Raw genomic sequence first — 230,686 nt, forward strand, 5'->3', positions numbered from 1 at the left:
ACATCACAGGCAACAGCACAGACGGCTATGCAGTCACTGGAACAGGCGCTGAACCGGGCGACGATGTGGTTGTCTCCGATGCTGACGGCAATCAGGTTGGCACAGGCATCATCGCTGAAGACGGCACTTACGCTGTGGATGTTGCGGCAGATGCCGTTGTTCCTGGTGAAGTTCTGACAGTACAGGCAATCGATGACGCTGGTAATTTCAGTGACCCATTGAATGTCACCGTACCGGAAGATGTCGATGATGTAGCTCCAGTTCTTGACTCGGCTGACATCACAGGCAACAGCACAGACGGCTATGCAGTCACTGGAACAGGCGCTGAACCGGGCGACGATGTGGTTGTCTCCGATGCTGACGGCAATCAGGTTGGCACAGGCATCATCGCTGAAGACGGCACCTACGCTGTGGATGTGGCCGGTGACGCTGTTGTGCCTGGCGAAGTTCTGACAGTACAGGCAATTGATGACGCTGGTAACATCAGTGATCCATTGAGTGTTACAGTACCGGAAGACCCGGATGTCACTGCACCGGTCCTTGATTCTGCAGATATTGTTGGCAACAGTACAGATGGCTATGCAGTCACTGGCGCTGGAGCTGAGCCGGGTGATGATGTAATTGTCTCCGATGCTGATGGCAACCAGGTAGGTACCGGTGTTATCGCTGATGATGGCACCTACGCGGTGGACGTCGCAGCGGATACGGTTGTACCTGGAGAGGTCCTGACGGTGCAGGCAATTGATGACGCTGGTAACATCAGTGATCCATTGAGTGTTACAGTACCGGAAGACCCGGATGAAGGGGACATTACTCCACCGGAACTCGGTGACGTGGCAATTGATGGTAATAGCACTGACGGCTACGATGTCACTGGTTCGACAGAACCAGGCGCAGCGGTTACGGTAACCGATGTCGATGGCAACGAAGTCGGCACAGGGGTAGCAGATGATGACGGTACATTTGTTGTCGATATTGATCCTGACACTGTAGTACCAGGTGAAGATCTGACAGTTGTCGCAACGGACGACGCTGGCAATGAGAGTGAACCAGCAGTTGTAACTGTACCGGAAGATCCGGATGAAGGGGACATTACTCCACCGGAACTCGGTGACGTGACGATTGATGGTAATAGCACTGACGGTTACGATGTCACTGGTTCGACAGAATCAGGCGCAGCGGTTACGGTAACCGATGTCGATGGCAACGAAGTCGGCACAGGGGTAGCAGGTGATGACGGTACATTTGTTGTCGATATTGATCCTGACACTGTAGTACCAGGCGAAGATCTGACAGTTGTCGCAACGGACGACGCTGGCAATGAGAGTGAACCAGCAGTTGTAACTGTACCGGAAGATCCGGATGATACAGATGCAGATGCAGATGCAGATGCAGATGCAGATGCCGACGCAGATGCTGATACAGATGCCGACGCGGATGCTGATGCTGACGCCGATACAGATGCCGACGCGGATGCTGATGCTGACGCCGATACAGATGCCGACGCGGATGCTGATGCTGACGCCGATGCTGATACAGATGCCGACGCGGATGCTGACGCTGACGCCGATGCTGATACAGATGCCGACGCGGATGCTGACGCTGATGCAGATGCCGACGCTGATGTCACTGCTCCTGAACTACAGGATGTAGAAGTGAAGGGGGACTATGTTGCCGGTTACAATATTTCTGGAACTACTGAGCCTGGAAGTACGTTAGTATTCACTAACGAAGCAGGTCAGGAAGTAGCACGAACAGTTGCAGACGCTGATGGGGAATTTATACAATACTTCAGTCGATACATTGTAGATGAAGATGAGAATATCTCAGTGGTTTCTATTGATGAAGCAGGAAATGCAAGTGACCCTGAAGTGGTAACTATTCCAATCACTGTACTGGAAGCTCCGAGCGCATCCAGTATCTATGAAGATGAAACATCAATAACTGGTGAAGGAATCATCGGTTCACAAGTAATAGCATTTGTAGATGGTGAAGAAGTTGGTTCTACTACAGTAAGTGCCCCATTCACTCTATTCAGCACTGTTGTTGAGAGAGAAAATGATGGTGACTTTGTAATCGAACTGGATGAAACACTTCCAGTGGGTACAGAAATCACGCTCCTTCAGATTCTTGATGACAAAGTGAGTGAGACCTCTGCAATCACTGTACTTCCATTAGACGACACTGATGCCGACGCAGATACTGATGCCGATGCAGATGCAGATGCCGACGCAGATACTGATGCCGATGCTGATGCTGATGCTGATGCCGATGCGGATGCTGATGCCGATGCGGATGCTGATGCCGATGCGGATGCTGACGCAGATGCAGACGCTGACGCTGACACCGATGCGGATGCTGACGCCGATACTGATGCCGATGCTGATGCTGACGCTGACACCGATGCGGATGCTGATACAGACGCAGATGCCGACGCCGATGCAGATGCAGATGCCGACGCCGATGCAGATGCAGATGCAGATGCTGACGCTGACACCGATGCGGATGCGGATGCTGATACAGACGCAGATGCCGATGCTGATGCCGACGCAGATGCAGATGCTGACGCTGACACCGATGCGGATGCTGATACAGACGCAGATGCCGATGCCGATGCTGACACCGATGCAGATGGTGATGGTGACACAACTGCACCAGAACTCGGTGATGTAACTATCGATGGCAATAGCGAAGATGGCTATGAAGTCGAAGGTAATACGGAACCTGGATCCACTGTAACTGTTATAGATAGTGATGGTAACGTGGTTGGTACGGATACAGCGGACGACAATGGTAACTTCAACGCAGGTGTCTCTCCTGAAGATGTAGCGCCAGGTGAAGAGCTTACTGTCATCTCAACTGATGATGCAGGCAATGTTAGTGACCCAGACACTATAACAGTCCCTGCTGATCAGGCAGTTCCGGGTGAAGGTGACTCGGATTCTGACGGCGGCGGAGAAACTGATGATATCACACCACCAACGATTGGTGATGTAACGATCGAAGGTAATTCTTCAACCGGCTACACGATCGAAGGCGAAGTCAATGAGCCGGGCAGCATTACGCTATTTGGACCTGATGGTGAGGCGCTTCATACCATCACTACAGATAGAAGTGGCACATTCGTATTCACAGTACCGAGTGATGTCGTCGACCCTGGAGATGTACTTGTTCTGAAAGCTAAGGATACTTCGGGCAACGTCAGTGAAGGTATTGAAGTGGAAGTCCCTGCGGATGAACAGGTGACAGGATCTGATAATAACACTTCCGGTTCCGGACAGGTGACTGATTCTGATGCGATTGATAAGACGGGTGGCGAAATGCTTCCGAATACAGGGGTTGCAGCAGCACCTGTAGGCATAGTGGCAACAATGCTTGTTGTCATTGGGAGTGCACTCGCATTCTTCAGAAGAAGAAAGATCTAATATTCATTGTTGCAAAGCCTGGACTTATAAAGTCCAGGCTTTTTTCTATCTGAAAAAGAATGAAGGGTTAAGGTATAATAAGTCTATGAAGGAGATGTTTTAATGAAGCGAATTCCGCCCAAACTATCAGCCAGTCTGGAACAGGCCAAGTTCAACCATATTTTCCTGGATGAAGATCATATGCTGGAAAATCGAGAAGTGATTGATTCTGAATTTGCTAACGGGACGATGGATCGTCTGAAAATACACGGTTCTGTCGTCAGAGGATGCAATTTTTCAGAGAGTACTTTCACGGATACAGATTTGCTGGATGTCCGTTTTGTAGACTGCGATCTGTCGAACGTCAATTTTTCCAAAGCATCCATCCACAGAGTGGAATTCATCAACTGCAAGCTCGTCGGCAGCCGTTTTGATGAATGTTCAATCAAAAACCTGCTATTTAAAGAATCAATTCTGAATCTGGCAGTGATGTCGGAGGGTAAACTCGAAAATATACTTTTTGAAACTTGCAGGATGGGAAGTACCGATTTCTTCGATTGCAAAATGAAGAAGGTTGTATTTGATGACTGTGAGCTGGATGAGGCCAGATTTATTGATACATCGCTCAACGGAATAGATATCAGCACTTCTCATTTCGAGACTTTCGACATAAAAAAGGAAGATTTGGAAGGCTGTATTGTATCGAGTACACAGTTGATTCAATTTGCATCGATGCTTGGACTGGTTGTCAAAAACTAAGCTGTTGCGTATAAATTGTGAAAAGGGGATGCGACATGAAGAAACAGGTTGAAGCAGTTCAGGATAAGATTGATTTTTCAGGTGCTGTTCTTGCAAAGGGGGAGAATACGGAATACCGTGCGGCATATGGATATGCTGATCGTGAAAATAAAATCAGCAATAATGTGGAAACGCGGTTCGGCATCGCTTCCGGCTGCAAGCTTTTTACTGCAATCGCTGTAAGTCAACTGGCAGAGAAGGGGCAGTTGGACTTGAATGGGAAGCTTGAGATATACCTTGATTTTGAGTTTCCACATTTTGATGATTCCATCACCATCCACCATCTTTTAACACACACCTCAGGTGTTCCGGACTATTTTGATGAGGATGAAATGGATGATTTTGAAGCATTGTGGGATGATACGCCCATGTACAGTCTGAGAAGCTTAAAGGACTTTATTCCACTGTTTGACGACAGAAAGATGAAGTTCTCTCCCGGAGATAGATTTCATTATAATAATGCCGGCTATATTCTTCTCGGCCTGGTTGTCGAGTCGGTGAGCGGAATGGCATTTGAAGACTACGTTGAGAAGTACGTCTTCAGTCGTGCAGGCATGAACAGCTCAGGCTATTTCTCGTTTGATCAATTGCCGGGGAATGTGGCTACAGGCTACATTGAGCTTGAGGACGGATCATGGAAAAGCAATATCTATTCCCTGCCGGTCAAAGGCGGGGCTGATGGTGGGGCATTCATTACAGTGGATGATATGGACCGCCTATGGGAGGCGCTGATGGCCAATATGCTTCTCGATCAGGAGTATACCGCGCTTCTGCTTGAACCTCATGCGCAGGAAGATGATACCAGTTTTTATGGATATGGTGTCTGGATTGATAAAAAGGCGGAAACGATCGAAAAGTATCACGTGATGGGATATGATCCGGGAGTCAGTTTCCACTCTGCATACTATCCGGGATCGAAGACGCGTCTGACTGTATGCGCCAACCAGTCTGAAGGTGCATATGACATCATGGAAACAATTGAAGATGTAATGGACGATAATAAAATCTAGTCAACGTGCTTTGAAAGGAGAATGATATGACTTATATCTCTCTGATATTTCTTGAGGTCATTGTGCCTCTGCTGGTTCTACTCGTCATCGGTGTCCTGCTTCAGAAGAAATTCGAATTCAGGCTGAGACCGATTGCCAACCTTCTGACATACTGTTTTCTCCCTTCTGCTGTGTTTCTGAATCTGTATGAGGCGGAAATAGATATGGGTCTGCTGGGACAGCTTGTTCTGTACCTGGTCCTGTTTGTCGGCGTGATCATTGTCTTCGGTGAACTGCTGTCACGCTTTCTGGGACTGGAGGGCGGAGAGCAGGCGGCACTTAAAAACAGTATTTCACTGATGAACTCCGGCAACTATGGCCTGCCGGTCAGCCAGCTTGTCTTCAGTGCCAACCCGGTCGGCGTGTCGGTCCAGATCATTGTGCTCGTGGTCCAGAATCTGCTGACATTTACATATGGACTCTACAATCTGAGGTCGAGTTCAAAATCACTGGTGGAAGTGATGCGTGAACTGCTGCGGCTGCCTGTCATATACGCACTGGTCGCAGCCTTCATTTTAAAAGGCTTCCAAGCAGAGGTACCGCGATTCATGATGGTGCCGATTGAACAGCTGGCTGGGGGGTTTGCGGCACTGGCTCTGCTGCTTCTTGGCATGCAGCTGGCCCAGATCGAGATCCGCTCCTTTCATAGGGTCATCGCATGGAGCGCCCTCGGGCGCCTGGTCATCGGACCTGTAGTTGCCCTGGTGCTGATACTGCTCCTTGGCATCGACGGTGTCATCGCGCAGTCTCTATTTATTGCCAGTGCGTTTCCCACATCACGAAATACTGCGACACTGGCACTCGAGTACGATGTCGAACCGGAACTGCATGCCCAGGTCGTGCTTTATTCGACCATACTCAGCAGTATTACAGTGACACTCGTCATCTATCTGTCCATGCAGCTGTTCTAGATTGATTCGGCCTTATATCGGACACATCTGTATCGTTTCATTCCCGTTTTTTTGAGGTATATGTATTATGAAACATCCATAGTCATCAAAGGAGGAAATGAATTTGGATCTTAAAGATAAAGTTGCAATTGTCACAGGTGGCGGTTCAGGTATCGGTCTCGCGACAGCGAAGGCGTTCCTTGAAAAAGGCGCAAAAGTTGTCATAGCGGACTACAACGAGGAATCTGGCAGCAAGGCAGCAGAGGATCTTTCCCAATACGGAGATGTACTATTTGAAAAGGTGGACGTATCTGAAGAAGAACAGGTTAAAAACGTCGTTGCAACGGCGGTTGAAAAGTTCGGTCGCCTGGATGTCATATTCAACAATGCTGGTATCGGTATACAGGGCGAGACACACGAATTGTCCTATGAAGATTATCATAAGGTGATCAAAGTCAATCAGGACAGTGTATTCTTCGGCTCCAAGCATGCAATTCCGGAAATGCAGAAGGTCGGTGGCGGTGCAATCATCAATACAGCTTCCATCCTCGGTAGTGTCGGTGAACCGACGGCATTTGCATACAATGCATCCAAAGGTGCTGTCAATCTGATGACGAAATCCGTAGCATTGCAGTATGCGAAAGATAATATCCGCGTCAGTGCCGTCGCACCGGGCTACGTCGAATCCGGCATGGTCAACAGAGATGCTCTGGGTGACTACTATGACAACCTCGTCGACAAACATCCGATCGGCAGACTTGGTCAGCCTGATGAAATAGCGCATGCGGTCATTTTCCTGGCCGAAAATGAATTCACTACAGGAACCACACTTCTCGTCGATGGTGGCTATACTGCCCAATAATGGACGAGATGCCATATATTTGAGAGATGCACCGGAGCGAATCGCTCCGGTGCATTTTTAGTATGCATTTCTTCCATATCAATAAAATTTAGAGAAAGTTCATAATACCTATTGCAAAACGTAACGATTACGACTATAATTTTAAAGCGTAACTATTACGAATTGACCCAAGGAGGATATTATTTATGAAGAAGCTCTATTTTGGCCTTTTCGGATTGATGCTGCTTTTTCTGACTGCCTGTGGTGGCGGCGCAGAAACCGATTCAGCAGATACTGACACAGAAGGTACTTCTGCTGAAGGGGAAGCAACCATCTATACGACTGTCTTTGCACTTAAGAGTCTGACAGAACAGATTACAGGTGACTTTGCAGATGTTCAATCCATCTACCCGAATGGTACGGATATACATACATTCGAACCGACTCAGCAGGATATGATCAAGTTTGCAGAAAGTGATCTATTCATAACGACAAATGGAGAGCTGGATACAGTATCTCAAAGCATCCTGGATACAATTGACGATCAGACTGAAAGTCTGGAAGCAGTTCAGAATACAGATCAGCTGCTCGAGTTTGCTCATGATCACGACCACGATGAAGGTGAAGATCATGGCCATGACCATGGCAGCATGGATCCCCACGTCTGGCTGGATCCGGTCATTGCAAGTAGCATGGTCGATAGTATTGAAGAAAAATTGAGTGAGATGTATCCGGATAATGCAGAGAACTTCCAGAGCAACGCAGAGGCACTTAAAGAAGACCTTGCAGGTATAGATGGTTCACTGCAGGATGTCACAGCGGATACACCGGTTGAAAATGTATATATTTCACATGAATCCATCGGGTACCTTTCCGACCGTTATGGTTTCCAGCAGGTAGGCGTTTCAGGCATCAATAACGAAGAGCCTTCACAGCAGGAACTTATCCGTATCCTGGAAGGCGTTGAATCCGACGGCGCGAAGTATCTGCTCCTGGAACAGAATATTTCCTCCAATCTGACAGATACGATTCAGAACGAAGCGGATATTGAACCAATGCAGTTCCATAACCTCGCAGTAATTATTGATGAAGACAATAATGATGCGACCTATCAGTCCTTGATGGAAGGCAACATCGAAGTATTGGATCAGGCACTGAATGACTACAATGAAGCGGAAGCTGAGAAATTGGCAGAGAATGCAGAAGCGCATTCGCATGATCACGACCACGATCATGACCATGACGACCATGGACATGCCCATATCGACAAAGATGTCTATAATGGATATTTCGAAGACGAACAGGTCGAAGACCGTGAACTGTCCGATTGGTCAGGTGACTGGCAGTCCGTCTATCCTTACCTTGAAGATGGTACTTTGGACGAAGTGTTCGAACACAAGGCTGAAGAAGGGGACATGACAGCCGAAGAGTACAAGGAATACTACACAACTGGATACCAGACGGATGTGGAACGCATCGAGATTACGGATTCAGAAATGACTTTCCATCAGAATGGCGAATCCCATACTGGTACTTATGTCAGTGAAGGCTACGAAATTCTTGAGTATGAGGCGGGCAACCGTGGCGTCAGATTTATTTTCACACTGGAAAACCCTGAAGAAGCAGATGAAGATCTGCCACGCGTTATCCAGTTCAGTGATCATGGTATCTCTCCTATGGACAGCTATCACTTCCATATCTATATGGGAGACGACAATGACACACTGCTTGAAGAAATGGATCATTGGCCGACGTACTATCCATCCGATCTTTCCGGCGACGAAGTTGCTGAAGAAATGATTGCACACTAGAACAAAAATACACCCTGAATGCTGACTTAAGCCAGCGTCCGGGGTGTATTTTTTATTGATTGATGCTAGAAGTCGTACATCGATTCCTTCTCACTGCGGATCCGCTGATACGTGTCCGTCAGCATGACCGTATCTTCGACCAGGGCATCGAGTCGGAACAGTACATCGTCATTGATGATTTCTTTATTCAGAAAGTCTTTCTCCTCAATGAATACATAGGTGCTGACTGTCTGCGCCTTCATGTAGCTCAAGATGGGCTTGAGCTGGGTTTCAGGGATGAGGAAGTGTTTCGATGTGCCGGCGGTGACGAAGAAGCTGACGATTTTTCCTGAAAGTGCATTGATCGGCAGAAGATCGAAAACATTCTTTAATGTGGCCGGGATGGAAGCCTGGAAGATGGGTGTGCCGATAATGATGGCATCCGCTTCCATGATGGTTTTTGCGATGTATCCGGTGTCGCCCTCATAATCCATATAGTTGCGGCCATCACTGAATTCGAGCGTGTAGTCCGAAAGGTCGATGAAGTTCCAGTCGACGTGCGGGTATTGGCTGGTCAGTTTTTCTGATACATATTTCATGGTAGTCCGTGTTTTCGATCCGATATTCGAGCCTGAGAGTCCTACAATCTTCATTGGTCAATCTCCTTCTTTGTATGTTTTCTGATGGCCGGGAGCACTTCATTGCCTATCCATTCAATATTGCGCATCAACTGATCGAATGGCACGCCGCCAAAGTCCATCTGGGCGATGTAGCGCTGGTGATCAAATTGTTCATGCTGATAGAGGAGTTTCTCGATGACTTCCTGCGGGCTGCCGACGTTGAGCACATTGCGTCTGTCCGCGCCCATCGCAAATCCGCGTTTCGGGAAACCGGCACCGTTTGTCAGTTTCATGCCTTCGTTGATATGGGGGTACACTTCCTTTTGCGCCTGCTGGGTGGTTTCTGCGATATGGAAGAATCCAGCGGTGGCAACAGGCAATTGTGCGGGGTCATGCCCATAATTCCTCGCCGCTTCACGATACATATCAATCGACTCCTTGAAACTCTGAGTCGGACCGGCAAGCATCGCAATCTGCATCGGTACCCCTGCGGCGCCGGCCTTGATGGCACTCGCTGAATGTCCACCGACAGCACGCCATATCGGCAGACTGCCATTGAGCGGGCGGGGGAGAACTTTGGCATTTTTCAGTGGGGGACGGAATTCGCCTTCCCAGTTGATGACTTCATTTTCATTTATTTTAAGCAGCAGATCGAACTTCTCTTCATACAGTGCCTCGTAGTCATTGAGACTGTAGCCGAGCAGGTCGAACAGGCCGATCCTGGAGGCCCTTCCGGCAATGATTTCCGCCCGACCATTTGAAATCAGATCGATGGTGGCGAAGTCTTCATATACACGTACTGGATCAAGTGTGCTGATGATGGTGGAGGAGCTGGAGATTTTTATTTTTTCAGTCGCTTGGGCAATAGCCGAGAGTACAACAGAGTGTGCCTGTGTTGTAAAGTACTCCTGGTGGCTTTCCCCGACACTGAAGAAGTCGATGCCCGCCTCTTCCGCCAGTTTGGCAAGTTCAATGATTTCATTGAGGCGCTGCTGGGCAGATATCCGCTGGCCGGTATTCGGATTCGCAAGATGGTCGCCGAGCGTGTAGAGACCAAACTCTAATCCGTTGTCTTTCTGGATGCGAAATTGTTCCATGGAAGTCTTCCTTTCGTCTAACAAGAATGTATTGATTCCATTATGTATTGTATCCGATGAAATGAGAAATAATCCGTTCGGAATTGAGTGTATGCGGCTGAAAATACTGCCAAGGACTGATTTTAATCGGGGGTGTCTGGGGATTTGACGTGTTTAATTTGCACTGAGTGTCTGCGTGAATGCAAATTGGAGGTCCAACTTTCACTGAGTGTCTGCGTGAATGCAAATTGGAGGTCCAACTTTCACTGAGTGTCTGGGTGAATGCAAGTTGGAGGTCCAACTTGCACTGAGTGCCTGGGTGAATGCAAATTGGAGGGCCAACTTGCACTGAGTGCCTGAGTGAATGCAAATTGGAGGGCCAACTTGCACTGAGTGTCTGGGTGAATGCAAATTGGAGGCCCAACTTGCACTGAGTGCTTGAGTGAATGCAAATTGGAGGCCCAACTTGCACTGAGTGTCTGGGTGAATGTAAATTGGGAATCGAACGGGCATCAGTACTCCGGACGAACGTCAATAAAAGCTCCAACTGACACTCGTATCAACTACGAACGTAAATTGGAGCAGTGGAGGGAATGTATATTTTATTTTTCTGCCAGTTTCAACATGGTTCTATAAAGCAGCTCGGTGCCTGTCGCAATGTCTTCATCTGAAGCGTACTCGGCTGGGTTATGGCTGATGCCCTCTTTGCAGCGGACGAAGATCATGCCCATGTCGCAAATATCTGCCATGTTGCTGGCGTCATGGAATGCGCCGCTCATCAGCACCGGTGGTGTAAGTCCGAGTGACTCACTTTCCTCTTTCATAATGTGTATGATATTGTCGCTCGCATCCTTTGGGGAGGTGCCACCGTCGTCGTGGATGGTGTATTCGAGATTGTGGTCGAGCGCAATCTTTTCGATGATGTTTTTCAAAGCGGCTTCATAGGTTTCGCGTCTCTGCAGATCGCTGTCTCTCAAGTCGATGGTGAATGTAACGCGTTCAGGGATGATGGAGCGGCCGCCGGGGAATACCTCGAGGCTGCCGACCGTACCGACGGAAGGTGCACCGGCTTCGGACTGGACGAGGTCGTTGAAAGCGGCAATGATATATGAAGCACCAACGAGCGGATCACGTCGCTTTTCCATGGGGACTGTACCGGCGTGGCCGGATACACCTGTAAGTTCAACTGTCAGCCACCTTGGGCCCGCAATGCCATTGACGATGCCGACCGGCTGGTCTGCTGCTTCCAGGTTCGGTCCCTGCTCGATATGCATTTCCACATAAGCCGAGATGGCTGAAGGGTCGTATTCTGATGCTTCCAACCGATCGGGATTAGCACCGAAATCAATCAGTGCCTGCCGCCTTGTGATGCCATCCTTATCCGCACGTTCCAGTTCACCGGCCTCAAGCTGTCCGGTAATGCCCCGGGAGCCGAACAGGCCGACTCCGAAACGGTGTCCTTCTTCATCACAGAACGACATGACTTCGATGGGAACATCGGGCTCGATGCCATTCTCCATCATCGTCTGGACGGCTTCCAGCCCACCAAGCACGCCAATGGTGCCATCGAAGCGACCGCCATAGGGCTGGGAATCGATATGCGAACCGAGCATGACGGAAGGTGCATCCTTCTTCTTTCCTTCAATACGCCCGATGAGGTTGCCGAAGTTGTCATAGCGGGTAGCGAGCCCGGCCTCGTCCATCCATTTTCGTACGAGATCCATGCCTGCCTTGTATGATTCGGACAGGGCCAGGCGGTTGACGCCCGTCTCTTCAATTTTTCCGATTTCACTCAGCGTATGAATGCGTTCCGATAGCCTTGATGCATTGATCATTCTACCCATTCAAGTTTCCTTTCTGCTTTTCCATGAACAGCACAACTGCAATCGTCAGTGCGACGCAGATGGGTATTTTGATCAGGCTGAAGATCGGGGCGAAAAGCACAGCCATACCGATGACCAGTGCGATGATGCCGTACTTTGGTGTGCGGTAGGCGAATTGGCCGAGTACTGCGCCGAAAATGGCGGGCAGGACGAAGCCGAACATGCCTTCTACAAATGGCGGCAGTATGGAAATGAAATAGGTGCCGCCGAGAATCATGATGACCAGTATGATGATGTTTGTCAGTGAAGCGACGGCGATGCCGAAGACGCCGGCCACTTCGGCCTTCTGGGAGCCGGGTTCTGCGCCCACTGCTTTTTGTGCTGCTGAAGAACAGGGCAGGCACATGTTTGCGATATTGCCTGTCAGAAACGCCAGATATGTACCGGCGACGCCAAGGGTAGGGTAGTAGGTGATCGGCTCCAGTATCCACATGATGCCGATGAATGATGCATATCCGAGAATGCCGGCACCAATGACACCCCAGCCGGGGTGGGCATCCATGACAAAAGAAATATAAAGTGGTGGCATGAGTGACATGATAATGATGATGAAAAGTGTCAGTCTGCCCCAGAAGTGGGACCGTTGATAAAATAGATCCATTGATGATGATCCGGCGATTCCAGGTGCTTCAGACACTGCGTTATTCAGCACGACTTGTGATTGTTCAGCTGCATTACTCATTGGAAAACCCCTCTTTTCTTCTATTATAAAATGAACGTCGTCAGGTAACCGGTTGTCATGCCGATCAGCAGTGCAAATCCGAGTGCCCATTCTTTCAGCCAGCTGAGATTTCTATGATCGGCATATTTCATCATGACGATCATGGCAGCTACCGCAACAATACCGGCGATGGTATGGCTCAGACTGGTGATCATCTGCTGGCTGGCGAGATAGGCGAAGGCGCCGATCATGGCAGCAAGAGCGATGGCGGCCATGATTTTAGGGTTGTGCTTCTGGATCTTTTCTTGAGTCCGACCCAATGATTTGGTGAACAGCATTGTAACAATCAGCCAGCCTGTGCCACCGATGAACATGGTCCACATGACAGCGGCCAGTGCTTCGATCGGAAAGGCGTCTGCACCAAGCTCCACACCAAAAGCCGAGGCACCGATGGATGCGGCACTGGATTCAGTTGCTGCGGAACCGATGATTCCGACACGCATCAAGGTAATCGGGGAACCGATCAGAGCGATGAGAGATACGAGTATGATGGCGATGCCGAATGAAGGACCGATCGAACTGATGAATCCTGCGCGGATGGCTGTTTTTACTTCAGTCGGGTTCATACCCGCGTCCCCAGCCGAACGGCTGGCGATCCATAGGAATACGATGGCCTGGAAGGCGACAATGGCGACGATGATGAAGGCGAAAACCCAGAATACCGTACTGTTTGCAATCTGTAGAATATCTCCCATAATTGAATCCTCCTATGATGTACCTCCCAGTCAGGAAGCATCCTCACTCATATAGTCGAGCACTGTAGCGATGAAAAGCTTGCCGATATCGAGCATGGCTGCTTCCTGAACGTCGAAATTCGGATGGTGGTGCGGGTAGATGTCACTTTCATCCGGCATCGCGCCACCAACCCAGGCGAATGAACCCGGCGCTTCCTTCAAGTAGTAGGCGAAGTCCTCCATGCCCATCATTGGTGCCATTTCATAGACATGGTCGGCACCGAAGAGTGTTTCAGCCACCCGGCGATAACGGGCGGTTTCGGCTGGGTCATTGACGACGGCCGGATAGCCTCTGACGTAATCTACGGTTGCTGTCGCACCGAAACCTTCACATGTCGACTTTGTGATGGATTCGATCCTTGCCTGGACATGGTCACGGACTTCCGGTTGGAACGTACGCACGGTGCCTTTCAATGTTGCAGAATCCGGAATGACGTTGAAACTGTCCCCACTGTTGAAGGAGGCGACGGTGACGACTGCTGATTTCAGAGGATCGGTCTGACGGCTGACAATCTGTTGGAGTGAACTCATCAGCTGTCCACCGATAGCGAGCGGATCCACTGTCAGATGGGGGGAAGCAGCATGTCCACCACGCCCCTGGATGGTGATTTCAAAAGTATCCCCATTTGCCATGACGGGGCCTTCGCGATAGCCGACAGTGCCTAAAGGATTGTTCGAACTGACGTGGGCACCGAATACTGCATCGACACCGTCCATGCACCCATCTTCAATCATGAATTTTGCACCGCCTGGGATGACTTCTTCAGCAAACTGGTGGATGAACACGATGGTTCCCGGCAGCTCTGCTTTATTTTCACTCAGTACTTTGGCAACGTGAAGCAGTCCGGATGTATGAATGTCGTGGCCGCATGCATGCATGACGCCATCGATCCGTGATTTGTACGGTACATCCTTCGCATCCTGTATCGGCAGTGCATCAAAGTCGGCGCGCAGTGCAACCGTCTTTCCCGGCTTCCCGCCTTTCAGAGTGCCGACAACACCCCTTGAACCGACTTCAGTTCTGACATCAAGTCCAAGGTCTGTGAGGAAGTCTGCGACCTTCTTTGGTGTATCGACCTCGTGGTGGGATAGTTCCGGGTACATATGTAGATCTCTGCGGAAATCAACCATATCTGAATAGAGCGCTTCAAGACGTTCAAAAAGTTGTGCTTGCAAAACATCATCTCCATTTCTGAATTAATATATTATTCAGAATAATCAACATTAATGCGCCTGTCAAATCCATGTAAGGTATTCTTATACATCGTCTGAATTCCATGCGATTGGGAATTACGTTTTGAATTTGGTAGAATGAAGGTATAATACATGCATTTTCAAAGGGAAGGGATCATATGAAAGAAAGTGGATGGCAATTGGAACATAGCTATGCGGGCCTGCCGGATGTGTTCTACAAAGAGACGCAGCCGGAGACTGCAGAGTTTCCCGAGATCGTCCTGTTCAATTGGAATTTGGCAAAGTCGCTTGGACTGGATCCGAGAAACCTCCAATTGGAATCAAGTGAAGTATTTTCTGGAAACAGGATTCCGGATGGCGGACTGCCGATTGCGCAGGCGTATGCCGGCCATCAGTTCGGCAACTTCACCATGCTGGGTGATGGACGTGCAATCCTGCTCGGCGAACAGATCACACCGGAGGGCAGGCGTGTGGACATTCAGTTGAAAGGCGCTGGCCGGACAGTCTTCTCCCGAATGGGTGATGGCCGTTCACCACTTGGGCCGATGCTGCGTGAATACATCATCAGCGAGGCCATGCATGCGCTCGACATTCCGTCGACCCGGGGACTTGCACTGGTAACAACAGGGGAAGCAGTCAGCCGTGACCGCATGCTGCCGGGTGCAGTACTCACACGGGTGGCAGCAAGCCATTTGCGGGTCGGGACATTCGAATATGCAGCGCGTCTGGAAGATGCGTCTCATATCAGAACGCTGGCCGACTATGCCATGGAGCGTCATTATCCCGAAATTGAAGTGCCAGACAAATACCTGAAATTCCTCGATGCAGTCATCGACCGCCAGGCTGCACTCATCAGCAGATGGCAGCTTGTCGGATTTATTCATGGTGTGATGAACACTGATAATATGACCATCAGCGGAGAGACGATCGACTATGGCCCTTGTGCTTTCATGGATATGTATGATCCGGAGACCGTATTCAGTTCGATTGATGTCAATAAACGCTACAGATACCGTAATCAGCCCGGCATTGCACAATGGAACCTTGCGCGACTTGCCGAAACACTGCTGCCGCTGATCCATGATGACAAGGAGGAAGCGATGAAGATTGCACAAGCTTCCCTGGGGAACTTCGGCAAGCTGTATAATAATTACTGGCAGTCAGGCATGAGAAGAAAGATAGGACTGGTCGGTGGAGAAGAAATTGATGACAGTCTGGCGAACGAACTGCTTGATCTGATGCATCAGTATAAGGCGGATTTTACGAAGACATTCAGAATGCTGTCGCTCGATGCACTGGAAGATATGCCGCTATACGCGACCGAAGCATTCAAGAACTGGTATGAGAGGTGGCAAGAGCGCCTGGAGTCACAGAGACTCCCTGTCGAATCGGCATACGAACAGATGCGCAGCGTCAATCCTGCTGTCATTCCGCGCAACCATCTGGTGGAAGAAGCATTGGATGCTGCAGTCGAAAACGGAGACTTCACCAAGGCATCCAAGCTGATTGAAGTGCTGAGCAGTCCGTTTGAAGATGGGCACGATAGAATGTTCAAGGAGCCGCCGGAAGATGAAGAAAGAGTGCACATGACGTACTGCGGCACATGATGCATATTATATGAAGAAAAGCGTATTCATCAGGTTCGATGAATACGCTTTTTGTGCAGGGTTCTGGTTTTTATTTGACGGGGCCGGTTTGGGATGCCATTCGTCCGGCCCGCGAGTGTCAATAACGCACCGACATTCCATCCAACCCTCATTTTCTTCGTCTGACGTTAAAGAAGTCGCCGCCTTTTTTCTTTTCATCATCTGTGCCCCAGTCGACAACTTCGGATTTCTTCAATAGATGGGGAATATGCTTTGAGCAGTGGATATAGGCTTCGTCCACCCGGATGACCACCCAACGTTCGGCGCGGCCATCTTCTTCCTGTTGCAGCCTCTGGATGGTGTCGTCATCAATGCCGAGTGATGCGAGCGATTCATCTTCCAGAATTTCTGCAGTGCCGTTGACGTGGAGTCCGATATGGTGGGTATGGAAATCGATGAACATCAGACCGATATGGGGGTTTTCGCTGATATTGCCGAGACTGGCCATGACCCCGTTGCCACGGTACTCGGGGTAGAACAGTGTGCGTTCATCAAGTACCCTGACAAATCCGGGGTTGCCCGCACGGAAGGTGTTGTCACAATTGCCCTCGCTGTCTGATGTAGCCACAAAAGCCATCTCCTGTTCCGAGATGAATTGTGCCATATCCGTATTCAGATGATCGAGCACCTGGTTATTATAGAATGCTTCGGCACGCCGCTTTGTGCCATACTTCGACTGAAGATTGCGTTCTCCTTGAGACATGTTACTTTCCTTTCTGAATGCAGCCATGAAAAAGGTGGGCACAAATCTTGAAAGATTGTGTGCTCACCTGTATGACTAGAGTAGTTTTTCGATATCTTTTTTCATTTTCAAAGGAGACGTCGTCGGTGCCGTACGTGTGACGACGTTACCGTCACGATCGATGAGGAACTTGGTGAAATTCCATTTGATCTTATCTCCCATCATGCCTTTGGATTCACTTCTCAGGTGCTTGAAAAGGGGATGGGCGTCATCACCATTGACGTCGATGATTTCGTGGATATCGAATGTGACACCATGGTTGATGCGGCATGCTTCCTCGGCATCTTCATCGGAGCCCGGCTCCTGATTGTTGAACTGGTTGGATGGAAACCCGAGTACGACGAGGTCCTGCTCCTTGTATTCCTTATGGAGCGTTTCCAGCTCATCATACTGTCCACGCAGACCGCATTTGCTTGCGGTGTTGGCAATCAGAATCGGTTTGCCTTTGTACTTGTCGAGTGAATATGCTTCACCGTTCGCTTTTTTAACACTTATATCATATATACTCATACGAATGCTCCTTTAGGGATGATATTCATATTATATGTAATCCAGGACGCAAGCTCCATCATTTCGGCTTACACCCGGGATCATCTCGTCATCCCATCTGTCTGTCGGACTCGGGATAGGAGAAGAAGGCTGCACGGCTTTTATTGGAATAGCCACAGTTCATGCATACATACTTGTGTGCCTTACCATTAAGAAAGCATTTGACAATATCCTTATGCGTGCAGCTCTCTTGGCTTTTGAGCTGATTATTTTCCTTTTTCTGTTCAAGCAGCCTGTCAATCTGCTCGCTTGAATACTTTTCCATTTTTCTGCCTCCTATTCGCATGAGTAAGTGTTTATATAGACATTCTTCTATATGGTGATAGTCATATATAACCGATTTGCAGGGTGTTTAATCATTCCATGGTGATTTTTTACAATATGAATTATTTCAAATTTATAGAAAATAAATTACATTGCTCGAATTTTAGTCTTATCCGGGAACCGGCTGTTATGCTATGATATATTCTAAATACTCGGAAAATAGACAGGGGAGATGCTGATGACGGCCGAGATGATTTTTGTCGCCATGATGATTGTGCTGATGCTGCTTGGGCTGCTTTTTGAAATTGCACGTGCGGATCTGATTGTCTTCTTCTTTCTGGTTGTCTTCCTGCTGACAGGCGTCATTTCCACGGATCAGACGCTCAGTGGCTTTTCCAACGAGGGGATGCTGACGGTACTGCTGCTGTTTGTCGTAGCCGGTGCCATACAGAAGCATGGCATCATCGAAAATTACATCGACCGCCTGCTGAAGAAGCATAGGGGCCCGAAACGCTCGATGATCAAATTGCTTGCGCCGGTCGCACTTTTTTCCGGGTTCCTGAACAATACACCGATCGTTGTGACGCTGACTCCGATCATCAAGAAATGGTGCCAGAAAAACGACATCGCACCGTCTAAATTCCTCATCCCGCTTTCCTATGTCACGATACTTGGTGGGACGATGACACTGATCGGAACGTCGACGAATCTTGTTGTACATGGTCTCCTGATCCAGTCGGGTCGTGAAGGCTTCGGTTTCTTCCAGCTGACTGTTGTCGGTGTGCCGATTGCGATCGCTGGCATGGTCTATATTTTCACGCTGGGCTACAGACTGCTGCCCGATACACTCGGTGCGAAAGAGCAGATCCGTGAAGAAGTGAAGGAATTTCTCGCCGAGGCAGTGATTGAGAAAGAATTCGAGCATGTGGGCAGGCAGGTGGTCGAGGCTGTCGATGTTTCCTTGAAAGGCATATATATCATCGAAATTCTGAGAGGGGACTCGCGCATCTTTCCGGTAACACCGACCACTGTGATCGAGGAGGGTGACCATCTTTTATTTTCAGGGACGCTGAATACCATTGCTGCTGTGCAGAAGCAGAAGGGCATTACGCTGATCACCGGGACCGACCAGACGCTTGATAGTCTGATGGATGACGAATTCGAGCTGATTGAAGCGGTCATCTCCCACCAGTCGGGACTGGTATCGAAATCTGTCAGATCCACGCGTTTCAGCACGAGATACAATGCGGGCGTCATAGCTGTGCACAGGAATAATGAAAGAATAAAGAGCCGGGTCGGCGATATCATATTCAAACCTGGCGACACGGTGCTGCTGCTTGCCGGAAAGAACTTTCTGGAACAGCATATGCATGAAAATGACTTCTATGTCGTCACGTCGCTTGCACCGCCGGAAGCATTGCACCAGAGTAGTGCGAAAGGTTGGGGCGGCCTTGCCCTGCTGCTGATCATGATCGCTTCCGTCACGATCGGCATACTGTCGATGTTCGAGGCCATGCTGATCACCGTAGTGCTGCTGATGCTGTTCAAGTTCATCGATGCGGATGAGGTGCTGAGCTATATCCAGTTCAACGTCATCCTGCTTATTGCCAGCGCCTTTGGTGTCGGAGCCGCCATGACGGAGTCAGGCCTTGCACAGTTTCTGGCTGAGAACATGCTGGCGGTTGCAAGACCGCTTGGTGCCATAGGCATCATCGCAATTCTGTATATCATGACGAACATCTTTACAGAGCTGATCACCAATACGGGTGCCGCTGTCCTGATGTTCCCGATTGCGATGGAGATGGCCATGCAGATGGATATGGACTATATGGGCCTTGTCGTCACAATTGCAATCGCGGCTTCGGCAAGCTTCATCACGCCGATCGGCTATCAGACGAACCTGATCGTCTACGGTCCCGGCGGCTATAGGTTTACCGACTACATCAAAGTTGGTGTACCATTATCATTGATGACCATGATCATTTCGACGCTGATCATCCATGCAGTATGGTTCTGAAATAAATAATACGGAGAAGGAAAGGATCGAAGGCAATGAAACTGGGGATATTGGATCAGATGCCGAAGCCGAAAGGCAGGACGGCTGAGGAAACGGCAGCACATACGATTGAAATGGCACAGCTGGCTGAATCACTGGGGTACGAGCGGTACTGGTTTGCAGAGCACCATGCCACACGCGGTATGGTATCCAGCGCGCCGGAAATCATGATGGCTGCGGTAGCCAGTCGGACGAAAAATCTGAAAGTCGGCAGCGGAGGCATCCTGCTGCCACAGTACAGTGCGTTCAAAGTTGCCTCCCAGATTGCGCAGCTGGAATCACTGTTCCCGGGTCGCGTTGAGGCAGGAGTGGGCCGTTCACCCGGCGGTGGCGAGTTCATCCGCAAGCTGCTCGCCGATGATAAGCCGAACCAGATGGAGGAATATCCGGATAAGCTGAAGCATATGATAGAGTACCTGGATGGCAGCGCAAAGGTGCGTGCATCGCCCCGTACAATAGATAGGCCAAAACTGTATTCTCTTGGTCTCGGTGAAAACAGCGCATTGCTTGCTGGACTACTCGGCATCGGTTATGTATTCGGCCATTTCATCCGTCCGGACCGCGGCGCCGCCTCGTTCCAGACATATCGGGATGCATTCAGTCCCGGGTTCATGAATGAATCGTCTGCCCGGGCGTGTGTCTTCATCATCTGCGGAAAAAATGATCGACATGCTGAGCAGTTGGCACAAAGTCAGGATATCTGGCTGCTGAACGTAGAAAAGGGGCTCGACAGCCAGGTGCCGACATCGGAAGCAGCCGAGGAAAAAATCAGAACATTGACTGAAGATGAAGCGGAAAAAATTAAAAACAATCGCAGGCGCATGATCATCGGTGGACCGGAGACAGTCAAAGCCGAACTGGATCATTTCAGCAATCTATACCAGTGTGAAGACTGGCTCGTGTTGTGCAACATCCATGACTGGGAAGAGAAGAAGCGGTCATTAGAACGGCTTGCCGGCATTTATTTGTAGACGGAGAATCACATCTGACAGATCAGCTGAAGCAGTGTGAATAATCATATTTTATAGTACAGTGAAAAAGAATGATAAATGGAGGGTATTTATGGAAGCTGGTAATATACTTGCATGGACACTGCAGTTTGAAACGGATATTCCAAAAGATATTGATGATATTCTTATCGATGGTGAACAGCCGATTGCAGCCTACAGGACTTTGAGAGATTCAGCGATATTTACAGACAAACGGATGATCATCCGGGATTCCCAAGGGATGACAGGCAAGAAGGTGGAAATGTATTCTCTGCCGTACAGTTCAATACATATGTGGTCGACTGAAAATGCGGCCGGCATGTTCGATATGAATGCTGAGGTGGAGTTATGGACCAAAGTAGGACATATAAAGGTCAATCTTGGAAAAAAGGTCGATATCAGACGCTTCGATCGGCTGATTGCTGAAGCTGTACTATGATTCTGATCCGTCTTTAGTAATGGAAGACGGATTTTCCATTATCTTACGGATGAAATTTTTCACTTAAATTGTTTCCGTAATTATTACCAGGTTTTAAAAAGTAAGTGAAGAGGATAGGAAGATTATCTAGTATGATCAGCAAGAACTATGAATAGAATGAATATAAATGACAATTGCATCTTCTGCATACATATATTTATATGACTAAGAAGGATATCATCCTATTTATCGATTCACTATTTTAAATAATAAATGCATATTGTATTTATTTTAATTAGATGGAATAAGGTGGTTTGTCAGTATACGGAAGGAAAGTTTCACATTATTTATTTTTTATTTTGTATATTAATGTAATTATTTCAATCATTCAGAATATTTTATAAATTATTGTTGTATATCCAGCATTACCGTAATATAATGGTATCAAGCTACCGCAGAAGCATGTGAAACAGTTGTTTCAACAAGAAATAGCCTGAAAGTATTTTACACTTTATGATTATTAAATGAAGTTCCAGACCGATTGGGAGGAGGCGTGCTGGAGGGTGCAGGGAGCTTCATTCTAATAATATATACTGCGAGATAGATATATGTGCAGTGTCCCACAGGAATTCTTACAGAAGTTGCGTTACCATACGATACTCATGTTTTATGATGTATTGGAACTCGGACACATAAAGAGCCAGCTGCACCTTGGTCGGGACCATTTATGGTTAGGCAGCAGGTTCGAAGCCACTTAAGGGTTTGTTTTTCTTAGAGAAAAATAGTATTGGAAGATATGAATGAAATATATCAGCGCAGGTATTTAGATTGACTCCGCCCTCATGGTCGAACTGTGGTCCCATCCACACTGCAGTTCATACTGTGCAATAGGAGAAGTGCCCCTCGAATGTGAGAGAGATATAACATTCGAGGGGCTTTTTCGTGTCTGATTATCATAATCGATGAACTGTTAAACGGAAAACGGCTTTTTATTAATGCATTTTTATGTAATAATATGCATGTATTAAATAAGAAAGGATGATGACTTTGCAGAAGGCACTATTTGAACAGCTTGAAAATCTATTGCCCGAAATGATCAAGATGCGCAGGCATCTGCATATGTATCCGGAACTGTCTTTCAAAGAGCAGTTTACACCGGAATATGTGCGTCAGCACCTTGAGTCACTCGGCATCGACTATAGGACGGAAGTTGGTGGCAACGGAGTGGTCGGCACCTTGAAAGGCGGTCAACCCGGTCCGACGGTGGCACTTCGCGCAGACTTTGATGCGCTGCCCATCCAGGATGAGAAGGATGTCCCCTACAGATCGACCATTGATGGTGTGAGCCATTCCTGTGGTCATGATATACATACCGCTGCACTGATGGCAGTGGAGACGGTACTCTCCGGCATAAGAGAGGAACTGGCAGGTACGGTGGTGTTCATTCATCAATTTGCTGAAGAACTGCCACCGGGTGGTGCACAGCTGATGATTGCGGATGGCTGTCTGGAAGGTGTGGATCATGTCTATGGTGCCCACGTGTGGGCGGATGATGACTATGGCACCATTGGTTTTAAACCGGACAACATGATGGCAGGAGGGGATAACTTCGAAATCACCATCCAGGGGCGCGGCGGTCATGGGGCGATGCCGCACACGACGGTGGATCCGCTTGTGACCATGAGCCAGCTGGTCGTCAATCTGCAGCAGATTGTCAGCCGGAAGATGGACCCGGGCGGATCGAATGTTCTTACAATCGGCAAGTTCCACAGTGGGGAGGCGATGAACGTCATTCCCGATACAGCATTCATCTCCGGTACAACAAGAAGTTTCGAAGTCGATACAAAAAAGGAGATGGAGAAGTGGATCCGGCAGATAAGCGGGATGACAGCGGCTCAGAATGGCGCGACAGCAGAGGTCGAGTTTACATATGGCTGTGATCCGCTGATCAATACCGAAAAGGAAACGAACCAGCTGAAGGCTCTTGCAAAGGACTACATGCCGGATGTCACCGTCATGGATAAGCAGGCGATGATGACGTCCGAGGATTTTGCATACTTTCTTCAGCATGTTCCCGGATGCTTTTTCTTCGTTGGGGGACGCAACCCGGAAATCGATGCAGTCTATCCGCATCATCATCCGAAATTCGATGTGGATGAACGTTCGATGGTCAATATCGGCAAAGTCTTTGTGCTTGCGGTACTGCATCATATGAATGGTTTGGAGGAACACGAGAATGGATGAAAATAACAGTATGAACAAAAAACGTTTTGAAATGCCGGATACATATGTCATTCTTTTCCTTGTGCTGGTTGCGACCGCAATTGCGACATACTTTGTTCCAGCGGGTGCCTATGAAAGGGAAACGGTGGATGGCGTGGAACGTGTCATTTCCGGGACATTTGCAAGTGCTGACCAGAACCCGGTCGGCTTCATGGATGTATTTCTCGCGCTGCAGACCGGTATGATCGATTCTGCCGGACTTATCTTCCTCGTACTTTTTGCCGGCGGCATGTTTGAAGTGGTCGAGCGTTCAGGCGCCATCACAGGCGGCATCATGAGCGCAGTAGACCGGATGCGCGGTAGGGAATTCATGCTGATCGCTGTCATCTCCGTACTTTTTGCACTCGGTGGTGCTACAGGTGCTGTTGCCAACTCGGTCATTCCATTCGTCGCCATCGGTGTCATGCTTGCCCGAGCTTTGAAGCTGGACGCCATTGTTGCCGTATCGATTACATTCGGTGCGACTTTCATCGGTTTTGCTGCAGGTTTCCTGAACCCGTATACGGTCGGCATCGCCCATTCCATTGCAGAGCTGCCACTGTTCTCGGGTATGCTTTTCCGCATCATCTCGTTCATCGTGCTGGTCGGTGTGACAATCTGGTATACGTGGCTGTACGCCAGACGCATCATGAAGGATCCTTCGCGCAGTCTGATGGGCATTCTGGAAGATGAGGGCGATGAAATGGAAATGGAAAAACCACCATTCACTCTGAGGCACAAGCTTATTCTGAGCTGGGTGGCACTTGCTCTTGCTTTCTTCGTCTTTGCCGTCATCCAGTTCGACTGGACGACAAACCATATGGCTGCTTTCTTCATCGTCATCGGTCTTGTTTCAGGTATCATTGCAGGAATGAACTATAATACGCTGACACTGACATTTCTTGAAGGGTGTAAAAATCTGGTCTATGGTGCGCTGATCATCGGAGTGGCCCGTGCAGTGCTTGTTGTGATGGAGCAGGCTGCCATACTTGATACCCTCGTCCAGGCACTGTCCGTACCGATCGGGGTACTGCCCCCTGTGCTTGCAGCAATCGGCATGTTCATTGCGAATACACTATTCAACTTCTTTGTTCCCTCTGGAAGCGGTCAGGCAGCAATCATCATGCCAATCCAGACACCGCTTGCGGACATGGTCGGTGTGACACGCCAGGTTGCAGTGCAGGCCTACCAGTTCGGAGATGGGTTCTCCAACAGCATATTTCCGACGTCTGGACCATTGATGGCGAGTCTTGCAGTCGCAGGTGTACCATGGATCAAATGGGCAAAATGGCTATTGCCCCTGTTCCTCATATGGTCGATCATCGCCATGACCATCCTCGCAATCGGCGTCATGATCAACTGGGGACCTCTATAGAATTCCGAACGGTGTCAGATTGACGTCGTTTTTATTTTTTCTAAAAATACAGAAAGATATAGCACGCTTGCAGCAAATATGGTATCTTCTAGTGTAGTAAACAGAAAGCGTTTTCCAGGAGGGAAGTCATGAGTGGTTCAAAAATAAAGAAGTCTTATCAGAATTTATGGCGGGAGTCCAAAAGGACGAAGTCGATGCTCAAATTCTTCAGCACAGAAGCTGCAAAAGAGGGAGCGAGAAAAGGAACGGACGATGAACCTCCGGCCACCCCCTATAACCGCAGGCAGCTCATCGGTCTGATACTCGGTCCATTGCTATTTGTTCTTGCATTGCTGTTTCTTGAATCGGATGGTCTGAATCAGGCGGGCGTGTTTGTCGTCGCATCGACATTGTGGATCGCGACCTGGTGGATAACAGAAGCCATCCCGATTCCGGCGACATCCCTGCTGCCCCTGTTCCTGTTTCCGCTCGGTGGTGTGATGGACAGTGATACAACGACAAGTGCCTACGGAAATGATATCATCTTCCTATTTCTCGGCGGCTTCCTGATTGCACTGGCAATGGAACGCTGGAACCTACATACACGTATCGCATTGACCATCATCAGCGCCATTGGAACGACAACAGCAACAATTCTGCTCGGTTTCATGATTGCGACAGGGTTCCTGTCCATGTTCGTCAGCAATACGGCAGCCGTCATGATCATGATTCCAATCGGCATGGCCATCATCAACGAAGCGCATTCCATGACGAAGACGGGCCTTGAAAATGATCTGATGAAATTTGAGAAGTCACTGGTTCTTGGTATCGGCTATGCCGGCACCATCGGTGGCCTCGGTACACTGATCGGCACGCCGCCGCTGATCATCATGGCGGGCCAGATGCAGGAACTTTTCAATATCGAGATGAGTTTTGCTCAATGGATGCTGTTCGGTGTACCGATTGTCATCCTGTTCCTTGCCATCGCTTGGGTCTACATGAACTTCTTCGGTTTCAAGCACGGCATGAAGGAATTGCCCGGCGGCCGCAAGATCATCAACACTGAGCTCGAGAAGCTTGGTGGCATCACAAGAGAAGAGGTTCTTGTTCTTATTGTATTCATTTTTGCTGCTTTCATGTGGGTGACACGTGGCTTCATCTGGAGCAATATCGAACTGACAAGCATGCTGACGGACGGATCGATAGCGATGATTGCATCTGTCATTCTCTTCCTTCTGCCGACACGCAGGAAACCAGGACGTATCCTTGACTGGTCAGTGGCACGTGACCTCCCGTGGGGCGTACTGCTCCTGTTCGGTGGCGGTCTGGCACTTGCAGCTGCAATTGTGGAGACCGGCGTCGACCAGTGGATCGGTGATCTGCTGACAAATGTCGAAGGTATACACATCATACTCATCATTACGATTGTTGCAGTAGCGATACTGTTCCTGACGGAAATCACATCCAATACAGCAACAGCTACGATGATCCTTCCTGTACTTGCAGGACTGACCATTGCGCTTGATGTCCACCCGCTGACACTGATGGCACCTGCAGCGATGGCGGCCAACTGTGCATTCATGCTGCCGGTGGGCACACCGCCGAATGCCATCGTATTCGGTACTGGAAAGATCAGCATCCAGGAGATGGCAAAGGCCGGTTTTGCATTGAATATCATTGGTGTCATACTGATCGTATCGTTCGTGTACCTTCTAATGCCGATCGTTTTCGGCATTGAGCTGATGAACTTCAACCAATAGAACCATAATGATGCCCCCGCCTTCAATCAGTTGGGGGCATCATTCGTGTGGATGGTCCGCAGCGTTGTTCTGCGTATCGTCCATCTATTCTGCTGCATCTTCAAAATCACTTAAAGGTACAATATAGACATTTCCATCCTGGCTGCCGACAAACAGTGTGTCATTGACGATGATGGGTCCGGATGGGGCGAGTGTGCCACCGAGCGTCATTTCTTTGACTGGTTCTCCGGATTGGATATCCATGCCGATGACACGGCCTTCTGTGTTGGAGAAGTAGACGATGCCGTCATATGCGACCGGAGCGGCTTTTGCAGCAGCGTCTTCGTAGGCCCACAGCTGTTCGCCGCTCTGCAGGTCATAGGCATAGTAGGTTTTCGTTTTGGGACTTGCTATGAATACAGTATCTTCATATATCATGGGGGCGCCGGATTTGTTGTTGATAACAGGCTGTCCGCTTCCCCAGTTGTCTTTCCAGAGTAACTCACCGGTTTTTGCATCCATTGCGTATATTTCATGTTCTGTCTGTTCCTCTTCATTCAGCACCAGTGCTGACGTAACGATGATGCCGTTACTGATTGCCGGTGGTACGTCATCAAGCCCCATGACGACTTCGGGGAATTCGGTCTGCCACTTCATCTCATCGTTTTCAAGATCATATGCATAAAAGGTATATGGCAGAGGTCCACTGCCGCCGACGTAGAGGGTATCTTCATAAATATTCGGTGAGGACATGCTGATTGTGGATCCGAGTTCGTGCTGATGGACAAGGGAGCCTTCTTCCAGACCGATTTTATAGAGATGGCGGTCGCCGGTGGTGATGTAGAGGTGGTCCTCGTATATGGCAGGTGTCGGCATCACTTCGCCTTCTGTTTCAAACTGCCAAAGAACTTCTCCATTTTCGGCATCGAGGGCCATGACGCCATTTTCACCGGTACCTCGGATGCCGTTTTCCTGAAAATGCCGATTGCCATAACCGACGTAGATTGTGCCTTCATGATAGATGGTTTCCGAGTGTATCCAGTTTGGCGCCTTCCCTTCCCAGATGCGCTCCCCGGATGTCAGATCGAATGCCATGATGTCTCCTGAATTGTGGTTGCCGATAAATAATCTGCCATCCGCAACCACAGGTGTCGCACGTATCTCATCCTCGGTTTCAAGTGCTGCATATTCGAGTGGCTCATGACCCGAATCGATGACTGCATTCTTGTCCGGGCTGTGCCGGTACTGGGTCCATTCTTCTGCTCCGAACGCTTCTGATCGACCTTCTTCGACCGCAGCATCCTGTGTGTTCGAGCAGGCGCCGAGCAATAAGATACCAGTCAATATGTGATATTTCATTATTTTTGCAGGTTCCATGCTACTTCCTCCTATCGTATTATTTTACTTAAAAATACATTTTACGTTTGAAGCCAGGTCTGTTAGGCTATTACTCTAGAAAAGAATAAAGAGGAGCGTCATTTCTCAATGGAAAACAAAATATCTAACGTAGAACGCACGGAGCTTGATAATACCATGTCAAAGCGGTTCATCTGGGCCATCGCATACGGCTCAAGCATCGGGTGGGGGGCTTTCATTCTTCCTGGTGACTGGCTGCTTTCTTCCGGCACACTCGGTTCCACTCTCGGCATCATCATTGGTGGTCTGCTGATGCTGATCATTGCAGTCGCCTATGGCGGACTGACAACACAGTTCCCTGTATCAGGTGGTGAGTTTGCCTTCAGTTACGCCGGTTTTGGAAAGTATGTCAGCTTCATCGCTTCGTGGTTTTTGGCGCTGGGTTACATATGTGTCGTCGCACTGAACGCGAGTGCATTCAGTCTGCTTTTCAAATTCGTCCTGCCTGATTTTCTCGAAGTCGGCTATCTTTATACTATAGCAGGCTGGGATGTCTATATTATGGAAGTGATCCTGTCATCACTCATTTTAATTATTTTTGCTTTCATTTCCATCCGTGGCAGCGGGCTGTCAGGTAATCTGCAGTTCCTGTTCTGCCTATTCATGGCTGTAGTAGTAACAATACTATTCGTATGGTCATTCTTTACAGGAGAGTTTACACTATCCAATGCTGAACCACTGTTCGACAGTCAAAATGGCATGTGGACATCCATCATCCTGATTGTGGCAGTCGCCCCTTGGATGTACGTCGGCTTTGATAATATTCCACAGGCAGCTGAAGAGTTTAAATTCAGCCCGGATAAGACATTCAAATTGATCGTCTGGGGCATCATTGCCGCCATGATTACTTATGTTCTGATGATTCTCGTCACTTCATGGATATATCCGGACGAACAGTCGATCGGCGGTGCCCTATGGGTGACAGGTTCTGTTGTCCAGTCCTCAATGGGGGCAGTTGGGATGACCATTCTGGCACTCGCAATTTCTTTCGGTGTCTTTACAGGACTGAATGGCTTCTACATGTCATCATCAAGATTGCTGTTCGCACTTGGCCGTGCACGTTTCATTCCAGAAGTATTCATGAAACTCGGCAAGAATAAAACACCTTACGTTTCAGTACTCTTCATCATGGCGGTCTGTCTTATGGCGCCTTGGCTCGGCCGTACCGCACTCAGCTGGATTGTAGATATGTCTTCAACAGGCGTATCTGTCGCATTTCTGATCACGAGTCTGGTCGCAGTGAAGTTCTTCAGGCAGAAGGCGCACTACAATCTGATCTATGTCATCTTCGGTGTATTGGGCGCGCTGATTTCCGTTGTCTTCCTGGTACTGCTTCTGTATCCTGGATCTCCAGCATCGCTCAGCACGCCATCATATATTGCGCTCGGGGCATGGATCGTACTTGGAGCAATCTTCTTTTTGACACAGTTCAGAAAGATCAATTCATTGACGAAAGAAGAGTTGGACTACCTCATCCTCAATAAAGATAAATAGCGAGTAAGACAAAGCTTCTGTGCAATGATATTGCATGGAAGCTTTCTTCATGCCTCACCGTTATAAAACGCTTTCTTCTTTTCTGAATATTACAGTTATGTTACAATAAGTTCGTTATATTACGAGCGAGTAACTTTCATTAATAGGGAGACAACAAAGTGAAACCGATATTCTTAATATTCGCTACTGTGCTGCTCGCAGCATGCGGCGCTAAAGCAGAACAAAATGCCGGTTTTGAGGATTTGACGTCCGAGAGATCATATATAGATACAATGACACACCAGAATATACAGCTCAGTTCTGCAATCAACCAGCCTGGGAAAAGAAGCTACGCCCATGGCAATAGCGAGGCGGATGCTGGTTCCGATATAAATACTGTCAATATGGATTATACAGGGCAGGAGGCTGTTGAGCTTGAAGATCTGACACAGCAGGTGGAGGATATCAAACAGGACGTCACAAGAATCTGGAAAAACCAGTTTACACCCATGTACAATCAGTTTCTATGGAATAGGCTGAAGAAGGAAAAGGCAGCCGAAAACCTCGAAGTGATCCATGAGTCATATGGTCAGCTTGAAGCAGAGCTCGACAGCATAAAGACGCCTGAATTTCTGAATGAGAAACATGGAAGAGTGCTGGAGCAGATGAAAGATGATCTTTATCTTGCGATATCGAACCGTACGTTGGCACTGATCGAGTTCAAGCTGATGAATCAGGACAAAGATTATACGATGAACGAAACGATGCTTGATATCCATTTGCAGAACAGCAGCAAGTATCTGATCAGTGCAGAGAAATCACTGGACCAGCTGGAAGCGATTGAATATGAATCAGAAAAATCGAAAGATGGATATGTAGTCGTCGAAGAGTAGAAAAAAGGTGGATTCTTAGAATCCACCTTTTCTTTATCTATTTAGGTGACTGCCGTCATTGCCTTTATCATTGTGGTCGTCACCAGCACGGGTTGTCGTGTCTTCCTGAGTCACTTCACGGTCTGGAGTGCTATTTTCAGCATTATCATCATTGTTGCCGAAACGGTTGACTACCTGGTCACCTTTTTCTTTAACACTGTCCCACGTGTTCTTCACGTTATTATTGCCGTTTCCATCACCATTTTTGAAATTGTTCACTGCATCTTTTGCTTTATCGAAAAAGCCCTTATTATTATCTGCCATTGTTGACATCTCCTTTCTAACGTTGCCTATACTGTATGGCTACCTGTAAAAGGAAAGTACTAAACATGAAATGAATCATTCGTGTTCAGTATCTTCAAGTCAGCCCCATCTACTTTCTGTTGTTGAAAGCATCATTGGCTTTATCTTTTACATCGTTGGCTGCGTCCTTGACTTTGCCTTCTGTTTCCTGGCGTTTACCTTCTTCTTTCGTCTTATCATCGTTCATCATGTTGCCGGCTGCCTTTTTCGCCTTGCCCATGAACTGATCTTTTTTGCTTGTGTCGTTACTCATATTACTCACCTCATTGAATTTATTTTTCTCTCTGCCATATTGTTCCCGTATGACTTCCGGTTTAAACCTCTAGCGGTTTCCACTATCGTGACGGTTATCATGAAAAACGCTCTTATCGGTCTCCTCGTTCACATAGAAATCTTTGCGTTTCTTGTTGATATCGGAGAGGACATCTTCCATGGAGTCGTCTTTTGAATCGCGCTGTCCCAGCTTATCTTCGGATGATTCTTCGAACATTCTATCGGTCTTATCCTTTTTTGCCATCAGACAATCGCTCCCTTCCTTTTTATAGTTCACTACCCGTCGTGAAACAGTGTGAAACACATCCGCACCGGGTAGAAGAAAGCAGGGAGGAATGGATATATGTATGCAATCAATGGAAAGTTCAACCGCACATTCCGGGTTTTTGAGCTGTATAGACGTCTCGGCATAGTGAGTGTCACAACAACACGTTTCAAGGAAAATCTGCTGAAAATGAAGCCCCTGGATCTGTTTGCACTCTACAGCAGCGGAAATGGCTGGCTTGGTATCGGTCGGGTGGTGGAACCCGCAGCTCCTTTTGCAGAGTTTGAAATGCACCAGGGCGGTCGGCTGATCGACTATGACCAGTATCCGTTCAAGGAGATTCAGCGCATCAATCCCCATTTCGGCAAGGAGGAGTACATCATGCGGGTCGAGTGGCTTGCACTTGTTGATTCGCTTGAAGCAGGTGTGGATCTCGGAGTTTTCGATTTCAAGGACCCGGTGATGGTGCTTGATGATAGGCAAGAGGCTGAAATTATGAAGGCGTTCAATATTGAAGGGTAAAGAAATCCCCTGCAGCCGGGTTCATGTCCGGATACAGGGGATTTGTAGTTCTTTCTATTTATGAAGCTTTCTGTGCGAGCAGTGCTTCTCCCTCGCCAGTCAGCTCGATACTACTATAGTAGAAGTCGTAATCAAAAGGCGTCAATGTGATAAGGCCTTTCTGTTCCATCAGTTTCATATGGAAATCGACCGTACGGATATCGTACTCTGCCATACTCGTATTCGGATAGGGGAAAAGCTGATGTTTGACGTTGTATAAAATTTTGTACTCCAGATTCTTATCGTATGAATAATGCATATGATCACTCCTGATAATATAGTATAGGAACGTTTGTTCTGTTTGTCAATGGCATCTATTCATAATGAATTTCCCAAGCATGTTTAAGATGGAGCCATATGTGGAACACTATATAATGTAACGATATTCAAGAAGGAGTGATTGATTTTGACTAAGAAAGTCGCTGTAATCATGACCAACATGGTAGAAGACATCGAATATACAAGCCCGGTAGAGGCACTTCAGAATGAAGGCCACGAAATAGAAGTCATTGCACCTGAAGCAGGTGAAATTGAAGGTAAGCAAGGTGGAAAATTCACCGCGGATAAGAGCATCTCAGATGTGAGTCCAGAGGACTACGATGCAATTCTTATACCTGGCGGATTCTCACCAGACCTATTGCGTGCCGACGAGGAAGGCCGTTTCGGTAAATTCGCAAAACACTTCCTCGAACAGGACAAGCCAACATTCGCAATCTGTCACGGACCGCAAGTTCTGATTGATACAGATCTATTGAAAGACCGTAACATCACCAGCTTTATATCAGTTAGAAAAGACTTGGAAAATGCAGGTGCTAAAGTGCATGATAAATCAGTTGTAGTATGCAGCAATCTCGTATCAAGCCGTAAACCGGATGATATTGAGGACTTCAACCGTGAAATCACAGCACAACTTGGTTAATTGAAGAATGATAAAGCCAAAGTCTATTACAGACTTTGGCTTTTTTGTGTGGTGGGTGGGAGTGAATTTGGCGCTCCAATTTGCGCTGAGCCAATCGCTCAGTGCACGTTGGACCTCCAATTTGCGCTGACCCGGACACTCAGTGCACGTTAGGCCTCCAATTTGCGCTGAGCCAGTCACTCAGTGCACGTTGGACCTCCAATTTGCGTTGAGCCAGACACTCAGTGCATGTTGGGTCTCCAATTTGCGCTGAGCCAGACACTCAGTGCACGTTGGGCCTCCAATTTGCGCTGAGCCAATCGCTCAGTGCACGTTAGGCCTCCAATTTGCGTTGAGCCAGACACTCAGTGTATGTTGGGTCTCCAATTTGCGCTGAGCCAGACACTCAGTGCATGTTGGGCCTCCAATTTGCGTTGAGCCAGACACTCAGTGCATGTTGGGCCTCCAATTTGCGTTGAGCCAAACACTCAGTGCAGATCAGAGCTCCTCTACATACAAAGAACTGCCCATCCATTGGATGGGCAGTTCGTCGTCTCTATTCTACTGTAATGGTGCGGGCTTTGGCGTGTGGATCTCCGAAATGATCGAATACGGCATAGGCGATCGTGTACTCGCCAGGTGTATTTGTATCCACTTCACCTGAGATATAGGCACGGTGGGTAATGTCACTGCCATCGACGTCTATGATTTCGACGTCTTCTTTTGGATTGAATTCTTCGTCTTGCTGGATGGTGATGTCTTCGAGTCCAATGAATGTGATGGCTGAGCTGGCGGACGCTTCTTCGGATTCTTCGGAATCACCTTCAAGTTCTGCTTCTGTCGGTGGTATCATCGGTACGGGATCGGTTGACGCATTGCTTACTTCGATCGAACGCGTATACTCATACCAGCCACCGCGTGAATTTTCAACGCGGTATTCGACGGTGTAGGACCCGGGCTGGCTGGTATCCACGTTGTCTGAAGTGATTTCAATATTTTCCGTAATGTCTCCATCCTGGCTATCGATGGCGTAGACACCTGCCAATGGATTGAAGTCATCGCCGACCTGCACGTTATAGACTTCCGTCCCTCTGAGGTCGGGAACACTGCCGCTATGGCTGGCGATTTCCTCTTCCATCGTCGGCCCTTCATAATCGGCATATCTGGAATCGCCTTCCGTGTCTGATTCACTGTCAGAAATGCTCACCTGACTGATCTGTGCGTCGAGCAGTTCTCCTGTAATCGGAGCGGCAGGCAGCAGACCTGCCATGATTTTTATCACTGTACTTGAGTTCATAATGGTCACCTCAACATTGCCTTAGGAATGATGTCTTTCAATGTATATTTATCGAGCACTTCAAAGTATGCGTCAAGTGCATCGTTCAGTACGAATCTCAGGCCACACACAGGCGTAAGCACACACTGGTTGCCTTCTTTGAAGCATTCAGCCATATGAAAGTTATCTTCGGTATGACGGACGACTTCACCGATATTGAGTGCTTCTGCCTTATAGTTTAGCATAATCCCGCCACCACGACCACGGACGGTAGAAATATAGCCGAGTTTGGAAAGGTTATGGACTACTTTTGTCAGATGATTTTTGGATATGTCATAGAAATTCGCGATTTCGTCTATCTGGACCTTTTCTTCTTCACGCATTCCAAGATACATCAGAACTCTCAGGGAATAGTCCGTATATAGTGTCAGTTTCATTGGAATCAGCTCCTCCACATGATTATACACGCATTTCAATTTTATATAAATAAACTGCCTTCTCTGAATTTGATGTGTGAACATAATGTGAAATTTAGCACAATTGCTTGCAAAGCATGATTCATAAGCTTAAGATAAAGATGTATTGAATATATATCTTTTAATTGAAGGGGTTATCCAAATGATTACGGAAGCGAAAAAAGATGTCATCAAAGCGACTATTCCTGTACTCGAAGCACATGGCACTGAGATTACGACAACATTCTATCAGAACATGTTCAAAGCACACCCTGAACTTCTCAACATTTTCAATCAGACGAACCAGAAAATCGGCAACCAGCCGAAGGCACTGGCAATGACAGTGCTTGCAGCAGCCAAGCATATCGACAACCTGGAGGCAATTGTGCCCCATGTGGTCGGCATTGCCCACAAGCACCGGGCCCTTGAAATCAAGCCTGAACATTATCCGATCGTCGGCAAGCATCTTCTGGAAGGCATCCAGGAAGTGCTCGGTGACCAGGCAACGCCTGAAATCATCGATGCATGGGGCGAATACTACAATCAGATCGCCCAGGTATTCATCGATGTAGAACAGGATATGTACCAGGACGCAGCATGGGACGGATTCAAACCGTTTACTGTAAAAAAGAAAGAATTCATGACACCGGACATCGTCAGATTCACAGTGGACTCGGATGAGGTGGACAAGTCATTCACAGCAGGGCAGTATATCACTGTAAAAGTGAGACCGGCTGACTATCCATACGAAGCACTGCGCCACTATTCCATCTGTTCAAATAAAACAGTGGATGGTATCACATTTGCTGTGAAACGTGAAGGTACTGATGATACGAAAGGTGTGGTATCAAACTACCTGCATGACGGAATTGAAATCGGCGATGCCCTTTTCCTATCTGCACCAGCTGGTGACTTCAAAGTTGAAGAAGATCATGGTGAACTGCTGTTCATCGCTGGCGGCGTCGGTGCTACGCCTGTCATGGCAATGGCCGAAGAAGCGATTGCAAAAGGTAATGATGTGAAGTTCCTCTACAGTGCCATCAATGAAACACATCTGCCATTCAAGGACCAGTTTGAAAATCTGGAAGTGGAGGGTGCAGATATCAGAGTCAAATTCAGCGAATCTGAAGGCTATCTGAACCGGAAAGATTTCGCCGGCAATGAAAATCGTGAAATCTACATCTGCGGCTCCATGGTATTCATGAATGCAATGATCAACGAACTGGGTGAGATGGGCATCGAGGACTCCCGTATCCACTTTGAGCCGTTCGGTCCAAAGATGAGCCTTCAGAAAGTCTAGAAATACATCCTCATAATTTCATATGTAGTCCACGCACGCATCTGTCATCGGCAGGTGCGTGTATTTTATTCACTCTAAAAATAAAAACAGTTTGATAGATGCAAAGGATGACGTATTATAATGGATATAGAGGGAGCATAATTTAAAGAATATGTTCGTTTCATCCTATAAATACCGGAGGCATTTCAATGGAGAGAAAATGGGGAATCAATTTTATCAGAGTGGCGTCCTTGTTCGGTCTGCTCGGTGTATTCATCGGTTCGCAGATGGCCGGGGAGACCGACTACAGCATCCGTCCAATCCACACCCACATACTGCTGGTCGGCTGGCTGTCCATGTTTGCATGGGGCATCTTCTATAGTGTGTACCGGGTGAAGAATAAATTACTCGTACATATTCATGGCATTGCCGGCATGGCCGGGGCAGTCATGCTGACAAGCGGCATGTACTTCTACATGCTCAATCCTTTCAATTTCAACGAAACATTTACAACAGTCTATTTCATCGTGGGTGGCAGTGTTCTGCTCATTGCTTTTATGCTCTTCATCATCGTGACATTTTTTGTCGAAAAGGATGAGCGTTACAGCTAGTATGCCATATTGCTTCAGGAATGAAATTATTGTGTTTGGACTTATTTTTAAGGGAATGTAATGCTATGGAATATTTTAGGGAAAGTGAGGTGGAATCTTTGGAATATCTTCTTCTTGTTGTCGGCTTCGTACTGCTGATCAAGGGTGCGGATTATTTTGTGGAAGGTGCATCCAACATTGCAGTCAAGCTCAATGTATCACCGCTTCTCGTCGGTCTGACGATCGTGGCACTCGGCACCAGCTCGCCGGAAGCAACAGTAGCGATACTGGCGGCGATTGAGGGCAGTTCAGGGGTTGTGCTCGGTAATGTTATCGGAAGTAACATCGTAAATATCACCGTAGTCGTCGGTCTGACGGCATTGATTGCACCTCTGACGGTGCAGAGTGAGACAGTGCGAAAAGAGATTCCTTTTGCACTGCTCGCGGCCCTCGTACTGATGACACTGATGGCAGATGTTGCACTCCAGGGTGCCGGACAGAATATCATTGGGCGGGGTGACGGACTGATCATCCTGCTGTTCTTCGCTGTATTCCTGTATTATGTATTTGAAATGGCACGCAAGAACCGCTCGAACACTGTAGAAGAAGTCAACAGTGATGCTGGTGAATCATGGCTGAAGAATATTCTGTTCACCGTGGGTGGACTGGTCGCCATCATCTTCGGCGGGGAACTGGTCGTCAGCAACGCAACGGAAATCGCACTCGCTCTTGGCATGAGTGAAGCGCTGGTTGGTCTGACAATCGTTGCCATCGGTACTTCGCTCCCTGAAATCATGACATCAGTCACAGCTGCATTGAAAGGGAAGGGCGATATGGCCATCGGCAACGTTGTCGGCAGCAACATTTTCAATATCTTCTTCGTTACAGGTACCGCCGCAACCGTCGCTCCTATCGCAGCGGAATCAAAGCTCTTCTTTGATGGCTGGGTGATGGTCGCACTGACAGTAATGCTATTGATCTTCTCACGCACAAACTTCAAGATCGGCCGCAGAGAAGGCGCCGTCATGCTTGCTGCATACATCGCCTACCTGGTCTACATCATTATAAGGAACTAGATTGAATGGTGTACGTCACTTTATTTATCCGAATTAATTTAATTACTTTTAATTGAAAAAAATCAAAATGCCTCCTTTCCGCCATATATAGGTAAGGAGGTTTTTGTGATGAATAAAAGAATAAAGACGATGGAGCATCAGTGGCTGGAATTGATGGAGGCCAGGGGCGCACTGAGCGCTGAAGACCAGCGGAAGCTCGAAGCACTTGAAATCGGATTTGCAGGGGAATGTGCCTTCGATGACTGGATGGATCGCTATGGGGAGGAGCAGTGGCGGGTGTATCGGGATATCTGGATTGATGCCGGCGGACCGACCCAGTTGGATACGATGGTGGTGACAGAATCGACTGTCTTCATTTTCGATGTCAAGAATTACTCCGGGGATTACACCTATATGAATGGCAGATGGTCCGTCAATGGTCGGCCGATCATCAAAGATGTCTTCGTACAGCTGAAACGTTCGCTGGAGAAAGTGCATCTCATGCTGCGTCAGATCGACCCTGTCATTCAGGCGGAAGGGTCTCTCGTTTTCATCAATGAGCATTTTTCATTCCGTACTGAAGGAGAGTTGGGCGCTCAAGTCGTCATGCGCCATGGACTGAAGAAGTATCTGCAGACGATGGATGAGAGTGGAGTAACCATGCGGATGCCGATTGATATGCTCTGTAGCAGAATCGAATCATTCTTTATTGATAACCCATATCCGCCCCCTGCATGTGATGATGACACATACTTCAGTTTGAAAAAAGGTGTGTGCTGCTGCAGTTGTGGCGGGTTCCGTCATGCGGTGATGAGATATTACCTGAAATGTCTGGAGTGTGGGAATCAAGAGGCGAAAGAACGCGCAGTTCTACGGTCGATCTGTGAATATGGTGTATTGAGGAATGATAGGAATCTGAAAGTCCGCGATATCTACTTCTATTTGAATAAGATGATAAGTGAAAGGCATATACAGTCGATACTCAGCAAGTACTTTAGTGCAGTTGCGAGAGGAAGATATGCGTCCTACGAAAATCCAGGCCGGTTGATGAAAAACCTGTTTCCTGAAATAACATGTAAATTTAAAAATGAAGGATAATCTGCACTGAGTGTCCGGGTCAATGCAAATTGGAAGCTTAACTTGCACTGAGTGTCTGGGTCAGCGCAAATTGGAGGCCCAACGTACACTGAGTGTCTGGGTCAGCGCAAATTGGAGGCCCAACGTACACTGAGTGTCCGGGTCAATGCAAATTGGAGGCCCAACGTGCACTGAGTGTCTGGGTCAGCGCAAATTGGAGGTCCAACGTACACTGAGCGTCTGGGTCAGCGCAAATTGGAGGCTCAACGTACACTGAGTGCTTGAGTCAGCGCAAATTGGAGGTCAGTACCTCCCATCACTCCAACCAGAAAGACAAAAACCCCGAATTCCATCCGACCGCAATCAGATGAAATCCGGGGTTTTGTCCTATTCGATGCCGTTATGCCATTTGGCTGCGAGCAGCGTATTGTTGAGGACCATTGTGATGGTCATCGGGCCGACGCCGCCTGGTACGGGGGTGATGAATCCGGCGACTTCCTTGGCGGATTCGAAGTCGACGTCCCCGACGAGCTTTTCGTCGACGACGGTATTGCCGACATCGATGACGATGGCGCCTTCCTTAAGGTGTGCGCCTGTGACGAGTCCTGGCGCACCTACAGCACTGACGATGATGTCATAATTTTTCAGTTTTTCAATCATGCCTTGTGTGCGGGAGTGCATCAGTGTAACGGTCGCATGCTGATCGGTCAGCAGCTTGGCAACGGGCTGGCCGACGATATGGGAGCGTCCGATGACTGCGACGTCCTTTCCTTCAAGTGATCCGGTATGTTTGAGCAGCTCCATGATGCCGAGTGGTGTGCATGGTACGAATGTGCGCTGTCCGGTATAGAGTCTGCCGATGTTCATCGGGTGAAAACCATCGACGTCCTTATATGGTGCAATTGCTTCAAGCACTTTCTCTTCACTGATCTGCTCAGGCAGCGGCACCTGGACCAGAATGCCATTGACCGCATCATCGCTGTTCAGACGATCGATCGTATCGAGCAATTCAGATTCCGTAATATCTGAATCGAGATGGATGATGTCAGAAGCCATGCCGATTTTCTCGGCTGCCTTGTTTTTTGAGCGGACGTAGCTCAATGAAGCACCATCATTTCCGACAATGACTACAGTCAGATTCGGGGTGATACCCAAGTTTTTCAATTTCTCGACTTCTTCGGCGAGACCTGCACGATACGACTTCGCAATTTCCCTGCCGTTCAAAAGTTCTGCTGTCATTTAAAAACGCCTCCTGAATGATATTCCAATTCCATTATCCATGACTTTAATGTAAATCTCCATATTCATTTGAAAATACATTAACACGGAGCCGACTCTATAAACCCATTTAATCCACATAATACCGTATGTTCATTTATTCCTGCAAGCCATTTTTTAACAAAATACAAACTATATATATAAAATAAATAAAAACGTTCGCTTTTTAGGTTGATTATCCGTATTTGAATTGTTAAGCTATACATGAGAAAAAAACATCTGAATGTAGAGAGGGTATTTGTTCATGACAGTTGGAATTATTATGGGCAGTTCTTCGGACTGGCCGACGATGAAGCATGCATGCGATATGCTGGATACTTTTTCAGTGCCTTATGAGAAAAAAGTGGTAAGTGCCCACCGGACACCGGAGATGATGGTGGATTACGCAAAAACGGCACGTGAACGCGGAATAAAGGTGATCATCGCAGGGGCAGGAGGCGCAGCCCACCTGCCGGGAATGGTGGCATCGATGACAAACGTACCGGTCATCGGCGTGCCCATCGAATCAAAAGCACTGCAGGGACTTGATTCACTCCTGTCCATCGTCCAGATGCCCGGTGGCATTCCGGTTGCTACGACGGCAATCGGCAAGGCGGGCAGCACGAACGCCGGCATACTGGCAGCAAGGATGCTTGCTGTAGACAATTCCGAACTATATGAACGTCTTGAGGCATACACGGCTTCATTGGAAGAGAAAGTGGAGGCGATGCAGAATGACCTCAATTAGACTGGGTGGCACGATCGGTATCATCGGCGGCGGACAGCTCGGAAAGATGCTGGCGCAGAGCGCGCTCAGAATGGGCTATAAAGTCGCCGTTCTGGACCCTTCGGAAGATGCACCGGCGCGCAGCACCTGCCATACATTCATCCATGCAGCATTCAGCGATTTTGATGCATTGAAGCAGCTATGCGAACTTTCCGATGTGGTGACATATGAATTTGAAAATATAGACGCTCACATCTTGCGTACACTCGTAAATGACTATCATGTGCCGCAAGGCGCTGAGACGGTGCTGACACTCCAGAACCGTGACCTCGAGAAGACGGCGATCCAAAATTCAGGTGCCGACATCGTACCTTACGAAAAACTGGCAGGCAAGGATCAGCTCGAACAGTTCATCAGCAACCACGGGTTCCCCGTCATCGTCAAGACGACGACCGGCGGATATGATGGCAAAGGCCAGATGCTGATCGAGACGGAAGACGAGCTCAGCACACTGGACATTCCTTTTGATGAAGCGGAATGGGTGGTGGAGAAGTATTTGAAGCTCGAGCGGGAAGTGTCACTGACTGTGGCACGCAGCGTAAGCGGACAGGTCATTCATTTTCCTCTGCAGGAGAATCTGCATAAGGACCAGATCCTCTATCGTACGATTGCACCCGCACGTGTAGATTATATGGATGAAGCGAAAGCGGCGGTCGACAAGATCATGGATGCCATGCATTTCGTCGGAGTGTTCACGGTCGAATGCTTCATTGATCAGGATGGAAGACTGTATGTGAATGAAATTGCACCAAGACCGCATAACTCGGCACACCATACAATCGAGTCATGCAACATCAGCCAGTTCGATGCCCATATCCTGGCGATTCTCGACCATCCGATGCCTGACGTCTACCAGCACCAGGAGGCAGTCATGATGAACCTGCTCAGTGATGACCTTGATCGTCTTGAAGATAAGCTGTTCACCGAACCCGACTGGCATGTTCACGTCTATGGCAAAAACGGACGTAAGCCTGCGCGCAAGATGGGTCACGTCACAGTGCTGACAGACGATCTGGAAAATACACTGGACAAATTGGAGAAAAATTTTATCAAGGGAGTCGAAGCATGATGCTTTTATATGAAGGCAAGGCAAAAAGGGTCTACCGGACGGAGACGGAAGATGTCTACCGCATCGAATACAAGGATGAAGTGACGGCCGGCAACGGTGAGAAGCATGATTTCCTGACAGGCAAGGGCAGGCTCAATAACCTGATCTCTTCCGACATCTTCCAATATATGGCCGACCATGATGTCGATTCCCATTTCATCGAACGCATCAGCGAAACAGAGCAGCTGGTCCGTTCGGTCGAGATCATCCCGCTTGAAGTGGTCGTTCGCAACTTTGCATCCGGCAGCATCGTCAAACGGCTTGGACTTGAACCCTATCAGCCGATGACGCCGCCACTCGTCGAATTCTATTACAAGAAGGATGAATTGAACGATCCGATTCTGACGGATGCCCATGTGGAAATGCTCGACCTCGCAACACGTGAAGAAATCGAGTCGCTTAAAACAGCGGCTTTGAAAATAAATGAAGTGCTGAGAGGCATGATGGAGAAGATGCGGCTGTCGCTCATCGACTTCAAGATAGAGTTCGGCAAGGACAAGGCCGGCAGAATTGTACTGGCGGATGAGATATCCCCGGATACGTGCCGCATCGTCGATATGGAGACGAAAGAGAACTTCGATAAGGATGTCTACCGTAACAGCACCGGCTCACTACTCGATACGTACAGTGAATTCTATAACAAGATGGAGGCCCTAAAATAATGAAAAAAGTAGAACTGATCGTTACATTGAAACCACAAGTACTGGATACGCAAGGTGAAGCACTGAATCGTGCGGTGCACGAACTGGATCATGATGAAATCAACAACATCCGTGTCGGCAAGGTGCTCTATTTCGACATCGATGAGACGGATGACGCGAAAATTGACGAAAGCGTACGACAGCTGTCGGAGAAACTGTTCACCAACACAGTCATCGAAACGTATTCCTACAAAGTACTTGAAGAGGTGTCCCAGTAATGAAGTTCGCAGTCATTAGATTTCCAGGTTCCAACTGTGACAGGGATATGCTGAATGCAATCATCAAGGCGGGCGGCGAAGCGGAATACGTCGACTACCGTGAGACTTCACTATCCAAGTTCGATGGTGTACTGATTCCAGGCGGCTTTTCATTCGGCGACTATTTGAGAAGTGGTGCGATGGCAAGTGTGGCACCGATCACTTCGGCCATCAAAGAGGCGGCGGCAGACAACAAGCCGGTGCTTGGCGTATGCAACGGATTTCAGATTCTGACGGAGATCGGCCTCCTGCCGGGTGCACTTATTTTCAACGATACGCATACTTTCATCTCGCGCAACGAAACACTGACGATCACAAATAATGAAACACCATTTACGAGCCAATATGAAAAAGAGGAGTCAGTCGTCTATCCGGTGGCGCATGGAGAAGGGCACTACTACTGTGATGACGAAACATATGCACAGCTCCTGAAGAATAATCAGATTGTACTGACCTACACTGACAACCCGAACGGCTCAAGAAATGATATTGCCGGCATCATCAATGAAAACGGCAATGTCCTCGGCATGATGCCACATCCGGAGCGTGCACTCGAGGCACTGCTCGGCAGCGACGACGGTATGAAACTTTTTGAAAGAATGACGGAATGGGAGGCAGAACATGATTACATTCACTGAGCCGAACGAACAGGTGATAAAGGAAGAAAAACTATATGCCGATATGGGGCTCTCCGACCAGGAGTATGACAAGGTCGTCGAGATTCTCAGCAGACAGCCGAACTACACGGAAACAGGCATCTTCTCGGTCATGTGGAGCGAGCACTGTTCCTATAAGCATTCGAAGCCTTTCCTGACGCAGTTCCCGACAACAGGTGAACATGTACTGATGGGACCTGGTGAAGGTGCAGGTGTTGTGGATATCGGTGATGACCAGGCGGTTGTATTCAAAGTGGAATCCCACAACCACCCATCAGCTGTCGAGCCCTACCAGGGTGCAGCGACCGGCGTTGGCGGCATCATCCGCGATATCGTTTCCATCGGCGCACGTCCGATCGGACTTTTGAATTCACTGCGTTTCGGCGAACTGACCGAGTCGAATAACCGTCGCCTGCTCCGAGGCGTTGTTGCAGGCATCGGCGGCTACGGCAACTGCATCGGCATCCCGACCGTCTCCGGGGAAGTTGAATTCGACCGCTCCTATGACGGAAACCCGCTGGTCAATGCAATGTGCGTCGGCATCATCGACCACGATAAGATCCAGAAGGGTACAGCAAAAGGCATCGGCAACAAAGTCATCTACGTCGGACTGAAAACAGGACGCGACGGTATCCATGGTGCAACTTTCGCATCGGAGGAACTGACCGAGGAATCCGAATCGAAACGTCCATCCGTACAAATTGGTGATCCATTCACCGGCAAGAAGCTGATGGAAGCGACACTCGACGCAATCAGGCAGCCTGAACTCGTCGGCATCCAGGACATGGGTGCAGCGGGTCTCACATCTTCAAGTGCCGAAATGGCAGCCAAAGGTGAATCCGGCATTGCACTTCATCTCGATCAGGTGCCGGTACGGGAAGCGGGCATCACACCTTACGAAATGATGCTGTCTGAAACGCAGGAACGTATGCTGCTCGTCGTTGAAGCGGGCACCGAGGACAAGTTCTTGTCCATGTTCGAAAACTACGAACTTGATTCGGCAGTCATCGGTGAAGTGACCGATACCGATCGCCTGGAGCTTTTCTTCCACGGTGAAAAATACGCGGACATTCCGGTTCAGCCACTGTCCGATGAAGCACCGGTCTATATACTGGAAGGTGCAGCACCGGCTCAGGATGAATCGGATCATCAATATGGAGATCATGATCTGAACGAAGTGTTCGATGCACTGGTCGGCCATCCGACTCATGGCTCGAAACGTTATATATATGAGCAATATGACAACCAGGTCGGCGCAAATACTGTTCAGAAATCCGGTTTCGGCTCCGGCATCGTCCGTGTCGAAGGAACGGACAAGGCGATCGCAATGGCCATCGACGGCAAGAGCCGCTATGTCTATGCCGATCCATTGAACGGCGGCAAGGAAGCAGTGGCACAGACATTCCGCAGCATCGTTTCAACTGGTGCGATTCCGCTTGCGATGACCGACTGCCTGAACTACGGCAGCCCGGAGAAACCGGAAATCTATCATCAGCTGGGTGAATCCACCCGCGGCATGGCCGAAGCATGTGCAGCATTGTCGACACCGGTCGTATCGGGGAACGTCAGCCTGTATAATGAATCCAAAGGTACCATCCTTCCGACACCGGTCATCGGCATGGTCGGACTGATCGAGGATGTCAACTTCATGGCAGACCTCAAAATCGAATCGGGCGACGCCATCTATCTTGTCGGTGAGACGGAAAAGTCATTCGCCGGCAGCCAGATCGAAAAACTGATCGACAATGATATTAAAAAGCAGGTACGTCATATCGACCTTGAACTGGAGTACGCACGCGGCATGGATCTGCGTACGCGTCTCATCAATAAAGAAGTGAAAAAAATCGCCCCGGTCGGCCGTGGTGGCATTGCCATCAAACTGGCACAGCTTGCGGCATTCCACCAGCTCGGCATCGATGCGACACTCGATCTCGACGGAGAAGACCTTTTTGCAGAGAATGCCTCCCGCTATATCGTAATTGCACCTTCCGGACAGAAGATCAAGGACGGAAAAGAAATCGGCAGACTGACGGATGAAGGATTCCATATTGCAGCACGCAATCTGACAATCGACAGAAGCACTGAGACGATTTCAAGTATTTGGGAAGGGGCAATTCCACAATGTATGACATCCGTGGATTAAATGAAGAGTGCGGTGTGTTTGGAATCTTCAACCACCCGCAAGCCAGTGAACTGACTTATATTGCACTGCACAGCCTGCAGCACCGGGGCCAGGAAGGCGCTGGGATCGTCTGCTCGAATGGGGAGTTCCTGTTCGGCGCACGCGGTATGGGGCTTCTGACAGAAGCGCTGTCCAAAGAACAGATGATGTCGCTCGATACGTTTCCGCATGCAATCGGCCACGTCCGCTATGCAACAACAGGCGGCAGTGAACTATCAAATGTCCAGCCGTTCCTGTTCAAAAGCCATAAGGGCGACCTCGGGCTCGCCCACAACGGCAATCTCGTCAATGCACTGAGTATACGCGAAGCGCTGGAAGACGATGGTGCGATCTTCCAGACGTCCTCCGACTCTGAAGTACTGGCACACCTGATCCGTAAAAATAAAAGTCCGGATAAGAAGCAGCGCATCAAGACGGCATTGCGCCAGTTGAAGGGTGCCTTTGCATTCGTCATCCTGGATGAGGATTCGCTGACCATCGCCCTCGATGACCACGGTGTCCGTCCACTCATGCTCGGCATGGTCGATGATGCCTACTGTGTTGCCAGTGAAACCTGCGCGTTCACAGCCATCGGAGCAGACTATATCCGCGACATCGAGCCGGGCGAACTGATCACACTGAATGAGCAGGGCATCGAATTCGATCACTACACCGATGTATCAAAGCCCAACCTATGCTCTATGGAGTACATCTATTTTGCCCGTGCAGATTCCGAATTCCGCAGCACTTCGACATATACCATCCGAAAATCACTCGGCCAGCAGCTGGCGCGTGAAATGGACATTGATGCCGATATCGTCATCGGTGTTCCGGATTCAAGTCTGGCAGCAGCGAAAGGATTTTCCGAAGCTTCCGGCGTTCCGCAGGAGCAGGGGCTCATCAAGAACCGCTATGTCGGGCGGACCTTCATTTCAAAGGGGCAGGAAGCAAGAGAGCGTGCTGTACGCATGAAGCTGTCGCCTGTACGAGATGTGGTCGAAGGTAAGCGTGTCATCGTCATCGATGATTCCATCGTCCGGGGGACGACCAGCCGCTTCATCGTCAAAGCACTTAAAAAAGCAGGGGCGAAGGAAGTGCATATGGGCGTATCCTCGCCGCCACTGAAGAATCCGTGCTTCTATGGCATCGATGTATCGACACACGCAGAAATCATCGCATCGGCGAAGTCGACAGAAGAGATCCGCGACGAGATCGGTGCGGACTCGCTGACGTATCTTTCTGTGGATGCGATGCACGATGTGTACTACTCCTATGGCTCAAAAGGCCAGTGTGATGCGTGCTTTACAGGCAATTATCCAATTGAAATCATCGATCGTCTCCTCCCTCAGGAGAAGGATCTGAAAACGAAAGGGGTCTGACATGTCAGAACAATATAGAGATGCCGGCGTGGATATAGAAGCAGGATACCAGGCAGTCAACCAGATCAGAACGCATGTCAAACGTACGATGCGCAAGGAAGTCATCGGGGGGCTCGGCGGCTTTGGCGCCGCTTTCGACCTGTCCAAGCTGAATATGAAGGCACCGGTGCTCGTCTCCGGGACGGATGGGGTCGGCACCAAGCTGAAGCTTGCCATCGATCATGATCGTCATACGACCATCGGCATCGATGCTGTAGCGATGTGTGTGAATGATATTCTGACGACAGGCGCAGAACCGCTTTATTTCCTGGATTATATTGCTGTAAACAAAGTCGTGCCGAAGCATATCGCGGATATCGTCGAAGGTGTGGCGGCAGGCTGCGAAGATGCAGGCTGTGCACTGATCGGCGGTGAGACGGCGGAAATGGGCGACATGTACGGCCAGGGCGAGTATGATATCGCCGGATTCAGTGTCGGTGCAGTGGAGAAGACCGGGTATATCGATGGTTCAGATGCCAGGCCGGGTGACCGTATCATCGGTCTGCCATCAAGCGGCATCCATTCCAATGGCTACAGCCTTGTCAGAAAATGGCTCGAAAAGTATTCTGTTGATGTCAATGAAGAAATCGACGGGACGCCGATCATCGACCTCCTGATGGCGCCGACCCGCATCTATGTGAAAAGTGTCCTCAAAGTCATCGACCGTATTGATGTCAAGGCGATGAGCCATATTACAGGTGGCGGTTTCATTGAAAATATACCGCGTGCATTCCCGGACGATGTCGGCATCGATATTGATGTTTCGGACATTCAAATTCCGAAAGTCATCGAATGGCTGACATCGCTCGGTGAAATGGATAGGAATGAAGCCTATAACGTCTTCAATATGGGCATCGGATTCATACTATGTGTCGGCGAAGCAGATGTGGAAGAAACGATGGAAATTCTGGAGTCGGCTGGAGAGTCGCCCAAACTGATCGGTCAGGTGACCGAAGGAAGCGGTCTTAAGATCCATGGCTATTAGAGTGGCCGTCCTCGCTTCAGGTGGCGGCACCAACTTTGAAAATCTGGCACGTCATGCATCCGGGATCGGCATGGAAATTGCCGTACTGATCTCGGATAAGCATGATGCCTTTGCCATTACCCGGGCACAGAACCTCGGCATCCCGCATCACGTACATAGCCGCAAGGATTTTGACTCGAAAGCGGCGCATGAAGCGGCAATACTCGAGACACTGTCGGCACATGACGTTTCCTATGTGCTGCTGGCAGGCTTCATGCGTATTCTGTCACCGCACTTCATTGAAACCTATGATCATCGCATCATCAACCTGCATCCATCGCTGCTGCCGAGCTTCAAAGGACGCGACGGCATCCGGGATGCCTACGAATATGGGGTCAAGGTGACCGGTGTCACCATCCATTATGTCGATGCAGGCATCGATACTGGTGAGATCATTGCACAAGTCCCGGTTCAGATCGAAGCGGGAGATACACTTGAAGACGTTGAAAATAAAATCCATAAGGTAGAGTATGCACTCTATCCCGCAGCAATCAAAAAAGTTTTGAAGGAGAGAGACGATGAAGAAAGCACTCATTAGCGTTTCCGATAAAAGAGGACTGGAACCGTTTGTTCGTGGTCTTGCGCGCAACGATTTCGAAATCTATTCCACAGGTGGTACTTTGAAAGTCATTGAATCTTTCGGTGTGAAAGTGAAGAATGTCAGTGATCTGACAGGGTTCGAGGAAATACTCGACGGTCGTGTGAAGACACTCCATCCGGCAGTCCATGGTGGCATTCTGGCCGACCGTGACAATGCGGAGCATATGGCGGCACTGGATTCACAGGACATTTCCCTTATCGATCTTGTGGCTGTCAATCTCTATCCGTTCAAGGAGACGGTTGCCAAGGAAGATGTTTCTGAATCGGAAGCGGTCGAGAATATCGATATCGGTGGACCGACGATGTTGCGTGCAGCCGCTAAAAACTTCAAGCATGTGACAACCATCGTCTCTCCTGAAGACTACGGTGAGATCATCCAGCGCATCGAATCGAATATGCTTGATGAGGCATATCGCCGTTCGCTGATGGTCAAGGTATTCCGTCATACGAACGACTACGACCAGGCGATCGTCAACCACTTCAGCCAAGCCGAAGAAACGCTCCGCTACGGCGAAAACCCGCATCAGGCGGCGCGTCTCGTCCGGACGACTGAAGATCGCAATACAATACTGAATGCAGATGTCCTGCACGGCAAGGCGTTGTCCTACAACAACATCCGTGATGCGGATGCCGCATTCCAGCTGGCCAAAAAGTTCACGATGCCGGTTGCGGTTGCTGTCAAACACATGAATCCGTGTGGCGTCGGCACGGGAGAAACCATCTCTGAAGCATTCAGAAATGCACATGAAGCGGACAGCCAGTCCATCTTCGGCGGCATTGTTGCGCTGAATAAGACGGTGGACCGTGAGACGGCTGAACAGTTGCATTCCATCTTCCTTGAAGTCATCATCGCCCCATCCTACGATGAGGCGGCGCTTGAAATCCTGACACAGAAGAAGAATATCCGGCTGCTTGAAGCGGACTACCATGAAGATTCGCATGCAGAGGAGTTCGTCAGTGTATCAGGTGGTTATCTTGTCCAGACGCAGGATACCGGTGCGCTTGATGAATCTGATATCAAAGTGGTGACGGAAGAAAAGCCGTCACGCGACCAGATGGCTGCGATGGCACTGGCATGGGAAGTTTCAAAGCATGTGAAGAGCAACGCGATTGTGCTGGCAAATGAAAAACAGACCGTTGGTATCGGAGCTGGACAGATGAACCGTGTGGGTGCGCTCGAGATTGCCATCGACCGTGCACTTGAACTCGGCGGCAATGTTGTGATGGCCAGCGATGGCTTCTTCCCGATGCCGGATAGTGTCGAGCTTGCGCATGAAAATGGCATCCGTGCAGTCATTCAGCCGGGCGGATCGAAGCGCGATCAGGAATCCATCGATTTCTGCAACGAAAATGGCATGTCGATGGTCTTTACAGGCATGAGGCACTTCAAGCACTAGATATATGAGCCGGAGAGATCCGGCTATTTATTTTTTAAAATGAAGGGAGCAGTAAAGATGAATGTTGCAGTAATTGGTGGCGGGGGCAGGGAACATGCCCTGGTCAGGAAATTTGCCCAGTCCGATCGTGTCGAAACGATCTATGCGATCCCCGGGAATGATGGCATGCGTGATATTGCCGAGGTCGTACCTGAAATTGGGGAGACCGACTTTCAGGCAATAGCTGAACTGTGCAGCAGCAAGCAGGTGGAGTGGGTGGTTGTTGGACCGGAAGCACCTCTCAGCGAGGGTATTGCAGATTACTTGGAGTCACGGAACATCAAAGTATTTGGTCCGAGGAAAGAAGAGGCCAAGATTGAATCTTCCAAAGCCTTCACTAAAAATATCATGGAGAAGTATGATATACCGACAGCAAGTTACAAGGCATTCACAGATTATGATGCTGCGTACGCATACATAGAATCCGTCGGTGCGCCCATTGTTCTGAAAAAGGATGGTCTGGCTGCCGGCAAAGGTGTCATTGTAGCTACCGATATGGATGAGGCGCTCGCGGGACTTGATGCACTGATGTCGGATTCCGATGCACCGATTGTCATCGAGGAGTTTCTGGAAGGGGAGGAGTTTTCCCTGATGGTGCTCGTCAATGGGGACTACACGCATTCATTTGAAATCATTGCCCAGGACCATAAGCGTGCGTTCGATAATGACGAAGGACCGAACACCGGTGGCATGGGTGCCTATGCACCGGTCACACATATCCCGGAAAGTGTCCGTCAGGAAGCGGTGGACCGCATCATCAAGCCGATGGCTGAAGCGATGGTCAAAGAAGGCCTAGACTATTTCGGTGTACTATATCTGGGTGCCATCGTCACGGAAAATGGGGTAAAAACCATTGAATTCAATGCTCGCTTCGGCGATCCTGAAGCTCAGATCCTCCTGTCACTGATGGAAGACGACCTTGTTGATGTACTTGAAAAAGTGGGCAGAAAAGAAGCATTCACATTGACGTTCTCTCCTGGTTTTAAAGTCGGCGTCATGCTTGCCAGCGCAGGGTATCCGGACGCCTATGACAAGGGAAATGCCCTTGACTTTGAGGCTGTGCGTGAGAAGAGCTTTGTCAGTGGTCTCAGGCAGGAAGAAGACACCTGGGTGACAAGTGGCGGCAGAGTACTGCTTGTTACAGGTGAAGGCCAAACGATAGAGGCGGCGATTGATTCGGCCTACACTAATGTCGATCAGGTGAAATTCAATGAAGACGAACTCTTCATCCGTCGGGATATAGGACGTCACGCAATAAAATAGTTGATATCAGGCAATAAAAATGCGCTGCCAGAAGTTCTGGCAGCGCATTATATTATTATTCGAATGAATCCTGGATTTCATCTTCAGTCTTCTTGGACCCGGATTCATCTCTCTCCTGATCCTTGCCCTTATCAACTTTCCTGTCCGCTTCCGTGTCGATATCATCTGCAGGGTTCTCTTTGGTGCGTGCTTCCTTTGCTGCATCTTCAATATCGGATTTCTGATCACCGCTGTTGCCCTCAGTGTCCCTATCCGCTTCTGTATCCATGCCTTCTGCTGGATTCTCCTTCGTCGGTGCATTCTGCTCCTGTTTCTTCTCTTCTTGTTCTTTATCGTCAAAGTTCACTTCAAATCACTCCTGTAAGTACTGTTTTGATATCATATATTATTATTTCTTATCTGCTGTTAGTTGAGAGATACCCCGCACTCCCGATCATTAAACAAAATAAAGAATATTTATTTCGATGAAATGAGGATTCGATGCATTCGACCACCAAATCCTCTATAATGGGGAGGGATATTGAGGTGAAATGAAAATGAAATGGTTGAAACAGCAAAGTGAAGTAATTATAAGCATTCTTCTTGGAGTGTTTTTTGTCATATTGGGATTGTTCATCCTATTTAATGCAGGCAGGATCAGAGGAGAGGCATTGGAAATTTCCAGGATCGAGACGTTCTTCGATCTGTTCAATGCATTTTTTGTAGAAGTCATCAATATACTCGGCATCGTCATCGGTGGTTTTCCGATCATAGCAGGCATTCTGCTCATTCTTTTTGGTATCGGGATGTTCAAGATTGCACAGCTCATCCGGCGGACGACCGAATATGATACAAGTCTTTCTCTTTTCTTCATAGGTCTTTCTTTCGTGCTGTTCCTGATGACCACACTGCTGATGTTCCAGGTATATGGCTGGTTTGCACTGTTCTTCATGCTCGCATTCGTCGTCCATATGCTCTACAGCATCTTCAATGAGCATCTGGATCCGAGACACCGCAAGGAGCATTATATGGTCATCCTGTTCTTCTACGGACTGGCCTACTTCTTCACACAGAATGCAGTGTATTCGACTATAGAAAAGACGCTGTCTCCGACTGACGTCCTGTCGATCGACATGTTCTTTGCGATCATCTGGATACTGTCACTGATGGCGCTGTGGGTGGGCGTGTTCCTCTCGAAATCGAAAAACCTGCTTAAAAAACCGAAAAAAGGGGACGCGGCGACCCTTTCACGGCAGCACAAGCGCCGCAGGCTGCATCCGGATGAATACCTCCGATTTTCAAAACAGCTGTACGACGTGCGCAATGGACTTCTGCAGAGAGTGAAGCAGTTCATGGAAATTGAAATTCCATCCTGGCTGAAGCCGAACTATATCGAGCTGCTGCTCGGTGCGCTCGTGTTGATTTTCATCCTCATCGAGTTCAACAACCGTCAAGGTGTCTTCACGGAAGGCTACTTCAACCTGTCGGATATGCAGTATATATATGAATGGGTCAATCTGTTCCTATCTCTGGCGCTTGCAGTGGCCTATCTTTTTACTACGTTCTTCAATATGACCCAAAACAGGTTCTACCACAGGCAGATGATCTTCATCACCGCACTGTGGCTTAAAGTGACGGTCAGTCTGTATATTACGGTATTCAAGGATGTGGAACTGTCGCTCTTCATACTGCCGTTCAACATTCTTCTTGTGATGCTGACCACACCGCTTCTGATCATCAGCATATTCAAGGAATTTGATAAGGGAGGACGAAAATGAAAAATATCGAACAGCATGACTATGCGGGCAGGGTGGACAACCCGGAAATCAAAGAGCGGCTCCACCAGGTCATAAGCCAGTGGGACAGCAGCACGCCAAGCGGTGCGCCGGTATTCATCGGTTTCCGCTCCGAAGAAGGTGTGAAGCGTAATAAAGGCCGCCGGGGGGCTTTCGACGGACCGGTCGTTGTACGGCAGAAGCTCGCATCGATGCCCTACGAGAAACCGGTATTCGACTACGGCAGCATCCTCGGAGACCACGACCTGGAAGCGTCCCAGACGGCACTCGGTCAAAGTGTTGCGGCAGTGCTGTCGAACAACCAGTTCCCACTCATCATCGGCGGCGGACATGAAACACTGTATGGGCACTACCTCGGGGTAAGGCAGGCATTCCCGGATAAGAAGCTTGCTGTCGTCAACTTCGATGCGCACTTCGATCTTAGAGACGAACAGCCGTCTTCAGGCACAATGTTTCATCAGATCCTTTCGGATGACCCGGATATCGACTATTACGTCTTCGGCATTCAAGAATCCGGAAACACAGCAAGCCTGTTTCGTACGGCAGACCGCTTCGGTGTGCGATACGCACTGATGAACGAAGTGCGGAACACGGATGTCTACACCCGTGTACTGGAGGAACTCAAGGAATACGATGCTGTATTTGCGACACTGTGCATGGATTCCGTCCAGCAGAGCGTGGCGCCAGGAACAAGCGCACCTGCGCAGAACGGCTATACGGCATGTGAAATTCATGATATGGTAGCACAACTTGCCAAACTTGAAAATCTGACAAGCTTCGACATCAGTGAAGTGGCACCTGCCCTTGATATCGATGATCGGACAAGCAGTCTGGCAGCAAGCCTATTCCATAGTTTTATGACAGAGAGGGAGACATTCCAATGAATACGATACAATTGAAAAAAGGCTATGAACGGCCATACATTCACGGTCAGCTGAATATCGACAGAGATGATCTGAGTGACGATACGTTTCTTAAGGACGGTGAGATTGTCAGGGTTGAGGATCCGTTCGGCAAGCTGATCGGAATCGCCATGCTGAGCTTCGAACAGAAGACACTTGGATGGATATTGACCCATGATGAGCAGGAACCGATTGATGATAAATTCATCGAAAAACGCATCAGGGATGCGATCGAAAAACGCACACCCCTATACAACCAGACGGATACGACGGCTTTCCGTCTATTCAATGAGATTGGTGACGGCATCGGGGGCCTTACTGTCGATAATTATGATGACCATCTGCTCATCACATTCTATTCCCGCGGCATCTACAAGATCCGTGACCTCATCATCAAAACGCTGATGGTAGAGCTCAATCCGGATTCCATCACGGAGCAGACGCGCTTCAGCGACCAGGGTAAATTGGAAGTGAAGAACCGCCGGATCACGGGTAATGTCGAGTTTCCGATTACAGTCCTCGAGTCGGGAGTGACCTACAGTGTGAATCTCGATGAAGGTCCAATGACGCGGCTGTTCCTGGACCAGAGGGAAACACGGAAAGCGCTGGTACAGAACGCCTATCAGGCCAAATCATTCCTGAACATGTTTGCCTATAGCGGTACATTTTCCGTTGCGGCCAAAGAGGGCGGCATGACGACGACAAGTGTGGATCTGGCGAAGCGGAGCCGTGAGCTCATTACAGAGAATTTCAATGTGAGCAACCTGTCGACCGACGGGCAGAACATCTATATAATGGAAGCATTCGAATATCTGGGCTATGCGGCAAGGAACAAGCATCACTTTGATGCCATACTGATCGATCCGCCAAGCTTTGCGCGTGTCGGCAAGAAAGTCTTCAAAGTTGAACGCGACTTCCCCAAACTGATCAAGGAAGCTTTGAAAATACTGAAACCGAATGGCCATCTGATATTGAGCCAGAATCTGGAGAGTACGACATTGAACCAGTTCAAGAAGCAGGTCGACAGGACGCTCACCGAAGCGGGTCATGCCTACACGCTTACAGATGTTAAAGGGTTGCCGAAAGACTTTCCGACAGCCAAGGGCTATAAGAGCGGCAAGTACCTCAAAGTGGTCACTGTACAGATCCACAGTTAGGGATTTGATTATCATCAAGGTAGAACGGGTATACTCAAACGACAACGCTCAAATTAAACTGTAAAGGGGTTTTGACGATGGGTGCCCAACCGCTCACTGAGAATGAAATACAGATCAAGGAACAGGAAGCACGCGAAATGGTGAATAAAAAAGCACTTTATTCCTCGATTGCCGCAGTGCTGCCGATTCCATTGCTTGATATTGGTACAGATATGAAGTTGATGAAGGATATCAGAAGCGAAGCTGAAGAGATTTTCGAACTCGACCACAAACAGGTGAATGAACTGTCCGATGACCTTATGAACAGGGCGCTTGTGATGGCTACAAGCATGGGCAGCGAGTTTGTCGGCCGCAATACTTCCAAATTCCTGTTCAAAGGTGCTGCCAAGAACTCGAAAGTGGCCAAATTCGGTCTGGCGCCTCTCGCCACCAATGCACTTGGTGCTGGTGTCAGCTATATGCTGATGAAAAAGCTCGGGCATGACTACGTGGACAAATGTGCAGAAGCAGCCAGAAATCAGACAGTCTAATAGACGATGACCCTTTTCAGAGAACAGGTATTTCTGAAAGGGGTCTTTATTTGGCACATTTATCCATTCATATGTGAAAAGTGTCCCATGTGGGCCAGATAGTGAAAAAGTTTACGCTATGTTTGATGGTGGTATATTAGAATATCGTTGGCATACATGGTATAATGTTGCTAAACATGTGTGCTTATCATGTAATATTATAACGCATTCTAAAGGAGACTAACGCAATGGAACAAAAATCTTATCTCATTACAGACGAAACAGGAATTCATGCAAGACCAGCAACCATTCTCGTACAGACAGCATCCAAATATGATGCTGACATCCAATTGGAATACAACAGTAAAAAGGTGAATTTAAAATCCATCATGGGCGTTATGTCACTTGGTGTAGGCAAGGACTCTGAAGTAACAGTCTATGCTGAAGGTAAAGATGAAACTGAGGCTATTGAAGCGATTACTGAAACACTTTCCAAAGAGGGACTGACCGACTGATGTCGAAAATTCTCAAAGGGATTGGTGCGAGTGATGGTGTAGCAATTGCACCCGTATACTCACTGGAAGAGCCGGACCTGTCTTTTGACAATAAATCAATCGACGCCGGGCAGGAAGACGCGGAAGTCGAGCGCTTCAAAGCTGCTTTCAACCAATCGAAAGTGGAAATTACAAGAATCAGAAACCATGCGGAGGAATCGGTAGGACCTGAGCATGCTGCCATCTTCGATGCACACCTGCTTGTGCTCGATGATCCGGAGTTTCTCGGACCGATCGAATCCCATATCTGCAATGACCAGAAGAGTGCGCCTCAGGCACTTCTGGAAACGAGAGACCAGTTCGTGGCCATTTTTGAAAATATGGACAATGAATATATGCAGGAACGTGCGGCGGACATCAAGGATGTTTCAAAGCGTGTGCTTGCACACATGCTTGGCAAGGAACTTCCCGATCCAAGCAAGATCGACACACCGGTCGTCATTGTAGCGGAGGATCTGACACCTTCCGACACAGCACAGCTTGATAAGAACTTCGTCAAAGGGTTTGTAACGAACGTCGGTGGACGTACTTCACACTCGGCAATCATGTCCCGTTCTCTTGAAATTCCGGCGGTAGTCGGTACGAAGGAGATTACGGAGCTTGCAAATGTCGGCGATCATATCATCGTTGATGGCAGTGCCGGTGAAGTCATCATCAACCCGACAGAAGAGGAAGTACTCGTCTATCAGGATAAGGAAGCGAAAGTTCAGGAAGAAAAAGCTGAACTTCAGAAGCTTGTGGATGAACCGAGTAAGACGATGGATGGCATTTCAGTCGAGCTTGCTGCCAACATCGGTACACCGGACGATCTTGACGGCGTCAAATCCAATGGTGCCGAAGGCATCGGTCTCTACCGTACTGAATTCCTCTATATGGGCAGAAACGAACTGCCTACGGAAGATGAGCAGTATGAAGCCTACAAGAAAGTTCTGAAGGATATGGGCGACAAGCCGGTTGTTGTACGTACAATCGATATCGGGGGAGATAAGGAACTGCCTTACATGGATCTTCCTAAGGAGATGAATCCTTTCCTCGGATACCGTGCGATTCGTATGGCACTGGATAACCAGGACCTGTTCAGAACACAATTGCGTGCACTGCTGCGTGCAGGACAGCACGGCAACCTGAAGATCATGTTCCCTATGATTGCAACAATCGATGAATTCAATCGTGCGAAAGCAATGCTCATAGAAGAGAAGGATAAGCTGGTTGACGAAGGTGAGAAGGTCAAGGAAGACATCGAAGTCGGTATCATGATCGAAATCCCTTCAGCTGCAATCATTGCGGACCAGTTCGCAAAAGTTGTCGATTTCTTCTCAATCGGCACCAACGATCTGATCCAGTATACAATGGCTGCAGACCGCATGAATGAATCTGTCAGCTATCTTTACCAGCCGCACCACCCGGCACTGCTCAGACTGATCAAAATGGTCATCGATGCAGCGCATAAAGAGGGCAAATGGGCTGGCATGTGTGGAGAAATGGCCGGGGACGCCCATGCAGTACCGTTGCTCGTCGGTCTTGGTCTGGATGAGTTCTCCATGAGTGCATCTTCTATTCTGAAGGCGCGCAAGCAGATTTCGGAACTCAAGAAGACGGACATGGAACGTCTGGCACAGGCGGCAGTCGAGTGCAGCAGCACTGAAGAAGTACTTGCACTTGTAGAAGAATATACACAAAGAGCATAATTTTGAGCACGCATGGTATATTACCATGCGTGTTTTTCTTATTATCTTGTTATAATGACAGTAAAAGAGCAGAGGAGAACTATCGATGAACCAGTCTGCACGTCGACCGATTGAGCTTTATCTCACCTTGCCGATCCTTGCTTTTGCATTCTACGATTTTGCAAACACCATCTTCAGTGCCAACATCGTCACGCTGTTTTTCCCGCAGTATATTACAGAAACAGTAGGTACAAACCCGAGACTTGAACAGATTGCCTCCACAATCATCGCCTATGCAAATGCCATTGCTGCCATTCTGCTGGTCGCTTTTGCACCACTATATGGTGTAACGATGGACCGCACCGGAAGACGCAAGAAGTATGTTGTCATCTTTACACTGCTGTGTGTAGCCGCTGCCATCGGCATGGGAATATTCGGAGGCATGGATACTGCACGGTGGTTCGGTCTGCCGAACGGTTTTGTGCTTGCAGTGCTGCTGTTCGTCTTTGCAAAATTTGCATTCAATTCCGGCAATGTCTTCTATGATGCGATGCTTTCCGGACTCGGTAACAAAAAGGAGATTCCGCTGATTTCGGGCTACGGTGTCGCGCTCGGCTATATGGGTACACTTTTCGGCATATTCTCGGTTCTTCTGCTGATTGGAGACCGTGCTGTCCATCATACATTCTGGCTATCCGGTATCCTGTTTCTTATTTTCTCACTGCCGCTTTTCTTCATTAATAAGGATCGGCCTCGGGAAGAGAAGCCCAGGCAGCATTTTCTGAAAGGGTATAAGGACATCTATCAGACTTTCATGCAAGCGCGTTCCCATCCTTCCATATTCTATTTCATGATCGCCTATTTCTTCATAAATGATGCACTGGCAACAGCAATCGCCATGATGCAGCCCTATGCAACGACGGTTGTCGGTTTTGAGCCAGGAACATTTCTGGTCATCTTCATGGTGGCTACACTGTTCAGCATCATCGGTGCCATCATATTCAGTTTCATCAATAGGAACATCGGCTCCAAAAAAACGTTCACGATTGTTGCTTTGCTACTTGCTGTAGCTGTCGCGATTGCAGCACTGCCTCTGCCGATGTGGACGTTCTGGATTGCAGCTGCGCTGTTTGGAATTGCAATGGGTTCCACATGGGTGGTCAGCAGGACGATGATCATTGAACTTTCGCCAGAAGGAAAGGAAGGGCAATTTTTTGGTCTGTTTGCCTTCAGTGCGAAAATGAGTGCCATTGTCGGGCCTTTCATCTACGGTTCCATCACACTGGTACTGGCTGATTATGGTGCGCTCGCTTCACGCATGGCAATCACAAGCCTGATAATCATGATCATCATCGGTCTTGTTTTCCACCTTAGAGTAAGAGAGCAGAAATATCCGGTTTAATTCTTTGTAATTGAGGGCAGAATAGGGTAGAATAAGAAAATAGTATGATAATTAATTCACAAATTGTCTAAAATACAGATGGGTACAGAGTTCACGAACCAGTAGATTGGTTGTGGAACGGGATCCATTGAAGAAGAGGTGATTGAATGGATGATGTGATCATTGGTCGGGTGCTGACTGCATCGACTCTTGGATTCCATATTATCTTTGCAACAATAGGTGTCGGAATGCCCCTGGTCTTTATGGTACTGGAATTTCTGGGTCTGCGTAAAAAGGATGACAAGTACTTGACCATGGCACGCAGAATAGCGAAAGGCTATACGGTGACAGTGGCAGTAGGGGTTGTAACCGGTACAATCATCGGTCTGCAGCTTTCCCTGATATGGCCGGACTTCATGAGATTCGGGGGACAGATCATTGCCCTGCCGCTATTCATGGAAACTTTTGCGTTTTTCTTTGAGGCAATATTCCTCGGAATATTCCTATATACCTGGGATCGATTCAAAAATCCTTGGCATCACTGGCTTTTGAATATTCCGATTGTTGTCGGCTCCACGTTGTCGGCTGTATTCATCACTACAGTCAACTCCTTCATGAATACACCGGCTGGCTTCGATCTTGTGGATGATGTCTTTGTAAATGTTGATCCGCTGGCGGCGATGTTCAATCCGTCCAGCTATGTAAGGATATTTCACGTAGTTGTTACAGCTTATACGACTGCAGCATTCATCATCGCATCGATTGCTGCTTTCAAGCTACTCCGTTCCAAGCACAAGGAAGATCGGGAGTATCATAAGAAAGCGCTCAGAGTCATGATGGTGATCGGACTCATTGCAGCTGCAATGAGTGCACTTGCAGGCGACCTTTCCGCCAAATTTCTTCATGAAAACCAGCCGGAAAAGCTGGCAGCAATGGAGTGGCACTTTGAAACCGAAGATAACGCCGATCTGATACTTTTCGGAATTCTGGATGAAGAAACCCAGGAAGTGAGCTATGCATTGAGAGTACCGAGTGCACTCAGTTTCCTTGCAGGCAGTTCGTTCGATACCGAAGTCACTGGACTGAATGATATACCGGAAGATGAACAGCCGCCGCTGATCATACACTACTTCTTTGATACCATGGTATTCTTCGGGATGTTTGGACTGAGTGTAGCAGTCATCTATCATATAGCGAAATTTACGAGGTTCAATGAACACCATCCGGCACTGCTCTATGTCTATGTGCTGACAGGGCCTCTGTCCGTGGCTGCTATAGAATCCGGCTGGTTCCTGGCAGAACTCGGCCGTCAGCCATGGATCCTGAGAGGCTATATGCGGGTTTCCGAGGCGGTGACGAACGCAGAGGGACTCGGCATCACTCTGATTGCGTTTGTAATGCTGTACATCGTCCTTGGGGCAACATGTGTGTATGTACTGCTCAAAATGTTCCAGGACAAGAGCGTACATTCGGATCACCTTGAGATGTACGGAAAGAAAGATAGAGGGGGTCTGCTGCCATGAACTATGAACTGATTGGCGTAACTGTACTGTGGACATTCCTGTATGGATATATCATTGTGGCATCGATTGATTTCGGTGCCGGCTTCTTCAACTTCTATTCGAAAATAACCGGCGACGATAATGTCATCAGTCCGATTATACAGCGCTATCTGAACCCGGTATGGGAAGTGACGAACGTATTTTTCGTCTTCTTCTTCGTCGGGATCATCGGATTCTATCCGGATACAGCCTACTACTATGGCACGGCCCTTCTCATTCCTGCGAGCATTGCACTCATACTGCTTGCAATCAGGGGAGCCTACTATGCCTTCAACTCATACAATAAAGTACCGAAACTGTCATGGACATTCCTGTACGGAGTGACAGGACTCCTAATACCGGCTGCACTGTCCATGGCGCTCGTCATTTCGGAAGGCGGCTACATCACGGATGAAGGCGGCGGCATCCAGCTGCAGCTTGAAGAGCTGCTCTTCAGCACCTACGGCTGGTCGGTTGTATTTCTGGCCATCATTACGGTACTTTATGTATCCAGCGGCTTCCTGACTTTCTATGCAGCGCGTGCAGAGGATGATCAGGCACTGGAGCTGGTACGCAGATGGTTCCTTATCTGGACGCTGCCGATGCTGTTCATTTCCCAGTTTGTGTTTCTTGGTCTCAGGGAACATAATCTCGAGCACTTCCAGCGCGCACAGGACTATTGGTACTTGTTCGGACTGAGTCTCTTGTCCATGGGAATTGCCGTATTTCTGATGTGGCGCAAACGCTTCTTCGGCCTTGCATTCATCATGATCATGCTGCAGTTCGCCTTTGCCTTCTATGGCTATGGCATCAGCAAGCTGCCATATATCCTGTATCCGTATATCGAAGTCAATACTTCAGTTGTGAACGAAAGCATGGCATTCAGTTTGACAATCGTGTTCATTTTAGGTTTACTATTATTGATTCCTAGTCTTGTCCTGCTGATGAGGCTGTTCCTGTTTGACAAGGAATACGTAAAGGGGAAGAGCAGTAGCAAGTACTAACATTTGAGATGGACTGGTGATTATATGAATAAGGATTATGCAGTAATCGGCCTCGGACGGTTCGGAGGCAGTATTGTACGGGAGCTTATAGAGCTTGAAATGGATGTTCTGGCGGTTGATATAGATGAAAACCGTGTCAATGAATACGTGGATATCGCCACGCAGGCGGTCATTGGGGATACCACCGAGGAAACAGTCCTCAAGGACCTTGGTCTCGGTAATTTCGATAATGTCATTGTAGCCATCGGAGACAACATCCAGTCGAGTATACTGACAACGCTGCTGCTCAAGGATCTAGGTGTCAAGCAGGTCAGTGTCAAAGCACAGAATGATTACCACGCGAGAGTGCTTGAGAAGATAGGTGCCGACTATGTCATCCACCCGGAGCGGGATATGGGACGTCGGATTGCCCATAAGCTGGCTTCAAGTTCAGTGCTTGACTACCTCGAATTATCCGACGAACACTCGATCGTCGAGATCATGGCTCAGGAGAAGCTGGCAGATAATTCACTGCTGGACCTTGATATACGGGCAGAGTATGGCGTCAGTGTCATTGCCATCAAGCGGGGGGATGATATCATCGTCAGTCCGGATCCTACAGTCAATATAAAAGAGGATGATATTCTGATTGTAATCGGCAACGATGATGACTTGACCCGTTTTGAGAAATCATTGATAAACAACTAAAAAAAACAGGCCACATGGCCTGTTTTTTTTAGTTCTATTCCTGTTCGCTCTCGCTGTTTACTCTCATTATCGTTGGAAGTATCATCGGTTTTCTATGCGTCTTACGGTACAGATGGTTGCTCAGCTCTTCGATGATGAGCTGCTTTACATGATACCATTCGACATTTTCCTTCGTGTTCAGAAGGTTGATCACATCGCCTTTGATCTTCTTCTCTGCACTGCGGATCAGCCCGTAGGATTCACGCATGTATACGAAACCGCGTGATATGATGTCCGGTCCACTGAGGAGTGATTTCGTGTTGAAGTCGATGGAGACGACGACAATGGCAAGCCCTTCCTCAGAAAGGTCTTTTCTGTCACGCAGGACGATGTTGCCGATGTCGCCGATGCCGATGCCGTCTACAAAGACTGTTCCCGCAGGGACACGGTGGCTATGCCTTGCACTATCTTTCTTGAGTGCCAGTACATCACCGATCTCCATCAGGAAGATATTGTCCGGATCCATGCCTGTGTTCACTGCAAGCTCCTTATGCAGGTGCAGCATGCGGTATTCACCGTGAATCGGCATGAAATACTTGGGACGCATCAGTCTGAGCATCAGTTTCTGCTCTTCCTGGGAACCGTGGCCGGAAGTGTGGATATTTGATAGTTTGCCATGGATGACATCTGCTCCAGCCTTGTATAGTGCATTGATTGTACGATTGATGCTGAGTGTATTGCCAGGAATCGGTGAAGAACTGAAGACGACTGTATCTTCAGGAATGATGCTGATCTGGCGGTGGGTGCCATTGGCAATCCTTGATAGGGCAGCCATCGGTTCACCCTGTGAACCTGTACAGAGCATCATGACCTTATGCTTCTCGATGCTGTTGATCATCCTCGGTTCGATGAATGTTTCCGGCGGCGCCTTGATGTAGCCGAGTTCGAGGCCGATCTTGATATTATTTTCCATGCTGCGGCCGAAAATGCATATTCTGCGATCGAGCTTGATGGCGGCATCGATGGCCTGCTGAACACGATAGATATTGGAAGCGAATGTTGCAAAGATGATTCTTCCGGTACATTTCCTGAAGATATCCTCCACATTCTGACCGACTTCCTTTTCGCTGATTGTAAAGTTTGGTACTGTCGCATTGGTGGAATCGGACAGCAGACATAACACACCTTCTTCACCGAGACGTGCCATCTTCGCAATATTTGCGGGCTCGCCTACAGGGGTGAAGTCGAATTTGAAGTCACCGGTATGGACAATGGTGCCTTCCGGTGTACGGACAACGACGCCGTACGCTTCCGGAATGGAGTGGGTCGTCAGATAGAACTCGATGGACATATGCTTGAACTTGAGTACAGTATCTTCCTGCACCGGATTGAGTTCAGTCGTGCGCAGAAGATGATGCTCCTCAAGCTTGTTGCGGATCAGACCGAGTGCGAGTGGTCCGGAATAGATCGGTACATTGATTTCCTTCAGCAGAAATGGAATGCCACCGATGTGGTCCTCGTGTCCATGTGTGACGATGAGCGCACTGATGCGATCCTTGTTCTCTTTGAGGTATGTGTAGTCCGGAATGACGTAGTCGATACCGAGCTGCTCGTCATCCGGAAACTTGATGCCTGCGTCAATCATGATGATCTCATCTTTATATTCGATACAGTAGGTGTTTTTACCGATCTCCCCGAGTCCCCCGAGGGCAAATACGCCTACTTCTCCTTTTTCAAGTGTCATCAGGTATTCTCGACCTTGAAATCGTCGTTGTTTGCTTTTTCGTACTCGAGGTGTGAGGGACTCAGTTCCTGTACGAATTCAATGTTATACGGGTCTTCATCAAGCATCTTGCGGACTTCGGATTCCGAATCCGCTTCATAGTAGCGTGTGAGTGTATCCTCACGAATAATACGATTATCCAGGGTTTCCTGGAAGAAAACTTTGAAAACTGCCATTTATATATTCTCCTTTTGCTGGTTGTATCCAATTTATGATGTTGTCCTGAAAATTGTGTGCTGTAAGAAGCAACACGGAAAAGAAGGGGGGTCAGTCCTTCTTCATATATTCGTTGTTGAGCAACCCTTTCCTACCGAGAATGCGTCCAAGCCTCTGTTTCAGCTTCTTCCTCAAACGTTTGAGCATTCAAGACCACATCCCTTTATCAGCTTAAGTTTATTTTACATTATAGACGAAGGACATGCAAAGACTTTATAATTGCCTTGAATGGAGGGATACAGATGAAAGACAGGCGTATATTGGAAGCAGTACTGCTCGAGCGGGGGCGCCAGGATCGCAACATGGTCATGCTGGAGTTCAATATTCATCCTGATATGGTTGTGATGAGCTATATATATGATGATCATGATGATGGCAGTGATGTGCATAAAAGACGCCATGACCGTGATCCGGAAATTATTGACCGAAATACTTTTGAGGCGGTAAAAGCAAAGTTTAATGAACATGGTATTCCGTATAGGGAAAGGCGCGATGCATTCATCTGATTCACCCGATCATATAATATAATAAAAAAAGCGGCCCCAGGTTTGAAGTGGGAGCCGCTTTATTCTATTCTACTGGTCTGGCACCGATTTTCGGTTCCATCGGCATATCTTTATCAATCCGGTCGTAGAACATGATGCCATCAAGGTGGTCCAGTTCATGCTGGAGCACAACGGCAAGCATGCCCTTGGCTTTCACTTCGATCGGTTCGCCATGGATGTCGGTTGCAGAAACTCTGACTCTCTGATGGCGATGGACGAGACCAGGCATCTCCTCATCCACACTCAGGCAGCCCTCGCCGTTCGGAAGATATGTCTCCGTGACAGAATGGCTCTTCACTTTTGGATTGATGAGCATATAGTCATGTACCACTTCGCCTTCCTCGCCTTCTATATAGACGGCGAGCATGCGCTTGTCGAGGCCGATCTGGGGTGCAGCAAGGCCGACTCCGGGACGCAGACCGTATTTTTCGGCGGTCTCCTCATTCTGCGAGTTGACAAGGTATTCCCGCATCTCTTTGAGCTGGGTGATTGTCTCCTCATCTATTTCTTCCACTTCCTTCGTCCTGATCCTGAGGAACGGATCCGGATCGCGGATGATATCTTTCATTGTCAGCAAAATAAACCCTCCAGTTTCATCTAAGTCGTTTTTATTATACTATAATACCCAGGAGAACGTGGAAAGCACAAACATTTTTCCACTGGAAAGCCAATAATCGGAGGTAGGAGTTTATGAAGAAACTGTTAGGCAGCATGCTGATCTTCTCAGTAGTGCTTGCAGGGTGTTCCTCGGACGAGGATGAACTTAGGGATTTTTATAATGCGTTTCAAGAGACTGTTGAGGTGGAAAAGGAGATAGGGGATGTGACAGCAGGATTTGACGAGCTGGAGGCTGAAAAAGCAGAACTGCAGGAATCCCTCGAAACTGCTTCAAGAGAAGAACTGTCTGAAATCAGTGCAGACCTTGTCGAGAATACAGACCAGAGAGTGGCGCAGCTTGATGAGGAAGTGGCGATCATGGCTGAAAGCAGAAACAGCATGGAGGCATCAGAGCAGTACATCAGCGAAATTTCGAATGAATCCAATCAGGAGCAGGCGCAGTCCCTGGTAGATGCGATGGAAGAAAGATACAGCGCTCACGGGGAGATGATCGGCAGCTACAAGACAGTCCTTGGAAGTGAAAGGAATATATTCGAATATCTTGGAGAGGAGGACATCTCCCAGGACGAAGTGGATGAGCGTCTGAACAACCTTAATGAGGAATACCAGCAGGTGCAGGAAGATGCCCAGACCTTCAGCAACCAGACCGAGAACGTCAATGAGATCAAGAAAGAAATCGAATCACGTATCGAAGGCTAGCCCTTGGAAGCGCTCTATTATATAACAGATATTACTGTGTTAGTACAGAAAACGTTGATTTAAAGCCTTTTCGAATGTACTGTTACATTTTTGTTTGATTTACTATTATAACAGTATATGATAAAATTAATTATATTAAATGAAAAACTGAAAGGTATGGTGAACTGTTTATGGCACCGAAGAAAAAGAGCTTCGATCCCGTCAAGACACTTGAAGAGATTGAAAGCAAATTTGAAATGTTTCAGATTCTGGATCAGGATGGCAAAGTAGTCAATGAGGACTATCTGCCGGAACTATCCGATGATGAACTTGTAGAACTGATGAGACGCATGGTATGGACGCGCGTGCTTGATCAGCGTTCCATTTCACTCAACCGTCAGGGCCGTCTCGGCTTCTATGCACCAACAGCTGGACAGGAAGCTTCCCAGCTTGCAAGCCAATACGCTCTTGAAGGAGAAGACTATATCCTGCCGGGCTACCGCGATGTGCCGCAACTCATCTGGCACGGCCTGCCTCTGACTCAGGCGTTCCTATTCTCCAGAGGCCACTTCAAAGGGAACCAGTTCCCTGAAGGTGTCAATGCACTGAGCCCGCAGATCATCATCGGTGCACAGTACGTGCAGACGGCCGGTGTCGCTCTCGGTATCAAAAAGCGTGGCAAGGATGCTGTCGCAATCACATATACTGGCGATGGCGGTACGTCACAAGGTGACTTCTATGAAGGCATCAACTTTGCAAGTGCCTACAAGGCGCCGGCAATCTTTGTCATCCAGAACAACAACTATGCCATCTCCACTCCACGTGAACTGCAGACGGCAGCGAAGACACTGGCACAAAAAGGTATCGCATCAGGCGTGCCAAGTGTGCTCGTAGACGGCATGGATCCACTTGCAGTCTATAAAGTAACCAAAGATGCACGTGACCGTGCAGTCGCAGGCGAAGGCCCGACAGTCATCGAAATGATGTGCTACCGCTATGGTCCGCATACGATGGCAGGGGATGACCCGACCCGCTATAGAACTTCCGACGAAGATTCCGATTGGGAGAAGAAAGATCCACTTGTCCGCTTCCGCCTATATCTTGAAGAGAAGAACCTCTGGAGTGAAGATAAGGAAAATGAAGTGATGGAACAGGCTAAAGAAGATGTCAAGAAAGCAATCAAAGAAGCAGACAATACAGAAAAACAATCCGTAACACAGCTTATGGAAATCATGTACGACGAAATGCCAAGCAATCTTAAAGAGCAGTATGAAGTCTACAAAGAAAAGGAGTCGAAATAACCAATGGCACAGATGACAATGATTCAGGCAATCACTGATGCGATGGCCACTGAACTTAGAAATGACGAGAACGTTCTCGTCTTCGGTGAAGATGTCGGCGTAAACGGCGGTGTATTCCGTGCGACTGAAGGCCTGCAGAAAGAATTTGGCGATGAGCGTGTATTCGATACTCCTCTCGCTGAAAGTGGACTTGCTTCCATGGGTCTTGGACTCGCAGTTGAAGGTTTCCGTCCTGTTGTCGAAATCCAGTTCTTCGGCTTCGTTTTTGAAGCAATGGATGGCATCGCAGGTCAGATTGCACGTCACAGATACCGTTCCGGTGGCTCCAAGGAAATGCCGGTCGTGATCCGTGCACCATTCGGTGGCGGCGTTCACACACCAGAACTCCACGCAGATTCACTGGAAGGCCTGATGGCTCAGTCTCCAGGTCTCAAGGTAGTCATTCCTTCCAATCCAGTAGATGCGAAAGGACTGCTCATCGAAGCGATCCGTTCAAATGATCCTGTCGTATTCCTGGAGCACATGAAGCTCTACCGTTCATTCCGCGAGGATGTACCGGAAGAGGAGTACACTGTTGAAATCGGCAAGGCCAACGTCAAGCGTGAAGGTGATGACATCACACTGATCGCCTATGGCGCAATGGTACAGGAAGCGATTAAAGCAGCAGATGCACTTGCAGAAGAAGACGTATCTGCAGAAGTCATCGACTTGAGAACTGTTTCTCCAATCGACTACGACACACTCATCAAATCCGTTGAAAAGACGAACCGTGCAGTAGTGATCCAGGAAGCGCAGCGCCAGGCGGGTGTTGCATCAAATGTTGCAGCTGAACTGTCAGAGCGCGCAATTCTCAGTCTCGAAGCACCAATCATGCGTGTTACAGCACCGGATACAGTCTATTCGTTCACACAGGCAGAAGGCGTGTGGCTCCCGAACAAAGATGATATTATCGAGCGTGCAAAACAAGTATTGGACTTTTAATTAGCAAAAGGAGGAAATACTGTGGCATTTGAATTCAAACTGCCGGATATCGGTGAAGGTATCCATGAAGGCGAAATCGTCAAGTGGTTCATAGCTGAAGGCGACGAAATTAAAGAAGACGACGTACTTGCGGAAGTACAGAATGATAAAGCGGTAGTAGAAATTCCATCCCCAGTGGAAGGTACGATCAAAAAACTTCATGTTGAAGAAGGTACCGTTACAACTGTTGGTGAAACGATCGTTACAATCGACGACGGTTCCGAAGATTCAGGTGATTCAGAGCCTGCAAAGGAAGAGAAGAAAGAAACAGAAACAGAATCAGAGGCAGCTTCAACTGCACAGAAAGAACAGCGTGATGTTGGAGAAGAGGCGCCTGGATCAGAAGAAGAAAGCAAGAGTTCCAATTCTGGTGAACGTGTCATCGCGATGCCATCCGTACGCAAGTTCGCACGCGATAATGACATCGATATTCATGAAGTCAACGGCAGCGGCAAAAATGGCCGTGTTGTAAAAGAGGATATCGAAGCGTTCATGAATGGCAACCAGACTTCCAGCGAATCTGCTGAAGACAAAGAAGAGGAAACGGCTGAAGCACAGTCCACGGAAAGTGCACCAGCACAAAAAGCACCTGAAGGCGACTTCCCTGAAACGCGCGAGAAGATGAGCGGCATGAGGAAGGCAATTGCGAAAGCGATGGTCAACTCCAAGCAGACATCTCCTCACGTTACCCACCTGGACGAAGTGGAAGTACAGGCGCTATGGGATCACAGGAAGAAATTCAAGAGTATCGCAGAAGAGCAGGGCGTCAAGCTGACATTCCTTCCATACGTTGTCAAAGCGCTCGTATCCATGCTCAAGAAGTATCCTCAGTTCAATACTTCAATCGATAATGAAACATTTGAAGTTATCCAGAAACATTATTATAATGTTGGTATTGCTGCGGATACGGAACGTGGACTTGTTGTGCCTGTAGTCAAGCATGCTGACAAGAAATCCATGTTCGAAGTTTCCGATGAAATCAACAATCTCGCTGTAAAAGCAAGAGACGGCAAGCTCTCCGGTGACGAAATGAAAGGCGGATCCATGACGATTTCAAACCTTGGTTCTGCAGGTGGACAATGGTTCACACCTGTCATCAACCAGCCTGAAGTTGCCATCATCGGTATCGGCCGCATTGAACAGAAAGCAATCGTCAGAGATGGAGAAGTCATTGCAGCACCTGTGCTTGCACTGTCACTCAGCTATGACCACAGACAGATCGATGGTGCGACAGCACAGAATGCTCTGAACCATGTTAAGCGACTGCTTAACAATCCGGAATTACTATTAATGGAGGGATAATTACACATGGTAGTTGGAGATTTTCCTATTGAAACTGATACAGTTGTAGTTGGCGCCGGCCCAGGTGGCTATGTTGCAGCAATCCGTGCAGCCCAGCTCGGCCAGAAAGTAACAATCGTCGAAAAAGGAGACCTTGGTGGCGTATGTCTGAACGTTGGATGTATCCCTTCCAAAGCAATGATCTCCTCATCCCACCGTTTCCATCAGGCACAGCACTCCGAAGATATGGGTGTTGTGACTGAAGGAGTCAAACTTGATTTTTCCAAAGTACAATCTTTCAAGGACAGTGTAGTCAAAAAACTCACTGGCGGTGTTGAAAGTCTGCTCAAAGGAAATAAAGTGGAAATCGTCAGAGGCGAAGCCTACTTCGTTGATGCAAATAAAATGAAAGTCATGGACGATAAGCAGTCCCAGACTTATGAATTTAAAAATGCAATCATTGCTACAGGTTCCCGTCCGATCGAAATCCCTGGATTCAAGTTCGGCAAACGTGTACTTGATTCCACAGGTGCTTTGGCACTTGAAGAGAAGCCTGAAAAGCTCGTTGTTATCGGTGGCGGCTACATCGGTACCGAACTCGGTACCGCGTATGCCAACTTCGGTACTGAAGTGACTGTTCTTGAAGGCGCAAAAGACATCCTGGGTGGTTTTGAAAAACAGATGACTCAAGTTGTCAAAAAGAACCTCAAGAAAAAAGGCGTTGAAATCGAAACGGAAGCAATGGCAAAATCTGCTGAAGAAACAGATGACGGCGTAAAAGTAACTTACGAAGTAAAAGGCGAAACAAAAGAAATCGAAGCGGACTACGTTCTGGTTACAGTTGGACGTAAGCCGAATACAGAGGAGCTCGGTCTTGAGGAACTCGGTATCAAGATGACTGATCGTGGACTTATTGAAGTCGACAAGCAGTCCAGAACTTCCATCGACAATATTTTCGCAATCGGTGACATTGTTCCAGGTCTTCCACTTGCTCACAAAGCAAGCTACGAAGGCAAGGTGGCGGCTGAAGCGATTTCTGGAGAGAAATCCGAAGTGGACTACCTCGCCATGCCAGCTGTCTGCTTCTCCGAGCCTGAACTCGCAACAGTCGGCTACAATGAAGCAGATGCTAAAGATGCTGGCTTTGAAGTGAAAACAGGTAAATTCCCATTCGCTGCGAATGGCCGCGCGCTGGGTCTGAATGAAACTGAAGGTTTCGTCAAACTGGTTTCACGCAAAGAAGACGGCCTTCTGATCGGTGCACAGATCGCAGGTACAGGTGCATCCGATATCATCGCTGAACTCGGTCTTGCAATTGAGACTGGCATGACAGCTGAAGATATCTCACTCACTATCCATGCGCACCCGACATTGGGAGAAATTCCAATGGAAGCAGCAGAAGTAGTGCTTGGTTCACCGATCCACACGATGTAGTCATAAATTCAAATGGCGCCCTAATCGGGGCGCTTTTATTTATTTTACAGATGGGAAGGAGTCTTAAAATGGAAGAATATAGCTATCCAATCGATGTGGATTGGACGACGGATGAAATCATCGATGTTGTCGATTTCTTTGAAGCCATTGAAAAGGCTGACGAGAAAGGTGTTATAGCGTCTGAACTGAAGGATAAATATCGGAAATTTAAAACAGTTGTTCCAGGGAAAGCCCAGGAAAAGACACTATTCAAGGAATTCAAGGAAAATAGTGGCCTTGAATCCTATTCCGCAGTCAAGCAGCTGAAGGACACAGACGACAGCGACGTAATTAAAATATAGATTTGTATATAGAGGCGCCTGTTCCGGAGTGGAGCAGGCCTTTTTATGGGATTCACTGTTAGAGTAGATCTAATTTACACTGAGTGTTCCGGTCAACGCAAATTGGAAGCTTAACCTGCACTGAGCGTTTTGATCAATGCAAATTGGAGGCCCAACCATATAGAATATTTCTATTGTCTTTGGTAGTCACTGGGAATATAATGAATAAGGCTGTTTTTACACCCAGAATGTCTGATAAAAGGAGATGGCAATGACTAATATCAATCTACAGAATGTGAATTACCAATACGGTGACACGATAATACTTAAAAATATACATCATACATTTGAGGCGGGCCGCTTCTATACCATTCTCGGTCCATCTGGATGCGGTAAGACGACCATCCTGAAAATGATCGGTGGGTTCATCCATCCTACGGATGGTACAGTGTCGTTTGACGGCAAGACGATGAACGGCATTGATGCGAACCGGCGCAAGGTCAACACAGTGTTTCAGGATTATGCACTGTTTCCACATCTCAATGTGTTTGAAAATATCGCCTTCGGGCTGAAGGTGCGCAGAATATCTAAAAATGAAATCAATACAAAGGTCGACGAAGCACTCCGTTTCGTCAACCTTGGAGACTATAAGGACCGGCCGATCGATGCTCTGTCAGGTGGACAGCGTCAGAGGGTGGCGATTGCACGGGCGATTGTCAATGAACCGGATGTTCTGCTGCTGGATGAGCCGCTCAGTGCGCTTGATCAGAACTTGCGTGTGGATATGCAGTATGAATTGAAGGAGATACAGAAGCGTCTTGGCATCACCTTCATTTTTGTTACGCATGACCAGGAGGAGGCACTGGCGCTGTCGGACGAGATTCTTGTCATGAATAATGGAGAGGTCATCCAGGCGGGACCGCCGAAGGATATATATGATGAACCGCTCAACCGCTATGTGGCTGAATTCATCGGTGACTCGAATATTGTACGTGGTGTCATGGTCGAAGATAACCTGGTCGGCATCTATGGCCGGAACTACGCCTGTGTGGATGGCGGACTGAAGCCGAATACACCTGTCGACGTCATGATACGTCCCGAGGATCTGCTGATTACTGAACATGATAAGGGTAAAATGAATGTCACCATCGATTCCTCTCTCTTCCGAGGTGTGCATTATGAAATCGGGTGCATCGACCAGGATGGTTACGAGTGGATCGTACATTCCACCAGAGATGCAGAAATCGGTCATAGAGCTGCTCTGGACTTCGAACGGATGGATATCCATGTCATGGTACCGGGTGAGGACGAAGATGCCTTCAACGAGCGTCTGGAGTCCTATCAGGAGGACGAGGCATGATGAGAAGGCTTCTTTTTATTCCTTACCTCATCTGGATTGTACTGTTCGTTGTTGCACCGCTCGGGCTCATGGTCGGCTATTCATTTTTCGATATATCAGGCAATCCGACGCTTGCGAACTATGGTGCGTTCTTCAGCAGTGAATATTTCGAAATGACACTGTCATCTTTCTGGTATGCTTTCCTGATCACTTTGTTTTCACTGCTGATCAGCTACCCGCTGGCTCTGGCAATCCGCCAGACAAAGCATAAGATGTTCTGGCTGCTGCTTATCATACTGCCGACGTGGATAAACCTGCTGCTGAAAACGTATGCCTTCATCGGCATGTTCGGCAAGGAAGGGCTTGTCAATGCAGTCGCGACAGCACTCGGTTTTGCCGAACAGCAGCTGCTGTTCAGTGATATCGCCTTCATCATAGTCAGCGTATACATTTTCATACCGTTCATGCTGCTGCCAATCTTCAATGCCGTGGATGGCATCGAAAACAACCTGCTGTCGGCTGCACGTGATCTCGGCGCTTCGAAATGGGACGTGCTCATGCGTGTACTGATGCCACTCTCACTGCCGGGAATAAAAACCGGCATACAGATCGTCTTCATTCCGAGCCTGAGCCTGTTCATGATCACACGGCTGATTACAGGGAATAAAGTGATCACACTGGGAACGGCGATTGAACAGCAGTTCCTGACGACAGAGAACTGGGGCATGGGCTCCACAATCGGTGTTTTCCTGATCCTTGCCATGATGCTTGTCATGACAGTGACATCAGGTCGAAATAAAGAAACAGGAAGGGTGGGACGTCTATGAAAATGCTGGGTCGATCCTATATGGTGATCATATTCATCTGTCTTTATCTTCCGATTGCCTATCTGATTTTCTACTCCTTCAACAGCGGTGGAACGATGACAAACTTCGACGGTTTTACGCTTGAACACTACAAAAGTGTGTTTACAGACCGCAGACTGATTGTCATCCTGCTCAATACGGTTGCGGTGGCATTGATTTCAGCCGGTCTGGCAACACTCATCGGCATCGGCGGCGCCATTGGCCTGTACAACATCAGGATGAAGCGGCTGAAGCAGTCCCTGCTCAGCCTGAACAATGTCATGATCGTCTCTCCGGATGTCATCATCGGTGCCTCACTGCTCATCCTGTTTACAGTGTTGGGCATCAGCCTGGGTGCATTTTCAGTCATCCTTGCCCACATCGCATTTTCCGTCCCGATTGTCGTACTGATGATTTTACCGAAACTGCAGGATATGAATGCATCCTATCTGGATGCTGCTCGTGACTTGGGAGCTAATTCCTTTGATGTACTATGGCGTGTCATCATCCCGCACATCAAACCTGGAATTCTGGCCGGCTTCTTCATGGCTCTGACGTACTCATTGGACGACTTTGCCGTTACTTTCTTTGTTACCGGGGGCGGTTTCTCGGTGCTTTCTGTAGAAATATATGCCATGGCAAGACGCGGCATTTCACTTGAGATCAATGCCATTTCGACACTGGTCTTCCTGGTTGTTCTGCTGATTGCCCTGGGCTACTATTTCATCACCACACGGCCATCAGTCAAACGAGGAGGGATTACATGAAAAGTACCGTTTCAATGATTCTTGCTGCTGTCGGCATCGGGGCACTGATCCTGTTCGGCACCCGTTTTGTCAACCCGGTTCCGAATGAAGAAGGCAATGTCCTTCACGTCTACAACTGGGGAGAGTACATCGATCCGGACCTGCTGGCGAAGTTCGAGGAGGAGACGGGCATCCGTGTAATCTACGAGACTTTCGATTCGAACGAGGCGATGAAGGTCAAGGTCAATCAGGGTGGAACCAACTATGATGTCGTCTTTCCGAGTGAGTATATGGTCGAGAAGATGGTGGTCGAGGATCTGCTGATGCCGCTTGATCACGAACAGATTCCGAATATGAAGAATATCGGCGATAATTTCCTTGATCAGCCATTTGATCCGGGCAATACCTATTCCCTGCCCTACTTCTGGGGTACAGTCGGCGTACTCTATCATCCGGAAACGACCGAAGGTCTTGATTTTTCCGACTGGGACACCTTGTGGGATGATCGGCTCGAAAATGACATACTGATGGTCGATGGTGCCCGGGAAGTCATGGGCGTCGGCCTGAATTCGATGGGGCATTCCCTGAACGAAACGAATGAGGAAGTGCTGCAGGAAGCTGAAGAAAAGCTTGAAGCACTCGGTCCCAACGTCCGCGGGATCGTCGGTGATGAGATTGCTGCGATGATGGAAGTCAATGAAGCGAAGGCTGCCGTTGTATGGAGCGGCATGGCGCAGGATATCATGTGGGAAAATGAAGCGCTGGATTTCACTGTGCCGGAAGGCGGCTCGAATCTATGGTTCGATACGATGGTCATTCCTAGGACAGCGCAGAATGTCGAAGGTGCACATCAGTTCATGAACTTCCTGCTGGATCCGGAAAACGGCGCCCAGAATACGGAATGGGTGGGGTATGCAACACCGAACGAAGCAGCCTACCAGCTGCTTGACAAGGAAATCCGGCAAGACGAAAGGTTCTACCCTGATCAGGAACAGCAGGAGGAACTGGAAGTGTACAGGAACCTTGGGCCAGAGATGATCTCCCTGTATAACGAGCTGTTTTTGAGATTCAAAATGGCTCTGGAATAGCCATGTAAGCCAAAACAACCTGCCTGTACTGCTGACGGTTGATTAAAATCTTGACTGTGGGGTATTATTCAAAGTGAAGACATAATATTACGGGAGGTTAACATGGCTAGAAAACAATACACACAAACAGTAGAACCTGTCAGCCGGATTGCTGAAAAGATTTTCGGGTGGCTGGCCTGGATCGCCCTGCTTGCGATTACTGCTTTAGTTCTATTTTTCTCACTTGTCACAATGAATGATGCGACATTTGTCGAGAACCTGCGGCAGGATATGATGGCACAGTTCCAGCAGATGGCACAGCAGGGGCAGGATCTCGGTGCAGCACCTGAAGAGATTACCAACCTGGTGGTCAGCTGGATGAATAATCTCTGGCTGGTTGCGCTCTATCTGATGATTCCCCTGATTCTGGGACTATTCGGTCTGCTGACGATGCGCCGTAGAATCCTTGCTGGGTTCCTTCTGCTGCTGTCAGCCATTTTCACTGCACCACTCATTCTTGGTGTAGTTACAGGACTGATTCCATTGTTCTTCGTCATTGCTGCAATTCTTCTATTCGTCAGAAAAGATCGTGTAGTCAATAATGACGATATGGAACCAATGGATAACAGAAGAAATGATCATGATCGCAATCGCAACGATTCACGCGATGATAGAAGAGGCGTCGCAACAGATGATGCCGCCTACAACCGTCGTCGCGATATGGAAAACGATCTGGAAGACAATCAGATGAATCGCGACGGTGATGATTCCGTAAGAAGATATGAACAGGATCGTGAAAATCAGCGTCGTGCAGATGAGGCTGATGAAAGAAGACGTGGAGAAAGGTCGGATGACCTTGAAGAGACGAGAACCTTCCGCAGTCTCGACGATCAGGATGGCAAGTCACGCTCAAGTGCCGTCACCTATGATGATCAGACAGGTCGCGACCGTGATGTCATCGATAATGACCGCTTCATCGATCGCAACATCGATTCTTCAGAAGCGACCGGCCCCGTGACCGAACAGGAATATACGCGTCGTGGCGGTACTGCCGGCGGTAATGAAGTAGATGATGATACGACATTGAATGATACTGCCGAAAAGCGCCGAGGTGCAGACTATGATTACGATGCGACCAAGGAACGCAGGGACAATGTCAATCGTCGCAACAATGACACGCTCTAATTGAATGATTTTAAAAAGTCCGGCCTTTGAAGCCGGACTTTTTTTATTAGATCAAAGCATTTATGTAAACGATTTCAAAAAGAAGTGACTGAAAGCATTTTTCGTACTGGAGAACATTCATAGTTTCAATAATTCTAAAAATTTAATAAAATGCCTAGGCTATTTCACTTTTATCTGTTAAGATTCTCTCTATAGTTTTAAGCTTTAACAACGAGGAGTGGTATCGATGAATGCATTAGGAAGACTCAGTCAATTTGTAGGCAGCACGTTCGGCATATGGGTGATCATTTTTGCCATCCTGTCATTCATAGCCCCGGGCGGCTTTACATGGATTGCGCCATACATAAGTCTGCTGCTCGGAATCATCATGTTCGGCATGGGTCTTACATTGAAGCCTGCAGACTTCAAGCGGGTGTTGAAAGCGCCCAAGCTGGTCCTGGTCGTGGTACTTGCACAGTATACGATCATGCCGCTATTGGCACTGGGACTGGTTGTACTTTTCCAGTTGCCGCCTGAACTTGCGGTCGGTGTCATTCTTGTGGGATGCACACCTGGTGGCACTTCATCCAACGTCATGACGTTCCTGGCGAAAGGGAATACGGCCCTGTCGGTAACAGCGACTGCCGTATCGACAGTGCTTGCGCCGATTCTGACGCCTGCACTCACACTGCTCCTGGCAAGTACATGGCTGCCTGTATCTTTCATGGATCTGTTTGTTTCCATCATTCAGATTGTACTGGTTCCGATTGCGCTCGGGCTCATTGTGAGAACGCTGCTCGGTGATCGTGTTGAGAAGGGCATCGCTGTCCTACCGATCATTTCCGTCGTCGGCATTGTCGGTGTGGTGGCTGCCGTCGTATCGAACAATACGGAAGCCATCATGCAGTCCGGTCTTCTGATTTTCGGTGTCGTGATGCTGCATAATGTACTCGGATATATGGTCGGCTTTCTGCTGGGCAAAGTTCTGCGCTTTGATCTAGCCGATCAGAAGGCGGTGTCGATCGAGGTCGGCATGCAGAATTCAGGGCTTGCAGCCGCATTGTCGGCCGCCCATTTTTCACCACTGTCTGCAGTGCCTGCTGCACTGTTCAGCGTCTGGCATAACATATCCGGCTCAATCGTGGCGACATGGATGAGCAAGCATCGTGAAGATAAAGAGGATGAAAAAGCAGTCAGCAGCAGTAAAGTCCATATTTAAGTTTTTCATAATCAGAAAGGATGATCATAATGTCTACAGAAGAAAATAACAAAAAAGATCTGCGCATCAAGAGTAAAGTCTATACGGAGAGTGACATCAAGGCACCGAACAGAGCCATGCTGCGTGCTGTCGGTTTTACTGACGAAAGCTTTACAAAACCTCAGATCGGCATCGCAAGTACGTGGGCGGAGGTCACGCCATGCAATATCCATCTGAATGATCTTGCGCTGGAAGCAAAGGCAGGTGCCAAAGAAGCAGGTGGTGTTCCGCTCCAGTTCAATACAATCACCGTTTCGGATGGTATCTCCATGGGAACACAGGGCATGCGCTACTCTCTGCCGTCACGTGATCTGATTGCCGATTCCATCGAGACGGTTGTCGGAGCTGAAAACCTGGATGCACTGGTCGCCATCGGGGCATGTGATAAAAACATTCCCGGCTGTGCGATTGCGATTGCCAATGCAGAAGTGCCGGCAGTCTTCGTCTACGGTGGCACAATTGCTCCAGGACAGCATCGGGGCAAGGACATCGACCTCGTCAGTGTTTTCGAGGGTGTAGGCAAGCTGAATGCCGGTGAAATCGACGACAAGGAACTCAATAAAATCGAGTGCAATGCCTGTCCGGGTGCAGGTGCGTGCGGTGGCATGTACACTGCCAACACGATGGCTTCTGCGATGGAGGCACTCGGGCTCAGTCTGCCGGGAAGTGCATCGAATCCGGCTGAATCGGAAGCGAAGGTCAAAGACGTCAAAGCAGCCGGTGAAGCGGTCTACAAACTGCTTGAAGCTGGTATCTATCCGAAGGATATCATGACCAGAGAAGCATTCGAGAATGCCATTACCGTCGTCATGGCACTTGGCGGTTCGACCAATGCCATCCTGCACATCCTTGCGATTGCCCATGCTGCCGAAGTGGATCTGACAATCGACGACTTCAACCATCTCCAGGAGAAGGTGCCGCACCTGGCGGATCTCAAGCCGAGTGGCCGCTATGTCATGCAGGACCTCTATAAAGTAGGCGGCGTCCAGGGTGTCATGAAGATGCTGCTCAAGGAAGGCTACCTCCATGGTGACTGCATCACGGTGACCGGAAAAACAATTGCTGAGAATCTTGAGGAAGTGGAGGATCTGACTGAGGGCCAGGATGTCATCATGCCTTTCGATAATCCAAAGCGTGCAGATGGACCACTCATCGTTCTGAAAGGCAATCTGTCTCCTGTCGGTTCCGTAGCTAAAGTATCCGGCGTCAAGGTGGACCGTCACGTCGGACCAGCGCGCGTGTTTGATAACGAGAAGGACGCATCGGATGCAGTATTGGCCAATAAGATCAATGAAGGAGATGTGCTTGTCATCCGTTATGTCGGACCTAAAGGTGGACCGGGCATGCCGGAGATGCTGTCCATTTCAAGTCTCCTCGTCGGTAAAGGACTGGGTGAAAAGGTTGCCCTGCTGACAGATGGCCGCTTCTCCGGCGGAACCCATGGCCTTGTTGTCGGTCATATTGCGCCGGAAGCACAGAGTGGAGGACCGATTGCTCTGCTCAAGGAAGGCGATACGGTAACAATCGATTCTACAAAGAAGGAAATATCCTGTGATGTTTCCGAAGAAGAATTCGAAAGCCGTCGCAGTGAGTGGCAGGCGCCACCACTGTATAAAAAAGGTGTCCTTGGAAAATATGCGCATAACGTCACATGTGCATCCGAAGGCGCGGTAACAGACTATCTGAATAAGTAGCAATGGATGCACGGCACTGATGTGCCGTGCATTTTCATGTTTGAATACCAGTTCCGGCAAAAATATATAAAAAAATTTAATTTTTTAAAACCTTATCATACCGGCATTGTAAACGGTTACATTATCAGAAATATTAGATAATTTAGATAAAAGAATAAATCAACGGTTGATTTATCTTTTCATTCGTTATAAGATTACTTTCAATATCACGTATCAGAAATATCTGATAACTAAAACGACGATGGGAACATAAAGGAAGACAGAGCGATTGACAGAGACCCGGGAGATGCTGGAAACCGGGATCGACACTTCCTTCTATCTCGACCCAGAGTGCCGGATTGAAAGTACCTTGAGTAGGTTCGGCCGGGTGTACACCACCCGTTACCAAAACGGACTTTATATAAAAGTCCATAAGGCATGCTTCGCAAGAAGGATGCAAAACTGGGTGGTACCGTGAAACAGCTCTTTTCGCCCCATGATATGCCCGCAGTCCGAACTGCGGGTGGCTTGTGGGAGAGAAGAGCTGTTTTTTATTTCCGTAGCCGAAACGATGAATCATTTGAAGATCTACAAGGAGGTAAGTGGTAATGAAAACAAAAACTGAAACGCACACACAACCGGTTGAACAGAAACTGAGGACTGGCGCCGATCTTTTTATCCAGTCACTTGTTGAGGAAAAAGTGGATACTGTCTTTGGCTATCCGGGTGGTGCAGTGCTGCCGATCTACGATGCCCTCTACCGGGCAGAGGCACCGTTTCAGCATATTCTATGCAGACATGAACAGGGCCTCATCCATGCTGCTGAAGGATACGCCAGGGTGACAGGCAAACCTGGTGTGGTCATTGCCACTTCAGGACCAGGCGCTACAAACCTGATCACAGGCATCACGGATGCCATGATGGATTCGCTGCCTGTCGTCGTATTCACCGGCCAGGTATCCACAGCGGTCATCGGCTCCGATGCTTTCCAGGAAGCGGATGTCATCGGTCTGACAACTCCAATAACGAAGCATAACTATCAGGTGACGGACATTAAAGACCTGCCGCGCATCATCAAAGCGGCCTTCCACATCGCCTCCACAGGCCGTCCCGGTCCGGTAGTGGTCGATATCCCGAAAAATATCGCCCAGGAGATTACAGATCAGACTTTCGATACGACGTTCAGCCTGCCGGGCTATCAGCCGACAATCAAACCGAACCCGCTCCAGATCAGAAGGCTTGCCGAAGCGCTGGCGAAAGCAAAAAGGCCGGTACTGCTGGCTGGTGCAGGCGTTCATTTTGCAGATGCATCAGAAGAACTGATGGCATTTGCCGAAAAATACGAGCTGCCGGTAACAACGACACTGCTTGGTCTTGGCAGCTTCCCCGGTGGACATGAACTGGCGCTCGGCATGGGAGGCATGCACGGATCCTACAGTGCCAATATGGCAATCTATGAAGCGGATCTGCTCATCAACATCGGCGCACGATTCGATGACCGGCTGACAGGTGCCATCCAGCATTTTGCACCGGATGCCACTGTTGCCCATATCGATATCGACCCGGCTGAGATCGGCAAGAACATCGAAACGAAGATCCCGGTTGTTGCAGATGCCAAGGAGGCTTTGCACGGACTGCTTGAAATAGACATCGATTGTGCCGATCATTCCAGCTGGACCGCTACTGCGATGGACAATAAGGCACACTACCCGTTCTGGTTCGAGCGTTCCGATGATCTCATCTCCCCGCAGTGGCTGATCGAGTCGATATATCGCGAAACAGACGGACATGCAATTGTGACGACCGATGTCGGCCAGCATCAGATGTGGGCTGCCCAGTTCTACCAGTTCGACAAGCCGCACAAATGGGTCACATCCGGCGGGCTCGGCACAATGGGATTCGGATTGCCTGCAGCCATCGGGGCACAGCTTGGCCGTCCGGAAGAGACGGTGGTCGCCATCGTCGGTGACGGCGGTTTCCAGATGACGATGCAGGAGATGGCGGTACTCAAGCAGTACAACCTGCCGGTCAAAGTCATCATCGTCAATAACGAAGCGCTCGGCATGGTCCGCCAGTGGCAGGAAAAATTCTACGAGGAGCGCTACTCCTCCTCACTGATGACCGAGAATCCCGACTTCATCAAACTTGCTGAAGGGTTCGGTGTCAAAGGCATACGCGTTTCAAAGGAAATGGACGTGCCGCGGGCCATCAAGGAAGTCTTCTCACATGACGGACCGGTGCTGGTCGATGCCAGGGTCCAGAAGCTGGATAAGGTATTCCCGATGGTTGCACCGGGCAAAGGGAATCACGAAATGATAGGAGTGAAACGATGCGAAGAATAATCACTGCCACCGTGCAGAACTCCAGCGGCGTACTGAACAGGATTACCGGAATGCTGTCGAAGCGTGCATTCAATATCGAGAGCATTACAGTAGGTACAACCGAAGTGGAAGGCATCTCCAAGATGACTTTTGTCGTGGAAATATCCGATACGAACAAGATCGAACAGCTTACAAAGCAGCTGAACAAGCAGATTGATGTACTGAAGGTGAACGACATTACCGACAAGGCCATCGTGCAGAGGGAACTGGCATTGATAAAGGTGACCAGCACAAGTGCATCGAGAGCTGAAATACAGGGCGTCATCGAACCATTCAGAGCGCGTGTACTGGATGTTTCAAGAGACAGCCTCGTAATTGAAGTGACAGGCAGGCCGGATAAGATCGAAGCACTCATCGATCTGCTCCAGCCATACGGCATCAAGGACATGACACGGACAGGGGTGACCGCTTTCCCTCGAGGAAAGCAGCCCAGGCAGATCCAGGAATTCACAATGAGCATCTAGCATCAAAAATATAAAATAAATCATACACATGAGAGGAAGATCATAATGACTAAAGTATTCTATGACAAAGACATCAACAAAGAGGCACTCCAAGGAAAGAAAATCGCAATCGTCGGCTATGGCTCACAAGGACACGCTCACGCACAGAACTTGAGAGACAGCGGTCATGATGTTGTTGTCGGACTCAGGCCAGGCAAATCCCATGACAAGGCCAAGGAAGATGGTTTCGATACAAAACCTGTTGCTGAAGCGGTCGCTGAAGCGGATGTCACTATGGTCCTCCTGCCGGATGAAAACCAGCCGAAAGTATATGAAGAAAGCATCAAGGATAACATGAAGCCAGGGAGTGCGCTCGCTTTCGCCCACGGTTTCAATATCCACTTCAACCAGGTTGTGCCAAGAGAAGATGTAGATGTCTTCCTCGTCGCTCCTAAAGGTCCGGGTCACCTGGTCAGAAGAACTTTTGAAGAAGAAGCGGGTGTACCGGCACTTTACGGTGTATTCCAAGATGTATCAGGCAGCGCAACAGATGTTGCAATGGCATATGCTGCAGGTATCGGATCTGCAAGAGCCGGCGTACTTGAGACATCATTCCAGGAAGAGACTGAAACAGATCTTTTCGGTGAGCAGGCAGTCCTTTGCGGTGGGCTGACAAGCCTCGTCAAAGCAGGTTTCGAAACATTGACTGAAGCGGGCTACCAGCCTGAAGTGGCATACTTCGAATGTCTGCACGAAATGAAGCTCATCGTCGACCTCATGTATGAAGGTGGCATGGAGAACATGAGATACTCCATCTCCGATACGGCGCAGTGGGGTGATTTCGTCTCCGGACCACGCGTTGTCAATGACGAAACGAAAGCACGTATGAAGGATGTACTGACAGAAATCCAGAACGGCCAGTTCGCCAAAGGATGGATTCTTGAAAACCAGGCAGGCCGTCCACAGTTCAATGCAATCAACAATAACGAGTACAACCATCCGATCACCAAAGTCGGACAGGATCTGCGCGACCTGATGCCATTCGTCAAACAGCCTGTCAATGACAAGAAGAAAGAAGGGAAGGCCCATGTCACGAATTAGAATTTTCGATACGACACTGAGGGATGGTGAACAGTCCCCGGGTGTGAACCTGAACAAGATGGAAAAGCTCGAAATTGCAAAACAGCTTGAACGGCTGGGCGTGGATGTCATGGAAGCCGGTTTTCCGGCAGCATCGGAAGGCGATTTCCAGGCAGTCAAGCTGATTGCGGATACAATCACAAATGTATCCGTCACAGCACTGGCCCGGACCCGGAAAGAAGATATCGACCGGGCTTATGAGGCACTTAAAAATACACCGCATCCAAGAATCCATGTATTCCTGGCAACTTCACCCATCCATATGACATACAAGCTTAAAATGACGCCGGAACAGGTGACAAACCAGTCGGTGGAGATGGTGAAATACGCCAAGGAACGCTTCCCTGAAGTCGAGTGGTCTGCTGAAGATGCGACGCGTTCCGACTGGCCATTTCTTGCCCAGCTGATCGAACATGTCATCGATGCAGGAGCAACAGTCATCAATCTTCCGGATACAGTCGGCTATACAACACCTGAAGAGTACGGAAAGATGTTCAAGTATATGAAGGAAAATGTACCGAACATTGATCGTGTCGATCTTTCCTGCCATTGCCATAACGATCTTGGTATGGCAGCAGCCAATACGATGGCTGCCATTGAAAATGGTGCCACCCAGGTCGAAGGCACAATCAACGGCATCGGCGAGCGTGCCGGCAACGTGGCACTCGAGGAAGTCGCAGTGGCACTTAAGATCCGTGGTGATCGCTATGGATTTGAAACCGGATTGAAGCTGGATGAAATCAAACGGTCCAGCGATCTGGTTGCGAAACTGACCGGTATGTATGTGCAGGCCAACAAAGCCATTGTCGGACGCAACGCCTATGCGCATGAATCGGGAATCCACCAGGATGGCGTACTGAAGAATGCCGAAACTTATGAAATCATTACACCTGAACTTGTCGGTGTCTCATCCAATACACTATTCATGGGCAAGCACTCAGGGCGTCACGCCTTCAAGGACAAGGTCAATGCTTTCGGCGTGGAAATGACCGAAGAGGAAATAAAGGCGGCTTTCAAAAACTTCAAAATACTGACGGATCATAAACGTGAAGTGACCGATGATGACATCTATACACTGATCATGGAAGTCAAGACGGAACAGTCGGCAATCGAGAAGTATACGCTCGAGACTTTCCAGGTCAACTACGGTACACAGAACATTACGACTGCAACCGTGTCCCTGAATACACCGGCAGGCGAAACCATCCAGACTGCTGCAACAGGGAATGGCAGTGTCGAGGCACTCTATCGTACCATTTCCGAACTGATCGACTACGACCAGAAACTGCTTGATTACCAGATCAACTCGGTTGGTGGAGGCAAGGATGCACTTGCAGAATCCCACGTGCAGCTATCGGTCGAAGGTGAGGCGGTCAATGGACGTGGTACAGCACAGGATGTCATCGAGGCATCCGCCAACGCCTACATCAATGCAATCAATCGCTATATTATGAAAACACAGGCAAACAAGGAACAAGTCGTGAACGGATAATAAAGAAGTGGAGGCGTTCGAATGAGGAAAGAAGTGGTTCTACTACCTGGTGATGGCGTCGGACAGGAGATCATGAAAGGTGCCAAAGCCGTACTTGAAACGGTGGCGAGTGAGTATGATCATGATTTTATATTCAATGAACACGCAATCGGTGGCGATGCGATCGATCGCTATGGCGTCCCGCTGCCGGATGACACGGTAAAAGCGTGTGAAGCTGCGGATGCGGTGCTGCTTGGTGCAGTCGGCGGACCCAAGTGGGATGATATGCCGGCTGACAAGCGTCCTGAAAAAGGATTGCTCGGCATCCGTAAAGCACTCGGACTATTCGCCAACCTGCGACCTGTACAGGGGTTCAGCCCGCTAGTCCATGCATCTCCACTCAAGACAGAGCTGGTTGATGGATGTGATATCCTCATCGTCCGTGAACTGACCGGCGGTCTCTATTTTGGAGAACCGAGTGGCCGCAGCGATGACGGACAGTCTGTGGTGGATACACTATCCTACACACGTGAAGAGATTGAACGTATTGTAGATAAAGGTTTTCAGGCTGCACAGATGAGAAGTGGACGACTGACATCCGTCGATAAGGCGAATGTTCTCGAATCCAGTCGCATGTGGCGGGAAGTCGTCAACGAAAAGGCGGCGGACTACCCGGATGTGACAGTGGAACACCAGCTGGTCGATTCTGCAGCGATGAAGCTCATCACCAACCCGAAGCATTTCGATGTCATCGTCACTGAAAATCTCTTCGGTGATATCCTGAGCGACGAAGCATCCGTACTCACCGGCTCACTCGGCATGCTGCCTTCAGCAAGCATCCGTACTGATGGTGTCGGCCTCTATGAACCGGTCCACGGATCGGCTCCCGATATCGCAGGTCAGGGCATCGTCAATCCACTCGGCATGATTCTTTCAACCGCCATGATGCTGAAGTATTCATTCGGCATGGAGAAGGAAGCAGAGGAGATTGAGCGCGCGGTCGGCCAGACCCTTTCTGATGGGTATCATACGCGTGATCTTGATGTCGAAGAAGGCAAGGTCGTCGATACAGAAGACATGATCGAGAAAGTCATTGATCATCTGTCCACAGAAAGCATTTCAAATTCAATCTGCAGTTCTTATATGTAAGGAAAAGGTGTGTAGAATATGGGAAAAGGAAAAACGGTAATTGAAAAAATATGGGAGACCCACGTTGTTCATAGTGAAGCGGAAAAACCGGATCTGCTCTACATCGATCAGCATCTGGTCCATGAAGTGACATCCCCGCAGGCGTTCGAAGGTCTCAGACTGAAAGGCCGCAAGGTGCGGCGCCCGGACCTGACATATGCCACGATGGATCACAACGTGCCGACCGCCAACCGGGAAGTCATCAAGGATGAAATTTCCAGAACACAGATGGAGACTTTGAGAAGGAACTGTGAGGAATTCGGCATCACGCTTGCTGATATGCATCATCCGGATCAGGGAATTGTCCACGTCATCGGTCCCCAGCTCGGACTGACCCAGCCGGGTCGGACAATTGTATGCGGCGACAGCCATACATCCACCCACGGTGCTTTCGGGGCATTGGCATTCGGCATCGGTACAAGCGAAGTGGAGCATGTACTTGCGACGCAGACGCTGATGCAGAGCCGTCCGAAGACGATGAACGTGAAAGTGAACGGCGACCTGCCTGCCGGTGTCACTGCGAAGGACCTGATTCTTGCAATCATCGCCAAATTCGGAGTCAAATTCGGAACAGGTCATGTCATCGAGTATACGGGCAAAGCAATACGTGATCTGTCGATGGAAGGTCGCATGACAGTATGCAACATGTCGATAGAAGGCGGCGCCCGTGCTGGTCTGATCAGTCCGGATGAAACGACAGTTGAATTTCTGCGTGGCAGAGAGTATGTCCCGAAAGGTGAAGCATTCGAAAGTAAGGCACTTGAGTGGCTGTCACTCGCCTCCGATGCGGGTGCATCCTACGATATGACACTTGAAATCGACGCCGAGGAAGTCGAACCTCAAGTATCATGGGGGACGAATCCGAGCATGGTCGTTCCAATCAGTGGAAACACACCTTCCATTGATAACGTTGATAATAAGGATGAAGTAAAGCGCGCCCTGCAGTATATGGGACTGAAAGAGAACCAGCCGATCACTTCGATTGAAGTCGACCATGTATTCATCGGTTCCTGTACCAATTCAAGACTGCCCGACCTGGTCAATGCGGCCAATATCGTCAAAGGCCATAAGGTGAAGTCAGGTGTCCGTGCCATTGTCGTACCCGGTTCATTCAGCGTTAAACTTCAGGCCGAGGAACTTGGTATAGATCAGGTGTTCAAAGATGCCGGATTCGAATGGCGCGAGTCGGGATGCAGCATGTGCCTGGCAATGAATGATGATATTGTACCAGCCGGTGGACGCTGCGCATCCACTTCCAACCGTAATTTTGAAGGCCGTCAGGGCAGTGGTGCACGAACACACCTTGTCAGCCCTGAAATGGCTGCAGTTGCAGCAATTGAAGGCAACTTCATGGATGTCAGAAAATTTCAGGCCGGTGTGCTGAGCTAGGAGGAATAGAGATGGAAGCGATCAAAGAACATACAGGTAAAGTTTTCCCGCTCAACCGCAGTAATGTGGACACGGACCAGATTATTCCAAAGCAGTTTCTAAAACGCGTCGAACGGACAGGCTTCGGCCAGTTCGTCTTCTATAGCTGGCGTTTTGATGACGATGGAAATGCGAAATCCGACTTTGAACTGGATAGTGACAGATACAAGGATGCATCCATTCTGATTGCCGGTGAGAATTTCGGATGCGGTTCTTCAAGAGAACACGCACCATGGGCGCTGCTTGATTTCGGCTTCAAGGTCATCATTGCACCGAGTTTTGCCGACATATTCTATAACAATGCCTTCAAGAATGGCATCATTCTGATCAAGGCGGATGAAACGCAGATAGAGGAATGGATGGAGCAGTCGAAAGATGGTACATTCCGGCCGCATATCGATCTCGTGAACCAGACGATTTCAGATGGAGAGAAGCAGGTGTCATTCGACATTCCTTCATATCATAAGGAAAAGCTTCTGAATGGCTGGGATGATATTGCACTGACACTGCTGCTTGACGATAAGATCAAGGAATACGAAGAGAAGCACGCTGCAAAAGCTTGATTTTTTCATCAATAATGGGATAGATCATAAGAATAGATGATGTCCAACTAAAATTATCGAGGAGTGTGACCGCATGGGGATTTCCTGACTGGTGGATTAGTCCATGATGCCTGGGGGCGTCTGGATCACATTGTCCATCACACGACGTTACGTACATCAGCGACAACGAATAAGCGCACGCAGAAAAATGTCTACTTCAAAATGGAGAACCAGCAGAAAACAGGTGCTTTCAAGTTCAGGGGTGCCAGCTATAAGCTGATGCGTCTGACAGATGAGCAGCTCGCCTGTGGTGTAATCACCGCCTCTGCCGGCAATCATGCCCAGGGCCTTGCTCTGGCCGCCTACAAGCTTGGAGTGAAGGCGACAATCTATATGGCAGAGTCCACACCTCTCGCCAAGGTGGAGGCGACAAGAGGCTATGGTGCCGATGTCGTCCTTATGGGAGAGAGCTTCCAGGAAGCCTACGATGCATCAATTGAACATCAGAAAAAATGTGGCGCGACCTATGTCCATCCTTTCGATGACTACGACATCATGGCTGGACAGGGGACGATTGCACTCGAGCTTCTGGAGCAGGAAAGCAGAATCGATACCATCATGGTACCCATCGGTGGTGGCGGGCTTATCAGTGGTATCGCAGTCGCTGCTAAATCCGTAAATCCGAATATCAAAGTGATTGGTGTACAGGCAGCATCTGCTGCAGCAACACACACCGCCTATCATGAAGGCATCGTGAAAAAGCTCGATAAAGTTTCCACGATTGCGGAAGGCATTGCTGTAAAGCAGCCAGGAGAAAAAACGCTGCCGATCATCAATCATTACGTTGATGACATCATTACAGTAAGTGAGGCAGAAATTGCCCATGCCATCATCTATATGCTCGAGCGGGGCAAGACATTGGTCGAAGGTGCCGGTGCAGCTGGATTGGCGGGACTGCTGTCACATAATGACAAGATCAGTTCCAGTCATTGTGGCGTAATCGTCAGTGGCGGCAATCTGGATGTCGGCAAAATCCCACACATCCAGTCACTTGCCAAACAGCTGAAGCCCGAAGTGTCCCACAAGGCCCTCATATTGTAGGATGGATTCAAAGTGTTTTTGAAATCATAAGAGTAGAAAAACAACCCGCCATCCTAGGATGGCGGGTTGTTTTCTGGATTGTGCATTAAAGCAATATTGGAAAACTTTATTCTAGTACAGACGGACAAGTTCCTGAAGAACTGCTTCCAGCTCATAGAGGAATACATTATCGTTATCCAGTATGCTGTTTGAGGGAAGGTAGCTTTTGCCGATAAGAAGTTCTGCATTTTTCTGGTTCTTCAGCTTGACGAGTGCTGCTCTAAGATCATCGTCGCTGAGCTTTTTAAGAGGCGCCTTTTCCGGCTTCATATGATTCATGGAAAAAACATAGTTATCCGGCATCGACTGGATCTGATCGATCCGATCGAGCCATTTGTCTGCAACAGCAGTCTTGTCTGCTGTTTCATAAATCACGCCATACATGCAGAAGGCGTGGTCGCCAAACAGTCCAATCTGGAAATGGGGCAGCATCTTATAGCCTCTCGGATTGGTGCTGAAGCTCACCCATGTGTCATCAGGCGGGTTGACCGTGCGTCTTGCGTGCTGGGCTACATGGGCATAGTGCTGATCACCGGTTATTTCAGTCAGGTAATCGCTGAAGTGTTCACCGATCTTTTCCAGCTTTGGACGGATGTTCTTTTTCAGTTCTGTCATTCTCGGCTCAAGGCCATCAATATCGAAGACTTTAAAATCATCATTGGTAAAACGGTAATCAGGCATTTTACTACTCCTTTCAAGTCATTACTTATATGATAGAATAAGTAGTGGTGTCAATCAATTATTTGGAGTGGATGGAATGGAAATATACGAATTTGGACAATATCTGATCAAAGAAGCAGGAGAATTTGTCCGCTCGCGCATGCTTGAGGATTTCCAGGTGGATTCAAAGTTGAATCCGAATGATCTTGTAACGGATGTAGATCGTGAAACAGAAACGTTCATATACGACCGTATACATGAGATGTACCCGGACCATCACATCATTGGCGAAGAAGGGCATGGCACTGATATCGAGGATACATCGGGTGTCCTATGGATAGTGGACCCGATCGACGGTACATTGAATTTCGTGCATCAGCTCCAGAATTTCGCAATTTCCATTGGTGTCTATATTGATGGTAAACCGGGTTGTGGGCTAATTCTCGATGTAATGAATGATACGCTATACCGCGCTGAGGCCGGCAAAGGTGCATACAAGGATGATGTCCGCCTTGATTCAATCGGTAATACCGAGCTTGCCACGTCTCTTGTCAGCCTGAATCCGAACTGGGTGATAAAAGATAGAATCGGCTCTGCATTCGCAAGTGTCGTGGAGGATGCGCGCAGCACCCGGTCATATGGATCTGCAGCACTCGACTTGGCATATACTGCAACGGGCATCGTCAGTGCGACCCTTTTCTTCCGTCTGCATCCGTGGGACTATGCCGCCGGAATGATCATCATTGACGAAGTGGGGGGCAGAACGACCAACCTGCTCGGTGAAGAAATAGATATACTCCATAAGGACAGCGTGCTGGCAGCGAACCAGTCATTGCACGAAGAGCTGGTTCAGTACTTTGCGCATGATGAGGCATTCATAGAGGCCCATAGGCATGTTCATGGCGAAAAGAAGTAGATCCTCTTGTGATGACCAAGCCTTTTGAAGTTGGATCGTATGACCTTCTGCAAAGTATACTCCGAAATGGACAGGTTCAGATGATCCATGATATCGCGTCTTTTGTATATATCATCCGGATAGAGCAGGTCAAGCTTTGAGAAGTAGTCCCTGGCAACCATCTGGACCGACTCCACCTGCCCACAGCTGCTGCATTTACCGATGCTGCCGCCGATGGTCTGCCAGCCAAAAGCATGGCATCGCCTGCATTTTATGCCGCGCCGGATGTTGCGTGTGATGATGGGAAGGGGCACCCGCGCCCTGAGCATCATGTCGAGGCGGGGTGATGGTTCTTTTTTCTGATTACCGCGGAATGTTCAATGGCTTTCAAGTAGTAGGGGAGATCTTCTTCTTCCAAAAACAGATCGGAACGTTTCCCTTTCAGTTTGAAGGCTTTGTTCATCATGACATACTTGAGTATGATGGGACGCTGGTACTTGCCTTCGTCGATGAGCTGTTCCCTGAACATATCGAACAGCCGTCTGCTGCGATTCAGATCAAGTACTGCTTCGTGGGACATGTTGCATAGTATATTGAAAGGGTTGATGTAGTGTTCGCCTTCCTGATCATGGAGCACAAACAGGTAGTAGCAGTAGTCGGTCACTATGAGCACATTGACAATCTCCAACCTTTTATCGACAAGGACCTCGGCATGCCAGTGGATGAGCATGTTGCTTGTCTTTATTTTCATCAAGTACTGCTCAAACTGGCCCTCCAGCCTCTCCATGCGCTGCATCGCTTCGTATTCAACCACTTCATTCTCAGAAAATGGCAGTCTGTCATACAGGAATTCATATACTTTAAGTCGATCCGGTTTGTTTCTCATGGCATTGCCCCCTCTGTTCTGATATCTTAATTGTTGAGCATGGGGCGATCCTGGTCAAAGTGCCGATTCATGAAAAATGGTACGAAAAAACAGGACAAATGGAAAAACTGAACCGTGTTCAGCCATTTGTCCTGCGTAATGGAGACGACTATTCAAAAAATGCAGTGCCTAAAGCCATCCATTTTCACGGTACTTCTTCTTCAGGGTGAAACCAACACCGAAAACGGCGATGAAGATGACTACGGATAGGATGGCCAAAAGCGGCATCGACTCGGCGACGAAGATGGAGAAGGCAATCATCATCAGCACAGCAATTATGGCGAGTAGGGCAAAGATGGCTTTGGATTTCGTTTGTTCCATAAGCGATCGTCCTTTCGATGGATATTGCAGTCATTATATCACAGATAGCAGGGCATTACAGCCGGATCAGGTAATACATAGTGGAAAAACACACAGGTTTCATGTTATAATTATCTGGTTGTGAAGTAACGAATCTAAACATGAAGGGAAAGACCTATGAATTTAAGAGATGATATACGGAATATTGCAATCATAGCGCACGTTGACCATGGGAAAACGACACTGGTAGACGAACTGCTGAAGCAATCTGGTATTTTTAGAGAAAATGAGCACGTCGAAGAACGCGCAATGGATTCGAATGATATTGAACGTGAGCGTGGAATTACGATTCTTGCGAAGAATACTGCAATCGACTATAAAGATAAAAGAATCAACATTCTTGACACACCTGGACACGCCGATTTCGGTGGTGAGGTTGAACGTATCATGAAACTTGTCGACGGGGTCATCCTCGTTGTGGATGCGTACGAAGGTACAATGCCGCAGACACGTTTCGTATTGAAAAAGGCGCTCGAACAGAACCTTAAGCCTCTTGTCGTCGTCAACAAGATCGACAAGGATACTGCACGTCCGGAGCAGGTCATCGACGAAGTGCTCGAACTCTTCATCGAACTTGATGCAAATGATGAGCAGCTGGAATTCCCGGTAGCATATGCTTCTGCCATCAATGGTACAGCAAGCCTCGAAATGCACCAGCAGGATGAGAACATGCAGTCCATCTTCGATATGATCGTTGAACACGTGCCTGCACCTGTAGATAACAGCGACGAGCCACTTCAGTTCCAGATTGCATTGCTCGACTACAACGATTACGTCGGCAGAATTGGTATCGGACGTATTTTCAGAGGGGAAATGAAAGTCGGCCAACAAGTTTCCCTGATCAAGGTAGATGGTACTGTGAAAAACTTCAGAGTAACCAAGATGCTAGGTTTCTTCGGTCTGAAGCGCCTTGAGATCGAATCCGCCAAAGCGGGCGACCTGATTGCGGTAAGCGGTATGGAAGACATCAACGTCGGTGAGACGGTCACACCAATTGATACACCTGAAGCGCTGCCGATACTGCGCATCGACGAACCGACACTGCAGATGACATTCTCTGTCAACAATTCTCCATTTGCGGGCAAGGAAGGCAAGTATGTTACTGCGCGTAAAATTGAAGAGAGACTCGATCAGCAGCTTGAGACCGACGTTTCCCTGAGAGTCGATCCGACGGATCAGCCGGATGCATGGAAAGTATCAGGCAGAGGTGAACTCCACCTGTCGATTCTGATTGAAAACATGAGACGTGAAGGCTACGAGCTCCAAGTGTCCAAGCCTGAAGTCATCGTCAAGGAAGTCGACGGCGTCAAATGTGAACCATACGAGCGCGTCCAGATTGATGTACCTGAAGAAAATACAGGTAGTGTAATCGAGTCCCTTGGACAGCGTAAAGGTGAAATGGTCGACATGGTCAATACCGGCAACGGTCAGACCCGACTTATCTTCTATGTCCCTGCAAGAGGACTGATCGGCTATCGTACGGAGTTCATGTCCATGACACGAGGATATGGTATACTGAACCATACTTTCGAAGACTACAGACCCTTGTTCAAAGGACGCATCGGCGGCAGACGCAACGGTGTCCTCGTCTCCATCGATAAAGGTGCAGCATCGACCTATTCCATTCTTCAGCTTGAAGACCGTGGAGTTAATTTCATGGAACCGGGAACAGAAGTCTATGAAGGAATGGTTGTTGGGGAAAATTCCAGAGATAATGACCTCACTGTCAATATCACCAAAATGAAGGCTGCCAACAATATCCGCTCTGCGACGAAGGAACAGACGACAACGATGAAAAAACCAAGAGCTATGACACTCGAGGAAGCGCTCGAATTCATCAATGAAGATGAGCTGGTTGAAGTGACACCTGAATCCATTCGAATCAGGAAGAAGATTCTTGATAAGAGTGAAAGGGAAAGATCACAGAAGAAAGAAAAGTTTAAACTTGAAGCGGAGTGAATCTAATTGTTTCTCCCTGAACTGATGAATGTGAATGTAACGGAACGCCTGACGTTTTTCGGCAGAATCTTCGGTCTGGATACGAATCCAGAGGCGGGCATGTGGTACTTGTTCATTACCATCTACATGCTGTCGATTCTTGTCTACAACCTTGGGTTTGCACGTAAAATCAAGCTATGGCAGAACGTTGTCATTTACATCGTCATGTTTTTCGGATGTATAATGCTGACCTTCTTTGGTGCTTTTCTGCCGGTTGCAGAAAGTCTGGTCGTTGCTGCCATCATTTTGGCACTCTATCGCTTCAGATTGCACCAGGAACGTAAAGCCGGCAACATCAAAACTTCCGGAAAATAGAAAAAGGCTGTTCATCCTCGGATGAACAGCCTTTTTTCATAATAGGACTAGTCGAATCTGATACCGCTGACATGTTCAAGACGCGCCTCGACCTTCCCATCATTGATGACAAGTACATCGATGAGGCCATCTTCATAAAGCTGCTTTCCATCCTGGCTGAAATGAGCGTAGAACATATGACGCTCATCGTATGGAAGGGTTGTCGTCTGCGCTTCATGGTGCGTGAAGGTGATCATCGCATCTTCGCCGCTGGTCGGCTCTGTATATTCAAGGAACGGCTTCAGGCAGATGGCGAAAGTTCCCTCCAGCAGCTGCTGTTTCTTGAATTTCTTTTCGGATTTCAAAGTAGGCGGCTTTGTCGTGCCTTCTATGATCTGGCGGTTCCATTCTTTGGAATCGGAGAAATCAATCCGTTCATCGTCAGCATCATTTTCGAGTATCTTATCGAGTTCCTCTTTACGGTCATCGAAGATCCATGTGGATGGATCCAGAGTGATTTGAAAACGCACATTGCCCATAATCTGTATAATCATATTCATCCGCTCCTTATCCTGTAATTATAACAGACTTTAATAGTATATATAAATGCCCGCAACTGCTTTCATATGCTCGTCTTTGCTTGCTTTTTTACGTATGGTGATATAAAATTTTATAGAGAGTTTATAGAAAGGGGTTATTTCGTGTCCACATTAGATGAACTAAGTAAACAAGCTTATGACCAGTTGGAGAAAGACGCAGAGAAGATTGTTCAGCTGATCGAAGTGCAGATGGACAATCTGACAATGCCCCAATGCCCTGTCTATGAAGAAGTATTGGACACCCAGATGTTCGGGCTGTCCAAAGAAGTTCATTTTGCTGCCAGGCTTGGCCTGATCGATCCTCAAGATGGCCGTGCACTGCTGGAGAAACTTGAGAAGGAAGTCTCCAAAGTTCACGATGCATATATGGAAGATGAAAAATTCGAGTCTAAAGAAATGTGATCTTTAGACTTTTTTTAAATGAGGCGATACCTTGTCATTTATAAGAGATTTCTTTAATTACGTAAGAGTATATTCAAAATATGTCGATTTCACCATAATCATTACATATGTACTGCTGAGTCTGATCGGCCTTGTCATGATCTATAGTGCGAGCATGGTGACATCATGGAAAGATGGGGGCAACCCTGAGAGTTTCTACATAAAACAGTTGGTTGCCATCGTTCTCGGTTTTACAATGGTATTCATCATGGCATACTTCATGTCGGGGGAGTTCCTGAAGAATAAATATTTTCAGATAATTGCTACAGGGGCCATCTTCATACTACTGGTATATACGGCGCTTTTCGGTATGGAGGTAAATGGTGAGAGGAACTGGATTCCAATTCCTATAGGGGGATTCAACTTCCAGACTTCCGAATTCTTCAAGATTGTGACCATCCTCTACCTGGCCTATATATATGACCGCAAGAAAGATCGGCTGAAGCAGCTGGAAGGGGGGCATCTCGTTCCCCTTCTGTTCATCGGGTTCTGTACAATGATTGTCGTCACCAACGATTTCGGGACGGGCCTTGTCATCATGGGAATCATAGCAGGCATATTCCTATACTCGGGCATCCCCATCGGATTCCTTGCCAAAGCAGGTGGCGTGCTTGCTGTTGCTGCCGGTGTTGTCGGAGTGGTTACGTACTTGATCAAAGGCAGTATCCTCTCTCCCTATCAGCAGGCGCGGATCGATACATTCCTGCATCCATTCAATGATCCCACAGGCACGGGGTACCAGCTGACCAATGCACTGGTCTCCATATCGCATGGCGGGGTGACAGGGAATGGCATCGGCAATAGTGTAATGAAGCTTGGCTATCTGCCTGAGCCGCATACCGACTTCATCTTTGCCATCATTGCTGAGGAGCTTGGTCTGATCGGTGTGATGTTCATACTTTGCCTGTATCTTATTATCGTCATCAAGGCACTCAGGTATGCTGCGATTTCAAAAGACATGTTCTATCGTCTTGTATGTATCGGTGTAGCAATCTACGTTTCATTCCAGCTGTTCATAAATCTTGGAGGCATCTCCAAGCTGATTCCGCTGACAGGTGTGCCGCTGCCGCTCCTGAGCTATGGTGGATCTTCATTCTTGAGCATTTCGATCGCCATAGGTCTGCTGATCATTGCGGCCAAACACGTGAAAAAGTCAAAAGAGATGGAAAGCATCTGACTCCGGGTATCATTAGTACCCGGTTTTTTTATCGCAAATAATGAAATCGCTTCCATAAATATTTCAATAATACTATTAATATTTCGTAATTGATTTCATTGTATATTTTTTGAATATTTAATATAATTGATAAGTATAGCAAAGGAGGAAGATTATGAATAGAATCAACAAGCTGCTTGTCGCCAATAGAGGAGAAATTGCAATTCGTATTTTCCGGGCGTGCACAGAACTCGATATTACAACTGTGGCAATCTACAGCAACGAAGACAAAGGTGCGCTACATAGATATAAAGCAGATGAAGCTTATCTTGTCGGCGAAGATCTATCACCGACCGAGAGCTATCTAAATATAGAAGCGATCATCAGAGTGGCAAAAAATGCTGGTGTGGATGCGATTCACCCAGGCTACGGTTTCCTGAGTGAAAATATGGAATTCGCAAGACGGTGCCAGGAAGAGGGCATCATATTCGTCGGTCCTGAGCTGCGCCACCTCGATATGTTCGGAGATAAAGTAAAGGCGCGTGAAACTGCAGTTGCTACAGGTCTGCCCGTCATCCCTGGTACGGACGGTGCGGTCCAGTCTTTTGAAGAAGTGGAAGAATTCATCGAGACGCATGGCTATCCGATCATCATCAAGGCGATTTCCGGTGGTGGCGGCAAGGGCATGCGTATTGTCGATAGTGCAGATGACCTCAGGGACAGCTACGACCGTGCCAAAAGTGAAGCTTCCAAGTCCTTTGGCAATAGCGAAGTCTACCTTGAGAAATACGTTGATAGGCCGAAGCACATAGAGGTTCAGATCATCGGGGATACCGAAGGGAACATGCTTCATCTGTATGAGAGGGACTGTTCGGTCCAGAGGCGCCATCAGAAAGTGGTGGAAGTTGCGCCATCAGTCGGCCTGAGTGATGAACTGCGACTTGAAATCTGTGAAGCGGCGAAGAACATGGGCGAGCAGGTCGGCTACGTCAATGCAGGTACGGTGGAATTTCTTGTAGCGAATGAGGAATTCTATTTCATCGAAGTCAATCCGCGTGTTCAGGTTGAGCATACGATTACCGAAATGGTTACTGGTATCGATATCGTGAAAACCCAGATCCAGATTGCCGACGGCAATACGCTGTTCGGTGAAGTCATCAATCTGCCACAGCAGGAGAAGATTCCGCTGATGGGCTATGCGGTACAGTGCCGTATCACCACAGAGGACCCACTGAACGACTTCATGCCCGATACCGGTGAAATCATGGCCTATCGTTCGAGTGGTGGTTTCGGTGTCCGTCTTGATGCCGGTGACGGTTTCCAGGGTGCTGTCATTTCTCCCTACTATGATTCACTACTTGTAAAGCTGTCGACGCATGGGCTTACCTACAAGGATGCCAATGAGAAAATGACACGCAGCTTGAAGGAAATGCGGATCCGCGGTATCAAGACGAATCTTCAGTTCCTGATCAACGTCATAGGCAATAAAGATTTCCAAAAAGGGGACTATTCGACGAAGTTCATTGACACCACACCATCGCTCTTCGAGTTCGAAAAACCGAAGGACCGGGGAACGAAAACGCTGGAATACATTTCGACAATTACCATAAACGGTTTCCCAGGTGTAGAGAAACGCCAGAAGCCGCATTTCGATCCACCTGTACTGCCCGACCATGAACCGGTCATCAAAGAGGGAACAAAGCAGATACTGGATCGCGAGGGGCCGGAAGGGCTTGCAAAATGGCTGAAGGCCCAGGAGGATACTCTCATCACGGACACCACGATGCGGGATGCCCACCAGTCACTTCTGACGACACGGGTCCGGACCTACGACATGAAGAAGATCGCCCCGTATACGGCACATGATCTGAGTGATGCATTTTCTCTTGAGATGTGGGGAGGTGCTACGTTCGATGTCGCCTACAACTTCCTGAAGGAGGATCCTTGGAGACGTCTTGAAATATTGCGCAAGGAAATACCGAATGTACTTTTCCAGATGCTGCTGCGCGCCTCCAATGCGGTAGGGTATAAGAACTATCCTGATAATGTTGTGGAGAAGTTCGTACAGGAGAGTGCAGATGCTGGTATAGATGTATTCAGGATATTCGATTCCCTGAACTGGATGGAAGCGATGAAGCAGCCGATTGAAGCGGTGCTCAAGACAGGGAAGGTGGCAGAGGGTGCCATCTGCTACACAGGTGATATCCTCAATCCGGAGCGTTCCAATGTCTATACGCTCGACTACTATAGAAATATGGCCAAAGCTCTCGAAGCTGAAGGCGTCCATATACTTGCCATCAAGGATATGGCCGGCCTGCTCAAGCCGCAGGCAGCCTATGAGCTGATCGGCGAACTGAAGGCGACAGTGGATATTCCAATCCATCTGCATACGCATGATACAAGCGGCAACGGTGTGCTGATGTATCATAAGGCGATCGAAGCCGGTGTTGATGTTGTCGATACCGCCCTTGGAGCAATGAGTGGTCTGACTTCGCAGCCGAGTGCCAACAGCCTCTATTACGCACAGAGCAGTCAGGACAGGCAGATCCGTGCGGATATAGATGGTCTTGAGCGACTCAGCCAATACTGGGAGAGTGTCAGAAGGTACTACACTGATTTCGAGAGTGATATAAAGAGTCCGAATACAGAAATCTACAAGCATGAAATGCCAGGAGGACAGTACTCCAATCTGTTCAGCCAGGCCAAGTCACTTGGTCTCGGCGAGCGTTATGGTGAAGTGAAGAAGATGTACCAGAAGGTGAATATGCTGTTCGGTGATATCGTCAAAGTGACGCCTTCATCCAAAGTGGTCGGAGATATGGCGCTATTCATGGTCCAGAATGACCTTGATGAAGAGAGTGTCATCGAACGGGGGCCGCATCTCGACTTCCCGGATTCCGTTGTCAGCTTCTTCAAAGGCGAAATCGGCAGACCGGTGTCAGGGTTCAATACCGAACTCCAGGATGCTGTACTGAAAGGAGCAGAACCGCTGACGGAACGACCGGGAAAAGTGATGGAGCCTGTGGATTTCGATGCGTTGAGAGAAGAAGTGTCGCAATTCTGCGAGCGCAAGGTGACGGATAAGGATGTATTGTCCTACGCACTCTACCCGAAGGTCTTCAAGGAATTCATCAGTACGAATGACAGGTTCGGCAATGTTGAAGTGCTTGATACACCGACTTTCCTTTTCGGAATGCGTAAAAATGAAGTGCTTGAGATTGAAATCGACAAAGGTAAGACGTTGATCGTCAACCTGCTTTCTGTAGGTCATGTTCATGAAGATGGCTGTCGCTGGATGTACTTCGAATTGAACGGATTCCCAAGGAAGGTATATATCAATGATGAAAATGTGGAATCCACTTCAGCCCGCCTGAAGAAGGCGGATCCGACCGAGCTTGGAGACATCGGCGCACAGATGCCGGGCACGGTGAGTACAGTGAAGTACAAGGCGGGCGACACATTCAAAAAAGGGGAGGTCATCATCATTACAGAGGCCATGAAGATGGAGAACTCTGTAAAAGCGCCATTTGATGGCAAAGTTGCGGAAGTATTCGTGTCTGCCGGAGACAAGGTTGCATCCATGGATCTCATGATGACAGTAGAAAAGGCATAAAAATATACCCACACATTGTGTGGGTATATTTATTTGGTTCTGGAAAGCAGCAGGATGAAGTAGCATAGCAGTCCGAACAGCAGAGTGATGAACAGGGCATGCAGCAGAGCGATGAATATATTGACCAGGGTCAGTACACTCAGCATCCCGGTCAGGGCCTGCAGCAGTACAAGAATGAATGCAATCGTCCATCCGTACTTCAATATCCTGTACTGGCTATAGTGTCTGAGTACATGGATCAGTATAACGAATATCCAGATGACAATGATGCCGGCAAGTACGCGGTGGCTCATCTGCACCCATTGATAGAAATTCCCAGCCCATAACTGGCCCTGCCCGCAATGTGGCCACCCAAGACAGGCAAGTGATGAATTCGTATGTCTGACAAGTGCGCCACTATAGACAACCAGATAGATATAGATGGTCAGAAATATCGTGTGGTATCTGAGATATGAACCGATCACCAGAGATTGTGCTTCAAATTTCTGGTCGACTTCAAATACAAGTAGTGTGAGCAGGAAGACAGAAGCAAAGCTGATCAGAGAAATACCGAAGTGCGCTGCAAGAATAAAGTCGTTCTGTCCCCAGATGACTGCACCTGCACCAATCAGTGCCTGAACAAGAATGAAACCGATACTCATCATGACGAGAAAGCGTGTTTCCCTTTTGTGGGGAAGGAGTTTAAGAGCAAGCCAGCCCAGCAGGCCGACCATTATGATGGCCATGCCGGAGACTCCCCGGTGGGCAAGTTCGATAATTGTTTCAATCGGCCATGAGCTCGGGATGATCTGCCCGTGGCATAGTGGCCATGATCGTCCACATCCATCGGCAGAACCGGTTTTAGTTACCAATGCACCACCGATTTGCACGAAGACCATCATGAGTGTGGTTACGACGGCTAATATTTTCAAGTTTTTATACAATGGTAACACCTCAATAGTTCTTTTGATGTAAGTGGTCACAGATAACCAATATATATGAAAGGACATGTCCGTGCAATCATGAATATATTCGATTGCCCTTAACAATTCCAGAATATATGGTAAAATCGAAATGTACAACAAACAACTATTCCCAGTATAAAACACAAAAGGAATGAGATTGTGGCACATTGATGAACAATTTTTGAACAATATAAAATGTAACGATTTTATTTCAGAAATGTATAGTAAATGTGTCATTTTTAATTTATTATTATCTGTAAATGTGTCTGTGGTGAAAGGAGGCGTATGGATGCAAAGTGATGTATATGGTAATGATGTGCATCATGATAGTAAGGGAATCACCTTCAAGGCAGTGAAGACACTGGTCAAAGATGGTATTATCAAGGCGAACCTGATTCCGGCCTTTGCCGCAGGATTTCTGGCAGTAATGTATTATAATCAGTCTTTCTTCTCCAATGTTCCACTTCTGCTGCTGATGGTCGTAGCAACCGGACTTGTCATAGGCGGTGTTGCAGCACTGAACAACTACTATGATCGTGACATCGATTCAGTGATGGCATCGAAGCAGTCGAGACCCAGTGTCGACGGTACTTTCTCCGGTCGGGATATTCTGATGATCGGATACGGCAGCCTGGCTGTCGGGGAAATACTTCTGTTTTCGATCAATTCGACTGCTGGAACGCTCGGTCTGATTGCCGCTTTCGGATACGCGGTTGTCTACTCGATATTTGCAAAGCGTCATCTTCTATCGAATACGATTATCGGTGCAATTCCCGGAGCTATGCCACCGCTTATCGGCTGGGCCGTAATTGAACCGAATCTTCATATACTTGCCTGGGCGATGTTCATCGTGATGTTTCTGTGGCAACCTCCACACTTCTACGCGTTAGCAATAAAACGAAGCGATGAATACAGTAGGGCAGGAGTGCCCATGCTTCCTTCCGTGAAGGGAAACCACCGCACGAGGAGATCGATTGTCTTCTGGGTGGCACTGCTTCTTTTTACTCCCATCATGATGACGGAACTTGGCTTGTGGTTCGTTATTCTGGCAACTGCATTGAACATTATATGGCTGGTCATTTCGTTCAACAAGTTCCGTCCAGTCGAAGATGATAACCGGCATGCCGGCAAGGTGTTCATCTTCTCGTTGAATTACATTATGATTTTCTTTGTAATGATTATTGTCGCCGGTCTATTAGGAAATTTCTAAAGCTTAAGAATGAAAGAGAGGGCTATTTACATGAAAAATCGTTGGATGAATGCCAAGTGGCTTGGACTTATCACGATCTTGGCTGCATTTGCATCCGGGTGTGGTAAGAATCATCTCAGCACTTTAAGGCCAGCTGGTGAAGTTGGACAGGAACAGTTCGATCTTATGCTGCTATCCATCATTATTATGCTGTTTGTCGTTATCGTAGTTTCAATCATCTTTACTCTTGCTGTAGTAAAGAGCCGCAGGAAAAACCTGGGTGAAGATTTCGAACCCAAGGATGTTGCCGGAAATCATACACTTGAAGTGATCTGGACCGCAATTCCGATCATACTACTTATTATCCTTGCTGTCCCAACCGTCTATCTGACATTCAAACAGGCGGATACACAGGCAATGGAAAATGATGATGGCGAAGTGAACAGCGAAGAAATAGTTGTCAATGTTACCGCAAACCAGTACTGGTGGGAATTCGAGTATCCTAATGTAGATGTCGTTACTTCTCAGGAGCTTGTCGTACCAACAGATAAGAAAGTTTACTTCAACCTCCAGGCTTCCGATGTCAAACACTCATTCTGGGTACCGGCTGCCGGTGGTAAGATGGATACTAACATAGATGGCATCAACAGTTTCTATCTTACTTTTGATGATGGGAAAGCACAGGATTCAAACCGTCTTTTCTATGGTAAATGTGCTGAACTTTGTGGACCATCGCACGCGCTGATGGACTTCAAGGTCAAGGCGCTGCCTGAAGAAGAGTACGATCAATGGCTTGCAGATATGAAAAACATCGAAGAGCCGGTACAGGCATTTGCAGACGATGCAGCTGAAGGTCAGGAAATCTTCAACAACTCATGTATCGGCTGTCACGCTGTCACACCGACCGGTGCTGGGGCACAAGGCCCTAACCTGACAAACTTTGGGGACCGTGAACTGATTGCGGGCTACCTGGCTCACAGTGAAGAGAACCTCATCAACTGGATCGAGGATCCGGAAGCATTCAAACCTGATAACAAGATGACAGGTGCATATGACCTTACAGATGAAGAAATTGCATCTGTTGCCGCCTACCTGATGGAACTCAAAGTCGAAGAGGGTTCAGGTGACGTGGAAACGTTAAGGGAAAGTGCTGAAGAATCCTCGGAAGAAGAATCCACTGAGTCTGGTGAAGAAGAGGAAGAAGCCTCCTCGGAACCAAGTGAAGAAAGTGCATCGGATTCTGAAGAAGACTCCTCGGAATCCGATGAAGAAGGAGGTAACTAGTAATGGCATCAACAGCTAAAAAGCAAGGTGTCGGCTCTGTAATCTGGGATTACCTGACTACAGTAGACCATAAGAAAATAGCAATACTGTATTTGATTGCTGGTGGTTTCTTCTTCGTAGTTGGCGGTATAGAAGCAATGATGATAAGAATTCAGCTTGCTGTACCAAACAATGACTTCCTCTCGGCAGGACTGTTCAACGAAATGATCACCATGCACGGTACGACAATGATCTTCCTGGCAGCAATGCCGTTATTGTTTGCATTCATGAATGCAACAGTGCCACTTCAGATCGGGGCGCGTGACGTTGCGTTTCCGTTCCTGAATGCACTCGGTGTCTGGCTATTCGTTTTCGGTGGTATCTTCCTGAACCTCTCATGGTTCCTTGGAGGCGCACCTGACGCAGGCTGGACAAGCTATGCTTCACTCTCAATCGCGTCAGCTGGACATGGTATCGACTTCTACGCACTCGGTCTTCAGATCAGTGGTGCGGGTACATTGATATCAGGTATCAACTTTGTAACAACAATCATCAACATGAGAGCACCGGGTATGACATATATGAGAATGCCGCTCATGACATGGACGACACTGGTCGCTTCCGTACTGATCGTGTTTGCATTCCCACCGCTCACAATCGGACTGTTCCTGCTTATTTTCGACCGCATGTTCGGGTCCAGTTTCTTCCTGGTCGAAACAGGGGGCAACACAATCATCTGGGAACATTTGTTCTGGATATTCGGACACCCGGAAGTATACATCCTGATCCTGCCGGCATTCGGTATATTCTCAGAGATTTTCTCAACATTTTCACGTAAGCGCCTATTCGGCTACTCGGCAATGGTATTCGCCACAATCATCATCGGATTCTTCGGATTCATGGTATGGGCACACCACATGTTCACAGTTGGTCTTGGACCGACAGCGAATGCAATCTTTGCTGTAGCAACAATGGCCATCGCGGTACCAACCGGTATCAAAATATTCAACTGGATTGCGACTGTCTGGGGCGGAAGTATAGAATTCACTACACCGATGCTCTACGCACTTGCCTTCATTCCATCATTTACGATGGGTGGGGTTACGGGCGTCATGCAGGCGGCAGCACCAGCCGACTACCAGTATCATGACTCCTACTTCATCGTTGCACACTTCCATTACGTCATTGTTGGTGGTGTAGTGTTCGGACTGCTTGCAGGACTGCACTACTACTGGCCGCTGATGTTCGGTACGATGCTCAGCGAGAAGCTTGGCAAGATTACTTTCGTCATCTTCGTCATCGGTTTCCACGTGACATTCCTGATTCAGCACTTCCTCGGACTGTGGGGTATGCCGAGGCGTGTGTTCACCTACCTTGATGGGCAGGGGTACAATACAGCCAACCTCATATCTTCGATGGGGGCATTACTGATGGCTATTGCTGTAATCATACTTGTCATCAATATCATCATGACAGTCGCAAAGAACCAGAAAGTCGGTCGCGATCCATGGGGAGATGGCCGTACGCTTGAATGGTCACTGCCACTTCCTGTGCCATACTACAACTTTGCTCAGATTCCACTCGTTCGTGGACTAGATGCATACTGGATCGAGAAGAAAGCGAACAATGGCAGAATGATGCCTTCTGAATCACTGGAAGACTTCCACATGCCGAATAATTCGTTCATTCCATTCGTAATGTCCTTCGGACTATTTGTCGCTGCTTTCGGCGCACTGTACTTTGCTTCAGGCAAGGACTGGGCGATCGACGCAGTAAGCGGCCTGAATGTACATCCATGGGCACCATGGGTGCTGGGTCTTGGACTGGCTATTACAGTCGGTGCGATGATTACCCGTTCTATAAAAGACGACCTCGGCTACTACGTAACCAAAGAAGAAGTTCTCAGAGATCTTGAAGAAGAAGAAAGGAGGGCGAGATAATGGCTCACATGGAATATAATGTGCCAAGTGAAAGATGGCCTGCACATCCTGAAACAGCGACAATGGAAGGCAAGAACAAGTTTGTCGGCTTCTGGATTTTCCTTGCAGGTGAGACTGCACTCTTCGCGTCTCTCTTTGCAACATATCTTGCTCTGAAAGATTCAGTCCCAGGGGAAGATCACCCTCTGGCTGCTGATCTCTTCGCTCTACCGCTTGCATTTGTCATGACGATGTTTCTACTGACATCTTCCTTGACAAGTGTATATGCGATCTACCACATGAGAAACAACAATTTTGCCAAGATGCAGCTCTGGCTGGGTATCACTGTTCTGCTTGGACTCGGTTTCCTGGCACTGGAAATCTACGAGTTCATCGAGTATGTCCATCATGGCCATACATTCAGATCCAGTGCATTCGGCAGTGCATTCTACTTCCTGCTCGGAACACACGGTTTCCACGTTGTCATCGGTCTCGGGTGGATAACATTGCTCATCCTGCGTAATGCCAGACGTGGTATTTCCGTCTACACAGCAGCAAAAGTAAATACAGCATCCCTATACTGGCACTTTATCGATGTTGTGTGGGTGTTCATCTTCACAATAGTCTACTTGCTGGGAGTGATGTAACATGGCAGAAATCAAACAGGAACCAATGACAAAGAAGAAGCTCGATTATGTACGTCGTGAACGCACGAGGGAAATGCGACAGCAGGTCATTTCATTTTCACTGATGATCTTCCTCACGTTTACAGCTTTTGGCCTTGTCGCGATGGATATCGATTCGCAGTTTGTCATTCCCATCGTTATCGGCATGGCTTTCATCCAAGTCATACTGCAGTTCTTCTACTTCATGCACATGAAGGATAAGGGACATGAATTTGCAAAGTTGTTCATGCTGACAGGCATATTCCTGGCACTTTCCTTTGTCGTCACATTCATCTATATCGTATGGATTGGCAAACCAATCTAAGTCAGCATAAAGACCGGCACAATGTGCCGGTCTTTATTTGTCATCATATTGTCATGGTATTAACTTGCCGAACATACAGCTGGAAACTATACTGGGATTAAGCGTTTTTATAAAGGGATGATTCTAAATGGAAAACTTGTCATCTATATCAATATTCGGTTTTATCGCAAATTGGAGTCCATATTTTCTGGCATTTGTCGTTTTTCTGACTGCCGTCTACTTCCTCATCACCAAGAAGTGGTATAAGGATTTTGAAGGCGGTCGGCCGTTGAAACTTAAAGAAGGTTCGCTGTTTGCCACAAGCATGCTGCTGCTCTATGCCATGTATGGCGCACCAGTGGATGTACTGAGCCATATTCTTTTCAGTTTCCATATGCTGCAGATGGCCATCGTGTTTCTGCTGATTGCTCCGCTGATGTACTTTGCCATACCAGAGTATCTATGGAGTTATATTGTGAAACTGCCTGTTCTGAAACAGTTCTTCGCGATTGCCAGGAAGCCTCTGGTACCGTTGATCCTGTTCAATGGAATCTTCTCCATCTACCATATACCGGTCGTGCTTGACTTCCTTAAACAGAGTGGTGCACTGCACTCCGGCTTCAATGTTCTGCTCTTCATGCTGGCAATCCTGATGTTCTATCCGATCTTCAACAGGGTTGAACCACAGGAGAAGCACATGGGCGGACTATTCAAACTTCTTTATGTCTTCGCGATTGGAGCGCTCCTGACACCAGCCTGCGCACTGATCATCTTTGCCGGCGAACCTCTGTATAACACCTACACGGATGGAGATGCATGGCTTTCGGCAATGGAACTGTGTGTACCTTCAGGGGTCCTGGATGGTCTGAAGGGGCAAGGTATTATTTCAGGTCCTGAGTATTTCACCAACACGACACCGATCATGGATCAGCAGACCGGCGGCATCATCATGAAAGTGCTGCAGGAAGTTTTCTTCGCCTTCATGCTTGGCCACCTCTTCTTCAACTGGTACAGGAATGAACGCAAGGATGAAGATGAAGTGACACGCCGTTCTGTTGAAGAGGCGCGCCTTCAGAAAGAATTATTCAATCAATACAGATAATGGAATAAGGAGAATCTCACCGTGCATATTTTACCGACCATCAGTACATTATTCATTGTAGTCAGTGCAGTTTTCATGGCCGTAGGCATCGTCAAAGTCAGAAATGGACAGATTGCAGAACATCAGAAGATGATGACATATGCAGCAGTCAGCGCACTGGTCTTTTTCATCATCTATGCCTCAAGGACTGTATTCATAGGAAACACGGCATTTGGTGGGCCGGAAGGTCTCGTCCCTTTCTATACGGTGTTTCTGATATTCCATATCATACTGGCCACGACAGGGGGCGCCCTCGGTGGTGTCCAGGTCTATCTGGGCTATAAGAGAAAGCTTGCACCGCATAGGAAGATCGCCCCATGGGCGTCGACCATCTGGTTCGGTACAGCCATTACAGGTGTCATGGTCTATGTACTGCTTTATATACTCTACCCAGGCGGAGAGACGACTTCACTGATCAAAGCCATCCTTCAAGGATAGAAAAAGGGCTGCTCATATGAGCAGCCCTTTTTTACATGAAAGTTTATGAGATTGCTTTCAGATCCTGTGCGACAGCTCTGATTTTCTGTACCGCATGATCTACGAGTCGTTCAGGGAAGTGTTCATCGCTTCCGTACTCGAGGCCCGTCGGGTAGTAGTGCTTGCCCATGTACGGGTCCATCAGCTGAAGGATGGCACTTTTAGCACCGACGTCCCCCTCCACAGCATAGCCGGGAATACGCAGATAAAAGATGCCTTCCGGCACTTCATATTTATAATCGAAAGTCATCCGTTCATAATCCCATGCACCACCGAGTACAAGTCCGTTCTTATTCATAACATCTTGCAGTATATCCTGAGAAACGAGCATCGTCTCAAGAGTAGAATTTTCGAAAACCATGAATTTTCCTCCCTAAGCATTTTTCCATTACTTTAATTTTAATCTATTGTCCCGACAGTTGCAAATGGTATTTGAAAACTGCAAATGCTTGTGGTTGAAAACCATGAATCTGTGATACTATGTGAGTGAGGTGTTGTAAATGGTTACAGAAACAGAAATGGAAATTCTAGATCAGCTCGATGCCTTAAATGAAAAAATAAGGCAGACCGAAGCCTATCAGCAGTATTGCAGATATCGTGCACTTCTTGAGGAAGATAAGGAAGTGTCACAGCTCATAGATCAGTTTACACGTCTGAAGCTGGATTTTGAAGAAGTCCAGCGATTTGGCAGATATCATCCCGATTTCAGTACTAAACGGCGGGAGATCAACCAGTTCAAAAAGAAACTGGATATGCACCCCGTCATCATGGAATACAGAAGGTCCGAATATCAGCTCCAGGCTCTGCTTGACGAAGTGCTCTATCATGTAAGCACCAGTGTCAGCAGCAATGTCAATGTAGTCAGCAGCAACCCGTTCTTCTCCGTATCCGGGGAGTCGGGATGCTCTACAGGTGGCAGCTGTGGATGCCAAAGCGCAGGCTAGAACATACGAAAGGCTCCCCATCATCAGGGGAGCCTTTTCTAATATCTTTCATTCATCAGGTGATGGCTGATGTCCGGATAGTCGGTTACGATTGTGTGTGCGCCTTTTTGGATCAGTTCATCCATTTCGTCCATTTCATTGATGACCCAGTATCCGACCGCAATGTTCAGACTCTGCAGGTAGTCTATGAAACCTTCCTTGTTCAGTGGAATGTTGTTGTAGCGTGGCGGGATCTGGAAAGTGTCCGCTTTAGGGCTGAACAGATGCTTGAATCCTGAAGCATATGCCAGATAGGCGTTTCTGACCTGCTCTTCACCTGAGCCGAGTGCAATATCATCGCCGGAGTAGAGCTGGAAACGGTCAATCTGTGCATCGTAGAAGCTTGTGATGAGTACGCGGTCCTGGACATCCAGTTCATCGATCAGACGATAGAGCAGGCTTGGCATCAGACTGCCTTCATATGAATTAGGATCATCCTTGATATCGATATTGATGAGCTTGTCCGGATACCTCTCGATCAGTTCCCTGAGTGTTATGATGCGTGCATCTTCTGATTCCCTGTAAGGATGGTTGCCTTCTGCGTCCCGGAAGTGGTAGCCGAAGTCGAGCTTCTTCAGTTCGTCGAGTGTCAGGTTGCTTATGCGTCCGGCACCATTTGAAGTCCGGTCCACATAGGCATCATGGAAGACGACAATCTCCTCATCCTTTGTCATACGGATATCGACTTCAAATCCATCGACATCGAATTTGCTGGCTTTATCGAAGGCTGCAATGGTATGCTCCGGTGCCAGACCCATGCCGCCGCGGTGTGCAAAAACGTAGGGTGAGCGGTGTCTGAAGTACGGCTTGATGTCCCTGATCTTCGGTTCTCTGGTGACTTTGGTTCCGACCCATAGTCCGCCGATCAGTCCGCCTGTGATCCCGATTGCTGCAAGTAGGCTCTTTGTACACTTTTTCATAGTAATTATGCCTCCAATTATAGTTTCATTTAAAACTTCTTATTTCCATGGTATCATAACTGTATAAAAATATATAAGGTGGGGTAGTATGCTTGAGAAACGCATCGGCATATATATTTATTTTAAACAAAATAAATTCATACGACAATTGAAACGATACGGCCATCTCATATACGTCAATAAGGAAAAAAAGTACTTATTACTATATATATACGAAACCGACCTCTCTCAAACAATGGAAGCCTTGAACCGGTTGAAGTATGTCAGTGATGTAGTGGCAAGCGAATATCCGAATATCAAAAGGGAATACGGCACCGAGAATTTCGAGTCGAAGGACTATCGGGTCATCTGATTTCAGTTCAGAGGCGGAATCAGATGGTTCAGGCGCAGCACGCCGGTAATATACTGGTAGAACTGCTCCCTTTCGTGGAAGTCTTCCGGATCCCGTGTTGAGAATTCTATGACTGGAATGTCATGCTTGCGGCACCATTCATCGATCATCTTGTATTTCTTCCCTGCGCCATCCTTATAAAGGATGCCTCTGTAGATGGTGTATATGGCCTGGAAATTTCCACGGACCGGTGACATGACGAGAAGAAATGTCGACATGCCTTCTGCTGTATGAAGGAAGATGCCTTTACTGATTCTTCCATGATTATTCCCGATCAGTGCCTCAAGCTCGAAAAGGTCGCCATGACCTTCACCAAGTGTGATGAATTTCTGCATTTTATCAACTCCCATTCATCATTCTAAACCAACCATGTAAGGAAAGAAAGCAGGTTTCTCATGAGAATAATCAGCGGAAAGTATAAAACAAAAAAACTTGCGGTACTGAAATCGAATGATACAAGACCGACAACCGACAAGGTGCGGGAAAACATCTTCAACATACTCGGCCCGATCGAGGGCAGTGTCCTCGATCTATTTGCCGGGAGCGGGGCGCTCGGTATCGAAGCGCTGAGCCGGGGCGCGGATGAAGCCATGTTCATAGATGGGGCGAAAGACGCCATCGGCATCATAAAGGAAAACACTTCAGGTATCGATGAACCGGTGGAGATATTCCGCAATGATTATCGTCGGGCGCTTCGGGCAATGAGTAAGAGGGACAGACGTTTTGATCTGGTTTTCCTGGATCCCCCGTATCATAAGGGTATGGTCGTGACATCACTCGAACTGATCGACTCACTTGATATACTGGCCGAGGGCGGCCGGATAGTTGTTGAGACCCACAAAGACGAGGTTTACCAGACACCCGGGCATGCCAGTCTGAGAGAAGCAGTCTACGGCACCATCCGCATCAATGTACTGACGAAAGAAGGGGAACTATAATGAGCAGAACTGCAGTATGTCCAGGAAGTTTCGATCCGATCACCTATGGTCATCTTGATATAATAGAACGGACAAGCAAGATTTTCGATAATGTGTATGTCTCGGTTTTGAAAAATTCATCAAAAGAGGGGCTATTCTCCACAGAAGAGCGGGTGGCACTCATAGAAGAGGTGACCGCCCATCTGCCGAATGTCGAGGTGAGAAGCTTCAACGGGCTGTTGATCGACTTCTGTGAGGAAGTGGGAGCCGAGGCGATTGTAAGGGGTCTGCGGGCAGTAAGCGACTTCGAGTACGAGATGCAGCTGACTTCCATGAACCGGAAGCTGAACAGCTCGATAGAAACGATATATATGATGACCAACAACAACTATTCATTCATTTCGTCATCCATTGTCAAAGAGGTGGCCAAGTATGGCGGTAAAATAGAGGATCTGGTGCCACCGCTTGTGGAAGACGCCCTGAAACAGAAGTTCAATCTGCAATGATGACCGGTGTATTGAAGTCGTTCCGATCCGAACCACTGTAGATGTTATGGATGTCGGTGGCCATGATGTCGTTCTGTACAAGTTCGCTGTTTTTGCTGTTGACGTTGGTGATGACTTCAAGGTCTTCAGGCAGCGTCTTCAGGAAGGCCTGTCCGGTACGGTTCATGGCCAGCACTCTGACTGCATCGGTCATTTGTATTGCTGCCATCTGCGACTTTGTGATATTAAGCAGTATATAGATCATGAGACGGTTGAGCCGTGTCATTGTATAGCGTTTCGTCTTGACGTCCGCGAGGAAATCGCCATAGGAATGATGTTTCCTGATTTTGGCCAGCAGCCTGTACTCGATGCCCTCGGTCATCATATAGATTTCACGCAAGGATTGCGGTGTACTGCGCTGGATGAGCAGTTTCAGAGTGTCGAACAGAACTTCATTGTTCATCGGGCCGTTCGCATGGATGAGACGTGCGAGTTCCTCCGGCATGTATCGTGATGCTTCCTCAATCCGGCCTTCCTGGATCGCCAGTCTCAGACTCGTGGCACTGGAGAAGCGGGATTCGGACAGGGTGGTCTCACTATACTGGTTGCCGAGCCTCGGTATGGTCAGCGGAGTGATTTTGGAACCGAGTGAATCAATTGCCCGCAGATAGGACAGACCGAGTGTATTATTGGCACCGGTGAAGATATCGGAGCCGATGGCCTGGTTGATGGCCCGGGGATAGCTGTAGCCCTGCTTCATCGACTGTTCCATCTTCTCCTTTATGTTCTGGTCTTTAAGCTTCCGGTACGTATGATGCAATGCATCGATATCCCCGGACTCGCTGCCGAATACGATATGGTCACTGCCGAGGAGGTCTGCAACGTGCACGCCGCCGCGTGCAAAGTCATCGGCAAAGCTTATTGCCCATGGCATGGGCAGCTCGACTACAAGGTCGACATGCTTTATTGCAGTCTGCGCCCGTGTGAACTTGTCGGCAACGGCAATTTCACCGCGCTGTGTAAAATTACCGGACATGATTGCAATGACAACGTCTGCTCCGGTCAGCCGTCTGGATGCTTCGATATGATGGATATGTCCATTATGAAAAGGATTGTATTCAGTAATTAAAGATGTAATAATCATGGTTAGACACTCCTTTCTCTTCAATGATATTGTAACAGAAAATACCATTGGGGTAATGCGTAGTGTTAAGAAAAAAACTTGACAGAAAACCTTGTTGAAGGTACAATGTTTTTTGTGCTCATAAGAGGTGAAACTATATGAGATGGTCATTAACACAGCTTAATAAGTTCAATCAGAAATCAATCGCTGTAAATGAAAAGGTCCAGTTCGGAGAACTAACAGATCGCAAGGATGTCACTGGTACTGGAGAGACTTCAGTGGAAGGTGAAATCCATATACGGAATCGTGAGATTCTGGTCGATCTCACGATAGATACAGTGGTCAACATGCTCGATAGCCGTACTTCTGAAGATATAGAAGTACCCCTTCATATCGAATCACAGGAAGTGTTCGTTGAAGAGCCGGGCGAGACCGACGAACTGGCTGAAAATGTTCATCCAGTGACCCATACTTTGGATCTCGAACCCATTGTCCGTGAACTGATTGTCGTCAATATTCCTTTTGTCATCACCAAAAGTGATGAAACACTGACAGGTGGTAGCAACTGGTCAGTTGTAAAGGAAGAGGAACTGACGGAAGACGCGGAAAAAGTGGATCCGAGAATGGCAAAGTTGAAATCACTGCTAGACGACAGTGAGAATAAGGAGGAATAGAAATGGCAGTACCAAAAAGAAGAACCTCAATTACACGCAAAAGAAAACGCCGTACGCACCTGAAACTTTCAGTGCCTGGTATGGTGGAATGCCCAAACTGTGGAGAAATGAAACTTTCCCACCGTGTATGCAAAGAATGCGGCAGCTATAAAGGTGAAGATGTCGTAGCAAACTAATTGATACGACATGAAAAAGTCGCTGACGGAATGAATCCGTCAGCGACTTTTTGTGCTTTCATATTCAGTTCAGTACATAGCCTTCCGGATAAAAGATCAACGGATCATCCGCCATGTCCCTTTCAATATCATACTTCATCATTTCAAAGCCATGCTTTTCAAAGAATCCGCGTGCATTCTGGCGGCTGATTGCCTTGATAGGCAGTCCATAGTCTTTGGCGAACTCTATCATTTGGCTACCGAACCCGCGGCCCTGGTACTTTTCGAGTACTTCAAGCTTCCAGATGACCATATAGTCATGAGGTGGATCGAATATGGGCTGCTGTTCGTCCTCTTTACGGTACAGGCACATGCGGGCGGCCAGTGTATCGCCGACGTAGATGCCATAGAATGGGGAGTCGATATCAGCATCAATCATATTGCCTTCCATTTCTTTCATCATATGCAGTTCCTGCGCACCATACTCACGGAATTTCTTGAAATCTTCTACGGTTTTATAATTGATTGCTAGATGTTTCACTTCTGACATTTTTATTCTCTCCTTTGGTTTCATTATAGTATATTTCTTCAAAACCGTTCAATTGTTTTATATGTCTTTAATATTTATAATCTAATTACTACCCCGAAGAAGGAGACGGATTATGGAAATTGAATGTTTGCATTTCGGACAGGATGAATTTACAAAACACTTTAATAATAAAGAACAGGGAACGCTGCAGTTCTATGATCATCTTTCCTATGATGCGGAAAGTATAAAAAAGGTGCTCGATCGGCCCGTACATCCGCATACACAGAAGCTTGCCAGTATCATACAGGATGACATGGAGCAATACGGCCTGAGTGATGCCCAGCGCGACAACATAGAAAAACTCGGAGAGGGGCACCGTGTCATCATCGGCGGACAGCAGGCCGGCCTGTTCATGAGCCCAAGCTACATCATGCACAAGATCATCACACTGCTTGTGCTGACAGAAGAAATCAAAGCACAGCATGACTATGAAGCAGTACCCGTATTCTGGGTCGCCGGGGAAGATCACGATTTCGACGAGGTGAATCATACCCATGTCTATGACAAGCGGCATAGAAGACGGCGCAAGATCTCCTATAAACCGAACTTGACGGTACCGATGAGTCTCGGTTTCTATAGATATGATCCTGTCGAGATGGAGAAGACCCTTCTCGCAATCATCGAAGCGTGCGGCGATTCCGGTCTGCTGCATCATAAGAAGAACCGCATCATTGAGATGATCCATCAGAATGAGTACTGGACCGAACTGTTCCATGCGCTCGTCCATGATGTGTTCAAGGAGGAAGGGCTGCTCATCTTCAACGCCCACGGTGAGGCTGCGCGTGCATTCGAAGTCCCGATATTTGAACGCATGATCAACCAGCATGAAAAGATAGACCAGTCATTCAGAAGCGGACAGAAGAAATTCAATGAAACACTTGGGCTGTCCCCGATGATAGAGACCGAAACCAATGTCCATCTGTTCACCGGTTCCGAAGGAAGCAGAACCCTGCTGACGACGGAAGATGGCTGGTTTGAGACCGACAAAGGTCCAGTCGATAAGGAGACACTGATCGAAAGGCTTGGAGATACGCCTGAAACGTTCAGCAATAATGTCGTAACCAGGCCACTCATGCAGGAGATGCTGTTCAATACGCTCATATTCGCTGGCGGCGGCGCCGAGGTGAAGTACTGGGGAGAGCTCCATGAAGTATTTGAAGCGATGGCTGTTCCGATGCCGATCGTATTGAAACGTATGGAGATCATCCACGAAGATATGCGGCTTGCCAAGCTGCTTGCCAAATATGATCTCCAAGTATCGAAAAGGCTGCATGCAGATGTGGAAGAGGAAAAGGAAAGGCTTGTAGCCGATGCCACCGACCACGAGTTCCTCGATGCGGTGGATGATATAGGTACAAGACTTGAAGGCGACTACGCGGCATTATCGGATACTGCCGGACGGGAGCAGTATCAGCATCTGATCGAAGCAAACGTGAAAGTACACCAGAAGCAGCTTGCATATCTGAAGCGGAGATACCAGCTGGAAGTGAAAAAGACACTGAGAAGCAAGCTTAATGATCTTGAGGAAGTGGCGGAGAGAATCATGCCTGGTGGGGCTTTGCAGGAGCGGGTCTACCATCCATGGATGTTCCCGGTAGTTGATCCCCGTGCTTTAAGCTATACGACAGAACTGACAATTATAAAAGGCGTCTAGTATAACGGCAGTTTCCTTCTGATGGGAACTGTCTTTTTTCATGTTAAGTAATTAAATTCACACAAATGCACATAATATGTGGTACAGAGTGGGGAGATGTGGTAAATTATTTGTATAGGCGAGGTGATTCGATGTTCATGGGAGAATTCAAGCATCAGCTCGATGCAAAAGGACGCTTGATCGTTCCCAGCAAGTTCAGGGATGCCCTTGACAAGCAGTTCATCATCACAAGAGGCCTGGATCATTGCCTGTTCGGCTACACAATGGAAGAATGGGCACAGATTGAAAAGAAAATGAATACCCTGCCACTGACAAAAAGGGATGCCAGAAAGTTCATGAGAATGTTCTTTTCAGGTGCAACCGAAGTCGAAGTCGACAAACAGGGCAGAATCAACATTCCACAGAATTTAAGAGATTATGCTGAACTGACGAAAGAATGTACGATTATTGGCGTTTCACAGAGAATTGAAATATGGAGTACTGAAAAATGGGAATCATTCTATGATCATTCGGAATCCCATTATGAAGATATAGCAGAAGAATTGATAGACTTTGATTTATAGGATGTGAGGATATGTTCAGGCACGATACCGTTCTATTGGAAGAGACAGTGGACGGGCTGAATATACGCCCGGACGGCATTTATGTCGATGCCACACTAGGTGGTGGCGGGCACAGTGCCTATCTTCTCGAACAACTGACGACAGGACACCTGTTCGCTTTTGATCAGGATAGCCTGGCAATTCAGAACGCAGAGGAAAAATTAAAAGACAGTGGTAACCTCACACTTATACATTCCAACTTTGAATATTTGAAAGAAGCGCTTTCCGAAAAAGGCATTACGGGAATCGATGGTATATTGTATGATCTTGGGGTTTCAAGCCCACAATTGGATATTACAGAAAGAGGATTCAGCCACTCCAAAGAGGCAAGGCTCGATATGCGGATGGATCAGAGCCAGTCTCTGGATGCATATGAGATTGTCAATACATATTCCTATGAACAGCTGACAGGCATCTTCTTCAGATACGGGGAAGAGAAATTTTCCAAGAAGATTGCACGGGAGATTGAACGTCTGCGTGCTGTGAAGCCCATTGAAACAACTGTTGAACTTACAGAGATCATCAAATCGCAGATACCGCACAAGTTCAGAAGAACAGGCGGTCACCCGGCCAAGCGTGTCTTCCAGGCACTGAGAATCGCAGTGAACGATGAACTTGGCGTCTTCGAACGTTCTCTTGAGCAGGCAATCGGCCTTCTGAATAAAGGTGGTCGCGTCTCAGTGATTACATTCCATTCCCTTGAGGACAGAATCTGCAAGCAGATGTTCATGGAATATGAATCCGGACCTGAACTGCCTCGCAATATGCCGATCATTCCCGAAGCCTATGAACCCATTCTGAAGCGTGTCAACAAAAAACCGATTGTTGCAGATGACATGGCAGTGGAAGACAATCCACGTGCACGCAGTGCGAAACTAAGAATTGCAGAGAAGCAGAAATAGGGAGTGTTATTATGGCAGTAGAACGTTACCAGCAGACCCTGCCGCGTCCTCAGATAGAGCAGGAACAGATTCATGGGACCAGGAAAGCCAGACGCGTCATTGGCATCAAGAAATTTGAAGCACTTGCATATCTGCTACTGATGGCATTGATTGCAGCAGCTGCAATCTACGTACTTTCGCTCAAGATGGAAGCATATACACTACAGACCGAAAACACCCAGGTTGAGAGTGAGATTGCCATCAGGGAAGGCGAGATCAGTGAGCTTAAAACGGAAGTGACCGATCTTGCTTCATATGACAGAATCTATGAAAAAGCGAATGAACTCGGACTTGAACTGGACAATGGAAATGTAAAGGTTGCTGAGAAGTATGGCAAGGATTAGAATCAGGCTCGGTGAGAAAACTAAAACACTATCAGTTGGTGCGCTCCTAATCTACCTTGGTATAGGAGTGCTTTTTCTTTGCATATTTTGGCAATTCTCCTATCTGATGGTACATAAAACATTGGATGATGAAGATCTGGTGGCCCATGGCCATGACAAGTTTACACGATCAGCCGTCAGGGAGGCGGCACGCGGAGATATAGTGGATCGCCATGGTAACGTTCTGGCAAGCGATATGGAAGCATACCGCCTGGCATTGATTACGGATGCGGATTACCCGAACCACGTCACAGATCCTAAAAAAACAGCTGAAGCAGTGGCGGAAATCATAGACATGTCATCTGAAGATATACAAGAAAGAATAGAAGAGGGTATTGAAAATGAACGGTTCCAGGTGGAACTGGGCAAGGAAGGGCGTGATCTTTCCTATAACCAGAAAAATGCACTGGAGGACGGGAGCATTCCAGGCATCGTCCTGACACCCGAAACAAAACGCTTCTATCCGAATGGGGATTTCGCGTCCCATCTGGTCGGCTACGCCGAACAGGAAGAGGGGACGGATGAACTGCATGGACAGCTCGGTCTGGAGCGTGCCTATGACGATGTGCTTGAGGGCCAGGATGGCACCATAGACTATACACAGGATCTATGGGGATACATCGTACCAAACTCGGATACGGTCAAACCACCCGAAGACGGTGCAGAAATGAAGCTTACGATCGATTCGAATATCCAGCTGTACCTTGAGGATTCCCTGGATATAATGGAGGAGCACTTTGAACCGGAGGAACTGTTTGCTGTCGTGGCGGATGCTGAAACCGGTGAGATCCTGGCCAGTGGCCAGCGCCCTTCCTTCAACCCGAGAACCCGTGAAGGATTCGGCAGCAGCTGGCTGAACATGCTGTACCAGTACTCCTTCGAGCCGGGCTCGACATTCAAGGTGTTCGGTCTCGCTGCCGCAATCGATGCGGGCGTCTATGACCCGAACGCACTGTACGAATCCGGTTCCTACGATGTCAATGGATACACGATCAATGACTGGGAAAAGGAAGGCTGGGGAGAAATAACCTATAATGAGGGCATGCAGTATTCCTCCAACGCTCTGATGATGCTGCTGCAGGACAAGGTCGGGGAAGAGGCGATGCTCGACTACTATAGACAGTTCGGCTTCGGTGAAACGACCGGCTCCGAGTTCCCGAATGAACAGACCGGCACACTTTCCTGGGAAAGTGAACTGCAGAGAAAAACCACATCCTTCGGCCAGGGTTCAACAGTTACTCCGATCCAGATGATCCAGGGCATGACTGCAATCCTGAACGGCGGAAAGATGAAGAAACCGTATGTCATCGAATCGATCACAGACCCTGGTACAGGCGAAGTGCTGCATCAGGGCAAAGAGACAGTGGTGCGGCAGGTCATCTCAGAAGAAGCAGCGGATAAAACGCATGAAGAGCTCAATACGATGGTCGGCGGTTCCATGGAGAGGAATCCGCAATATCTGCTCGATGACTATGAAGTGGCCGGCAAGTCCGGAACTGCACAGGTGATCGATCCAGAAAACGGGGGATATATGGATGGGCCCTACGAATTCCTGACCTCATTCATCGGCTACGCACCGGAGGACGATCCGGAAGTCATCGTCTACTACGGCGTGAAACTTGCTTCCAAAAATAAATCCGATACGTGGGATATCGGTGTCATGCCAGGATTCAATCCGCTGATGGAACGTACGCTCAAATATCTGACAGTCGGGGAATCAGGGAGCGCGCAGGGGGCAGAAGTGATCGAAGTCGGTGACCATACCGGCGAGAACCTCACGGAAATCCCATTTGCATCAGATGCTGCCATACAGACCGTCGTGATCGGCGACGGAGAAGAGGTGGTGGACCACTACCCTAAAAATGACACACTTCTGCCATACGAGTCATTCTTCGTCAAGACTGAAGGAGAAGCGGCAATGCCTGATCTTGCAGGCCTGTCCAAACGGGAAGTCATACTTTTTGGCGACTTCATCGGTGTTGAAGTCACCGTAGAAGGAGAGGGATATGTAAAATCCCAGTCCATTGCGCCCGGTACCATTCTTAGTAACGAAGAAGCAATCGAAGTCACACTATCATCCAATGACCCCGAAGATTAGAGGAGGACAAAATGAACTATCTATTTCCAATCATCGCATTCATCAGCACAGTCATACTGGTGCCGGTGACCATACCATTACTGAAACGGATGAAGTTCGGACAGTCCATCCGCGTCGAGGGTCCGAAGAGCCACCAGGTAAAGACGGGCACACCGACAATGGGCGGACTGACCTATCTTATTCCGGTCATCGTCCTGTCCATCATCGCACTTCTGATGGTGGAAGATGCATACAAGATGCTGGTCCTTGTCATTGTGACAGTCGGATTCGGCCTGATCGGCTTCATTGATGACTACATCATCGTCGTCAAGAAGGACAACAGGGGGCTATCCTCCAAACAGAAGTTTCTTGCACAGATCATCGTTTCCGTCATCGTCTATTTCATCATGACCCAGGCAATTACGGATATCGATACGAGCATCCATATACCGGCAACGGATATCAATATTCCGCTCGGCGTACTGTTCATGCTATGGATCGTCTTCTGGCAGGTGGGATTCTCAAATGCCGTCAATCTGACAGATGGCCTCGATGGATTGGCTACAGGGCTGTCCATCATCGCCTTTTCAAGTTTCCTGGTCATCGCAATCATGCAGGAAGAAATGGCAATCGCTCTTTTCCTCCTCATAATGATCGGCGCACTGCTCGGATTTCTTGTCTTTAACAAATACCCGGCAAAACTGTTCATGGGAGACACAGGTTCCCTTGCGCTCGGCGGCATCATCGCCACAGTTTCGATCATGCTTAATGAGAGTCTTCTGCTTCTTTTGATCGGAATCGTTTTTGTAGTCGAAACAGCTTCAGTAATGTTGCAGGTGGCTTCGTACAAACTGACGGGCAAGAGAATATTCAGAATGACACCGATCCATCATCACTTTGAGCTTGGCGGCTGGAGCGAGTGGAAGATTGTTATCGTATTCTGGACTGCCGGCATCATTGCCGGTGCCATCGGTGTCCTATTGGGGGCGTTGTAGATGACTGCCAGTTTTGAAAATAAAAATGTAGTTGTACTCGGGTATGGCAGGAGTGGCAGAAGTGCCGTTTCGGCACTTGTTTCACTCGGTGCGGTCGTTACTCTGACGACAAATGAAATCGTCGCAGATGAAAAAGTTCGCCAGACGTTGAAAGGGTGGGGCGTCGAAATCGTGGATGGCCACCATCCGACGAGTCTGCTGAATGATGCTGAGCTGATTGTCAAGAACCCGGGCATTCCCTATACCATTCCGTTTCTGCAGGCAGCTGCTGAAAGAAATATACCGATTATAACCGAGGTTGAACTTGCATATCATATGTCTGAGGCACCGATCATCGGCATAACCGGTACAAATGGAAAGACGACAGTCACGCATCTGATCGGTGAAATGCTTGAGCGGTCAGGTCTATCGCCAATATTGTGTGGAAACATCGGATATCCGGCATCAGAGGCTGTTAGCGAAGCTACAAAGGAAAACATCCTGGTCATGGAACTCTCTTCCTTCCAGCTGATGGGCATAAAGGATTTCCAGCCGGATACGGCAGTGTTCACCAACATATACGAAGCGCATATCGACTACCATGGCAGCCGGGAAGCCTATGTACAGGCGAAGATGAACCTGCTGTCCAATATGGGTCGGCAGCAGATAGTAGTATTCAATGGAGCGCAGCGGAATATGCTGGAAGACACCGACACTCTGCATGTCGAATATTTTTCCACCTCGGACGGCGGCGATGCCTCTATAGTTGATGGCATGGTCACATACAAAGGGACGCCGCTGATCCACGTCGATCAGGTGAAACTGAAAGGCGATCATAACCATGAAAATATTCTGGCAGCACTGCTTGCTGCCAAACGGCATGGTGCGACCGATGAAGCGATCAGGGAGACACTGCTGTATTTCGGCAGCATCCCGCATCGTATGGAGCATCTTGGCGAATACGAAGGTGTATCCTACTATAATGATTCCAAGGCGACCAATAATCTGGCCACCACTTTTGCGCTGAAAAGTTTCAACGAGCAGATCATCTGGATTGCCGGCGGACTTGACCGGGGGCAATCGCTCGAATCGCTTGTTCCGCATATGGACAACGTGCGCATGATCATCACTTTCGGTGAGACGAAGGAAAAGTTCAAAGCGCTTGCCGAGAGTACCGGGAAGGCCGTTCTGATTTCAGAACATCCCTATGATGCAGTGCAGGTGGCGGCAGCGCATGCAGCGCCTGGAGATATCGTCCTATTTTCTCCGGCTTGTGCAAGCTGGGACCAGTACAAGGACTACGAAGCAAGAGGCGACCACTTCAAGGAAGGGTTCAGCACGCTTGATAGATGAAAGAAGGGAGTGAGCCGATGAGTGAGAGACCTGACATAGACGAAATGAAACAGAAGTTGAAGCGCACGAGGGGATCGAACAATCATGTGCTGGGTGAACGCCTCAGCAGCGGCTCTCCTCCCGATGAACAGCAAAGCGGATCCGATGGTGATGTATCTGGATATGCACCCGGGCAGGGTGATGGGGAGCCGGGACAGGAAGAAGCGGTCACCACTTTCCACGGCAGGCTGATGGAGGAAGCAAAGAAGCAGTCTTCGATGCAGCATTCTGTAGATGAAGATGAAATCGAAACTTTTCCACGAAAAGACAAGAAGCAGAGAAGAAAACGCGAATGGCACCGTCCAAAGTTCACGCGTGCGCATTTCTATATACTGCTGCTGCTTGTTCTGCTGATTTCCGTCGGCACGCTGATCTGGTATGTATTCAGCAGTGCGAGTGATATCAAAGACATCAATATCTCCGGAAACGAACTGATCAGTGATGAAGAGATACAGGATCGGCTGCATTTTGATGAAGGGACTAAAATGTTCAGCGCAGACCTGTCACAGGCCAGGGAGAACATCGCGCTTTTGCCTGCTGTCAATAATGTCGAGCTGGAGAGGAACTGGTGGAGTGCAATCAATGTCACTGTGACTGAATACAGGGCGCTCGGGTATGTTGCCAATAATACCGACTACTATCCGGTTCTTGAGAATGCACAGATACTGAGGGGCTATCCATCTTCTCCGAAGAAGGCGCCCATACTCCATTATTTTGAAGGCAGGGAATTCAACCAGCTGGTTGAGAATCTGGATAAGATAGATGATGAAATACTGGAAGGCATTTCCGAGATATACTACCGTCCTTCCGGAAACTCTTCGACACGCATCCACATGTTCATGAACGACGGCCAGGAAATTGTTGCAGACTACCGGACGATAGATGAAAAGATGAACTATTATCCAAGTGTCCGCAAGGAGATCGGAGATCCGAATTCGGGTGTCATCGACTTTGAAATCGGCAGCAGCTTCCTGCCATATGGAAGCCAGGAGGCAGAAGAGGTCAAATCGGGCATCTACGAAACGCCGGTACAGGCAAAATACATCGAGGATGTAAATCAGGCACTGGCAGATGTAAGAGATCAGCTTACGGAAATCGGCGGCGGGGAATAATGATTCCCCGCCTGTTTTTATACTGGACTATTATGCATAAATAGTTCACAATATAAAAAGTATAATGTAAACTATATGATAGAAAGCTGAAACAGGCTTGCTAGGAGGCAAATGAGTTGAAGGAACATTATTATGTTGCCCTGGATATCGGTTCCGCAAGTGTGAAGGCGGTCGTTGGTGAGAAATTCCATGATGGTGTCAACATCATTGGCACTGGCCAGACCTTTACGGATGGCATATCCAAAGGGAAGATAAAAGATTTTGATCTGGCGAGAAATGCTATTATAGATACGATTAAAAAGGCAAAGATCTCATCTGGAGTCGACATAGATGAAGTCTTTTTAAAAATGCCGATTACTGAAACTGAATTCAAGTTCAGTGAGGAGGAGTTGCGTTTTGGCGGCAATTCCACCGAAATCAATGGTACACATATCGAAGACCTCCTGGAAACGCTGAGGGAAAGGGAAATCCATAGAGACCGTGAAGTGGTGACCGTCTACCCCATCCATTTCAAGGTTGACGACCTGCATGAAGTGATGGATCCGAAAGAAATGATGGCGACCCAATCACTATTCGTACGCGCAGGCATCGTTCTGGCCAATAGGACATTGCTCATGAACGCAGTCAAATGTGTAGAGGATGCAGGCCTTGAAGTCCTGGATGTCTATTCCGATGCGGTCAACTATCAGCATATATTGAGCGAGTCCGAGGTGGAGCTTGGGGGTGTGGCGATTGATATCGGCGCAGATCTTACACAATTCGGCTACTATGAACGCGGCACACTGAGATATGCCGGCAGCATCCCTGTCGGGGGCAATCATATTACAAACGACCTTTCAGAAGCGTTCAACACGCCGACAGAAGCTGCCGAAAAGGCAAAACAGCAGTATGGACACGCATTCTATGACCTCGCTTCCGAGGCGGATATCATCAGACTACCGCAGCGGGATGGCGAACCGGACATCGAAGTGACACCGAAAGACCTTGCGGATATCATCGAAATGAGACTGGAAGAAATGCTCATGGGTGTCTTTGAAGCACTTCAGCAGCAAAAGATCACCAAGGTCAATGGCGGTTTTGTCGTTACAGGCGGTACAGCCAACCTCCTTGGAGTCAAAGAGCTCATGCAGGACCTTGTATCCGAGAAGATCAGGGTGCACGTCCCGAATCAGATGGGTGCACGCAAGCCGGAATTCTCAAGTGTCATTTCAACCGTATCAAGCGGAATTATGTTTGATGAACTTCTTGAGTATGTTACAATTGATAATTATGAGACGGAGTCGGAGGATGCTCGACATGACGCATCCGAAGAGACATCGGGCAGCTTTTTCAATGGTCTTTTCAACAAGCGGAAAGAACATAACACCCGTCAGCTGGAATCAGGGGAAACCTACAAGTATCCACCTGGAAAAACCAGCGGGTCTGCTCCGGAAGAAGCAGAGTATGCCGACTACGCATATGATGAAACGCGTTCGGATGAAACAGTCACAAAACGCTCTGAAGACACGCGTCAAGGTGAACAGAAAGACTATCGTGGATACATGAAAAAGTTCTTTAAAAATTTGTTTGAGTAAGATGAATGACTGGAGGAAATGGAAATGTTAGAATTCGAGCAAGGTTTCAACCATATGGCAACATTGAAAGTTGTAGGTGTAGGTGGCGGCGGTAACAACGCAGTCAACCGCATGATCGATGATGGCATGCAGAACGTCGAGTTCATTGCCATCAATACAGACGGACAGGCGCTGAACCTGTCAAAAGCGGAATCCAAGATCCAGATCGGCGAGAAACTGACCCGTGGTCTCGGTGCCGGTGCAAATCCGGATATCGGCAAGAAAGCTGCTGAAGAGTCAAGAGAGCAGATCGAAGATGCAATCCAGGGTGCGGACATGGTGTTCGTTACAGCTGGAATGGGCGGCGGTACAGGTACAGGTGCTGCTCCAGTCGTTGCCAAAATCGCAAAAGAGATGGGTGCACTGACAGTCGGTGTTGTTACACGTCCTTTCTCCTTTGAAGGCAGAAAGCGCCAGACACAGGCTTCTGCAGGTGTAGACGCAATGAAGGCGGCAGTCGATACACTTATCGTCATCCCGAACGACCGTCTACTTGATATCGTGGACAAATCCACTCCAATGATGGAAGCATTCAAGGAAGCGGATAACGTCCTTAGACAGGGTGTCCAGGGTATTTCCGACCTCATCGCTGTCAGTGGTGAAGTCAACCTCGACTTTGCCGATGTCAAAACAATCATGTATAATCAGGGATCCGCACTCATGGGTATCGGTGTATCAAGCGGTGAAAACCGTGCAATCGAAGCATCCAAAAAGGCGATTTCAAGCCCGCTCCTTGAAACATCCATCGTCGGCGCGCAAGGCGTACTGATGAATATTACAGGTGGCGAATCACTGTCGCTGTTTGAAGCGCAGGAAGCAGCAGATGTTGTCCAGGATGCAGCAGACGAAGATGTCAACATGATCTTCGGTACTGTCATCAACCCTGAGCTTGAAGACGAGATCATTGTTACTGTCATCGCGACAGGGTTCAACGAGAAATCCGTAAACCGCACACCTGAAAAAGAAGAGAAACGTGAGTCATTCACTTATCCGACTTCTTCCAAGGAAAGCACGCCGGAACGCGAACCGGAACCTAGAGAAACAAACAATGATTCACAAGATGATTATGAAGTGCCTACGTTCTTGAGAAACCGTTCAAGACGCAGAAGATAGAAATAGAGCATAAGTCAGAAGGGCAAGCCTTTCTGACTTATTTTTTGAGGTGTGGACATGAAGTTGAACATTCATAAGCATTACGTGGGCACCAAGGTCGATGATATACTATTCGGCTATACGAAGCGGACGGATGGATATAGTGATTACCCATCAGAAAGTTTCAATATGGCTCTATATATCGGCGATGATGCCGTAAATGTGCACCAGCATCAGAATATGCTGGCTGATGAAATCGGCTTTGCCCCGGACCGCTGGGTGCTGCCGATCCAAAAGCATGGTGCCAACATCAAGGAAGTGGGGCTTGACGATGCCGGCACGAATGTCCGGGAGCTGTCGGATGCCCTCCATGATGTCGATGGTCTGTATACATATGATCGCGGATTGCTCCTCACCATGAACTATGCAGATTGTGTACCTGTTCATGTATGGAGCAGCAAGAACGACTTTACAGCCCTCCTGCACGCCGGGTGGAGAGGGACAGCACATGATATCATCGGGACGATGGTCAGGGAATATGGCAACGACCCAAAAGACCTCTCGATCATGATTGGTGTCGCGATCAACGGGGCGTGCTATACTGTAGATTCGAAAGTCATCCATGAAGTGGAGAAAGTGGGGTTGCCGAGCGATGCGGTGGATCAGAACGAAGCGGGATACAATCTCGATCTGAAGACCGTCAATCGGCATCAGGCGCTGCAGGCAGGTGTGCTTCCGGAGAACATCCATGTTTCAGAACTTGGAACTGAAGATGTCGAACAGTTCTTTTCCTATCGTCTGGAAAAGGGACAGACCGGTCGGGCACTCGCGTTTATCGGGAGGTACGAAGATGATCAGAGATAGCTATGAAAAGCTGAAGCAGGAAATCGGAGATCAGGCCAAGCTGATTGCGGTTACCAAATACCATTCCGCCGAAGATGCACTCGCGGCTTACGATGCCGGTGTCCGGCATTTTGGAGAGAATCGGATCGAAGGGTTTCTTGAAAAACGTGAGGCCCTGCCGGAGGATGCGGAAGTACATTTCATCGGTACACTGCAGTCGCGTAAAGTGAAGGATATCATCGACCATCTCAATTATGTGCATTCACTCGATCGCATGAGTGTGGCTAAAAAAATTGAACAATACAGCAGTCATACTGTAAAATGCTTTATACAGGTAAATGTTTCAGGAGAGTCGAGCAAGCATGGACTATCACCGGAAGAGGTGCCCGGGTTTCTCGATGACATGCGGGCGTACAGCAGGATCAGAATCATCGGGCTGATGACAATGGCGCCGCATACAGAAGATGAAGCTGAGATCGCCTGGGTATTCGAACAGCTCCGTATATTAAAGGATTCACTGAAAGAAAAGAATTCCGGAAATATACAGGTGGAGGAGCTGAGCATGGGGATGAGTAATGATTATCATGTTGCTCTCAGGCATGGTGCCACCTATGTGCGTATTGGCAGCAAATTAATGGGGAGCAGGTGAAAACCATGGCCATCAAGAAGTTTTTTAAGGATATATTCATTGTCGAGTATGAAGAAGACGACACAACGAAAGAAAATAAAGAACAAAAAGCAGTAGGCAGCAATGCAAAAGTGACAAGCCTGGAAGAATCCAAAAAAGGGCGGACCCAGAATTCATCTGCAGAAGCACCACCGTCAAAGCCGGATGAAAAGGAGACGACGCCTTTGAACTACAGGAAGACGGAACGGAAGAAACCTGTCAGAAAGCGCCAGGAAAAAGAAAGAAAAGCCATTCAGAAGGAAAAGGAGACCACTTTGATGAGTGCAGAAGCGAGCAATACAAAAGTATGCCTGTTTGAACCGAGAGTATTTTCCGAAACTCAGGACATTGCTGATGAGTTGAAGAATGAGCGTGCTACGCTGGTCAACCTGTCAAAAGTGGATCAAGGTCCGAAGAAGCGGATCGTCGATTTTCTGAGTGGTACTGTGTATGCCATGGATGGCGACATCCAGAAGGTGGGTGCGGATATCTTCCTGTGCACACCGAACAGTGTCAGCGTTGAAGGTGAAATCAGCGAGGGCAATAGTCAAATCGAAGAAATGTAAGGAGAATCATATTGGACACTAACCTTATCATAGAAATACTAGGCTTCATACAGCGTTTCGTAAACACTGTATTCCCGATCTTCACCTGGGGACTCATCATCTATATTTTCAGCTCCTGGGTGCCTGGATTGAGGGAATCGGCATTCGGCCAGATTCTCGGGAAGGTCTACGAACCGATACTTGAACCTTTCAGAAAACTGATTCCACCGATCGGCGGCATGCTCGATCTGTCTCCGATCATCGCCATACTGGTGCTGAATCTGTTCCTGAGAGGTCTGAATGCAATTTTCAACGCCGTCATCATCGCAATGTACTGAATACTGAAGAAATGGGGCGCTCATAACGGACAATTGGTCATCGACGATTGCCCGGGTGAGCGCCTTCATTAATCTATACTGGAGGATGGAGATTGGAAGGGATCTATCAGCATTTTAGAAAAGAAGAGCATGAAAAGATCACGATGTATAATGGCAAGTTCGAAATCGCAGAACGGGACTATTATCCGGTTCTGCTCGATTTCCTCGATCCGAGGGAGCAGATGATCGTGACCAGCCTTGCCGGTGGCTACCCTGAGCTCAAAGTCGAATTCTATGGCGGGGCCGGTGATCGTGAGCGCAAAAGGGCCATGATCATACCCGAGATGCTTGAAGTGTCATTGGATGAATATGATATTGCCGTTTTTGAAATGAAGTACCCTGAAAAGTTTGTCTCGCTGACACACCGCAACATACTCGGCGCCATAATGAATGTCGGTGTGGACCGTTCCCTGATTGGTGATATTGTAGTCGGGGGCAGTATACAGTTCGCAGTTGCGGCACCGTATGCGGCAATGTTCCGTCAATCACTTGATAGGATCAGGAATGCGCCCATCACGCTTGTGGAAGTCCCCCATGAATCCTTCATCGAGGCGGTGGATGATGGAAAGGCCGCATCGATACTCGTCTCCTCTTTCAGAGTGGACGCGATCATTTCCGAAGTGATCAATGAAGGACGTGCAAAGTCGAAGACACGCGTTGAGAAGGGCAAGGTGAAAGTCAATCATTCGATTGTTACGAGCCCTTCATTTATAATGGAGACCGGTGATACAGTATCCATCCGCCACTTTGGACGTTTCAAGGTCACGGAGCTGACTGCAGAGACGAAAAAAGGAAAATACCGGCTCGAGGTTAGAGTCTATCGGGATGGGTAATACACAACTGAGGTGAATATTATGGATAGAGAAGAAGCTGTCAATCGTAAATTCCCTACGGTGTACCGTGGTCTGGATGAGCAGGAAGTACGCACACACCTTAGGGCACTGCAGGCGGAGATTGACCAGAGAGATGAAAAGATCAGTCAGCTCGAAGGCATGCTGGATGAGAAGGAAGAGAACCTGAACAGCTTCAGGAATGTTGAAACAAGCATCAATGAAGCCATACTTACTGCCCAGCGTGCGGGTGATGAAGCCAAGCGTACAGCGCAGGCAAGAGCTGAAGAGATTGTGAAGTCGGCTGAAGCGGAGCGCGAACGGATCGTCAGCGAGAGCCTTGCGCGTGCACGCCATATCGCCAGCCAGACCGAGGATATGAAGCGGCAGTCCAAGATTTTCCGTGCGCGGTTCAAAATGCTGGTTGAAGCACAGCTCGACCTGCTGAAGTCGGATGACTGGGACTACCTGCTTGATTTTGAAACCAATCAGGAGCATCGGGTGGACGATCTTGAAGCAGTGGAGCGGGACCAGAACGAATGACATGTTGACGGATCAGCGGATATTTAGCATAATGATAGTATTGTTAGACATGCAGACGCCATTGGCAGCAGAAGCGACCGGGGGAAGGTGGGAGCCCCGGCAGACGATGGCGATCTTGATATCACTAATGATCCATGTTCATATTGAAATCAAGTGGACTCTGGAATGGAGTCAATCAGGGTGGTACCGCGGATCATTTCGCCCCTATTGACGCTATTTCAGAGTTTTTTAATTCATGAAGCAATCCAAGGAGAGAAGGAGTTAGGAAAATGGACTATAAAGAGACTTTGCTCATGCCGAAAACAAAGTTCAAGATGCGTGGAGGGCTTGTCAACAAAGAGCCTGAAATGCAGAAGAAATGGCAGGAAGATAAGCTGTATGAAAAGAAATTGAAGCTGAATGAAGGGAATACGCCGTATGTGCTGCATGATGGCCCTCCGTATGCCAATGGTGCCCTGCACATGGGACACGCACTGAATAAGATCATCAAGGATATCATCATCCGCAACAAGCAGATGCGCGGCTACTATGCACCATATGTTCCAGGCTGGGACACACATGGTCTGCCGATCGAACAGGCGCTGACCAACAAGGGTGTCGACCGTAAGAGCATGACGATCGAGGAGTTCAGAAACAGATGCATCGAGTTCGCCGAGACTCAGATCGACCTGCAGCGTGAAGGATTCAAGCGCATGGGTATCGATGGGGAATGGGACAACCCCTACCTGACGTATAAGCCGGAGTTCGAAGCGGCGCAAGTGCGCGTGCTACGCGATATGGTTGAAAAGGGCCTGATCTACAAGGGCAAGAAACCGATCTACTGGTCGCCTGTCAGCGAATCTTCCCTGGCGGAAGCAGAACTTGAATACAAGGATAAACGCTCCCCATCCATCTATGTCGGCTTTGAAGTTTCAGATGGTAAAGGCCTGGTCGACGCCGGTGTCAAGTTCGTCATCTGGACAACTACGCCGTGGACGATTCCTGCCAACCAGGGGATTGCTGTGCACCCTGAACTGAACTATGTGCAGTTCGGCTACGAAGGTCAGGAATACATTGTTGCCGAAGATCTGCTCGACCACTTCTGCGAAGAAGTCGATTTCGACAAGGATAAGGTGACGCGTACGAAGGAATTCAAAGGCGAGTCGCTTGAATACATTGCAGCCAAACATCCGCTGTTCGACCGTACGAGCCTCGTCATACTCGGTGACCACGTTACAACGGACGCGGGTACAGGCTGTGTGCACACTGCACCCGGTCATGGTGATGACGACTTCATCATCGGCCAGAAATACGATCTTGAAGTACTCAGTCCTGTGGATGACAAAGGTGTATTCACAAATGAGGCAGGCAAATATGAAGGTCTCTTCTATGATAAGGCGAACAAGGTCATTTCCGATGATCTGAAGGATTCAGGCGCTCTGGTCAAGCTGAACTTCTATACCCACTCCTATCCGCATGACTGGCGCACCAAGACACCGGTCATCTTCCGTGCCACACCACAGTGGTTTGCTTCAATCAGAAATGTACGCGAAGATATTCTTGAAGCGGTCATGGATACGAAGTTCCAGGTCGAGTGGAGCCAGAAGAGAATGTACAACATGATCAAGAACCGTGGCGACTGGGTCATTTCCCGCCAGCGTGTCTGGGGTGTACCTCTGCCGTTCTTCTACGCGGAAAACGGCCAGGAGATCGTCGATACGGATGTCATCGAACATGTCGCTGAACTATTTGAAGAACACGGTTCGAACATCTGGTTTGAATGGGATGCCAAAGATCTGCTGCCTGAAGGCTATACCCACGAAAGTTCTCCGAACGGAGCGTTCACGAAAGAAACGGATATCATGGATGTCTGGTTCGATTCAGGCTCCTCCCATCGTGGTGTGCTGGATAAAAGAGACTACCTGACATATCCTGCAGATCTTTATTTTGAAGGTTCTGACCAGTACCGTGGATGGTTCAACTCGTCCATCATCACAAGTGTGGCAACGAAAGGCATCGCACCATACAAGGAGCTTCTGAGCCACGGATTCGTCATGGACGGAGAAGGCAAGAAGATGTCGAAATCCCTTGGCAATACCATCCTGCCTGAAAAGGTGATGAAGCAGATGGGTGCAGATATCATCCGTCTATGGGTCATGTCGTCGGATTTCGAGGAGGATGTCAGAATTTCCGATGATATTCTGAAACAGGTGTCTGAAGTCTATCGCAAGATCAGAAATACATTCCGCTTCCTGCTCGGAAACGTCGCCGATTTCAATCCGGCGGAAGACGCAGTGGCATATGAAGATATGAAGGAAGTCGACCAGTTCATGATGCAGCGCTTCAATGAGATCGTCAACATGATGCTTGATGGCTACGACCGCTATGATTATGTAACCATGTACCAGGCGCTCCAGAACTTCATCAATGTCGAGCTTTCCAATTTCTATCTGGACTATGGCAAGGACATCCTCTACATCGAGAAGCAGGATGCCCATATCAGACGCAGCATGCAGACTGTACTCTACAGGATTCTGACGGATCTGAACCGTCTGATGGCACCGGTGCTTGTGCATACGGCTGAAGAGATCCATGACCATACACCATATGTTGAAAAGGAAAGCGTCCATCTTGAGTATATGCCTGAGACTGCTGCAGTCGACTCGGCACTTGTCGGCAAATGGAAGCAGTTCATGGCTGTCAGAGATGATGTACTGAAGGCACTTGAAGTGGCAAGAAATGAAAAGGTCATCGGTAAATCGCTTGAAGCCAAAGTCTATGTGACCGAGCCGGAAGGCATGAGCTATGATGATATCAATGGTGCGCTCACGCAGCTGTTCATCGTTTCGCAGGTGGAAGTTGTGGATTCACTGCCGGATGGTAAGGCATATGATCATATCAGTGTGAAGGTCGAGCATGCAGAAGGTACACGCTGTGAACGCTGCTGGAACTATTCAACTGCCGAATCCATTGATGGTGGCGATGACGATATCTGTCCGAGATGTCGCGAAGTTGTCGACCAGTTGTAGGAGGCTAGAATGAAATCTTATAGAATCCTGCCCATGGCTTCTCTCGGTCTGTTCATACTGGCGTTCGATCAGTATACCAAGTATCTGATTGTCCGTTTCATGGAGGAGGGGGAGTCGATACCGGTATTCGGCGAGTTCCTGTCGTTGACTTCCCATCGTAATAGTGGTGCTGCATGGGGACTGTTCCAGGGACAGATGTTCTTCTTCTACTTTGTGACGGTTCTCGTGCTTGGCATACTGGTATATGTGTACATCAAGGAAGCGAAGGATAACTTTCTGCTGCAGACTGCCATTGTACTTCTGATGGCAGGTGCTTTCGGAAACTTCATCGATCGTGTACTGTTTCAGGAAGTGGTGGACTTCATTGATGTTCTGATCATCTCCTACGATTTTCCGATTTTCAACGTGGCGGATAGCGCGCTCTCAATCGGCGTCATACTGATGCTGATCGAATTCTTCTTCATAGGAAAAGGTGACAAGAATGCATGAAATAATAGTGAATGATAGTGACAGTGGCCAGAGAATCGATAGGCTGCTTGCAGAACAGCTCGAAGATACTTCCCGCAGTGATATGCAGGGAAGGATCAAGGACGCGCTTGTAAAAGTGAATGGCAAAGTTGTCAAAGCCAACTACAAGGTCAAAAGTGGAGATATTGTCATTGTCCTGGACCGTGAGCTCGTTGAAGCGGATATCGTCCCGGAGAACCTGGATCTTGATATCGTCCATGAAGACGATAAAGTGGCTGTCGTCAACAAGCCGAAAGGTATGGTGGTACACCCGGCAGCCGGACATCCGTCCGGGACGCTTGTCAATGGACTGATGTACCAGCTCGATAACCTGTCAGGCATCAATGGTGAACTGAGACCAGGCATTGTCCACAGGATTGATAAGGATACGAGTGGTCTTCTCATGGTGGCCAAGGATGATGTGACGCACAGGCATCTCGTGGAGCAGCTGGTTGAGAAAAGTGTGACCAGAAAATATACAGCCCTTGTCCACGGCACCATCCCGCATGATAAAGGCACCATCGAGGCACCGATCGGACGGAATCCGAAGGAGCGCCAGGAAATGGCGGTCATCGATGACGGCAAGGAGGCCGTGACCCATTTCAATGTTCTGGAACGCTACAAGGACTTTACACTCGTCGAGTGCATATTGGATACCGGCCGGACCCACCAGATCCGTGTGCATATGAAGTACATCGGCTATCCGCTCGCCGGTGACCCGAAGTATGGCCCGAGAAAAACAATCGAATCGGAAGGCCAGATGCTGCATGCAGGCACACTCGGTTTCGTTCATCCGAAGACCGGTGAGTACATGGAGTTTACTGTACCACTGCCCGATGTTTTCGAGGATGTACTGGAAACTTTGACACTGCTCACGGATTAGCCCTTGACATTGAAAATGAATAGGAATAGACTGTTAAGGAAAAGTAAATAGCCATTGTCTTTAAAAGAAGTCCCGTGAGGCTTCAAAGACATGATATAAACGGGTGCACCCGCCATAGGCGGACTGCATAATTATTGGGATACGTGTATACTCATGTCTTTGGACATGAGTATTTTTTTATACAATTTTTGAAAAGAGGTCATTAGTTATGGAGCAGAGAACCATCCTTGACGAATCGCAGATCAGCCGGTCGCTGACCCGGATATCGCATGAAATACTGGAACGCAATAAAGGGTCTGAAGGTATTGTATTCCTCGGCATCAAGACACGGGGAGAATTTCTGGCCACCCGGCTTCAGGAACGCATCGAGAGCATCGACGGTGTCAGAATACCGACAGGCACCATTGATATTACGGCATTCAGAGACGACAGGCAGCCAGAGGGTGGAGAGGCGAAAGAAACCATCTCCATTGATGTTGCACTCGATGACCGCCATGTCATCGTAGTGGATGATGTGCTCTATACCGGCCGGACGATCCGGGCGGCCATGGACGCGATACTGAGCCAGGTCCGGCCGGCCAAAATATCCCTGGCTGTATTGATCGACCGCGGACACAGGGAACTGCCGATACGTGCGGATTATGTGGGAAAGAACATTCCGACAGCACGTGATGAAAAGATTCATGTGAATCTTACGGAATACGATAAGACGAACGAAGTGACATTAAGCAAATAATAGGAGGAACGAAGTCATGCAGGACAGAGAATCAACAGAAGAAATCTATAGCAAAAGTGTAGAGCCGGTACTGGATGTACATGAGAAACCAAAACCTGCCCAGTGGCTGCTGCTGAGTTCGCAGCACCTGTTCGCCATGTTCGGTGCCACTGTACTCGTTCCTTTCCTGACAGGACTGCCGATATCGGCTGCTCTGATTGCAAGCGGAATCGGTACGCTGCTCTACCTGCTCATTACAAAAGGGCAGATACCTGCATACCTGGGTTCAAGTTTTGCATTCATTCTGCCCATTACCATTGCGCTTGGCGCCAACAGCCTCGGTGAAGTGCTGACGGCCCTATTCTTCAGTGGGGTGCTGTATGTCATCATCGGACTTGTGATCAGGTTGTTCGGCATCAACTGGCTGATGAACCTCCTGCCGCCGATAGTTGTCGGGCCGGTCATCATGGTCATCGGGCTCGGACTTGCACCGGTTGCCGTTGACATGGCCATGTATACGGATTCCGGCAACCAGGAAGGCTACAGCATGCTCTACATATTCGTTGCCGCTGTGACGCTCATCATCACCATCTGCGCTTCCATTTTCCTAAGAGGCGTGCTGTCGCTCATCCCGATCCTGATCGGCATCGTCGGCGGCTACATTACAGCGGTTCTTGTCGGCATCGTCGACTTCACCGCCATCATGGAAACGGGCTGGTTCGTCCTGCCGGATGTACATGTACCTTTCGTATCCTACGATCCGACACTGAATGTCGGTCTGATGATCGTCATGCTGCCGATCGTCTTTGTTACGGTCAGTGAGCATATCGGTCACCAGATGGTCATCAACAAGATCGTCGGACGCAACTTCTTCAAGAAGCCGGGACTGCACCGCTCGCTGATCGGGGACGGTGTCTCCACAATGTTCTCAAGCATCATCGGCGGCCCGCCGACGACAACATATGGTGAAAACATCGGAGTGCTCGCCATTACGCGCATATTCAGTGTCTGGGTCATCGGCGGCGCAGGTGTCCTTGCGGTCATACTCGGTTTCATCGGCAAGTTTACAGCAGTTGTACAGAGCATCCCTTCCCCAGTAATGGGTGGTGTCTCCATACTGCTCTTCGGCATCATTGCATCAAGCGGACTCAGAATGCTGATTGATGAGCAGGTGAACCTCGATTCCAAAAGGAACCTCGTCATCGCATCGGTCATCCTGGTCATCGGCATCGGCAAGGCCCACCTCGATTTCACCATCGGAGACATCCCGTTCAATCTTGAAGGGATGGCACTTGCGGCCGTTGCAGGAATCGTTCTGAATGCAATTCTTCCAAAGGAGGCACCTTTAAGAGATGAATAATCTGCTATCGATGCACCAGCTTACGGACACTGATATCATGCGGCTCATCGAGAGGGCACTTGAGATGAAGGCTGGAAACTACACGCCTCTTACAGAAAAAAAATATATAGCGAACCTCTTCTTCGAACCTTCGACCCGTACAAAGGCAAGCTTCGAGATGGCCGAAAGGCGGCTCGGCATCACGTCGATTCCATTCGATGCCGACCACAGTTCCGTCACAAAAGGCGAATCGCTCTACGATACTTGCCGCACAATGGAAGCCATCGGCTGTGATGCTCTGGTCATTCGCCATGGCATCACGGAATACTATGAGGAAATGGAAGACCTCGGCATTCCGATCATCAACGGTGGGGACGGCAGTGGTTCACACCCCACCCAGTCGCTGCTCGACCTGATGACCATCTATGAACGGTTCGGCAGTTTCCATGGCCTGAAAGTGGTGATTGCCGGAGACATTTCACACAGTCGCGTGGCCAAAAGCAATCAGCAGGCCCTATCAAAACTGGGGGCTGAAGTCAGATTCTGTGCGCCTGAAGCATGGCAGGATGACAGCATGGCAGTGCCTTATGTCGATCTGGATGATGCAGTGGAGGAAGCGGACGTCATCATGCTGCTGCGTGTCCAGCACGAGCGGCATGGCGATGCGGTCGACTTCACAAAAAAGACCTACCATATGAAATACGGCATGACACTGGCACGGCACCAGCGTATGAAAGAGAATGCCATCATCATGCATCCGGCACCGGTCAACCGGGATGTCGAGATTGATGGGCGTCTGATAGAAGGTCCGCGTTCGGTGATCTTTGAACAGATGAAGAATGGTGTCTTCATGCGCATGAGTGTACTACAAGAAATTTTTGGGAGTGAAAAATAATGGGATTGCTTTTGAAAAATGGAACGGTACTGGAGAACAACAATGAAGTCAGGAAAGATATTTTCATCGAGAACGGTATAGTCGCACAGATTGCGGACAGCATCGAAAGAGGAGATGAAGAGACGGTGGACTGCACAGGCATGCTCATCACTCCAGGGTTCGTGGATGTCCACGTTCATCTGAGAGAGCCGGGCGGCGAACATAAGGAGACGATCGAAACGGGTACTCTTGCTGCTGCCCGTGGGGGATTCACTGCCATCTGCCCGATGCCGAATACACGGCCGGTACCGGATAATGCGGATACACTGGCAAATATCCAGGACCGGATCAAAGAGACGGCACACGTCAAAGTCATTCCATACGCCTCCATCACCGAGCGCCAATTGGGTCGTGAACTGGTTGATTTTCCCGCATTGAAACAAGGCGGTGCATTTGCTTTTACAGACGATGGTGTCGGTGTGCAGAATGCTGATATGATGCTGCAGGCAATGATTGAAGCAAAAAAAGTGAGTATGCCTGTCGTTGCCCACACCGAAGAGAATACACTGATCCATGGTGGCGCCATCCATGAAGGTGAAGCGAGCCGCAGGCTCGGGCTGCCGGGCATCCCATCAGTTGCAGAATCCGTACATATCGCGCGGGATATACTGCTCGCAGAAGCGGCCGGATGCCACTATCATGTATGCCATGTGAGTACTAAGGAGAGTGTGCGCATCATCCGTGATGCGAAGCGTGCCGGTGTGCATGTTACAGCAGAAGTCACCCCGCACCACCTTGTACTTGATGAGAATGATATTGCAAGCGATGACCCGAACTTCAAGATGAATCCGCCGCTCAGAGGCAGTGATGACCGCGAAGCATTGATTGCGGGCCTGCTCGACGGCACAATCGATCTGATTGCGACAGACCATGCACCCCATGCCGAAGCAGAGAAGTCGGTCGGCATCGAGACGGCACCGTTCGGCATTACGGGCAGTGAAAATGCCTTCCAGCTGCTCTATACGAAACTGGTCAAAAATGGCACATTCACCTTGCAGCAGCTCATCGACTGGATGACAGTCAAGCCGTCCGAAACATTCAATATGGATATGGGTGTTCTGGCGGAAGGCAAGGCAGCTGATATCACAGTCATCAATCTGGAGAAGAAATATACGCTCGACAAAGAGGCGTTTCATTCAAAGGCACGCAATACACCATTCCACGGCATGGAGCTGGAATCGGATATCCATATGACCATCGTTGATGGCACAATCGCATACAAGGAGGAAGCATGATGCTGAAAGAAAAGAGATACCTGGTACTGGAAGACGGCACAGTCTATGAGGGTTATCCTTTTGGTGCCAACAAGACATCCGAAGGGGAACTTGTCTTCAATACGACGATGACAGGCGCGCAGGAAGTGATCACCGATCTGTCCTATACGGACCAGATCATCACTTTCACCTACCCGCTGATCGGCAACACGGGAATGAATACGGAAGATAATGAATCGCTGATGGCCCAGGCACGTGGTGTGGTTGTCAGGGAAGCAAGTACCGGACCTTCGAACTTCCGTACATCAGAAACGATCGATGAATTTCTGAAGCGTCATGACATTCCGGGAATCAGCGGCATTGATACAAGAAGCATCACAAGGAAGCTGAGAAGCGGCGGTGTGATGAAGGCGATCATTACTGACGAGACATATCATGAGGATCTGATCGAACTGCTGCAGAATTCATCATTCCGTACAGATCAGGTCAAACGTGTCGCTACGAAAACACCTTATATTTCAACAGGACCGGGTCCGCGTGTCGTACTGATCGACTACGGCAAGAAGGAAAACATCGTCCGCCATCTGAACAGTTTTGGGTGCGATGTTACTGTTGTACCTTACGATACGACAGCAAAAGAGATCAAACAGATGCGTCCGGACGGCGTCATGCTGTCGAACGGTCCCGGGGATCCGGCCAATATACCGGACCAGATCAACACTGTGAAAGAGCTGCTCGGCATACCACTATTCGGCATATGCATGGGCCACCAGGTTTTCGGCATTGCATGTGGTGCAAAGACATTCAAGATGAAATTCGGCCACCGTGGCAGCAACCATCCCGTCAAGAATCTTGCGACAGGAAAAATTGAAATCTCATCACAGAACCATGGCTATTCCATCGATCCGGACTCTCTTCGAGGCACAGGTCTTGAAGTGACTCACATCGCTTTGAACGATAACACTGTGGAAGGACTCAGACATACCGAATACCCTGCATTTTCAGTGCAGTACCATCCGGAAGCCAGTTCCGGCCCGCATGATCCAGAGTATCTTTTCAAAGAATTCATAGACTTGATGAAGCAGAAGGAGGGCAACCATGCCTAAACGTAAAGACATCGAAACCATTCTCGTCATTGGAAGCGGCCCGATCATCATCGGCCAGGCAGCAGAGTTCGACTATGCAGGAACACAGGCCTGCGTCGCATTGAGGGAGGAGGGCTATCGAGTCATCCTCGTAAACTCGAACCCCGCGACCATCATGACCGACAAGGAAATCGCTGATGTTGTCTATATCGAACCGCTCACTCCGGACTTCATCTCAAGAATCATCCGCAAGGAGCAGCCGGATGCGCTGCTTCCAACACTCGGCGGGCAGGTCGGCCTGAACATGGCAGTGGAACTGGATCGTCTGGGCATTCTCGAAGAAAATGGCGTGGAACTGCTCGGGACGAAACTGTCCTCAATCAAACAGGCAGAAGACCGCGATCTCTTCAGACAGCTGATGAATCAGATGGATGTGCCCGTTCCGGATTCCGACATCATCACGACGATGAACGAAGCAGTCACTTTCAAGAACCGGGTCGGCTACCCATTTATCGTACGTCCTGCCTTCACCATGGGTGGGACAGGCGGCGGCATCTGCTACAACGATGAAGATTTGAGGGAAATCGTGGCGAACGGCCTGAAATACTCACCGGTCAGCCAGTGCCTCGTCGAAAAATCGATTGCCGGTTTCAAGGAAGTCGAATATGAAGTGATGCGTGATTCCAATAACAATGCGATTGTCGTATGTAACATGGAGAACATCGACCCGGTCGGCATCCATACAGGCGATTCCATCGTTGTTGCCCCGACACAGACACTGACCGATAAGGAGCATCAGATGCTGCGCAACGTGTCACTCGATGTCATCCGCAAACTCGAAATAGAGGGTGGCTGCAACGTACAGCTGGCGCTTGATCCGCACTCCTTCGACTACTACATCATCGAAGTCAATCCAAGGGTGTCACGCTCTTCTGCACTGGCCTCGAAAGCAACAGGCTATCCGATCGCCAAGCTTGCAGCCAAAATCGCAATCGGTCTGACACTGGATGAAATGATCAACCCGATCACAGGTACGAGCTATGCTGCATTCGAACCGGCACTCGACTATGTCGTCTCAAAAATTCCGCGCTTCCCGTTCGACAAGTTCGAAAAAGGAGAACGCAAACTCGGTACCCAGATGAAGGCGACCGGTGAAGTCATGGCCATCGGCCGTACGTATGAGGAATCACTTCTGAAAGCCATCCGTTCACTTGAATATGGTGTCCATCACCTTGGCCTCCCGAACGGCGATGAATTCGAGCTCGACTACATCAATGAAATGATCCAGAAGCAGAGTGATGAAAGACTGTTCTATATCGGGGAAGCATTGAGGCGTGGTGTTTCAATGGAAACAATCCATGAGTGGACTGAAATCGACATGTTCTTCCTGAGAAAGTTCCAGCATATCATCGATATCGAGCATGAACTTAAAGAGAACCCTGAATCCATGGACCACCTCAAGTGGGCCAAGACATATGGCTTCAGCGACAGGGTCATCGGCCACCGCTGGAACATGAGTGAGGAGGATGTCTTCAAGCTGCGCAAGTCCGAAGGACTGATGCCGGTCTACAAGATGGTCGATACATGTGCGGCAGAATTCGAGTCGGCAACACCGTACTTCTACGGCACGTATGAACAGGAAAATGAATCCATCCCAAGCGATAGGGAGAAAATCATCGTTCTCGGCAGTGGACCGATCCGTATCGGGCAGGGTGTCGAGTTCGACTATGCCACTGTACATGCGGTATGGGCCATACAGGAAGCGGGCTATGAAGCAATCATCATCAACAACAATCCTGAAACGGTTTCAACGGATTTCTCGATTTCCGACAAGCTCTACTTCGAACCGCTGACCCATGAGGATGTCATGAATATCATCGAACTGGAGCAGCCGAAAGGTGTCGTCGTACAGTTCGGTGGACAGACAGCCATCAACCTGGCAGATCATCTGGAACGCGACGGCGTAAAAATTCTCGGGACTTCCCTTGATGACCTCGACCGTGCTGAAGACAGAAAACGCTTCGAAGCGCTGCTCCATGAAATCGATGTGCCACAGCCACTCGGCAAGACGGCGACAAACGAACAGGAAGCACTTGAAAATGCAACGCATATCGGCTATCCCGTCCTTGTCCGCCCGAGCTATGTTCTTGGTGGCCGTGCCATGGAGATTGTCCATGACGAAAACGAACTGAAAAACTATATGCGGGACGCGGTCAAGGCATCACCGGAGCACCCGGTACTGATCGACCGCTACTTGACAGGCAAGGAAATAGAAGTGGATGCCATCAGCGATGGTGTGAATGTCATCATCCCAGGCATCATGGAGCACATTGAACGTGCTGGTGTGCACTCCGGAGACTCCATTGCAGTCTACCCGCCGGTCACACTGACCAACAACGAAATCGCCACTCTGAAGGAGTACACGGAAAAGCTGGCACTTGGTCTCAATACAATCGGTCTGATCAACATCCAGTTCGTCCTGTCCGAAGGTGAAGTCTACGTGCTTGAAGTCAATCCTCGTGCCAGCCGTACGGTACCGTTCATGAGCAAGATCACTGAAATCCCGATGGCCAATCTGGCAATGAAAGCGATACTCGGTGTTGACCTGGGAGATACAGACTATCCACTCGGACTCGCACCATTCAAGAAGGGCTATCATGTCAAAGCACCGGTATTCAGCTTCAGCAAGCTCAAGAACGTGGATATCACTCTGGGACCTGAGATGAAATCGACAGGGGAAGTGATGGGCAAGGACCTGAGCCTCAATAAAGCACTGTATAAAGGGCTAGTGGCAAGCGGACTTGAAGTGAAGGACCATGGCACCGTACTCATCACTGTTGCAGATAAGGATAAGGAAGATGCTGTAAAGCTGGCACACCGTCTTTCCCAATGCGGATACCGCATCATGGCGACTAAAGGAACAGGCAAGGCGCTTGCGGAATATGGAATTCCATATATTACTGTGGATAAGGTCAGCGAAGGCGAAAACAGCCTGTTGAAAAATATCCAGAACGGCAGCGTACAGATTGTCATCAATACGATGACGAAAGGGAAGCAGGTCGAAAGGGACGGCTTCAGAATCAGAAGGGAATCAGTCGAGAATGGAATTCCATGCCTGACATCACTGGATACAGCACGTACACTTGTCGAAGTCATTGAAAGCATGACATTCAATATGGAAAAGATGTAGGTGAAAAGATGAAAAATCTGATGACAGTTGTAGATCAGAAGTGTATTGCGGATAAGATTCATGAGATGGTGCTCGAAGGAGATATTACCAGCAGCATGAAGACACCTGGACAGTTCGTTCATGTCCGCATCAATGATACGACAGAGCACGTGCTGAGACGCCCGATTTCAATTGCCGATATCGATCACGAGCATTCCCGGTTCACTGTCATATACCGTGCCGAAGGTGAGGGTACAAGAAAGCTTTCAAAACTTGGATCAGGGGATACTGTAGATATCCTCTCTCCACTGGGTAATGGCTATCCACTCGAGCAGAATGATCATGTGCTCATCGTCGGAGGTGGCATCGGTGTGCCTCCGCTGTATGAACTGTCGAAGCAGCTGAACCGGATGGGTGTCAAAACAACACACATCCTCGGCTTCAATTCGAAGAAGGATGTTTTCTATGAGGAAAAGTTCAAGGCTCTGGGTGAAACACATGTCGCAACTGCAGATGGATCATATGGTACCGAAGGATTTGTTACAGATGCCATCAGCGCACTTGATCAGCATTTCGACTGCTTCTATGCCTGCGGTCCCAAGGTCATGCTTAAAGTATTGAGTGAAACGATGGAAATGGATGGCTATATCTCACTTGAAGAACGCATGGGGTGCGGCTTTGGTGTATGCTATGCCTGCGTATGCGAAACAGCGGAGGGCGACTGGATCAAACTATGTACAGAAGGGCCAGTCTTCAGGAAGGGAGAGATTGTACTATGAACAGCAGTGCGTTGAACATCACCCTTCCGGGTCTTGATCTTAAAAATCCGATCATGCCAGCTTCCGGCTGCTTCAGCTTCGGGGAGGAGTTCTCAAAGCTCTACGACCTGTCGGATCTCGGGGCCATCATGATCAAGGCGGCAACACATGAGGCAAGAACCGGCAACCGCACGCCGCGGGTCGCTGAGACTTCAAGCGGCATGCTGAATGCCATCGGTCTGCAGAACCCGGGTGTCGATCATATTCTCGCGCATGAGCTCAAGTTTCTTGAACAGTTCGATGTGCCGATCATCGCCAATGTTGCCGGCAGCGCGGTCGATGATTATGTCATTGTGGCTGACAAAATTTCAAAGGCATCCAACGTCAAAGCCATCGAACTCAACATCTCATGCCCGAACGTCAAGGAAGGCGGCATCCAATTCGGTACCGATCCTGAAACAGCCAGGCGATTGACATCCCGTGTCAAGGAAGTATCGGACGTGCCGGTATATGTGAAGCTGTCGCCCAATGTGACGAGTATTGTGGACATGGCCAGAAGCGTTGGTGATATTGCTGACGGGCTGACGATGATCAACACGCTGGTCGGCATGCGGCTCGATAATCGTGGACGTCCGATCCTCTCGAACACCACCGGGGGGCTCAGCGGTCCTGCAATCAAACCGGTGAGTCTGAATATGATCTATCAGGTGCGTCAGCACCTGCCTCATATTCCGATCATCGGAATGGGGGGGATCTCAAACGTCGATGATATTCTGGACTACATTTCTGTAGGTGCAGATGCAGTGGCAATCGGAACAATGAATTTTACAGATCCCATGATCTGTCCGACTCTCATTCAATCACTCGATGAAAAAGTGTCGGAAATGGGTCTCGATCATCTTCATGATCTTAAAGGGCGCGCCTATAAAACACTCTGAGGAGGATATTATGAATAGACCGATAATTGCTTTGGATTTCAGTACAATGGCAGAAGTGGAAAGGTTTCTCACAAAGTTCGATGAACCTCTTTTCGTAAAGGTCGGCATGGAGCTCTACCTTCAGAATGGACCAGCAGTCATCAGGGAGATCAGGGCGATGGGACATGACGTCTTTCTGGACCTCAAACTTCATGATATTCCAAATACTGTCGGGAAGGCCATGGCAGGGCTCGCTTCATTGGATGTGCAGATGACGAATGTCCATGCGCAGGGCGGATCCTCCATGATGAAACGTGCAGCGGAGTCCTTCAAGTACCATAATCCGGACGGGATTCTGATTGCCGTAACACAACTGACTTCAACAAGTGAAGAGATGATGCAGCAGGAACAGAAGTCCATACTTTCACTGGAAGAAAGCGTCGCCCACTATGCGCAGCTTGCCAAGGATTCGGGACTTGACGGCGTAGTATCATCGCCACTCGAATCCCGATTGATACATGCGCACTGCGGTGATGACTTTCTTACCGTTACGCCGGGTATCCGTCTGAACGAGGATTCGAAGGATGACCAGGTGAGAGTGGTTACGCCAGCCCGTGCACATGCGCTCGGCAGTGACTATATTGTTGTCGGCCGGTCCGTTACAAAGGCAAGCAATCCGGTCGCCCAGTACAGCAGAGTAAAAGAAGAATGGGAAAGCGGGGAAGAATAGTTGAAACAACGTGTAGCGGAAATACTTTTGAACATCAATGCGGTGGAACTGAGCCCGGATGCGCCTTTTACATGGGCAAGCGGAATCCAGTCCCCGATATACTGCGATAATCGGAAAATCATCGGTGATGTAGAGGCGAGGAATGAAATTGCCGATGCATTCGTCGAACAGATCAAAGCACAGGCACCGGATGCAGAAGTGATTGCGGGAACATCCACTGCAGGCATTCCCCACGCAGCCTACATCAGCGAAAAGCTCGGACTTCCGATGTGCTATGTACGGGGCAGCAGGAAAAAGCATGGCAAAGGTAACCAGATCGAAGGTGCCGGTGTGGCAGGAAGGAAGGTCGTCCTGGTCGAGGATCTCATTTCAACCGGCGGCTCCTGCCTTGAAGCGGCAGAGGCACTCAAGGAAAACGAGGCCGATCTGATGACTGTCATTGCCATCTTTACATATGGTATTCCATCAGCGGTAAAGGCGTTCGAGCAGGCAGACCTCACATTCCACACATTGAGTGATCTGGATACGCTTATTGATGTGAGCATAAGACGTGGTGCGATTACGCATGAACAAAAGGATACGGTTCTCGAATTCAGGGAAGGTCTATCCAAATAAAAAATGACCGGAATGGATACATCCATTCCGGTCATTTTTTATTCTAATCTTCAAATATCATTTCATTGATGGATTTTGATTCTGCTTCGATGTCGTCACTATCAAGAGATACATATAGTTTGATCTTTGGTTCCGTACCGGAAGGGCGGAGTGCGATCCAGCCATCTTCGAAGTGTATCTTGATGACGTTTGCTTTAGGCAGATCAATCGCTTCCGAAGTGCCGTCACTATAGGTTCTTTCCTGGCTCTCGAAGTCCTCGGTCATCACCACTTTGCGCCCTTCCATCTCATCCGGTGAATCGTTGCGGAACTGGGTCATGATTTCATCGATCTTTTTCTTGCCGCTTGAGCCTTCGAATGTATGGCTGAACAGGACTTCCATCCGGCGACCATACTTTTCATAGATGGATTCGAGTGCATCCACCAGAGTCTTACCATCATTCTTCAATTCACTTGCCATTGATATGATGTAGGGTACAATCTGAATGGCATCCTTATCCCTTACAAATGGTTCCAGCAGGTAGCCATAGCTCTCTTCATAGCCGAGGATGAACTGCTGGGATTCATCATCCTCGAGCAGTCTGATCTGTTCACCAATATATTTGAAACCGGTCAGGACCTCGATCATTTTACCACCATTATCCTCGGCAATCTTGCGGCCAAGGTCGCTGGTCACGATGGATTTGATGATGACAGGGGTGCTGCCTTCATGCATTTTCAGACGATGGTCCAGAAGAAGTATTCCGAGCTGGTTACCGTTCAGATGAACGTAGTTGCCTTCATGGAGCACCTGCAGACCGATCCTGTCGGCATCCGGGTCCGTAGCAATCAGAACATCCGCTTCTGTTTCGGTCCCGAGCTTCCTTGCTTCCTCGAATGCCTCGACACTTTCAGGGTTCGGGGACTTGACGGTCGGAAAGTCTCCATCTGGACGGCACTGGTCCTGGACAAGCGTGTAGTTGCCAAAGCCGAGAGTATCGAGCATTTCCGGAACAATCGGTACGCTGGTACCATGCAGACTGGAGAATACGACCTCGAGATCCGATTCTGGTATCTCGGGAATGAATGATGTGATCTTCTTTCTATAGCGCTCTTCCATTTCTGCGTCTATATACTTCGCCCGGCCGGATTCAAGGGCTTCATCGAATGCAGTGCTGTCGATATTGAATATATCTTCGATGGCGTTTATTTTCCTGCTCAGTTCAGCAGCTGGATCATCAATCAGCTGCGCACCGTCCGAACCATACACTTTGATGCCGTTATATTCAGGCGGGTTGTGACTTGCTGTAATCATGACACCGAACTCTGCACCATGTTCCCTGACGTGGAAGGAAAGCTCCGGTGTTGAGATGTATTGTTCCGACAGGCGGACAGCCACATCATTATGGACAAGAACACTTGTCATCGTCTCTGCAAATTCACGGGAGAAGTGACGTGTGTCATATCCGATGACTACGAGCGGCTTCGCTTTCCCCTCGAGTGCATGCGCTAGGCCGAGCGCAACCTTCTCGACATTGTATCGATTGAGGCGATTGGGTCCAAGGCCAAGTTTTCCCCTGATTCCCGCTGTGCCGAACGACAGCATATCCGAATATGCATCATCCTTCTCCTCATCGGATAAAGCGCCATAGGCCTCTGCTGAGATGAAACTGCCCTCGATGTTATCTTCCCACTGTTTTCTGTCCATTGATAATCACACTCCTGATATTCTTAGTATTTGCTGTCTGTCACTTTCCTCAGTACTGCCACTTCATAGCCCTTGATGTAGAAACTACGGTTATATACACCTTTATCATAATGTCTCTGGTTGGAAATCTCAATCTCATAGTTGCTCGATTCATCGAAATCGAGTTCCATGGATTTCTCAGTCGGATTGATGATGATCATGAATTCGCTCGTCCCGTGTGAAATGCGTACACCAAATCCGTTCGGCAGATTGCTGAAAGTCATGAACGACAATGCCTTGCCAATACTTTCCCTGTCTTTGAGTCTGAAAACATCCTCCTTCTTCCTGAACTGGATCAGTGATTTGACGAACTCTATATTATCCTGATATTTGGCCCGTCTGTTCCAGTCCATCCGATTGAGCAGATCACTCAGGTTGTACGTATTGCCGTGACCGAACTTGGTTCTGAAAAATTCCTGGCCTGCATGGAGGAACGGGGTGCCGAAGGAAAGCAGTACGAGTGCTGTCGCAATCTGATGCTGGCTTTCCAGTATATACTGCCGTTTGCCGGAAGAATATCTCAGACGGTCATACAATGTGTGGTTGTCATGGACCTCGACATAGTTGATGCTCATCTGGGCGGTGAAAGGCCGCTGGCGTCCCATGTACAGATCCCTGATTGTATCGATTCCCTGGCCATCGCCATTCACATACCCCTTTTCACTGAGGTCGAAGTTGCTTCCTTTGAGCGCGTCCCTGAAATGATCATTGAAGAAATGAACCGATGGGACGCGGTAGCTGTGTTCCGGAAGCGTCTTTTTATTATAGTCGAGGGCAGTAGGAAGGTCCCAACCTTCACCGAGAAGAAATATATCACGGTCCTGTTCTCCTGCAATGAATTCGATGGACTGCATTGTTTCGATGTCCAGTGCGCCCATAAGATCGAAGCGGTAGCCGTCGATGCGGTACTGGTCCAGCCAGAAAGTGATGGTATCTGTAATGAACCGGCGCGCCATCAGCTTTTCGGTTGCGAAATCATTGCCCACTCCGGTGCCGTTCGACAGGGACAGGTCGGCATTATGCCTGAAGTAGTAGCCTGGCACCAGTTTTTCGAAGCTGGATGTCTCTATCTGGTAGACATGATTATAGACGACATCCAGTATGACCTTCATGCCGTTTTCATGGAGTGTACGGATCAGTGTCTGCAGTTCGATGATCCGGCTGATCGGGTCACTTGGGTCCGTCGCGTAGCTGCCTTCCGGCACCATGAAAAAGTGTGGGTCATATCCCCAGTTATACTTCGTTTCCCGGTTGAGTTCATCGACAGTGGCAAAATCATTCACCGGCATCAGCTCGACGTGTGTGACACCGAGCTCCTTCATATAGCTGAGACCGCTTGTCAGGCGGTGCTTCGTGGAAGTCGACTCGGTCATCCCGAGATAGAGCCCGCGCCATTCTTTTCTTACGCCGCTGTTCGGATGGGATGTGATATCCCTGACATGCATCTCATAGATGATGGCAGAATCATTTGGAATGTCCGGCACAGGATGGTGGGTGTAGCCTGGCATCAGGCGGTCGAAGTCGACGACCATCGCTTCTTTTGCGTTTGCTGATACTGCTTTGACATAAGGATCGATGATATTATGTGTCACATGATTATGACTGGCTTCATAGTGGTAGTATTTACCGTGGCAGTCCTTGTCGATGGTCTTTTCAAAATAGCCGTTGATCTTTTCCATGGCGTGGGGCTCACCATCAATAATCAGCCGGCATTCGATGACTGTCGGAGCAAACACTCTGAAGGTTGTATGAGACCGCTCGTAGTTCGCGCCCATAAGCTGGTCCGTTGCATAATCCAGGTCGAATTCAATGGACATCGGATAGCGTCCCATCATGAGGGGATACATTCTGCCGTCATGTTTGATGCAGGTGAAGTAATCCAGACTGACAGGTCTGGTGAGCCACACCGTAAGATAGCTGTCATATTTCTCGATTGTACTGATTGGCAGCGCATCATCATTCTGGATGACTGATAGATCTTTTTTCTGTAAGTTCTGGGCATTATTGCTCAGTATTGTGATCTGATATGGTGCATCAAGATATGCATCAATCATAAATAGCCTCCGTCCGCTTGAAGTGAATGTTATTAACATATAAAATGAATATACCTTATAAATTCAGATTATTATAACTTTTTCATACATTAGTATTTTTTGAGTGGTAAAATCAATTTAAGGGTATGTCATAAGTATAACGTAAAGGGGGAAATATTTTGAATGGAAAAAACTTGGAAATGGATAAATATCTATTTCATCAGGGCACCCATTACACAGCATATGATTTTCTAGGCGCACATGTATATGATGGCACCGTAAGGTTCATCACATGGGCACCGAATGCGAAACATGTACAGCTTGCCTGTGACGAGAATGACTATACAGGAGAGGGATTCGATTTTGAAAGACTGGGTGACCAGGGTCTGTGGATATTGACAACCCCCCGTCTGCAGGCCGGAGACAGATATAAATATAAAATATATTTTGGAGATACACATCATCTGAAATCCGACCCGTACGGTTTCTACCATGAAAAGCGCCCGGCGACAGCCAGCATCATCCATGAGGACGATTTCAAGTTCACAGATTCAGAATGGATGGAAAAGCGCAGAAAACTCAATGTTTATGAGTCTCCGGTCAGCATTTATGAAGTGCACCTCGGGACGTGGATGAAGCATCCGGTTGAAAACACTGAGAACAGGACAGTCGATGAGATTACAGATGAAGCACACTACAGCTACAAGGAAGTGGCGGACGCACTGATTCCGTATCTGAAGGAAATGGGATACACGCATGTCGAGTTTCTGCCTCTGACCGAGCATCCATTCGACCTGTCATGGGGCTATCAGGTCACCGGATACTTCTCGGCGACAAGCCGCTACGGCAGACCCGAGGAGCTTAAGTATCTGATCAACCAGCTGCACAAGGCGGATATCGGTGTCATCATGGATTTCGTACCGGCACACTTCTGCAAGGATGCACACGGGCTGCGCCAGTTTGACGGCACACCGACCTATGAACATCCGAATGAGGAGATTGCCGAAAAGCGGGAATGGGGCACATTGACATTCGACTATGGCCGGCCGGAAGTCCAGTCCTTCCTCGTTTCAGCTGCAATGTACTGGATCAGGGAATTCCATATAGACGGTATCAGAATCGATGCAGTACACAGCATGATCGACCTGAATTTTGAAAATCGCGAAGAAAATAGTAAAATTTTCAACGAAGATGGTACAGAAGATAACATTGCGGGTATTGAACTATTGAAAAAATTGAATACTGTTGCTTTTGAATATGATGAAACACTGCTCATGATGGCTGAAGATTCATCCGATGAGCCCATGGTGACCAGTCCTGTCCATACCGGCGGACTCGGTTTCAACTTCAAATGGGATCTCGGCTGGATGCATGACCGGCTGGATTTCATGGAAGAGGATTTCCACGCGCGGGAGTACAATCATAATAAACTCACATTCTCAATGGCCTACAAGTACAATGAAAATTATCTGCTGCCGCTATCGCATGATGAAGTGGTGCACGGAAAGAAATCCATTGTAGGCAAGATGGCGGGCGACCAGTGGCAGCAGTTCGCCCAGACACGGCTGCTCTATGGCAACCAGATGAGTGAACCCGGCAAACAGCTGCTGTTCATGGGTCAGGAATTCGGCATGTATCATGAGTGGAAGGACAAAGAACAGCTGGATTGGCATCTGCTCGACTATCCTATCCATTCTGACCTGAAGAAATACGTAGCTGATCTGAACCGGCTCTATCAGAAATACCCGGAGTTCCATCGTTCCGATTACCAGACCGAAGGTTTCAGATGGCTGCTTGTCGATGACAGCACCCACTCCATATTGAGCTACGCACGAAAATATGGGGATTCATTCAAGATCTGTGTCTTCAACTATCGGCCGGAAGTCTATCACGATTTCAGAATTCCCGTGCCGGAACCAGGGGTATACCGTGAAATATTCAATAGTGACAGCGAAAGCTACTCCGGTTCCGGTGTAGTCAGCAGTGAACGCCATTTCACCAGTGATGAAAGCTACATCAGAGAATCTCAGTATATCCAGATCAGCGTGGCACCATTGGCATTCCAGGTATTTGATTTAGAAGATAAGAAAAATGGGAGGAAGTAATATGACAACTAAAACAGTAGCAATGTTATTGGCAGGGGGACAGGGCACCCGTCTTGGAGAACTGACAAAAGATCTGGCAAAGCCGGCGGTACCGTTCGGAGGCAAGTACAGGATCATCGACTTCACAATGAGCAACCTTGCCAACTCCGGCATATCGACTGTCGGTCTACTCGTGCAGTACTCTCCCCTTATTCTCAACAAGCATATCGGTATCGGAAAGCCATGGGGGCTTGACCGGCAGTACGGCGGTGTCAGCATACTATCTCCATATTCAAGCCGTGAGGGTAGTGCGTGGTTCAGCGGGACGGCAGATGCGATTGTCAAGAATCTGCACTTTGTGGAGCAGTATGATCCTGACGAATTGATCATACTGAGTGGCGACCACATCTATCAGATGGACTACACAAAAATGCTCGAATTCCACCGCAACAATAATGCTGATGCAACAATTTCCGCTATCGAAGTGCCATTTGAAGATGCAAACCGCTTCGGTATACTTAATACGAACGAGGATTTCAGCATCTATGAATTCGATGAGAAACCAGAGCATCCTAAAAACAACCTGGCTTCCATGGGTGTCTATATTTTCAACTGGCGTCAGATCAGACCGTACCTTCTGGAAGATGAAAAAGATGAAGAAAGCGACCATGATTTCGGCAAGGACATCATTCCCAAGCTTCTGGACGATGAGAAACGTCTATATGCATACAGGTTTGACGGCTACTGGAAAGATGTCGGTACAATCAAGAGCTACTGGGAAGCGAACATGGATCTATTGAAAGAGGATCTGCAGACTCTGCTCATGTCCCAGGAGTGGCCGACCTACCCGAATGAAGAGAATCGTCCGCCTGAATATATCGGTGAGTCTGCAGAAATCAATAATTCACTCATATCTCCCGGGTCATTCATCGAGGGGACGATTGACAATTCGATCCTATTCGTTGGTGTGGAGACAAAAGAAGGTGCCAAAATCAGGGATTCCATCATCTTCCCGGATGTTGTCGTAGGCAGTAATGTGACACTCGAACGTGTCATCGTCATGGCAGAAGTGGAAATACCTGACGGCACAAGCATCATCGCATCGGATGACGAGCCGATTGTCATCAGTCCGAACAATCTGAACGACTATATCTCAGAAGGAGGCAGTCAAAATGAATAACGAACTGCTTGGAATCATCAACCTCGAGCCGGAACAGGATTATCTGGGCGAACTGACCTACTTCAGAAGCAGCGGTTCAGTGCCTTTCATGGGTCGCTATCGCCTGATCGACTTTACAATAACAAATATGGTGAACTCCGGCGTCAACGTTACCGGTGTTTTTTCAGGCAATAAATTCAGATCCCTTCTGGATCACCTGAACCGCAAGGAGGAATTCGGGTTTGAAGGCAAGCACGCCAGAATATTCGTACTGCCTCCCGACTGGAATGACCCTTCAGACATTTCACAGGGGGATCTGAAGTATTTCCATAACCATGCCGATCTCCTCAGGCGTTCAAAAGCGGAACATGTTCTCATATCAGGAACACAGTTCGTCTCAAATGACAACTATACGGAAGCGGTGAAATCCCACAGGGAATCGGGACGTGACATTACATTCGTAGGTGAAGAAGTGTCAGGCAATATTCCTGAAAGCCCGGTCCTCAGGATGGTGACGGAAGGGGAGGAGCTGAAAGGCTTCACTCATGACCAGAGCAATGGACATCTTTATACAGGGGTCTATATCATCAAAAAATGTGTGCTCGAAAATATAGTACAGTTCTGTATCGACAACTATAAGCAGAATCTTTTCCATCATGGAATACGTGAACAGCTTGAAAATTATGACACCGGCTTCCACAATATCGATGGAAATACACTGTACTTCCATTCTGTCCAGTCCTATTTCAACAACAGCATGGCGCTGCTTGATAAAGAGCGGTACCGCGATTTCTTCTATGGCCAGAAGAAGGTCAAGACGAAAGTAAGCACGAACCCGCCGACTCTCTACAAGAATGACAGCAGTGTCAGACGTTCTGTCGTCGCCAATGGCGTCACACTGGAAGGTTCAGTCGAGAACTCGGTCATCTCAAGGAACGTATGGATCGGCAAAGGCGCCACTGTCAAAAACTCAATCATATTCGCCAACTGCTGCATCGAACCCGGAGCGCATCTTGAAAATGTCATTCTGGATAAGGATGTCAGAATTACTGAAGGCAGGCAGCTGGTAGGTTCCGAAGAGAAGCCATATGTCGTCGCCAAGAGATCTACAATCTAACTATGATACGGGAAAGAAGTGACAGTATGAAACATGTATTATTTGCTGCAAGTGAATGTACGCCTTTCATCAAGTCCGGAGGACTTGCAGACGTGATAGGCAGCCTGCCGCAGGCACTTGTGAAGGAAGGGGCAAAGGTCTCCGTCATCCTTCCCCTCTATAAGGAGATCATCCATTCCGAATACCGTCAGGACATGGAGGAAGTGATGATCTTCAATACGCCTGTCGGCTGGCGTAATCAGTATACGCGTATTCTGAAGTATGAAGGCCGCGGCATAACCTACTATTTTGTCGACAACGAATACTACTTCAATCGTGATGGATTGTATGGCTATATAGACGATGGCGAGCGCTTCGTCTATTTCTCCAATGCCATCATCGAGTTCATGTACAGGGTGGAAGCGCACTTTGATGTATTCCACTGCCATGACTGGCAGACGGGTGGTGCAGTGGCAATTGCGAGCATCAAGCGCCCGCATCCGGGCATGAAGACCGTCTATACGATCCACAACATACAGTACCAGGGCTGGATTGAAGAATCTGCATTCAGCGAACTGTTCAATCTGGAAAGAGAGCACTACGCTGGTTTCGAGTGGCAGGGAATGCTCAATATGATGAAGGCCGCCATCCATCATGCGGATGCGATTACAACCGTTTCAGAGACATATGCTGAAGAGATCATGACACCATTTTTCGGCGAAGGTCTGGAAACAGTTCTGGAATACCGAAGGGAAGATCTGCATGGCATCATCAACGGTCTTGATGTGGCCGACTATAATCCGGTCAAGGATGAAGCGTTGTACTACCGCTATCGTTCTTCACGCAAGACCAAATTGAAAAACAAGACGGCTCTGCAGCAGGATCTCGGTCTGAAGGTGGATGAAAATATTCCGCTTTATAGTATTGTGACACGGCTCGTTGCCCAGAAGGGCATTGATCTGATTGAACATATCATGCATGAGTTCCTGACCCAGGATGTCCAGCTTGTCGTTCTTGGTTCCGGTGAGAGTAGCTATGAGGATTATTTCAAGTCACTTGCCTACAACTTCCCGGACAAGGTGCATGTGACGCTTGGATTCAGTGAGTCCTATGCAAGGAAACTTTATGCATCAAGTGATTTCTTCATCATGCCGAGCCTGTTTGAACCGTGTGGGCTGGGTCAACTGATTGCCATCCGTTACCTGACGGCTCCGATCGTCAGGGAGACAGGTGGACTGAAAGATACGGTCATCTCGTATAATGAATTCGAGCAGACGGGCAACGGCTTTTCATTTGAAAACTATAATGCGCATGAACTGCTCAATGCGATGAAGTACAGCCTCTACATCTTCCATCAGAAGTCCCACATGGAAGCTCTATGCAAAAACATGACAGCGTCTGACTATAGCTGGGCCAAGTCGGCCGAGCAGTATCTGGGTCTATACGGCGCATAATAAAAAACATCGTACGGTTCCTACCGTACGATGTTTTTTAATCTGTTCTGCCACGTTCCATGGTTGCGACTTTCTGGCTGTCTGGAGTGACAAAGACTGTTTTCTGGTCGGTATATGTGACAAATCCAGGCTTTGCGCCGCTGACCTTATGAACGTGCCTGATCTCTGTATAGTCGACAGGCACCGACTCGGAATCCTGGGCTTTGGAATGGTGGGCGGCGAGCATTGCCGCTTCCAGTATATCCTGCTCCTTGATTTCTGCAGCAGGACTGGTGATGACGACGTGCGATCCAGGTATGTCTTTCGTATGGAACCAAAGGTGGTTGTTTTGTGCTTTCTTCGTTGTCAGATAGTCATTCTGCTTATTGTTCTTGCCGACAAGTACATCAAGGCCGTTCGAAGTCGTGTAGGCATGGAGCTGGACTTTTTGCTTTTTCTTTCTGGACTGCCTGCGGTTGTTCTTCAGGATGCCCTGGTCGACAAGCTCCTCACGTACTTCATCCACTTCCTCTTCTGTCGTTATGGTGTCCATCTGATGCAGCAGATTGGACAGATACTCCATATCCTCGTGAGCGTGATCGAGCTGGGTAGCAGCACTGTTCTGGCGTGCTTTGAGCTTGTTGTACCGCTTATAGTATTTCTGGGCGTTGTCACTTGCTGAAAGATGTGGGTCGAGCGGAATGATGAGTGGTTCATTTGTGTAGTAGTCGATCACCTCAAGGCTTTCGTCATACGGCTTCACCTGGTGCATATATGCAGTGAGAAGTTCTCCGTATTTCTGATACTTGTCTTTTTCTTCCGCTTCTTTCAGGTCATCCCCGAGCTTGTCAATCTTTCTTATCGTCTTATCATACTCACGCTCGATGAGTTGAAGATAGTCCTGTGCTTTCTGCCTGATGAGTGATTTCCTGTATCTATCGTGATAGTAGTCGTCGAGCAGCCCGGATAGCGAATCATAGGTTTCGTCTGCCTCACCCAGGTGTGACAATGGGGTGAAGTAGAAAATCTCCTTGTCACTCCTATTATAGAGAACCGGTCTGATATGTTCAGCCTGGCTGAGTGTCTGCCTTATGGCAGGTACGACGTTCTTTATTGTAAAGTATCCGGCGTTATGCTCGACTTCTTTGAGGAAGAGCGGACTGAAACCTTCTATATTATTGAGGATCTGCTTGCCGATTTTGCCCTGGTTGAAATCGATCAGCCCAGGCAGTGATTGGAGTGCTTCTGTTCTTGGATCTATTTTCGGATCCGTAGGAGGTGCTGTATAGTCGACGCCCGGCATGACCGTCCGACTGTTGTTGTTCGGTGTCAGGTGCTTGATGCCGTCAAGGATTCTGTAGTTCTGGTCGGTGATGATGATGTTCGAATGACGGCCCATGATTTCAAGTATCAGTATTCTTTTGATTTCATCGCCGATTTCATTTCTCGACTGTATATGGATTTCGACCCTCCGGTCATTTCCAAGCTGCCGGATCTCCTGTATGATGCCACCTTCGAGGTGCTTTCTTGCGACACGAAGGAACATTGGCGGCTCGAAGGGAAACTCATATTTCTTTCCGGTCAGATGAAACCGTGCATACATCGGGTGTGCACTGATGAGCAGATGGTGGTTGCTTCCTTGAGAACGCACCTTGAAAATCAGCGATGTTTCATCGATCTGCTGTATTCTATTGATCTTGCCCCGGCGGAGCACTTCCAGTTCCGAAAGAAGCGCGTGGACAAAGTTGCCGTCGAATGCCATGGTTTCGTCCTCCTAGTTTAGACTACCCAATATTTTAACATGAAACAGGGGGTCTTTGTTCAAGGCAGCGATTTAATGATGAATTTTTCTTCCGGATATGGTACATTAAGATATAATTACAAATAGAAAGGTAACGTGTTATGACTTCAGACAAGGGACTGCTGATTGTTCTGTCCGGTCCGTCCGGTGTAGGCAAAGGGACTGTCAGAAAAGCGATTTTCGACCATCCGGATACGGATTTCAAATACTCCATTTCCATGACAACGAGAGAAAAGCGTGAAGGCGAAGTGGATGGTGTGGATTACTTCTTCAAATCCAAGGAGGAGTTTGAAGCATTGATCGAGCAGGATAAATTTATCGAGTATGCTCAATATGTAGGCAACTATTATGGTACTCCGGTCGATTACGTGGACCAGACGATGGCTTCCGGCCATGATGTCTTTCTGGAGATCGAAGTGGAAGGCGCGAAGCAGGTCAGGGAGAAATTCCCGGAGGCGCTGTTCATTTTCCTGGCACCACCGGACTTGACACAGCTCGAAAGAAGGCTGGTCAACCGTGGCACAGATTCTCCGGAAATCATAAGGCATCGTATTGATGAGGCCAAACGTGAACTTAAACTGATGAATCTGTATGATTATGTTGTGATTAATGATGATGTGGATAATGCACGCCAGCGGGTGCAGTGCATCGTTGAAGCTTCCCACATGAAGCGGGCACGTGTTGAATCGAAATTAAGAAAAATGCTACTGGAGGTCAATCAATAATGCTATACCCAGCGATTCACGATTTGAAAAGGAACGTCAACTCCAAATATCTCCTTGTGACCATGGCAGCCAAGCGCGCACGTCACCTGCAGGACCATCCGGATGATCTTGCGATGGATGATTACGAAACACTGAAGACAGTAAGCCGGGCACTGGAAGAGATTGCCCTGAACAAAGTTAAGGAAAAACACTAGCTGACAAATTTTTGTCAGCTTTTTTATGAGGTGAACACATGGCAAATATTGTAATCGGTGTTACCGGTGGCATTGCTGCATATAAAGCTGTAGACCTGACGAGCAAGCTGATCCAGTCCGGTCACGCGGTCCGTGTTGTACTGACTGGGAATGCCCTGGAGTTTGTAACACCGCTCGCTTTTCAGGCAATCAGCCGCAATCACGTGTATACAGATACGTTCAAAGAAGAAGATCCGTCAGTCATTTCCCATATCAGTATCGGGGAATGGGCGGATATTGTTGTTGTTGCACCCATAACTGCCAACACGATCAGCAGATTGGCCAACGGCATCTATGATAACATGCTGCTCAATGTACTTGCTGCAAATACCAGACCGGTCATTCTGGCGCCTGCAATGAACGTCCATATGTATCAGCAGCCAGCCGTTCAGAGAAACATGCAGACACTGATGAATGACGGCTATCACTTCATCGATTCCGAATCCGGCTTTCTGGCATGCGGCTACAACGCAAAAGGACGTATGGCAAATGTCCCTGAAATAAAAGCGTATGTGGAAGAACTGCTAGAAACCGGCGAAAAATTCAAAGGAAAGAAAGTGATGATTACAGCAGGACCGACGCAGGAAGCGATCGATCCGATCCGCTACATCACCAATCACTCCAGCGGCAGAATGGGATATGCACTGGCTGAAGCGGCAAACCGTCAGGGTGCTGAAGTGGTACTCATCAGCGGACCTGTCAATCTGCCTGTGCCCTATGGTGTCACGGTCATTGATGTCGTATCGACAGATGATATGTTTACAGCTGTAAAAGCCAATATGGATGCAAGCATCGGCATTTTCACTGCAGCAGTCAGTGATTTTACCCCGGTGGCTCCCCAGAGCAGAAAGATGAAGAAGCAGGACGGGGAAAGTATTTCGATTGATATGAAGCAGACACAGGATATACTGCAGTATGCGGGTGAAAATAAATCGGACATGTATGTTGTCGGATTTGCTGCTGAAACCGATAATGTAGAACAGTACGCGCTTGCCAAGCTCAAGCGTAAAAATGCCGACTGCATCGTCATGAATGATGTGTCCGATCCATCGATCGGCATGAATAGTGCCGACAATGAAGTGGTCATGCTGTTCAAAGAAGGGGAACGCATCCCTTTTGAAAAGATGGATAAGATGGTGCTCGCCGACCGCATCATCGAGGTACTGGCGAAGAGGTGGACCGAGTAATGTTTGCTTCAGTCATAGTTGATATACCGAGCAAAAGCGTCAACCAGGTGTTCGACTACCGGGTCCCTTCCGGTATGGAAGGTCTGATCCAGGTCGGTCACCGGGTACTCGTGCCATTCGGTCCCAGAACCATACAGGGCTATGTCATGTCACTTGATGAGACGACGGATTTCGATCCGGCGAGAATCAAGGAGATTGCACGTACACTGGACATCGAACCGGTGCTGACCGAGGAAATGATCACGATTGCCATGTATCTGGCAGACTACTATGTCGACCAGTACATCAGCGTCATAGAAACGATTCTGCCAGCTGCGCTCAAGGCAAACTATAAAAAGGTGCTCAGGCTTGCCGATTCATATACCCAGGAAGCCGAGAATGCATTGGCGCAAGTATCGAATGGGTCGGAAGTCGAAATAAAGCGTCTTGATCCGGATGCACTGAAAACATTGTCTCCTTATTTGAAATCCGGAGATATCCGTGAAGAAACGGTCATCACCCAGCATACGAAAAGGAAGATGGCACTTGCAGTCCATTCATTGAAGCAGTCTGACGTCGATCTTTCCCGAGCCAAAAAGCAGCAGGAACTGTATGATGTCATCGATGCATCTTCAGAACCGGTGTTTGTCAGAGATCTCGTCAATGACGGCTTCTCCAACGCGCTGATCAACACACTTCATAAAAAGGGTCTGATCGCAAAAGTGGAGGCTGAGATGGAACGGGATCCATACAGCGACCGCGTATTTACAAGCGATCCCCCGAAAGTGCTCAATTCCGAGCAGCAGCATGCATATGACAGGATTACATCCTCCATGGATGCGCAGGAAGCAAAAACTTTTCTGCTTCACGGCATTACGGGCAGCGGGAAGACGGAAGTCTACCTGCAGGTCATTCAGAAGGTACTGGATGAAGGGAAGACCGCCATTATGCTGGTGCCTGAAATCGCGCTGACCCCCCAGATGGTCAACCGCTTCAAGCGGCGTTTCGGAGATGATGTGGCGGTGCTGCACTCGGGACTGTCGCACGGTGAAAAGTACGACGAATGGCGCAAGATCAAGGAAGGTCGTGCACGTGTTTCGGTCGGCGCCAGAAGCAGCATCTTCGCACCATTTCAGAATGTCGGCGCCATCATCGTCGATGAGGAGCATGAAACGACTTATAAGCAGGGTGACCGTCCGATGTATCATGCGACGGAAGTGGCCAAGTTCAGAAGCAGATATCATGACTGCCCGCTGATTCTTGGAACCGCAACACCCAGTCTTGAAACGTTTGCAAGAAGCGAGCGGGGCGTGTACGAGCGCCTTGAACTGACAATGCGGGCAGGAACGAAAGTGCTGCCTGAAATCAGCATCGTGGATATGTCAGAGGAGCACCGGACCGGCAATACATCCATCATTTCCGGGACGCTTGAAGCGGGCATCCGCCAGAGGATTGAAAAAGGGGAGCAGACGGTGCTTCTGCTGAACCGTCGCGGCTATTCCAACTTCCAGATCTGCCAGAGCTGCGGATATGTGCCGATGTGCCCGAACTGTGACATCTCCCTCACCTACCATAAGTCGAACCGCAGTCTCATGTGCCATTACTGCGGCTATGAAAGTGCCGTGCATAGAACGTGCGACAATTGTCAAAGTGACGAAGTGACGTTCCGGGGCACCGGCACCGAGAAAGTGGAAGAGATTTTGCGAGACATGTTCGACACGGAAGTCGTCAGGATGGATAATGATACGACGAGAAGAAAGGGCATGCATGAGAAGCTGCTGGATCATTTCGAGCAGGCAGAGGTCCCGATACTGCTCGGCACACAGATGATTGCCAAGGGCCTAGACTATCCGAAAGTGACGCTTGTCGGTGTATTGAATGCCGACACCATGCTGAACCTGCCCGACTTCAGGGCGAATGAAAAGACATACCAGCTGCTGACCCAGGTGTCCGGCCGTGCAGGCCGTCACGAACTGTCAGGGGAAGTGATCTTCCAGACATACAACCCGACACACTATGCGATACAGCTGGCCATGGAAAATGACTATAGAAGCTTCTATGAAAAGGAAATGGCATTCAGACGGCTGGCACGCTACTCACCGTACTATTTTCACGTACTGTTTACGGTATCGAGTGAGGACATCAGAAAATGTCTGAAGGCGACGACCCACATCCATGATACACTGGTCCAGGAAGTTTCAGACCAGTCCATCATTGTCGGGCCCTCACCGAGTCCACTCGAGCGTATCAATCGACAGTACCGTTTCCAGATCATGCTCAAATATAAAAGAGAGCCCGAGCTGCTCAAAATGCTCAATAATCTGGATGAACACTACCATGAAGCATATAGGACGGAGGGCATCTCCCTTAGAATCGATGTGGATCCGCTAGTGATCATGTAGGAGGAATAAACTATGACAGAAACCATCATATTCATGGGCACACCGGATTTTTCCGTGCCAATACTGAAAAGGCTCCATGAGACATACCATGTCGCAAAGGTCATCAGCCAGCCCGACAAGCCGGTGGGCAGAAAACGGGTACTGACATCGCCCCCTGTGGCGGAAGCGGCAAAGGCACTCGGTATTCCGCTGTTCCAGCCGGACCGCATCCGGGATGAAGCGGCCCTCGGCAAAATTGCAGAAATCGAGCCGGATCTGATCATCACGGCGGCCTACGGACAGATACTGCCGAAAGCCCTGCTTGATATCCCGCCGCTTGGCGCAATCAATGTCCATGCATCCCTGCTGCCAAGACACAGAGGCGGCGCACCGATCCACCGGTCCATCATGGAAGGGGACAGTGAGACAGGTGTGACCATCATGTATATGGCTGAAGGTCTCGACAGTGGAAACATCATCAGCAGTCGCAAGACACCGATCAGCGACCAGGACGACACGGGAACGCTGCATGACAGGCTGTCCGGAATCGGAGCAGATCTCCTGATGGACACGCTGCCGGATATACTCTCAGGGACGAATGACAGCATCCAGCAGGATGCCGATCTTGTGACAGTCAGTCCGAACATCTCGAAAGCGGATGAGCAGATCGACTGGTCGAGGAGTGCACGAGAAGTGTTCAATCATATACGCGGCCTGTCACCCTGGCCCGGCGCATACACGGAATATGACGGGAAGCGTCTTAAAATATACGAAGCACGACCGCCTGAAGGGGCATCGGAATATGAACCAGGTACAATCGTCGATACGACACCGGACGGCATGAGAGTAGCCTGTGGTGACGGTGCGACAATTGAAGTCACTGCCGTACAGCTTGCAGGCAAGAAGCGCACGCAGGCTTCCGAATTTGCAGCAGGCAGACAGATTACAGGCACTGTGCTCGGGCAGGTGGAGTAGATGCAGTTACGCGAAATGGCGCTTGACGCCTACAGCCGGGTGATGGACGAAGGCGGCTACAGCAATATAGTACTGAATGACATGATCAACACCAGCAATCTTGCTGCCAACGACCGGGGACTGCTCACTGAGATTGTTTATGGTACAATTTCCAAAAAGCTGACCATACAGTTCTACATCAGACCTTTCATCCGTACGAAACTGAAACGCTGGCAGAGAAACCTGCTCGATATTACCGTCTATCAGATTGTCTGGCTCGACCGCGTGCCGAACTACGCTGCCATCAATGAGGCGGTGGAGATCGCCAAAAAATGGGGCGGACCAAACGATGGCAAAGCAATCAATGCCATCCTGCGCAGCTTTGAGCGGGAACCGCTCGAAGATTTTTCACAAATCAAAAGTGACATTACACGCCTGTCAATCGAAACAAGCATTCCAGAGTGGATCATCTCCCACTGGAAGACACATCACGGCATCGACGGGGCAAGGGAGATCGCCCACACCCTATCCAGCCGACCGAAAATGTACATCCGTACAAATACCGCACGCATCACCCGAACCGAGCTCGTGACGAGTCTTGTTGATGAAGGTTTCAGTGCCATTCCTTCTGAAATACAGAAGGATGCCATCGAAGTCAGTGGGGAAGTGCTCCAGTCGGACCTCTATCAGGAAGGGCTCTTCAGCATACAGGATGTAAGCTCGATGCTCGTCAATGATGCCCTGTCGCCAGAGCCGGATGATGTCATCCTCGATGCATGCAGTGCACCGGGCGGCAAAGGACTCCATGCGCTTGAGAAGGTGCCAGATGGCCATGTCGACCTGAGTGATATCCACGAACACAAGATAGCCCAGATAGAGCAGCAGGCCGAGCGTCTCAGGCTGACCGGCTACAGTGCGTTCCAAGGCGATGCCACCAGCAAGGACTACCCCAAGCAGTATGACCGCATCATCGTAGACGCACCATGCTCCGGGCTTGGTGTCATTCGCAGAAAACCGGAAATCAGATATGAACGGAAGGCGGAAGACGTCGACACGCTCGTCGACCTTCAGCTTGAGATCCTATCCAATATAAAAAATTACTTGAAACCTGGCGGAGTACTCATATACTCCACCTGTACCATCCATCAGATGGAGAATGAGAATGTCGCCTATACATTCATGAAGCAGAATGACGACATTGAATTCGATCCATTTGTGCTCGATGCATTTGATTTTGAAGGCCCATACCGACAGATCCTGCCCCAGGAGGCAGGTACTGACGGATTCTTCATTGCCAGGTTCAGAAAGAAGGAAAAATAATGATTCAAAGACCACCAAAAAAACCGATAAAAAATATAAGGCAGCCCGATTTCGACCAGCCCTCCATCTATTCCCTGTCCCTTGCAGACCTGGAAGACCTGGCCCTCCGGTGGGGTGAGGACAAGTACCGCGGCGGACAGATCTTCGAATGGCTCTACACGCACCGTGTCGACCGTTTTGAGGATATGATGAACCTGCCGAAAAGCATGCGTGAAGCGCTTGCTGAAAGCTACAGCATCGATCCGCTCGAGACTGTTGTAAAACAGGAGAGCAAGGATGGCACAATGAAATTCCTTTTCCGTCTGCGTGACGGCTATACGATCGAGACGGTACTGATGCGTCATGACTATGGCAATTCCGTATGTGTAACGACACAGGTCGGCTGCCAGATCGGCTGCAGTTTCTGCGCCTCCACACTCGGCGGATTGAAACGTAACCTGGAAGCCGGGGAAATCGTCTCCCAGATCGTCCAGATCCAGAAGGTCCTGGATGATACGGACGAACGCGTCAGCAGCGTCGTCATCATGGGCATCGGTGAACCGTTCGAGAACTACGTCCAGATGATGCAGTTCCTCAGAATCATCAACCACGATGATGGACTCAACATTGGTGCGCGTCATATTACTGTATCGACGAGCGGCATCGTTCCGAGAATCTACGACTTTGCAGACGAAGATATCCAGATCAATTTTGCAGTGAGCCTGCACGCAGCGGACAATGATATAAGAACAAGTCTGATGCCGATCAACAAAGCCTATGATATCGATAAGCTGATGGAATCATTGAAGTATTATCAGCAGCAGACCAACCGTAGGGTCACTTTCGAATACGGTCTTTTCGGTGGCGTCAATGACCAGCCGGAACATGCGCGCGAATTGAGCGAACTGATCAAGGACCTGAAGTGCCATGTCAATCTGATACCTGTCAATCACGTGCCGGAACGCAACTATGTTCGTACGAGCCGTGATGATATTTTCCAATTTCTTGAAACATTGAATGAGTGCGGTGTCAATGCGACACTCAGAAGAGAGCAGGGCACGGACATAGATGCTGCCTGTGGACAGCTTAGAGCGAAAGAATCAAAACAGGAAACGGGGGAGTAGTCTTGAAAGTAATCGATCGAAGCATTCGGGGAGATTATAGAGAGCTCAACGAAGACGTTACAGGTATTTTTGAAAATGGCACTGGCCAGATCCTTATGCTTGTGGCTGATGGCATGGGCGGCCATCGGTACGGAGACGTCGCAAGCCGGTACGTACACGATGAAATCAAAGCTGCTTGGACAGAAACAAATCTTTTTAATGTAGAAGACGGCGTCGAATTTCTGCGGCGCCTCGTGATGGATGTAAATAGACGGATGTATGATTATCAGCAGGATCATCCCGAGTATCAAGGTATGGGCACGACGCTCGTACTGTGCGCAATCATCGATGAGGCAATCATCATCCTCAATGTAGGGGATTCAAGGGCATACGCAATGAATGAGCGGGGCATTGAACAGGTGACAAGCGACCATTCATTCGTCAACCTGCTGGTTGATGCCGGGGAAATCACAGCAGAGGAGGCCAAGCATCACCCGAAGCGCAATATCATTACAAAGGCGCTTGGAACGGACCGACTGATCCAGGCGGATGTTTTCAGGTTGAGGAATAGACAGTATGATTATCTGCTGCTTGCCTCTGATGGACTGACGGACAACCTCGACAACAGTGAGCTCCACGCCATCATCATCCGTGAAGGGACTGCGATGCCCGATAAGGCGGCGCAGCTGATGGAACGGGCACAAAAAAGCGGGTCTACAGACAATATAAGCCTGGTTCTCGCCGATCTGAAAGCGAGTGGATCGGATTGATCGGCCGCATCGTCTCCGATCGATACCGTGTGATGGAATACCTGGGCGGCGGTATGAGTTCGGTCTACCTCGCGCATGATATAATACTGGACCGTGAAGTTGTGCTGAAGATGATCAAAGTCGATCACCACAACAGGGAAAAGTCGAAGGCACGTTTTCAGCGGGAAGTGGAGAGTACCATCCACCTTGCACATCCGAATATTGTCAGTGTGCTGGATGTTGATGAATCTGAAGAATACCATCTGCTCGTAACGGAAGTCGTTCATGGACCGACACTGAAATCCTTCATAGATGACAATCATCCCATCGCAATTGATGAAGTGATCCGCATCAGTGAAATGGTTCTAAGAGGTATACAGCACGCCCATAATGCGGGCATCATTCATCGTGATATCAAACCTCAGAATATACTGATGAATGAATCACAGCAGATCAAAATAACAGATTTCGGGATTGCCAAGGCGCTCAGTGAAACCCGTCTGACGGAAACCAACCAGGTGATGGGATCAGTGCAGTACATTTCGCCGGAGCAGGCGAAAGGCCAGGTGACGGATGAACGGACGGACATCTATTCATTCGGCATCGTACTCTATGAGCTGATTACAGGTGAGCTGCCGTTTGACGGGGAAACGCCGGTAGCCGTGGCATTGAAGCATATTTCGGAGCCGTACCCGAACATATCCCGGCATCGTGACATCCATGAAGATCTCGCATACATCGTCTACAAGTGCACCGAAAAGGAGCCGAACCGCCGCTACAGGCGGGTCGATGACGTACTCAAGGACCTGAACAGCTTCAAAGAAGGACGTCCGATCAATGCTGCAGTCCTGCCTGCCGATATGGACAGGACGGTTGAATCCGCTCCTGTCGAACCATCAGTGTCTGAAGAAATGGAAACGTCTGCTCCAAAGAAGCGAAGACGTATGCTGTGGCTGCTCCCGATACTGCTGATACTTGGTCTCATGGCAATCCTGATGCCACTGTTCTGGCCCGGAGATGATCCAGTCGTCCTGCCGGACATGCAGGATATGACCATGGATGATGCAGAAGCGGTTCTCGAAGAGAACGAGCTGGTGCTCGGTGAAATAACGGAAGAATACAACAGTACGTTCGATGCCGATAGAATAATCGAAACGACACCTGTTTCCGGTACAGAAGTTGAAAAAGGTGCGACAGTGGACTTCATCATCAGCAGAGGAGAAGAGCCCTACATAATGGAGGACTTCACCGGTGAAAGATATAATGGTGTCCTCGGTTCGATCAATAACCTCGGTTTTGATTCACTGGAAGTGAACGAGGCCTATGATGCTTCCGAACCCGGGACAATCATCTCACAGTCGATAGACCCAGGTACGGAGGTGGATCCGAAGGAAGCTTCACTCGCACTGACGATCTCACAAGGAATCGAGCCCGTAGCAATGGATGACTATAGGGGGCAGCTGTATAATACGGTGGAAGCCGAAATCGCCGATCAGGGATTTGCTGTTGAAATCGAGCAGGTGTATGATAGTGCGGAATCCGGTACCATCCTCTCCCAATCCATAGAACCTGGTACTGAAATTGTACCGACGGATGAGGCACTCGAACTCACGATTTCACAAGGCCCCGAGACAGCTTTAGTGGCCGATTATACTGGCCAGTCCTATGATGCAGTGAGAGAAGAGCTTGAAACGCTCGGATTCGAACTGGAAGTACAAGAGGAAAACGACGACGCGGAATCCGGCACCATCCTCTCCCAATCCATAGAACCCGGCACTGAAGTCGTACCGGCAGAAGAGACGTTCGAATTCACCATCTCACAAGGTCCTGCGCAGATTGAAATCACTGATTATACCGGAGAACCTTATGACACAGCGAAAGCGGCGCTTGAAGATGAGGGGTTCACTGTAGAACTGATTCAGGAAGCCTACAGCAGCGAAGTTGAAGAAGGCAATGTGATCAGCCAGACTCCGGATGAAGGTGAACTGGTCCCGGAGGATACGAATGTCCGTATGATTGTTTCACTAGGGGAAGAACCGGCGCGTGAAAAAGAATTCGTCAAGGAAATTGCCATTCCCTATGATTCCGATGAAGAAGATCAATCTGAGCCAAGAACAGTTGAAATCTACATCGAAGATAAAACACGCTCCATCGAGGATGCCGCAGATACAATTGAAATTACTGAAGACACCGACTATACGATCAACCTCGTCATCCAGGAAGGTGAGACAGCTTCCTACCGTGTCGAGCAAGAAGGGGAAGTTATTGCAGAAGAAGAAATTGCATACGAGTAATTGTTGGCATATATGGCATGATTTATATATAATGAGGTAGGAATACTGAAATTGGAGGAGAATTTATGAGCACAATCAAGAGGGACAAAGGTCTCGATAATACTCTGAAAGTCATGAAAGAAGGATATCTCTATACAACGAACCAGAGAACACGTCTTGGATCAGATAACATCTTTGAAACAAAGGTGCTTGGCGGAAAACGCGCCATCGTCATCAGCGGCAAAAAGGCTGCTGAGCTGTTTTATGACAATGACAGGACAGAACGTTCGGGGACCCTTCCGAAACGTCTGGTGAATACACTGTTTGGTAAAGGTGCTATCCATACGACGACAGGAAAGAAGCACATCGACAGAAAAGCCCTTTTCATGTCATTGATGACAGAAGCAAATCTTAAGCACCTCAGAGAACTGACGCGCAACCACTGGTATATGAATACACACAGAATGGAACAGATGGACCAGATCAACATCTATAGGGAGTCCATCATCCTTCTGACGAAAGTCGGTACCAAATGGGCGGGTGTCCAGGCACCTGAAGAGAAGATTGAAGAGATCGCGACAGACATGGATATCATGATCGACTCCTTCAGAGGGCTCGGTACTGCATTCAAAGGCTACAAGAATTCCGTAGCGGCCCGCCGCCGTGTCGAGGACTGGCTTGAAGACCAGATCATCCAGACACGCAAAGGCAAAATATTCCCTCCGGAGGGGACGGCACTCTATGAGTTTGCCCATTGGGAAGATTACAAAGGCAATCCGATGGACTCCAGACTTTGTGCAATCGACCTCATGAATACATTCCGTCCACTGATCGCAATCAACCGTTTCGTATCATTCGGTCTGCTTGCCATGCATGAACATCCAATTTCAAAAGAGAAAATCAATAATGAAGATGACTATGCCTACATGTTCTCCCAGGAAGTCAGACGCTTCTACCCATTCGTTCCATTCCTCCCTGGAAAGGCCAAGACGGACATCCAGTTTGAGGGCCACGACATCGAGAAGGATACGATGATGGTTCTCGACATCTACGGTACAATGCATCGGGACGACGTCTTTGAAAATGCTGATGAGTTCTATCCGGAACGCTTCCTCGACTGGGATGGCAGCCCGTTCGACCTGATCCCGCAAGGTGGCGGAGACTACTACACAAACCACCGTTGTGCCGGTGAGTGGATGACCATCATCATCATGGAAGAAACGATGAAATACTTTGCAGGAAGAATCACTTATGATGTTCCTGAACAGGATCTGAGTGTAGATCTCAACAGTATTCCGGGATACGTCAAGAGTGGCTTTGTCATTAAGAATGTCAGAGAAAATCTCGATCGCAAATAATTTTGCGATAAAAAGACTGCAGACAACGTCTGCAGTCTTTTTATCATATTGAAGCATGGAGGGAAGGGTTTGGAACAGATCATCGTCCTGCACGGCTCAAAAGATGAAAGCCGAAATGAAATACTGGCTGACCGGCTCGATGCTTTAATGGGAGAAGAACTCGATTATAGTGTGGCGTTCATTGAAAGTCGCGAACGGGGAGTCGACCAGGTGATTGAAAAGCTGACCCGGGAGGGACATCACCACTTCAATATCATTCCGGTACTTTTCTTTTCCGCTTCCCATTATTGCCGGGATATTCCACGTGCGCTCGATAAGGTGAAAGAAAGGCATGATGTGGAATGGGCGCTTGCACCTGTGCTGAGCCATCATCCGCTTATGCAGCATTTTATTGAAAAGCGCATATCTGAACTGCCCCGGTGGGGTGCAGTCATGGTAATGGCACATGGAAATACGGACTACAAGGCAGCGGATCACGAGATGGAGGACCTGCTATCCAGGTTGGAGACAAACCGTCCCATCTTTCCGGGCATGCTCAAAGGCAGATTGTCGTTGGATGGTGTCCTCCCGGAGCTTGGGGCACAGCATGATGTACTGCACGTCATTCCGATTGCTCTTGAAGACGGCTTCCTTACTTCAAAAATGAAAGAGGCGGTGATGGAACATGCGAAAGGCATGTCGGTCTCCTTCACTGCGGCCGTCAATTTTGATCCAATGTTGAAAGGGATTATCATGGATCATATGAAAAGTGGAGAACACGGATCCAGGATATGAAAAAGGTGCCCCCCAGGGGCACCTTTCATTGTGACTAGAGATGATTGACCGGACCGTCGTAGGCCATGATGCCACCTTCTACGTTGACTGCATCGTAGCCGTTATTGATCAGGTAGTCCTGCACCTGGGCACTGCGTTTGCCCGAGCGGCACATGACATAGTACTTCTTGTCCTTGTCAAGACTTCCGAGTGCACTGTCGAAACTGGACATCGGATAGTGCTGTGCACCTGGAACAAAGCCGGTTTCTTCAAGCTCATCTCTTTCTCTGACATCAATCAATACGTTGTCCGGATCTTGTGTTACATGTTGAACTTCGCTTGCATGAATTTCATCTGCCATGGTATGTCCTCCTTATATGAACTCTGCTCATATTTTATCATAAAGTCGGGAACTGTTATAATGAAGAAAAACGAGTTCGGGGTGAAGTATGCTGGAAGGTAGAATTATAAAAGCATTGAGTGGGTTCTATTATGTGGAGTCCGAAGGCAGTCTTTATGAAACGAGAGCGCGCGGACTGTTCAGAAAAACGAAAGAGTCACCGCTTGTCGGTGATATTGTGACTTTTCAGGTTGAAAATGAAAATCAGGGATATATTGGAGAGATACATGAACGCAGGAACGCCCTGGTTCGTCCCCCCGTCGCAAATATAGATCAGGTCCTGGTGACGATGAGCATGAAGTCTCCTGAGTTCAGCTACTACCTGCTGGATCGTTTCCTGGCCTATGCCGAGGCGCATGACATCGAACCGGTCATCGTGGTTACGAAGACGGATCTTGCCGATGGGGATGAATACCAGGAGAAGATTGCATCGGTATACCGCCATACGTATGATATCCATTTTACCGACCGCGACCATATCAACGAAGCGTTGCAAGATATTTTCAAAGATAAGCTCAGTGTCCTTGCAGGCCAGTCGGGTGTCGGGAAGTCGACGCTCCTCAATACGCTTGTGCCGGAACTTGGTCTCATGACGAATGAGATTTCCAATGCACTGAACCGGGGTAAGCATACGACACGGCATGTTGAGCTGGTCGAGATCGGCGGCGGACTGATTGCCGATACGCCGGGATTCAGTACAATTGAATTCAGCGAACTCGACAAGCATAACCTGAAATTCTGTTTCCCGGATTTCAACCATTACAGCGAGTCATGCAAATTCCGGGAATGCCAGCATATCAAGGAACCGAAATGCGGCGTCAAGAATGCAGTAGCGGCTGGCGAACTGGCCGAAAGCCGCTACAACAGCTATACAGCCATCTATCAGGAAATTGAAAACAGAAAGGCGAGGTACTAATATGGTAAAGATACTTCCGTCACTGCTCGCCAGTGACTTTACAAAGCTTGGGGAAGATATAGGGAAAATGGAAGAAGCGGGCGCTGATATATTTCATCTGGATATCATGGACGGCCAGTTTGTGCCGAACATCTCCTATGGTCTGCCGGTGGTAGAGGCCATCAGCAGGGTGGCCTCCATTCCTCTCGATGTCCATCTTATGACCAAGGATCCGGAACAGTTCATAGACGAATTCAGCAGAATGAACATCAGCATGATATCCTTCCATATCGAGGCGACAAATCATCCGCACAGACTGATGCAGCGGATACAGGAGAGTGGAATGAAAGCCGGCATCGTACTGAATCCGCACACACCGGTATCATCGCTCCAGCATCTGCTCCCGGAAATCGATTTTATTCTCATCATGACGGTAAATCCCGGCTTTGGTGGCCAGAAGTTCATCGGCAGCGGTGTCGGTAAAATCAGAACCTTGGATGCTATGAGACAAGAGAACAACTACGATTATGAAATCGAAGTGGATGGCGGCATCAATGATGAAACCGCCGGAATATGTATAGAAGCTGGTGCAGATCTGCTTGTCAGCGGCTCCCACCTGTTCAAATCGGAGGACTGGAAGGCGGCAGTCGGCAGAATGAAGGAGTGATGAAATGCATATGAATGTTCTGATCCGTGAGGATCAATCGGATGTACTGAAAAATAGGCATGGCGAAGCGTGGACCGGCGTCGATCGCGGGGTCTACCTGCTGCTTCGTGCGGACATCACACCACAATATACTTATGGAGACTTCGATTCCGTCAGTAGTGCAGAATGGCAATATATAGAGGACCGCATGGCAGTCACACCGGTCCCTTCGAGAAAGGATGATACCGACCTTGAGATGTGCCTGCGTGATCTGGTGGACCGTGGATACAGTTCGATAGATGTATACGGCGCGACCGGTGGCAGGCTCGATCATATGATCGGCAATATATTTCTGCTCATGCATGGAGATTTCAGGGAGACGGACATCAGAATAATCGACCGGCAGAATGTCATGCAGCGTCTCGGATCAGGAAGCCACCAGGTCGAAAAGGCCGGGGGGATGAAATATGTCTCCTTCATTCCTTATGTTGAAGGCACGGAACTTACGCTGGAAGGGTTCGAGTACAATCTTGACAGACGTGTACTTTCGCTCGGTGCCACCCTCACAATCAGCAATGAATTTGTGGAAAGCCATGCAAAAGTCCATACAGATGAACCCATAATTATGATACAATCCAAGGATGCTTAGAAAAGGAGTGGTCTAATGATTCTTACGGGTGCATTTGTCAATGGGATGGCGATTGTCATTGGGGGTCTGCTTGGACTGATATTCACATTCATTCCGGATTACATAAAGGACTCGATCATGAAGATACAGGCGCTTGTCATCATTACGCTTGGCATCCAGATGGTAGTCCAGGCAGAAGATATCATACTTACTCTGCTCAGCCTGATCGTCGGAGTGGTCATCGGCGAAATCATCCGGCTAGAAGAACTGCTCAACCGCTTCGGCCACTGGCTGGAGTTCAAGCTCGGGGACAAGCATGCGGGAACGCTCTCGCAGGGGCTTGTATCGGGTACACTCGTATTCATTGTAGGGGCCATGGCGATTGTCGGTGGTCTCGATGCTGGACTCAGAGGGTCGAACGAAGTGCTTTTCACCAAATCGATCATGGACTTCTTCATCGCCATAGTGATGACGACGACCTATGGCATGGGTGTCATCATCTCAGGTATCCCGACATTTCTGTATGAGTCGGGAATCATCCTTTCTGCGCAGCAGATCTCAAGATTCATCCCTGAACCGGTACTCGATGCCATGGTCGATCAGGTGACCAGTACCGGCGGCGTGATTCTGCTTGCCATCGGCCTCAATATGCTCAACGTCACGCATATGCGTGTCGGCAATATGATACCAGCCATTTTCACAGCTATGCTGATGGTCTATCTGATAAATATCATATAATAAAAAAACCATCCGACAGGGTCGGATGGTTTTTTTAGATATTAAACGCGTTCAATTTTACCGGACTTGAGTGCACGAGCTGAAACCCATACTCTTTTCGGCTTGCCGTCAACCATGACTCTGACTTTCTGCAGGTTGGCGCCAAAACGTCTTTTGTTGGCGTTCATCGCGTGTGAACGGTTGTTTCCTGAAGTCGCTTTACGACCAGTGAAATAGCATTCTTTAGCCATACTTTCATCTCCTTTTATAGGTATTACCATAAACATTGATTGTTGGTTTGATTGCATACTTTTATATAATACAATATTTTACGCTGTACGTCTACAGCAAAAGTTGCCAGGCCGATAGTATAAAACAGTATGAAGATCTTTTCAATCTACCCTGTACGACGTAAAATATTGGGGTTGGATTCATGTTGGAAGGGAACATATATAGTGCAGAACCGGTCTTTCATACAATGGATGCCGGATCAGGCTTCACCCCTAATGGTTTGCGCTTACAATCGAAGTCAAATATAATACAATAAACAATAGATATATAAGCCGCATGTATTTTTATAGGCTGGATGTTTCAGATGACCAATCTCACTTGTAATCATATACCATTTCTGCTTATAATAAAATGATGCGACAGGGGGTAAAGCAATGACTCTGGAAATAAAAAATGAACTGGGCAGTATCGATATCGCGATGGATGTCATCTCCAATATTGCTGGTGGCGCAGTAGTGGAAAGCTATGGTGTAGTCGGTATGGCTTCAAAGCACCAGGTAAGAGATGGCTTTGCGGAACTGCTCGGTAAAGAGAACTATGCACGAGGTGTCATCGTCGACAACAAGGATGGCGATATCAGCATTGATCTGTATATCATCGTCGGCTATGGAATCAGAATCTCGGAAGTGGCGACGAATGTACAATCAACTGTAAAATATAAACTTGAAAAAACACTTGGGCTTGATATCAGGTCGGTGAATATCTACGTCCAGGGTGTCAGAATCATCAATACCGAGGACTGATCAGGGAGGATTTATTAAGTAATGGATAAGATAGATGGCAGAATGTTCAGGAATATGATTTTAAGCGGGGCCGAAAACCTTCGGCGGCATGCTGACTATGTGGATTCTTTAAATGTCTTCCCTGTGCCGGATGGTGACACGGGTACGAATATGAACCTTTCCATGACCTCGGGTGCGGATGAAGTGGAGGATAAGGAAGATGCCCATATCGGTACTGTGGGAAAGCACTTTTCAAAAGGGCTGCTCATGGGTGCACGTGGCAATTCGGGTGTCATTCTTTCCCAGCTTTTCAGGGGATTTTCCAAAGCGATCGAGGAGAAGCAGGAGATAGAAGCAGCAGATTTCACTGCGGCTTTTGGGGCTGGCGTCAAGACCGCCTATAAAGCGGTGATGAAACCTGTAGAAGGTACGATCCTTACAGTCGCCAAAGACTCCGCAAAAAAGGTCGAGGAGATTTCAGCATCCGAATCTTCCATCATCACCATTATGGAAGCGGTCATCAAAGAGGCGAAGTCATCTCTTGAAAGAACGCCGGAACTGCTGCCTGTACTGAAAGAAGTCGGTGTTGTGGATTCTGGTGGACAGGGTCTTGTATATGTCTATGAAGGTTTCCTTTCTGCGCTGAAAGGCGAACCGATAGAGGTATCAGGGAAGTCGGATACGGAGACGTTCGTCAATGATGAACATGATTTTGAAGAGTTCATGTCTGTTGAAGATATCGAATACGGTTTCTGTACAGAGTTCATGGTGCGGTTCGAATCGGACAAGCGTGAATTTGATGAAGATGGTTTCCGTCAGGACATGAGTGAGTTCGGAGATTCCCTGCTGGTCATCTCGGATGAAGAAATCGTCAAGGTCCACGTGCATACGGAGACGCCTGGTGAAGCCATGACCTACGGCGCGACCTACGGTGAACTGATCAAGATGAAGATCGAAAACATGCGTGAACAGTTCAGGGCGGTCCATCACAAGCAGGATGCGGCACCTGAGCGGAAAGAAGGATATGACACGGCAATCATCACCGTGTCTTCCGGGGAAGGTGTCAATGAACTGTTCCGCAGCATCGGTGCCACCCATGTCATCAACGGCGGACAGACGATGAACCCTTCAACAGAAGATATTTTAAGAACGATCGAAGACGAAGCGGTCAAGTCGGCCATCATACTGCCCAACAATAAAAATATCATCATGGCGGCGGAGCAGGCACGGGATATGCTGGACATTCCAGCTGTTGTCATTCCGACTCGTTCCATTCCGGAAGGGCTCTCGAGTCTCCTGGTGTATTCACCTGATGCAGAACTTGAAGAGAACAAGGATGCAATGGAAGCTTCCCTTGAGCACGTCAAGACTGGTCAGGTCACCTACGCGGTCAGAGACACGAAGATCGACGGCATCGAGATCCGCAAGGATCAGCATATGGGCATCAAGGACGGTAAGATCACCGGCGCGCATGATTCACGCGAAGCTTCACTGAAGCAGCTGATCGAATCCATGCTCGATGAAGAATCGGAAATCGTCACCGTGCTGATCGGCGATGAAGGAGATCAGGAAGAAGTGGACCGCATCATCGAGGCGCTTGAGTCGGAATACGATGAAGTGGAATTCGAGGTTCATGATGGACAGCAGCCGGTGTACAGTTATCTGCTATCTGTAGAATAGTCATAATAATCTCATCGGTTCCGGGGAGCTGATGGGATTTTTTTGAATGGAGGGGTTAATATGAAGTATAAAAGTGTTTTTGATATCATTGGACCGATAATGGTCGGGCCATCCTCATCACATACGGCTGGTGCCGCGAGAATTGGACTGCTGGCACGCAACCTGTTCGGGGGACAGCCGGATCATGCGGACATCTATCTCTATGGGTCCTTCAAGGATACGTACAAGGGTCATGGCACGGATGTGGCGCTGATCGGAGGCCTGCTCGGCTTCGATACGGATGATGACCGCATCATTACGGCACATGCGCTTGCAGAAGAAGCATCAATGCACGTGCAGTTCATCGAAATGGATGAGGAGCGCTCGCATCCGAATACTGCTCTGCTCCACCTTGTAAAGGGTGCAGAACGTCTGACGGTGGAAGGCATTTCCATAGGTGGCGGCAAGATCGAGGTGGTCAGCATCAATGACTATCCGATCAATATTTCAGGAAACTATCCGGCACTTCTGGTTTTTCATAAGGATACCTTCGGAACAATTGCACGGGTGACGACCATCCTTGGAAATAATCGTATCAATGTCAGCCAGATGAATGTCTCCCGCAAGGAAAAAGGGGATATTGCACTGATGACCATCGAACTGGACGACACGATCGAGAGTGCTGTCATCGAAGAAGTACGTCAGGCATCCGGTGTCGACAGAGTAATTGAAATGGAAGAAAACTAAGGGGGTCCATCATGTTTAAAAGTATTCAGGAACTGATAGAACAAGCATCGGCGGAAAACAAATCGATTGCGGATGTCATGATCGCCCAGGAAGTTGAAGTGACGGGCCGCTCCCACCTGGACATCTATAAGGATATGGAACGGAATCTTGAAGTCATGGAGTCGGCCGTCCGAGAAGGCTTCGGTGGTGTGGAAAGCACTACCGGACTGACCGGTATGGATGCTGTAAAAATGAAAAAATACATCGATAGCGGGAAGGGGCTCAGTGGGGAACTCACACTCTATGCCATTGCACATGCAGTGAGTACGAATGAAGTGAATGCTGCCATGGGCAAGATTTGTGCAACGCCTACAGCAGGCTCGGCAGGTGTTGTGCCCGGTGTGCTCTTTGCCATGCGTGAAAAGCATGATATAGACCGTGAGGACATGGTGAAATTTCTATTCACTTCCGGAGCCTTCGGGTTTGTCGTTGCCAATAATGCAAGCATCTCAGGTGCTGCCGGCGGCTGCCAGGCGGAAGTCGGCAGTGCGAGTGCAATGGCTGCAGCAGCCCTTGTGGAAATGGCTGGTGGCACACCGGAAATGAGTGCCCACGGTTTTGCGATTGCACTGAAAAACATGCTTGGACTCGTATGTGATCCGGTCGCTGGTCTGGTCGAAGTGCCTTGTGTCAAAAGGAATGCAGCCGGTGCCAGCAATGCACTGACTGCAGCGGATATGGCTCTGGCAGGAATCGAATCCAGAATTCCGGCGGATGAAGTAGTCGAAGCGATGTATAAGATCGGTCTGACCATGCCGTCTGCACTGCGTGAAACGGGACGCGGAGGCTTGGCTGCGACGCCGACGGGAGAGCGTATAAAAGCAGAGCTGTTCGGTGAGCAGTAATGCTCTCCCTGTATCATGTCATCACGCCACCACCACCGGTAGACGATATGAAAGGCGTCGGACCAAAACTCAGGGATAAGCTGCTTGAGCTTGATATCAGAAATGCCAATGATGTCCTGTTCCAGCTTCCGAGCGGGTATGAAAATCTGAGCGTCATGGACCTGACTGAAGCCAGGCACAATGATAAGGTCACAGTGGAAGGCCACATCAAGACCGAACCAGCCCTCGCCTTCTTCAGGGGCGGCAAGAGCCGCCTGACTGTGTTCATGGAAGTGAACGGCATGTATGTCAAAGTCGTATTCTTCAACCAGCCCTATCTGAAGGATAAGCTGAAGGTCGGAGGGTCAGCCAGAATATCGGGGAAGTTCAATCTCCATAAGCTTGAAATCAATGCGCAGAAACTCATTTTCGATGCTTCCGGCGGCTTCCATGTGAAATACTATCTTGGCGGTGTGATGCATTCAAAGACTTTCAGCAAAATTGTGGCTGAAGTATTCGAAAAATGCATTTTCAATTATGATCTGCCGGAAGATCTGAAACAGAAGTACCGTCTGCTCTCTGTAAGGGAAGCACTATGGCACCTTCATTTTCCTCAAAACCCCCATGATATCAACGAGGCACGCCGGACAATCAAGTTCTATGAGCTTTTCATTTTCCAGCTGCAGCTGATGGAGAAGCGGAAGCAGGAGCGGGTCAGGAATGAACGGTACATCGTAGACTATGATGTCGAGGCACTCCGGGAGTTCATCGACACGCTGCCCTTTGAACTCACTTCCGACCAGAAGCGGAGCGCCAATGAGATATGCCGTGATCTGAAGCAGAATATTTCGATGCACCGCCTTTTGCAGGGGGATGTGGGGAGCGGCAAGACGATTGTTGCCGGACTGGCAAGCTATGCGATAAAGACCATCGGTGAGCAGACAGCCCTGATGGTGCCGACAGAGGTGCTTGCGAACCAGCATTACCAGTCATTCATGGAAATATTCGACGGTCGCCTCAATATCGCCAAATTGACAGGCACTACGACACGCAAGGAAAAGATGTACATACAGGAAGCCTTGCGTGAAGGAGAAATAGATCTCCTCATCGGTACCCATGCGCTGATAGAGGACGATGTCGTCTTCAAAAGGCTTTCGCTCATCATAACGGATGAACAGCATCGCTTCGGGGTCAACCAGCGCAAGCGGCTGAACGATAAATCCTATCGCAAGAATGTCCTCTATATGACAGCCACACCGATTCCAAGAACACTTTCCATCACCACTTTCGGTGATATGGACATCTCCATCATCAAGGAGATGCCAAAAGGCAGGAAGCCTGTAGAAACATACTGGAGACGGTTTGATGAAACAGATGAAGTGCTTGATGCTCTGGCTGATGAAATAAAGAAAGGCCACAGTGCCTACATCGTCGCACCTCTGATCGAAGAGTCGGAAACACTGGATCTGAAAAATGTGCAGGAGATCTTCCAGCTGTTTACAGATCGTTTCGGTGAGGAGAATGTCGAACTTGTCCATGGGCGCATGAAGCCCGAGGAGAAGGCGGCAGGCATGAAGCGCTTTGAAACATATGAAAAGCCGGTGCTCGTATCGACGACAGTAATAGAAGTCGGAATCAATGTACCAAATGCCACTTTCATGGTAATATTCAACGCAGAACGGTTCGGACTGTCAACGCTCCATCAGCTGAGAGGACGGGTCGGGCGCAGTGACAAGCAGAGCTACTGCGTTCTGATCAGCGATCCCAAGACGGAGAATGCAAAGCTCAGGATGGATATCATGACGAGCACGACGGACGGGTTCGAACTGAGTGAACGGGACCTTGAGATGCGTGGACCAGGGGACTATTTCGGTGTCCGCCAGAGTGGCCTGCCCCAGTTCAAGGTGGCGGACCTGGCCGAGGACTACCGGGTACTTGAACACGCAAGGATGAGCGCAATCGACTATGCTGCAAAAATGGAGGCGGATGGATGAGATATGTTCTTAGAATCTTCGGCGTCGCATTGATACTTTCTGGTGTTGTGCTTTTCTTCTGGCAGGATATCCGCGAAATGTTTACAGACCGCGTGAACGATCGGGTCATCGAAGCCTACCATCAAGGTGGGCGGAATGTGGAATTGAATCCGCTGGAGTCATTCATTACGGGCATCGACGATACCCGGCAGGTGACAAGTGCCGAAGATGCTGCCACTGCTGAAAGTGACACTTCCTTGGCTGAATTCAACATGGAGAGCGTGGCCGGTATTCTCTCGATCGAGTCGGCAGGCATAAGGGAACCGGTCTTTAAAGGGCCAGTGACGGAAAGCAATCTTAAAAGAGGCCTTTCCTTTGTTGATGCAGGCGACCATGTCGACATGCAGAACATTCCGATCGCAGGACACCGTGTCGAAGGTGCCGGCATCCGGTTCAATCATCTCGATCGCGCCTCGATGGGGGATCTGGTCACCTTCGACACTGCCGAAGGCATACGTACCTATGAGATCACCGATATATTCGAAGTGGATCCTTCCCAGGTGGAAGTGCTGGATCAGAAAGAAGGGGCGCCCCAGCAGCTTACGCTCATCACCTGTGAGGACTATAACCCCGAAACCCTGCTTTTTGAGAAGCGTCTCATTGTCAAAGCGACAATCGCAGAATAAATGAATGGTGCATGACTCCCGGCACAGGGGACATGCACCATTTTTATTTTCTCGACTAGAAATTGTTTGAAATCGCCATTGCAGTTATATATACTGATGTTAGTACCAACTACTAAATGAGGTTGACATATGGCGAAATATAAGAAAAGAGAACGCCAGGAGCTTCTGATCGAAAGAGTATCGACAGATCCCTTCCTGACTGATGAGCGCTTATCTGAAATGTTTGAGGTCAGTATACAGACGATCCGGCTGGATCGCCTGGAATTGAATATTCCCGAGCTTCGGGAACGCATCAAGCACGTTGCCAGGGAAGAGACGGATAAGATCCGGAGCCTTTCACTACAGGAAGTGGTCGGTGAAATCATTGATATCGAACTCAACCACCATGCGCTGTCACTTTTCATTGTAGAGGAAGGCCACGTGTTCAGGAAGAATCAGATCGCCCGTGGACACTATCTGTTTGCGCAGGCCAATTCCCTGTGTGTCGCAGTCATTGATGAACCACTTGCACTGACGAAATCGGCCCAGATAGAGTTCATCAAGCCGGCAAAACTTGGTGACAAGGTGATATCAAAGGCGGTTGTCGTGAGTATGGAAGGCAGGATTGCCGCCATTACAGTCGAGTCGAAAATCGAACAGCGCCTCGTATTCAAAGGGCGTTTTGAAATGTACTATACAGGTGAAGGTGAAAAAAATGGTTAAAATTGCAGTCGATCTAATGGGTGGAGACAATGCACCTGCAGAAATTGAAAAGGGAGTACTACAGGCTGTCGAAGTGGACCAGTCGATTGAAATACTGCTCTTTGGACTTCGAGGTGCCTACACAGGCGATCACCCCCGAATACAGTTCATCGAAGTCACTGAAAAGATCGAATCGGAAGATGACCCTGTCCGCTCAGTGAAAAGGAAGAAGGACAGTTCACTTGTCAGGGCATGCCAGGCAGTGAAGGACAAGGAGGCGGATGCCTGCATCTCAGCCGGCAATACGGGCGCGCTGATGAGTGCGGGACTGTTCGTGGTCGGACGCATCAAAGGCATCGAACGTCCGGCCATTGGAACGCTGCTCCCAACGACGAATGCAAGCGGTAAGGGGATGATGCTGCTTGATATGGGTGCCAACGTCGACAACAAGCCGAAGCACCTGCACCAGTTCGCACTCATGGCGGATATCTACATGCGTGATAATGAAGGACGCAGCAACCCGACCATCGGGCTTGTCAATAATGGCAGTGAAGAGAATAAAGGCAGCGAGATGACGAAAGAGACGTACAAGCTGCTGAAGGACAGCGGATTGAATTTTACCGGCAACTTTGAAACACGCGATATCCTCACAGGTAATGTTGATATTGCAGTGACGGATGGATTCACCGGCAATGTCATACTTAAAACAATCGAGGGCACTGCCATGGCACTCATGGGGGAAGTGAAGAACGCTTTTCTGAAGAATGCCAAAAACAAGATTGCAGCCTTGATATTGAAAAAGGATGTACAGTCCATCAGAGATCTGCTCGACTACCGCCATTATGGCGGAGCGCCGTTGCTCGGGCTCGATGGTAATGTTTTGAAGGCCCATGGATCCAGTGACAGTACAGCAATCGTATCGGCCATCAGGCAGGCTAAAAGAATGGCCCAGTCTGATGCCATCACCAAGATTAAAGAAAGTGTGGGAGAGGAATGAAGAAACTGATTCTATTTCCAGGCCAGGGCGCGCAGTATGGCGGTATGGCCAAGGATATATATGAAAATTCCCCGGAAGGGCGGACACTGCTTGATGAAGTATTCATGAATGTGGACTTCGACCTGAAGTCGATCATGTTCGAAGATGATACGCGTCTGAACCAGACTGAATATACGCAGCCTGCCCTGTTTGCTCACAGCCTTGCAGTGCTTGCAGCAACAGGCATCAAAGGCGATATCGTGCTTGGACACAGCCTCGGTGAACTGCCGGCGCTTGTTCACGCCGGTGTGCTTAGCGTCAGGGACGGTGTAAGGGTTGTCGCAAAGCGCGGTGAACTGATGGCGCAGAGTGAAGGCGGCGGCATGGCTGCTGTCATCGGCATGGAACGCGAAGCACTCGAAGCGCTATGCGCGTCCCTTTCTGATGACACACGGAGAATACAGCCGGCCAACATCAATGCGCCGGATCAGATCGTCGTTTCCGGCGATCGTGAACTGATCGAGTCATTCGCAGCTGAAGCGAAGTCGCATGGTGCGAGAAAAGTGATGCAGCTGAACGTGTCAGGCGCGTTCCATTCCTACTTGATGGAACCGGCCCAGCAGGCATTCAGGGATTTCGTCGATGACATCGAATTCAACGCACCGGCCATTCCGGTCATCCAGAATGTTTCTGCCAGACCGGAGACGGATCCGGAAACGATCAGGGTACAGCTCATCGATCAGCTGACGCATCCCGTGCGTTTTGTCGAATGCATCGAGACGGCGGTCGAAAATGGTGTGACGGAAGCCGTGGAAGTCGGACCGAAGAAAGTATTGAACGGGCTGGTAAGAAAAATAGATCGTTCCATCAGCACATCCAATATCGATACGATGGAGCAGGTAAAGGAGTTCAACAATGGGTAATATTGCACTTGTAACAGGCGCCTCCAGAGGCATCGGCAGAAGCATCGCGCTGAAGCTCGCAGAAAACGGCTATACGGTCATCGTCAACTATTCCGGTTCCAAGGATAAGGCGGAAGCTGTAGTATCAGAAATTGAAGATGCAGGCGGCAAGGCGGAAGCACTGCAGTGCCAGGTCCAGAACTTTGATGAAGTGAAAGAGATGGTCAAGCATATAACGGATACGCATGGTTCAATCGATGTCGTCGTCAACAATGCAGGCGTCACAAAGGATAATCTGCTAATGCGGATGAAGGAGACGGAATGGGACCAGGTTGTCGATGTCAATCTCAAAGGCACGTTCAATGTCATCCAGAACGTCGCCCGTCCGATGATCCGTCAGAAAGGCGGCCGGATCATCAATGTCTCAAGCATCGTCGGTTCACTCGGCAATGCCGGCCAGACGAACTATGTCGCTTCCAAGGCAGGCATCGACGGCATGACGAAATCGGTGGCCAGGGAACTTGCACCGAAAGGCATTACAGTCAATGCCGTAGCACCGGGATTCATTGAAAGCGATATGACGGATGTACTCTCCGACGATATCAAATCACAGATGCTGTCCCAGATTCCATTGAACCACTTCGGCAATACTGATGATATTTCCGAGACGATCGCATTTCTGGCATCCGGTTCTGCACGCTATATTACTGGTCAGACCATTCATGTAAATGGTGGTATGTACATGGGCTAGACCCTGTGGTACCATTGGAGGGAGGTGAAGAATAATGGCAAACTTTGATAAAGTAAAAGACATCATCGTGGACAAACTTGGAATCGATGAGGAAAAAGTAACAAGAGATGCATCTTTCAAGGATGACCTTGGTGCAGACTCTCTAGATATCGCTGAGCTTGTTATGGAACTTGAAGATGAGTTCGAAATGGAAATTCCGGATGAGGAAGCTGAAAAGATCAAAACAGTAGGCGACGCTCTGGATTACATCGACAAACTGGAAGCGAAGTAATGATAAAATCCACTTTTCGAAGTGGATTTTATTTTTATGGGCAAACTTTTATTCAGCATGACAATCATTTAAAATAGTGGAATGGAGGCGGATATGATGACCAGCAGAATGACTTTCAAAGCAATTGAACAGCGTATCGACAAGGACAGGCATGCAAAGCGCGGACTCGCGAAATTCCGTCAGGAGTTCAAGACGTTCATCGGACGGACGGGTATTGAAATCGAAGATGAGGCGCAGTATGTCCAGGCTTTCATGCACAGCTCCTACATCAACGATCTGCAGATGGACAAGATATACAATAACGAACGCCTGGAATTTCTCGGGGATGCTGTACTAGAATTGATGGTTTCAGATTATATATATGAGCGGTTCAAAGAATTGCCGGAAGGCGATCTGACCAAACTCAGAGCCAATATAGTATGTGAACCCTCACTTGTAGTATTCGCAGAAAAACTGCAGATGCAGCCCTTGATACTGCTCGGCAGAGGAGAGGAGAAGACCGGTGGACGCGAGCGTCCGTCAATCGTCTCCGACACATTCGAGGCATTTCTCGGTGCGCTGTACCTGGATCAGGGCTCTGATGCAGCAAGACGATTCCTTGAACGCCACGTATTTCCTGAAGTGAAGGATGGCGACTATAATGCCGTCATCGACTATAAGACGGCACTTCAGGAAAGAATGCACAGGACACATGGACAGAGTGTCGCATACCAGCTGCTCGAATCCACAGGCCCGAGTCACGACAAGACTTTCGTGACCGGTGTCTATACGGATGGGGAGATGATCGGCAAAGGTTCCGGACGTTCCAAGAAGGAATCCGAACAGAAGGCCGCACAGCATGCTCTGGGAGAAATGGACAATAGGGAGAAAAAGTGATGGTATATTTGAAAGCAATAGAAGCACACGGCTTCAAATCGTTTGCCGATAAGGTGAATATACGGTTTGATGCTGGGGTCACTGCGGTTGTCGGTCCGAACGGCAGCGGGAAAAGCAATATCACCGATGCGATCCGCTGGGTGCTCGGCGAGCAGTCCGCCCGCTCCATCCGCGGCGTCAAGATGGAGGATGTCATATTCAACGGCACAACGGACCGCAAGCCGATGAACCATGCCTATGTCAGGCTGGAGCTCGACAATACGGCACGCACACTGCAGATGGATGCAGATGCGGTGCATATCACCAGAAAGCTCTATCGCAATGGAGATAGCGAGTACTTCATCAACAACGAGAAAAGCCGTCTGAAGGAGATCAATGAGCTGTTCCTGGATTCGGGTCTCGGCCGCAATGCATTCAACATCATTTCGCAGGGCGAAGTGGATGAAGTATTGAATGCCAAACCTGACCAGAGGCGCAGCCTGATCGAAGAGGCTGCCGGTGTAATGAAATACAAACTTCGCAAGAAGGAGTCGGAGAAGCGGCTTGAAGATACCGCTGCCAATCTGGATCGTGTCCATGACATCATCCATGAACTCGAGTCGAGGGTGCAGCGCCTGGAGAGGGAAAGTGCCAACGCCAAGGAGTATCTTGCGCTTAAGGAGGAGATGCGCCAGAGTGATATCGAAGTGACGGTACACGATGTGGACGCACTGCTCGCCACGCTGGAAACCGAAGCACAGTCGCTGGCATCCGCGGAACAGTCCATCGCGGCTGACCGGGAGACACTTGCGGACATCGAAGCACGCATGAACCGTCTTGCAGAGAAAAGGGACGATCACGATCGCAAAAATCGTACGCTGAATGCCAGACTTGTCGACCTGTCGAAAAAACTCGAGCAGACCAACGGACAGATTGCCCTCTATAAGGAGCGGAAAGACAACAAGGGGCAGGCAAGCGAAGATCTGAAAGTCCGGCTCGAGACTTCAACGGAGCGCCATGACAGTCTCCACCAGCAGCATGCGGAAGTCCTTGAAACACTTGATGAGCTGGAACGGACATCCGAAAACCTTGAGCAGGCCATCAAAGAGGCACGAAAAGAACGCCAGGAACTGATGAAGGACCACAGTGGTGAGATCGAGCAGCTGAAGGATCAGTACTATGATCTGATGGTTCAGAAGACGACACTGGAAAATGAACATCGTCGTGCAGAAGATGAGAAATCACGTCTTGGCGACAGCATACGCCAGAAACAGGAACGGCTCGAGTCGCTGAAGTCCACTCTGGAAGAGGAAAAGGCCCGTCATCTGACGCTCGAGCAGCAGTATGAGGCAACACGCAGTATACTGTCCGAAAAGCGGGAGGCATTCCAGGAAGCGAACACCAGGATGGCAGCACTCCAGTCGCAGTATGATAAGGAACGGGAAAAGCTGGATACAGCCAGGCGCTATATCGACCAGCAGTCATCGAAACTCGAGATGCTGACCACCATGCAGAATGAATACCGCGGATATTATCCCGGTGCACGCTTCATTTTGAAAAACCGCAAGCAATCAGACGGCATCATCGGTTCAGTCGGTGAGCTGCTGTCGACCGATGGTGAATATGTCAGAGCGCTTGATACTGCGCTTGGTGCACAGGCCCAGAATATCGTTACCACAGACGAACACAGTGCCAAGCTGGCCATCAGGCGCCTGAAGGAGGCCAAAGCTGGCTTTGCCACTTTCCTGCCGATGGATATCATCAGGCACAAGCATATTCATTCGGATATCAGAAATACGATCGTCCGGTCATCCATTGATGTGCAGATCATGTCGGAAATCGTCCATTACACAGCGGATATTCCGAATGTCGTCTCCCACCTGCTCGGAACCACGCTTGTTACAAGATCGATGGATGATGCGACGAAGCTAGCAGGTGAGATCGGCCACAAGCTTCGCATTGTGACTGTCGATGGTGAAACGATCATGCCGGGCGGTGCAATGTCGGGCGGCTCGAAAAGTTCCAAAAGCTCCATCATCGAAAGCCAGCGTGAACATCAGGAAACAAAAGAGAAGCTTGAAGAATACCAGGAGAAAACGCAACATATGGCGAAATCCGTCACTCGTCTCGGGGAAGACCTGGCGGATCAGATGGTTCTAAAAGACAAGCTGGAGGCAGAAGGCAGGGAGATTGCCGAGCAGAATGAAACCGACCATGCTGAAATAAGACGGCTTACGTACCAGATTGAAGCAAAAGAGGAAAACGCGGCAATCCTTGAAGAGGAACTGAAGGCAATTGATGCCCCGCTTGATAGCCGTGACCATGCTGAACAGATCAGAGCTGTCGATGCCGACCTCGAGGCACTGGATGTACGCATCAGAAGAATGAGTGCTTCCGACCAGGATAAGAAGGAGACACTGCGGCAGCTTACTGATGAAGGTCATTCAATGGAACGGGAGCTTGCGACGGTCAGTGAACGTCTCACCCATTCGAGGAATGAAGCCCGACGTCTGGAAGCCGAACTGGCCGATGCGCTATCTGCGGTCCGGGATATAACCGCCCGACAGAAGATGCTCGAGCAGGATATCGGCACACTTGATATCGAAGCGCTTGAGGCACAGAGGGAGACGCTCAATCAACAGGTCTCAGAGCTTTATGAAGCAACCGAAGAGGCAGCATCGCTGCAGCATGAGATGAAGCAGGAGTACGCTTCGCTGCAGGAATCGAAAGATGACCATCTCAAGCGCCTGGATAGTCTGCAGGATGCTTTGAGAAAGCATAGCGGAACGAAGGAAAAGCTGGATGTCCAGATTGAACAGAAGATCGAATATTTATCGGAAACATATAAAATGACGTATGATAGAGCAAGAGAGGAATACCAGGACTTCACGAACATCGATCAGAAGCGGATGAAGATATCGCTGAACAGGAAGAGCATCGAAGAACTGGGACCGGTGAACCTCGGAGCAATCGAGGAATTTGAACGCGTCAATGAACGCTACTTGTTCCTTAAAGCGCAGGAAAGTGACCTGTATGAAGCAAGACAGACACTGCTTGAAGTCATTGAAGAAATGGACGAAGCAGTGGCCGTACGGTTCCAGTCTGCCTATGATCAGGTCAACCAGCACTTCGGAGAAGTGTTCAGGCGGATGTTCGGGGGCGGCCAGGCTGAACTCAGACTGACCGAGCCCGGCAACTACCTGGAATCGGGTGTCGAGATATATGCCCAGCCACCGGGGAAGAAGTTGTCCACGCTTTCCCTCCTGTCCGGAGGAGAGCGTGCCCTGACGGCCATCAGTCTGCTGTTCGGCATATTGAAGGTACGTGTCAGCCCATTCATCATACTGGATGAAGTGGAGGCGGCACTCGATGAAGCGAATGTACTGCGCTATGCACACTATTTGAAGCAGCTTTCACAGGATACCCAGTTCATCGTGATCACCCACCGCAAGGGAACGATGGAGGAGAGTGACCGTCTGTTCGGCGTGACGATGCAGGAGCGCGGAGTCAGCCAGCTGATCAGCGTGGATCTTAAGGATTATGAAGAAAATACGAGAGAGGAAGAGACAGTGTGAGCTTTCTAAAGAGACTAAAAGACAAGTTCCAGCCGAAAGGTGACGAGCCTGAACTGCAGAAGCAGGAAACGCTTGAATCCCAGAGCGAAGCTCTGGATGATGGCCTGATCAGCATAGAGGCATTCGAGGAGTGGGAACAGGAGCAGATCGGCTACAAATTCAAAGCCGGTCTTGAGAAAAGCCGTGAAAAGTTCCAGAATGAGATCAATGAGCTCATGGCACGCTACCGTACAGTGGATGAGGACTTTTTCGAAGCACTTGAAGAAGTGCTGATCTCAGCCGACGTCGGCTTCAATACAGTGATGGAGCTGACCGACGAACTGCGTCACGAAGCGAAAGTGAAGAATATTACGGAAACGGCCGACCTCAGGGAGACAATCGTTGAAAAAATGGTCGAAATCTATGAGCGTAATGATGATCTTCCTGAAACGGTGAACATCCAGGAAGACGGCCTGTCCGTCATTCTTGTCGTCGGTGTCAATGGTGTCGGCAAGACGACAAGTATCGGTAAACTTGCCTACAAGTACAAGCAGGAAGGCAAAAATGTGATGCTCGCTGCCGGAGATACATTCCGTGCAGGTGCAATCAGCCAGCTTAGAATATGGGGAGAGCGCGTCGGTGTCGATGTTATCTCTCAGGCAGAAGGCAGTGACCCTGCTGCTGTAATGTATGACGCCGTCAGTGCAGCCAAAAAGCGTGGCGCAGACGTCCTCATTTGTGATACGGCCGGCCGTCTGCAGAACAAGGGCAACCTGATGAATGAGCTTTCAAAGATTAAAAAAGTCATCCAGAAGGTGGTGCCTGAAGCACCTCATGAATCCCTGCTCGTGCTCGATGCTACAACCGGTCAGAACGCACTGAGCCAGGCTAAGGCCTTCAAGGAAGTGACCGATGTTTCAGGTATTGTCCTGACCAAGCTTGATGGGACTGCAAAGGGTGGAATCGTGCTGGCGATCAAGAATGAACTCGGCATTCCGGTCAAGTTTGTCGGTCTTGGTGAGCAGCTGGATGATCTGCAGGAATTCAGTGCAGAAAACTATGTGTACGGACTGTTTGCCGACATGGTCTCCGATGCCGAGGAGATTGCGGACGATGAAGAAGGTGGCAAGGAGTGATCGAAGGTCTTGAGCGCACGACGCGCATGAACTACCTCTATGACTTCTATCACACGCTGCTGACGGATAAGCAGCGCAAGTATATCGAGCTGTACTACCTTGAGGATTTTGCCTTCAGTGAAATTGCCGAAGAACTTGAAGTGACAAGACAGGCGGTATATGATAATTTAAAGCGGTCGAAAGATCTGCTCGAGCATTATGAAGGCAACCTCGGCATGTACAGGAATTTTGTAACGAGACAGTCTCTCCTCAAACGTCTGAGGGAGAAACTTGAACATAATGAAGATAAAGAAACCGCAACAATTTTAGATGAGCTTGAAGCGCTCGATTAGGAGGAGAAAATTATGGCATTCGAAGGTTTAGGAGAACGCCTCCAGGCGACGATGGATCGCATAAAGAGCAAGGGGAAGGTCACGGAGTCGGATGTAAAGGTGATGATGCGTGAAGTGCGTCTGGCACTGCTTGAAGCCGACGTCAATTTCAAAGTCGTCAAGGAGTTCGTCAACCAGGTCAAGGAACGTGCCCTCGGGTCGGACGTCATGCAGTCCCTGACACCGGGACAGCAGGTCATCAAGATCGTCAGGGAAGAGCTGACGGATCTGATGGGTGGAGAGAACCAGAAGATCACACTGGGTACAAAGCCGCCGACAGTCATCATGATGGTCGGTCTGCAAGGTGCCGGTAAGACGACGACTGCAGGTAAGCTTGCACTGCATCTCAGAAAGAATTTCAATAAGAAACCGATGCTTGTTGCAGGCGATATATATCGTCCGGCGGCCATCGACCAGCTCGAGACGGTCGGCAGACAGATCGATGTTCCGGTGTTCTCGCTGGGTGATCAGGTCAAACCTCAGCAGATTGTGACCGAAGCACTGGATCATGCCAAAGCAGAGCATCTGGATACAGTCATCATCGATACAGCGGGCCGATTGCATATCGATGAGAACCTGATGAATGAACTGAAGGATATCAAGGGAATTGCCAACCCGCATGAAATCATGCTCGTTGTTGATGCAATGACCGGACAGGATGCAGTCAACGTCGCCGAGTCGTTCAATGACCTCCTCGATATCACGGGTGTGACACTGACCAAGCTTGATGGCGATACACGAGGTGGTGCAGCACTATCCATCCGTTCTGTAACTGAAAAGCCGATCAAGTTCGTCGGTATGTCGGAGAAGATGGATGGGCTTGAAGCCTTCCACCCGGACCGTATGGCCCAGCGCATACTCGGCATGGGTGATGTGCTTTCCATCATCGAAAAGGCACAGGCCAATGTGGATGAGACGGATCAGAAGGAACTTGAGAAGAAGATCAAGGACCAGAGCTTTACGCTGGATGACTTCCTGGCCCAGATGGACCAAGTCAAGAACCTCGGCCCACTGGATGAACTGCTGAAAATGATGCCTGGTGCCAATAAGATCAAGGGGCTCGACCAGATGCAGATGAGTGGCAAGGAGATTGATCACGTCCAGGCCATCATCCGTTCAATGACGATGAAGGAACGTGAAAATCCCAGCATCATCAATGCCAGCCGCAAGAAGCGGATTGCCAGAGGTTCCGGCCGCAGCCTGCAGGAAGTCAACCGTCTTCTCAAGCAGTTCGGGGATATGAAGAAAATGATGAAGCAGATGACGAGCCAGAAGGGCAAGAAGAAGAATCCATTCGGCAATATGGGTCTGCCATTCTAGAACGGATATCCTGTAAAGGAAAAGGTCTTTACAGGATGTTTTATTTCTGTTATAGTAGTAAAAGTGAAATTGAGAAATTGAAAGGAGTTAATAAAAATGGCAGTTAAACTTAGATTGACACGCATGGGTTCCAAAAAGAAACCTTACTACCGTATCGTTGTTGCGGATTCCCGCAGCCCGAGAGACGGTCGTATCATCGAACAGATCGGTTCATACAACCCGACTATAAAAAGTGATGACAATGTAACACTTGATGAGGAAAAAGCACTTGCATGGTTGCAGAATGGTGCAAAACCAAGTGATACAGTACGTAACATCCTGAGCAGCAAAGGTGTTATGGAACGTTATCACAATGCTAAACTCGGGAAATAATCCCGTATGAAACAACTGCTTCAAACAATTCTTGAACCGATGCTCGAACATCCCGAAGTGCTTGAGATCGAAGTCGAGGAGACGGAATATGATGTCTCCTTGAGGATCAGAGTCCACGAGGACGATGTGGGTCGTGTAATCGGCAGGCGCGGACGCATGATTAAAGCGGTGCGCACCATCCTGTCGAATGCAAATCACGGCAGTTCAAAGAAAGTGTTTGTTGATGTCGACTAGGCACACCGGGCGGTGTGCCTTTTTTATATCGTTATCATATTTGAGGAGGCAAATAATGAAAATCAGTATCGGCCGCCTGGTCAATTTCCACGGCATTCGTGGAGAAGTGAAAGTGCTGAGCGATTCGGACTTTGCAGAAGATCGTTTTTCACCCGGCAGCAGTGTAGAGGTAAAGGGTACTGCCTATACCATCGACAGCTACCGCAAGCATAAGAACTTTCATATGCTAAGATTTGAAGGCGTTGGCAACATCAATGAAGTGGAGCATCTGAAAGGTTCGGAAGTGCTTCAGGAAGCAGAGGCAGTGGAGCTGCCGCTTGATGAAGGGGAATACCACTATAGGGATATCATCGGCCTTGAGGTATTGCTTGAAGGCACACTGGAATCAATCGGCAACGTTTCCGATATCTTCGAAACCGGTGCAAACGATGTCTGGGTGGTCGACGGTGAGAAGCAGTACATGATTCCCTATATTGAAGATGTGGTGAAGGATATCGATCTCGAGCGGAATCGTATCATCATTCATCCGATGGAGGGACTGCTGGATTGAATATTCATTATTTGACACTGTTCCCTGAAATGTATGAAGGGGTGCTTGGCACGTCCATTCTTGGTCGTGCGAAAGAGAAGGGCATCGTCAGCTATCATGCGGTCAATTTCCGCGACTACTCCGGAAACAAGCATAACAAAGTCGATGATTATCCGTACGGTGGCGGCGCCGGCATGGTGCTGAAACCTGAGCCGGTATTCAATGCAATGGAAGCGATGGATCTCAAATCGCCGCGTGTCATCCTGATGTGTCCCCAGGGCCGTCCATTCGACCAGAAGATGGCCGAGGAACTGAGCGAAGAGGAGGATATTGTCTTCATCTGCGGACACTATGAAGGGTATGATGAACGCATCCGTACACTGGTGACGGATGAAGTATCGATCGGCGACTATGTACTGACCGGCGGAGAGCTTGCGAGCCTGACGATGACCGATGCCATTGTCAGGCTGATTCCCGGTGTGCTGAGCCGTGAGGAGAGCCATCAGGAGGATTCCTTCAGCACCGGCCTGCTTGAGCACCCGCACTATACCAGACCGCGTGAATACCGCGGCATGGAAGTGCCGGAAGTACTGCTCAATGGCAATCATCGGCTGATCGAGGAATGGCGCCGTGAGGAAAGCCTGAAACGTACGAAGGAAAGAAGGCCCGATCTGCTTTCCGACCAGTAGAATGATTTTACATTTTTCCCGTTGAAACCGCATGATGATTATGGTAATATTATACGAGTGTCAAAGCACACATATACACAATCATCCGCTGCTATGATGGGCAAGATAATTGGAAGAAGGAGAAGATAATATGTCACAGCAATTAATCAGTGATCTGACAAAAGAACAGCTTAAATCAGATTTGCCACAATTCAAACCTGGAGATACTGTACGTGTACACGTACGTATCGTCGAGGGTTCACGTGAGCGTGTCCAGGTCTTTGAAGGCGTAGTAATCAAGCGTCGCGGAGGCGGAATTTCCGAAACATTCACAGTCCGCAAGATTTCCTACGGTGTTGGTGTTGAACGTACATTCCCTGTACACACTCCAAAAATCGAGAAGATCGAAGTAACACGCCGTGGTCGTGTACGTCGTGCGAAACTGTACTACCTGCGCAACCTGCGTGGTAAAGCTGCACGTATCAGAGAAATCCGATAGAACCACAAAAACGCCTGACAGTTGGACTGTCAGGCGTTTTTTATTTGAATAGGCGTTTCAGTCGTCTCCTGATTCCGAACAGGTCCAGATAGACGAAGCTGATCAGCAGGGACAGTATGCTGATTATTAATGTCAATGTGTAGTAGGGTGGCGAGTAGGAGATCGTGATGACACGATCATCAGCACCAGGCGTAAATCCGGTCATCAGGTAGTTTGCACGGAAAGCTTCAAGGTCTCCGGAATCGTCGCCTGTGACCTTCATGCCATCGCGATAGACGATCGGCACACTGGCTATGCCTGCTCTTGGGTTTTCCAGGGTAATCTGGTAGGCGTTGCCCTGTTCCGATACAGTGTACCGGGGATCCGGTCTTGCGCTTTCCTGTTCAAGCACTTCATAGTCTTCGACATGGACGGACTGGAGTTCCACTGCGTACTTTCCGCTTGAGAAGGTGATCGGCACTTCTTCTTCCAGTTCGACCCGATACAGGAGATCATCCGCATATGTCCGGTATTTGCTTGTGGCAAATAGCCTTTCATTCGGATAGCCGTCAACATTGATGGTGAAGCGTTTATTGGGTTCGATCATTTCGACATGCATTTCAATGTAGACATCCGCATTCTGGTACTGGTCGAGCAGTGGGTCGAAATTGAAGCTCAGTCCACCCCCATCTTCAGGCACTTCAAGTACCCCATCCGAATAGGTGGCATTCTGTGCTTCGACTGAAACTTCATCGAGTACATTTTCCATCGGTTCGGCTGATGCAGTCGGTTCAAGCGCATCTGTAACAATTCCGCTGATCATCGCGTGCTCGCGTTCTAGCGGATGAGTGAGCGTGTCGGGATCATAGATGTCTGTGGCATACCTCATGAAGGGCAGAGGTGCTTCATTTTCATATATGGTATATGTGCCGTCATCGATGATCGGACTGAATTCCAGTGGTATGCCATAAGTGTCATCCTCCCGCATCATATAGTCCACATTGAACAGGGAGAACAGGTTGCTGCGCGACTGGAAGGTGGAATAGCGGCTGATGGTTTCATAGCGGATGTTCACTTTCAGATCATTGTAGTAGAAGTCGATGATGTCACCATCGATGATGCTTGAATAGATGCTTGTACCATTGAACCCCATATACATCGGTGTGTTATCCTGATTCCTGACTTTATAGTCAAGCTTCTGCTCAGGCGTTTTCATGTCCTGCACGAGTTCGACATTATGTTTCTGCAGATCACTGGCGTAGTGGTTGCTGCTGATATAGAAAAGGTGATTGCGATCGGTGATGCCATCATGATAGATCTGCGTATTGGTGTGGGAAGCGCTCACCATTACTGTAAGCAGGACGAGCAGAACAGCATTTGTTCCTTGCAGTAGAGGCTGTCTGCCTTTCAGATAAACAAGCAGGAATCCGACCAGATGGATGACGGGCACCAGATAGACCCAGACGACGACATCCTCTTTCCAGTATATGGAGAATGCCAGAATGATATAAACCGGTATCAGGCTGAACAAATATTGTCTTAGGCTGATCTCCCTGAAATGGGCAAAGTATTGTGCGATGAGCACAGCATGGAAGAAAACGAGCATATAATGCCATCGCTTCTGCGGCTGCTGGAACCCATTGAACAGCATATCGATGTAGGGAGACAGGGTGAACAGCATGAATACGATTGTGAGTACGGCGAATACTTTATAGAAGTAGCGCTTATACAGCTTTATTGTGAAAAGAGCCTGTATTGCGATGAACAGGATGATGATGAGGTAGTTCTCATAGAAGATGTTGTCCTGCCAGTCGAGCTCCGCGAACATCGGCACGTCCACATCATATTCACGACCGTCATTATTCAGAAACCCGCGTACCGCATGGAAAAATGCGACAGTGGATATGCCTGCACCGATTATGGCGGAAGGCACCGCAAGCTTTATCGTCCCGATGCGTGGCAGGTCGCCCTGCTTCCTGAACAGGAGGCGGATGCCCAGATAGACGATGGCGATGATGAGCTGATAGTACCCGAAGTAGAAGTTGTTGATCAGAGTGGCAGCCGTTGCAAAGATGAACAGGCCTGGCTTCTTCTTCCGGATGAGCAGCTCCAGTGCCCAGAGTGTCAGCGGCAGCCATATGAAGACATCACTGAAGAAGGACCAGAAAACCGTAAATCTGAAATAGGTCGGGGATGCTGCGAAGATGAATCCGCCCAGTATTCCGTACAGCGGACCGACACCAAGTGTGCCAAGGAACCGATATGTAAAGTAGATGATGAGAAATGCTTTCAGGATCGATATGAAAAATGCATTATATGCCCAGAAATCCACCGTCGAAGTGTCGAATCCAGTCAGAAGTTCTCCGGCTCTGATAAAGAGGATATTGATATAATAGATGATATTCGTCGAATAGTAGTAGGCAAGGTCCGTGTAGAAATCACCGCCAAGCCCGAAGTCGGTATCGTAGAACCATATGCCTTCCTTGAACTTCTCATAGAGATAGAGCTGCATGGGCAGCATCTGCTCGAGCCCATCATTGGCCCCTGTCATGAATACCTGCCTTTTGGAATCATCAGGTGCCAGGAACCGCCACAGTACGTAGACGTGGGAGATGATTGCCAGGAGTGCGATGACCATGATGTGCCTTAGGCCATAGAGCCGCGATTTCATTGTATTCATCCAATCAACCTTTCTTGTCTTTCAGTACCCACCGTGTAATGCCATAGGTAATGGGTACAGTGACGATGAGCACCGGCAGGGGTGCAAGTATTTCATTCCAACCCAGCTGGTCGACCAGTACATATAGAAGCAGTGTCTGCATTCCCATGTTGATGACTTGCGTCAGTGGGAACTTGAGGAACTTGATCAGTGTTGGTCTGACACCATATACAAAATAGCAGTTCAGAAAATAGGAGATGATGAAAGCCGTGATGAAGCCCCCGAGGTGCGCTGCAATGTAGAATAGTCCGGTGTATACAAGGATGGTATACACCCCATAGTAGACGGCTGTATTGATCAGACCGACAAGAACGAAGCGGGCGAACTCGCTAGTGATACTGCTTCTCATGGTGTCCTCCCTGCTCTGTTTCGTGCTCAGATGATTCCCTGACGATGTATTTCGGCCGGTTCTTTGTTTCTATATAGATGCGGCCGACATACTCGCCGATGATGCCGAGCGAGAAGAGCTGGATGCTCCCGAGCAGAAGCAGGCTTGCTATGATGGTGAAGTATCCGGGAACTTCGACACCATGAATGGCAATGTTGACGAACATATAGAAAATGTAGGCAAGGGAGGCCATGAGGACGACGAGTCCCAGATAGAAACACACTCTGAGCGGGCGGTGGTTGAAGGCGCTGATGCCATCTATCGCATAATCGAGAAGCTTCAGTGGATTGAATGTCGAACTGCCGGACTCGCGTTCAATATGATCGAATTCAATCACCGTCTTGTTGAATCCGACCCATTCGAAAATGCCTTTTGAGAATCGATTGTTCTCGCTGAGCGTCAGAATGGCATCAACCACTTTTCTTGATATCAGCCTGAAATCGCCCTCGCCGTCTTCAAGATGGACAGTACTGGTGAAATTCATCAGCTGATAGAAGAGCTTTGAAGGGAGACGGCGTGAGAGCGGTTCTCGTGCCTTGTTTCTTTTCGCGACCACCTGGTCGAAGCCCGCCTCATACTGCTCTATGAGCTCTGAAATCAGTGAGGGCGGATGCTGCATATCCCCGTCCATGATGATGACGGCGTCCCCTGACGCCTTCTCGAGGCCGGCAATGATGGCAGCTTCCTTGCCGAAATTTCTGGAAAATGAAAGGTAGCTGACTTCAGGTCCGGCTATTTTTCTAAGCTCGGAAAGTGTGGCGTCAGTCGATCCATCATCGATGAAGATGGTCTCATACGACCGGCCAAGAACGGCCATTACGGATACAATCTCTTCGTGCAGTCCGGGTATATTTTCCGCTTCATTGAGTACAGGAACAACAATCGAAATCATTTTCCCACCTCCTGTCATTTTATTAAACATTGGTATTATTATATAATATAGAAATAAAATAATGAAACAAAACAAAAAAGATATATAAGTAGAGGTGCTTCACAATGAGTATCAACTGGTTTCCAGGCCATATGGCAAAAGCAAGAAGAGAAGTAGAAGAGAATCTGAAGAAGGTGGATGTGGTCATCGAGATACTGGATGCAAGAATCCCGCATTCAAGCCACAACCCGATGCTGGATGAGATCACCCAGCATAAGCCGAGAGTCGTTGTGTTGAACAAGGTCGATATGGCCGACAAGAAGGAAACCGATGCATGGATGGCGAAATTCAGAAGCGAGGGCAAATACCCGGTGGCACTTGATGGCAGGAACAACCAGATCATCAAGAAGATCGAACCATTGGCCATTCGCGCCACAGCAGAAATTTTTGAACGCATGGAGAAGAAGGGCATCGGCCGCCGGGCAATACGAGCGATGATCATCGGCATACCGAACGTCGGCAAATCGACCGTCATCAATAATGTTGCCAAAAAGAAGGTCGCAAAGACCGGCAACACACCGGGAGTAACGAAACAGCAGCAGTGGATCAAGGCGGGGGAACAGATGGAACTGCTCGACACGCCGGGTATTCTGTGGCCGAAGTTCGAAGATGAAATTACAGGCAGAAAGCTGTCGTTGACAGGTGCCATCAAGGATGCGGTAGTGCCGCTTGATGAAGTGGCCATCTACGGTATCGAGTTTCTTCTGGCCCACGATCCGGACCGGTTCAATACGTTCTACAACATCAATGTGTCGGCATCGGACGAAATCGTCGATATCTTCGATGCCATCGGCAAGTCACGCGGTCTGAAAGCAGGCGGCAATGAAATCAACTATGAAGCGGTCACCAACCGGGTGATCTACGATATCCGCAATGGCAAGATTGGCAGCTATACTTTCGATGAGGCGGATGCATGAAGACGATAAAAGAGATAGAAATGGAAATATCGGCCTGCACTACAATGGATGAGATCAACGCGTCCATGCATGTCAATGATGATCGTAAAGGCGTCATCAGACTGCTGGATAAGCATCGCAGGCGCATTGAAAATGAAAGCATGCTGGAGGATAAGTACAGGGCCATGAACCGCTATGAGGATGCTCTCCGGGACGATGTACAATACATTGCAGGCATTGATGAAGCGGGCCGCGGACCGATTGCCGGCGAAGTCGTGGCTGCGGCTGTCATACTGCCCGAAGACTTCCATCTGCCGGGTCTTGATGATTCGAAGAAGCTGTCGTCAAACAAGCGGCTTCGTTTCCGCGAAATCATCATGGAACAAACCGATTATGGCATTGGTATCGCGAGTGTCGAAGAGATCGATGAACTGAACATCTACCAGGCCAGCCGGCTGGCCATGAAGCGGGCAGTGGAAAATCTGGCCCGGGTGCCGGATCATCTGCTTGTCGATGCCATGACAATCGGTGTAGGCATTCCGGAAACATCAATCATCAAGGGGGATGCGAATTCCGTGTCCATCGCTGCAGCCAGTGTCATTGCCAAAACAGAGCGTGACATGATGATGGCGGCCTATGATGCGTCATATCCTGGCTATGGATTCGGCGGCCACAAGGGATACGGGACAAAGGACCATCTGAAAGCGCTCCATTCCCTTGGTGCAAGTGAAATCCACAGGCAGACGTTCGAGCCTGTAAAAAGTGTTCTTTTCCCTAGATAATTTTGTGAATTCAGTTTACTTTGATGAATACCTTTTCTATAATTGGGTGGTAAGGTTTAAAAAAGTCTTAGGAGGATGAACATGAATATCCATGAGTATCAAGGGAAAGAAATCTTTCGCTCCATGGGCGTAGCCGTGCCTAACGGTAGTGTGGCGTATACACCTGAGGAAGCTGTGGAAGCAGCCAAAACTCTCGATTCCAACGTATACGTTGTCAAAGCACAGATCCACGCCGGTGGCCGCGGTAAAGCAGGCGGTGTCAAAATCGCCAAATCACTTGATGAAGTGAGAGAATACGCCAAGGAACTTCTCGGTAAAGTCCTCGTTACACATCAGACAGGTCCTGAAGGCAAAGAAGTGAAGCGTCTTCTTGTCGAAGAAGGCTGTGATATCCAGAATGAATTCTATATCGGTTTCGTCATCGACCGTGCAACAGACCGTGTCGTACTGATGGGATCTGAAGAGGGCGGTACGGAAATCGAGGAAGTGGCAGCGGAAACGCCTGAGAAGATTTTCAAGGAAGTCATTGATCCTGTAGTCGGACTTATGCCATACCAGGCAAGAAGACTGGCATTCAACATCAATATTCCGAAGGAATCTGTAGGCAAGGCAGCCAAACTCATGCTTTCCCTATACAATGTGTTTACTGAAAAAGACTGTTCAATTGTAGAAATCAACCCACTTGTTACTACTGGAGAAGGTGGTGTGCTCGCACTGGATGCCAAAGTCAACTTTGACGCCAATGCACTCTTCAGAAACAAGGATATTGTTGAACTCCGTGACAAGGATGAAGAAGATCCGAAGGAGATCCAGGCATCCAAATATGATCTTTCCTATGTGGCACTCGATGGCAACATCGGCTGCATGGTCAATGGTGCAGGTCTTGCCATGGCAACCATGGATACGATCAACCACTTTGGCGGCAGACCCGCAAACTTCCTCGATGTAGGGGGCGGCGCAACGACAGAGAAAGTGACAGAAGCTTTCAAGATCATCCTTGGTGATGAAGGGGTCGAAGGCATCTTCGTCAACATTTTCGGTGGTATCATGAAGTGTGATGTCATTGCCGAAGGTGTCGTCGGAGCCGTCGAAAATGTTGGTCTGGAAATTCCGCTTGTTGTCCGTCTTGAAGGTACGAATGTCGACCGCGGCAAGGAAATCCTTGAGCAGTCCGATTTTGATATCATTCCGGCAAGTACGATGGCAGAAGGTGCCCAGAAGATCATCGAAGCAGTCAATCAAAATAAATAATAACGGAGGAATCTACTGTGGGTGTATTTATCGATAAGGATACGAAAGTCCTAGTTCAAGGTATTACTGGATCAACAGCACTGTTCCATACGCAGCAGATGCTTGAATATGGTACGAAGATCGTTGCTGGTGTCACACCAGGCAAAGGCGGTCAGGAAGTAGAAGGCGTCCCTGTGTTCAATACGGTCGAAGAAGCAAAAGAAGAGACAGGCGCATCTGTGTCCGTCATCTATGTGCCGGCACCATTTGCAGCAGATGCAATCGTCGAATGTGCCGATGCTGAGCTTGATCTTGCCATCTGTATCACAGAGCATATTCCGGTACTCGATATGGTCAAGGTAAAGCGCTACCTGGAAGGCAAGAAGACCCGTCTTGTCGGACCGAACTGCCCGGGTGTCATCACAGCGGATGAGTGCAAGATCGGCATCATGCCGGGCTACATTCATAAGAAGGGCCATGTCGGTGTCGTCAGCCGTTCAGGTACACTGACCTATGAAGCGGTACACCAGCTGACAGAAGCCGGAATCGGCCAGACGACTGCTGTCGGAATCGGCGGAGACCCGGTGAACGGTACAGATTTCATTGACGCACTGAAGGCATTCAACGAAGATCCCGAGACGGAAGCGGTTGTCATGATCGGTGAAATCGGCGGTACTGCTGAAGAGGAAGCGGCTGAATGGGTCAGAGACAACATGAACAAGCCGGTTGTTGGATTCATCGGCGGTGTTACAGCCCCTCCAGGTAAACGTATGGGCCATGCGGGCGCCATCATTTCCGGCGGCAAGGGTACTGCAGACGAGAAGATCAAGACGATGAATGCATGCGGCATCGAGACTGCGGACACACCATCCGAAATTGGAGAAACACTGATTGCACGCATCAAAAAGGAAGACGGACTCTATGAAAAGTGTCTGACTGTAAAGTAACTGTCATATAAATCGATGAACCAGTTCAAAAGCACGGAATCCTGTTCGGGAATCCGTGCTTTTTTTCATTTATTTCCAAACGATTTAACAAAATGGTAAACAGAAAACTGACCAGTTTCTACTATAATTATCCATATGAATAAGGAGGCGTCATATGAATAGGATCTGTTTGAGTTTTGCAGGTGTTACAGCACATGAATTTAAAGTACTGGATGGGAAAATCAATGAAAAAATGACGGAAGGGCTGAGGAAAAAGGTCTGCCATGCAAAAAGGCTGGATGGAGATGTACTCGCTCAAAGTCTCATGGACGATGAAATCGGGTATATGACCATTGAAGATGAAAATTATCCTGCCATTCTCAAGGAGATCCATGATCCGCCCTACATACTGTACTACCGGGGGAATGGAGTTTTAATGCAAAGACGGATGCTTGGAATTGTCGGCAGCAGGAAGGCGACGTACTATACGAAAACCGCTCTGAAAAGCATTCTGCCAGAGCTGGATGAACATATCGCAATTGTCTCGGGACTGGCACACGGCGCCGATGAACTGGCTCACATGAAAGCGATGGAAAACAGTATGGCGACAATCGGCGTGCTTGCATTCGGTCATGGAACCCATTATCCTCAGAGCACATGGAGTACCAGATGCAGGATGGAGCAGGAAGGGCTGGTCATCAGTGAATATCCGCCAGGTACACCTGTTGCAAAGTGGCGGTTTGTCGCCCGCAACAGAATAATAGCAGGATTATCGACGGGTGTCCTCGTCACCGAAGCCGAAGCCAGAAGCGGCAGCCTGATTACGCTTGATATGGCACTCAATGAGAATCGACACGCCTACTGCCTGCCGGGGAATATCCACGCTGACCAGTCGAAGGGGACGAACTTGAGAATCCAGGAAGGTGCCAAAATGGTATTGTCCGGTGCCGACATAATGGAGGATTTCAACAGCTAGTTTTCAGGGAAACATGAAAATTTAAAATATATTATAGTTGACAAACAATTTTACTTCACTGTATTATTTGGATTTGAAAACACAACAGAAGGGGGCAATCGAGCTGTGGCAGATAATCTGGTCATTGTAGAATCACCTGCGAAAGCCAAAACGATAGAGAAATATCTCGGCAAACGATACAAGGTTGTTGCGTCGATGGGTCACGTTCGTGATTTGCCTCGCAGTCAAACGGGGATAGATACTGATAACAATTATGAGCCTAAATATATTACGATTCGCGGAAAAGGGCCTCTGCTCAAAGATTTGAAGAAAGAAGCCAACAAAGCGAAAAAAATATTCCTGGCGAGTGACCCGGACCGCGAAGGCGAAGCAATCGCATGGCACTTGAGCCATGCACTTGGAGAAGACAAGGAATACTACAGGGTAGTGTTCAATGAAATAACAAAGGATGCAATCAAGGAAAGCTTCAAACACCCGGGGGAAATCAATCAGAAGCTGGTTGATGCACAGCAGGCACGTCGCATACTCGACCGCCTGGTCGGCTATAACATCTCGCCTGTATTATGGAAGAAAGTGAAAAAAGGACTGTCCGCCGGTCGTGTCCAGTCTGTTGCACTCAAGCTGATCATCGACCGTGAAAATGAAATCAGGGCGTTCAAGCCGGAAGAATACTGGACGATCACCGGCCAGTTCAAATATGGCAAACACAAATTTGAGGGCAAGTTCAACCGTCTGGCTGATGAAAAGATCAAGCTGAAGACGAATGAGCATGTCGAATACGTCCTGTCGAAGCTCGATGGTGATGCATTCAATGTTGATTCTGTTGAGAAGAAGGAGAAGAAACGTTTCCCGGCCAAGCCGTTCACGACTTCCTCCCTCCAGCAGGAAGCAGCGAGAAAGCTCAATTTCAAAGCAAGAAAAACAATGATGGTCGCACAGCAGCTCTATGAGGGGATAGACGTCAAGAAGGCCGGTACAATCGGTCTGATCACCTACATGAGAACGGATTCCACACGGATTTCTCCTGTCGCACAGAAGGAAGCGACCGATTATATCGAGAATCAATATGGCAATGACTTTGTTGGTCCGAAGCCGTCCGGCAAGAAGACTGAAGGCAGCCAGGATGCTCACGAGGCTGTCCGTCCGACTTCAGCAAACCGGACGCCTGAGAACATGAAGCAGTATCTGTCCCGCGACCAGTACAGATTGTACAAACTCATCTGGGATCGCTTCATCGCCAGCTTGATGGCACCTGCAATACTGGATACTGTACGCATGGAAATGTCGAATAATGGCGTGATCTTCAGAAGCAATGGACAGACGATCAAATTCAAAGGGTTCATGCAGATCTACGTGGAGAGCAGAGATGATGAAGAGGAAGAACTCAACAATCGTCTGCCTGAAATCGAGGAAGGCGAGACGACGAATTCCGAACAGATCGATCCCAAGCAGCACTTCACACAGCCACCGCCGCGCTTTACTGAAGCAAGGCTCGTCAAGACGCTTGAAGAAGTGGGGATCGGCCGTCCATCCACCTATGCACCGACGCTTGATACGATCCAGAAGCGAAACTATGTCAAAGTCGATCAGAAACGTTTCATTCCGACAGAACTCGGTGAGATCGTCAACCAGTCGGTGACCCAGTACTTCCCGGATATCATCGACGTCGAGTTTACGCGGACGATGGAGAAGAGTCTTGATGATATCGCTGAAGGCGATGCGTCGTGGGTCGCTGTCATCGATGAATTCTATAAAGGGTTCGAACCACAGGTTTCCCGGGCGGATGAGGAAATGGAAAAGATAGAGATCAAGGATGAGCCTGCCGGCGAGGATTGCGAGAAGTGCGGTTCGCCGATGGTCTATAAGATGGGCCGCTACGGCAAGTTCATGGCATGCTCCAATTTCCCCGATTGCCGCAACACCAAGGCGATTGTCAAATCAATCGGCGTCAAATGTCCGAAATGCAACGAAGGGGATGTCGTCGAACGCAAGTCGAAGAAGAACCGTATCTTCTACGGCTGCGATCGCTATCCGGAATGCGACTTCATTTCATGGGATCGCCCGATCGGCAGAAGCTGTCCGAAGTGTGAGCACTATCTGGTCGAAACCAAAAAAGGCAAGACGGCAAAAGTGAAATGTACCAATTGCGATTATGAAGAGAAGGCTGAATAAAAAAGGCATCCATATTTTTATATGGGCCTTTTTATTGGGTCTGGACAAAATATTATAAATATTCGTATTATTTTGTGCAAAATAGAGCCAAATGGTTTAATATGTATTATTGGATACAAGAAATCAATGCCCTCTACCAGTGGCGGTATCCCTATTGTTCAATATTTTCTGCAGAGAAATACATGGTGAAGGCGGGGATTTGATGGATCAGCTTGAAAAGTTCTTGCAGCAGCTCACATACCAGCGGAATCTTTCTGCGCACACGGTCAGCAACTACAGAAGGGATATCTCGGAATTCCTGCTTTTTTTGGATGAGGAGGGCCTGAACATAGAAACCTTCAAGTATATGGATGCGAGGAACTACCTCAACATGCTGTACCAGAAGCAGTTGAAGAAATCCACAGTGTCCAGAAAGATATCCGCTTTAAGAAGCTTCTATAATCATCTGATCGACAAAGGTGCCATTCCTTCCAATCCATTTACAAGTCTGCCGAACCCTAAGAAGGAAAAGCCGCTCCCAGGCTTTCTTTATGAAAATGAAGTACGCGGGCTTTTTGATTCCCTGGATCGGGATGCGAAAATGCATGAGCGGGATCTGGCGATTCTGGAACTGTTCTATGCGACGGGCATGCGGGCTTCCGAACTGCTTGGTCTGACCCTCTCGCGCATCGACTTTGACCACGGTCTGCTGAAAGTCGTCGGAAAGGGCAATAAGGAAAGAATACTGTCATTTGGCACGCACGCTTCTGATGCACTGAAGTGCTACATCGATAAGCATCAGGATAAGATTGAAGCGAATGGCCCGCTGTGGGTCAACCACAGGGGCGCTCCCCTGACAGACAGAGGGTTGAGGTATGTCATCAACATGCTGGTAAAAAAGAGTGCCAGTGATCTTCATCTTCATCCGCATAAGATCAGGCACACTTTTGCGACACATATGCTGAATAACGGGGCAGATCTGAGGGCGGTGCAGGAACTGCTCGGCCATGAATCGCTTTCAACGACCCAGAAGTATACGCACGTATCCAAAGAGCAGCTTAGAAAAACCTATCTGGAACATCATCCAGCCAATCAGAAGAGGTGAAACAATGGCAATAAAAGGGACTACGATATTCGCCATTCGTCATAATGACAAGATGGCGATGGCAGGCGACGGCCAGGTGACGCTCGGCAACCAGGTCGTCATGAAGCATACTGCACGAAAGGTCAGGCGGCTGTTCGATGATAAGGTCGTCGCAGGATTTGCCGGGAGTGTAGCGGATGCATTCACACTGTTCGAGAAGTTTGAAGCGAATCTCCATGCATATAATGGCAACATGACACGGGCAGCTGTAGAGCTTGCCAAGGAGTGGAGAGGCGATAAGATTCTGAGACAGCTTGAAGCCATGCTGATTGTCATGGATCGGGAGACGCTGCTGCTTGTCAGTGGAACCGGGGAGGTCATCGAGCCGGATGACGGCATCCTCGCCATCGGTAGCGGGGGCAACTTCGCACTCAGTGCAGGCCGTGCCATGAAGCGGCATGGAGATGCGCTCAGTGCCGAAACCATTGCTAGGGACAGCCTGCTCATTGCGAGCGAAATCTGCGTCTTCACAAATGACCATATAACTGTAGAAACGATTGAGTAAAAGGAGCGTTCGAATTGAGACAAAATCTTACTCCAAGGGAGATTACTGCTAAACTTGATGACGATATCATCGGTCAGCAGGAAGCGAAGCGCAAAGTGGCGATCGCAATGCGCAACCGCTATCGCCGCATGCTGCTTGATTCTTCACTGAAAGATGAAGTCATACCTAAAAATATTCTGATGATCGGCCCGACCGGAGTCGGCAAGACAGAGATAGCCAGAAGAATGGCCAGACTGACCGGCGCTCCGTTTTCAAAAGTGGAGGCGACAAAGTTCACTGAAGTCGGCTATGTAGGCCGCGATGTCGAAAGCATGGTACGTGATCTGGTTGAAGCCAGTGTCCGTATCGTCAAGGAAGAGAAGATGAAGCTCGTGGAAGATGATGCCCGTAAGCTTGCCGAGGAACGGCTCGTCGGTCTTCTTGCGCCAGGCGAGAAGCGCAGCCAGGCGAGTTCCAATCCTTTTGAAATGTTCATGAACCAGCAGTCCGATGATGAGCAGGAGGAAGTGACACCTGAAGTAAGGGCCAAGCGGATGAATCTGAGGGAAAAACTCGCAGCGGGTCTGCTTGAGGATACGGATGTGTCGATTGAAGTCGAGCAGGAACAGAATTCGATGGGCATGATGCCCCCAGGAATGGATGCAGGCGGCATGCAGGACATGCTGAAGCAGTTCATGCCGAAGAATAAGCACAAGCGGACCATGCCGGTCAGGAAGGCCCGTGAATATCTGAAGCGTGAAGAGGCCGAAAAGATTGTCGATACCGACAATGTCAATGACGAGGCCATTACACTTGCTGAGACGATGGGCATCATCTTCATTGATGAGATGGATAAGATCGCCAAAGGCAGCCAGAACTCGGGCGATGTTTCGAGAGAAGGCGTCCAGCGGGATATCCTGCCGATAGTCGAAGGCAGCACGGTCCAGACGAAGTACGGACCGATAGACACTGAACACATCCTGTTCATCGGTGCCGGTGCTTTCCATGTCGCCAAGCCGAGTGATCTGATTCCTGAACTCCAGGGACGCTTCCCGATCCGTGTCGAACTCGACAAGCTCAAGACCGAAGATTTCGTCAGGATACTCAAGGAACCGAAGAGTTCACTGATCAAGCAGTACGAGGCACTGCTGGAAACAGAAGGGGTATCCATTTCATTCACTGATGAAGCAATACAGGAAGTTGCCTCCATTGCTTTTGAAGTGAACAATGATACAGATGATATCGGCGCAAGACGACTGCATACAATACTTGAAACGCTGCTCGAAGAGCTTCTATTTGAAGCGAGTGGCATGCAAGGTGCCCAAGTGGAAATTACAAAGCAGTACGTGGAATCAAAATTGAACAACATCAAGTCCGATAAGAACTTGAGTGCTTTCATACTATAAATCTAAAGGAGAAATACACATGATGAACCTACTACAGAAAACAAGAGAGATCAATAAGCTGATTCAGAGCAATCACGGCGTTAAAGTGGATTTTAAAGAAGTATCGGAGAAAGTGAGCCGCGTGCTCGAATGCAACGTATTCATCGTTTCAAGAAAAGGCAAGCTGCTCGGATATGGCATCAATCAGAAAATCGAAAATGACCGTATTGTGGATATGCTGGAAGAAAGAAGATTCCCTGATGAGTACGTTGAGAGAATCATGAAAATCAGCGAAACACAGGAAAATATAGAATTTGAAGATGAGCTGACAGTCTTCCCGACGGAAGATTCCTTCCAGGATTCCGAAACTTGCATCGTGCCGATTTTCGGTGGCGGCGAGCGTCTCGGTACACTGGTACTCGGCCGTGTATCCAAGGCATTCAAGGAAGAGGACCTGGTACTGGCAGAGTACGCAGGCACAGTAGTAGGCATGGAGATCCTCCGAGAAAAGCAGGAAGAGATCGAGCAGAAGGCGCGCGACAAAGCAAGCATCGCCATGGCGATCCGTTCACTGTCCTATTCGGAAAGAGAAGCGATCGAACACATCTTTGATGAATTGGATGCGGATGAAGGACTGCTTGTAGCATCCAAAGTTGCAGACCGGGTGGGCATTACACGTTCCGTCATCGTCAATGCACTGCGCAAGCTTGAAAGTGCCGGCGTCATTGAATCCCGTTCCCTCGGCATGAAAGGGACATTCATCAAGGTCAAAAAAGAAGACTTCCTGCCTGAACTCAGAAAAGAAAGCTAAACAGCAATCTTTAGTTTGATTTACAGGGCTTTATGTGTTATAGTATTAAACGGCTGAAAACAGCCCACTACACACAGTAGAGTGAATTGGAGACTGGTGCCTTATGGTCGTTTCCAAAGCTGTACTGGAGGGAAAAAACCAGAGGAGGAAATTAATCATGGCAGTAATTACTATGAAGCAACTGCTTGAAGCTGGTGTACATTTCGGACACCAGACACGTCGTTGGAATCCTAAGATGAAGAGATACATCTTCACGGAAAGAAACGGCATCTACATCATCGATCTTCAGAAGACAGTCAAAAAAGTAGGGGAAGCTTACGATTTCGTCAAGAGCATCTCTGAAGAAGGCGGAAAAGTTCTGTTTGTTGGTACTAAAAAACAGGCTCAGGACGCTATTAAAGAAGAAGCTGAGCGCGCAGGTCAACTCTACGTTAACCAAAGATGGCTCGGTGGGATTCTGACAAACTACAAAACAATTTCAAAACGTATCAGACGTATTGATGAAATTGAAAAAATGGAAGCGGACGGCACATTTGAAGTACTTCCTAAAAAAGAAGTCATGGAACTTCGCAAAGAATACGATCGTCTGATCAAATTCCTTGGCGGTATCCGCGACATGAAGGAAATGCCTAAAGCACTCTTCATTGTAGACCCTAGAAAAGAACGCAATGCAATAATGGAAGCTAAAAAACTCAACATTCCGATCGTCGCAATGGTCGATACCAACTGTGATCCGGACGAAATCGACTATGTCATCCCGGCAAACGATGATGCCATCCGTGCGGTCAGACTCATGACAAGCAAAATGGCTGATGCAGTGATGGAAGGACAGCGTGGCGTATCTGATGAAGAAGTCGCTGCAGAACAGAATATCAATATGGACGAGAGTTCAGAAGAGACTGTAGAAGCAGGCGAAAGATAATAAATTGTTTGACAATGGTGATAAGTAGCTTATTCTTATCACCATTTTTAAAAGATGGGAAGCTTTTCCCGGTCAATAATACGATTCCAGGAGGATGAAAAATGGCTATTTCTGCAAAATTGGTTAAAGAACTGCGCGAGAAAACTGGCGCTGGCATGATGGATTGTAAAAAGGCGCTTCAGGAAACTGATGGCGATCTCGACAAAGCGGTAGACTATCTCCGTGAAAAAGGGATTTCCAAAGCTGCTAAAAAAGCGGACCGTATCGCTGCTGAAGGTATCGTCCATGTGGCATCCAAAGGCAATGACGGTGTCATCGTGGAAATCAACTCTGAAACCGACTTCGTTGCACGCAACGTCGAATTCCAGCAGCTTGTCAAAGATGTGGCAGATCACATCCTTGAAACAAAGCCTGCTGATATTGAAGCACTCAACAATTCTGAAATGAACGGCAAGAAAGTTGACGATGTCATGAATGAAGCAGTTGCTAAAATTGGCGAAAAGCTCACTCTTAGAAGATTCGCTCTTGCTGAGAAGACAGACAACGATGCTTTCGGCGAATATCTTCACATGGGTGGACGCATCGGCGTGCTTACGCTTGTTGAAGGTTCCACTGATTTCCAGGCAGCAAAAGATGTTGCAATGCACGCTGCAGCACTGAATCCTAAATATGTCTCCAAAGACCAGGTATCACAGGAAGAACTTGAGCACGAAAGAGAAGTTCTGAAACAGCAGGCCCTGAATGAAGGCAAGCCTGAGAAGATCGTCGACAAAATGGTGGAAGGCAGAATGCGCAAGTATCTCGAAGAGATCTGCATTGTGGACCAGCCATTCGTCAAAGATGCTGACCAGACTGTTGAGCAATTCCTGAAATCAAAAGGTGGAGAACTCAAGAATTTCATCCGCTTTGAAGTAGGCGAAGGCCTCGAGAAAAGACAGGAAAACTTCGCAGACGAAGTAATGGGTCAAGTGAATAAATAATAAAAAGACACTTCGGTGTCTTTTTTTCTAAACAGATAGAACATTAAATTATGTAAGGATGGAGACATATGCCTGAAACTTCCAAATTTAAACGTATTGTACTGAAACTGAGTGGAGAAGCTCTGGCTGGAGACGATGGTTTCGGCATCAACCCGGTCGTAATCAAAAATATAGCAGAGCAGGTTGTAGATGCCAAAAGTCTGGATGTAGAGATTGCTGTCATCGTCGGTGGCGGCAACATCTGGCGTGGAAAAGTAGGCAGCGACCTCGGCATGGACCGCGGCACTGCGGACTACATGGGAATGCTTGCAACAGTAATGAACTCCCTGGCACTGCAGGATAGTCTCGAACAGCTCGGCTGTGAGACCCGTGTACTGACATCGATTGAAATGAAACAGGTTGCTGAACCCTACATCAGAAGGCGTGCAATCAGACATCTTGAAAAGGGTCGCATCGTCATTTTTGCAGCCGGTATCGGCAATCCATACTTCTCAACTGATACGACTGCAGCACTGCGTGCAGCCGAAGTGGAAGCGGATGTCATCCTGATGGGTAAAAATAACGTGGATGGTGTCTATTCTGCGGATCCTAAGCTGGATGCGACTGCCTTCAAGTACGATACATTGACTTATATGGAAATGCTGCAGGAGAACCTGCAGGTCATGGATGCCACTGCTTCATCCTTTTGCATGGACAATGATATACCGCTTGTGGTATTTTCGATTACAGAAGAAGGTAATATCAAACGTGCTGTTTCAGGCGAGACAATCGGTACGGAAATCAAAAAGTAATGGGAGAGAAATAGTATGAGTGAATCTGTCTTGAAAGACACCAGATCGAAGATGCAGAAATCTTTGGATAACCTGAGCCGCGAACTGGCTGCAATCCGCACAGGTCGTGCGAATTCAAACATGCTGGACCGTGTGACGGTCGACTACTATGGTGCACAGACACCGGTCAACCAGCTTGCAGGCATTTCAGTTCCTGAAGCACGGATGATTACAGTGACACCATATGACAAGAGTTCTGTGGATGATGTGCTTAAAGCCATCCAGCAGGCCGACCTTGGAGTCAATCCGACAAGCGATGGTACGATGATCCGCATCACTGTACCTCAGCTGACTGAGGAGCGCCGCAAGGAGTTCGTCAAAGATGCACGCAAGGAAGGCGAGAATGCTAAAGTTGCAGTCCGCAATGTCCGTCGCGAATCCAACGACGAACTGAAGAGTCTTCAGAAGGATGGAGAGCTCACTGAAGATGACCTGAAAGGTTACACAGAGGATGTCCAGCAGCTGACAAACGACTATATCGAGAAAATCGATAAGATGTGTGATGAAAAAGAAAGCAGCATCATGGAAGTCTGATTCATTATCCAAAGGGCAGGATTTTCCTGCCTGTTTTTTTATGTCCTCTATTTTGTGGTAGAATAAAGTGATTGAGGACTCGATATTATCAATGTATACTAATAATTATAATGCTTCAGGAGGATTGTTATGTTTGGTTGGAAGAAGCACAAGAAGACCGATTCCGATAAAGCGCTGCCCGAACATATCGCCATCATCATGGATGGAAATGGAAGGTACGCCAAAAAGAAAAATAAACCAAGAGTGCATGGTCACTATGAAGGCATGCAGAATGTAAAAAGCATTACAAGGCATGCTTCGGATCTCGGTATAAAGTATTTGACACTATATGCTTTTTCCACAGAGAACTGGTCCCGGCCTAAAAGCGAAGTAAGCTATCTGATGAAACTGCCGGGTGATTTTCTTGGTACATTCCTGCCTGAACTCATCGAGAAGAACGTCAGGATAACGACCATTGGAAATATGGATGGTCTGCCCATACATACGACAAAAGCAGTACAGGATGCAGTGGAGAAAACCGCTCACAATACGGGTCTGAATCTTATATTTGCACTCAACTATGGTGGGCGTGACGAACTGATCCAGGCTTTTCAGGCAATGGCCGAGCAGGTATCGAACGGTAGTCTCGGATCGAATGAGATTACAGGTGAGATGATCGACAGTCATCTGATGACATCGAGTATACCTGATCCGGAAATGCTCATACGTACGAGTGGAGAATACAGGTTGAGCAATTTCCTGCTATGGCAGTCATCATACAGTGAACTGTTTTTCACAGACACGCTGTGGCCTGAATTCACAACAGACGAACTCGACCATATGATTTCGCAATACCGCAAACGTGAGAGAAGGTTCGGGGGACTTAACCAGGAGGAGGAATGACATGAAGACGCGGACAATTACTGCAATACTTGCTCTATTGATTTTTGTACCTATTGTTGTCCTTGGTTCATGGCCACTGCTCATTACAGTCTTTCTTCTGGCCTATACTGCACTATACGAAATACTCAAAATGAACAGGATCCATATATTCTCCATCCCGGGAATGCTGTCGATGGTGGCGCTCTTCATTGTAATGATGCCCCAGGAAGCCTATATGCCCCATATATCCGTCTTCCAGGTGGATCTGATCATCGTCATGGCACTGCTCATGCTGAGCTTTACAGTCATCAGCAAGAACAGGTTTTCTTTTGTGGATATGGGTTTCTGCGTCCTTGCGGTCGCCTATGTCGGCATCGGATTCATGTATTTCTATGAAACACGTGAAGCAGGCATCATCTACATACTTTATGGTCTTCTGATCGTCTGGGTGACGGACACCGGCGCTTATCTTTTCGGGCGTGCAATGGGTAACCGGAAGCTCTGGCCCCAGATCAGTCCTAACAAGACTGTCGAAGGATTCTTTGGTGGTATTTTCTGCAGTGTTCTGCTGGCTTTGGTCTTCTATTTCACAGGCTGGATTGATGAAATAAACATATTCCTGCTGCTCGTGCTTACGATGATTCTGAGCATGTCGGGTCAGCTTGGCGATCTTGTGGAATCCGCTCTGAAACGCCACTTTGACATCAAGGACTCAGGTCAGCTGCTTCCCGGACACGGCGGTGTTCTTGACCGTTTCGACAGCTTCATCTTTGTCCTGCCGCTCATGAATATACTTCCACTGATAAACTAAACCGAAATACAGGTGAATTTAATGAAAACAATTTCCATTCTAGGTGCAACGGGCTCCGTCGGTACGCAAGCCCTGACAGTGATCTCGAACAATCCCGAGCATTTCAGGCTTGGGAGCATCTCGATCGGTTCCAATATAGACCGGCTGGAAGAGATACTGGAAACGTTCCGTCCTACGCTTGTCAGTGTCGGCAATGATGCCGACCGATTGGCGCTTCAGGGAAAATATCCGCATATCGAATTCACTTCCGGCAAGCAAGGTCTGCTGGATGTTGCAACGGATGATTCGGATCTCCTCCTCACTGCCATCATGGGCAGCATCGGCCTCGAACCGACTCTCGCAGCGATTGAGGTTGGCAAGGACATTGCACTCGCCAACAAGGAGACGCTTGTTGCTGCCGGCGAAATCGTAATGGCGAAAGCGAAAGAGAAGAATGTATCAATCGTTCCTGTGGACTCCGAACACTCTGCGATATTCCAGTGCCTGCGTGGCGAGAATAGAAGCGAGATGAAGCGCATCATTCTGACAGCCAGTGGTGGATCCTTCCGTGAACTATCCCGGGAGGCGCTGTCCGATGTTACACTCGAAGATGCACTTGATCATCCGAACTGGTCGATGGGACGCAAGATCACCATTGATTCTGCTACAATGATGAATAAAGGACTTGAGGTCATTGAAGCAAAATGGCTGTTTGATGCAGAGGTCGATCAGATTTCCACCATTCTCCATCGTGAAAGCACCATCCACTCGATGGTCGAGTTTGTCGACAACAGCATCATGGCCCAGATGGGTACACCGGATATGAAGACAGTCATCCAGTTTGCCTTCAGTCATCCCGATCGTCTGCCGACAGATGACCCCATGGATCTGGATGCACTCAGCCAGCTGAATTTCAGTCCGATGGATCTGGAACGGTTCAGAATGCTTGCACTCGCCTATGATGCCATCCGGACGGGTGGCACCATGCCTGCCGTCATGAACGCAGCAAACGAATATGCAGTGAACCGTTTCCTGAATGGGGAAATTTCATTTCTGGAGATAGAAGAGATTGTCGAATCCCGAATGCACAGCCATGATCCGGTGAAGAATCCAGATCTCGATACGATTCTATATTACGACCGGCTGTACAAGTCTGATATGAGGTGATGGAATGACCGGTATTTTAGCTTTTATTGTAGTTTTTGGTGTGCTGGTGACGGTACACGAACTCGGGCACCTGATCTTCGCCAAACGGGCAGGCATCATGTGCCCTGAATTTGCCATCGGCATGGGGCCTAAAATCTTTTCCTACAAGTATAATGATACACTCTATACAGTCAGGCTGCTGCCAGTCGGCGGTTATGTAAGAATGGCTTCCGAGGAGATGGAAATCAATCCGCTGAACGCCGGCATGCGTGTACAGCTCAAGACGAATGAAAGTGACGAAATTACGCACATCATCCTCGATGACAAGCACAACTTTACACAGATTGAAGAAGTGGAAGTCATCGACTCAGATATAACAAAGGAAATGTTCATCCGTGCGAGCCGTCTGCATGATGGTGAAGAAATCACATATAAGCTTGCGCATGAAGCGTATTTCGTTGAGAATTCCCAGCTGGAACGCATTGCGCCGAGATCTGCACGATTCGAATCGAAGTCGGTCTGGCACCGGTTCATGACATTGGCTGCCGGGCCATTGATGAATTTTGCACTTGCTTTCGCACTGTTTACGGTGCTGTTCTATATCAATGGAAAGCCGACAGACGAAGCAGTGGTCGGTTTTGTTGCCGAGGATACACCGGCTGAGGAAGCGGGGCTTCAGGAAGGCGATCGGCTTGAGACCATCAATGGCGAAACTGTCGAGGACTGGAATGATATGTCTGCCATCATTCAGGCAGAGGGAGAAACGCCGCTTGATATAGATGTGACCAACGATGGTGAATCAAGGACGGTTGAAATGACGCCGATTGTCGAGACGACCGAACTTCCCGATGGGGAAACGACCGAACGGCTCATCATCGGCATTGGAGCCGAGATGGAACGCGGCGCACTTTCCCCAATACTATGGGGGGCGGAACGCACATACGAGATGGGGACGCTGATATTCCGACTTGTCGTCGAGATGTTTGGAAGCATAGTCAACGGTACATTCTCATTTGACATGCTGAACGGGCCGGTCGGAATCTATAAGGTGACAGAAGAGGTGGCTGCACAAGGTCTGATTACGCTGATCAACTTCACAGCAGTACTGAGTGTCAATCTTGGCATCATGAACCTGCTGCCGATTCCTGCGCTGGATGGTGGACGCATCCTGTTTGTCCTTTATGAAGGCATCTTCAGAAAACCGCTGAATAAGAAAGTGGAACTGAACATCCAGCTCGTCGGTGTATTATTTTTACTGATGGTCATGATTCTTGTAACATGGAATGATATAAAGACATTTTTCCTTTAGGAGTGAAGTGAATGAGACAATCCAGAATGTTTATACCTACAATGAGAGAGACCCCACAGGATGCAGAAAGTCTGAGTCACCGCCTCATGCTGAAGGCGGGCATGATCAAGCAGATGGCGAGCGGCATATATACTTATCTGCCGATTACGAAGCTTGTACTCAATAATATCGAGCAGATTGTAAGGGAAGAGATGAACGCTGTTGGTGGTGTGGAGATCCACATGCCGGTGCTGCACCCGAAGGAACTGTGGCAGGAGTCCGGACGCTGGGATGCCTATGGTAGGGAGCTTATGAGAATTCAAGATCGTCATGATCGTGATTTTGCACTTGGGCCAACTCATGAAGAAATGATTACGGCTTTGCTGAGAGATGAGCTGAAGAGCTACAAGAAGCTGCCTTTGACCCTCTTCCAGATCCAGACCAAATTCCGTGATGAACTGCGTCCGCGCTTTGGACTGCTGCGCGGCCGTGAATTCATCATGAAGGACGCATACTCCTTCCACAGCAACGAAGCATCACTTGATGAAACTTATAAAGATATGTATAACGCCTATTCGAACATCTTCTCCCGCGTTGAACTGAACTACCGGGCGGTTGAAGCGGATTCCGGTGCGATCGGCGGCAGCCATACCCATGAATTCATGGCGCTTGCCGATATTGGTGAGGATACGGTCGTCTATACTGACGGCAGCAACTATGCCGCGAATATCGAAAAGGCGGCATGTCCAGTGCCTGAGCCTGTCGAGACCAATAGCAGCAAGGAAATCGAAAAGGTTGAAACGCCAGGGGTTGCGACTTGCGCTGTACTGGCAGAACACTTGGATATCACTGTCGAGGAGACGACGAAGACGATGATCATGCGTATCGGCAACGACTACGCCATGATACTTCTTCGTGGCGATCACGAACTGAATGACATCAAAGTGAAGTCCTATTTCAAAACTGATGATGTTGATTTCGCAACGGACGAGGAGATCAGAAATCTGCTTAATGCCACACCAGGCAGTCTCGGTCCTGTCCATACCGAGCTTCCGGTCTACCTGGACCATCAGGTGCGTAACATGCAGGACTATCCGACAGGTGCCAACGAGAGCGGCTATCACTTTGTGAATGTCAATCATGAGCGCGACTACGAAGTAGTGGACTACGATGATTTCCGCTTCATCACAGAAGGGGAGATGGCACAGGACGACAGCGGTCCTGTCAAATTCATGAAGGGTATCGAAGTGGGTCAGGTATTCAAGCTCGGCACGAAATATTCCGAGTCCATGAATCTGAACGTTCTTGATGAAAATGGACGCAGCGTCCCTGTACTCATGGGCTGCTATGGTGTCGGTGTATCAAGGACACTATCGGCCATCATCGAAAGCCATAACGATGACCGGGGCATCATCTGGCCGAAGGCGGTCACACCATTTGATATCCATATCATTACAGCAAATCCGAAGGATGACGAGGGTGTCAAAATAGCTGAAGATCTCTATGAATCACTTGGCAAAAGATATCGTGTCCTCTATGATGACAGAAAAGAACGAGCCGGCGTCAAGTTTGCCGATTCCGATCTGATCGGCCTGCCATACAGGGTTGTCATCGGTCGGGGTGCCAAAGAAGGTAAAGTGGAAGTCAAGGCAAGACGCAGCGAAGAGTCGATGGATCTGTCCATTGATGATGTACTGCAGTATCTGGAAGTGAACTATTAGAAGAAGTCATGCGCGTAAATCTCTGATTTACGCGCTTTTATAGGAGTGTTGCAAGTGAAGGGCAAGGATCAGTTCAATGTACTGCTCCAGCAGGCAGGCATAAAGGGGAACGAAAACCATCTATCGACCGGTACACTGAAAAAGGTCGTATCGGATGATGAACGGAGGCTGTGGGAATTTCATCTTCATTTTGAAAACATGATTCCTGCTTCCTTGCGTGCCATGATGGAAGACAGTATCAGCAAGACTTTCTCGAATATTGCGGAGACAAAGCTCTTCATTTCCGCAGATCATTATACGGATAAGGATATACTGGATTATCTTGAATATGCACTGACGGATATCAGCGTCAATGAAAACATCCGGTTCCAGCTGCTCAACTGTGACAAGCAGTTCAAAAGCGGTACACTGATGTTTTCTGTACAGAACGATATAGAAGTCGCGCATTTCAATAAGCATATCAACGGCAATCTGACATCCGCCTACAGCATGTACGGCATGCCGATCACAGGCATCGAGTTCCATGTCGACAAGGTACTCGATTCCGACAGGCGGACGAAACTGGAAGAACGTCTGAAGGAAGAGAAGACCGAGCTTGTGCAGGGCTTCATCGAGCAGCGCAAGGACATTGAAGCGGATATGAAGAAACAGCAGGAAGATGTCGTCAAGCAGATCGGGAAGTCGATGAATCTGAACGATATCAGACCGCTTGAAACGGTCGTAGAGGAAGAGTTCAATGTCAAAGTGGAAGGGGTCATCTTCGATAGCGAAGTCAGGGAGCTCAGAACAGGACGGAAAATACTGCAGCTGAAGCTCACCGACTATACGGATTCCATTGCAGCCAAAATGTTTTCGAGGCATGGCAAGAACGACGATGCCGTATTCGATGCCCTAGAGAAAAACGACTGGGTCATCATTGAAGGTAATGTGGAATACGACGAGTTCTCAAGAGATATGGTACTCATGATCCGCAATATGAATGTCATAGAGAAGCCCGAGAAGATGGATAAAAGTCCTGAAAAGCGTGTCGAACTCCATCTCCATTCCGAAATGAGCCAGATGGATGGACTGCGCAATATCAGCGAATATGTCAAACGGGCGAAGGATTTCGGCCATACGGCCATGGCTGTGACCGACCACAACACCGTGCAGGCTTTTCCGGATGCCTACCATGCTGCAGAAAAGCACGGCATCAAGATGATCTATGGCATGGAAGGACTGCTTGTTGATGACGGTGCGCCGATCGCCTACAAGCCCCAGGATATCATGCTTGAGACCCACAATTATGTCGTCTTTGACGTGGAGACGACCGGCCTGTCATCAAAGTATGACCAGATCATTGAACTTGCCGGCGTCAAAGTGAGAAATGGCGAGATCATCGACCGCTTTGAACGGTTCAGCAATCCGAATGAACCATTGACTGAAACCATCAAGGAAATCACCGGTATTACGGATGACATGCTCGTTGATGCACCACCGATCTCAGAAGTCATCAGTGATTTCAAAAGTTGGGTGGGGGATGCGATCTTCGTCGCACATAACGCCAGCTTCGATATGGGATTCATTGAAGCAGCCTATCGCAGAGAAGGGATCGAGCCTTATACCAATGGTGTCATAGATACACTGGAGCTGTCCCGCGCGATCAACAAGGACTTCAAGAAGCATGGTCTCAATATACTGGCCAAGAAATATAATGTCGAACTGACCCAGCACCACCGGGCGATCTATGATGCTGAAGCAACTGCCTATATTTTCATCAAGATGCTCTCTCAGATCAAAAAGCTCGGCATCGACAATCACAGCCATATAAATGAAAAACTCTCTGATGAAGAATCCTACAAGCGTGCCATGCCGATGCATGTCACCATTCTTGTCAAGAACCAGGAAGGCCTGAAAAACCTGTTCAAAATCGTTTCAGCTTCATTGACTGACCATTTCTACAGGACACCGCGCATCAGAAAGCAGGTGCTCGAGAAACACCGGGCCGGACTGCTGATCGGCAGTTCGTGCGATTCCGGTGAAGTGTTTACGACAATGATGCAGAAGTCGTATGAGGAAGCGAAGAAGGTGGCATCCTTCTATGACTACCTCGAGATTCTCCCGAAAGCACTGTACAGCCGGCTGCTCGACCGCGAAATCGTGCGGGACGAGTCGACACTGGAGGAGATCATCGGCAATATCATCACACTTGGTGATGAACTCGATAAGCCCGTTGCAGCGACCGGCAATGTCCATTATCTGGATGAATCCGACAAGCTGTGCCGTGATATTCTCGTGAAAAGCAATCCGGGTAATCCGCTCAGCCGCGGCCGGCTGCCGGACGCACAGTTCAGAACGACCGATGAGATGCTTGATGCATTTTCTTTCCTCGATGAATCTGTCAGAAGGGAAGTTGTCATCGATGCACCGAACCGGATCGCCGACAGCATCGACACGGTTGTCCCTGTCAAAGATGAACTGTATACACCGAATATCGAGGGTGCCAACGATCAGATCCGCGAACTGAGCTACAGCAACGCGCGTGCGCTCTATGGTGAAGAACTGCCGCAGGTGGTCATAGACCGTCTCGAGAAGGAGCTTGAAAGCATCATCGGCAACGGTTTTGCCGTCATCTATCTGATCAGCCAGAAGCTCGTGACGAAATCACTTGAAGACGGCTACCTTGTCGGTTCGCGTGGATCGGTCGGATCGAGTTTTGTTGCGACAATGACTGAAATCACCGAAGTCAACCCGCTGCCGCCGCACTATGTATGTCCGGAATGCAGAACGAGCGAGTTTTTCATGGACGGCAGTGTCAGCTCGGGCTATGACCTTCCGGATAAGAGCTGCGGCACATGCGGCAGCACACTCATCAAGGAAGGGCAGGATATCCCGTTTGAGACGTTTCTTGGCTTCAAAGGCGACAAGGTACCGGATATCGACCTCAACTTCAGTGGCGACTATCAGCCTGTGGCGCATAACTATACGAAGGAGCTGTTCGGTGAAGACAAGGTCTTCCGTGCAGGGACCATCGGCACAGTTGCGGAGAAGACCGCGTTCGGCTACGTCAAAGGCTACTTGAACGATAATGGCCTGCAGCGCAGAGGTGCTGAAATCGACCGGCTTGTACTCGGCTGCAGTGGCGTCAAACGGACGACCGGACAGCATCCGGGCGGTATCATCGTTGTGCCGGACTATATGGATATATACGACTTTACACCGATCCAGTATCCGGCTGACGATGTGGAGTCCGAATGGAAGACGACGCACTTCGACTTCCACTCCATCCACGACAATCTGCTGAAGCTGGATATACTTGGACACGATGATCCGACAATGATACGCATGCTGCAGGATCTCTCGGGCATCGATCCGAAGACCGTACCGGTGGATGATGCGCGGACCATGTCGCTCTTCAGTTCACCGGAAACACTCGGTGTGACGGAGGAGGACATCAACTGCCGCACAGGCACGCTCGGAGTACCCGAGTTCGGTACCGGCTTCGTCAGGCAGATGCTTGAAGATACGAGGCCGTCGACATTCAGTGAACTTGTCCAGATTTCAGGACTGTCGCACGGTACGGATGTATGGCTCGGCAATGCACAGGACCTCATCAGAAGCGGTATATCGGATCTGAAGAATGTCATCGGCTGCCGGGATGATATCATGGTCTACCTGATGTATCAGGGCCTTGAACCCTCGCTTGCCTTCGGTATCATGGAGAAGGTCAGGAAAGGGAAGGGGCTGAGCGAGGAGCATGAATCTGCGATGCGGGAGCAGGGTGTACCGGGCTGGTACATCGACTCCTGCAAGAAGATCAAGTACATGTTTCCGAAAGCACACGCTGCGGCCTACGTGCTGATGGCGGTCAGAATCGCCTATTTCAAAGTGCACCATCCACTTTTCTACTATGCCAGCTACTTCACTGTGCGTGCATCGGACTTCGACCTTCTGACGATGGTCAAGGACAGTACCACAATCAAGCATAAGGTCAAGGAGATGAACCAGCGTTTCCAGGAGCTGACCAAAAAGGAGAAGGATACGCTCGTCGTGCTGGAGCTTGCCAACGAGATGGCACAGCGCGGCTACAAGATCCGGCCTGTGGACGTCGAGAAATCCGACAGTACCGAGTTCAGGATCGAAGGCGACGCACTCTATCCGCCATTCCTTGCCGTACCAGGGCTTGGAGCCAGTGTGGCAAGACGCATTGTCGAAGCGCGGGATGAAGAGCCATTCATCTCGAAAGAGGATCTGAACAAGCGTGCCGGAGTGTCCCAGAAGATAGTCGATTATCTGACTGAACTTGGCAGTCTCAATCACCTGCCGGACAAGGCCCAGCTCTCCATTTTCGACATGTAGCTTCAAGTTGCAGGCGTAAAGGCTCTGTGATATAATTATTACGATATTAAATACCCAGTCACAAGGAGAAGAACGGGCATGCCCGTTCTTCTCTTAGTTTTGAAGGAGGGGGAATGGACAGATGAATCGTACTGAACAGAATGTCATGACACACGCACAGCCACTCGTCGAAGAAATGGGATATAAGCTCATTGAAGTGGAGTACGTGAAAGAAGGTCCTGACTACTATTTGAGACTGTATCTCGACAAGAAGGGCGGCATCACGCTCGAGGACTGCGCCCGGGCAAGTGAAATGCTGAGTGAAAAGCTGGATGAATGGGAAATCATCGAAGGCGGCTATTTCCTGGATGTCTCTTCTCCCGGTGCCGAACGTCCGATCAAGGATGATGATGATCTGGAGATGACACTGGACCAGGGCATATATGTCAAAACGTATCAGCAGATCGAAGGCAAAAAGGAATGGACAGGAATCCTGAAGCACTATGATTCCGATACTGTAACCATAGAGTATAAGGACAAGACCCGCACAAAAACAGTGGTCGTCAGCCGCGATAAGATCGCAACGATACGCAAAGCGGTAATATTATGATTGGAGGCGCTTATAAGTGAACCAGGAACTATTGAATGCAATAGAATATCTTGAAAAAGAAAAAAGCATTCCCAGAGAAGTGCTTGTCGAAACAATTGAAGCAGCACTTCTTACAGCATATAAAAAGAACTATTCCCAGCATCGGAATGTTACAGTCGATCTGAACATGGAAAACGGCACATACCGTGTCATCTCCAGAAAAGATGTTGTGGAGGAAGTCGAAGACTCTACAGCGGAGATCGATCTTGAAACGGCCCGTACCGTCAATCCGGCGTATGAAATCGGCGATCCATTCGATGAGGACGTTACACCGCAGGACTTCAACCGTGTCGGCGCACAGGCTGCCAAGCAGGCTGTCATGCAGCGTCTCCGTGATGCTGAGCGGGGCATTCTCTATAATGAATTCATCGACAAGGAGGATGAGGTCATGACCGGCCTGATCGACCGTGTCGACCATCGTTTCGTCCACATCCAGCTGGGCCGGACAGATGCAGTACTGAGTGAATCCGAAAGGATGCCGAATGAGGTCTATCGTCCGAATGACAGGATCAAGGTCTATGTCAACAAGGTCGAGCAGACGACAAAAGGCCCTCAGATCTTCGTATCGAGAACACACCCCAATCTGCTGAAGCGTCTATTCGAGAAGGAAGTACCTGAAATCTATGATGGTACAGTTGAAATCACGAGTGTTGCAAGAGAAGCTGGGGAGCGTTCCAAAATCAGCGTCTACGCCAAAAATCCGGACGTGGATGCAGTCGGTTCATGTGTCGGTGCGCGTGGCGCAAGAGTGGAAGCGATCGTCAATGAACTTTCAGGCGAGAAGATCGATATCGTCCTCTGGAATGACGATCCGAAAATATTTGTCAAAAATGCACTCAGCCCATCCCAGGTCGTCGATGTCGTCGTGGATGCAGACAACCAGTCCACAATGGTCATCGTACCGGATAACCAGCTGTCCCTGGCCATCGGTAAAAGAGGGCAGAATGCTCGTCTGGCTGCAAAGCTGACCGGATGGAAGATTGATATCAAGAGTGAATCCGACGCGAGAGAAGAAGGCGTCTTAGAATAATACATGCGGGTGATATATCATGAAGAAGAAAGTACCACTCAGGAAATGTATCCTGACTAATGAAATGCATCCCAAAAAAGACCTCCTGCGCATTGTTGTGACCAAGGAAGGCGAAGTCTCCGTCGACCCGACCGGCAAGAAGAACGGCCGTGGCAGCTATGTGGTTAAAAACCTTGAAACGGTGGAAAAGGCACGTAAGGGCAGGAAGCTCGAAGGCAGGCTCGGTTTTGATAGCGAAACACTGTCCCCTGTCTACGATGAGATCATCCGCCTGATCTATCGTGAGGATATCCCTAAAAGATGATGGATAAGATACTGAATCTTCTGGGGCTGGCCAAACGTGCAGGCATGCTGACGACGGGAGAAGATAAGACGATAGAAGCCATCCAGCACAAGAGGGCGAAAGTTGTCTTCATTGCCAGCGATGCAGGAGACAGCACAGCGAAGAAAGTCAGGAATAAATGCAACTACTATAACGTACCGTTGATTGATGACTATACCAACGAGAATCTCAGTATTGCGACGGGTGCACCGAACCGCGTGGTATTGTCAGTGACAGATACAGGTTTCAGCCGGAAGATGCTGCAGCTTAAAGAGAAAGGAAAGTGATTCGATGAGTAAAATCAGAATCTATGAATATGCAAAAGAGAGCGGAGTCGCAAGCAAAGAAGTGATCGAGTTCCTTCAGGCAAGAGACATTGAAGTCAAAAGCCATATGAAGTCACTGGAAGACAACGAAATTGAACTTCTGAACAAGGAATTCAAGAAAGCCAATGCTTCAAGCACTGCTTCTGGTTCCCAGAAGAATTCAGGTACCAAGAAGCCACAAGCCCAAAGTGGTACTCAGAAGCCACAAGGCCAGGGCAGTGCTCAGAAGTCCCAGGGTCAGAGTAGCAGCCAGAAGCCACAAGGCCAAGGGACTACCCAGAAGCCACAAGGCCAGGGTGGTAACCAGAATCAGAGACAGGGTACCAATCCGAACCAGAGAAACAGAAACAACAGGAACCAGAAACCGGGCGCAGGCGGCAGACCAAAGAACAAGAAGCAGAACAATGGTTCTAATCAGCCGAAGCAGAAGCCGGTTCAGAAGGTAGTCGAAATCCCTAAGGAATTCAAGTATCAGGAAGGCATTACAGTAGGCGAACTCGCTGAAAAAATGGGTCTTGAATCTTCAAAAATAATCAAGGACCTGTTCATGGTCGGTACAGTGGCGACCATCAACCAGACGCTTGATAATGATACAGTGGAACTCATTGCGAGCGACAATGGATTCACTGCAGAGCTTGAAATCATCGTGGATGACACGGATCTCGAAAACTATTTCGAACTTGGCGATGACCTGACTGAAGAAAGACCAAGTGTCGTAACAATCATGGGACACGTCGACCATGGTAAGACGACGCTGCTCGACTCCATCCGCCATACGAAAGTGACGGCAGGCGAAGCAGGCGGCATCACGCAGCATATCGGTGCCTACCAGATCGAATCGAGTGGCAAGAAGATAACATTCCTCGATACACCGGGCCACGCAGCATTCACTACAATGCGTGCACGCGGTGCACAGGTGACGGATATCACGGTACTTGTTGTGGCAGCTGATGACGGTGTAATGCCTCAGACAATCGAAGCCATCAACCACGCCAAAGCGGCTGAAGTACCGATCATTGTTGCTGTCAACAAGATGGACAAGCCGACAGCGAACCCTGACCGTGTCATGACAGAACTCGGCGAACATGGCCTCTTCCCTGAAGACTGGGGTGGTGACACGATTTTCGTATCACTATCTGCCCTGAGCGGTGATGGTATCGAAGATCTGCTTGAAATGATCACGCTTGTCGGTGAAGTTGCAGAACTGAAGACGAAGAGCGACAGACCTGCTGTCGGTACAGTCATCGAAGCGGAACTCGACAAATCAAGAGGACCAGCAGCATCACTGCTCGTCCAGCACGGTACATTGCAGGTGGGCGATTCCATCGTGGTCGGCCATACTTTCGGTAAAGTCAGAGCAATGGTGGATGACCTCGGCCGACGCATCCAGAAGGCAGGACCTTCCACGCCGGTTGAAATCACTGGCCTGAATGATGTACCGCAGGCAGGCGACCGTTTTGTCGTATTCAAGGATGACAAGACAGCGCGCAGCATCGGTGAGGCGAGAAGCGAACAGCAGGTGATGAAAGACCGTGATCAGCCGTCTGCAGTCAGCCTGGACAACCTGTTCGAGCAGATGAAGGAAGGCGAAATGAAAGACCTCAACCTCATCATCAAAGGGGATGTCCAAGGATCTGTTGAAGCACTCAGTGCCTCACTCATGAAGATCGACGTTGAAGGTGTCAACGTACGCATCATCCACACTGGCGTCGGCGCCATCAATGAATCCGATGTTACACTTGCGTCGGCATCACAGGCAATCGTCATCGGCTTCAACGTCCGTCCGGACGTCAATGCCAAGAAAGCCGCAGATCGTGAAGGCATCGACATGAGACTCCACCGCATCATCTATAACGTCATCGAAGAGATTGAATCTGCGATGAAAGGCATGCTCGATCCTGAATTTGAAGAGAAGGTCATCGGTAATGTGGAAGTGCGTCAGACATTCAAAGTATCCAAAGTGGGTACAATTGCCGGTTCCTATGTAACAGATGGCAAAATCACCAGGGATTCTGGTGTAAGAGTCATCAGAGAGGGTATAGTCATCTATGAAGGTGAACTGGATACTCTCAAACGCTTCAAGGACGATGCAAAAGAAGTGACTGCCGGCTATGAGTGCGGACTCACGATCAAGAATTTCAACGACCTTAAAGAGGGAGACCAGATCGAACCTTATATCATGGTTGAAATTGAAAGGTGATGACTATGAGCAATAGACATGAAAGAGTTGCAGAAGAAATCAAGAAAGTTGTAAGTGAGACACTCCGTACCAAAGTATCAGATCCTGATATCGGTATGATTACGGTTACGGATGTCGAGCTGACAAAAGAAATGGAAATTGCGACCATCTATTTCACTTCCCTGAACGAGAATCGTGAGGAAGTGGAAGCGGCACTGGGACGTTCCAAAGGACTGGTCCGTTCAGAAGTGGCAAGGGAAATCAGAATCAGAAAAGCGCCGGAACTTCAGTTCAAGTATGATACTTCCATTGAATACGGCCATAAGATTGAAAATCTGCTGAATGAAATCAAAGATAAATAGACCTGAGGGGGCTCGCCCCCCAGGTTTTTATTTTTATATGGAGGCATATGGATATGCACGGTGTAATACCCATCAATAAACCAAAAGGATTGACGAGCCATGACGTTGTTGTACGCATGCGCAAAATACTACATATGAAGAAAGTGGGGCATACCGGTACACTGGACCCCGAGGTGACTGGTGTGCTGCCGATTGTCATCGGGGATGGCACCAAACTTACCGAATACATGCAGACGAAGAAGAAGCGGTACCGGGCGGAGGTGACACTCGGCTTTTCCACGGATACGGAGGATCAGACCGGCACTGTGGAAGCGAGAAGTGATGATCTTTCAGATATCACGGATAAGTCGATCGACCAGGCGGTTGAAGGATTCACAGGGAACTACCTGCAGCAGGTGCCGAAATATGCATCCGTCAGGGTAGATGGCAGAAAGTTATATGAATATGCCCGTCAGGGAATTGAAGTGGAGCGTCCAATCAGGGAAGTGCACATTCACAGTATCAGCCGCACGAGTGATATTGATAGAAAAGACGGCCTGATAACTTTTGAGATTGATGTCGAATGCTCGAAGGGAACTTATATACGCACGCTGGCCGTCGATATCGGGAGGGCTCTCGGTGTGGCGGCGCATATGTCCCATCTCGTGCGCACGGAATCATGCGGCATCACTCTGGAGCAGACAGTGACCCTTGAAGCACTGCAGGAAGCAGATCCCGAGGATCATATCGTTCCAATTGCAGAGATCATCGAGTCACTGCCGACCATCGATATTACGGATGCAGATTTCCTTTTCAGAATTCGCAATGGGCAGAAAGTGGGCAAATCTGATATCATGGACAAAGTAGACATGGAGAATGTCGAAATGGTGGCATTGAAGCATGAAGGCGTGCCGATCGGGATATACTACGATCATCCTGAACACGAAGGCTTGATGAAACCATATCAAATGTTCAATTTATAAGAGGCGATGAAATGAAAATCTACAGACTTCACTATCCACATGAACAGCATGAACTGGACCTGGAACCTTCTGCGGTGGCAGTCGGTTTCTTTGATGGCCTCCATCGAGGGCATCAGAATGTCATAAGTAAAATGGAAGAGATTGCCGAAGACAAGGGATTGAAAAAGGCAGTAATGACTTTTGATCCCCACCCTTCAGTTGTGTTGAGTCCGAAAAAGCAGCGGACAACATATCTGACGCCGCTTGATATAAAGCTTGGCATGCTGGAAGCACGCGGCATCGACTACTGCTTCGTCATCAATTTTTCCAGCGCGCTCGCCGACCTTACTCCTGATGAATTTGTCCAGCAGTATATCATGGCGCTTGATATCAAGGAAGTGACAGCCGGTTTCGATTTTACATATGGTAAATTCGGCAAAGGCAATATTGAAATGCTTTCCAAGTATGAATCCTTCAATACGACAGGTGTCGGCAAGATAGCTGAAGGAGAAGAGAAGATTTCGACTACCCGCATCAGGGAAGACCTGGCCAAGCACGATCTCGCGCACGCTAATCTGATCCTCGGCAGACCATATGAAGTGAAAGGTGTCGTCGTGCAGGGGGAGAAGCGCGGGCGGACGATCGGTTTCCCGACGGCCAATATAGAACCTGAATACCGCTACCATCTTCCGGCGAAAGGCGTCTATGCAGTGAGCATGCAGATCGATAATGAGGGGACGGTCCATAAGGGCGTGTGCAATGTTGGTGTCAAACCGACCTTCCACGACAACCTGGAGCGTGTTTCCATTGAAGTGCATCTTTTTGATTTCGACCAGAGCATCTACGGTGAGAACGTGACCGTCCACTGGCATCATTTCATCCGTCCGGAGTGGAAGTTCAATGGGATAGATGAACTGAAAGCACAGATTGCAAAAGATAAGCAAAAAGCCATCGGCCTACTTGAAAACCTATGATGATTCAAGTATAATGAGCGAAGTACCCTAGTCTTGGCAGAGCGAAACTCCGACATCTGCTCGGATAGCGGTGAACAATAATAACAAGGAGGCGTTTCTATTGGCAATTACACAAGAGCGCAAAAATGAACTGATTCAGGAATACCGTACACACGAATCCGACACTGGATCTCCGGAAGTACAGATTGCTGTACTGACAGCTGAGATCACAGCATTGAACGATCACCTGCGTACACACAAGAAGGACCACCATTCAAGAAGAGGACTTCTAAAAATGGTTGGACGCAGAAAAAACCTGCTCACTTACCTTCGTGACAATGACATTCAAAGATACCGTGAACTCATTCAGAGACTCGGTCTCCGTCGATAAGAAATGATTTGGCATATCCTATGGATATGCCTTTTTTATGTATATTTTTTTGCAAAAGTGATATGATTGAAACAAGTAGCCTTACTAAGGAGAGAAGACAAATTATGACAGAATCAACGAAAAAAGTATACGAAACAGAATGGGGCAGACATAAGCTGACCGTCGAATATGGAGAAATGGCGAAACAGGCAAATGGTGCTGTTCTGGTCCGCTACGGCGAGACGGTGGTACTCAGTACCGCAACAGCGTCAAAAGAGCCGAAGGATCTGCCATTTTTCCCATTGACAGTAGCCTATGAGGAGAAGCTGTACGCAGCAGGTAAAATACCTGGCGGCTTCAACAAGCGTGAAGGCAGGCCAAGTGAGGAAGCAACCCTTACGAGCCGTCTGATCGACCGTCCGATCCGCCCACTGTTCCCGGATGGCTACAGAAATGATGTGCAGGTCATGTCCATTGTGCTTTCTGTTGATCCGGATGCATCGCCACAGATGGCAGCCATGCTCGGATCCTCCCTCGCACTTGGAGTGAGCGATATTCCGTTTGATGGACCGATTGCTGGTGTGACCGTCGGACTGATTGATGGAGAATTTGTCATCAACCCATCGACTGATGAACTGGAACACTCTGAAATCGACCTTCAGGTGGCCGGCACGAAAGATGCCGTCAACATGGTCGAAGCAGGGGCCAAGGAAGTATCAGAGGAAACAATGCTTAAAGCGATCATGTTCGGACATGACAGCATCAGAAAGATGGTTGCTTTCCAGGAGTCCATTCTGGACGGGATGGATATTGAAAAGCGTCCTTTCGAATTGGCTGAGACAAATGCTGAATTCAAGCAGCAGATGGAAGAAAAAGCACTGTCCATGGGACTGTATGATGCCATTCAGGATCCGGATAAGAAGGCGCGCGAGACAGCAATCAATGATGCCAAGAAACGCATTCTTGATACATTCGACGAGTCTGAAGAAAACTACGAGAACATCCGTGCAGAAGCCTCAAGCATTCTTGAAGGCCTTCTTAAAAATGAAGTCCGTCGTCTGATCACGGAAGAAAAAGTCCGTCCGGATGGACGCGAACCTTCCGAAATCAGACCACTTGACTCTCAAGCCGGTCTGCTGCCGAGAGCCCACGGCTCCGGGCTGTTCACACGCGGCCAGACGCAGGCGCTCTCCATCTGTACGCTTGGTGCGCTCGGTGAGCATCAGATCATCGACGGCCTTGGTGTGGAAGAGAACAAGCGTTTCATGCACCACTACAATTTCCCGAATTTCTCTGTAGGGGAAACGGGTCCGATCAGAGGACCGGGACGTCGTGAAATTGGCCATGGTGCACTTGGTGAACGTGCGCTGTTTCA

The 230,686-nt window shown here is 48.7% G+C and carries 221 protein-coding genes and 1 pseudogene (1 of these 222 cut by a window edge); 182 read left to right on the forward strand and 40 right to left on the reverse strand.

Annotated features, from left to right (window positions below; genetic code table 11):
• From GQ671_RS00005 to GQ671_RS00030, 6 genes are all read left to right on the forward strand, one after another.
• Nucleotides 1–3,425, forward strand: a 3,425-nt coding sequence (locus GQ671_RS00005; RefSeq protein WP_160650722.1) for an Ig-like domain-containing protein, incomplete at its 5' end; no start/stop codon positions are given.
• A 102-nt stretch (nt 3,426–3,527) separates the two neighbouring features.
• Complete coding sequence (locus GQ671_RS00010; protein ID WP_160650725.1) at nt 3,528–4,163, forward strand: pentapeptide repeat-containing protein; 636 nt, start codon at nt 3,528–3,530, stop codon at nt 4,161–4,163.
• A gap of 35 nt (nt 4,164–4,198) precedes the next feature.
• The gene (locus GQ671_RS00015) at nt 4,199–5,212 is read left to right on the forward strand and encodes a serine hydrolase domain-containing protein (protein WP_160650728.1); all 1,014 of its coding nucleotides are present in this window, start codon (nt 4,199–4,201) and stop codon (nt 5,210–5,212) included.
• A 26-nt stretch (nt 5,213–5,238) separates the two neighbouring features.
• Entirely contained in the window at nt 5,239–6,162 is a 924-nt protein-coding gene (locus tag GQ671_RS00020; protein ID WP_160650730.1) for an AEC family transporter, read from the forward strand.
• Between the two features lie 103 nt (nt 6,163–6,265).
• Nucleotides 6,266–7,003: an SDR family NAD(P)-dependent oxidoreductase gene (locus GQ671_RS00025; protein WP_160650733.1), complete on the forward strand. Its 738-nt coding sequence runs from the start codon at nt 6,266–6,268 to the stop codon at nt 7,001–7,003.
• A 185-nt stretch (nt 7,004–7,188) separates the two neighbouring features.
• Nucleotides 7,189–8,793 (forward strand): metal ABC transporter solute-binding protein, Zn/Mn family, encoded by a 1,605-nt coding sequence (locus GQ671_RS00030; RefSeq protein WP_160650735.1) that lies wholly within the window; start codon nt 7,189–7,191, stop codon nt 8,791–8,793.
• 65 nt (nt 8,794–8,858) lie between these two features.
• Here the strand turns inward: GQ671_RS00030 and GQ671_RS00035 are convergent, their stop codons facing one another.
• From GQ671_RS00035 to GQ671_RS00060, 6 genes are all read right to left on the reverse strand, one after another.
• The gene (locus GQ671_RS00035) at nt 8,859–9,425 is read right to left on the reverse strand and encodes an NADPH-dependent FMN reductase (RefSeq protein WP_160650738.1); all 567 of its coding nucleotides are present in this window, start codon (nt 9,423–9,425) and stop codon (nt 8,859–8,861) included.
• Nucleotides 9,422–10,489: an LLM class flavin-dependent oxidoreductase gene (locus GQ671_RS00040; RefSeq protein ID WP_160650741.1), complete on the reverse strand. Its 1,068-nt coding sequence runs from the start codon at nt 10,487–10,489 to the stop codon at nt 9,422–9,424. Before GQ671_RS00040 ends, GQ671_RS00035 begins: the two co-directional genes overlap by 4 nt.
• Before the next feature lie 581 nt (nt 10,490–11,070).
• A complete protein-coding gene (locus GQ671_RS00045) occupies nt 11,071–12,312 on the reverse strand; it encodes a Zn-dependent hydrolase (RefSeq protein WP_160650744.1) in 1,242 nt (413 codons plus the stop codon).
• On the reverse strand, nt 12,305–13,033 hold the full coding sequence (locus GQ671_RS00050; protein ID WP_246153058.1) for a small-conductance mechanosensitive channel: 729 nt from the start codon (nt 13,031–13,033) through the stop codon (nt 12,305–12,307). Before GQ671_RS00050 ends, GQ671_RS00045 begins: the two co-directional genes overlap by 8 nt.
• Nucleotides 13,034–13,056: 23 nt before the next feature.
• Nucleotides 13,057–13,767 carry a DUF5058 family protein gene (locus GQ671_RS00055; RefSeq protein ID WP_160650746.1) on the reverse strand — a complete coding sequence of 237 codons (711 nt, stop codon included), beginning with the start codon at nt 13,765–13,767 and terminating at the stop codon, nt 13,057–13,059.
• A 30-nt stretch (nt 13,768–13,797) separates the two neighbouring features.
• Nucleotides 13,798–14,982 (reverse strand): M20 metallopeptidase family protein, encoded by a 1,185-nt coding sequence (locus GQ671_RS00060; RefSeq protein WP_281354823.1) that lies wholly within the window; start codon nt 14,980–14,982, stop codon nt 13,798–13,800.
• A 176-nt stretch (nt 14,983–15,158) separates the two neighbouring features.
• On the opposite strand from GQ671_RS00060, the gene GQ671_RS00065 reads away from it, so the two are divergent.
• Nucleotides 15,159–16,607: a protein adenylyltransferase SelO gene (locus GQ671_RS00065; RefSeq protein WP_160650749.1), complete on the forward strand. Its 1,449-nt coding sequence runs from the start codon at nt 15,159–15,161 to the stop codon at nt 16,605–16,607.
• Between the two features lie 148 nt (nt 16,608–16,755).
• On the opposite strand, the gene GQ671_RS00070 is transcribed toward GQ671_RS00065, so the two are convergent.
• The 3 genes from GQ671_RS00070 to GQ671_RS00080 form a co-directional block, all read right to left on the reverse strand.
• Nucleotides 16,756–17,376: a pyridoxamine 5'-phosphate oxidase family protein gene (locus tag GQ671_RS00070; RefSeq protein ID WP_246153060.1), complete on the reverse strand. Its 621-nt coding sequence runs from the start codon at nt 17,374–17,376 to the stop codon at nt 16,756–16,758.
• A 48-nt stretch (nt 17,377–17,424) separates the two neighbouring features.
• On the reverse strand, nt 17,425–17,898 hold the full coding sequence (locus tag GQ671_RS00075) for a glutathione peroxidase (protein WP_160650752.1): 474 nt from the start codon (nt 17,896–17,898) through the stop codon (nt 17,425–17,427).
• An 88-nt stretch (nt 17,899–17,986) separates the two neighbouring features.
• Complete coding sequence (locus tag GQ671_RS00080; RefSeq protein WP_160650755.1) at nt 17,987–18,202, reverse strand: hypothetical protein; 216 nt, start codon at nt 18,200–18,202, stop codon at nt 17,987–17,989.
• A 237-nt stretch (nt 18,203–18,439) separates the two neighbouring features.
• Here GQ671_RS00080 and GQ671_RS00085 point away from each other — a divergent pair, with 237 nt between their 5' ends.
• The 6 genes from GQ671_RS00085 to GQ671_RS00110 all read left to right on the forward strand — a co-directional run bounded on the left by GQ671_RS00085 (nt 18,440) and on the right by GQ671_RS00110 (nt 27,040).
• Nucleotides 18,440–20,218, forward strand: a complete 1,779-nt coding sequence (locus GQ671_RS00085; protein WP_160650758.1) for an SLC13 family permease — start codon at nt 18,440–18,442, stop codon at nt 20,216–20,218.
• Nucleotides 20,219–20,253: 35 nt separating this feature from the next.
• A complete protein-coding gene (locus GQ671_RS00090; RefSeq protein ID WP_160650760.1) occupies nt 20,254–21,228 on the forward strand; it encodes an LLM class flavin-dependent oxidoreductase in 975 nt (324 codons plus the stop codon).
• 91 nt (nt 21,229–21,319) lie between these two features.
• Nucleotides 21,320–21,685, forward strand: coding sequence for a PH domain-containing protein (locus GQ671_RS00095; protein WP_160650763.1), 366 nt, complete (start codon nt 21,320–21,322; stop codon nt 21,683–21,685).
• A gap of 1,020 nt (nt 21,686–22,705) precedes the next feature.
• A complete protein-coding gene (locus GQ671_RS00100; RefSeq protein WP_322789444.1) occupies nt 22,706–23,908 on the forward strand; it encodes a M20 metallopeptidase family protein in 1,203 nt (400 codons plus the stop codon).
• On the forward strand, nt 23,901–25,301 hold the full coding sequence (locus GQ671_RS00105; RefSeq protein ID WP_160650767.1) for a YfcC family protein: 1,401 nt from the start codon (nt 23,901–23,903) through the stop codon (nt 25,299–25,301). Before GQ671_RS00100 ends, GQ671_RS00105 begins: the two co-directional genes overlap by 8 nt.
• A 128-nt stretch (nt 25,302–25,429) precedes the next feature.
• The gene (locus GQ671_RS00110; RefSeq protein WP_160650770.1) at nt 25,430–27,040 is read left to right on the forward strand and encodes an SLC13 family permease; all 1,611 of its coding nucleotides are present in this window, start codon (nt 25,430–25,432) and stop codon (nt 27,038–27,040) included.
• Between the two features lie 84 nt (nt 27,041–27,124).
• On the opposite strand, the gene GQ671_RS00115 is transcribed toward GQ671_RS00110, so the two are convergent.
• On the reverse strand, nt 27,125–28,396 hold the full coding sequence (locus GQ671_RS00115) for an outer membrane protein assembly factor BamB family protein (RefSeq protein ID WP_246153062.1): 1,272 nt from the start codon (nt 28,394–28,396) through the stop codon (nt 27,125–27,127).
• A 108-nt stretch (nt 28,397–28,504) separates the two neighbouring features.
• Between GQ671_RS00115 and GQ671_RS00120 the strand changes: the two genes are divergently transcribed.
• The gene (locus tag GQ671_RS00120) at nt 28,505–29,929 is read left to right on the forward strand and encodes an APC family permease (RefSeq protein WP_160650772.1); all 1,425 of its coding nucleotides are present in this window, start codon (nt 28,505–28,507) and stop codon (nt 29,927–29,929) included.
• 158 nt (nt 29,930–30,087) lie between these two features.
• Nucleotides 30,088–30,801: a hypothetical protein gene (locus GQ671_RS00125; protein ID WP_160650775.1), complete on the forward strand. Its 714-nt coding sequence runs from the start codon at nt 30,088–30,090 to the stop codon at nt 30,799–30,801.
• Between the two features lie 33 nt (nt 30,802–30,834).
• Here GQ671_RS00125 and GQ671_RS00130 read toward each other — a convergent pair whose 3' ends face one another.
• The 3 genes from GQ671_RS00130 to GQ671_RS00140 form a co-directional block, all read right to left on the reverse strand.
• Nucleotides 30,835–31,104 (reverse strand): hypothetical protein, encoded by a 270-nt coding sequence (locus GQ671_RS00130; protein WP_160650778.1) that lies wholly within the window; start codon nt 31,102–31,104, stop codon nt 30,835–30,837.
• 109 nt (nt 31,105–31,213) lie between these two features.
• Nucleotides 31,214–31,396 carry a CsbD family protein gene (locus tag GQ671_RS00135; RefSeq protein WP_160650781.1) on the reverse strand — a complete coding sequence of 61 codons (183 nt, stop codon included), beginning with the start codon at nt 31,394–31,396 and terminating at the stop codon, nt 31,214–31,216.
• Nucleotides 31,397–31,465: 69 nt separating this feature from the next.
• Entirely contained in the window at nt 31,466–31,660 is a 195-nt protein-coding gene (locus GQ671_RS00140) for a hypothetical protein (RefSeq protein ID WP_160650784.1), read from the reverse strand.
• Between the two features lie 99 nt (nt 31,661–31,759).
• Between GQ671_RS00140 and GQ671_RS00145 the strand changes: the two genes are divergently transcribed.
• Nucleotides 31,760–32,203: a hypothetical protein gene (locus tag GQ671_RS00145; protein WP_160650787.1), complete on the forward strand. Its 444-nt coding sequence runs from the start codon at nt 31,760–31,762 to the stop codon at nt 32,201–32,203.
• A 58-nt stretch (nt 32,204–32,261) separates the two neighbouring features.
• On the opposite strand, the gene GQ671_RS00150 is transcribed toward GQ671_RS00145, so the two are convergent.
• On the reverse strand, nt 32,262–32,501 hold the full coding sequence (locus GQ671_RS00150) for a hypothetical protein (RefSeq protein ID WP_160650791.1): 240 nt from the start codon (nt 32,499–32,501) through the stop codon (nt 32,262–32,264).
• A gap of 147 nt (nt 32,502–32,648) precedes the next feature.
• Here GQ671_RS00150 and GQ671_RS00155 point away from each other — a divergent pair, with 147 nt between their 5' ends.
• On the forward strand, nt 32,649–33,161 hold the full coding sequence (locus tag GQ671_RS00155) for a type 1 glutamine amidotransferase domain-containing protein (protein WP_160650795.1): 513 nt from the start codon (nt 32,649–32,651) through the stop codon (nt 33,159–33,161).
• Nucleotides 33,162–33,696: 535 nt separating this feature from the next.
• Here GQ671_RS00155 and GQ671_RS00160 read toward each other — a convergent pair.
• A complete protein-coding gene (locus GQ671_RS00160; protein WP_322789445.1) occupies nt 33,697–34,422 on the reverse strand; it encodes an immunoglobulin-like domain-containing protein in 726 nt (241 codons plus the stop codon).
• Nucleotides 34,423–34,442: 20 nt separating this feature from the next.
• Entirely contained in the window at nt 34,443–34,853 is a 411-nt protein-coding gene (locus GQ671_RS00165; RefSeq protein WP_160650831.1) for an RrF2 family transcriptional regulator, read from the reverse strand.
• Nucleotides 34,854–35,034: 181 nt separating this feature from the next.
• Here GQ671_RS00165 and GQ671_RS00170 point away from each other — a divergent pair, with 181 nt between their 5' ends.
• The 4 genes from GQ671_RS00170 (at nt 35,035) to GQ671_RS00185 (ending at nt 38,893) form a co-directional block, all read left to right on the forward strand.
• Nucleotides 35,035–36,171: a globin domain-containing protein gene (locus GQ671_RS00170; RefSeq protein WP_160650834.1), complete on the forward strand. Its 1,137-nt coding sequence runs from the start codon at nt 35,035–35,037 to the stop codon at nt 36,169–36,171.
• 188 nt (nt 36,172–36,359) lie between these two features.
• Entirely contained in the window at nt 36,360–36,761 is a 402-nt protein-coding gene (locus tag GQ671_RS00175) for a hypothetical protein (RefSeq protein ID WP_160650837.1), read from the forward strand.
• A 98-nt stretch (nt 36,762–36,859) separates the two neighbouring features.
• The gene (locus GQ671_RS00180) at nt 36,860–37,816 is read left to right on the forward strand and encodes a calcium/sodium antiporter (RefSeq protein ID WP_160650840.1); all 957 of its coding nucleotides are present in this window, start codon (nt 36,860–36,862) and stop codon (nt 37,814–37,816) included.
• Nucleotides 37,817–37,924: 108 nt separating this feature from the next.
• Nucleotides 37,925–38,893: a nuclease-related domain-containing protein gene (locus GQ671_RS00185; RefSeq protein WP_160650843.1), complete on the forward strand. Its 969-nt coding sequence runs from the start codon at nt 37,925–37,927 to the stop codon at nt 38,891–38,893.
• Between the two features lie 366 nt (nt 38,894–39,259).
• Here the strand turns inward: GQ671_RS00185 and GQ671_RS00190 are convergent, their stop codons facing one another.
• Nucleotides 39,260–40,111: a bifunctional 5,10-methylenetetrahydrofolate dehydrogenase/5,10-methenyltetrahydrofolate cyclohydrolase gene (locus tag GQ671_RS00190; RefSeq protein ID WP_160650846.1), complete on the reverse strand. Its 852-nt coding sequence runs from the start codon at nt 40,109–40,111 to the stop codon at nt 39,260–39,262.
• 283 nt (nt 40,112–40,394) lie between these two features.
• On the opposite strand from GQ671_RS00190, the gene purE reads away from it, so the two are divergent.
• Genes purE through purD form a run of 11 tightly spaced genes read left to right on the forward strand, consistent with a single transcriptional unit; the run spans nt 40,395 to nt 51,540 of the window.
• Nucleotides 40,395–40,877 carry a 5-(carboxyamino)imidazole ribonucleotide mutase gene (gene purE / locus GQ671_RS00195; protein WP_160650849.1) on the forward strand — a complete coding sequence of 161 codons (483 nt, stop codon included), beginning with the start codon at nt 40,395–40,397 and terminating at the stop codon, nt 40,875–40,877.
• A complete protein-coding gene (gene purK / locus GQ671_RS00200; RefSeq protein WP_246153068.1) occupies nt 40,864–41,985 on the forward strand; it encodes a 5-(carboxyamino)imidazole ribonucleotide synthase in 1,122 nt (373 codons plus the stop codon). Before purE ends, purK begins: the two co-directional genes overlap by 14 nt.
• Nucleotides 41,982–42,686 (forward strand): phosphoribosylaminoimidazolesuccinocarboxamide synthase, encoded by a 705-nt coding sequence (purC, locus tag GQ671_RS00205; protein ID WP_160650855.1) that lies wholly within the window; start codon nt 41,982–41,984, stop codon nt 42,684–42,686. The genes purK and purC overlap by 4 nt, the downstream gene beginning before the upstream one ends.
• Nucleotides 42,686–42,943, forward strand: a complete 258-nt coding sequence (gene purS / locus GQ671_RS00210; RefSeq protein WP_160650858.1) for a phosphoribosylformylglycinamidine synthase subunit PurS — start codon at nt 42,686–42,688, stop codon at nt 42,941–42,943. Before purC ends, purS begins: the two co-directional genes overlap by 1 nt.
• Nucleotides 42,943–43,620, forward strand: a complete 678-nt coding sequence (gene purQ / locus GQ671_RS00215) for a phosphoribosylformylglycinamidine synthase subunit PurQ (protein WP_160650861.1) — start codon at nt 42,943–42,945, stop codon at nt 43,618–43,620. Before purS ends, purQ begins: the two co-directional genes overlap by 1 nt.
• A complete protein-coding gene (gene purL / locus GQ671_RS00220) occupies nt 43,604–45,781 on the forward strand; it encodes a phosphoribosylformylglycinamidine synthase subunit PurL (protein WP_160650864.1) in 2,178 nt (725 codons plus the stop codon). The genes purQ and purL overlap by 17 nt, the downstream gene beginning before the upstream one ends.
• The gene (gene purF / locus GQ671_RS00225) at nt 45,760–47,178 is read left to right on the forward strand and encodes an amidophosphoribosyltransferase (protein ID WP_160650867.1); all 1,419 of its coding nucleotides are present in this window, start codon (nt 45,760–45,762) and stop codon (nt 47,176–47,178) included. Before purL ends, purF begins: the two co-directional genes overlap by 22 nt.
• Before the next feature lies 1 nt (nt 47,179).
• Nucleotides 47,180–48,202, forward strand: coding sequence for a phosphoribosylformylglycinamidine cyclo-ligase (gene purM, locus GQ671_RS00230; protein ID WP_160650869.1), 1,023 nt, complete (start codon nt 47,180–47,182; stop codon nt 48,200–48,202).
• On the forward strand, nt 48,192–48,779 hold the full coding sequence (purN, locus tag GQ671_RS00235; protein ID WP_170288595.1) for a phosphoribosylglycinamide formyltransferase: 588 nt from the start codon (nt 48,192–48,194) through the stop codon (nt 48,777–48,779). Before purM ends, purN begins: the two co-directional genes overlap by 11 nt.
• Nucleotides 48,760–50,238, forward strand: coding sequence for a bifunctional phosphoribosylaminoimidazolecarboxamide formyltransferase/IMP cyclohydrolase (gene purH / locus GQ671_RS00240; protein WP_160650872.1), 1,479 nt, complete (start codon nt 48,760–48,762; stop codon nt 50,236–50,238). The genes purN and purH overlap by 20 nt, the downstream gene beginning before the upstream one ends.
• 57 nt (nt 50,239–50,295) lie before the next feature.
• Nucleotides 50,296–51,540, forward strand: a complete 1,245-nt coding sequence (purD, locus tag GQ671_RS00245) for a phosphoribosylamine--glycine ligase (protein ID WP_160650875.1) — start codon at nt 50,296–50,298, stop codon at nt 51,538–51,540.
• A 55-nt stretch (nt 51,541–51,595) separates the two neighbouring features.
• Here purD and GQ671_RS00250 read toward each other — a convergent pair whose 3' ends face one another.
• Complete coding sequence (locus tag GQ671_RS00250; protein WP_160650879.1) at nt 51,596–51,886, reverse strand: hypothetical protein; 291 nt, start codon at nt 51,884–51,886, stop codon at nt 51,596–51,598.
• Between the two features lie 190 nt (nt 51,887–52,076).
• On the opposite strand from GQ671_RS00250, the gene auxA reads away from it, so the two are divergent.
• From auxA to GQ671_RS00300, 10 genes are all read left to right on the forward strand, one after another.
• On the forward strand, nt 52,077–53,297 hold the full coding sequence (auxA, locus tag GQ671_RS00255) for a lipoteichoic acid stability factor AuxA (RefSeq protein ID WP_160650882.1): 1,221 nt from the start codon (nt 52,077–52,079) through the stop codon (nt 53,295–53,297).
• On the forward strand, nt 53,294–54,199 hold the full coding sequence (hutG, locus tag GQ671_RS00260; RefSeq protein WP_160650884.1) for a formimidoylglutamase: 906 nt from the start codon (nt 53,294–53,296) through the stop codon (nt 54,197–54,199). Before auxA ends, hutG begins: the two co-directional genes overlap by 4 nt.
• Entirely contained in the window at nt 54,196–55,374 is a 1,179-nt protein-coding gene (locus GQ671_RS00265) for a class I SAM-dependent rRNA methyltransferase (protein WP_160650885.1), read from the forward strand. The genes hutG and GQ671_RS00265 overlap by 4 nt, the downstream gene beginning before the upstream one ends.
• A gap of 77 nt (nt 55,375–55,451) precedes the next feature.
• On the forward strand, nt 55,452–55,904 hold the full coding sequence (locus GQ671_RS00270) for a hypothetical protein (protein WP_160650888.1): 453 nt from the start codon (nt 55,452–55,454) through the stop codon (nt 55,902–55,904).
• Nucleotides 55,905–56,131: 227 nt separating this feature from the next.
• On the forward strand, nt 56,132–56,398 hold the full coding sequence (locus GQ671_RS00275; protein ID WP_145284977.1) for a phosphocarrier protein HPr: 267 nt from the start codon (nt 56,132–56,134) through the stop codon (nt 56,396–56,398).
• Nucleotides 56,398–58,125 carry a phosphoenolpyruvate--protein phosphotransferase gene (gene ptsP, locus GQ671_RS00280; RefSeq protein WP_160650893.1) on the forward strand — a complete coding sequence of 576 codons (1,728 nt, stop codon included), beginning with the start codon at nt 56,398–56,400 and terminating at the stop codon, nt 58,123–58,125. Before GQ671_RS00275 ends, ptsP begins: the two co-directional genes overlap by 1 nt.
• Before the next feature lie 85 nt (nt 58,126–58,210).
• Entirely contained in the window at nt 58,211–59,506 is a 1,296-nt protein-coding gene (locus tag GQ671_RS00285; protein WP_160650896.1) for an MFS transporter, read from the forward strand.
• A 146-nt stretch (nt 59,507–59,652) separates the two neighbouring features.
• Nucleotides 59,653–61,008 carry a cytochrome ubiquinol oxidase subunit I gene (locus GQ671_RS00290; RefSeq protein WP_160650899.1) on the forward strand — a complete coding sequence of 452 codons (1,356 nt, stop codon included), beginning with the start codon at nt 59,653–59,655 and terminating at the stop codon, nt 61,006–61,008.
• Nucleotides 61,005–62,030, forward strand: coding sequence for a cytochrome d ubiquinol oxidase subunit II (locus GQ671_RS00295; protein WP_160650902.1), 1,026 nt, complete (start codon nt 61,005–61,007; stop codon nt 62,028–62,030). Before GQ671_RS00290 ends, GQ671_RS00295 begins: the two co-directional genes overlap by 4 nt.
• A gap of 24 nt (nt 62,031–62,054) precedes the next feature.
• Nucleotides 62,055–62,717 (forward strand): potassium channel family protein, encoded by a 663-nt coding sequence (locus tag GQ671_RS00300; protein WP_160650905.1) that lies wholly within the window; start codon nt 62,055–62,057, stop codon nt 62,715–62,717.
• A 34-nt stretch (nt 62,718–62,751) separates the two neighbouring features.
• On the opposite strand, the gene rnjA is transcribed toward GQ671_RS00300, so the two are convergent.
• Both rnjA and GQ671_RS00310 read right to left on the reverse strand, forming a co-directional pair.
• A complete protein-coding gene (rnjA, locus tag GQ671_RS00305) occupies nt 62,752–64,440 on the reverse strand; it encodes a ribonuclease J1 (protein ID WP_160650908.1) in 1,689 nt (562 codons plus the stop codon).
• Nucleotides 64,440–64,655 (reverse strand): DNA-dependent RNA polymerase subunit epsilon, encoded by a 216-nt coding sequence (locus GQ671_RS00310; RefSeq protein WP_160650911.1) that lies wholly within the window; start codon nt 64,653–64,655, stop codon nt 64,440–64,442. The genes rnjA and GQ671_RS00310 overlap by 1 nt, the downstream gene beginning before the upstream one ends.
• A gap of 282 nt (nt 64,656–64,937) precedes the next feature.
• Between GQ671_RS00310 and GQ671_RS00315 the strand changes: the two genes are divergently transcribed.
• Nucleotides 64,938–65,201 carry a hypothetical protein gene (locus tag GQ671_RS00315; protein WP_160650913.1) on the forward strand — a complete coding sequence of 88 codons (264 nt, stop codon included), beginning with the start codon at nt 64,938–64,940 and terminating at the stop codon, nt 65,199–65,201.
• Nucleotides 65,202–65,265: 64 nt separating this feature from the next.
• On the opposite strand, the gene def is transcribed toward GQ671_RS00315, so the two are convergent.
• Nucleotides 65,266–65,817, reverse strand: coding sequence for a peptide deformylase (def, locus tag GQ671_RS00320; protein WP_160650917.1), 552 nt, complete (start codon nt 65,815–65,817; stop codon nt 65,266–65,268).
• 113 nt (nt 65,818–65,930) lie between these two features.
• Here def and GQ671_RS00325 point away from each other — a divergent pair, with 113 nt between their 5' ends.
• The 21 genes from GQ671_RS00325 to GQ671_RS00425 all read left to right on the forward strand — a co-directional run bounded on the left by GQ671_RS00325 (nt 65,931) and on the right by GQ671_RS00425 (nt 89,678).
• On the forward strand, nt 65,931–66,557 hold the full coding sequence (locus tag GQ671_RS00325; RefSeq protein ID WP_160650920.1) for a YkyA family protein: 627 nt from the start codon (nt 65,931–65,933) through the stop codon (nt 66,555–66,557).
• Between the two features lie 170 nt (nt 66,558–66,727).
• Nucleotides 66,728–67,837, forward strand: coding sequence for a pyruvate dehydrogenase (acetyl-transferring) E1 component subunit alpha (gene pdhA, locus GQ671_RS00330; protein ID WP_160650940.1), 1,110 nt, complete (start codon nt 66,728–66,730; stop codon nt 67,835–67,837).
• A gap of 3 nt (nt 67,838–67,840) precedes the next feature.
• Nucleotides 67,841–68,818, forward strand: coding sequence for an alpha-ketoacid dehydrogenase subunit beta (locus GQ671_RS00335; RefSeq protein WP_160650943.1), 978 nt, complete (start codon nt 67,841–67,843; stop codon nt 68,816–68,818).
• 21 nt (nt 68,819–68,839) lie between these two features.
• Entirely contained in the window at nt 68,840–70,159 is a 1,320-nt protein-coding gene (locus GQ671_RS00340) for a dihydrolipoamide acetyltransferase family protein (RefSeq protein WP_160650946.1), read from the forward strand.
• A 6-nt stretch (nt 70,160–70,165) separates the two neighbouring features.
• Nucleotides 70,166–71,572, forward strand: coding sequence for a dihydrolipoyl dehydrogenase (gene lpdA / locus GQ671_RS00345; RefSeq protein WP_160650949.1), 1,407 nt, complete (start codon nt 70,166–70,168; stop codon nt 71,570–71,572).
• Between the two features lie 68 nt (nt 71,573–71,640).
• Nucleotides 71,641–71,913, forward strand: a complete 273-nt coding sequence (locus GQ671_RS00350; RefSeq protein WP_160650952.1) for a UPF0223 family protein — start codon at nt 71,641–71,643, stop codon at nt 71,911–71,913.
• Nucleotides 71,914–72,163: 250 nt separating this feature from the next.
• A complete protein-coding gene (locus GQ671_RS00355) occupies nt 72,164–73,252 on the forward strand; it encodes an ABC transporter ATP-binding protein (protein WP_281354824.1) in 1,089 nt (362 codons plus the stop codon).
• On the forward strand, nt 73,249–74,058 hold the full coding sequence (locus GQ671_RS00360) for an ABC transporter permease (RefSeq protein WP_160650960.1): 810 nt from the start codon (nt 73,249–73,251) through the stop codon (nt 74,056–74,058). Before GQ671_RS00355 ends, GQ671_RS00360 begins: the two co-directional genes overlap by 4 nt.
• The gene (locus GQ671_RS00365) at nt 74,055–74,843 is read left to right on the forward strand and encodes an ABC transporter permease (protein WP_160650963.1); all 789 of its coding nucleotides are present in this window, start codon (nt 74,055–74,057) and stop codon (nt 74,841–74,843) included. The genes GQ671_RS00360 and GQ671_RS00365 overlap by 4 nt, the downstream gene beginning before the upstream one ends.
• Complete coding sequence (locus tag GQ671_RS00370; RefSeq protein WP_160650965.1) at nt 74,840–75,910, forward strand: ABC transporter substrate-binding protein; 1,071 nt, start codon at nt 74,840–74,842, stop codon at nt 75,908–75,910. Before GQ671_RS00365 ends, GQ671_RS00370 begins: the two co-directional genes overlap by 4 nt.
• 102 nt (nt 75,911–76,012) lie before the next feature.
• Nucleotides 76,013–77,074 carry a DUF4064 domain-containing protein gene (locus GQ671_RS00375; RefSeq protein ID WP_160650968.1) on the forward strand — a complete coding sequence of 354 codons (1,062 nt, stop codon included), beginning with the start codon at nt 76,013–76,015 and terminating at the stop codon, nt 77,072–77,074.
• Between the two features lie 226 nt (nt 77,075–77,300).
• Nucleotides 77,301–78,272, forward strand: coding sequence for a bile acid:sodium symporter family protein (locus GQ671_RS00380; RefSeq protein ID WP_160650971.1), 972 nt, complete (start codon nt 77,301–77,303; stop codon nt 78,270–78,272).
• A 29-nt stretch (nt 78,273–78,301) separates the two neighbouring features.
• Nucleotides 78,302–80,005 carry a dihydroxy-acid dehydratase gene (ilvD, locus tag GQ671_RS00385; protein ID WP_160650973.1) on the forward strand — a complete coding sequence of 568 codons (1,704 nt, stop codon included), beginning with the start codon at nt 78,302–78,304 and terminating at the stop codon, nt 80,003–80,005.
• 587 nt (nt 80,006–80,592) lie between these two features.
• Nucleotides 80,593–82,326, forward strand: coding sequence for a biosynthetic-type acetolactate synthase large subunit (gene ilvB / locus GQ671_RS00390; protein WP_160650975.1), 1,734 nt, complete (start codon nt 80,593–80,595; stop codon nt 82,324–82,326).
• Complete coding sequence (ilvN, locus tag GQ671_RS00395; RefSeq protein WP_160650995.1) at nt 82,314–82,829, forward strand: acetolactate synthase small subunit; 516 nt, start codon at nt 82,314–82,316, stop codon at nt 82,827–82,829. Before ilvB ends, ilvN begins: the two co-directional genes overlap by 13 nt.
• A 45-nt stretch (nt 82,830–82,874) precedes the next feature.
• Nucleotides 82,875–83,909 carry a ketol-acid reductoisomerase gene (gene ilvC, locus GQ671_RS00400; protein WP_160650998.1) on the forward strand — a complete coding sequence of 345 codons (1,035 nt, stop codon included), beginning with the start codon at nt 82,875–82,877 and terminating at the stop codon, nt 83,907–83,909.
• Nucleotides 83,896–85,440 carry a 2-isopropylmalate synthase gene (locus GQ671_RS00405; RefSeq protein ID WP_160651001.1) on the forward strand — a complete coding sequence of 515 codons (1,545 nt, stop codon included), beginning with the start codon at nt 83,896–83,898 and terminating at the stop codon, nt 85,438–85,440. The genes ilvC and GQ671_RS00405 overlap by 14 nt, the downstream gene beginning before the upstream one ends.
• Nucleotides 85,441–85,461: 21 nt before the next feature.
• Nucleotides 85,462–86,568, forward strand: coding sequence for a 3-isopropylmalate dehydrogenase (gene leuB / locus GQ671_RS00410; protein ID WP_160651004.1), 1,107 nt, complete (start codon nt 85,462–85,464; stop codon nt 86,566–86,568).
• 18 nt (nt 86,569–86,586) lie between these two features.
• Nucleotides 86,587–87,996: a 3-isopropylmalate dehydratase large subunit gene (leuC, locus tag GQ671_RS00415; protein ID WP_160651007.1), complete on the forward strand. Its 1,410-nt coding sequence runs from the start codon at nt 86,587–86,589 to the stop codon at nt 87,994–87,996.
• A gap of 11 nt (nt 87,997–88,007) precedes the next feature.
• On the forward strand, nt 88,008–88,598 hold the full coding sequence (gene leuD, locus GQ671_RS00420) for a 3-isopropylmalate dehydratase small subunit (protein ID WP_160651010.1): 591 nt from the start codon (nt 88,008–88,010) through the stop codon (nt 88,596–88,598).
• A gap of 120 nt (nt 88,599–88,718) precedes the next feature.
• The gene (locus GQ671_RS00425; RefSeq protein WP_160653423.1) at nt 88,719–89,678 is read left to right on the forward strand and encodes a threonine/serine dehydratase; all 960 of its coding nucleotides are present in this window, start codon (nt 88,719–88,721) and stop codon (nt 89,676–89,678) included.
• 111 nt (nt 89,679–89,789) lie between these two features.
• Here the strand turns inward: GQ671_RS00425 and GQ671_RS00430 are convergent, their stop codons facing one another.
• Complete coding sequence (locus tag GQ671_RS00430; RefSeq protein ID WP_160651013.1) at nt 89,790–90,398, reverse strand: YktB family protein; 609 nt, start codon at nt 90,396–90,398, stop codon at nt 89,790–89,792.
• 76 nt (nt 90,399–90,474) lie between these two features.
• On the opposite strand from GQ671_RS00430, the gene GQ671_RS00435 reads away from it, so the two are divergent.
• Nucleotides 90,475–91,293: an inositol monophosphatase family protein gene (locus GQ671_RS00435; protein ID WP_160651016.1), complete on the forward strand. Its 819-nt coding sequence runs from the start codon at nt 90,475–90,477 to the stop codon at nt 91,291–91,293.
• Here the strand turns inward: GQ671_RS00435 and GQ671_RS00440 are convergent.
• The 3 genes from GQ671_RS00440 to GQ671_RS00450 form a co-directional block, all read right to left on the reverse strand.
• Nucleotides 91,275–91,601 carry a hypothetical protein gene (locus GQ671_RS00440; RefSeq protein WP_211364867.1) on the reverse strand — a complete coding sequence of 109 codons (327 nt, stop codon included), beginning with the start codon at nt 91,599–91,601 and terminating at the stop codon, nt 91,275–91,277. The genes GQ671_RS00435 and GQ671_RS00440 overlap by 19 nt on opposite strands.
• Nucleotides 91,601–92,158: a hypothetical protein gene (locus GQ671_RS00445; protein WP_160651023.1), complete on the reverse strand. Its 558-nt coding sequence runs from the start codon at nt 92,156–92,158 to the stop codon at nt 91,601–91,603. Before GQ671_RS00445 ends, GQ671_RS00440 begins: the two co-directional genes overlap by 1 nt.
• 168 nt (nt 92,159–92,326) lie before the next feature.
• Entirely contained in the window at nt 92,327–92,518 is a 192-nt protein-coding gene (locus GQ671_RS00450; protein ID WP_160651027.1) for a DUF5325 family protein, read from the reverse strand.
• A 156-nt stretch (nt 92,519–92,674) separates the two neighbouring features.
• Between GQ671_RS00450 and typA the strand changes: the two genes are divergently transcribed.
• Together typA and GQ671_RS00460 are read left to right on the forward strand one after the other, a co-directional pair.
• Nucleotides 92,675–94,516 carry a translational GTPase TypA gene (typA, locus tag GQ671_RS00455; RefSeq protein WP_160651030.1) on the forward strand — a complete coding sequence of 614 codons (1,842 nt, stop codon included), beginning with the start codon at nt 92,675–92,677 and terminating at the stop codon, nt 94,514–94,516.
• Between the two features lie 24 nt (nt 94,517–94,540).
• Nucleotides 94,541–94,870, forward strand: coding sequence for a YlaH-like family protein (locus tag GQ671_RS00460; RefSeq protein WP_160651033.1), 330 nt, complete (start codon nt 94,541–94,543; stop codon nt 94,868–94,870).
• Nucleotides 94,871–94,917: 47 nt separating this feature from the next.
• Here the strand turns inward: GQ671_RS00460 and GQ671_RS00465 are convergent, their stop codons facing one another.
• Nucleotides 94,918–95,403, reverse strand: a complete 486-nt coding sequence (locus tag GQ671_RS00465; protein WP_160651036.1) for a hypothetical protein — start codon at nt 95,401–95,403, stop codon at nt 94,918–94,920.
• A gap of 147 nt (nt 95,404–95,550) precedes the next feature.
• On the opposite strand from GQ671_RS00465, the gene GQ671_RS00470 reads away from it, so the two are divergent.
• The 3 genes from GQ671_RS00470 to GQ671_RS00480 all read left to right on the forward strand — a co-directional run bounded on the left by GQ671_RS00470 (nt 95,551) and on the right by GQ671_RS00480 (nt 100,658).
• The gene (locus GQ671_RS00470; protein ID WP_322789446.1) at nt 95,551–95,850 is read left to right on the forward strand and encodes a YlaN family protein; all 300 of its coding nucleotides are present in this window, start codon (nt 95,551–95,553) and stop codon (nt 95,848–95,850) included.
• 31 nt (nt 95,851–95,881) lie between these two features.
• Entirely contained in the window at nt 95,882–97,066 is a 1,185-nt protein-coding gene (locus GQ671_RS00475) for an FtsW/RodA/SpoVE family cell cycle protein (protein WP_160651042.1), read from the forward strand.
• Nucleotides 97,067–97,220: 154 nt separating this feature from the next.
• Nucleotides 97,221–100,658 (forward strand): pyruvate carboxylase, encoded by a 3,438-nt coding sequence (locus tag GQ671_RS00480; protein ID WP_160651045.1) that lies wholly within the window; start codon nt 97,221–97,223, stop codon nt 100,656–100,658.
• A 29-nt stretch (nt 100,659–100,687) separates the two neighbouring features.
• Here the strand turns inward: GQ671_RS00480 and GQ671_RS00485 are convergent, their stop codons facing one another.
• Nucleotides 100,688–101,581, reverse strand: a complete 894-nt coding sequence (locus GQ671_RS00485; RefSeq protein ID WP_211364868.1) for a COX15/CtaA family protein — start codon at nt 101,579–101,581, stop codon at nt 100,688–100,690.
• Between the two features lie 310 nt (nt 101,582–101,891).
• Between GQ671_RS00485 and cyoE the strand changes: the two genes are divergently transcribed.
• The 7 genes and pseudogenes from cyoE to GQ671_RS00520 all read left to right on the forward strand — a co-directional run bounded on the left by cyoE (nt 101,892) and on the right by GQ671_RS00520 (nt 108,521).
• A complete protein-coding gene (gene cyoE, locus GQ671_RS00490; protein ID WP_160651051.1) occupies nt 101,892–102,812 on the forward strand; it encodes a heme o synthase in 921 nt (306 codons plus the stop codon).
• 30 nt (nt 102,813–102,842) lie between these two features.
• Nucleotides 102,843–103,907, forward strand: a pseudogene (gene coxB / locus GQ671_RS00495) (cytochrome c oxidase subunit II); the annotation flags it as partial.
• Nucleotides 103,908–104,077: 170 nt separating this feature from the next.
• A complete protein-coding gene (locus GQ671_RS00500; protein ID WP_160651057.1) occupies nt 104,078–105,994 on the forward strand; it encodes a cytochrome c oxidase subunit I in 1,917 nt (638 codons plus the stop codon).
• Complete coding sequence (locus tag GQ671_RS00505) at nt 105,994–106,620, forward strand: cytochrome (ubi)quinol oxidase subunit III (RefSeq protein WP_160651060.1); 627 nt, start codon at nt 105,994–105,996, stop codon at nt 106,618–106,620. Before GQ671_RS00500 ends, GQ671_RS00505 begins: the two co-directional genes overlap by 1 nt.
• A 1-nt stretch (nt 106,621) precedes the next feature.
• A complete protein-coding gene (locus tag GQ671_RS00510) occupies nt 106,622–106,963 on the forward strand; it encodes a cytochrome C oxidase subunit IV family protein (RefSeq protein WP_160651063.1) in 342 nt (113 codons plus the stop codon).
• A gap of 127 nt (nt 106,964–107,090) precedes the next feature.
• Nucleotides 107,091–108,044, forward strand: coding sequence for a cytochrome c oxidase assembly factor CtaG (gene ctaG / locus GQ671_RS00515; protein WP_160651066.1), 954 nt, complete (start codon nt 107,091–107,093; stop codon nt 108,042–108,044).
• Nucleotides 108,045–108,065: 21 nt separating this feature from the next.
• Nucleotides 108,066–108,521, forward strand: a complete 456-nt coding sequence (locus tag GQ671_RS00520) for a DUF420 domain-containing protein (RefSeq protein ID WP_322789447.1) — start codon at nt 108,066–108,068, stop codon at nt 108,519–108,521.
• A 43-nt stretch (nt 108,522–108,564) separates the two neighbouring features.
• On the opposite strand, the gene GQ671_RS00525 is transcribed toward GQ671_RS00520, so the two are convergent.
• Nucleotides 108,565–108,921: a YugN family protein gene (locus GQ671_RS00525; RefSeq protein WP_160651069.1), complete on the reverse strand. Its 357-nt coding sequence runs from the start codon at nt 108,919–108,921 to the stop codon at nt 108,565–108,567.
• 157 nt (nt 108,922–109,078) lie between these two features.
• On the opposite strand from GQ671_RS00525, the gene GQ671_RS00530 reads away from it, so the two are divergent.
• The gene (locus GQ671_RS00530; protein WP_246153070.1) at nt 109,079–109,504 is read left to right on the forward strand and encodes a YlbF family regulator; all 426 of its coding nucleotides are present in this window, start codon (nt 109,079–109,081) and stop codon (nt 109,502–109,504) included.
• A gap of 38 nt (nt 109,505–109,542) precedes the next feature.
• On the opposite strand, the gene GQ671_RS00535 is transcribed toward GQ671_RS00530, so the two are convergent.
• Entirely contained in the window at nt 109,543–110,463 is a 921-nt protein-coding gene (locus tag GQ671_RS00535; RefSeq protein ID WP_160651074.1) for a glycerophosphodiester phosphodiesterase, read from the reverse strand.
• Nucleotides 110,464–110,551: 88 nt separating this feature from the next.
• On the opposite strand from GQ671_RS00535, the gene GQ671_RS00540 reads away from it, so the two are divergent.
• A complete protein-coding gene (locus tag GQ671_RS00540; RefSeq protein ID WP_160651077.1) occupies nt 110,552–110,815 on the forward strand; it encodes a YlbG family protein in 264 nt (87 codons plus the stop codon).
• A 2-nt stretch (nt 110,816–110,817) separates the two neighbouring features.
• Here GQ671_RS00540 and GQ671_RS00545 read toward each other — a convergent pair whose 3' ends face one another.
• Nucleotides 110,818–111,189 (reverse strand): DUF7147 family protein, encoded by a 372-nt coding sequence (locus GQ671_RS00545; RefSeq protein WP_160651080.1) that lies wholly within the window; start codon nt 111,187–111,189, stop codon nt 110,818–110,820.
• A gap of 60 nt (nt 111,190–111,249) precedes the next feature.
• Here GQ671_RS00545 and rsmD point away from each other — a divergent pair, with 60 nt between their 5' ends.
• Together rsmD and coaD are read left to right on the forward strand one after the other, a co-directional pair.
• Nucleotides 111,250–111,792: a 16S rRNA (guanine(966)-N(2))-methyltransferase RsmD gene (rsmD, locus tag GQ671_RS00550; protein ID WP_160651083.1), complete on the forward strand. Its 543-nt coding sequence runs from the start codon at nt 111,250–111,252 to the stop codon at nt 111,790–111,792.
• On the forward strand, nt 111,792–112,277 hold the full coding sequence (coaD, locus tag GQ671_RS00555) for a pantetheine-phosphate adenylyltransferase (RefSeq protein ID WP_160651086.1): 486 nt from the start codon (nt 111,792–111,794) through the stop codon (nt 112,275–112,277). Before rsmD ends, coaD begins: the two co-directional genes overlap by 1 nt.
• Here the strand turns inward: coaD and GQ671_RS00560 are convergent.
• Nucleotides 112,264–113,400, reverse strand: coding sequence for a nucleotidyltransferase (locus GQ671_RS00560; protein WP_160651089.1), 1,137 nt, complete (start codon nt 113,398–113,400; stop codon nt 112,264–112,266). The two genes, coaD and GQ671_RS00560, sit on opposite strands and share 14 nt — an antisense overlap.
• Before the next feature lie 137 nt (nt 113,401–113,537).
• Between GQ671_RS00560 and GQ671_RS00565 the strand changes: the two genes are divergently transcribed.
• Both GQ671_RS00565 and rpmF read left to right on the forward strand, forming a co-directional pair.
• Nucleotides 113,538–114,053 carry a YceD family protein gene (locus GQ671_RS00565; protein WP_160651093.1) on the forward strand — a complete coding sequence of 172 codons (516 nt, stop codon included), beginning with the start codon at nt 113,538–113,540 and terminating at the stop codon, nt 114,051–114,053.
• 2 nt (nt 114,054–114,055) lie between these two features.
• Nucleotides 114,056–114,229 (forward strand): 50S ribosomal protein L32, encoded by a 174-nt coding sequence (gene rpmF / locus GQ671_RS00570; RefSeq protein ID WP_145285141.1) that lies wholly within the window; start codon nt 114,056–114,058, stop codon nt 114,227–114,229.
• 64 nt (nt 114,230–114,293) lie between these two features.
• Here rpmF and GQ671_RS00575 read toward each other — a convergent pair whose 3' ends face one another.
• The gene (locus GQ671_RS00575) at nt 114,294–114,758 is read right to left on the reverse strand and encodes an N-acetyltransferase (RefSeq protein WP_160651096.1); all 465 of its coding nucleotides are present in this window, start codon (nt 114,756–114,758) and stop codon (nt 114,294–114,296) included.
• A gap of 112 nt (nt 114,759–114,870) precedes the next feature.
• Here GQ671_RS00575 and bshC point away from each other — a divergent pair, with 112 nt between their 5' ends.
• The 29 genes from bshC to pyrE all read left to right on the forward strand — a co-directional run bounded on the left by bshC (nt 114,871) and on the right by pyrE (nt 146,316).
• Nucleotides 114,871–116,451 carry a bacillithiol biosynthesis cysteine-adding enzyme BshC gene (gene bshC, locus GQ671_RS00580; protein WP_160651099.1) on the forward strand — a complete coding sequence of 527 codons (1,581 nt, stop codon included), beginning with the start codon at nt 114,871–114,873 and terminating at the stop codon, nt 116,449–116,451.
• A 131-nt stretch (nt 116,452–116,582) separates the two neighbouring features.
• Nucleotides 116,583–117,014 carry a division/cell wall cluster transcriptional repressor MraZ gene (gene mraZ / locus GQ671_RS00585; RefSeq protein WP_160653428.1) on the forward strand — a complete coding sequence of 144 codons (432 nt, stop codon included), beginning with the start codon at nt 116,583–116,585 and terminating at the stop codon, nt 117,012–117,014.
• Nucleotides 117,015–117,025: 11 nt separating this feature from the next.
• Nucleotides 117,026–117,955, forward strand: coding sequence for a 16S rRNA (cytosine(1402)-N(4))-methyltransferase RsmH (gene rsmH / locus GQ671_RS00590; RefSeq protein ID WP_160651102.1), 930 nt, complete (start codon nt 117,026–117,028; stop codon nt 117,953–117,955).
• A gap of 11 nt (nt 117,956–117,966) precedes the next feature.
• Complete coding sequence (gene ftsL, locus GQ671_RS00595; protein ID WP_160651105.1) at nt 117,967–118,338, forward strand: cell division protein FtsL; 372 nt, start codon at nt 117,967–117,969, stop codon at nt 118,336–118,338.
• A complete protein-coding gene (locus tag GQ671_RS00600) occupies nt 118,325–120,475 on the forward strand; it encodes a penicillin-binding protein (protein WP_160651108.1) in 2,151 nt (716 codons plus the stop codon). Before ftsL ends, GQ671_RS00600 begins: the two co-directional genes overlap by 14 nt.
• Before the next feature lie 11 nt (nt 120,476–120,486).
• Nucleotides 120,487–121,449 carry a phospho-N-acetylmuramoyl-pentapeptide-transferase gene (mraY, locus tag GQ671_RS00605; RefSeq protein WP_160651111.1) on the forward strand — a complete coding sequence of 321 codons (963 nt, stop codon included), beginning with the start codon at nt 120,487–120,489 and terminating at the stop codon, nt 121,447–121,449.
• Complete coding sequence (gene murD / locus GQ671_RS00610) at nt 121,450–122,781, forward strand: UDP-N-acetylmuramoyl-L-alanine--D-glutamate ligase (RefSeq protein ID WP_160651114.1); 1,332 nt, start codon at nt 121,450–121,452, stop codon at nt 122,779–122,781.
• A 17-nt stretch (nt 122,782–122,798) separates the two neighbouring features.
• Nucleotides 122,799–123,932: a cell division protein FtsQ/DivIB gene (locus tag GQ671_RS00615; protein ID WP_160653432.1), complete on the forward strand. Its 1,134-nt coding sequence runs from the start codon at nt 122,799–122,801 to the stop codon at nt 123,930–123,932.
• A gap of 116 nt (nt 123,933–124,048) precedes the next feature.
• Nucleotides 124,049–125,506 carry a cell division protein FtsA gene (gene ftsA, locus GQ671_RS00620; protein WP_160651117.1) on the forward strand — a complete coding sequence of 486 codons (1,458 nt, stop codon included), beginning with the start codon at nt 124,049–124,051 and terminating at the stop codon, nt 125,504–125,506.
• Between the two features lie 24 nt (nt 125,507–125,530).
• Nucleotides 125,531–126,658 (forward strand): cell division protein FtsZ, encoded by a 1,128-nt coding sequence (ftsZ, locus tag GQ671_RS00625; RefSeq protein ID WP_160651121.1) that lies wholly within the window; start codon nt 125,531–125,533, stop codon nt 126,656–126,658.
• Between the two features lie 57 nt (nt 126,659–126,715).
• Nucleotides 126,716–127,501, forward strand: a complete 786-nt coding sequence (locus tag GQ671_RS00630; RefSeq protein WP_160651124.1) for a polyphenol oxidase family protein — start codon at nt 126,716–126,718, stop codon at nt 127,499–127,501.
• On the forward strand, nt 127,488–128,129 hold the full coding sequence (locus tag GQ671_RS00635) for a YggS family pyridoxal phosphate-dependent enzyme (RefSeq protein ID WP_160651127.1): 642 nt from the start codon (nt 127,488–127,490) through the stop codon (nt 128,127–128,129). The genes GQ671_RS00630 and GQ671_RS00635 overlap by 14 nt, the downstream gene beginning before the upstream one ends.
• A gap of 5 nt (nt 128,130–128,134) precedes the next feature.
• Nucleotides 128,135–128,713 (forward strand): cell division protein SepF, encoded by a 579-nt coding sequence (locus GQ671_RS13100; RefSeq protein ID WP_160651130.1) that lies wholly within the window; start codon nt 128,135–128,137, stop codon nt 128,711–128,713.
• An 11-nt stretch (nt 128,714–128,724) separates the two neighbouring features.
• Nucleotides 128,725–129,030 (forward strand): YggT family protein, encoded by a 306-nt coding sequence (locus GQ671_RS00645; protein WP_160651133.1) that lies wholly within the window; start codon nt 128,725–128,727, stop codon nt 129,028–129,030.
• Nucleotides 129,031–129,122: 92 nt separating this feature from the next.
• Entirely contained in the window at nt 129,123–129,902 is a 780-nt protein-coding gene (locus GQ671_RS00650) for a YlmH family RNA-binding protein (protein WP_160651136.1), read from the forward strand.
• 21 nt (nt 129,903–129,923) lie between these two features.
• Nucleotides 129,924–130,442, forward strand: a complete 519-nt coding sequence (locus GQ671_RS00655) for a DivIVA domain-containing protein (RefSeq protein WP_160651154.1) — start codon at nt 129,924–129,926, stop codon at nt 130,440–130,442.
• 269 nt (nt 130,443–130,711) lie between these two features.
• Nucleotides 130,712–133,450 carry an isoleucine--tRNA ligase gene (gene ileS, locus GQ671_RS00660; protein WP_160651157.1) on the forward strand — a complete coding sequence of 913 codons (2,739 nt, stop codon included), beginning with the start codon at nt 130,712–130,714 and terminating at the stop codon, nt 133,448–133,450.
• Between the two features lie 9 nt (nt 133,451–133,459).
• Complete coding sequence (gene lspA / locus GQ671_RS00665) at nt 133,460–133,939, forward strand: signal peptidase II (protein WP_160651160.1); 480 nt, start codon at nt 133,460–133,462, stop codon at nt 133,937–133,939.
• Entirely contained in the window at nt 133,932–134,840 is a 909-nt protein-coding gene (locus GQ671_RS00670; RefSeq protein WP_160651163.1) for an RluA family pseudouridine synthase, read from the forward strand. Before lspA ends, GQ671_RS00670 begins: the two co-directional genes overlap by 8 nt.
• A gap of 208 nt (nt 134,841–135,048) precedes the next feature.
• On the forward strand, nt 135,049–135,576 hold the full coding sequence (gene pyrR, locus GQ671_RS00675; RefSeq protein WP_160651166.1) for a bifunctional pyr operon transcriptional regulator/uracil phosphoribosyltransferase PyrR: 528 nt from the start codon (nt 135,049–135,051) through the stop codon (nt 135,574–135,576).
• Between the two features lie 16 nt (nt 135,577–135,592).
• The gene (locus GQ671_RS00680) at nt 135,593–136,915 is read left to right on the forward strand and encodes a uracil-xanthine permease family protein (protein WP_160651169.1); all 1,323 of its coding nucleotides are present in this window, start codon (nt 135,593–135,595) and stop codon (nt 136,913–136,915) included.
• Nucleotides 136,908–137,789 carry an aspartate carbamoyltransferase catalytic subunit gene (locus tag GQ671_RS00685; RefSeq protein ID WP_160651172.1) on the forward strand — a complete coding sequence of 294 codons (882 nt, stop codon included), beginning with the start codon at nt 136,908–136,910 and terminating at the stop codon, nt 137,787–137,789. The genes GQ671_RS00680 and GQ671_RS00685 overlap by 8 nt, the downstream gene beginning before the upstream one ends.
• Complete coding sequence (locus GQ671_RS00690; RefSeq protein WP_160651175.1) at nt 137,789–139,063, forward strand: dihydroorotase; 1,275 nt, start codon at nt 137,789–137,791, stop codon at nt 139,061–139,063. Before GQ671_RS00685 ends, GQ671_RS00690 begins: the two co-directional genes overlap by 1 nt.
• A 2-nt stretch (nt 139,064–139,065) precedes the next feature.
• The gene (carA, locus tag GQ671_RS00695; RefSeq protein ID WP_160653435.1) at nt 139,066–140,148 is read left to right on the forward strand and encodes a glutamine-hydrolyzing carbamoyl-phosphate synthase small subunit; all 1,083 of its coding nucleotides are present in this window, start codon (nt 139,066–139,068) and stop codon (nt 140,146–140,148) included.
• A complete protein-coding gene (carB, locus tag GQ671_RS00700; RefSeq protein ID WP_160651178.1) occupies nt 140,141–143,317 on the forward strand; it encodes a carbamoyl-phosphate synthase large subunit in 3,177 nt (1,058 codons plus the stop codon). Before carA ends, carB begins: the two co-directional genes overlap by 8 nt.
• 8 nt (nt 143,318–143,325) lie before the next feature.
• Nucleotides 143,326–144,075: a dihydroorotate dehydrogenase electron transfer subunit gene (locus GQ671_RS00705; protein ID WP_160651181.1), complete on the forward strand. Its 750-nt coding sequence runs from the start codon at nt 143,326–143,328 to the stop codon at nt 144,073–144,075.
• A complete protein-coding gene (locus GQ671_RS00710; protein WP_160651184.1) occupies nt 144,072–144,992 on the forward strand; it encodes a dihydroorotate dehydrogenase in 921 nt (306 codons plus the stop codon). The genes GQ671_RS00705 and GQ671_RS00710 overlap by 4 nt, the downstream gene beginning before the upstream one ends.
• A gap of 7 nt (nt 144,993–144,999) precedes the next feature.
• Nucleotides 145,000–145,701 (forward strand): orotidine-5'-phosphate decarboxylase, encoded by a 702-nt coding sequence (pyrF, locus tag GQ671_RS00715; protein ID WP_160653438.1) that lies wholly within the window; start codon nt 145,000–145,002, stop codon nt 145,699–145,701.
• The gene (pyrE, locus tag GQ671_RS00720; protein WP_160651185.1) at nt 145,702–146,316 is read left to right on the forward strand and encodes an orotate phosphoribosyltransferase; all 615 of its coding nucleotides are present in this window, start codon (nt 145,702–145,704) and stop codon (nt 146,314–146,316) included.
• A gap of 43 nt (nt 146,317–146,359) precedes the next feature.
• Here pyrE and GQ671_RS00725 read toward each other — a convergent pair whose 3' ends face one another.
• Entirely contained in the window at nt 146,360–148,003 is a 1,644-nt protein-coding gene (locus GQ671_RS00725) for a phospho-sugar mutase (RefSeq protein WP_160651187.1), read from the reverse strand.
• A gap of 23 nt (nt 148,004–148,026) precedes the next feature.
• The gene (gene pulA, locus GQ671_RS00730) at nt 148,027–150,096 is read right to left on the reverse strand and encodes a type I pullulanase (RefSeq protein ID WP_160651189.1); all 2,070 of its coding nucleotides are present in this window, start codon (nt 150,094–150,096) and stop codon (nt 148,027–148,029) included.
• 179 nt (nt 150,097–150,275) lie between these two features.
• Here pulA and glgB point away from each other — a divergent pair, with 179 nt between their 5' ends.
• The 4 genes from glgB to glgA are packed head-to-tail and all read left to right on the forward strand — an operon-like array spanning nt 150,276 to nt 155,868.
• Nucleotides 150,276–152,180, forward strand: a complete 1,905-nt coding sequence (glgB, locus tag GQ671_RS00735) for a 1,4-alpha-glucan branching protein GlgB (RefSeq protein WP_170288597.1) — start codon at nt 150,276–150,278, stop codon at nt 152,178–152,180.
• 1 nt (nt 152,181) lies between these two features.
• A complete protein-coding gene (locus GQ671_RS00740) occupies nt 152,182–153,339 on the forward strand; it encodes a glucose-1-phosphate adenylyltransferase (protein WP_160651193.1) in 1,158 nt (385 codons plus the stop codon).
• Entirely contained in the window at nt 153,332–154,435 is a 1,104-nt protein-coding gene (gene glgD, locus GQ671_RS00745; RefSeq protein ID WP_160651195.1) for a glucose-1-phosphate adenylyltransferase subunit GlgD, read from the forward strand. The genes GQ671_RS00740 and glgD overlap by 8 nt, the downstream gene beginning before the upstream one ends.
• 26 nt (nt 154,436–154,461) lie before the next feature.
• Entirely contained in the window at nt 154,462–155,868 is a 1,407-nt protein-coding gene (gene glgA / locus GQ671_RS00750) for a glycogen synthase GlgA (protein ID WP_160651197.1), read from the forward strand.
• 37 nt (nt 155,869–155,905) lie between these two features.
• On the opposite strand, the gene GQ671_RS00755 is transcribed toward glgA, so the two are convergent.
• Nucleotides 155,906–157,609, reverse strand: coding sequence for an Rqc2 family fibronectin-binding protein (locus GQ671_RS00755; RefSeq protein WP_160651200.1), 1,704 nt, complete (start codon nt 157,607–157,609; stop codon nt 155,906–155,908).
• 140 nt (nt 157,610–157,749) lie between these two features.
• On the opposite strand from GQ671_RS00755, the gene gmk reads away from it, so the two are divergent.
• From gmk to GQ671_RS00810, 11 genes are all read left to right on the forward strand, one after another.
• Nucleotides 157,750–158,373: a guanylate kinase gene (gmk, locus tag GQ671_RS00760; protein WP_160651203.1), complete on the forward strand. Its 624-nt coding sequence runs from the start codon at nt 157,750–157,752 to the stop codon at nt 158,371–158,373.
• A complete protein-coding gene (rpoZ, locus tag GQ671_RS00765; RefSeq protein ID WP_160651207.1) occupies nt 158,373–158,567 on the forward strand; it encodes a DNA-directed RNA polymerase subunit omega in 195 nt (64 codons plus the stop codon). Before gmk ends, rpoZ begins: the two co-directional genes overlap by 1 nt.
• Nucleotides 158,568–158,605: 38 nt before the next feature.
• Nucleotides 158,606–159,793: a bifunctional phosphopantothenoylcysteine decarboxylase/phosphopantothenate--cysteine ligase CoaBC gene (gene coaBC, locus GQ671_RS00770; protein WP_160651210.1), complete on the forward strand. Its 1,188-nt coding sequence runs from the start codon at nt 158,606–158,608 to the stop codon at nt 159,791–159,793.
• The gene (gene priA / locus GQ671_RS00775; protein ID WP_160651213.1) at nt 159,793–162,174 is read left to right on the forward strand and encodes a primosomal protein N'; all 2,382 of its coding nucleotides are present in this window, start codon (nt 159,793–159,795) and stop codon (nt 162,172–162,174) included. Before coaBC ends, priA begins: the two co-directional genes overlap by 1 nt.
• A gap of 12 nt (nt 162,175–162,186) precedes the next feature.
• The gene (gene fmt / locus GQ671_RS00780) at nt 162,187–163,128 is read left to right on the forward strand and encodes a methionyl-tRNA formyltransferase (RefSeq protein ID WP_160651216.1); all 942 of its coding nucleotides are present in this window, start codon (nt 162,187–162,189) and stop codon (nt 163,126–163,128) included.
• On the forward strand, nt 163,129–164,427 hold the full coding sequence (rsmB, locus tag GQ671_RS00785; RefSeq protein WP_160651219.1) for a 16S rRNA (cytosine(967)-C(5))-methyltransferase RsmB: 1,299 nt from the start codon (nt 163,129–163,131) through the stop codon (nt 164,425–164,427).
• A complete protein-coding gene (gene rlmN / locus GQ671_RS00790; protein ID WP_160651222.1) occupies nt 164,427–165,530 on the forward strand; it encodes a 23S rRNA (adenine(2503)-C(2))-methyltransferase RlmN in 1,104 nt (367 codons plus the stop codon). Before rsmB ends, rlmN begins: the two co-directional genes overlap by 1 nt.
• Before the next feature lie 2 nt (nt 165,531–165,532).
• Nucleotides 165,533–166,279: a Stp1/IreP family PP2C-type Ser/Thr phosphatase gene (locus GQ671_RS00795; protein ID WP_160651225.1), complete on the forward strand. Its 747-nt coding sequence runs from the start codon at nt 165,533–165,535 to the stop codon at nt 166,277–166,279.
• Nucleotides 166,276–168,552 (forward strand): Stk1 family PASTA domain-containing Ser/Thr kinase, encoded by a 2,277-nt coding sequence (gene pknB, locus GQ671_RS00800; protein ID WP_160651228.1) that lies wholly within the window; start codon nt 166,276–166,278, stop codon nt 168,550–168,552. The genes GQ671_RS00795 and pknB overlap by 4 nt, the downstream gene beginning before the upstream one ends.
• Nucleotides 168,553–168,617: 65 nt before the next feature.
• Nucleotides 168,618–169,889: a cytochrome P450 gene (locus GQ671_RS00805; RefSeq protein WP_160651231.1), complete on the forward strand. Its 1,272-nt coding sequence runs from the start codon at nt 168,618–168,620 to the stop codon at nt 169,887–169,889.
• 69 nt (nt 169,890–169,958) lie between these two features.
• A complete protein-coding gene (locus GQ671_RS00810; RefSeq protein ID WP_160651234.1) occupies nt 169,959–170,663 on the forward strand; it encodes a sirohydrochlorin chelatase in 705 nt (234 codons plus the stop codon).
• 34 nt (nt 170,664–170,697) lie between these two features.
• Here GQ671_RS00810 and GQ671_RS00815 read toward each other — a convergent pair whose 3' ends face one another.
• A complete protein-coding gene (locus GQ671_RS00815) occupies nt 170,698–171,003 on the reverse strand; it encodes a rhodanese-like domain-containing protein (protein WP_160651237.1) in 306 nt (101 codons plus the stop codon).
• Between the two features lie 88 nt (nt 171,004–171,091).
• Between GQ671_RS00815 and rsgA the strand changes: the two genes are divergently transcribed.
• The 4 genes from rsgA to GQ671_RS00835 are packed head-to-tail and all read left to right on the forward strand — an operon-like array spanning nt 171,092 to nt 173,949.
• Complete coding sequence (rsgA, locus tag GQ671_RS00820; RefSeq protein ID WP_160651240.1) at nt 171,092–171,958, forward strand: ribosome small subunit-dependent GTPase A; 867 nt, start codon at nt 171,092–171,094, stop codon at nt 171,956–171,958.
• 1 nt (nt 171,959) lies between these two features.
• Nucleotides 171,960–172,604: a ribulose-phosphate 3-epimerase gene (gene rpe, locus GQ671_RS00825; protein ID WP_160651243.1), complete on the forward strand. Its 645-nt coding sequence runs from the start codon at nt 171,960–171,962 to the stop codon at nt 172,602–172,604.
• Nucleotides 172,605–172,608: 4 nt separating this feature from the next.
• The gene (locus GQ671_RS00830) at nt 172,609–173,232 is read left to right on the forward strand and encodes a thiamine diphosphokinase (protein WP_160651246.1); all 624 of its coding nucleotides are present in this window, start codon (nt 172,609–172,611) and stop codon (nt 173,230–173,232) included.
• Nucleotides 173,233–173,247: 15 nt separating this feature from the next.
• Nucleotides 173,248–173,949, forward strand: coding sequence for a DUF554 domain-containing protein (locus tag GQ671_RS00835; RefSeq protein ID WP_160651249.1), 702 nt, complete (start codon nt 173,248–173,250; stop codon nt 173,947–173,949).
• A 41-nt stretch (nt 173,950–173,990) separates the two neighbouring features.
• Here GQ671_RS00835 and rpmB read toward each other — a convergent pair whose 3' ends face one another.
• Nucleotides 173,991–174,179 (reverse strand): 50S ribosomal protein L28, encoded by a 189-nt coding sequence (gene rpmB / locus GQ671_RS00840; RefSeq protein ID WP_160651252.1) that lies wholly within the window; start codon nt 174,177–174,179, stop codon nt 173,991–173,993.
• Nucleotides 174,180–174,593: 414 nt separating this feature from the next.
• On the opposite strand from rpmB, the gene GQ671_RS00845 reads away from it, so the two are divergent.
• From GQ671_RS00845 to rplS, 21 genes are all read left to right on the forward strand, one after another.
• Nucleotides 174,594–174,962, forward strand: a complete 369-nt coding sequence (locus tag GQ671_RS00845; RefSeq protein ID WP_160651255.1) for an Asp23/Gls24 family envelope stress response protein — start codon at nt 174,594–174,596, stop codon at nt 174,960–174,962.
• Between the two features lie 21 nt (nt 174,963–174,983).
• Nucleotides 174,984–176,621, forward strand: coding sequence for a DAK2 domain-containing protein (locus GQ671_RS00850; RefSeq protein WP_160651258.1), 1,638 nt, complete (start codon nt 174,984–174,986; stop codon nt 176,619–176,621).
• 60 nt (nt 176,622–176,681) lie between these two features.
• Nucleotides 176,682–177,347 (forward strand): L-serine ammonia-lyase, iron-sulfur-dependent subunit beta, encoded by a 666-nt coding sequence (gene sdaAB, locus GQ671_RS00855; protein ID WP_160651261.1) that lies wholly within the window; start codon nt 176,682–176,684, stop codon nt 177,345–177,347.
• Nucleotides 177,348–177,358: 11 nt separating this feature from the next.
• Nucleotides 177,359–178,231 carry an L-serine ammonia-lyase, iron-sulfur-dependent, subunit alpha gene (gene sdaAA, locus GQ671_RS00860; protein WP_160651266.1) on the forward strand — a complete coding sequence of 291 codons (873 nt, stop codon included), beginning with the start codon at nt 177,359–177,361 and terminating at the stop codon, nt 178,229–178,231.
• Entirely contained in the window at nt 178,231–180,204 is a 1,974-nt protein-coding gene (gene recG / locus GQ671_RS00865) for an ATP-dependent DNA helicase RecG (RefSeq protein WP_160651269.1), read from the forward strand. Before sdaAA ends, recG begins: the two co-directional genes overlap by 1 nt.
• Nucleotides 180,201–180,869, forward strand: a complete 669-nt coding sequence (locus GQ671_RS00870; protein WP_160651272.1) for a class A sortase — start codon at nt 180,201–180,203, stop codon at nt 180,867–180,869. Before recG ends, GQ671_RS00870 begins: the two co-directional genes overlap by 4 nt.
• Nucleotides 180,870–180,998: 129 nt before the next feature.
• Complete coding sequence (gene fapR / locus GQ671_RS00875; protein WP_160651275.1) at nt 180,999–181,571, forward strand: transcription factor FapR; 573 nt, start codon at nt 180,999–181,001, stop codon at nt 181,569–181,571.
• Nucleotides 181,564–182,547 carry a phosphate acyltransferase PlsX gene (plsX, locus tag GQ671_RS00880; protein WP_160651278.1) on the forward strand — a complete coding sequence of 328 codons (984 nt, stop codon included), beginning with the start codon at nt 181,564–181,566 and terminating at the stop codon, nt 182,545–182,547. The genes fapR and plsX overlap by 8 nt, the downstream gene beginning before the upstream one ends.
• A complete protein-coding gene (gene fabD / locus GQ671_RS00885) occupies nt 182,544–183,449 on the forward strand; it encodes an ACP S-malonyltransferase (protein WP_160651281.1) in 906 nt (301 codons plus the stop codon). Before plsX ends, fabD begins: the two co-directional genes overlap by 4 nt.
• Nucleotides 183,442–184,179 carry a 3-oxoacyl-[acyl-carrier-protein] reductase gene (fabG, locus tag GQ671_RS00890; protein WP_160651284.1) on the forward strand — a complete coding sequence of 246 codons (738 nt, stop codon included), beginning with the start codon at nt 183,442–183,444 and terminating at the stop codon, nt 184,177–184,179. Before fabD ends, fabG begins: the two co-directional genes overlap by 8 nt.
• 34 nt (nt 184,180–184,213) lie before the next feature.
• Nucleotides 184,214–184,450 (forward strand): acyl carrier protein, encoded by a 237-nt coding sequence (locus GQ671_RS00895; RefSeq protein ID WP_160651287.1) that lies wholly within the window; start codon nt 184,214–184,216, stop codon nt 184,448–184,450.
• Between the two features lie 108 nt (nt 184,451–184,558).
• Entirely contained in the window at nt 184,559–185,326 is a 768-nt protein-coding gene (rnc, locus tag GQ671_RS00900) for a ribonuclease III (RefSeq protein ID WP_160653440.1), read from the forward strand.
• Nucleotides 185,326–188,880, forward strand: coding sequence for a chromosome segregation protein SMC (gene smc, locus GQ671_RS00905; RefSeq protein ID WP_160651290.1), 3,555 nt, complete (start codon nt 185,326–185,328; stop codon nt 188,878–188,880). Before rnc ends, smc begins: the two co-directional genes overlap by 1 nt.
• Nucleotides 188,877–189,995 carry a signal recognition particle-docking protein FtsY gene (gene ftsY / locus GQ671_RS00910; RefSeq protein ID WP_160651293.1) on the forward strand — a complete coding sequence of 373 codons (1,119 nt, stop codon included), beginning with the start codon at nt 188,877–188,879 and terminating at the stop codon, nt 189,993–189,995. The genes smc and ftsY overlap by 4 nt, the downstream gene beginning before the upstream one ends.
• A 26-nt stretch (nt 189,996–190,021) precedes the next feature.
• Nucleotides 190,022–190,327 (forward strand): YlxM family DNA-binding protein, encoded by a 306-nt coding sequence (ylxM, locus tag GQ671_RS00915; protein WP_170288620.1) that lies wholly within the window; start codon nt 190,022–190,024, stop codon nt 190,325–190,327.
• A 12-nt stretch (nt 190,328–190,339) separates the two neighbouring features.
• Nucleotides 190,340–191,686 (forward strand): signal recognition particle protein, encoded by a 1,347-nt coding sequence (gene ffh / locus GQ671_RS00920; protein ID WP_160651299.1) that lies wholly within the window; start codon nt 190,340–190,342, stop codon nt 191,684–191,686.
• A 96-nt stretch (nt 191,687–191,782) separates the two neighbouring features.
• A complete protein-coding gene (gene rpsP, locus GQ671_RS00925) occupies nt 191,783–192,058 on the forward strand; it encodes a 30S ribosomal protein S16 (protein ID WP_160651302.1) in 276 nt (91 codons plus the stop codon).
• A gap of 6 nt (nt 192,059–192,064) precedes the next feature.
• Nucleotides 192,065–192,292 (forward strand): KH domain-containing protein, encoded by a 228-nt coding sequence (locus GQ671_RS00930; protein WP_160651307.1) that lies wholly within the window; start codon nt 192,065–192,067, stop codon nt 192,290–192,292.
• Nucleotides 192,293–192,347: 55 nt separating this feature from the next.
• Entirely contained in the window at nt 192,348–192,842 is a 495-nt protein-coding gene (gene rimM / locus GQ671_RS00935; protein WP_160651309.1) for a ribosome maturation factor RimM, read from the forward strand.
• Entirely contained in the window at nt 192,839–193,510 is a 672-nt protein-coding gene (gene trmD, locus GQ671_RS00940) for a tRNA (guanosine(37)-N1)-methyltransferase TrmD (RefSeq protein ID WP_160651312.1), read from the forward strand. Before rimM ends, trmD begins: the two co-directional genes overlap by 4 nt.
• A gap of 130 nt (nt 193,511–193,640) precedes the next feature.
• The gene (gene rplS / locus GQ671_RS00945) at nt 193,641–193,988 is read left to right on the forward strand and encodes a 50S ribosomal protein L19 (protein ID WP_160651315.1); all 348 of its coding nucleotides are present in this window, start codon (nt 193,641–193,643) and stop codon (nt 193,986–193,988) included.
• A 40-nt stretch (nt 193,989–194,028) separates the two neighbouring features.
• Here the strand turns inward: rplS and GQ671_RS00950 are convergent, their stop codons facing one another.
• Genes GQ671_RS00950 through GQ671_RS00960 form a run of 3 tightly spaced genes read right to left on the reverse strand, consistent with a single transcriptional unit; the run spans nt 194,029 to nt 197,966 of the window.
• A complete protein-coding gene (locus tag GQ671_RS00950) occupies nt 194,029–196,647 on the reverse strand; it encodes a YfhO family protein (RefSeq protein WP_160651318.1) in 2,619 nt (872 codons plus the stop codon).
• A gap of 4 nt (nt 196,648–196,651) precedes the next feature.
• A complete protein-coding gene (locus GQ671_RS00955; protein ID WP_160651321.1) occupies nt 196,652–197,035 on the reverse strand; it encodes a GtrA family protein in 384 nt (127 codons plus the stop codon).
• The gene (locus GQ671_RS00960) at nt 197,016–197,966 is read right to left on the reverse strand and encodes a glycosyltransferase family 2 protein (protein ID WP_160651325.1); all 951 of its coding nucleotides are present in this window, start codon (nt 197,964–197,966) and stop codon (nt 197,016–197,018) included. The genes GQ671_RS00955 and GQ671_RS00960 overlap by 20 nt, the downstream gene beginning before the upstream one ends.
• Before the next feature lie 104 nt (nt 197,967–198,070).
• Here GQ671_RS00960 and ylqF point away from each other — a divergent pair, with 104 nt between their 5' ends.
• From ylqF to pnp, 30 genes are all read left to right on the forward strand, one after another.
• Complete coding sequence (gene ylqF, locus GQ671_RS00965; protein ID WP_160651328.1) at nt 198,071–198,922, forward strand: ribosome biogenesis GTPase YlqF; 852 nt, start codon at nt 198,071–198,073, stop codon at nt 198,920–198,922.
• Entirely contained in the window at nt 198,919–199,683 is a 765-nt protein-coding gene (locus GQ671_RS00970) for a ribonuclease HII (RefSeq protein WP_160651332.1), read from the forward strand. The genes ylqF and GQ671_RS00970 overlap by 4 nt, the downstream gene beginning before the upstream one ends.
• Nucleotides 199,684–199,764: 81 nt before the next feature.
• On the forward strand, nt 199,765–200,934 hold the full coding sequence (gene sucC, locus GQ671_RS00975; RefSeq protein ID WP_160651335.1) for an ADP-forming succinate--CoA ligase subunit beta: 1,170 nt from the start codon (nt 199,765–199,767) through the stop codon (nt 200,932–200,934).
• A 17-nt stretch (nt 200,935–200,951) separates the two neighbouring features.
• On the forward strand, nt 200,952–201,860 hold the full coding sequence (gene sucD, locus GQ671_RS00980) for a succinate--CoA ligase subunit alpha (RefSeq protein WP_160651338.1): 909 nt from the start codon (nt 200,952–200,954) through the stop codon (nt 201,858–201,860).
• Nucleotides 201,861–202,014: 154 nt separating this feature from the next.
• The gene (gene dprA, locus GQ671_RS00985; RefSeq protein ID WP_160651341.1) at nt 202,015–202,815 is read left to right on the forward strand and encodes a DNA-processing protein DprA; all 801 of its coding nucleotides are present in this window, start codon (nt 202,015–202,017) and stop codon (nt 202,813–202,815) included.
• 105 nt (nt 202,816–202,920) lie between these two features.
• Nucleotides 202,921–204,987 (forward strand): type I DNA topoisomerase, encoded by a 2,067-nt coding sequence (gene topA, locus GQ671_RS00990; protein WP_160651344.1) that lies wholly within the window; start codon nt 202,921–202,923, stop codon nt 204,985–204,987.
• Nucleotides 204,988–205,189: 202 nt separating this feature from the next.
• Nucleotides 205,190–206,071, forward strand: coding sequence for a site-specific tyrosine recombinase/integron integrase (xerA, locus tag GQ671_RS00995; protein WP_160651373.1), 882 nt, complete (start codon nt 205,190–205,192; stop codon nt 206,069–206,071).
• Between the two features lie 4 nt (nt 206,072–206,075).
• Nucleotides 206,076–206,615, forward strand: a complete 540-nt coding sequence (hslV, locus tag GQ671_RS01000) for an ATP-dependent protease subunit HslV (protein WP_160651376.1) — start codon at nt 206,076–206,078, stop codon at nt 206,613–206,615.
• A gap of 14 nt (nt 206,616–206,629) precedes the next feature.
• Nucleotides 206,630–208,000, forward strand: a complete 1,371-nt coding sequence (gene hslU / locus GQ671_RS01005) for an ATP-dependent protease ATPase subunit HslU (protein ID WP_160651379.1) — start codon at nt 206,630–206,632, stop codon at nt 207,998–208,000.
• A gap of 22 nt (nt 208,001–208,022) precedes the next feature.
• Nucleotides 208,023–208,790, forward strand: a complete 768-nt coding sequence (codY, locus tag GQ671_RS01010) for a GTP-sensing pleiotropic transcriptional regulator CodY (protein WP_160653443.1) — start codon at nt 208,023–208,025, stop codon at nt 208,788–208,790.
• A gap of 157 nt (nt 208,791–208,947) precedes the next feature.
• Nucleotides 208,948–209,712 carry a 30S ribosomal protein S2 gene (rpsB, locus tag GQ671_RS01015; protein WP_160651382.1) on the forward strand — a complete coding sequence of 255 codons (765 nt, stop codon included), beginning with the start codon at nt 208,948–208,950 and terminating at the stop codon, nt 209,710–209,712.
• A 101-nt stretch (nt 209,713–209,813) separates the two neighbouring features.
• On the forward strand, nt 209,814–210,692 hold the full coding sequence (gene tsf / locus GQ671_RS01020) for a translation elongation factor Ts (protein WP_160651385.1): 879 nt from the start codon (nt 209,814–209,816) through the stop codon (nt 210,690–210,692).
• Between the two features lie 68 nt (nt 210,693–210,760).
• Nucleotides 210,761–211,483, forward strand: coding sequence for a UMP kinase (gene pyrH / locus GQ671_RS01025; protein ID WP_160651387.1), 723 nt, complete (start codon nt 210,761–210,763; stop codon nt 211,481–211,483).
• Between the two features lie 15 nt (nt 211,484–211,498).
• On the forward strand, nt 211,499–212,056 hold the full coding sequence (gene frr / locus GQ671_RS01030; RefSeq protein ID WP_160651389.1) for a ribosome recycling factor: 558 nt from the start codon (nt 211,499–211,501) through the stop codon (nt 212,054–212,056).
• A gap of 129 nt (nt 212,057–212,185) precedes the next feature.
• Nucleotides 212,186–212,938, forward strand: coding sequence for an isoprenyl transferase (locus GQ671_RS01035; protein ID WP_160651392.1), 753 nt, complete (start codon nt 212,186–212,188; stop codon nt 212,936–212,938).
• A 1-nt stretch (nt 212,939) separates the two neighbouring features.
• The gene (locus GQ671_RS01040; RefSeq protein WP_160651394.1) at nt 212,940–213,728 is read left to right on the forward strand and encodes a phosphatidate cytidylyltransferase; all 789 of its coding nucleotides are present in this window, start codon (nt 212,940–212,942) and stop codon (nt 213,726–213,728) included.
• A 21-nt stretch (nt 213,729–213,749) separates the two neighbouring features.
• The gene (locus tag GQ671_RS01045; protein ID WP_160651397.1) at nt 213,750–214,874 is read left to right on the forward strand and encodes a 1-deoxy-D-xylulose-5-phosphate reductoisomerase; all 1,125 of its coding nucleotides are present in this window, start codon (nt 213,750–213,752) and stop codon (nt 214,872–214,874) included.
• Nucleotides 214,875–214,878: 4 nt separating this feature from the next.
• Nucleotides 214,879–216,162, forward strand: a complete 1,284-nt coding sequence (gene rseP / locus GQ671_RS01050) for an RIP metalloprotease RseP (RefSeq protein WP_160651400.1) — start codon at nt 214,879–214,881, stop codon at nt 216,160–216,162.
• An 11-nt stretch (nt 216,163–216,173) separates the two neighbouring features.
• The gene (locus tag GQ671_RS01055; protein ID WP_160651404.1) at nt 216,174–217,862 is read left to right on the forward strand and encodes a proline--tRNA ligase; all 1,689 of its coding nucleotides are present in this window, start codon (nt 216,174–216,176) and stop codon (nt 217,860–217,862) included.
• A gap of 54 nt (nt 217,863–217,916) precedes the next feature.
• Nucleotides 217,917–222,200 carry a PolC-type DNA polymerase III gene (locus GQ671_RS01060; protein WP_160651407.1) on the forward strand — a complete coding sequence of 1,428 codons (4,284 nt, stop codon included), beginning with the start codon at nt 217,917–217,919 and terminating at the stop codon, nt 222,198–222,200.
• Between the two features lie 121 nt (nt 222,201–222,321).
• Complete coding sequence (gene rimP / locus GQ671_RS01065) at nt 222,322–222,789, forward strand: ribosome maturation factor RimP (protein ID WP_160651410.1); 468 nt, start codon at nt 222,322–222,324, stop codon at nt 222,787–222,789.
• Between the two features lie 16 nt (nt 222,790–222,805).
• A complete protein-coding gene (nusA, locus tag GQ671_RS01070) occupies nt 222,806–223,858 on the forward strand; it encodes a transcription termination factor NusA (protein ID WP_160651413.1) in 1,053 nt (350 codons plus the stop codon).
• Nucleotides 223,859–223,874: 16 nt separating this feature from the next.
• Nucleotides 223,875–224,162 carry an RNase P modulator RnpM gene (rnpM, locus tag GQ671_RS01075; RefSeq protein WP_322789457.1) on the forward strand — a complete coding sequence of 96 codons (288 nt, stop codon included), beginning with the start codon at nt 223,875–223,877 and terminating at the stop codon, nt 224,160–224,162.
• Nucleotides 224,162–224,467 carry a L7Ae/L30e/S12e/Gadd45 family ribosomal protein gene (locus tag GQ671_RS01080; protein ID WP_160651422.1) on the forward strand — a complete coding sequence of 102 codons (306 nt, stop codon included), beginning with the start codon at nt 224,162–224,164 and terminating at the stop codon, nt 224,465–224,467. The genes rnpM and GQ671_RS01080 overlap by 1 nt, the downstream gene beginning before the upstream one ends.
• 4 nt (nt 224,468–224,471) lie before the next feature.
• The gene (gene infB / locus GQ671_RS01085) at nt 224,472–226,706 is read left to right on the forward strand and encodes a translation initiation factor IF-2 (protein WP_160651425.1); all 2,235 of its coding nucleotides are present in this window, start codon (nt 224,472–224,474) and stop codon (nt 226,704–226,706) included.
• A gap of 5 nt (nt 226,707–226,711) precedes the next feature.
• On the forward strand, nt 226,712–227,047 hold the full coding sequence (gene rbfA / locus GQ671_RS01090) for a 30S ribosome-binding factor RbfA (RefSeq protein ID WP_160651428.1): 336 nt from the start codon (nt 226,712–226,714) through the stop codon (nt 227,045–227,047).
• A 53-nt stretch (nt 227,048–227,100) separates the two neighbouring features.
• Entirely contained in the window at nt 227,101–228,009 is a 909-nt protein-coding gene (gene truB / locus GQ671_RS01095; RefSeq protein WP_160651431.1) for a tRNA pseudouridine(55) synthase TruB, read from the forward strand.
• Between the two features lie 11 nt (nt 228,010–228,020).
• Nucleotides 228,021–228,962 (forward strand): bifunctional riboflavin kinase/FAD synthetase, encoded by a 942-nt coding sequence (locus tag GQ671_RS01100; RefSeq protein ID WP_160651434.1) that lies wholly within the window; start codon nt 228,021–228,023, stop codon nt 228,960–228,962.
• A 100-nt stretch (nt 228,963–229,062) separates the two neighbouring features.
• Nucleotides 229,063–229,332, forward strand: coding sequence for a 30S ribosomal protein S15 (gene rpsO, locus GQ671_RS01105; RefSeq protein WP_160651437.1), 270 nt, complete (start codon nt 229,063–229,065; stop codon nt 229,330–229,332).
• A gap of 104 nt (nt 229,333–229,436) precedes the next feature.
• Nucleotides 229,437–230,686, forward strand: the 5' portion of a protein-coding gene (pnp, locus tag GQ671_RS01110; RefSeq protein WP_160651439.1) for a polyribonucleotide nucleotidyltransferase. The gene runs 868 nt beyond the window's last position; only the first 1,250 of its 2,118 coding nucleotides appear in the window; the start codon lies at nt 229,437–229,439; the stop codon falls past the right edge of the window.

Origin of the sequence: Salinicoccus hispanicus (assembly GCF_009831115.1) — a bacterium.
In the GTDB taxonomy this organism is placed as follows: Bacteria; Bacillota; Bacilli; order Staphylococcales; family Salinicoccaceae; genus Salinicoccus; species Salinicoccus hispanicus.

Excerpts from the sequence above, each read along its gene's own strand:
- GQ671_RS00010 (WP_160650725.1), top strand. The coding sequence starts at position 3,528 with ATGAAGCGAATTCCGCCCAAACTATCAGCCAGTCTGGAACAGGCCAAG.
- GQ671_RS00015 (WP_160650728.1), top strand. The coding sequence starts at position 4,199 with ATGAAGAAACAGGTTGAAGCAGTTCAGGATAAGATTGATTTTTCAGGT.
- GQ671_RS00020 (WP_160650730.1), top strand. The coding sequence starts at position 5,239 with ATGACTTATATCTCTCTGATATTTCTTGAGGTCATTGTGCCTCTGCTG.
- GQ671_RS00030 (WP_160650735.1), top strand. The coding sequence starts at position 7,189 with ATGAAGAAGCTCTATTTTGGCCTTTTCGGATTGATGCTGCTTTTTCTG.
- GQ671_RS00035 (WP_160650738.1), bottom strand. The coding sequence starts at position 9,425 with ATGAAGATTGTAGGACTCTCAGGCTCGAATATCGGATCGAAAACACGG.
- GQ671_RS00040 (WP_160650741.1), bottom strand. The coding sequence starts at position 10,489 with ATGGAACAATTTCGCATCCAGAAAGACAACGGATTAGAGTTTGGTCTC.
- GQ671_RS00045 (WP_160650744.1), bottom strand. The coding sequence starts at position 12,312 with ATGGGTAGAATGATCAATGCATCAAGGCTATCGGAACGCATTCATACG.
- GQ671_RS00050 (WP_246153058.1), bottom strand. The coding sequence starts at position 13,033 with ATGAGTAATGCAGCTGAACAATCACAAGTCGTGCTGAATAACGCAGTG.
- GQ671_RS00055 (WP_160650746.1), bottom strand. The coding sequence starts at position 13,767 with ATGGGAGATATTCTACAGATTGCAAACAGTACGGTATTCTGGGTTTTC.
- GQ671_RS00065 (WP_160650749.1), top strand. The coding sequence starts at position 15,159 with ATGAAAGAAAGTGGATGGCAATTGGAACATAGCTATGCGGGCCTGCCG.
- GQ671_RS00070 (WP_246153060.1), bottom strand. The coding sequence starts at position 17,376 with ATGGCTGCATTCAGAAAGGAAAGTAACATGTCTCAAGGAGAACGCAAT.
- GQ671_RS00075 (WP_160650752.1), bottom strand. The coding sequence starts at position 17,898 with ATGAGTATATATGATATAAGTGTTAAAAAAGCGAACGGTGAAGCATAT.
- GQ671_RS00080 (WP_160650755.1), bottom strand. The coding sequence starts at position 18,202 with ATGGAAAAGTATTCAAGCGAGCAGATTGACAGGCTGCTTGAACAGAAA.
- GQ671_RS00085 (WP_160650758.1), top strand. The coding sequence starts at position 18,440 with ATGACGGCCGAGATGATTTTTGTCGCCATGATGATTGTGCTGATGCTG.
- GQ671_RS00090 (WP_160650760.1), top strand. The coding sequence starts at position 20,254 with ATGAAACTGGGGATATTGGATCAGATGCCGAAGCCGAAAGGCAGGACG.
- GQ671_RS00095 (WP_160650763.1), top strand. The coding sequence starts at position 21,320 with ATGGAAGCTGGTAATATACTTGCATGGACACTGCAGTTTGAAACGGAT.
- GQ671_RS00100 (WP_322789444.1), top strand. The coding sequence starts at position 22,706 with ATGACTTTGCAGAAGGCACTATTTGAACAGCTTGAAAATCTATTGCCC.
- GQ671_RS00105 (WP_160650767.1), top strand. The coding sequence starts at position 23,901 with ATGGATGAAAATAACAGTATGAACAAAAAACGTTTTGAAATGCCGGAT.
- GQ671_RS00110 (WP_160650770.1), top strand. The coding sequence starts at position 25,430 with ATGAGTGGTTCAAAAATAAAGAAGTCTTATCAGAATTTATGGCGGGAG.
- GQ671_RS00115 (WP_246153062.1), bottom strand. The coding sequence starts at position 28,396 with ATGGAACCTGCAAAAATAATGAAATATCACATATTGACTGGTATCTTA.
- GQ671_RS00120 (WP_160650772.1), top strand. The coding sequence starts at position 28,505 with ATGGAAAACAAAATATCTAACGTAGAACGCACGGAGCTTGATAATACC.
- GQ671_RS00130 (WP_160650778.1), bottom strand. The coding sequence starts at position 31,104 with ATGGCAGATAATAATAAGGGCTTTTTCGATAAAGCAAAAGATGCAGTG.
- GQ671_RS00135 (WP_160650781.1), bottom strand. The coding sequence starts at position 31,396 with ATGAGTAACGACACAAGCAAAAAAGATCAGTTCATGGGCAAGGCGAAA.
- GQ671_RS00140 (WP_160650784.1), bottom strand. The coding sequence starts at position 31,660 with ATGGCAAAAAAGGATAAGACCGATAGAATGTTCGAAGAATCATCCGAA.
- GQ671_RS00145 (WP_160650787.1), top strand. The coding sequence starts at position 31,760 with ATGTATGCAATCAATGGAAAGTTCAACCGCACATTCCGGGTTTTTGAG.
- GQ671_RS00150 (WP_160650791.1), bottom strand. The coding sequence starts at position 32,501 with ATGCATTATTCATACGATAAGAATCTGGAGTACAAAATTTTATACAAC.
- GQ671_RS00165 (WP_160650831.1), bottom strand. The coding sequence starts at position 34,853 with ATGAAACTGACACTATATACGGACTATTCCCTGAGAGTTCTGATGTAT.
- GQ671_RS00170 (WP_160650834.1), top strand. The coding sequence starts at position 35,035 with ATGATTACGGAAGCGAAAAAAGATGTCATCAAAGCGACTATTCCTGTA.
- GQ671_RS00175 (WP_160650837.1), top strand. The coding sequence starts at position 36,360 with ATGGAGAGAAAATGGGGAATCAATTTTATCAGAGTGGCGTCCTTGTTC.
- GQ671_RS00185 (WP_160650843.1), top strand. The coding sequence starts at position 37,925 with ATGAATAAAAGAATAAAGACGATGGAGCATCAGTGGCTGGAATTGATG.
- GQ671_RS00190 (WP_160650846.1), bottom strand. The coding sequence starts at position 40,111 with ATGACAGCAGAACTTTTGAACGGCAGGGAAATTGCGAAGTCGTATCGT.
- purE (WP_160650849.1), top strand. The coding sequence starts at position 40,395 with ATGACAGTTGGAATTATTATGGGCAGTTCTTCGGACTGGCCGACGATG.
- purK (WP_246153068.1), top strand. The coding sequence starts at position 40,864 with ATGACCTCAATTAGACTGGGTGGCACGATCGGTATCATCGGCGGCGGA.
- purC (WP_160650855.1), top strand. The coding sequence starts at position 41,982 with ATGATGCTTTTATATGAAGGCAAGGCAAAAAGGGTCTACCGGACGGAG.
- purS (WP_160650858.1), top strand. The coding sequence starts at position 42,686 with ATGAAAAAAGTAGAACTGATCGTTACATTGAAACCACAAGTACTGGAT.
- purQ (WP_160650861.1), top strand. The coding sequence starts at position 42,943 with ATGAAGTTCGCAGTCATTAGATTTCCAGGTTCCAACTGTGACAGGGAT.
- purL (WP_160650864.1), top strand. The coding sequence starts at position 43,604 with ATGATTACATTCACTGAGCCGAACGAACAGGTGATAAAGGAAGAAAAA.
- purF (WP_160650867.1), top strand. The coding sequence starts at position 45,760 with ATGTATGACATCCGTGGATTAAATGAAGAGTGCGGTGTGTTTGGAATC.
- purM (WP_160650869.1), top strand. The coding sequence starts at position 47,180 with ATGTCAGAACAATATAGAGATGCCGGCGTGGATATAGAAGCAGGATAC.
- purN (WP_170288595.1), top strand. The coding sequence starts at position 48,192 with ATGGCTATTAGAGTGGCCGTCCTCGCTTCAGGTGGCGGCACCAACTTT.
- purH (WP_160650872.1), top strand. The coding sequence starts at position 48,760 with ATGAAGAAAGCACTCATTAGCGTTTCCGATAAAAGAGGACTGGAACCG.
- purD (WP_160650875.1), top strand. The coding sequence starts at position 50,296 with ATGAATGTTGCAGTAATTGGTGGCGGGGGCAGGGAACATGCCCTGGTC.
- auxA (WP_160650882.1), top strand. The coding sequence starts at position 52,077 with ATGAAATGGTTGAAACAGCAAAGTGAAGTAATTATAAGCATTCTTCTT.
- hutG (WP_160650884.1), top strand. The coding sequence starts at position 53,294 with ATGAAAAATATCGAACAGCATGACTATGCGGGCAGGGTGGACAACCCG.
- GQ671_RS00265 (WP_160650885.1), top strand. The coding sequence starts at position 54,196 with ATGAATACGATACAATTGAAAAAAGGCTATGAACGGCCATACATTCAC.
- GQ671_RS00270 (WP_160650888.1), top strand. The coding sequence starts at position 55,452 with ATGGGTGCCCAACCGCTCACTGAGAATGAAATACAGATCAAGGAACAG.
- GQ671_RS00275 (WP_145284977.1), top strand. The coding sequence starts at position 56,132 with ATGGAACAAAAATCTTATCTCATTACAGACGAAACAGGAATTCATGCA.
- ptsP (WP_160650893.1), top strand. The coding sequence starts at position 56,398 with ATGTCGAAAATTCTCAAAGGGATTGGTGCGAGTGATGGTGTAGCAATT.
- GQ671_RS00285 (WP_160650896.1), top strand. The coding sequence starts at position 58,211 with ATGAACCAGTCTGCACGTCGACCGATTGAGCTTTATCTCACCTTGCCG.
- GQ671_RS00290 (WP_160650899.1), top strand. The coding sequence starts at position 59,653 with ATGGATGATGTGATCATTGGTCGGGTGCTGACTGCATCGACTCTTGGA.
- GQ671_RS00295 (WP_160650902.1), top strand. The coding sequence starts at position 61,005 with ATGAACTATGAACTGATTGGCGTAACTGTACTGTGGACATTCCTGTAT.
- GQ671_RS00300 (WP_160650905.1), top strand. The coding sequence starts at position 62,055 with ATGAATAAGGATTATGCAGTAATCGGCCTCGGACGGTTCGGAGGCAGT.
- rnjA (WP_160650908.1), bottom strand. The coding sequence starts at position 64,440 with ATGACACTTGAAAAAGGAGAAGTAGGCGTATTTGCCCTCGGGGGACTC.
- GQ671_RS00310 (WP_160650911.1), bottom strand. The coding sequence starts at position 64,655 with ATGGCAGTTTTCAAAGTTTTCTTCCAGGAAACCCTGGATAATCGTATT.
- GQ671_RS00315 (WP_160650913.1), top strand. The coding sequence starts at position 64,938 with ATGAAAGACAGGCGTATATTGGAAGCAGTACTGCTCGAGCGGGGGCGC.
- GQ671_RS00325 (WP_160650920.1), top strand. The coding sequence starts at position 65,931 with ATGAAGAAACTGTTAGGCAGCATGCTGATCTTCTCAGTAGTGCTTGCA.
- pdhA (WP_160650940.1), top strand. The coding sequence starts at position 66,728 with ATGGCACCGAAGAAAAAGAGCTTCGATCCCGTCAAGACACTTGAAGAG.
- GQ671_RS00335 (WP_160650943.1), top strand. The coding sequence starts at position 67,841 with ATGGCACAGATGACAATGATTCAGGCAATCACTGATGCGATGGCCACT.
- lpdA (WP_160650949.1), top strand. The coding sequence starts at position 70,166 with ATGGTAGTTGGAGATTTTCCTATTGAAACTGATACAGTTGTAGTTGGC.
- GQ671_RS00350 (WP_160650952.1), top strand. The coding sequence starts at position 71,641 with ATGGAAGAATATAGCTATCCAATCGATGTGGATTGGACGACGGATGAA.
- GQ671_RS00355 (WP_281354824.1), top strand. The coding sequence starts at position 72,164 with ATGACTAATATCAATCTACAGAATGTGAATTACCAATACGGTGACACG.
- GQ671_RS00360 (WP_160650960.1), top strand. The coding sequence starts at position 73,249 with ATGATGAGAAGGCTTCTTTTTATTCCTTACCTCATCTGGATTGTACTG.
- GQ671_RS00365 (WP_160650963.1), top strand. The coding sequence starts at position 74,055 with ATGAAAATGCTGGGTCGATCCTATATGGTGATCATATTCATCTGTCTT.
- GQ671_RS00370 (WP_160650965.1), top strand. The coding sequence starts at position 74,840 with ATGAAAAGTACCGTTTCAATGATTCTTGCTGCTGTCGGCATCGGGGCA.
- GQ671_RS00375 (WP_160650968.1), top strand. The coding sequence starts at position 76,013 with ATGGCTAGAAAACAATACACACAAACAGTAGAACCTGTCAGCCGGATT.
- GQ671_RS00380 (WP_160650971.1), top strand. The coding sequence starts at position 77,301 with ATGAATGCATTAGGAAGACTCAGTCAATTTGTAGGCAGCACGTTCGGC.
- ilvD (WP_160650973.1), top strand. The coding sequence starts at position 78,302 with ATGTCTACAGAAGAAAATAACAAAAAAGATCTGCGCATCAAGAGTAAA.
- ilvB (WP_160650975.1), top strand. The coding sequence starts at position 80,593 with ATGAAAACAAAAACTGAAACGCACACACAACCGGTTGAACAGAAACTG.
- ilvN (WP_160650995.1), top strand. The coding sequence starts at position 82,314 with ATGCGAAGAATAATCACTGCCACCGTGCAGAACTCCAGCGGCGTACTG.
- ilvC (WP_160650998.1), top strand. The coding sequence starts at position 82,875 with ATGACTAAAGTATTCTATGACAAAGACATCAACAAAGAGGCACTCCAA.
- GQ671_RS00405 (WP_160651001.1), top strand. The coding sequence starts at position 83,896 with ATGTCACGAATTAGAATTTTCGATACGACACTGAGGGATGGTGAACAG.
- leuB (WP_160651004.1), top strand. The coding sequence starts at position 85,462 with ATGAGGAAAGAAGTGGTTCTACTACCTGGTGATGGCGTCGGACAGGAG.
- leuC (WP_160651007.1), top strand. The coding sequence starts at position 86,587 with ATGGGAAAAGGAAAAACGGTAATTGAAAAAATATGGGAGACCCACGTT.
- leuD (WP_160651010.1), top strand. The coding sequence starts at position 88,008 with ATGGAAGCGATCAAAGAACATACAGGTAAAGTTTTCCCGCTCAACCGC.
- GQ671_RS00430 (WP_160651013.1), bottom strand. The coding sequence starts at position 90,398 with ATGCCTGATTACCGTTTTACCAATGATGATTTTAAAGTCTTCGATATT.
- GQ671_RS00435 (WP_160651016.1), top strand. The coding sequence starts at position 90,475 with ATGGAAATATACGAATTTGGACAATATCTGATCAAAGAAGCAGGAGAA.
- GQ671_RS00440 (WP_211364867.1), bottom strand. The coding sequence starts at position 91,601 with ATGCTCAGGGCGCGGGTGCCCCTTCCCATCATCACACGCAACATCCGG.
- GQ671_RS00445 (WP_160651023.1), bottom strand. The coding sequence starts at position 92,158 with ATGAGAAACAAACCGGATCGACTTAAAGTATATGAATTCCTGTATGAC.
- GQ671_RS00450 (WP_160651027.1), bottom strand. The coding sequence starts at position 92,518 with ATGGAACAAACGAAATCCAAAGCCATCTTTGCCCTACTCGCCATAATT.
- typA (WP_160651030.1), top strand. The coding sequence starts at position 92,675 with ATGAATTTAAGAGATGATATACGGAATATTGCAATCATAGCGCACGTT.
- GQ671_RS00460 (WP_160651033.1), top strand. The coding sequence starts at position 94,541 with ATGAATGTGAATGTAACGGAACGCCTGACGTTTTTCGGCAGAATCTTC.
- GQ671_RS00465 (WP_160651036.1), bottom strand. The coding sequence starts at position 95,403 with ATGATTATACAGATTATGGGCAATGTGCGTTTTCAAATCACTCTGGAT.
- GQ671_RS00480 (WP_160651045.1), top strand. The coding sequence starts at position 97,221 with ATGAATAGAATCAACAAGCTGCTTGTCGCCAATAGAGGAGAAATTGCA.
- cyoE (WP_160651051.1), top strand. The coding sequence starts at position 101,892 with ATGCAAAGTGATGTATATGGTAATGATGTGCATCATGATAGTAAGGGA.
- GQ671_RS00500 (WP_160651057.1), top strand. The coding sequence starts at position 104,078 with ATGGCATCAACAGCTAAAAAGCAAGGTGTCGGCTCTGTAATCTGGGAT.
- GQ671_RS00505 (WP_160651060.1), top strand. The coding sequence starts at position 105,994 with ATGGCTCACATGGAATATAATGTGCCAAGTGAAAGATGGCCTGCACAT.
- GQ671_RS00510 (WP_160651063.1), top strand. The coding sequence starts at position 106,622 with ATGGCAGAAATCAAACAGGAACCAATGACAAAGAAGAAGCTCGATTAT.
- ctaG (WP_160651066.1), top strand. The coding sequence starts at position 107,091 with ATGGAAAACTTGTCATCTATATCAATATTCGGTTTTATCGCAAATTGG.
- GQ671_RS00525 (WP_160651069.1), bottom strand. The coding sequence starts at position 108,921 with ATGGTTTTCGAAAATTCTACTCTTGAGACGATGCTCGTTTCTCAGGAT.
- GQ671_RS00530 (WP_246153070.1), top strand. The coding sequence starts at position 109,079 with ATGGAAATTCTAGATCAGCTCGATGCCTTAAATGAAAAAATAAGGCAG.
- GQ671_RS00535 (WP_160651074.1), bottom strand. The coding sequence starts at position 110,463 with ATGAAAAAGTGTACAAAGAGCCTACTTGCAGCAATCGGGATCACAGGC.
- GQ671_RS00540 (WP_160651077.1), top strand. The coding sequence starts at position 110,552 with ATGCTTGAGAAACGCATCGGCATATATATTTATTTTAAACAAAATAAA.
- GQ671_RS00545 (WP_160651080.1), bottom strand. The coding sequence starts at position 111,189 with ATGCAGAAATTCATCACACTTGGTGAAGGTCATGGCGACCTTTTCGAG.
- rsmD (WP_160651083.1), top strand. The coding sequence starts at position 111,250 with ATGAGAATAATCAGCGGAAAGTATAAAACAAAAAAACTTGCGGTACTG.
- coaD (WP_160651086.1), top strand. The coding sequence starts at position 111,792 with ATGAGCAGAACTGCAGTATGTCCAGGAAGTTTCGATCCGATCACCTAT.
- GQ671_RS00560 (WP_160651089.1), bottom strand. The coding sequence starts at position 113,400 with ATGATTATTACATCTTTAATTACTGAATACAATCCTTTTCATAATGGA.
- GQ671_RS00565 (WP_160651093.1), top strand. The coding sequence starts at position 113,538 with ATGAGATGGTCATTAACACAGCTTAATAAGTTCAATCAGAAATCAATC.
- rpmF (WP_145285141.1), top strand. The coding sequence starts at position 114,056 with ATGGCAGTACCAAAAAGAAGAACCTCAATTACACGCAAAAGAAAACGC.
- GQ671_RS00575 (WP_160651096.1), bottom strand. The coding sequence starts at position 114,758 with ATGTCAGAAGTGAAACATCTAGCAATCAATTATAAAACCGTAGAAGAT.
- bshC (WP_160651099.1), top strand. The coding sequence starts at position 114,871 with ATGGAAATTGAATGTTTGCATTTCGGACAGGATGAATTTACAAAACAC.
- mraZ (WP_160653428.1), top strand. The coding sequence starts at position 116,583 with ATGTTCATGGGAGAATTCAAGCATCAGCTCGATGCAAAAGGACGCTTG.
- rsmH (WP_160651102.1), top strand. The coding sequence starts at position 117,026 with ATGTTCAGGCACGATACCGTTCTATTGGAAGAGACAGTGGACGGGCTG.
- ftsL (WP_160651105.1), top strand. The coding sequence starts at position 117,967 with ATGGCAGTAGAACGTTACCAGCAGACCCTGCCGCGTCCTCAGATAGAG.
- GQ671_RS00600 (WP_160651108.1), top strand. The coding sequence starts at position 118,325 with ATGGCAAGGATTAGAATCAGGCTCGGTGAGAAAACTAAAACACTATCA.
- mraY (WP_160651111.1), top strand. The coding sequence starts at position 120,487 with ATGAACTATCTATTTCCAATCATCGCATTCATCAGCACAGTCATACTG.
- murD (WP_160651114.1), top strand. The coding sequence starts at position 121,450 with ATGACTGCCAGTTTTGAAAATAAAAATGTAGTTGTACTCGGGTATGGC.
- GQ671_RS00615 (WP_160653432.1), top strand. The coding sequence starts at position 122,799 with ATGAGTGAGAGACCTGACATAGACGAAATGAAACAGAAGTTGAAGCGC.
- ftsZ (WP_160651121.1), top strand. The coding sequence starts at position 125,531 with ATGTTAGAATTCGAGCAAGGTTTCAACCATATGGCAACATTGAAAGTT.
- GQ671_RS00630 (WP_160651124.1), top strand. The coding sequence starts at position 126,716 with ATGAAGTTGAACATTCATAAGCATTACGTGGGCACCAAGGTCGATGAT.
- GQ671_RS00635 (WP_160651127.1), top strand. The coding sequence starts at position 127,488 with ATGATCAGAGATAGCTATGAAAAGCTGAAGCAGGAAATCGGAGATCAG.
- GQ671_RS13100 (WP_160651130.1), top strand. The coding sequence starts at position 128,135 with ATGGCCATCAAGAAGTTTTTTAAGGATATATTCATTGTCGAGTATGAA.
- GQ671_RS00655 (WP_160651154.1), top strand. The coding sequence starts at position 129,924 with ATGGATAGAGAAGAAGCTGTCAATCGTAAATTCCCTACGGTGTACCGT.
- ileS (WP_160651157.1), top strand. The coding sequence starts at position 130,712 with ATGGACTATAAAGAGACTTTGCTCATGCCGAAAACAAAGTTCAAGATG.
- lspA (WP_160651160.1), top strand. The coding sequence starts at position 133,460 with ATGAAATCTTATAGAATCCTGCCCATGGCTTCTCTCGGTCTGTTCATA.
- GQ671_RS00670 (WP_160651163.1), top strand. The coding sequence starts at position 133,932 with ATGCATGAAATAATAGTGAATGATAGTGACAGTGGCCAGAGAATCGAT.
- pyrR (WP_160651166.1), top strand. The coding sequence starts at position 135,049 with ATGGAGCAGAGAACCATCCTTGACGAATCGCAGATCAGCCGGTCGCTG.
- GQ671_RS00680 (WP_160651169.1), top strand. The coding sequence starts at position 135,593 with ATGCAGGACAGAGAATCAACAGAAGAAATCTATAGCAAAAGTGTAGAG.
- GQ671_RS00685 (WP_160651172.1), top strand. The coding sequence starts at position 136,908 with ATGAATAATCTGCTATCGATGCACCAGCTTACGGACACTGATATCATG.
- GQ671_RS00690 (WP_160651175.1), top strand. The coding sequence starts at position 137,789 with ATGGGATTGCTTTTGAAAAATGGAACGGTACTGGAGAACAACAATGAA.
- carB (WP_160651178.1), top strand. The coding sequence starts at position 140,141 with ATGCCTAAACGTAAAGACATCGAAACCATTCTCGTCATTGGAAGCGGC.
- GQ671_RS00705 (WP_160651181.1), top strand. The coding sequence starts at position 143,326 with ATGAAAAATCTGATGACAGTTGTAGATCAGAAGTGTATTGCGGATAAG.
- GQ671_RS00710 (WP_160651184.1), top strand. The coding sequence starts at position 144,072 with ATGAACAGCAGTGCGTTGAACATCACCCTTCCGGGTCTTGATCTTAAA.
- GQ671_RS00725 (WP_160651187.1), bottom strand. The coding sequence starts at position 148,003 with ATGGACAGAAAACAGTGGGAAGATAACATCGAGGGCAGTTTCATCTCA.
- pulA (WP_160651189.1), bottom strand. The coding sequence starts at position 150,096 with ATGATTGATGCATATCTTGATGCACCATATCAGATCACAATACTGAGC.
- glgB (WP_170288597.1), top strand. The coding sequence starts at position 150,276 with ATGGATAAATATCTATTTCATCAGGGCACCCATTACACAGCATATGAT.
- GQ671_RS00740 (WP_160651193.1), top strand. The coding sequence starts at position 152,182 with ATGACAACTAAAACAGTAGCAATGTTATTGGCAGGGGGACAGGGCACC.
- glgD (WP_160651195.1), top strand. The coding sequence starts at position 153,332 with ATGAATAACGAACTGCTTGGAATCATCAACCTCGAGCCGGAACAGGAT.
- glgA (WP_160651197.1), top strand. The coding sequence starts at position 154,462 with ATGAAACATGTATTATTTGCTGCAAGTGAATGTACGCCTTTCATCAAG.
- GQ671_RS00755 (WP_160651200.1), bottom strand. The coding sequence starts at position 157,609 with ATGGCATTCGACGGCAACTTTGTCCACGCGCTTCTTTCGGAACTGGAA.
- gmk (WP_160651203.1), top strand. The coding sequence starts at position 157,750 with ATGACTTCAGACAAGGGACTGCTGATTGTTCTGTCCGGTCCGTCCGGT.
- rpoZ (WP_160651207.1), top strand. The coding sequence starts at position 158,373 with ATGCTATACCCAGCGATTCACGATTTGAAAAGGAACGTCAACTCCAAA.
- coaBC (WP_160651210.1), top strand. The coding sequence starts at position 158,606 with ATGGCAAATATTGTAATCGGTGTTACCGGTGGCATTGCTGCATATAAA.
- priA (WP_160651213.1), top strand. The coding sequence starts at position 159,793 with ATGTTTGCTTCAGTCATAGTTGATATACCGAGCAAAAGCGTCAACCAG.
- fmt (WP_160651216.1), top strand. The coding sequence starts at position 162,187 with ATGACAGAAACCATCATATTCATGGGCACACCGGATTTTTCCGTGCCA.
- rsmB (WP_160651219.1), top strand. The coding sequence starts at position 163,129 with ATGCAGTTACGCGAAATGGCGCTTGACGCCTACAGCCGGGTGATGGAC.
- rlmN (WP_160651222.1), top strand. The coding sequence starts at position 164,427 with ATGATTCAAAGACCACCAAAAAAACCGATAAAAAATATAAGGCAGCCC.
- GQ671_RS00805 (WP_160651231.1), top strand. The coding sequence starts at position 168,618 with ATGAGCACAATCAAGAGGGACAAAGGTCTCGATAATACTCTGAAAGTC.
- GQ671_RS00815 (WP_160651237.1), bottom strand. The coding sequence starts at position 171,003 with ATGGCAGATGAAATTCATGCAAGCGAAGTTCAACATGTAACACAAGAT.
- rsgA (WP_160651240.1), top strand. The coding sequence starts at position 171,092 with ATGCTGGAAGGTAGAATTATAAAAGCATTGAGTGGGTTCTATTATGTG.
- rpe (WP_160651243.1), top strand. The coding sequence starts at position 171,960 with ATGGTAAAGATACTTCCGTCACTGCTCGCCAGTGACTTTACAAAGCTT.
- GQ671_RS00830 (WP_160651246.1), top strand. The coding sequence starts at position 172,609 with ATGCATATGAATGTTCTGATCCGTGAGGATCAATCGGATGTACTGAAA.
- GQ671_RS00835 (WP_160651249.1), top strand. The coding sequence starts at position 173,248 with ATGATTCTTACGGGTGCATTTGTCAATGGGATGGCGATTGTCATTGGG.
- rpmB (WP_160651252.1), bottom strand. The coding sequence starts at position 174,179 with ATGGCTAAAGAATGCTATTTCACTGGTCGTAAAGCGACTTCAGGAAAC.
- GQ671_RS00845 (WP_160651255.1), top strand. The coding sequence starts at position 174,594 with ATGACTCTGGAAATAAAAAATGAACTGGGCAGTATCGATATCGCGATG.
- GQ671_RS00850 (WP_160651258.1), top strand. The coding sequence starts at position 174,984 with ATGGATAAGATAGATGGCAGAATGTTCAGGAATATGATTTTAAGCGGG.
- sdaAB (WP_160651261.1), top strand. The coding sequence starts at position 176,682 with ATGAAGTATAAAAGTGTTTTTGATATCATTGGACCGATAATGGTCGGG.
- sdaAA (WP_160651266.1), top strand. The coding sequence starts at position 177,359 with ATGTTTAAAAGTATTCAGGAACTGATAGAACAAGCATCGGCGGAAAAC.
- recG (WP_160651269.1), top strand. The coding sequence starts at position 178,231 with ATGCTCTCCCTGTATCATGTCATCACGCCACCACCACCGGTAGACGAT.
- GQ671_RS00870 (WP_160651272.1), top strand. The coding sequence starts at position 180,201 with ATGAGATATGTTCTTAGAATCTTCGGCGTCGCATTGATACTTTCTGGT.
- fapR (WP_160651275.1), top strand. The coding sequence starts at position 180,999 with ATGGCGAAATATAAGAAAAGAGAACGCCAGGAGCTTCTGATCGAAAGA.
- plsX (WP_160651278.1), top strand. The coding sequence starts at position 181,564 with ATGGTTAAAATTGCAGTCGATCTAATGGGTGGAGACAATGCACCTGCA.
- fabD (WP_160651281.1), top strand. The coding sequence starts at position 182,544 with ATGAAGAAACTGATTCTATTTCCAGGCCAGGGCGCGCAGTATGGCGGT.
- fabG (WP_160651284.1), top strand. The coding sequence starts at position 183,442 with ATGGGTAATATTGCACTTGTAACAGGCGCCTCCAGAGGCATCGGCAGA.
- GQ671_RS00895 (WP_160651287.1), top strand. The coding sequence starts at position 184,214 with ATGGCAAACTTTGATAAAGTAAAAGACATCATCGTGGACAAACTTGGA.
- rnc (WP_160653440.1), top strand. The coding sequence starts at position 184,559 with ATGACTTTCAAAGCAATTGAACAGCGTATCGACAAGGACAGGCATGCA.
- smc (WP_160651290.1), top strand. The coding sequence starts at position 185,326 with ATGGTATATTTGAAAGCAATAGAAGCACACGGCTTCAAATCGTTTGCC.
- ylxM (WP_170288620.1), top strand. The coding sequence starts at position 190,022 with ATGAACTACCTCTATGACTTCTATCACACGCTGCTGACGGATAAGCAG.
- ffh (WP_160651299.1), top strand. The coding sequence starts at position 190,340 with ATGGCATTCGAAGGTTTAGGAGAACGCCTCCAGGCGACGATGGATCGC.
- rpsP (WP_160651302.1), top strand. The coding sequence starts at position 191,783 with ATGGCAGTTAAACTTAGATTGACACGCATGGGTTCCAAAAAGAAACCT.
- GQ671_RS00930 (WP_160651307.1), top strand. The coding sequence starts at position 192,065 with ATGAAACAACTGCTTCAAACAATTCTTGAACCGATGCTCGAACATCCC.
- rimM (WP_160651309.1), top strand. The coding sequence starts at position 192,348 with ATGAAAATCAGTATCGGCCGCCTGGTCAATTTCCACGGCATTCGTGGA.
- rplS (WP_160651315.1), top strand. The coding sequence starts at position 193,641 with ATGTCACAGCAATTAATCAGTGATCTGACAAAAGAACAGCTTAAATCA.
- GQ671_RS00950 (WP_160651318.1), bottom strand. The coding sequence starts at position 196,647 with ATGAATACAATGAAATCGCGGCTCTATGGCCTAAGGCACATCATGGTC.
- GQ671_RS00955 (WP_160651321.1), bottom strand. The coding sequence starts at position 197,035 with ATGAGAAGCAGTATCACTAGCGAGTTCGCCCGCTTCGTTCTTGTCGGT.
- GQ671_RS00960 (WP_160651325.1), bottom strand. The coding sequence starts at position 197,966 with ATGATTTCGATTGTTGTTCCTGTACTCAATGAAGCGGAAAATATACCC.
- ylqF (WP_160651328.1), top strand. The coding sequence starts at position 198,071 with ATGAGTATCAACTGGTTTCCAGGCCATATGGCAAAAGCAAGAAGAGAA.
- GQ671_RS00970 (WP_160651332.1), top strand. The coding sequence starts at position 198,919 with ATGAAGACGATAAAAGAGATAGAAATGGAAATATCGGCCTGCACTACA.
- sucC (WP_160651335.1), top strand. The coding sequence starts at position 199,765 with ATGAATATCCATGAGTATCAAGGGAAAGAAATCTTTCGCTCCATGGGC.
- dprA (WP_160651341.1), top strand. The coding sequence starts at position 202,015 with ATGAATAGGATCTGTTTGAGTTTTGCAGGTGTTACAGCACATGAATTT.
- xerA (WP_160651373.1), top strand. The coding sequence starts at position 205,190 with ATGGATCAGCTTGAAAAGTTCTTGCAGCAGCTCACATACCAGCGGAAT.
- hslV (WP_160651376.1), top strand. The coding sequence starts at position 206,076 with ATGGCAATAAAAGGGACTACGATATTCGCCATTCGTCATAATGACAAG.
- codY (WP_160653443.1), top strand. The coding sequence starts at position 208,023 with ATGAACCTACTACAGAAAACAAGAGAGATCAATAAGCTGATTCAGAGC.
- rpsB (WP_160651382.1), top strand. The coding sequence starts at position 208,948 with ATGGCAGTAATTACTATGAAGCAACTGCTTGAAGCTGGTGTACATTTC.
- tsf (WP_160651385.1), top strand. The coding sequence starts at position 209,814 with ATGGCTATTTCTGCAAAATTGGTTAAAGAACTGCGCGAGAAAACTGGC.
- pyrH (WP_160651387.1), top strand. The coding sequence starts at position 210,761 with ATGCCTGAAACTTCCAAATTTAAACGTATTGTACTGAAACTGAGTGGA.
- frr (WP_160651389.1), top strand. The coding sequence starts at position 211,499 with ATGAGTGAATCTGTCTTGAAAGACACCAGATCGAAGATGCAGAAATCT.
- GQ671_RS01035 (WP_160651392.1), top strand. The coding sequence starts at position 212,186 with ATGTTTGGTTGGAAGAAGCACAAGAAGACCGATTCCGATAAAGCGCTG.
- GQ671_RS01040 (WP_160651394.1), top strand. The coding sequence starts at position 212,940 with ATGAAGACGCGGACAATTACTGCAATACTTGCTCTATTGATTTTTGTA.
- GQ671_RS01045 (WP_160651397.1), top strand. The coding sequence starts at position 213,750 with ATGAAAACAATTTCCATTCTAGGTGCAACGGGCTCCGTCGGTACGCAA.
- rseP (WP_160651400.1), top strand. The coding sequence starts at position 214,879 with ATGACCGGTATTTTAGCTTTTATTGTAGTTTTTGGTGTGCTGGTGACG.
- GQ671_RS01055 (WP_160651404.1), top strand. The coding sequence starts at position 216,174 with ATGAGACAATCCAGAATGTTTATACCTACAATGAGAGAGACCCCACAG.
- rimP (WP_160651410.1), top strand. The coding sequence starts at position 222,322 with ATGAATCGTACTGAACAGAATGTCATGACACACGCACAGCCACTCGTC.
- GQ671_RS01080 (WP_160651422.1), top strand. The coding sequence starts at position 224,162 with ATGGATAAGATACTGAATCTTCTGGGGCTGGCCAAACGTGCAGGCATG.
- infB (WP_160651425.1), top strand. The coding sequence starts at position 224,472 with ATGAGTAAAATCAGAATCTATGAATATGCAAAAGAGAGCGGAGTCGCA.
- rbfA (WP_160651428.1), top strand. The coding sequence starts at position 226,712 with ATGAGCAATAGACATGAAAGAGTTGCAGAAGAAATCAAGAAAGTTGTA.
- truB (WP_160651431.1), top strand. The coding sequence starts at position 227,101 with ATGCACGGTGTAATACCCATCAATAAACCAAAAGGATTGACGAGCCAT.
- GQ671_RS01100 (WP_160651434.1), top strand. The coding sequence starts at position 228,021 with ATGAAAATCTACAGACTTCACTATCCACATGAACAGCATGAACTGGAC.